At 43.2% G+C, this 181853-nt stretch carries 171 protein-coding genes and 1 rRNA gene; 31 read left to right on the plus strand and 141 right to left on the minus strand.

The genetic code is table 11. The features are described 5' to 3' along the window. Window positions 1–19 precede the first annotated feature (19 nt). Complete coding sequence (locus tag AT864_RS15565) at window positions 20–1054, plus strand: substrate-binding domain-containing protein (protein ID WP_066150554.1); 1035 nt, start codon at window positions 20–22, stop codon at window positions 1052–1054. A gap of 183 nt (window positions 1055–1237) precedes the next feature. Here the strand turns inward: AT864_RS15565 and AT864_RS15570 are convergent, their stop codons facing one another. Further along, a complete protein-coding gene (locus AT864_RS15570; RefSeq protein ID WP_066150557.1) occupies window positions 1238–2095 on the minus strand; it encodes a Cof-type HAD-IIB family hydrolase in 858 nt (285 codons plus the stop codon). Window positions 2096–2604: 509 nt separating this feature from the next. Here AT864_RS15570 and AT864_RS15580 point away from each other — a divergent pair. Further along, window positions 2605–3669 (plus strand): LLM class flavin-dependent oxidoreductase, encoded by a 1065-nt coding sequence (locus tag AT864_RS15580; protein ID WP_044741577.1) that lies wholly within the window; start codon window positions 2605–2607, stop codon window positions 3667–3669. Between the two features lie 248 nt (window positions 3670–3917). Here the strand turns inward: AT864_RS15580 and AT864_RS15585 are convergent, their stop codons facing one another. The 7 genes from AT864_RS15585 to spoIIID all read right to left on the minus strand — a co-directional run bounded on the left by AT864_RS15585 (window position 3918) and on the right by spoIIID (window position 8374). Next, the gene (locus tag AT864_RS15585) at window positions 3918–4265 is read right to left on the minus strand and encodes a hypothetical protein (RefSeq protein WP_066150565.1); all 348 of its coding nucleotides are present in this window, start codon (window positions 4263–4265) and stop codon (window positions 3918–3920) included. A gap of 97 nt (window positions 4266–4362) precedes the next feature. After that, window positions 4363–4800, minus strand: coding sequence for a 3-hydroxyacyl-ACP dehydratase FabZ (fabZ, locus tag AT864_RS15590; protein ID WP_066150568.1), 438 nt, complete (start codon window positions 4798–4800; stop codon window positions 4363–4365). A 113-nt stretch (window positions 4801–4913) separates the two neighbouring features. Next, window positions 4914–5156 (minus strand): DNA-directed RNA polymerase subunit beta, encoded by a 243-nt coding sequence (locus tag AT864_RS15595; RefSeq protein ID WP_066150571.1) that lies wholly within the window; start codon window positions 5154–5156, stop codon window positions 4914–4916. Between the two features lie 16 nt (window positions 5157–5172). Continuing rightward, a complete protein-coding gene (locus AT864_RS15600) occupies window positions 5173–6021 on the minus strand; it encodes a flagellar hook-basal body protein (RefSeq protein WP_066150574.1) in 849 nt (282 codons plus the stop codon). Window positions 6022–6045: 24 nt separating this feature from the next. Beyond that, the gene (locus AT864_RS15605) at window positions 6046–6882 is read right to left on the minus strand and encodes a flagellar hook-basal body protein (protein WP_044741572.1); all 837 of its coding nucleotides are present in this window, start codon (window positions 6880–6882) and stop codon (window positions 6046–6048) included. Between the two features lie 116 nt (window positions 6883–6998). Further along, window positions 6999–8000 carry a rod shape-determining protein gene (locus tag AT864_RS15610; protein ID WP_066150848.1) on the minus strand — a complete coding sequence of 334 codons (1002 nt, stop codon included), beginning with the start codon at window positions 7998–8000 and terminating at the stop codon, window positions 6999–7001. A gap of 116 nt (window positions 8001–8116) precedes the next feature. Continuing rightward, on the minus strand, window positions 8117–8374 hold the full coding sequence (spoIIID, locus tag AT864_RS15615) for a sporulation transcriptional regulator SpoIIID (protein WP_027407999.1): 258 nt from the start codon (window positions 8372–8374) through the stop codon (window positions 8117–8119). Window positions 8375–8631: 257 nt separating this feature from the next. Between spoIIID and AT864_RS15620 the strand changes: the two genes are divergently transcribed. Further along, a complete protein-coding gene (locus AT864_RS15620) occupies window positions 8632–9105 on the plus strand; it encodes a BsuPI-related putative proteinase inhibitor (protein ID WP_066150577.1) in 474 nt (157 codons plus the stop codon). Between the two features lie 122 nt (window positions 9106–9227). Here the strand turns inward: AT864_RS15620 and AT864_RS15625 are convergent, their stop codons facing one another. From AT864_RS15625 to prfA, 38 genes are all read right to left on the minus strand, one after another. Beyond that, window positions 9228–10154: a M23 family metallopeptidase gene (locus tag AT864_RS15625; RefSeq protein WP_044741570.1), complete on the minus strand. Its 927-nt coding sequence runs from the start codon at window positions 10152–10154 to the stop codon at window positions 9228–9230. Between the two features lie 239 nt (window positions 10155–10393). Next, on the minus strand, window positions 10394–11428 hold the full coding sequence (spoIID, locus tag AT864_RS15630; RefSeq protein ID WP_066150580.1) for a stage II sporulation protein D: 1035 nt from the start codon (window positions 11426–11428) through the stop codon (window positions 10394–10396). Between the two features lie 196 nt (window positions 11429–11624). Further along, window positions 11625–12929, minus strand: a complete 1305-nt coding sequence (murA, locus tag AT864_RS15635) for a UDP-N-acetylglucosamine 1-carboxyvinyltransferase (protein WP_044741568.1) — start codon at window positions 12927–12929, stop codon at window positions 11625–11627. Between the two features lie 31 nt (window positions 12930–12960). Continuing rightward, window positions 12961–13713 (minus strand): YwmB family TATA-box binding protein, encoded by a 753-nt coding sequence (locus tag AT864_RS15640; protein WP_066150584.1) that lies wholly within the window; start codon window positions 13711–13713, stop codon window positions 12961–12963. 123 nt (window positions 13714–13836) lie between these two features. Next, entirely contained in the window at window positions 13837–14073 is a 237-nt protein-coding gene (locus AT864_RS15645; protein WP_044741566.1) for a DUF1146 family protein, read from the minus strand. A gap of 271 nt (window positions 14074–14344) precedes the next feature. Further along, window positions 14345–15853, minus strand: a complete 1509-nt coding sequence (gene nuoN, locus AT864_RS15650; protein ID WP_066150588.1) for an NADH-quinone oxidoreductase subunit NuoN — start codon at window positions 15851–15853, stop codon at window positions 14345–14347. Between the two features lie 5 nt (window positions 15854–15858). Then, window positions 15859–17391, minus strand: a complete 1533-nt coding sequence (locus AT864_RS15655) for an NADH-quinone oxidoreductase subunit M (RefSeq protein WP_066150591.1) — start codon at window positions 17389–17391, stop codon at window positions 15859–15861. Then, the gene (nuoL, locus tag AT864_RS15660) at window positions 17391–19247 is read right to left on the minus strand and encodes an NADH-quinone oxidoreductase subunit L (protein WP_044741563.1); all 1857 of its coding nucleotides are present in this window, start codon (window positions 19245–19247) and stop codon (window positions 17391–17393) included. Before nuoL ends, AT864_RS15655 begins: the two co-directional genes overlap by 1 nt. Window positions 19248–19342: 95 nt before the next feature. Beyond that, the gene (nuoK, locus tag AT864_RS15665) at window positions 19343–19657 is read right to left on the minus strand and encodes an NADH-quinone oxidoreductase subunit NuoK (protein WP_044741562.1); all 315 of its coding nucleotides are present in this window, start codon (window positions 19655–19657) and stop codon (window positions 19343–19345) included. Beyond that, a complete protein-coding gene (locus AT864_RS15670; RefSeq protein ID WP_044741561.1) occupies window positions 19654–20166 on the minus strand; it encodes an NADH-quinone oxidoreductase subunit J in 513 nt (170 codons plus the stop codon). Before AT864_RS15670 ends, nuoK begins: the two co-directional genes overlap by 4 nt. Further along, window positions 20163–20582: an NADH-quinone oxidoreductase subunit NuoI gene (nuoI, locus tag AT864_RS15675; protein WP_044741560.1), complete on the minus strand. Its 420-nt coding sequence runs from the start codon at window positions 20580–20582 to the stop codon at window positions 20163–20165. Before nuoI ends, AT864_RS15670 begins: the two co-directional genes overlap by 4 nt. A 30-nt stretch (window positions 20583–20612) precedes the next feature. Then, window positions 20613–21617: an NADH-quinone oxidoreductase subunit NuoH gene (nuoH, locus tag AT864_RS15680; protein WP_066150594.1), complete on the minus strand. Its 1005-nt coding sequence runs from the start codon at window positions 21615–21617 to the stop codon at window positions 20613–20615. Next, a complete protein-coding gene (locus AT864_RS15685; RefSeq protein WP_066150597.1) occupies window positions 21614–22714 on the minus strand; it encodes an NADH-quinone oxidoreductase subunit D in 1101 nt (366 codons plus the stop codon). The genes nuoH and AT864_RS15685 overlap by 4 nt, the downstream gene beginning before the upstream one ends. A gap of 3 nt (window positions 22715–22717) precedes the next feature. After that, window positions 22718–23707, minus strand: a complete 990-nt coding sequence (locus AT864_RS15690; RefSeq protein ID WP_066150600.1) for an NADH-quinone oxidoreductase subunit C — start codon at window positions 23705–23707, stop codon at window positions 22718–22720. A gap of 3 nt (window positions 23708–23710) precedes the next feature. Continuing rightward, window positions 23711–24223: an NADH-quinone oxidoreductase subunit B family protein gene (locus AT864_RS15695; RefSeq protein ID WP_044741556.1), complete on the minus strand. Its 513-nt coding sequence runs from the start codon at window positions 24221–24223 to the stop codon at window positions 23711–23713. Further along, entirely contained in the window at window positions 24214–24582 is a 369-nt protein-coding gene (locus AT864_RS15700; RefSeq protein ID WP_066150603.1) for an NADH-quinone oxidoreductase subunit A, read from the minus strand. Before AT864_RS15700 ends, AT864_RS15695 begins: the two co-directional genes overlap by 10 nt. 385 nt (window positions 24583–24967) lie before the next feature. Continuing rightward, window positions 24968–25369: a F0F1 ATP synthase subunit epsilon gene (locus AT864_RS15705; RefSeq protein ID WP_044741555.1), complete on the minus strand. Its 402-nt coding sequence runs from the start codon at window positions 25367–25369 to the stop codon at window positions 24968–24970. Between the two features lie 25 nt (window positions 25370–25394). Continuing rightward, complete coding sequence (gene atpD, locus AT864_RS15710) at window positions 25395–26816, minus strand: F0F1 ATP synthase subunit beta (protein ID WP_044741554.1); 1422 nt, start codon at window positions 26814–26816, stop codon at window positions 25395–25397. Between the two features lie 61 nt (window positions 26817–26877). Then, window positions 26878–27732, minus strand: a complete 855-nt coding sequence (locus AT864_RS15715) for a F0F1 ATP synthase subunit gamma (protein ID WP_066150606.1) — start codon at window positions 27730–27732, stop codon at window positions 26878–26880. An 85-nt stretch (window positions 27733–27817) separates the two neighbouring features. Further along, entirely contained in the window at window positions 27818–29326 is a 1509-nt protein-coding gene (atpA, locus tag AT864_RS15720) for a F0F1 ATP synthase subunit alpha (protein ID WP_066150609.1), read from the minus strand. A 25-nt stretch (window positions 29327–29351) separates the two neighbouring features. Next, the gene (locus AT864_RS15725) at window positions 29352–29888 is read right to left on the minus strand and encodes a F0F1 ATP synthase subunit delta (RefSeq protein ID WP_044741551.1); all 537 of its coding nucleotides are present in this window, start codon (window positions 29886–29888) and stop codon (window positions 29352–29354) included. Beyond that, window positions 29885–30406, minus strand: a complete 522-nt coding sequence (gene atpF / locus AT864_RS15730) for a F0F1 ATP synthase subunit B (protein WP_066150851.1) — start codon at window positions 30404–30406, stop codon at window positions 29885–29887. Before atpF ends, AT864_RS15725 begins: the two co-directional genes overlap by 4 nt. A 137-nt stretch (window positions 30407–30543) precedes the next feature. Further along, window positions 30544–30756 (minus strand): F0F1 ATP synthase subunit C, encoded by a 213-nt coding sequence (gene atpE, locus AT864_RS15735; protein WP_017436872.1) that lies wholly within the window; start codon window positions 30754–30756, stop codon window positions 30544–30546. A 56-nt stretch (window positions 30757–30812) separates the two neighbouring features. After that, window positions 30813–31526 (minus strand): F0F1 ATP synthase subunit A, encoded by a 714-nt coding sequence (atpB, locus tag AT864_RS15740; protein ID WP_066150612.1) that lies wholly within the window; start codon window positions 31524–31526, stop codon window positions 30813–30815. Between the two features lie 27 nt (window positions 31527–31553). After that, window positions 31554–31910, minus strand: a complete 357-nt coding sequence (locus AT864_RS15745; RefSeq protein ID WP_066150614.1) for an ATP synthase subunit I — start codon at window positions 31908–31910, stop codon at window positions 31554–31556. Window positions 31911–31914: 4 nt separating this feature from the next. After that, complete coding sequence (locus AT864_RS15750) at window positions 31915–32136, minus strand: AtpZ/AtpI family protein (RefSeq protein ID WP_044741546.1); 222 nt, start codon at window positions 32134–32136, stop codon at window positions 31915–31917. A gap of 601 nt (window positions 32137–32737) precedes the next feature. Then, window positions 32738–33367, minus strand: coding sequence for a uracil phosphoribosyltransferase (upp, locus tag AT864_RS15760; RefSeq protein WP_066150620.1), 630 nt, complete (start codon window positions 33365–33367; stop codon window positions 32738–32740). Window positions 33368–33500: 133 nt separating this feature from the next. Further along, window positions 33501–34736: a serine hydroxymethyltransferase gene (glyA, locus tag AT864_RS15765; RefSeq protein ID WP_044741544.1), complete on the minus strand. Its 1236-nt coding sequence runs from the start codon at window positions 34734–34736 to the stop codon at window positions 33501–33503. Window positions 34737–34826: 90 nt separating this feature from the next. After that, complete coding sequence (locus tag AT864_RS15770) at window positions 34827–35399, minus strand: TIGR01440 family protein (RefSeq protein WP_066150623.1); 573 nt, start codon at window positions 35397–35399, stop codon at window positions 34827–34829. A 17-nt stretch (window positions 35400–35416) separates the two neighbouring features. Continuing rightward, window positions 35417–35863, minus strand: a complete 447-nt coding sequence (rpiB, locus tag AT864_RS15775) for a ribose 5-phosphate isomerase B (RefSeq protein ID WP_044741542.1) — start codon at window positions 35861–35863, stop codon at window positions 35417–35419. Window positions 35864–35926: 63 nt separating this feature from the next. Further along, entirely contained in the window at window positions 35927–36106 is a 180-nt protein-coding gene (locus tag AT864_RS15780) for a hypothetical protein (RefSeq protein WP_066150626.1), read from the minus strand. A 204-nt stretch (window positions 36107–36310) separates the two neighbouring features. Then, the gene (locus AT864_RS15785; RefSeq protein WP_066150628.1) at window positions 36311–37603 is read right to left on the minus strand and encodes a methyl-accepting chemotaxis protein; all 1293 of its coding nucleotides are present in this window, start codon (window positions 37601–37603) and stop codon (window positions 36311–36313) included. 26 nt (window positions 37604–37629) lie between these two features. Then, window positions 37630–38064: a low molecular weight protein arginine phosphatase gene (locus AT864_RS15790; RefSeq protein WP_066150631.1), complete on the minus strand. Its 435-nt coding sequence runs from the start codon at window positions 38062–38064 to the stop codon at window positions 37630–37632. Between the two features lie 316 nt (window positions 38065–38380). Further along, window positions 38381–38938: a manganese efflux pump MntP family protein gene (locus AT864_RS15795; protein ID WP_066150633.1), complete on the minus strand. Its 558-nt coding sequence runs from the start codon at window positions 38936–38938 to the stop codon at window positions 38381–38383. Between the two features lie 62 nt (window positions 38939–39000). Next, a complete protein-coding gene (locus AT864_RS15800; protein WP_066150635.1) occupies window positions 39001–40047 on the minus strand; it encodes an L-threonylcarbamoyladenylate synthase in 1047 nt (348 codons plus the stop codon). 191 nt (window positions 40048–40238) lie between these two features. Then, window positions 40239–41048, minus strand: coding sequence for a stage II sporulation protein R (gene spoIIR, locus AT864_RS15805; RefSeq protein WP_066150638.1), 810 nt, complete (start codon window positions 41046–41048; stop codon window positions 40239–40241). Between the two features lie 312 nt (window positions 41049–41360). After that, entirely contained in the window at window positions 41361–42233 is an 873-nt protein-coding gene (gene prmC, locus AT864_RS15810; protein WP_066150641.1) for a peptide chain release factor N(5)-glutamine methyltransferase, read from the minus strand. Beyond that, window positions 42223–43299, minus strand: a complete 1077-nt coding sequence (gene prfA / locus AT864_RS15815; protein WP_066150643.1) for a peptide chain release factor 1 — start codon at window positions 43297–43299, stop codon at window positions 42223–42225. The genes prmC and prfA overlap by 11 nt, the downstream gene beginning before the upstream one ends. 635 nt (window positions 43300–43934) lie before the next feature. Between prfA and adhP the strand changes: the two genes are divergently transcribed. Further along, complete coding sequence (adhP, locus tag AT864_RS15820) at window positions 43935–44948, plus strand: alcohol dehydrogenase AdhP (RefSeq protein WP_044741534.1); 1014 nt, start codon at window positions 43935–43937, stop codon at window positions 44946–44948. A gap of 82 nt (window positions 44949–45030) precedes the next feature. Then, window positions 45031–46548 carry an aldehyde dehydrogenase gene (gene adh / locus AT864_RS15825; RefSeq protein WP_066150644.1) on the plus strand — a complete coding sequence of 506 codons (1518 nt, stop codon included), beginning with the start codon at window positions 45031–45033 and terminating at the stop codon, window positions 46546–46548. A 132-nt stretch (window positions 46549–46680) separates the two neighbouring features. Here the strand turns inward: adh and AT864_RS15830 are convergent, their stop codons facing one another. The 12 genes from AT864_RS15830 to AT864_RS15885 form a co-directional block, all read right to left on the minus strand. Beyond that, on the minus strand, window positions 46681–48132 hold the full coding sequence (locus AT864_RS15830; protein ID WP_044741533.1) for a sigma-54 dependent transcriptional regulator: 1452 nt from the start codon (window positions 48130–48132) through the stop codon (window positions 46681–46683). Window positions 48133–48150: 18 nt separating this feature from the next. After that, complete coding sequence (locus AT864_RS15835) at window positions 48151–49797, minus strand: GAF domain-containing sensor histidine kinase (RefSeq protein ID WP_066150647.1); 1647 nt, start codon at window positions 49795–49797, stop codon at window positions 48151–48153. Window positions 49798–49799: 2 nt separating this feature from the next. Beyond that, entirely contained in the window at window positions 49800–50948 is a 1149-nt protein-coding gene (locus tag AT864_RS15840; protein ID WP_044741531.1) for an iron-containing alcohol dehydrogenase, read from the minus strand. A 628-nt stretch (window positions 50949–51576) separates the two neighbouring features. After that, on the minus strand, window positions 51577–52020 hold the full coding sequence (locus AT864_RS15845; RefSeq protein ID WP_231734678.1) for a hypothetical protein: 444 nt from the start codon (window positions 52018–52020) through the stop codon (window positions 51577–51579). 67 nt (window positions 52021–52087) lie between these two features. Further along, entirely contained in the window at window positions 52088–52714 is a 627-nt protein-coding gene (locus tag AT864_RS15850) for a thymidine kinase (RefSeq protein ID WP_066150649.1), read from the minus strand. A gap of 133 nt (window positions 52715–52847) precedes the next feature. Then, window positions 52848–53048 carry a 50S ribosomal protein L31 gene (gene rpmE, locus AT864_RS15855; RefSeq protein ID WP_044741529.1) on the minus strand — a complete coding sequence of 67 codons (201 nt, stop codon included), beginning with the start codon at window positions 53046–53048 and terminating at the stop codon, window positions 52848–52850. A 130-nt stretch (window positions 53049–53178) separates the two neighbouring features. Beyond that, window positions 53179–54450, minus strand: coding sequence for a transcription termination factor Rho (gene rho, locus AT864_RS15860; protein ID WP_044741528.1), 1272 nt, complete (start codon window positions 54448–54450; stop codon window positions 53179–53181). Window positions 54451–55093: 643 nt separating this feature from the next. Next, window positions 55094–56059 (minus strand): class II fructose-bisphosphatase, encoded by a 966-nt coding sequence (gene glpX / locus AT864_RS15865; protein ID WP_066150651.1) that lies wholly within the window; start codon window positions 56057–56059, stop codon window positions 55094–55096. Between the two features lie 28 nt (window positions 56060–56087). Further along, entirely contained in the window at window positions 56088–57374 is a 1287-nt protein-coding gene (locus AT864_RS15870) for a UDP-N-acetylglucosamine 1-carboxyvinyltransferase (RefSeq protein WP_066150653.1), read from the minus strand. An 89-nt stretch (window positions 57375–57463) separates the two neighbouring features. After that, window positions 57464–58111 carry a fructose-6-phosphate aldolase gene (gene fsa, locus AT864_RS15875; RefSeq protein ID WP_066150655.1) on the minus strand — a complete coding sequence of 216 codons (648 nt, stop codon included), beginning with the start codon at window positions 58109–58111 and terminating at the stop codon, window positions 57464–57466. A gap of 86 nt (window positions 58112–58197) precedes the next feature. Next, window positions 58198–59058, minus strand: a complete 861-nt coding sequence (locus AT864_RS15880) for a class II fructose-bisphosphate aldolase (protein ID WP_044741524.1) — start codon at window positions 59056–59058, stop codon at window positions 58198–58200. Window positions 59059–59249: 191 nt separating this feature from the next. After that, a complete protein-coding gene (locus AT864_RS15885; protein WP_044741523.1) occupies window positions 59250–59609 on the minus strand; it encodes a response regulator in 360 nt (119 codons plus the stop codon). A gap of 188 nt (window positions 59610–59797) precedes the next feature. On the opposite strand from AT864_RS15885, the gene AT864_RS15890 reads away from it, so the two are divergent. Then, a complete protein-coding gene (locus AT864_RS15890) occupies window positions 59798–60331 on the plus strand; it encodes a DUF2529 domain-containing protein (protein ID WP_066150657.1) in 534 nt (177 codons plus the stop codon). Window positions 60332–60374: 43 nt separating this feature from the next. Here the strand turns inward: AT864_RS15890 and AT864_RS15895 are convergent, their stop codons facing one another. The 9 genes from AT864_RS15895 to AT864_RS15935 all read right to left on the minus strand — a co-directional run bounded on the left by AT864_RS15895 (window position 60375) and on the right by AT864_RS15935 (window position 73665). Further along, window positions 60375–61970 (minus strand): CTP synthase, encoded by a 1596-nt coding sequence (locus AT864_RS15895; protein WP_066150659.1) that lies wholly within the window; start codon window positions 61968–61970, stop codon window positions 60375–60377. A gap of 171 nt (window positions 61971–62141) precedes the next feature. Next, the gene (gene rpoE, locus AT864_RS15900; RefSeq protein WP_066150661.1) at window positions 62142–62699 is read right to left on the minus strand and encodes a DNA-directed RNA polymerase subunit delta; all 558 of its coding nucleotides are present in this window, start codon (window positions 62697–62699) and stop codon (window positions 62142–62144) included. A gap of 188 nt (window positions 62700–62887) precedes the next feature. After that, on the minus strand, window positions 62888–66145 hold the full coding sequence (gene icmF, locus AT864_RS15905; protein ID WP_066150663.1) for a fused isobutyryl-CoA mutase/GTPase IcmF: 3258 nt from the start codon (window positions 66143–66145) through the stop codon (window positions 62888–62890). Between the two features lie 21 nt (window positions 66146–66166). Continuing rightward, entirely contained in the window at window positions 66167–66796 is a 630-nt protein-coding gene (locus AT864_RS15910) for a TetR/AcrR family transcriptional regulator (RefSeq protein ID WP_066150854.1), read from the minus strand. 21 nt (window positions 66797–66817) lie between these two features. Next, window positions 66818–67960, minus strand: coding sequence for an acyl-CoA dehydrogenase (locus tag AT864_RS15915; RefSeq protein WP_044741519.1), 1143 nt, complete (start codon window positions 67958–67960; stop codon window positions 66818–66820). Between the two features lie 16 nt (window positions 67961–67976). Next, window positions 67977–69110 carry an acyl-CoA dehydrogenase gene (locus AT864_RS15920; RefSeq protein ID WP_066150665.1) on the minus strand — a complete coding sequence of 378 codons (1134 nt, stop codon included), beginning with the start codon at window positions 69108–69110 and terminating at the stop codon, window positions 67977–67979. Window positions 69111–69153: 43 nt separating this feature from the next. Then, window positions 69154–70005 carry a 3-hydroxybutyryl-CoA dehydrogenase gene (locus AT864_RS15925; RefSeq protein ID WP_066150667.1) on the minus strand — a complete coding sequence of 284 codons (852 nt, stop codon included), beginning with the start codon at window positions 70003–70005 and terminating at the stop codon, window positions 69154–69156. Between the two features lie 158 nt (window positions 70006–70163). Continuing rightward, the gene (locus tag AT864_RS15930; RefSeq protein ID WP_066150669.1) at window positions 70164–71342 is read right to left on the minus strand and encodes an acetyl-CoA C-acetyltransferase; all 1179 of its coding nucleotides are present in this window, start codon (window positions 71340–71342) and stop codon (window positions 70164–70166) included. A 217-nt stretch (window positions 71343–71559) separates the two neighbouring features. Then, window positions 71560–73665, minus strand: coding sequence for a heterodisulfide reductase-related iron-sulfur binding cluster (locus AT864_RS15935; RefSeq protein WP_066150671.1), 2106 nt, complete (start codon window positions 73663–73665; stop codon window positions 71560–71562). Between the two features lie 203 nt (window positions 73666–73868). Here AT864_RS15935 and cls point away from each other — a divergent pair, with 203 nt between their 5' ends. After that, window positions 73869–75056, plus strand: coding sequence for a cardiolipin synthase (gene cls / locus AT864_RS15940; RefSeq protein WP_066150674.1), 1188 nt, complete (start codon window positions 73869–73871; stop codon window positions 75054–75056). A 29-nt stretch (window positions 75057–75085) separates the two neighbouring features. On the opposite strand, the gene AT864_RS15945 is transcribed toward cls, so the two are convergent. From AT864_RS15945 to speE, 5 genes are all read right to left on the minus strand, one after another. Next, on the minus strand, window positions 75086–75253 hold the full coding sequence (locus AT864_RS15945) for a XapX domain-containing protein (RefSeq protein WP_066150676.1): 168 nt from the start codon (window positions 75251–75253) through the stop codon (window positions 75086–75088). Window positions 75254–75447: 194 nt separating this feature from the next. Continuing rightward, window positions 75448–77118 (minus strand): arginine--tRNA ligase, encoded by a 1671-nt coding sequence (argS, locus tag AT864_RS15950; protein ID WP_066150678.1) that lies wholly within the window; start codon window positions 77116–77118, stop codon window positions 75448–75450. After that, window positions 77118–77552, minus strand: coding sequence for a DUF1934 domain-containing protein (locus AT864_RS15955; protein ID WP_066150680.1), 435 nt, complete (start codon window positions 77550–77552; stop codon window positions 77118–77120). Before AT864_RS15955 ends, argS begins: the two co-directional genes overlap by 1 nt. A gap of 251 nt (window positions 77553–77803) precedes the next feature. Next, the gene (gene speB / locus AT864_RS15960) at window positions 77804–78685 is read right to left on the minus strand and encodes an agmatinase (RefSeq protein ID WP_044741510.1); all 882 of its coding nucleotides are present in this window, start codon (window positions 78683–78685) and stop codon (window positions 77804–77806) included. A gap of 13 nt (window positions 78686–78698) precedes the next feature. Beyond that, on the minus strand, window positions 78699–79526 hold the full coding sequence (gene speE / locus AT864_RS15965; protein ID WP_044741509.1) for a polyamine aminopropyltransferase: 828 nt from the start codon (window positions 79524–79526) through the stop codon (window positions 78699–78701). A 181-nt stretch (window positions 79527–79707) separates the two neighbouring features. On the opposite strand from speE, the gene AT864_RS15970 reads away from it, so the two are divergent. Beyond that, on the plus strand, window positions 79708–81771 hold the full coding sequence (locus AT864_RS15970) for a transglycosylase domain-containing protein (RefSeq protein WP_044741508.1): 2064 nt from the start codon (window positions 79708–79710) through the stop codon (window positions 81769–81771). A gap of 154 nt (window positions 81772–81925) precedes the next feature. Here the strand turns inward: AT864_RS15970 and AT864_RS15975 are convergent, their stop codons facing one another. Both AT864_RS15975 and AT864_RS15980 read right to left on the minus strand, forming a co-directional pair. Further along, a complete protein-coding gene (locus AT864_RS15975) occupies window positions 81926–82435 on the minus strand; it encodes a YwhD family protein (protein ID WP_066150682.1) in 510 nt (169 codons plus the stop codon). Window positions 82436–82447: 12 nt separating this feature from the next. Further along, window positions 82448–83068 carry a site-2 protease family protein gene (locus AT864_RS15980; RefSeq protein WP_082741721.1) on the minus strand — a complete coding sequence of 207 codons (621 nt, stop codon included), beginning with the start codon at window positions 83066–83068 and terminating at the stop codon, window positions 82448–82450. Between the two features lie 110 nt (window positions 83069–83178). On the opposite strand from AT864_RS15980, the gene AT864_RS15985 reads away from it, so the two are divergent. Together AT864_RS15985 and AT864_RS15990 are read left to right on the plus strand one after the other, a co-directional pair. After that, window positions 83179–83430 (plus strand): 2-hydroxymuconate tautomerase, encoded by a 252-nt coding sequence (locus AT864_RS15985; RefSeq protein WP_255357518.1) that lies wholly within the window; start codon window positions 83179–83181, stop codon window positions 83428–83430. A gap of 121 nt (window positions 83431–83551) precedes the next feature. Further along, window positions 83552–84853 carry an NCS2 family permease gene (locus AT864_RS15990; RefSeq protein WP_066150685.1) on the plus strand — a complete coding sequence of 434 codons (1302 nt, stop codon included), beginning with the start codon at window positions 83552–83554 and terminating at the stop codon, window positions 84851–84853. A 49-nt stretch (window positions 84854–84902) separates the two neighbouring features. On the opposite strand, the gene AT864_RS18030 is transcribed toward AT864_RS15990, so the two are convergent. The 4 genes from AT864_RS18030 to AT864_RS16005 all read right to left on the minus strand — a co-directional run bounded on the left by AT864_RS18030 (window position 84903) and on the right by AT864_RS16005 (window position 87258). Continuing rightward, window positions 84903–85055, minus strand: a complete 153-nt coding sequence (locus AT864_RS18030; protein ID WP_156450557.1) for a hypothetical protein — start codon at window positions 85053–85055, stop codon at window positions 84903–84905. 10 nt (window positions 85056–85065) lie between these two features. Then, window positions 85066–85578: a YwgA family protein gene (locus tag AT864_RS15995; protein ID WP_044741503.1), complete on the minus strand. Its 513-nt coding sequence runs from the start codon at window positions 85576–85578 to the stop codon at window positions 85066–85068. Between the two features lie 13 nt (window positions 85579–85591). Continuing rightward, a complete protein-coding gene (locus tag AT864_RS16000) occupies window positions 85592–86893 on the minus strand; it encodes an HD domain-containing protein (protein ID WP_066150687.1) in 1302 nt (433 codons plus the stop codon). Window positions 86894–87030: 137 nt separating this feature from the next. After that, entirely contained in the window at window positions 87031–87258 is a 228-nt protein-coding gene (locus tag AT864_RS16005) for a DUF1450 domain-containing protein (RefSeq protein ID WP_044741501.1), read from the minus strand. 583 nt (window positions 87259–87841) lie between these two features. On the opposite strand from AT864_RS16005, the gene AT864_RS16010 reads away from it, so the two are divergent. Continuing rightward, entirely contained in the window at window positions 87842–88489 is a 648-nt protein-coding gene (locus tag AT864_RS16010; protein WP_044741500.1) for an RsfA family transcriptional regulator, read from the plus strand. A gap of 350 nt (window positions 88490–88839) precedes the next feature. On the opposite strand, the gene AT864_RS16015 is transcribed toward AT864_RS16010, so the two are convergent. Further along, window positions 88840–89673, minus strand: a complete 834-nt coding sequence (locus tag AT864_RS16015) for a biotin/lipoate A/B protein ligase family protein (protein WP_066150690.1) — start codon at window positions 89671–89673, stop codon at window positions 88840–88842. A gap of 82 nt (window positions 89674–89755) precedes the next feature. After that, window positions 89756–90730, minus strand: coding sequence for a phosphate acetyltransferase (gene pta, locus AT864_RS16020; protein ID WP_066150693.1), 975 nt, complete (start codon window positions 90728–90730; stop codon window positions 89756–89758). A 209-nt stretch (window positions 90731–90939) separates the two neighbouring features. On the opposite strand from pta, the gene hemQ reads away from it, so the two are divergent. From hemQ to gerQ, 3 genes are all read left to right on the plus strand, one after another. Continuing rightward, complete coding sequence (gene hemQ, locus AT864_RS16025) at window positions 90940–91686, plus strand: hydrogen peroxide-dependent heme synthase (protein WP_066150696.1); 747 nt, start codon at window positions 90940–90942, stop codon at window positions 91684–91686. A gap of 237 nt (window positions 91687–91923) precedes the next feature. Next, complete coding sequence (locus AT864_RS16030) at window positions 91924–92346, plus strand: cell wall hydrolase (protein ID WP_044741496.1); 423 nt, start codon at window positions 91924–91926, stop codon at window positions 92344–92346. Window positions 92347–92372: 26 nt separating this feature from the next. Continuing rightward, entirely contained in the window at window positions 92373–92876 is a 504-nt protein-coding gene (gene gerQ, locus AT864_RS16035) for a spore coat protein GerQ (RefSeq protein WP_066150698.1), read from the plus strand. A 135-nt stretch (window positions 92877–93011) separates the two neighbouring features. Here the strand turns inward: gerQ and AT864_RS16040 are convergent, their stop codons facing one another. Together AT864_RS16040 and AT864_RS16045 are read right to left on the minus strand one after the other, a co-directional pair. After that, on the minus strand, window positions 93012–93380 hold the full coding sequence (locus tag AT864_RS16040; protein WP_066150701.1) for a DUF423 domain-containing protein: 369 nt from the start codon (window positions 93378–93380) through the stop codon (window positions 93012–93014). Between the two features lie 116 nt (window positions 93381–93496). Beyond that, window positions 93497–93748 carry a YwdI family protein gene (locus tag AT864_RS16045; RefSeq protein WP_197431031.1) on the minus strand — a complete coding sequence of 84 codons (252 nt, stop codon included), beginning with the start codon at window positions 93746–93748 and terminating at the stop codon, window positions 93497–93499. A 96-nt stretch (window positions 93749–93844) separates the two neighbouring features. On the opposite strand from AT864_RS16045, the gene AT864_RS16050 reads away from it, so the two are divergent. Then, a complete protein-coding gene (locus AT864_RS16050) occupies window positions 93845–95461 on the plus strand; it encodes an alpha-glucosidase (RefSeq protein WP_066150704.1) in 1617 nt (538 codons plus the stop codon). Between the two features lie 125 nt (window positions 95462–95586). On the opposite strand, the gene AT864_RS16055 is transcribed toward AT864_RS16050, so the two are convergent. From AT864_RS16055 to AT864_RS16085, 7 genes are all read right to left on the minus strand, one after another. Next, window positions 95587–96264 carry a uracil-DNA glycosylase gene (locus AT864_RS16055; protein ID WP_066150707.1) on the minus strand — a complete coding sequence of 226 codons (678 nt, stop codon included), beginning with the start codon at window positions 96262–96264 and terminating at the stop codon, window positions 95587–95589. A gap of 311 nt (window positions 96265–96575) precedes the next feature. Next, entirely contained in the window at window positions 96576–97817 is a 1242-nt protein-coding gene (locus AT864_RS16060) for an MFS transporter (RefSeq protein WP_066150710.1), read from the minus strand. A gap of 635 nt (window positions 97818–98452) precedes the next feature. Beyond that, window positions 98453–99835 (minus strand): glycine--tRNA ligase, encoded by a 1383-nt coding sequence (locus tag AT864_RS16065; protein ID WP_066150713.1) that lies wholly within the window; start codon window positions 99833–99835, stop codon window positions 98453–98455. A 296-nt stretch (window positions 99836–100131) separates the two neighbouring features. Then, window positions 100132–100947 carry a glycosyltransferase family 2 protein gene (locus tag AT864_RS16070; protein WP_066150716.1) on the minus strand — a complete coding sequence of 272 codons (816 nt, stop codon included), beginning with the start codon at window positions 100945–100947 and terminating at the stop codon, window positions 100132–100134. A gap of 16 nt (window positions 100948–100963) precedes the next feature. After that, window positions 100964–101881, minus strand: coding sequence for a DMT family transporter (locus AT864_RS16075; protein ID WP_066150719.1), 918 nt, complete (start codon window positions 101879–101881; stop codon window positions 100964–100966). Window positions 101882–101958: 77 nt separating this feature from the next. Further along, on the minus strand, window positions 101959–103155 hold the full coding sequence (locus AT864_RS16080; protein ID WP_066150722.1) for an MFS transporter: 1197 nt from the start codon (window positions 103153–103155) through the stop codon (window positions 101959–101961). 89 nt (window positions 103156–103244) lie between these two features. Further along, complete coding sequence (locus AT864_RS16085) at window positions 103245–104876, minus strand: M20/M25/M40 family metallo-hydrolase (RefSeq protein WP_066150861.1); 1632 nt, start codon at window positions 104874–104876, stop codon at window positions 103245–103247. Window positions 104877–105469: 593 nt separating this feature from the next. Between AT864_RS16085 and AT864_RS16090 the strand changes: the two genes are divergently transcribed. Next, complete coding sequence (locus AT864_RS16090) at window positions 105470–106708, plus strand: CdaR family transcriptional regulator (RefSeq protein ID WP_044745193.1); 1239 nt, start codon at window positions 105470–105472, stop codon at window positions 106706–106708. A gap of 112 nt (window positions 106709–106820) precedes the next feature. Continuing rightward, window positions 106821–107957, plus strand: a complete 1137-nt coding sequence (ald, locus tag AT864_RS16095) for an alanine dehydrogenase (protein ID WP_066150725.1) — start codon at window positions 106821–106823, stop codon at window positions 107955–107957. Window positions 107958–108444: 487 nt separating this feature from the next. On the opposite strand, the gene putP is transcribed toward ald, so the two are convergent. Beyond that, window positions 108445–109899, minus strand: coding sequence for a sodium/proline symporter PutP (putP, locus tag AT864_RS16100; protein ID WP_044745191.1), 1455 nt, complete (start codon window positions 109897–109899; stop codon window positions 108445–108447). Between the two features lie 559 nt (window positions 109900–110458). Here putP and AT864_RS16105 point away from each other — a divergent pair. The 3 genes from AT864_RS16105 (at window position 110459) to AT864_RS16115 (ending at window position 112717) form a co-directional block, all read left to right on the plus strand. Then, entirely contained in the window at window positions 110459–111277 is an 819-nt protein-coding gene (locus tag AT864_RS16105) for a basic amino acid ABC transporter substrate-binding protein (protein ID WP_066150727.1), read from the plus strand. 64 nt (window positions 111278–111341) lie between these two features. Then, window positions 111342–111998 carry an amino acid ABC transporter permease gene (locus AT864_RS16110; protein WP_044745189.1) on the plus strand — a complete coding sequence of 219 codons (657 nt, stop codon included), beginning with the start codon at window positions 111342–111344 and terminating at the stop codon, window positions 111996–111998. Further along, on the plus strand, window positions 111995–112717 hold the full coding sequence (locus AT864_RS16115; protein WP_044745188.1) for an amino acid ABC transporter ATP-binding protein: 723 nt from the start codon (window positions 111995–111997) through the stop codon (window positions 112715–112717). Before AT864_RS16110 ends, AT864_RS16115 begins: the two co-directional genes overlap by 4 nt. Before the next feature lie 184 nt (window positions 112718–112901). Here AT864_RS16115 and qoxD read toward each other — a convergent pair whose 3' ends face one another. The 11 genes from qoxD to AT864_RS16170 all read right to left on the minus strand — a co-directional run bounded on the left by qoxD (window position 112902) and on the right by AT864_RS16170 (window position 125172). Then, entirely contained in the window at window positions 112902–113201 is a 300-nt protein-coding gene (gene qoxD, locus AT864_RS16120; RefSeq protein ID WP_066150730.1) for a cytochrome aa3 quinol oxidase subunit IV, read from the minus strand. 1 nt (window position 113202) lies between these two features. Beyond that, on the minus strand, window positions 113203–113817 hold the full coding sequence (gene qoxC, locus AT864_RS16125; RefSeq protein WP_066150733.1) for a cytochrome aa3 quinol oxidase subunit III: 615 nt from the start codon (window positions 113815–113817) through the stop codon (window positions 113203–113205). Window positions 113818–113820: 3 nt separating this feature from the next. Continuing rightward, window positions 113821–115767, minus strand: a complete 1947-nt coding sequence (qoxB, locus tag AT864_RS16130) for a cytochrome aa3 quinol oxidase subunit I (RefSeq protein ID WP_066150736.1) — start codon at window positions 115765–115767, stop codon at window positions 113821–113823. Window positions 115768–116041: 274 nt separating this feature from the next. Continuing rightward, on the minus strand, window positions 116042–116944 hold the full coding sequence (gene qoxA, locus AT864_RS16135) for a cytochrome aa3 quinol oxidase subunit II (protein ID WP_066150739.1): 903 nt from the start codon (window positions 116942–116944) through the stop codon (window positions 116042–116044). A gap of 236 nt (window positions 116945–117180) precedes the next feature. Continuing rightward, on the minus strand, window positions 117181–117888 hold the full coding sequence (locus AT864_RS16140; protein WP_066150742.1) for an RNA methyltransferase: 708 nt from the start codon (window positions 117886–117888) through the stop codon (window positions 117181–117183). Window positions 117889–117996: 108 nt separating this feature from the next. Then, window positions 117997–118704 carry an ABC transporter ATP-binding protein gene (locus AT864_RS16145; protein WP_066150745.1) on the minus strand — a complete coding sequence of 236 codons (708 nt, stop codon included), beginning with the start codon at window positions 118702–118704 and terminating at the stop codon, window positions 117997–117999. Window positions 118705–118720: 16 nt separating this feature from the next. Continuing rightward, window positions 118721–119500, minus strand: coding sequence for an ABC transporter ATP-binding protein (locus AT864_RS16150; protein WP_066150748.1), 780 nt, complete (start codon window positions 119498–119500; stop codon window positions 118721–118723). Continuing rightward, window positions 119481–120779, minus strand: coding sequence for a branched-chain amino acid ABC transporter permease (locus tag AT864_RS16155; RefSeq protein ID WP_066150750.1), 1299 nt, complete (start codon window positions 120777–120779; stop codon window positions 119481–119483). Before AT864_RS16155 ends, AT864_RS16150 begins: the two co-directional genes overlap by 20 nt. 9 nt (window positions 120780–120788) lie before the next feature. Beyond that, complete coding sequence (locus AT864_RS16160) at window positions 120789–121775, minus strand: branched-chain amino acid ABC transporter permease (RefSeq protein ID WP_044745180.1); 987 nt, start codon at window positions 121773–121775, stop codon at window positions 120789–120791. Window positions 121776–121959: 184 nt separating this feature from the next. Further along, window positions 121960–123174, minus strand: coding sequence for a branched-chain amino acid ABC transporter substrate-binding protein (locus AT864_RS16165; protein ID WP_066150753.1), 1215 nt, complete (start codon window positions 123172–123174; stop codon window positions 121960–121962). Between the two features lie 612 nt (window positions 123175–123786). Then, the gene (locus AT864_RS16170) at window positions 123787–125172 is read right to left on the minus strand and encodes an ATP-binding protein (protein WP_066150756.1); all 1386 of its coding nucleotides are present in this window, start codon (window positions 125170–125172) and stop codon (window positions 123787–123789) included. A gap of 177 nt (window positions 125173–125349) precedes the next feature. On the opposite strand from AT864_RS16170, the gene AT864_RS16175 reads away from it, so the two are divergent. Further along, window positions 125350–126879 carry an FAD-dependent oxidoreductase gene (locus AT864_RS16175; RefSeq protein ID WP_066150760.1) on the plus strand — a complete coding sequence of 510 codons (1530 nt, stop codon included), beginning with the start codon at window positions 125350–125352 and terminating at the stop codon, window positions 126877–126879. 163 nt (window positions 126880–127042) lie between these two features. Here AT864_RS16175 and AT864_RS16180 read toward each other — a convergent pair whose 3' ends face one another. From AT864_RS16180 to AT864_RS16215, 8 genes are all read right to left on the minus strand, one after another. Then, window positions 127043–128494, minus strand: a complete 1452-nt coding sequence (locus AT864_RS16180; protein WP_066150763.1) for a sodium:alanine symporter family protein — start codon at window positions 128492–128494, stop codon at window positions 127043–127045. Between the two features lie 146 nt (window positions 128495–128640). After that, window positions 128641–129783: a glycerate kinase gene (locus AT864_RS16185; protein WP_066150766.1), complete on the minus strand. Its 1143-nt coding sequence runs from the start codon at window positions 129781–129783 to the stop codon at window positions 128641–128643. Between the two features lie 462 nt (window positions 129784–130245). Then, window positions 130246–131358 carry an alanine/ornithine racemase family PLP-dependent enzyme gene (locus tag AT864_RS16190; protein WP_197431032.1) on the minus strand — a complete coding sequence of 371 codons (1113 nt, stop codon included), beginning with the start codon at window positions 131356–131358 and terminating at the stop codon, window positions 130246–130248. Continuing rightward, window positions 131355–132443 (minus strand): DUF1611 domain-containing protein, encoded by a 1089-nt coding sequence (locus tag AT864_RS16195; RefSeq protein ID WP_066150768.1) that lies wholly within the window; start codon window positions 132441–132443, stop codon window positions 131355–131357. Before AT864_RS16195 ends, AT864_RS16190 begins: the two co-directional genes overlap by 4 nt. A gap of 373 nt (window positions 132444–132816) precedes the next feature. Beyond that, a complete protein-coding gene (locus AT864_RS16200) occupies window positions 132817–133632 on the minus strand; it encodes an ABC transporter permease (protein WP_066150771.1) in 816 nt (271 codons plus the stop codon). Continuing rightward, window positions 133629–134651 (minus strand): ATP-binding cassette domain-containing protein, encoded by a 1023-nt coding sequence (locus tag AT864_RS16205; RefSeq protein ID WP_066150775.1) that lies wholly within the window; start codon window positions 134649–134651, stop codon window positions 133629–133631. The genes AT864_RS16200 and AT864_RS16205 overlap by 4 nt, the downstream gene beginning before the upstream one ends. 294 nt (window positions 134652–134945) lie before the next feature. Beyond that, on the minus strand, window positions 134946–136463 hold the full coding sequence (locus AT864_RS16210) for an MDR family MFS transporter (protein WP_369815660.1): 1518 nt from the start codon (window positions 136461–136463) through the stop codon (window positions 134946–134948). Window positions 136464–136490: 27 nt separating this feature from the next. Further along, window positions 136491–136955: a MarR family winged helix-turn-helix transcriptional regulator gene (locus AT864_RS16215; RefSeq protein WP_044745170.1), complete on the minus strand. Its 465-nt coding sequence runs from the start codon at window positions 136953–136955 to the stop codon at window positions 136491–136493. 733 nt (window positions 136956–137688) lie between these two features. Here AT864_RS16215 and AT864_RS16220 point away from each other — a divergent pair. Then, complete coding sequence (locus AT864_RS16220; RefSeq protein ID WP_066150780.1) at window positions 137689–138564, plus strand: LysR family transcriptional regulator; 876 nt, start codon at window positions 137689–137691, stop codon at window positions 138562–138564. On the opposite strand, the gene AT864_RS16225 is transcribed toward AT864_RS16220, so the two are convergent. The 21 genes from AT864_RS16225 to AT864_RS16320 all read right to left on the minus strand — a co-directional run bounded on the left by AT864_RS16225 (window position 138530) and on the right by AT864_RS16320 (window position 159280). Next, entirely contained in the window at window positions 138530–139429 is a 900-nt protein-coding gene (locus AT864_RS16225) for a PhzF family phenazine biosynthesis protein (RefSeq protein WP_066150783.1), read from the minus strand. The two genes, AT864_RS16220 and AT864_RS16225, sit on opposite strands and share 35 nt — an antisense overlap. A 144-nt stretch (window positions 139430–139573) precedes the next feature. Beyond that, window positions 139574–140053: a 23S rRNA (pseudouridine(1915)-N(3))-methyltransferase RlmH gene (gene rlmH / locus AT864_RS16230; RefSeq protein WP_066150786.1), complete on the minus strand. Its 480-nt coding sequence runs from the start codon at window positions 140051–140053 to the stop codon at window positions 139574–139576. A gap of 83 nt (window positions 140054–140136) precedes the next feature. After that, window positions 140137–140292, minus strand: a complete 156-nt coding sequence (locus tag AT864_RS17760) for a CxxH/CxxC protein (protein WP_082741719.1) — start codon at window positions 140290–140292, stop codon at window positions 140137–140139. A 96-nt stretch (window positions 140293–140388) separates the two neighbouring features. Beyond that, window positions 140389–141603: a S1C family serine protease gene (locus AT864_RS16235; protein WP_066150864.1), complete on the minus strand. Its 1215-nt coding sequence runs from the start codon at window positions 141601–141603 to the stop codon at window positions 140389–140391. A 113-nt stretch (window positions 141604–141716) separates the two neighbouring features. After that, window positions 141717–142505, minus strand: coding sequence for an MBL fold metallo-hydrolase (locus tag AT864_RS16240; RefSeq protein WP_044745204.1), 789 nt, complete (start codon window positions 142503–142505; stop codon window positions 141717–141719). A gap of 8 nt (window positions 142506–142513) precedes the next feature. Then, entirely contained in the window at window positions 142514–143299 is a 786-nt protein-coding gene (locus AT864_RS16245; protein WP_044745203.1) for a two-component system regulatory protein YycI, read from the minus strand. Beyond that, window positions 143286–144632, minus strand: coding sequence for a YycH family regulatory protein (locus AT864_RS16250; RefSeq protein WP_066150789.1), 1347 nt, complete (start codon window positions 144630–144632; stop codon window positions 143286–143288). Before AT864_RS16250 ends, AT864_RS16245 begins: the two co-directional genes overlap by 14 nt. Continuing rightward, complete coding sequence (walK, locus tag AT864_RS16255) at window positions 144613–146442, minus strand: cell wall metabolism sensor histidine kinase WalK (RefSeq protein ID WP_066150792.1); 1830 nt, start codon at window positions 146440–146442, stop codon at window positions 144613–144615. Before walK ends, AT864_RS16250 begins: the two co-directional genes overlap by 20 nt. 10 nt (window positions 146443–146452) lie before the next feature. After that, window positions 146453–147169 (minus strand): response regulator YycF, encoded by a 717-nt coding sequence (gene yycF / locus AT864_RS16260; RefSeq protein ID WP_044745202.1) that lies wholly within the window; start codon window positions 147167–147169, stop codon window positions 146453–146455. Between the two features lie 160 nt (window positions 147170–147329). Next, entirely contained in the window at window positions 147330–148616 is a 1287-nt protein-coding gene (locus AT864_RS16265) for an adenylosuccinate synthase (RefSeq protein ID WP_044745165.1), read from the minus strand. A 147-nt stretch (window positions 148617–148763) separates the two neighbouring features. Further along, a complete protein-coding gene (gene dnaB, locus AT864_RS16270) occupies window positions 148764–150128 on the minus strand; it encodes a replicative DNA helicase (protein WP_066150795.1) in 1365 nt (454 codons plus the stop codon). Window positions 150129–150226: 98 nt separating this feature from the next. After that, window positions 150227–150676, minus strand: coding sequence for a 50S ribosomal protein L9 (gene rplI, locus AT864_RS16275; protein ID WP_044745163.1), 450 nt, complete (start codon window positions 150674–150676; stop codon window positions 150227–150229). Continuing rightward, the gene (locus AT864_RS16280; protein ID WP_066150798.1) at window positions 150673–152646 is read right to left on the minus strand and encodes a DHH family phosphoesterase; all 1974 of its coding nucleotides are present in this window, start codon (window positions 152644–152646) and stop codon (window positions 150673–150675) included. Before AT864_RS16280 ends, rplI begins: the two co-directional genes overlap by 4 nt. A gap of 38 nt (window positions 152647–152684) precedes the next feature. Next, a complete protein-coding gene (locus AT864_RS16285; protein WP_066150801.1) occupies window positions 152685–153614 on the minus strand; it encodes a YybS family protein in 930 nt (309 codons plus the stop codon). A 68-nt stretch (window positions 153615–153682) separates the two neighbouring features. Then, on the minus strand, window positions 153683–153919 hold the full coding sequence (gene rpsR / locus AT864_RS16290) for a 30S ribosomal protein S18 (RefSeq protein WP_027408127.1): 237 nt from the start codon (window positions 153917–153919) through the stop codon (window positions 153683–153685). A 127-nt stretch (window positions 153920–154046) separates the two neighbouring features. After that, complete coding sequence (gene ssb, locus AT864_RS16295) at window positions 154047–154541, minus strand: single-stranded DNA-binding protein (protein ID WP_044745160.1); 495 nt, start codon at window positions 154539–154541, stop codon at window positions 154047–154049. 27 nt (window positions 154542–154568) lie between these two features. Beyond that, complete coding sequence (gene rpsF, locus AT864_RS16300) at window positions 154569–154856, minus strand: 30S ribosomal protein S6 (protein ID WP_066150806.1); 288 nt, start codon at window positions 154854–154856, stop codon at window positions 154569–154571. Between the two features lie 105 nt (window positions 154857–154961). Further along, on the minus strand, window positions 154962–156062 hold the full coding sequence (gene ychF / locus AT864_RS16305; protein ID WP_044745158.1) for a redox-regulated ATPase YchF: 1101 nt from the start codon (window positions 156060–156062) through the stop codon (window positions 154962–154964). A 70-nt stretch (window positions 156063–156132) separates the two neighbouring features. Then, window positions 156133–158142, minus strand: a complete 2010-nt coding sequence (locus AT864_RS16310) for a molybdopterin-dependent oxidoreductase (protein ID WP_066150809.1) — start codon at window positions 158140–158142, stop codon at window positions 156133–156135. A 38-nt stretch (window positions 158143–158180) separates the two neighbouring features. Further along, complete coding sequence (locus AT864_RS16315; RefSeq protein ID WP_044745156.1) at window positions 158181–158375, minus strand: DUF951 domain-containing protein; 195 nt, start codon at window positions 158373–158375, stop codon at window positions 158181–158183. Between the two features lie 14 nt (window positions 158376–158389). Next, entirely contained in the window at window positions 158390–159280 is an 891-nt protein-coding gene (locus tag AT864_RS16320) for a mechanosensitive ion channel family protein (RefSeq protein ID WP_066150812.1), read from the minus strand. A 246-nt stretch (window positions 159281–159526) separates the two neighbouring features. Between AT864_RS16320 and yyaC the strand changes: the two genes are divergently transcribed. Continuing rightward, window positions 159527–160150: a spore protease YyaC gene (yyaC, locus tag AT864_RS16325; RefSeq protein ID WP_044745154.1), complete on the plus strand. Its 624-nt coding sequence runs from the start codon at window positions 159527–159529 to the stop codon at window positions 160148–160150. 47 nt (window positions 160151–160197) lie between these two features. On the opposite strand, the gene AT864_RS16330 is transcribed toward yyaC, so the two are convergent. The 11 genes from AT864_RS16330 to rpmH all read right to left on the minus strand — a co-directional run bounded on the left by AT864_RS16330 (window position 160198) and on the right by rpmH (window position 170290). After that, entirely contained in the window at window positions 160198–160899 is a 702-nt protein-coding gene (locus AT864_RS16330) for a DUF554 domain-containing protein (protein WP_066150867.1), read from the minus strand. Window positions 160900–161130: 231 nt separating this feature from the next. After that, window positions 161131–161985 (minus strand): ParB/RepB/Spo0J family partition protein, encoded by an 855-nt coding sequence (locus tag AT864_RS16335; protein ID WP_066150815.1) that lies wholly within the window; start codon window positions 161983–161985, stop codon window positions 161131–161133. Next, window positions 161978–162739, minus strand: a complete 762-nt coding sequence (locus tag AT864_RS16340) for a ParA family protein (protein WP_044745152.1) — start codon at window positions 162737–162739, stop codon at window positions 161978–161980. The genes AT864_RS16335 and AT864_RS16340 overlap by 8 nt, the downstream gene beginning before the upstream one ends. Window positions 162740–162874: 135 nt before the next feature. Next, window positions 162875–163720, minus strand: a complete 846-nt coding sequence (noc, locus tag AT864_RS16345; RefSeq protein ID WP_066150818.1) for a nucleoid occlusion protein — start codon at window positions 163718–163720, stop codon at window positions 162875–162877. A gap of 61 nt (window positions 163721–163781) precedes the next feature. After that, window positions 163782–164498, minus strand: a complete 717-nt coding sequence (gene rsmG, locus AT864_RS16350; RefSeq protein ID WP_066150821.1) for a 16S rRNA (guanine(527)-N(7))-methyltransferase RsmG — start codon at window positions 164496–164498, stop codon at window positions 163782–163784. Between the two features lie 20 nt (window positions 164499–164518). After that, complete coding sequence (gene mnmG, locus AT864_RS16355) at window positions 164519–166408, minus strand: tRNA uridine-5-carboxymethylaminomethyl(34) synthesis enzyme MnmG (protein WP_066150824.1); 1890 nt, start codon at window positions 166406–166408, stop codon at window positions 164519–164521. 17 nt (window positions 166409–166425) lie between these two features. Further along, entirely contained in the window at window positions 166426–167811 is a 1386-nt protein-coding gene (gene mnmE / locus AT864_RS16360) for a tRNA uridine-5-carboxymethylaminomethyl(34) synthesis GTPase MnmE (protein ID WP_066150827.1), read from the minus strand. Between the two features lie 442 nt (window positions 167812–168253). Further along, complete coding sequence (gene jag / locus AT864_RS16365) at window positions 168254–168898, minus strand: RNA-binding cell elongation regulator Jag/EloR (protein ID WP_044745147.1); 645 nt, start codon at window positions 168896–168898, stop codon at window positions 168254–168256. Further along, the gene (gene spoIIIJ, locus AT864_RS16370; protein ID WP_044745146.1) at window positions 168895–169662 is read right to left on the minus strand and encodes a YidC family membrane integrase SpoIIIJ; all 768 of its coding nucleotides are present in this window, start codon (window positions 169660–169662) and stop codon (window positions 168895–168897) included. The genes jag and spoIIIJ overlap by 4 nt, the downstream gene beginning before the upstream one ends. Before the next feature lie 63 nt (window positions 169663–169725). Then, the gene (gene rnpA, locus AT864_RS16375; RefSeq protein ID WP_044745200.1) at window positions 169726–170076 is read right to left on the minus strand and encodes a ribonuclease P protein component; all 351 of its coding nucleotides are present in this window, start codon (window positions 170074–170076) and stop codon (window positions 169726–169728) included. 79 nt (window positions 170077–170155) lie between these two features. Further along, the gene (gene rpmH, locus AT864_RS16380; RefSeq protein ID WP_003397591.1) at window positions 170156–170290 is read right to left on the minus strand and encodes a 50S ribosomal protein L34; all 135 of its coding nucleotides are present in this window, start codon (window positions 170288–170290) and stop codon (window positions 170156–170158) included. Between the two features lie 511 nt (window positions 170291–170801). Between rpmH and dnaA the strand changes: the two genes are divergently transcribed. The 8 genes from dnaA to AT864_RS16420 form a co-directional block, all read left to right on the plus strand. Next, window positions 170802–172151 (plus strand): chromosomal replication initiator protein DnaA, encoded by a 1350-nt coding sequence (gene dnaA / locus AT864_RS16385; RefSeq protein ID WP_044745145.1) that lies wholly within the window; start codon window positions 170802–170804, stop codon window positions 172149–172151. 172 nt (window positions 172152–172323) lie between these two features. Then, window positions 172324–173460, plus strand: coding sequence for a DNA polymerase III subunit beta (dnaN, locus tag AT864_RS16390; RefSeq protein ID WP_044745144.1), 1137 nt, complete (start codon window positions 172324–172326; stop codon window positions 173458–173460). A 112-nt stretch (window positions 173461–173572) separates the two neighbouring features. Continuing rightward, complete coding sequence (yaaA, locus tag AT864_RS16395; protein ID WP_044745199.1) at window positions 173573–173794, plus strand: S4 domain-containing protein YaaA; 222 nt, start codon at window positions 173573–173575, stop codon at window positions 173792–173794. Between the two features lie 11 nt (window positions 173795–173805). After that, window positions 173806–174936: a DNA replication/repair protein RecF gene (gene recF / locus AT864_RS16400; RefSeq protein ID WP_066150829.1), complete on the plus strand. Its 1131-nt coding sequence runs from the start codon at window positions 173806–173808 to the stop codon at window positions 174934–174936. A gap of 32 nt (window positions 174937–174968) precedes the next feature. Then, window positions 174969–176891 (plus strand): DNA topoisomerase (ATP-hydrolyzing) subunit B, encoded by a 1923-nt coding sequence (gene gyrB, locus AT864_RS16405; RefSeq protein WP_044745142.1) that lies wholly within the window; start codon window positions 174969–174971, stop codon window positions 176889–176891. Between the two features lie 240 nt (window positions 176892–177131). Next, window positions 177132–179603, plus strand: a complete 2472-nt coding sequence (gene gyrA / locus AT864_RS16410; protein WP_066150832.1) for a DNA gyrase subunit A — start codon at window positions 177132–177134, stop codon at window positions 179601–179603. A 98-nt stretch (window positions 179604–179701) separates the two neighbouring features. Continuing rightward, on the plus strand, window positions 179702–180814 hold the full coding sequence (locus AT864_RS16415) for an HD-GYP domain-containing protein (RefSeq protein ID WP_066150835.1): 1113 nt from the start codon (window positions 179702–179704) through the stop codon (window positions 180812–180814). Window positions 180815–181632: 818 nt separating this feature from the next. Next, window positions 181633–181853 (plus strand): 16S ribosomal RNA (locus AT864_RS16420); the annotation flags it as partial.

A 181853-nucleotide genomic window follows, 5' to 3' on the forward strand; every position in this document is an offset into this window, starting at 1 on the left:
AAGATAGTAGGTGTGAAAAATGAAAAAGAAAGTTACGATGCAAGATATCGCAGATCGGTTAAACATATCGAAAAATTCTGTTTCGCAGGCGCTTCGAGGGAAAGATGGGGTCAGTGAAGAAACGCGCGAGCTTGTGATGCGCGTAGCGAAAGAAATGGGGTATCAATATCCTGACTCCCGAAAGCAAACCAGCCAAAAAAGGACGGGAAACATCGGGCTGATTGCCTCTGACCGCGCCTTTTCATTTAAAAATTTTTTTGGCGAAATTTATTTAAGCATTGAAAAAGAAGTGTTAAAACGCGGCATGCATTTGCATATCCAATCGATTCATCAAGAACAAAAAAACCGGCTCATCCTGCCGGCGTTTATTGAAAACAAAACAGTCGATGGCGTTTTAATTCTTTCCCACATCAGCACAGACTATATCAACAAAGTGATTTCGACGGGCATTCCGACCGTTCTCGTCGATCACCATCATCCCAATATTCATGCCGATGCGGTACTCACGAACAATCGTTTTGGCGCCTATGTCGCCGTTCAGCATCTGATTGAATTAAACCATCGCGATATTGCGTTTGTCGGCGATATTGATTATTCGCCGAGCTATGAAGAACGGTACGAAGGATATTTGCTCGCGCTCAGAGATTATGGGATGGAACCGAATCCCGCGTTTCTTTTTACAGATGCCGAAGAAAAGGAAGAGACGATCCTCGGCTATATCCGCCAATTGAAGCAGCAGCCGACCGCATGGTTTTGCGTCAACGACGGACTCGGGTTTTTAGTCAATTCCGGCTTGAGACAGCAAGGGATTCTCGTTCCAGAGCAAGCATCCATATGCAGCTACGATAATGGACAATTATCAAAAATTTCAACTCCGAAAACAACAACGGTCGATATTGACCTAGAGCTTTACGGGAAACGGGCAGTCGAACAGCTTTTCTGGAGAATGGAGCATCCCCACGAGCCATTCCAGGAGATGCTGCTTTCTTCCAAGCTGATTAAACGGGAATCGACCGCTCCGGCTCCAAAACAAATCGTGAATAAAAGCAGTTAATCTTTCAAAAAATCTCTGCCTTGAAACGGTATGTAGATAAAAGGTTTGCGGTCACAGACATTCACGTTCTGTGACCGCCATGCATCTCCCACTTTCGCAAATGCCGCTAAAAATAGGGCTTCCTGAGAAAAAAAAACAAACCAGGCCGCTCAGCTTCGATCGCTGCAGCCCTTCCCAACGCCCTTAGATATTTTGGAGCATTTCACGTATCGCATAAGCAACGCCGTGTTCGTTGTTTGTTTTAGTAACCCAATGGCAGATGCGCTTCACTTCTTCTTCCGCATTGCCCATCGCGACGCTTCTCCCCGCTTTTTGCAGCATCGAAAGATCGTTTAAATTGTCGCCAATCGCCACGACCTCGCTCATATCGATTCCTCGTTTTGCCGCCCATCTTTCGAGCGCGATCCCTTTTTGCGCATCGCGATGATTGATTTCAAGATTGTGATGGGCAGACGATGTAACACAAAGCGCTTCACATGCTATAAATGTGTTCTTAACATGGGCGAGCGCTTCTTGATCTAAGGAAAAAAGGAGAAGCTTATAGATGTCAATCCCGCGGTCCAACAATGGCTGAAAGTGATCCGTCCAACGCAGATACCCGGAAGCGATATAATCGGCAAACTGCCGCCTTACACGCTCCTCATCAGCCTGTTCGTTCGCGCTCTGAGCGATATCCAGCCGGATCTGCAACGATTTCTCCTTGCTTTTGGAATAAATGCCTTCATTCGTGCATACTTCCAAGTGGACGCCGTGCTCTTGGCATGCTTGATCGACTTCAAGAAACAACGAAGCGTCAAGCGGGATACGCGTGAGCTGCCGTCCATCCTGATCGCGGACATCAGCCCCATTCAAACAAATGATGGGAACGCGAAGATCCGCTTCTCTTAACGGACCGCTGGCTGTATAATACGTGCGCCCCGTCGCAATAACCACCTCGATCCCTTGAGCTTGTGCCTGCTTGATCGCTGCCGCATTTTCAGCGGTTACCCTTCCTGCGCTGTTTAACAGCGTTCCATCCATATCAATCGCTATTAATTTCATCGTTTATTTTCCACGCCTTTCCTATCTTTTCGTTCATCCAATCTCACCAACAGATGTCATTCATGATCTCATATAAGAATGCCGAGCCTTGCTTAGGCAAAAGCAGAAATCCAATCCTATCAAACCATCAGCCATGCTTCACGATACTCATGGTTGGCTACCTACAGCTTATGGTGATGCTCTCATTTTATCGCGTTTGGCTCAATCGTGCCAATCATGAGGCTCCCGCAAGCCCATGAATACCTCAAACCAAGCCATGAAAAGCGGTCCGTCCAGCGATGGAATGAACGGCGAAAAAAATGACACCAAGACAAAAGAAACGGCGGCATCAAAAACGCTCTCAAATCATCCTCTTGCCAATTTATACATCCCGCCACGTACGAACGAGTTCGGTTGTCTGAAAAACACTTGGCAGACAAGGAGGGAAGAGCAAACAAGGTGATTTATTTGAGCTGAGACGCTTGCTATGATAATGTCAGACTATATAGAACATAAGCGAGGGATAAAAAATGGAGATAGGTGTCACTACATTTGTCGAAACAACCCCGGATGTCCATACGGGCAAGACGATCAGCCATGCCGAACGGATCCGGGAAGTAATTGAGGAAATTACATTGGCTGATCAAGTCGGGCTTGATGTTTTCGGAGTGGGAGAGCATCATCGGAAAGACTACGCCAGTTCGAGTCCAGCTACTATTTTAGCCGCAGCGGCCGCATTGACCAAGCGCATTCGCCTGACAAGCGCCGTAACCGTCTTGTCTTCTGATGATCCCGTTCGAGTCTTCCAACAGTTTTCAACCGTCGATGCGATTTCAAACGGACGGGCGGAAATCATGGCAGGTCGGGGGTCTTTTATTGAATCCTTCCCTCTGTTTGGTTATGACTTGGAAGATTACAACGAGCTTTTCAACGAAAAGCTGGAGTTGCTGTTAAACATTCGCGAATCAGAAATAGTCTCTTGGAGCGGAAAATTTCGGCCAGCCATTCAACATCGAGGCGTTTATCCGCGCCCTGTCCAAAATCCGCTGCCTGTCTGGATTGCCAGCGGCGGAACGCCGGAATCGGTCGCTCGCGCCGGCATGCTCGGTTTGCCGCTCGTTTTGGCCATTATCGGCGGCAGCCCGCTGCATTTTGCGCCACTTGTGAAGCTGTATAAGCGAGCGGCGAAACAACATGGCCACGATCCAGCAAAATTAACGGTCGCTTCGCACTCTCATGGGTTTATCGCGGAGAATACGGATATCGCTGCGGAAAAATTTTTCCCGTCCACCCAATATGCCATGAATGTCATCGGAAGAGAACGCGGATGGGCTCCATACACTCGGGAAACATTTGATGCGGCCCGTAGACTGGAGGGGGCCTTATATGTGGGAGATCCGAAAACCGTAGCGGAAAAAATTATTTTTCTCCGCAAAAATGTGGGGATTACGCGTTTTATGCTCCACGTACCGGTTGGCTCCATGCCGCATGAAGATGTCATGAAAGCGATTGAATTGCTTGGAAAAGAAGTAGCGCCTATCGTTCGTGAGGAAATTGACCGCTGGGAAGCGGAACAGAAAGAAGAAACGATCTAAATCCAGCTATAGAGCCAATGACACTCGCCAATACTTGCGGTCAAAAGCAGGTGGCGATGGGCCTTCCACACGCCAACACAAAAGCTCTGAACAACGCCGTTTTCCAAACCCGCTTGCGGTTCTGTGAAGCGTGTTGTTTGTCTATCTGATCCATTGAGTTCATATTCTCACATGTTAAGTTACGTCAGCTGCTCGGCTGCTCCATCTCTTTCAACAAAAAAAACCGCCCTGAGGAGGCGGTTTTTCGATTATTCATCTCGATTGTCTCTGTCGTTGGTATCCTGAGGGTCTTCAACAGCATCTTCTGGATCCGGAACGGTATCGTTCTCGTCATCGCCAGGTCCATTGTTTGTATCATCGCCAGGAGGCAATGGGTTGGTATCATGGTTCGGCACGTTGTTATCATGATCGACATCATCGTTTTGGTTGATGTCGTCTGCCGGATTCACATCTCGATCTTGGATATCGTTTGTCTCATTGTTGGCCGGTGGCGGAGGATTTTGCGTATCGTTGTCGCGGTTGGCATTACATCCTGTTGCGAGCGCCATGGCGACCAATACGCTAAACAGCCGAATAAGCAAAGCTTGTCTCTTCATCATTCTTTTCTCCTTTCTGTCGATCATTGATAAGTGTTTCAGACCCATCTTTGCTTATCTTATCCAGAAAGGAGAATTTCATGCATGAATGGTCGATTTACGCGTCCTTCTTTTCGCCAAGGGCAAAGGTGATTTCTGTCTCGCAGACGATTTCTCCATCCACTGTTGCAATGCCGCGTCCTTTGCCGATGGCCCCTTTGCTGCGGATAATCTCGACTTCTAGGCGAAGCTGATCGCCCGGCTTGACCTGCTTTTTAAATCGGCAGCTGTCGATGCCGGCAAAAAAAGCGAGACGGCCGCGATTTTCTTCTTTCATCAGTAGCGCAACGGCTCCAACCTGCGCCAGCGCTTCGACAATAAGAACGCCCGGCATCACCGGATATTCAGGAAAATGGCCGACAAAAAAGGGCTCATTCGCACTGACATTTTTCAGACCGATGGCCCGCTTTCCTTCTTCAACCTCTAAAATTCGATCAATTAATAAAAATGGGTAACGGTGCGGGATGATTTCTTGAATTTGGTGGATATCAAACATCTATATGCCTCCTTTGGTTTTCTCTGCTCCTCGACATCTATAAAAACGCAGCACAAGCCGTGCAAGAGCCGGATATCCATAAGCAAACGCCGTTTAGCCGTTTAGCGTAACGGCTATTTGCTGTTCACATCCTTTGTCACAATCTCGACGATGTGCTGCCATGTCGCCGGCTTTAACGCATCAAGCGGCTTGCCATCGCCAAGAACGCTATAGCCAATCATGGCGCCAGCAGCCGTGCTGATCACCACCAACACGAGCACAAGCAAAAGACGGAGCCAAATCGGAAACAGGCGAGTGCGGGACCGTCTCCAGCGCCGCTTCGGTTGCTTTTCTTCCTGACGTTGTTGTTCATCCATCGCTTCATCTCCCTCATTATGAGCGGACTCCGTTAATCAATCCAAGCATTTGGTCCGAAATGGAGATGGACTTCGCATTCATTTGATAGGAGCGTTGAGTCAGCATCAAATCGGTCATTTCCGTTCCTAAGTCGACATTGGATTGCTCAAGCGCTCCTTGTTGAAGATGAATTTGTGAACGCATGTTCCCGATCATATCCTGTGCCACATCAGCTTCTCCTACCCCCAGTTGCGCCAAATCCGGGAATGCCAATAAATTATCGCCAATAGACTGCAATAGCTGCGGACGCAAAATGTTCGTTACGCCTAGCTCTACAGTTTGCGACACATTTCCGTTCGCGTCTGTGACTTGGATTGTGCCTGTATTCGTAATCGTTATCTTTTGAAAGCCGTCGCGAACAAGAATCGGTTCATTGTTTCGATCAAGAACCGGATACCCGTCGCTTGTCACAAGCATAAGCTCATTTGGATCCGCTTCTGATGGACTCAAGTAAAACGCCCCATCCCGTGTATAGCCAATCGTGCTTGTCCCATCTTGATGATTGATGAGAACGCGAAAAAACTGCCCTTCTTTAGCAAAGGCGACATCTAGCGGACGGCCCGTTTGCATCAAGGCACCTTGCTTTAGCACAAGATTCGTTTCACCCAGCTTGGCGCCGACACCGCGGCGGACACCAGCAGGAGTCAAGCGGTTCGCTTGATCATTTGGCAAATTGGTAAATTGCTGAACGAGCAGCTCAGAAAAATTCGTTTCACGGCGCTTAAATCCCGGTGTATTGCTATTGGTGATATTATGGCTGATGACATCCAGCTGCTGTTGAAGCTGATTCATCGTGTTAGCGGCTGTGATCATCGAACGCAGCATAAGCCCTACCTCTCTTCTCTCTCGTTATTTGAGGCGGCCAATTTCATTTACCGCCTTATCCATGCTTCGGTCATATGCTTGCAAGATTTTTTGATTGGCTTCAAATGAACGATAAGCTGAGAGCATATCGGTCATCGCACGAGTGACATCAACATTTGACCGTTCGAGGAAACGTTGCTTCAGTTCATATGTAACATTGGGATTGTCGACAGCGCTTGGCAGCGGTCCATTATCGTTGCGGAATAATCCGTTTCCTTCTTTCACAACCGTATTCGGGTTAGCAGCAAAGGCCACATTCAAGCGAGCGACACGAGCATTATTTTCCGTAATCGTCCCATCGGGAGCGACTGCAAAATCCGTTCCGTTTAAACGAATGCGCTGATTATTTTCATCAAGAACATAATAGCCTTCATTTGTCGTTAAATAGCCTTCGGCATCAAGCGTAAAATTGCCGTTTCTTGTATAACGGATGTCGCCATTGGCGTTTTGGACAACGAAAAAGAGCGAACCCTTCATCCCCGTTTGCGCATCGATCGGAACCGTCCCATCCACTAACGCGATATCGGTAGGCTGCCCCGTTTCTTTCACATCCCCTTGCAAAAAATTCGGAATGAGTTCCTGCATATAGACGCCTGTATGAATAGAGCCGACCGGAGAACGATGAAGCCGTGAAGCGGGATCGCTTGTTGGCGTCGTCGTTTCCTGCACCCGTGAAAGCAACAGCTCTGGAAAAGCGCGCAATGCGGCCTCGTCTTCCTTATACCCCGGCGTATTGGCATTGGCGATATTGTTTGTTAGCATCTCCACTCGGCGCTGCTCAGCTAGCATACCGGCAGCAGCTGTATAAAATCCGCGCAACAACGATTGTCACCTCATTTGTTCAATGTCCATACTTACCTCCTATTATACGCCAAACCAATGAAAAAGCGAATAGGTACCGTGAAGAAAAACACTACCTATTCGCGTATAGCATGCCGTTATACAAAGTTTCGCTTCGGCACGCGATCGATATTGTCGAGCATAATACCGGTTCCGATGGCTACACAATCCATTGGATTTTCGGCCACTAATACCGGTATCTTTAATTCTTCGGATAACAGCTGATCGATTCCGTGTAAAAGCGCGCCTCCGCCCGTTAAAATCACTCCGCGGTCGATAATGTCTGCCGACAATTCAGGCGGCGTACGCTCTAAAACACTTTTGGCCGCTTGGACAATGACAGCAACCGGCTCATGCAGCGCCTTTTCAATTTCAGCTGAACGAACCGTAATCGTACGCGGCAATCCTGTAACAAGATCACGGCCGCGAATATCGATTTCTTCTGCGCGTGCACCTGGGAATACAGTTGCCACTTTCATTTTAATTTCTTCAGCCGTGCGCTCTCCGATTAATAGCTTGTACGTCCGTTTGATATAGTTTAAAATTTCGATATCAAACTTGTCCCCCGCCATCTTAATCGAAGAGGCGGTGACGATATCTCCCATCGAAAGAACGGCGATATCGGTTGTGCCACCGCCAATATCGACGACCATATTGCCGTACGGCTGGAAAATATCCATGCCGGCGCCAATCGCCGCGACTTTTGGTTCCTCTTCCAAATACACTTTTTTGCCGCCGCTTTTTTCTGCCGCTTCTTTAATGGCCTTTCGTTCGACAGAAGTAATATTCGTCGGGCAGCAAATTAAAATGCGCGGCTTCGAAAAAAATCCTTTTAAATCAAGCTTGTTTAAGAAATGTTTTAGCATCGCCTCGGTAATGTCAAAATCGGCAATGACACCGTCTTTGAGCGGCCGAATGGCAACGATATTCCCAGGGGTACGCCCTACCATTCGTCGTGCTTCCTCCCCAACCGCCAATACCTTGTTCGTATTCGTATCAATTGCCACAACGGACGGCTCGTTCAGCACGATCCCTTTGCCCTTTACGTAAATTAATACGTTCGCTGTACCGAGATCAATACCGATATCTCTCGCAAACATCATTAGGTTCCTCCTTGCTTCAATCCATCGAATTGCTCCTAATTGATTATTTTATCATAGGAAGATAGGAAACTGATACTATTTTTACGAAATTTGAAAGCAAGGAAGACCCAGGTTTATTGAATCGTTTCTTTCTTATATTTTTTCTTCGTTGCTTCCCCCCCACGCAAATGACGAATCGATTTATGATAATCGAGAATTTCTTTGACTTCATTGGCAAGCTCCGGATTAATTTCTGGAAGCCGCTCCGTTAAGTCTTTATGAACAGTACTTTTGGAAACGCCAAATTCTTTCGCGATGACGCGAACGGTTTTTCTCGTCTCCACGATATACTTTCCAATCTTGATAGTACGCTCTTTGATGTAATCGTGCACACCACTCGCCCTCCCTAAATTGGATGTGAGAAGTGTGAAATGAGACTCGCTTCGTGGTTGATCAAAAGCACTTCTTCTTGTTCAATTCGAAAGCATCCTAGGCTTTATTCCTGCTGTTATGGACGATCCCCACCTCAAACACTCCCGTTAGTTGATAAGTTTGTAACATTTTATTAAGGAAATGGTACAGATATGCTATTTTTTTGCAATAAGATGGGGAATAACATAATTAAATCAACTAAAAAGGCGGTGAAAAGATGAATCTGCAGAAAAAAGCCGTTGGTGTGCTGCTGTCCATCCTGATCCTAAGCATCGCATGGACGCCTTGGAATGAGACAATCCCCTCTATCGCCAAACAGCGAGAGGAAGGTCCACAGCATCGCATCGTCGCCGGCACACTTGAGCCATCGTTGACTTATCAAAAACAAAACGGGCGTTATCTTTTCATATTTAGCGTCAAAAATCAAACAGAGCGTGAACAAAAGGTGACATTTACAAGCAGCCAAACATATGATTATATCTTGTATCGCAACGGAAAAAAATTTTTCCAATTCAGTGATAGGAAAATGTTTACTCCCGTATATGAGGAACGCATTCTCAAGCAAGGGGAAGAACTATCATTTCGCAACCTATTGCCTCCGCTTCCAAAAGGACAGTATACCATTACGTGGTGGTTGACTGACCCGCAATGGCCTGAGGCGAAAGCGACCATGTCTTTTTCTGTCAACTAAAAAGCGGTACGGCGATTTCATCGCTCGTACCGCTTATTTCGTGCCATCTGCTCGCTTCCTCTTCGACGCCCATGATCGTGGTTTCATCGAATCAAAAGAGAGCGGTTCAGACGGCCTTTCCCTTATGTTCGCGCCATTCCGATTGAGGAATCAGGCGTTTTGTAAGAAGAATCTTGATTCGTGCTATTCTCATCTGTTGTTGATTGGTCATTAGATTGTGATTGTTCGCTTTGGTTTTGTTCACTTGGTGCCTGATTATTTTGCTGGTCGCTTTGAGATTGGTTATTTAGTTGATTGTTTTCCGATTGATTTTCTGTTTGCTGTTTGTCATTTTGTTCCGCTGCGTTGGATTCCGTTAAGGATGTCACAGGCTTGTCTACATAGTCAAGCGGATTGACCGTTTTTCCATCTTTCCGAATTTCGAAATGAACGTGAGTGCCCGCTTCTTGGTTAAACTGGCTTTGTCCGGCCTTCCCAATCACTTCACCTTGCTTCACGGTGTCGCCTTCTTTTACTTGTAGATCGGCTAATGATTGATAAACCGTTACCACGCCATTATCATGATCGATTTCTACCACATAGCCTAAAATCGGATCCTTTTTCGCTGTTGTCACTGTACCGCTTAAAGAAGCGGTCACTTCAAACTCTTTTCCGTCTTTCATTACAAGGTCAATGCCGTGGTTTGGATAATACGTATTATTATAAAAGACGAGAGCTGCTTCTTGTTCTTCTTTCGATGCGGCATAATCATAAAAAGGCGTTTTGACTTCGACAGCGTTCGGATCAAGGACTGGCATTGAGATGTGTTCGACAGATTCGTTGACCGGAATGGAGTCGTTCTCGTTATAAGAAGTTCCTGGAGCATCTTGGCTGTATTCATATTCATCTTTTTGTGACTGCTCATCATGATTGCTTTGGAACCAAAGCACTCCGGCTAGAATCACTGCGGCACTCGTTAAATATACAGCAGGAAATACCCAACGCTTGCGCAACACGCGTTTTAAACTTGGTTTCATTGGAGAAGGTTGTTTCTTTTCTTCCTCTCTCATTGTTCATCACCTCAGCAACCATTTTGAACAGAAAGAGGAAAATCTATACATCAAAAAACATTTTTTTCGTTTATTTTTTGAAAAGAATCGCTTTTTATACATAAAAAAAAGAAGCTCTGTAAACCTGAAGCCGAAACCGTTTCGGCTATGCGATCAACCCCAAAAAGAAAAGACCCATTCACCCATGAATGAGTCGCAAATGAATGGATCTTTTTAGGCTTTGAATGCGAATCGATGGTTTATTTTTTCGCGGTTAATTTGTTTAAAAAGGCAGTCGCAGAAGAAATGCTTACCCCGCGGTAGTAATATTTGATAATTTCATCATATGTTTTCCCTGTTTTCGCCATAAAATTAGCCCCATATTGGCTCATGCCTACTCCATGTCCATATCCTTTCGTGGTAATGATAATCTCGTTTCCTTTGCGCATCCACGTAAAGTCGGTTGATTTTAATCCTAATCTCTCTCGCACTTCTCTTCCTGTCAGTTTTTTTCCATTGATTTGAACAGCCTCAACTCGCTTTCCTGGTGTACGTCCTAGCAAATTACCGACTGAACCGTCTTTCGGAAGCGTCACACCTAGCTTTTGTTCAAATTCGGAAACGGACATCGCTGTTTGATTATAAAATTTTGGAGAATCTTTATCCCAGGGACTCGCTACGCTCTTTAAGTACGGAAAAGCATTCCCCCAATAGGCTTCTGAGTTTTCTGTATACCCGTTACTTGTGGAAAAAAAAGACGCCTCGATAGGAACGTTATTGTACGTGACAATCTGTCCTTCTGTCGCTTGAACAGCTTCTGTGATTTTCTTGATTTTCCAATTATAATCGGCTCCCCATAGCCGTTTAAGTTCATCGTCGCTGTAATAAACTTGGTGCATCACCGTGTCCGTCACATTTGCTCCCTTTGGCAGGCTAATCGGCTGATCGTTCAACATCTGCTTGACAATATACGTTCTTGCTGCCAACGCCTGCGCCTTGAGTGCTTCTAATTCAAAATCAGCAGGCATTTCAGCTGCGACAACACCGATGACATACTGTTCAAGCGGAATATGCTCGATTTGTTTCTCCTTGCTTCGATATACCGCTACCTCCACATGAGGACCTGTTGTACCTTTCGGCTTTTCTTGCTCTGTAGAAATGGACTGCTTTCGAAGCTCCTCCGCCAACGTTCCGTCTACCTTGTCGGTAAATGGAATGACGAGCAGTGTCGGGATCAGCAGAACCACAATCAATAATAGAGAAGCTAGTACGATTAGTAGTTTTACACGTTTCATTTTCCCGAGCCCTCCAATATCCAATTTTCAAGCGCAAGCAGCTGCTTGCGTGCTCGTTATTACATAATGTATGGGCTCGGACAAGTATATATGACAAATTGTTTGAACGAAGTTGACAACAGTCCGATGTCGATTTCCGTCAAAAATAAAAACGACCTTTCACTACGTAAGCTGTAGCTGACGGTCGTTTTTTGCTTCAAATATTCAAGTCCGTTAGCTTCTCTTCATTCACTGTGGACTCCTGTTCACGAACACGCTCGATGTCTGCGCCAAGAGCCGCCAGCTTTTCATGGAAACGGACATAGCCGCGGTCTAAATGCTTTAATTCCGTCACACGCGTATACCCTTCAGCCGCAAGTCCTGCCAAAATCAACGCAGCGGCAGCGCGCAAATCAGTCGCCGCTACTTCTGCCCCTTGCAAGCGGCAAGGGCCATTCATAATGACCGAGCGTCCTTCAATTTTGATGTCCGCATTCATCCGGCGAAATTCTTCTACATGCATAAAACGATTTTCGAATACCGTTTCGGTAATCATGCTTGTGCCTTCGGCTTTCAATAATAAGGCCATCATTTGCGATTGCATATCGGTCGGGAAACCTGGGTGCGGCATGGTTTTAATATCAACTGCTTTCAGCTTTTCGGGACCGATCACACGAAGGCCATTTTCTTCTTCGATAATGGTCACACCCATTTCTTCCATTTTCGCTATTAATGAGCTTAAATGCTCTGGAACAGCTCCTTGCACCAAAACATTTCCACCTGTAATCGCAGCAGCAACCATAAACGTACCTGCTTCAATCCGATCCGGAATCACTGTATGCACAGCCCCTTGCAATTCAGAAACTCCTTCAATTCGAATCGTTCCGGTACCGGCTCCTCTTACCTTTGCGCCCATCGCATTCAAAAAGTTAGCTAAATCGACGATTTCCGGTTCCTTCGCACAGTTTTCAATCACTGTGGTTCCTTCAGCCAATACGGCGGCCATCATGATGTTTTCCGTCGCTCCAACGCTCGGAAAATCCAAGTAAATTTTCGCTCCGCGCAGCCGCCCGGTTACCTCTGCATCAATAAAGCCATTGCCAACCTTGACAGAAGCGCCCATCGCTTCAAATCCTTTTAGATGCTGATCAATCGGGCGCGAACCAATCGCACAGCCGCCCGGCAACGCGACGCGAGCCCGGCCGTTTCGCGCAAGCAGCGGTCCCATCACAAGAACAGAGGCTCGCATTTTACGCACATATTCAAACGGGGCTTCTAACTTGAGCTCTCGGGATGCATCTACAGTCACTTGATTTCCTTCCATGCTGACTTCTGCGTTTAAGTAACGCAGCACCTCATTGATTGTATATACATCGGAGAGAGCAGGAACATCATGAATTACACTTTTGCCTTCACTTGCTAATAAAGTTGCAGCGATAACAGGCAAAACGGCATTTTTTGCTCCTTCTACTCGCACAGTGCCGCTCAACCGGTTCCCGCCACGGACGATGATTTTTTCCAAGGTATTCCCCTCCGCGTCCAATTTCTCTATATTAATATTCAATTGTAATAATTGGGGTTCCAACGACAACAGTCGTCTGACCGCCCAATCCTGTCTGTCTGAGAGCTAGCTGAATATTCATTGGATGTGTTTTGGTTGGAAGAACGTTCTCCCACTGCCCAGTATATGCAGATACGGAAACAAACGTCCCTTCCTTAAGCGCCTCAACAGGCGTTGCGTTGAATTCATGTAAAAGATGGTAAGCTTGTTTTAACAAAACACCTTCCATCTTATCATTGAATTCCCCTTTTACACAAGAGAAAAATACCGGCTGTTTCATAAAGAGTTTAGATGACTTTTGTCTGATGCTGCTACTGATTTTTTCCCATACTTGTTCGCTCCAACCAAATCCTTTTAGCTCATAGAGGATATACGTTTGGGGCTTTTCATTTGCAACGGTAGTAACGAGTTGAATTTTTTCTGGCATAGAGGAATGTTCATACGTGCCTGTCACTTTCTGAACATGCTGATCTGATTCCATCACCCAGCGAAACGCTGGGAATTTTCGCTTTAATTCATTGGCTTTTTTTAAAAACGCTGAATCATTTTCAATAACTTGGGCATACTCCCTTGTGTAAATGGTCCACTGTTGGATCGACGCACCATTTTCTTGTAAAACATGAGCCATTGTTCTTATTTCTTGTAGCGGCTCATTCCCCTTTGCTTCACCGATAGAATATTGATACATGATCATGAGTACGGCAAATGCCATTGCCAGCATGATCATATTTTTTCTCTTTATCATCCCGTTTCACTTCCTCTCCTTAGCTTTTATTGTTGCCAGATTGGAAGTGAACATACACAAAAACGGTCGACAAAATCACAAAGAGATTTTTTCCTTTTTGACAAAAAACGCAACGCCTCTTCTTTATTGAAAAAGGAATGGCAGTTGCTTCGACCAAAGAAAATAATCAAGGAAAAAATTGCTGACAGTCGAACCGATCGCAATGGTCAATAGTATGTAAAATAAGCGAGCTTGAATGATGCGATTCGGCTTCAAGAGCTTTTCAATATGTACTCCTTGCAGTACCCACCATGTAATAGCCATAAACACAAGATGGGAAATAATGCTTAACAAAGCTTGTTGTCCTACTCCTACCATCATCTCCAGTTACTCCTTTCTCATATAGAAAAGCGCCCGCCTGTGCGTATAAAGCTTGACAGCTCCTTACTTCTACCCCCTCCAGACTTGTTGACAAACGCTTTTATCTGCGTCACAGGCCTCGATCGTCCGCTCATGAACGCCCCTTCTTCACTCAGCTGCGTTCCTTTCCTGTCAAACGTTCCATCCATGAAGAAGATTAAAATGATTGTAGACAAAGTCGATGTTGACTTTGTCTACAATCTCAGGGAGTACATCCTCCTTTATTGTAATATTAATGCAAAAAATCATCAAAATGTTGAAACTGGTCTAAAAAGTGATAGACCATCCCCGGCAGCACGCCAAAAACGAGCGTGCCAACCGCGCAAATAAGGACGACAAGAGCAGCGCCAATCGGCAGCTTGATCGGCTCGTGAGCAGCAACCGGGCGAAAGAAGATTTGTGTAAATAAACCGAAATAATACACGTAGGAAACAACCGTGGCCGCCACCATCACGGATGCTAAAACATAGTGAGCAGGATCCGTCGCAAATGCTCCTAAAAAGATATGCACTTTTCCAATGAAGCCTGCCGTTCCAGGGATTCCAGCCAGAGATAGAATAAAAATTCCCATCAATACCGCCAAAAGAGGATGACGCCGATATAAGCCCGCAAACTGGCTAATATCTTCCGACCCCGATTGATCTGTAATGATCTGCAAAACGGCAAACGCCCCTAAATTCATCAGCAAATAAGCAGCTAAATAAAACCAAATCGAGTCAATCATCACCCAAGACATGGAAGCAAACCCCACTAATATATAACCCGCATGGGCGATGCTTGAATAAGCAAATAACCGCTTGATATTACGCTGTTTTAAAGCGATCACATTGCCAATCACCATGGTCGCTCCCGCCAAAAAAGCGATATAATCCTGCATCGACAACAGCATAGAGGATGGATCTTTTCCTTGTGCAGGAGCAGCAGCAAATATGGTAATAAACAAACGCAAGACGATGACAAACCCTGCCGTCTTCGAGACAACGCTTAAAAAAGCAGTGACTGGCGTTGGCGCCCCTTGATAGACATCAGGAGCCCACATATGAAATGGCACGGATGACAATTTGAATGAAAGACCGACCAACAGCAACAAAAACGCAAGAGCCAATATATATTGATGGCCGCTATCTTGCAGTGTACTGAGCTGCATTCCGATTTTCTTCAAATTCGTGGAGCCTGTTAGACCAAATACATAGCTCATCCCAAACAGAGTAATGGCAGTAGAAATCCCGCCATTAATCACATATTTGAGCGCTGACTCGTTGGACAAAGAATGCGTCTTTCGCAATCCGGCCAAAATATAGGAGGAAATCGATAAAAGCTCCAAGCCGACAAACAATGTGATCAAATCGCCGCTTGATGTCATCACCATCGCACCGAGCAAAGCGGTTAAGAATAAATAATAGAATTCGCCATAGTATTTCATGCCCTCGCGCGGCTGATAATCAATGGATAACAGAAGCACGAACGCCGCGCCAAACAATAAAAGCAACTTAAAAGCCTTGCCGAACGAATCAAGACGAAACGAATCATTCAAAATAGTGGTTGTATGAACAGGAAGGAGAGCCACAAGCGACACGATCGCTACGATCACCCCAACAAACGCAAACCAGCCAAGGGGCCGACGGCTTTTATCATTCGGCAGAAATAGGTCGATGAGCGAGAGAGCAATTCCCACGCCAAGAATGATCCATTCCGGCGTCATGATTCCCCATTTGTATTGCATAAGTGTGTCCCAACTCATGTCTCTCACCCTCCTAACCCATTCATCATCAGTTGAATCGGCGCTTTAAGCGGCTGCGCTAAAATATGGGGGTAAATGCCTATTAAAATAATGCAACCAAGCAATATAAGGACAGGAATAAGCTCTATCGCATGAATATCCGACACGTTTGCCTCCGCCACCCTGGACTGTGCTTTTCCGTAAGTGATATTCAGAACGGCTCGCAATAAATAGACAGCGGTCATAATTATTCCGAGCGTACCGATGGCAGCCAGAATGGGCGTTGACTTAAATAAGCCCAAAAACGCCATAAATTCACTAATAAATCCAGACATGCCAGGTAAGCCGAGCGAAGCCATCGCCCCTGCCAGTAAAAAGCCAGAGGCCAGTGGCATTATTTTGGCTGTCCCCCCTAAATGGCCAAGCTTTGTCGTCTGAACACGTTCATATAAAATACTAATTAACAAGAAGAGAAGCGCTGAGATCAGGCCATGAGAAACGACTTGAAAGATAGCGCCTTGTATCCCTGCTTCATTCAAAGCGCCCAGCCCAATCAAAACAATTCCCATATGCGAAATACTAGAATAAGCCAGCACCATTTTAAAATCTTCTTGGACAAAGGCTAAAAAGGCCCCATATAGTAGATTAATAACCCCCAATAACGCAATCACGGCCGCCAGCCGATAAAATTGCTCAGGAAATAATCCCATGCCAAAACGAATCAAACCGAACGCGCCAATTTTCAGTAGCACACCTGAATGCAGCATGACAATCGCTGGAGGCGCCTGCACATGGACTCGCAACATCCAGCTATGAAGCGGCACAATCGGCAATTTAACGCCAAAAGCGACGAGCAAGGCAATCAATAAGCCGTATCGCAAATCCGTCGAGATCGGCGCAATCATCTGGGCTGCTGCCTGCGGATTGTGAAGCATTTCTTTTAGTAGCGCAATGTTGGATGTCCCTGTGCGCGCAAATAAAATTAAAATGACAAGCAACAAAATGGCCGAGCCGATTCCGTTATAGATCAAATAGCTGTATGCGGCTCTTTCTTTTTCGAAATAGCCCCATTTCCCGATTAAAAAGAACATCGGAACAAGCGTCAGTTCGAAGAAAATAAAGAACAAGATTAAATTTCCGGCAGCAAATACACCTAGCATGCCGATCTCAAGCAATAGAAACAGCATAAAATAGCCTTTCCATTCTTTTTTTATATGAATGGAGGCAATGGCCGCCAGCGTTGCTAACAGCGCGGTCAGCACCATCATGACAAGTCCTAAACCATCAACCGTCAGCTCGTAATCCACGGTAAACGTTGAGCTGGACAGAAAAGCAAACTTCCCGAACTGAATCCAGGCATGCTTTTCCGCTAAACGGTTCAAGTCATATCCACCTAAGTATTGACTAAAAGCAAACAGTGCTAAAATAAGCGATGGCAATGTCCCCAACACACCAAGCCATTTGATCGTTTGCTCCTGCTCCTTTGGTACAAAGGCTAGTAAAATCATGCCAAGCAATGGGGAAAAAATAAGCAATGACAGGAAGTACGTCTCGTTCATTATAGATACCCCCCCGTAAACGCGAGAATGACGATCAGAACCGTCAAGCCGATAAACGTAACCGCCCCATACCATTGAACCTGTCCATTTTGCCATTTCGATCCCGCTGTGCCGATCGCCCGTATGAAAGCAGCCAGCACATTGGCGAAGCCTTCAACAATAAAGCGGTCGAGATACTGCAAAAACAGGCTCAATACTTTCACCATATAACCAACGGTCATACGATAAAACTCGTCGACATAATACTTATTCAGCAGCACGTTATATGTAAGCGAATTTTTGGAGCTAAGCCAATCCCGTGCCAGCGAACGCTTTCCGTACATCAGCCATGCGAGATAAATGCCGGCGAGCGATACAGCTGTGGCAACGATCATGATCCATAAAGGAGCTTCTTCATGCGAAGGAGCGGATTCACCTGTTAAAAAGTCGCCAAGGAATGGGCCAAACCACGGTGTATTTACATATCCAGCGGCAATGGACAGGATGCCGAGAACGATCATAGGCCATGTCATCGTTGCCGGAGATTCATGAACATCGCCCGCTTCACTGCGCCCGTCACCGCTAAACACAAGGAAAAAGAGGCGGAACATATAAAAGGCGGTGAAAAAGGCGGCGACTACAGCAATCCAAAATAATACGACATGCCCATGCATCCATGCAGCCGCTAAAATCTCATCCTTACTAAAAAACCCGGACAATAGCGGAACTCCGCTAATGGCTAGCGTTCCAATCAAAAACAATGGCGCGGTCAACGGCAGCTTGCGCCAAAGGCCGCCCATCTTCTCAATATCTTGCGTGTGCACAGCATGAATGACACTACCAGCAGCAAGAAACAACAAGGCTTTAAAAAACGCATGTGTCGTTAAATGAAAAACTCCCGCCACATATCCCCCAGAGCCAAGCGCCAGCATCATATAACCGAGCTGGCTCACGGTTGAATATGCGAGCACTCGTTTGATATCTGTTTGTACAAGGCCAATAGACGCGGCAAAAATAGCGGTAAAACCGCCAACAACCGCCACGGTAAGCATCGCTGTTTCACTTGCTTCATAAAGCGGGAATAGCGATGCTACGAGATACACACCAGCTGCCACCATCGTAGCGGCATGGATGAGCGCCGATACAGGCGTCGGACCTTCCATGGCATCCGGCAGCCATGTATGAAGCGGAAACTGGCCAGATTTACCGATCGCCCCAATAAAAATCAGAATGGCACATAACGTTATCATCGTTGCTGAAACGTTGCCTGCTTGAACGGCAGCAAAGATATCATCATATTGAAAGCTTCCCGTTTGCCAAAACAATAAAATCATGCCAATCAGCAAACCTACATCGCCAATACGCGTCATAATAAACGCTTTTTTGGCAGCTGCTTTTGCTTCTTCCTTGTAAAAATAAAAGCCGATAAGCAAAAAGGAACCAAGACCAACCAGCTCCCAAAAAATATACGTTTGCAACAAATTGTCAGAAATGACTAAGCCGAGCATGGCAAACGTAAACAATCCAAGATAAGCATAAAACACCGAAAAGCGGTCGTCTCCATGCATATAGCCTTTGGAATAAACATGAACAAGAAAGCTTACAAGCGAAACAACAACAAGCATAAGCGCGTTCAATGCATTAATCTCAAAGCCCATGGCTATGCTGACCTTACCGATTGCAAGCCATTCCCGGTGCAGCTGATAGGTTGGTTCATGAAATCGTTCGATCAGCACCATTGCTGCGCTGATAAAGGAAAGAAGCGTGGCAGCTATTCCGATATAAGCGCTCCTTTCCTTCATGCTCTTTCCGGCCACGAGCAAAATCAGGAATGAAAAAAGCGGGAAAAGCGGTATGATCCAAGCGTTTTCCATCATTGTATCACAATCCCCTTTATCAAAAGGGCCCATAGCCCTTTTTTCATTTTCAACATGCCATCCACTGATGGTATCGGAACACTTCCCTTGTTTCACTAATGCTTCATCGAATCCATTTCATCTATATGGACCGTCTTCCGATTGCGGTAAAGCGCCATTAAAATCGCTAATCCAACAGCCGCCTCGGCTGCCGCAACCGTGATCGTAAATAAAGCGAAAACTTGTCCTGTGATGCTCGGATTCACGCCATATTTACTAAAAGCAACTAAATTAATATTCACCGCATTCAGCATTAACTCAATACAGATTAGCACAATGACCGTATTGCGCTTTGTTAATGCCCCATATAACCCAATACAAAACAAAATTAATGCGAGCACAAGGTAGGCAGACAAAGGAACGGTACTCATGATTTCGCCTCCTCGTCTTCTTTTTTCGCTAATACAATCGCTCCCACAAGTGCCACTAGTAAAATCACAGAGGTAATTTCAAATGGTATCACATATTTTGAATAAAGCGCGATCCCGATTTGCTCTGCATTTTTTTCATGAAGATGCGTCGCTTGCTCGCCGAAATCTAAACGATAAATACCAGCATATACCGCTGCGCCAAAAGCAAAGACAGCAAGCGCCGTTAACGCCTTTCGCCAAAATCCTCCCGTTGTCGTTTTCCCTTCATCCTGATGGCGCGTCAGCATAATGCCAAACAGCATAATAATCGTAATGGCCCCTGAATAAATCAGCACTTGAACAGCAGCCACAAATTCCGCAGATAAAAGAATGTATATTCCGGCGATGCTGACAAAAGTAAAAATCAAGGAAACAAACATATGCATCACTTTTGTCACATTTAGCATGAGCACACCACCAGAAATGGCAACAAGCGCAAGGACCAAAAATGCGAAATATTCACCGCTCACGGTTTATTCCCCTTTCGCACATTTTCATCATTTTCATCAAGCCATTCCAAGTTTTTAAACAAGGCGTCACGACTATATTCCGCCAGCTCGAAATGATTGGTCATGACAATGGCTTCGGTTGGACAAACTTCCGTACAGAGATCACACAAAATACAGATCTCAAAATTAATATCGTACGTATCAATAATTTTCCCTTTTTTAGTGGGATCCGGATGCTTCTTTCCGGTCAGCTGAATACAGTCCGTCGGACAAATAGCCGCACATTGATTACAGACGATGCATTTTTCTGGATAAAATTTTTGAATGCCGCGAAATCGATCCGGAAGCGCCAATGGCTCATTCGGATAATCATACGTTACCTTTTGTTTCGTTAAATTGGAGAGGGTATACTTTAAACCTTTCGCTAATCCTAGCACAACGGACACCCCTTTTTCCGGTTATTTTCGTTACGAGAAGAAAATCGTTTTTATCAGCGCCGTTATAAAAATGTTGGCTAATGCAACAGGAAGCAATACCTTCCATCCAAATTCCATCAGCTGATCGGCTCGCAGTCGCGGAAATGTCGAGCGGAACCAAATAAGCACAAAAACAACGATGCTAAATTTCAGTGAAAACCAAATAGCTCCAGGAATAAAACCAAGGAACATCACAGGCTGCCAACCGCCCAAAAATAAAATAGTGGTCAAGGATGCCATGGCAAAAAGGTATACATATTCTGCGAGCATAAAGAACGCCCAACGAAAACCAGAGTATTCAACATGGAAGCCGGCAACAAGCTCGGATTCGGCTTCTGGTAGGTCAAACGGCGTTCGATTCAACTCGGCGACGGAAGCAATAAGAAAAACGAGAAACCCAATTGGCTGAATAAAAATGTACCATACATGCTTCTGCGCTTCCACAATATCGTTTAGATTTAAGCTTCCCGTTAATAAAATAATCCCAATCACTGACATCACAAGTGGAATTTCGTAGGAAATCATTTGTGCGGCTGCCCGCATGCCTCCAAGGAGCGCATACTTATTATTGGACGCCCAAGCTCCCGTCAAAACGCCAATCGTTGATAATCCAGACACAGCAATGTAGTAGAGAAGTCCAACACCAATATCAGCAAATTGAAGTGAATCGGTAAAAGGTAGTGTAGCTAATACCATAAAGGCTGGAGCAAACGCAATAACGGGAGCTAAAATGAATAGTGGCCTATCAGCTGCTTTCGGAATGGTATCTTCCTTGATGAGAAGCTTTAAAACATCCGCTACCGTCTGTAAAAGCCCCCATCTTCCCCCCACTTGATTCGGACCAATTCTCCCTTGCATAAACCCCATGACTTTTCGCTCCGCTAAAATACCATATGTAACAAACCCTAATACAACGAGGAGCAAAAGAACACCAAGTCCGAAAAAGATAGCAAGATTCGTCCAGCTAGGCACAGAACGCAGCAACTGCTCCATCAGCCATCCACCTCCCCAAGTACAATATCAATCGCGCCAAGAATCGCAATTAAATTCGCAATGTTTTCTCCCTTTAAGAGCTTTGGAAGGATTTGCAGGTTATAAAACGATGGCCGACGGAACTTAAGACGATACGGTTCTTTTTTTCCATCACTAGCAATATAGCAGCCTATTTCTCCTCGTGGGGATTCAATGCGGACAAATGCTTCTCCTGGCGGTGTTTTAATAATGCGCGGCACTTTCGCCATAATCTCCCCTTTTTCCGGAAACTGTTCACATGCTTGTTCAATGATTTTCAATGATTCTTCAATTTCGGCAAGGCGGCATTCATAGCGAGCAAAGCAGTCGCCATCTTCACGGACTGGAATGTCAAAATCAAATCGGTCATAGATAGAGTAAGGCTCGTTTTTGCGCAAATCCCATTTTACCCCTGTACATCGAAGATTCGCACCGCTTAATGAATAGCTTAGCGCTTCTTCTTTTGTATATCGCCCTACGCCAATTACGCGATGACGAAAAATTTCATTTCCAGTGACCAGTTCATGATATCCTGCCAGCTGCTTCCGCATATATGGCACAAACTCTTTTACTTTCTCGATCCATCCATCTGGAGCATCCCACTTTACACCGCCGACACGCATATAATTAAACGTGAGACGCGCGCCTGATAATTCATTTAATAGATTAATAATCATCTCCCGCTCACGAAATGCATATAAAAACGGGCTAATGGCGCCAATGTCTAATAAATACGTTCCCCACCACACTAAATGGCTGGCAATTCTGCCGAGCTCCATAGCCAATACCCGCAAATATTCCGCGCGATCTGGCACTTTCATTCCCATCATCGTCTCCACAGCATGACAAATGACATAATTGTTGGTCATCGCCGATAAGTAATCCATTCGATCGGTATATGGGATAATTTGTGTATATTGTAAATTCTCAGCTAACTTTTCCGTTCCTCGATGAAGATAACCGATAACGGGTGTAGCTTCTTGAATAATTTCTCCATCGATTTTAAGTACGAGACGAAATACGCCGTGTGTGCTTGGATGCTGCGGGCCTACATTAAGAAGCATTTCCTCTGTTCGAAGCATCGGCTACACCTCCACATCATATGGCTCATAATCTTTTCGAAGCGGATGTCCGACCCAATTTTCCCCTAAAAAAATGCGAATTAAATTAGGATGTCCTTGGAAGCGAATACCTAACAAATCATACGCCTCGCATTCCGGCCAATTCGCGCCTGGCCAAAGCGGAACAAGCGACTCAATTTCAGGATGATCGCGATCCAGCTTCACTTTTAATGCGACTGGCTGATCGTTTTTATAAGAATAAAGATGTACATACACCTCCATATGTGTTCCAAAGTCCGTTCCATGGAGCTCCGACAAATAATCGAAGCCTAGTTGCTCATTATATTTTAAAAACTGGGCGACTTTGTAATAGGTCGTTCTCTTGGCAACAAGCGTCGGCACATCCTTGGAAAGTCGGTTAATATAGGCAGCTTCTAAGACATCTTCCCCAAGATGCTCATGAATTACCTTTATATACTTATCAAGAAGCGGTTGATTCGGCGATGGAGTTTCCTCCGGCTTGGCGGTTTCGGCTGCTCCTGCTGCCGCTTTTGCCTTCGCTGCTGCCGCTGCTTTTGCTTTCGCTGCAGCAATCGCTTTTGCCTTTTCTTTGGCAAGATCCTGTTCATGATCACTGCCATCGCCTTGCTGTTTCGCCAACGCCGCCGCTTTTGCCTTCGCCGCTGCCGCCGCCTTTTGCTTCGCTAGCTCTAGGGCGTCTCCCTCTGGCACTTCCGATGACGGCTCTTGTGCCTTTTGTTTCGCCAACGCCGCCGCTTTCGCCTTCGCCGCTGCCGCCGCCTTTTGCTTCGCTAGCTCTAAGGCGTCTCTTTCTTCAGATATAGGCTTGCCTTCTTCCTCATGTGATGGAAGCTTTTCTAAGGGAAGGTCTGCTGTATCTTCTTTAGATGTTTTCTCCGCTTGCTCCTTTGCTGCCATCCGTTCACGCGCCAATCGTTTGGCCCGTTCCGCTGCTTCCTTTTTAAGCTGCTGTAAATCTTTCTCATCGCTCATCTATTACAGCACCTTCTTCCCCGTCTTTGCTTCGTAGCGAATCTTTTCTTTTAATTTATTAATTCCGTAAATTAATGCGGCCGGATTTGGTGGACAGCCCGGGATATACACATCTACCGGAACAATCTGATCCACGCCTTTCACTACACAGTAGGATTTGACATAAGGACCGCCCGCCGTCGCACAGGACCCCATGGCGATCACCCATTTCGGTTCCGGCATTTGGTCATATAAGCGGCGAACGATCGGCGCCATCTTTTTCGTTACGGTTCCCGATACAATCATGACGTCAGATTGGCGGGGAGACGTACGGAAAAAGGAGCCAAATCGATCCAAATCGTAATGGGAGGATCCTACTCCCATCATCTCGATGGCACAGCAAGCGAGCCCAAAGGTTAGAGGCCATAGCGAATTGCTGCGCGCCCAAGCCTTCAATTGCTCAAGGGTTGTTAAAAAAACATTTCGTCTTAATTCTTCCATTTCCTCTTCTGGAACATTTAACAATTTTATGTCCATTTTAACACCTTCTTCTTCCAAGCATATGCAAGTCCAATCACAAGCATGGCTACAAAAATAAGCATTTCAATCAGCGCAAATAAACCAAGGCGATTGTAAGCAACAGCCCAAGGATACAAAAATACCGTTTCTACATCAAAAATGACAAACAACAGAGCAAAAATGTAGTAGCGTACATTAAATTGAATATGCGAATCGTGAAAGGGTTCAATTCCACTCTCATAAGTAGTCTGTTTTGCATTGTTAGGAGCATGGGGACGCAAAATTCGCCCTGCGGTCAAAGCAACCATTGGGAGCAAAATTCCAAGACATAAAAACACAAAGACGATTAAATAATTATTCAAATAGACATTGAGCAATGCTTCATTCGCCTCCTTTTTTCTGATAAATAACAATTGAACAAAAATATAAAAAAATGAAAATTTGTAATCGTTATCATTATAACATTTATATCCAGAAGTGTCGACAGACCGCCCAGTCTTGCCAATAATAAATATTTTTATTTTTCAAATAAATAAAAACAGGAGAAAATCTCCTGTCCAAACTTTCGCAAACGCTTTCATTTCGCGTTACTGAACTCGCTCATCCGCTCATGAATGTTTTTGTTCGACTTTGCATCTTCACTTGGTTTCATTCTTTGCCTGCCAAGCGTTTTCAACCTTGAATGAATGATGGATAAAATGTTTGTAGACAAAGCCAACGTTGGCTTTGTCTACAGCCTAAAGGCAGGGAACTCCCCTGCCTTTAACGTTTTCCAGCTATCTCTAACCGATTGATCGCTCGTCTTAAAGCAAGCTCGGCGCGTTTGAAGTCAATATGATCCTGTTTGGCCTCCAAACGTCTTTCTGCCCGTTCTTTTGCTGCTTGTGCGCGAACTACATCAATGTCTTCCGCTTTTTCTGCTGCTTGCGCGAGCACGGTTACTTTGTCGGGACGAACTTCTAGAAAGCCGCCGCTGACTGCGATAAGTTCTGTTTTTCCGTCTTTTTTTAAGCGTATTGAACCGATCTCAAGCGGAGCAACAAGCGGAATGTGCCCCGGCAGAATGCCGAGCTCTCCGCTTTTTGCCTTCGTGCTGACCATTTCAACGTCCGCTTCATACACCGGGCCATCAGGAGTAACTACATTGACTTTAATCGTCTTCATCACAAAAGCCTCCTATGTCCCTAAATTAGACTTCTACGCCCATTTGTTTCGCTTTTTCCACTACTTCCTCAATGCGGCCTACAAGACGGAACGCATCTTCTGGAAGATGGTCGTATTTTCCTTCCAAAATTTCTTTGAAACCGCGAACGGTTTCTTTTACAGGCACGTAAGAACCTGGCTGACCTGTAAATTGCTCCGCAACGTGGAAGTTTTGCGATAAGAAGAATTGAATACGGCGAGCGCGCTGAACCACAAGTTTATCCTCGTCAGAAAGCTCGTCCATACCAAGAATGGCGATAATATCTTGCAATTCTTTGTAGCGCTGCAATGTTTGTTGCACTTTACGCGCCACTTGGTAGTGCTCTTCACCAACGATTTCTGGCGAAAGCGCGCGAGATGTCGAAGCAAGCGGGTCTACCGCAGGATAAATCCCCATCTCAGACAATTTACGCTCCAAGTTCGTTGTCGCATCTAAGTGTGCGAACGTGGTTGCTGGAGCTGGGTCTGTATAGTCGTCCGCTGGTACGTAAATCGCTTGAATCGATGTTACTGAACCAACAGCAGTTGATGTAATCCGCTCTTGTAATTGGCCCATCTCTGTCGCAAGCGTTGGCTGATAGCCTACCGCAGACGGCATGCGTCCTAATAGCGCCGAAACCTCGGAACCCGCTTGCGTGAAACGGAAAATGTTATCAATGAAGAACAACACGTCTTGCCCTTGCTCGTCACGGAAATATTCCGCCATTGTCAAACCTGTCAATGCTACGCGCATACGCGCACCAGGCGGCTCGTTCATTTGTCCGAACACCATCGCCGTTTTGTTAATAACGCCGGAATCCTTCATTTCATGATAAAGGTCGTTACCTTCACGAGTGCGCTCACCGACGCCCGCGAATACCGAGATACCACCGTGCTCTTGAGCGATGTTGTTGATAAGCTCTTGGATTAATACCGTTTTACCTACACCGGCACCACCGAACAGACCGATTTTTCCACCTTTGATGTATGGTGCAAGAAGGTCGACAACTTTAATTCCTGTTTCAAGGATTTCTACTTGAGTGGAAAGCTGTTCAAATTTTGGTGCTTGTTTATGAATGGAATCGCGGCGTGCATCCGCCGGAATTTCTCCATCTAAATCAATTGGCTCTCCCAATACGTTGAATACGCGGCCAAGTGTCACATCACCGACAGGCACGGAAATTGGCGCCCCTGTGTCAATGACTTCCATGCCACGAATGAGACCGTCCGTAGAAGCCATCGCAATCGTACGAACAGTATCGTCGCCAAGGTGAAGGGCCACTTCTAATGTTAAGTCAATATCGACTTCATTTTCGTTGCGCGCTTTATGTTGGATTTTAAGGGCGTTGTAAATCGCAGGAAGATGTCCGCTTTCGAACTTTACGTCTACAACTGGACCCATAATTTGAAGAACGCGTCCTTTTGTCATCCGTTTTCCCTCCTAACTTGCTACTTGAACGTCTCTCTGACGCATGCACCGACGCAGCTGGTTATTGCAGCGCATTAGCTCCTGCCACGATTTCCGTAATTTCTTGCGTAATCGCTGCCTGACGGGCACGGTTATATGAAAGTGTAAGCGTACGAATAAGTTCTTTTGCATTATCAGTCGCATTTTTCATTGCCGTCATGCGCGCCGCATGCTCACTTGCTTTGGCATCTAACAATGCCCCATAGATCAAACTTTCGGCATATTGCGGCAAAAGCACTTCCAAAATTTCTTCTTGTGACGGCTCAAATTCATAAGATGTTCGTTTTTTCTCAGCCACTAAATCCGTAAGCGGCAAAAGCTTTCTTTCCGTTACATCTTGTTGAATCGCGCTTACGAAATGGTTGTAATACATATATAGCTCGTCAAACGTACCGTCAGCAAACATGCCTACTGTTTGGCTGGCAATTCGCTTTATATCAGCAAATGATGGCTGATCTGGCAATCCGGTAATGTTTAAAACAACCGGGATATTGCGCTTTTGGAAAAAGTTCAAGCCCATACGGCCAATGGCAATGATCGCATATTCATCTGTCGATTTATGACGCTCCTGAATGGTTTGATAAACCGTTCGAAGAATGTTGCTATTGTATGCACCAGCTAATCCGCGATCAGATGTAATAACCAAATAGCCCGTCTTTTTGACAGGACGTTTCACTAGCATCGGGTGATTGACTGAACTGCCTAATGAAATGTTTGCTACAACCTCTTGAATTTTTTCCATATAAGGAACAAACGATTTCGCATTGGTTTCAGCGCGATGCAGTTTTGAAGCGGAAACCATCTCCATCGCCTTTGTAATTTGGCTTGTTTTCTTCGTCGAGTTGATTCGCGTTTTAATATCGCGTAATGATGCCAAAGGTTTTCACCACCTTTTTTGCGCTGAATCTATTGATAGAGACAAGGAACAGAAGGCTTCACGCCCCTTCTGCTCCTGCCGCCTTTTATTCAGAAACAACAAATGTTTTCTTGAAATCTTCGATCGCTTTGTTGAGATCTTCTTCGCTTGGAAGATCTTTTGTCGTGCGAATATGATCAAGAATGTGCTGGCCGTTTTGATCAAGCCATGTAAAGAATTCTTTCTCAAAACGACGAATATCTTCAACCGGAATATCATCTAAGAATCCGCGTGTTAATGCGTAAATGATAGCCACTTGTTTTTCTACTGGAAGCGGTTCGTGCAACCCTTGCTTTAACACTTCAACTGTGCGCGCACCACGAGCAAGCTTTGCTTGTGTCGCTTTGTCGAGGTCTGAACCGAATTGCGCGAATGCTTCAAGCTCACGATACGCAGCTAAGTCAAGACGAAGCGTACCCGCTACTTTTTTCATCGCTTTAATTTGCGCAGAACCACCTACGCGAGAAACGGAAAGACCCGCGTTGATTGCCGGACGCACACCAGAGAAGAATAAGTCAGATTGCAAGAAAATTTGTCCGTCTGTGATTGAGATAACGTTCGTCGGAATATAGGCAGAAATGTCCCCTGCTTGTGTTTCAACGAACGGCAATGCAGTCAAAGATCCTGCTCCTTTTGCATCGCTTAATTTCGCCGCACGCTCTAAAAGGCGAGAATGCAAGTAGAATACGTCCCCTGGATACGCTTCACGGCCTGGAGGACGGCGCAATAATAGGGAAAGCTCACGGTAAGCGGCCGCTTGCTTCGATAAATCATCATATACGACAAGCACATGCTTTCCTTTATACATGAAGTATTCTCCCATTGATACCCCAGCGTATGGAGCTAGGAATAGCAATGGAGCCGGTTGCGAAGCAGAAGCAGTGACAACGATTGTGTACTCTAACGCGCCATGCTTGCGCAATGTTTCAACAACGTTACGAACCGTTGATTCTTTTTGTCCAATTGCTACATAGATACAAATCATGTTTTGGTCTTTTTGGTTCAGAATCGTATCGATCGCAACCGATGTTTTACCTGTTTGACGGTCTCCGATAATTAACTCGCGCTGACCGCGGCCGATTGGAACAAGTGCGTCAATCGCTTTAATACCTGTTTGTAATGGCTCATGTACTGATTTACGATCCATAACCCCAGGTGCCGGGCTTTCGATTGGACGAGTCTCCGTTGTTGCAATCGGTCCTAATCCGTCTACCGGCTGTCCTAATGGGTTGACGACACGGCCGATCAATGCTTCACCAACAGGAACCTCCATAATACGGCCTGTCCGACGAACTTCATCGCCTTCTTTAATATCTGTATACGGACCTAAGATAACGATACCAACATTGTTTTCTTCAAGGTTCAGTGCCATTCCCATGACACCATTTGCAAATTCAACGAGCTCCCCTGACATGACATTGTCAAGGCCATGTGCGCGCGCGATACCGTCACCAACTTGGATTACTGTACCTACATCGCTCACTTTGATTTCAGACTGATAGCTTTCAATTTGCTTTTTTATCAGCGCGCTAATTTCTTCAGCTCTGATGCTCATGCATTTCACCCCTATCTATAAATCTTTAGCCAATAAGCTGACGTTGAAGTCGTTCTAATTTTCCGCTGACGCTTCCGTCATAAATGCGATTGCCGATACGCAGCTTCACACCGCCAATTAAGCTTGGATCAATGATGTTTTGAATGTGAAGGGTTGCTTTGCCCACCTTCGCTGCAAATACTTGCGAAAGCGCCTGTTTCTCATCTTCCGTTAGCGGCCGGACAGAATATACCGTTGCTTCTTCCGCGCCGCGCGCTTCATTTGCAAGTGCAATAAATTCATCCGCCAGTGACTCGACAATGTCGATACGATGGCGATCAAGCAGCAACTGAAGCGTATTTTGCAAAGGCGTTGACAGTGTAGCAAACACTTCTTTGATTAACGCCTTTTTCTTGTCTATCGAGAGCTTCGGATGAGTCAATACGGACAGAAATTCCGGCTGTGCAGCAAACACTTGCTGAATCACACGGATTTCTTCTTCAAACTGATCAAGGAGCTGCTGTTCATTGGCGATTTGAAAAAGAGCTAACGCATAACGCTTTGCTACGACTTCTTTGCTCATCGCCCTTCTCCTACCTCTTGGATATATTCATTGATCAACTTCGCTTGATCTTGCTCGCTTAATTCTTTTTCAATGACTTTTGATGCAATCAATACAGATAAAGATGCCACTTGCTCACGCAACGCAGCAACCGCCTGCTCTTTTTCGCGCTCGATTTCTTTTTTTGCCGCTTCTTTTAAACGCTCGGCTTCCTCACGAGCCGCTGCGATAATTTGCTCTTTTTGCTCTTCGCCAAGCTTGCGAGCATTTTCAATTAATGCTTGCGCTTCCTGACGCGATTGCTTCATAAATGCCCGCTGCTCTTCCGCAAGCTTTTTCGCCTCTTGATGGTGTTTTTCTGCTTGTTCAATTTCATTAGCAATATGCTCTTCGCGTTGTTTCATAATGCCCATTAATGGACCAAACGCAAATTTCCGGAGCAATGCTAATAAGATGACAAAGATAAGCAATTGGAAAATGATATCACCTGTGTTGAGTCCTGTATGATGCTCAGCAGCACCCAATAAAAACATGTTCATGCTTATTAACACCGCTTTTCACTCCCTTCAGCCGCTAAACTTTTTCATAAAATGGCAGGGTTTACATGTAATGTACATAAAGGAATGGCGAAGGTGATCGTCTGCACGAACTTCGCCATCACATAAGGAAATATTGATTATCTGTTCATAACGATGAATGAGATAACTACGCCGATAATCGGTAACGCCTCGACTAACGCTACCCCGATGAACATCGTTGTTTGAAGTACAGGACGCAATTCCGGCTGACGAGCGATTCCTTCCACTGTACGACCTACGATTAAACCGTTACCAATACCAGCACCAAGTGCTGCCAAACCTACTGCAATAGCAGCTGCAATTAAATTCATGTTAAATATCCTCCTTCTATTTATGTCATATAATTTTTTTGGATAAAAGTTTATCATTAATGGTCTTGGCTCACCTTATGTGCCATATAAACCATTGTTAACATAGTAAAGATAAATGCTTGAATACAGCCTACGAAAATACTGAATGCTTGCCAAACCATCATCGGAATGGCAGCGCCAAGCGCGCCAAACACGCCGCCGTTTGTGGCAAGCCCCGCCAACAGCCCCAGCAAAATCTCTCCGGCAAAAATGTTACCGTAAAGACGCAAGCCCAATGTTAAAGTATTAGAGAATTCCTCAATAATTTTCAACGGGAATAGAAAGGCCATCGGCCGCAAGTAATCACGACCATATTCTTGAACACCTTTAAGCTTTACGCCATAATAATGCGTGAGGCCGACGATCATGACGGCAAGAGTCAACGTAATGGTTGGATCGGCAGTTGGAGACTTCCACCAAAGCGTATCTCCGAAACGGACAGAAAACGGCAGACCGAGCATATTCGCTACAAAGATGTACATAATGAGCGTAACACCTAATGTTAAGAAGCGGCCGCCCGTTTGCCAGTCCATAGTACTGTTAATGATTCCCCTCACAAAATCAAACACCCACTCCAAGAAATTTTGCATTCCCCGAGGGCGAAGCTGAAGAGATCTTGTTGCAGCAATAGCAATAATAAACACAATGAGACTTGTAATGGTCGTCATTAAGATGTTGGACAAATTAAATGTCAGTCCCAACCATTCAACAATCGGTGCTTTATGTTCCAACTTTTTTCACCTCTCTTTCCATTTATGTTATTTATTTTTGTGCAAAAGAAAATCTATTATAATGACAGTATAGGATGTCATTAATCCTATCGTAACAGGAATGATGGAGAAATATTGCGGATATTCGATGGCAATCGCCGCAGCCAAGACAGCGGCCGCTAAGCGCGAAAACGTTCCGAGCGAGCGGGCTTTTTTGCCTTGAGCGACCGCTCGTCCGAATTTTTCGACTTTCCGGACTAGACTCCACAACAAAAACAGACTGATCACCGTTCCTAAAATCAAGCTTAAGAAAACGGTTTTATAGCTTGTAAAGCCCCAGCCTAGCGTGTAAAGAGACAATAGATAAAATATGTATTTTTGCTGTCTTAAGAACATTTGCTGCATGCCTTTACTCCTCTGGGAAATATTGACGAATCAAGCGAAACATCGCATATATGCCTGCCGCAAGACCAATCAGAAGCCCTACAACAAGAAAGATGGGCTCCGTGCCAAGCTTTTCGTCAATCCATTTCCCGCCAAAAATCCCTATCAAAATCGAACCAACTAGCTGGGATACGATCCCGGACATGAGACCGATCGCTTGAAGGGGATGGCGCTGTTTTGGACGCATACACATACATCCTTATGGTAAAAGTTTTTGTAGATAAACCTCGTGAAAACCTTATCATTATATCCCCTGTAAGCATACAATAGGCATCGTCCAATGTCAACGTGTTTAGCCAATAAATTCAAATAAATTATTAATATTTTGTGACATTTCCTCATTTATTTTTCATATTGTTATTGTATAATATAATGTTTATATTTTTCACTATCAAATTTTTCCTTCATTTCTGCGAACCTGCTCCCTTTTCACGCGGAATCTGAGGGTTTGTCGTTCCTCTAAAACCATTGCGAAAAATGCATTTCTTGCAAAAGCGATGAGACCCTTCTTCCATATTAAACTTGGTGATGGAAGGAATCCCCTCATAGGAAAAAGCGACAAATCATCTGGATGGCCGCTTGCCTCCGACCTTAAAAAAATGAGGATTCTACTTTTCAATCGGCTATACGGCCGCTCTTTTCATTGTATTCCCCTAGATAAACGAGCATTGAAGCCAACTAAATCGAAAATTCGTTTATAAAAGTAGAGCAATTCCCGCGTCACTTTTGCTTCATATGAAAAAACGCCAAGCATCCATGTTAGCATGCTCAGCGTTTAACAAAATATACTATTTCGTTCCAAATAGTCGGTCTCCTGCATCTCCAAGCCCTGGAACAATATAGCCGTGATCATTTAATTTTTCATCAAGTGCGGCAATGTAAATATCAACATCCGGATGCGCCTTTTTGACCGCCTCCACTCCTTCAGGAGCAGCGATTAAACACATGAACTTAATGTGTTTCGCTCCGCGCTTTTTTAATGAATGAATGGCTTCAACGGCTGAGCCGCCTGTTGCCAGCATCGGATCCACGACAATAAAATCGCGCTCTTCTACGTCTGTCGGAAGCTTGACATAATACTCGACCGGCTTTAATGTTTCCGGATCACGATACAGCCCAATATGGCCGACCTTTGCAGCTGGGATTAGCTTTAAAATGCCATCCACCATGCCAATTCCCGCGCGCAAAATTGGGATAATCCCCAACTTTTTCCCGGAAATAACTTTGGATTTCGCTCTGCTGACCGGCGTTTCGATTTCCACTTCCTCCAGCGGAAGATCGCGTGTAATTTCAAAAGCCATCAATGTCGCTACTTCTTCGACTAATTCACGAAACTCCTTTGTACCTGTTTGCTTGTCCCGGATATATGTAAGTTTATGTTGAATAAGGGGGTGATCAAATACGTATACTTTGCCCATAGTCTCTTCTCCTCTTTTTTTCATGTTGCACTTCTTTATATTTTACCGAAAAAATGACATCTGTTCAATAACAGTCATGAATGATCAAAAAATTGCCTCGTATCTTTGAAAAAGATACGAGGCATGAATGAGACTATGCATAAAGCGGGAATTTTTCAGTTAATGCCGCTACACGCTCGCGTGCTTCTGCTTGCTTTTCTTCATTATCCACATTTTTAAGGGCAAGGGCAATAATGCTTGCAATTTCATCCATTTCAGCAAGGCCAAAGCCGCGGCTTGTAACAGCTGCTGTGCCGATGCGGATGCCGCTTGTGACAAATGGGCTCTCCGGATCGTATGGAATCGTATTTTTATTGACGGTAATGCCGATTTCATCAAGAACTTTCTCGGCGACTTTTCCTGTTAATCCAAGCGAACGCAAATCAACGAGTAAAAGATGATTGTCCGTTCCTCCTGATACAAGCGTGAATCCTTCCTTTACTAACGCTTCTGCCAAACGTGAAGCGTTGTTGATAATGTTTTGGGCATATTCCTTAAAGCTATCATTCAACGCCTCGCCTAATGCGACAGCCTTTGCAGCAATAACATGCATTAATGGTCCACCTTGAATGCCAGGGAAAATCGCTTTATCGATTTGCTTAGCAAATTCTTCTTTGCAAAGGATCATACCGCCGCGTGGCCCGCGCAACGTTTTATGCGTTGTCGTTGTTACGAAATGAGCATAAGGAACAGGATTGGGATGAAGACCTGCCGCAACAAGACCCGCGATATGAGCCATGTCGACCATCAAATACGCTCCGACTTCATCAGCAATTTCACGGAATCGCGCAAAGTCAATCTCGCGCGGATAGGCGCTGGCACCGGCTACGATGAGCTTTGGCTTATGTAAGCGCGCTTTTTCCAACACGTCGTCATAGTTGATTCGGTGAGTTTCCGGGTCTACTCCATATTCAACAAAGTTGTATTGAATTCCGCTAAAATTCACTGGGCTTCCGTGCGTCAAATGTCCCCCATGGGATAAATTCATACCTAAAACCGTATCTCCGTGATTTAATACGGTGAAATATACCGCCATGTTCGCTTGCGCACCGGAATGAGGCTGAACGTTCGCATGCTCGGCACCAAATAATTGTTTTGCCCGTTCACGCGCTAAATCCTCGACAACATCAACATATTCGCAGCCTCCATAATAACGGCGGCCCGGATATCCCTCTGCATATTTATTGGTTAATACCGATCCTTGCGCTTCCATTACAGCGGGACTGACAAAATTTTCAGACGCAATCAGCTCAATTTTTGTTTGTTGTCTTTTTAATTCATCTTGAATCGCTTGAAATACTTGTGGATCTTGTTGTGGCAAGTGGTTCATCACAAGCTCCTCCTTTTTTCGAGATATCGGAATATTCTCCTCTATTTTAACAGCATTTTAGGAAAGGATTCAAAGAAAAAATGAACAAAATCAACAAGATTGGTATGAAGCATTCGTGTTTTCCTTGAAATAGACCGCCCGATCTCCACCGATTAATTTCGGTCTTGTCTTCGCCAATGTCACATGAGCACGACCAATTTCACGAATGGAAGTACGGACGGGAACAGCGACATGCTTTAAATGCATGCCGATGAATGTATCGCCAATGTCGATGCCGGCATCCGCTTTAATAAATTCGACAACGACTGGATCCTTCATATAATTGTACGCATATTCCGCCATCGCTCCCCCGGCCGAAGCGACCGGAACAACGGAGACAATTTCCAAATTTTTAGCCAATGCGGTTTCTCGTTCAACAACGAGCGCGCGATTTAAATGCTCACAGCATTGAAAAGCAAGCTGGATTCCCGATTGAGCGCGCCATTGTTGCAATTCAGCAAAAATCATTTCCGCTACTTCTTTTGTGCCTGCTGTTCCAATTTTTTGCCCAATTACTTCACTCGTGCTGCAGCCAATGACAAGGAGGTGCTCAGAAGAGAGAGGAACCTGCTGGCGAAATTCGCTCAAAATCGCTTGCCATTGCTGCTTCCATTGTGAAAGCATGATCCGTCTCCTCCTCGTTACAGATGTGTCTGCTCATATTGATGGATTTTATTCACGCGATTCGCATGGCGGCCTCCTGCGAATTCTGTTGTCAGCCATACTTTCGCAATCTCCCTCGCCAAACCTGGCCCGATGACCCGTTCTCCCATTGCTAATATGTTGCTGTCGTTATGTTCTCGCGTCATTTTCGCGCTATATACGTCGTGAACAAGGGCGCACCGCACTCCTTTTACTTTATTGGCGGCAATCGACATCCCGATTCCTGTTCCACAAATTAAAATACCGCGATCGACTTCGCCGCTCGCCACCTTTTCAGCCACCGGAATGGCATAATCAGGATAATCGACAGAACTGCCGCATTCGCATCCCAAATCGATATATTCGATTTCCATTTCCTCCATAAGCTTTTTAATTTCTTGGCGAATGGCTACTCCGCCGTGGTCAGACGCAATGGCTACTTTCATGTTGTTTTCCTCCTTTTTCTCTTTCCTTCCATTGTAACGATAAAAAGCGACTTTTTCATTAACTTATTCAGGCTGTTGACAAACGCTGTCATCGTATGTCGCCAGCCTTGCTCGTCCACCCATGAATGTTTTTTGTTCGATGGGCGGTTTCGCTCCTTGTCTGTGAGGCGTTTTCAAGACCGGCTGATGCTCAAAATGACGGTAGACAAAGTCAAAGTGGACTTTGTCTACCGCTTTTAACACTTATTATGCTCTTTTACGAAACAAATTTCCATCCTAAAACACAGGGCATCATAAGAAGTCTATATGGATGCCGCTTAAAAGGCATGGGCCCTCCATCAGCTTTGCTGCCTTTCTCTTTCTGTTCCCGAACGATAAGCGCCGTCTGTCAAGCAGACGGATCCGTTCATACGGACGACCCATTTGATATTCTTCTCATCCATTCACTTATCTTGCACAAAAACGATCAATCGTATTTTTTAATTTTTGCGCTTGCTCCGCTAACTGGCTGACAAGCTCATTCACATGGTTAATCATTGCGGCTTGTTCCTGTGTGGCAGCCGTCACTTCAAGCGCTCCGGCTGATGTTTCTTCAGCAATCGCTGCTACCTCCTGAGATTGGATGGACGTTTTTTGAATATGCCGCATTTGTTCCTTCACCAATTCCGCAATTTGATGAACGGAATTAGCCACTTCATGAATCGAATGAGTCATCTTCATAATCGCTTCATTTGTATCGTTTCCTTTTGCAGCTTCTTCATTGGCAGCGGTCACCTGCTCATCAATTTGCGCGACCACGTGAACGACTTCTTTTTGAATATTTTTGATTAGCTCAGAAATGCCCTGCACGGCCCGCGCGCTTTCATCAGCCAGCTTCCGCACCTCTTCCGCAACCACAGCGAAGCCCTTTCCATGTTCGCCAGCACGCGCCGCCTCAATGGAAGCATTTAAAGCTAATAAATTCGTTTGACCCGCAATATCACCAACAAGCAAAATGATATTCTCGACTTTTTTGGCATGCTGCTCAAGGCGCCGTACCGCATTTAACGAAGCCTGATTATTTTGGGCTAAATGTTGAATGCCTGTTACAAGTGAATCAATGACTTCTTTGCTCTTATGAAGCGTGTCGACCATATCAACGGCCAATTGCTCTGATTGCTTTGCTTTTTGCTGAACTTCATTGGCGATCTTCAACACATCTTCCACGGATTCGGCGGTTGTCTGCATCGAAACAGCCGAGTCGGTCGCCCCTTTGGAAATTTCCTCAATCGTTCGGGCTATGCTTTCTGAGCGCTCGACTGCCACGCTTGAGGCATCGGTAATTTCGACTACCTTTTCGTTTGTATGGGCAAAGTTTTCTTCAATATTGCGGACCATCATTCGCAAATTTCTTAACATTTCATTAAAAGCGACTCCCAATGCCCGTATCTCGTCATCCGATTTAGCTAGCGGCACATCTTCATCAATTTTTCCATTTGCCGCTTTAATCGCCGCCTGCTCTAATTGATGCAGCGGACGCGTAATAAAACCTGAAGCGATATACGCCAAAAGTCCTGACCAGAAAATACCGAGCAATAGGATCACAATCGTAAACAAACTCTTATCAAACGTACTAAACATCAGATCATAAAGCACATAAATAAAGAACGCGCTTGTAGAATACGTAATAACGGCCAAAACGGTCGTAAACACAACAAGCTTTAATCGCAGGCTAAACCCGTATTTCTTTTTCTCACTCATGGCCTATATCCCCCTCAAATATCCCATTATAGCTTTTGAATGAGCTGCTCGATCAATTGATCCAACTCCTCTCTCGTCCGGCGATAAACTTCAACAGAGCCCCCGAACGGATCGACTACATCCCCTTCTTGTCCTAAAACAAATTCCTTCATTGTAAAGATTTTGTCCTTTGCCTCCGGAAATCGTTCCATCAGCTGCTGTTTGTGCCCGGTTGTCATGGTAAAAATATACGTAGCCCAGTCCACATCTTCTTTTTTTAGAAATGAAGAACAATGAGCCATATCAATTCCTTTTTCTGTTAATACCAATTTCGCATAATCAGAGGCGTCGCTCCCTTCCACAGCAAATAAGCCTACGGATTTCACTTGGACATCCGGCAGTTGCTTATTCCTTAATAGAGCTTCAGCCATTGGACTTCGGCACGTATTCCCCGTACAGACAAAAAGTACATGAATCGACATAATACCCTCCTCGTTGGTAAGGCCTGTATAGCATTATTATAATAGAATTCTTTTTCTAAAGTATAGTGCAAAAAAGATTGCTAGTATATAAATGTAGGAGAATGGAACGAATCGTCTCCAGACCATCAGCAGACGAAGGTGAGTCTGCTGGCAGATCCCGGCCCCGCAAACAAATGACAAAAGTCCAAAAAACGCCGCTTTCAGATCCATCCATGGTTCTGTAAAGCGGCGTTTTTCGCTCATTTGACCGTGAAAAGCGGCCCAAACTCCATTATGTACATGCTAAGGCATGAAGTTACATCCCCATATAGCGGCCTTATCCAAAGGGAATCATCAGCTTTAAACCGAATGCTAGCAGAATGCTGCCGCCCAACAATTCCCCATAAATGCCAAGCCAGCGCTGAAAGCGGCTTCCCAGCAATAAGCCAAGCCATGTAAGAACCATGCTAAAAAAACCAAACAGCAGAATCGTTAATAGCGTGCGGGCTCCGTAAATACCGAGACTCAGACCGACCGAAAAGCTGTCGAGGCTGACGCTCAAGGCAAAAAAAACTAAACCTATCCCGACCGGCGAAATCAGCGGATCACTTTCTCGCTTTAAGGAAGTGACAATCATTTGCAAGCCTAGTATAAGCAGGAGTCCGCCGCCGACATAAGTGGCAATCGCTCCAAATTGCTCAGACAGAAGACGCCCTACAAACATTCCTAGCATCGGCATTAGCACGTGAAAGAGACCGATGGTAAATCCTATATGAAACATTTGCTTAACACGCAAACGAAAAAAACCCATTCCCAATCCAATCGAAAATGCGTCCATGCCCAATGCAAATGCCATCATGCACAATGTCACCAGTTCACCGACTAATTCCTTCATCTCCCACCCTCCCCGGACTTGCCTATTGGTAACATATGCAAGTCCGAGGAGGTTTAGACTGGTTATTTTTCATAAAGAATTCGATATCCCGCCGCCTTTTTTAACCGATTCATAATAGCTGTACCAATGCCATGATCAGGAAAACATTCGCTATAAATCATGTCCACCTCAGCTTCATCGAACGCCCGAAGCGCATCATATAAATAGCGAGCGACTGTATATAAATCTGACCGCTTTCCACAGGAGATCACAGCATCTGCTCTGTAAGTCGATTGCCGCTCTTCGGTCGTTAACACTCCCACTTTTTTACCGAGCGCGCGCTGCTCATCAACAAGATGCTGTAAAAATGCTGAAGTGCCTTCCACAATCGTCAACGGCGCTCGCGGTGCATAATGTGTATATTTCATTCCTGGCGCTTTTGGCTTCTCCTTTTCATTCAATAACGCCGCATCCACATGAACACGTCCGATGAGGTGCTCTAGCTCTTCTTTGGTAACGCCTCCCGGACGCAAAATGATTGGAATGTCCGTCGTGCAATCCAACACCGTCGATTCGACTCCGATTCCCGTTGGTCCGCCATCCACTATACCCGCGATTTTTCCATTTAAATCAGCTAAAACATGCATGGCGCTTGTCGGGCTTGGTTTTCCTGACAGGTTCGCGCTTGGAGCAGCAAGCGGCAAGCCGCTCTCCCGAATTAAGGCCAGAGCGACTGGATGGGCCGGCATACGCACCGCAACCGACGCAAGGCCGGCTGTTACTTCTTCACAAACAGCATTTTTTCTCTTTTTCAAAATCATGGTCAGCGGCCCCGGCCATAGCCGCTTGATTAACGTTTGCGCCACATCAGGAATATCCACAGCGATCTGCCCCAATTGATCATAATCAGCAATGTGAACAATCAATGGATTATCACTCGGACGTCCTTTCGCTTGAAAAATTTTTTTTACAGCTGCCGACGAGGCGGCATTCGCCCCTAATCCATATACGGTTTCAGTAGGAAAAGCAACCACTTCACCGGCACGCAACAGCTCGGCCGCTTGTGAAATTTGTGGACAAACATCATATTTATCCACAAATTTATCCACAATCCAAACTTTTGTCTCCATGCTCTTCACCACCATTCATCGTTGATTATCTATATCAATTTTATTGCTAGTTTCGAAGAATCAAGCAAAATCATATGCCAGTCATCTATTTCTATCCACAAACTGTGGATAAAACCATTTTTGTTGTGGGTAAATCTGTGGGTAACTATTTGTTTATGAATCCAAACTTCTGCATTTATCCACAAAAATGATTACGGCCAAATTTTTCCGATCATTTCCTTGATGAAAAATTTTACCTCTACTTTATCATCGTCATCATTGATGACAACGTCTGATGAGGACATCACAGCCGTGCCGGCACCAGCTGCTTGCAGCGCTGGCGAATTTTCCGTTTCTTCTTGCTCATGATCCTTCGTTGTTTTTTCTTTTTTAACAAATGTGGCATTGTCTTTTTCTGGCTGATGCTTGTTCACAACTTTCTTATTCATATGTTCTTCACTCATATGAGCTTCTTCTGATGCCGGAGTCACTTCTGTTTTGGCTCCCTCTTCTGCTTTCACGGCTTCGCCATTGGAAAAGTCGAGGAAACATAGCGGCGGAAACAACACACACCACCAATTTGCTCCTTTTCCTTCCCCTAGAGTAATAAGAATCGCTTGATATTCCCCTGCCGGATAAATATAGTTCCCATAAATCTTAGTCGGAAAATGCACCTTGCCAAATTGAACATGGTAGGTTTGATCGCTCTTTTCTTTTTTCAGCACATCAGCCACCGTTTTTTCAATATCAGGCAAATGTAAGCGGATGACTTGCTCAGCCTGAGAGAATGAGGTTAAATGAGCGACCCAGCCGTTAATTTGTTCATTCACCGCATCGCGCACTTTACGCTTCAACGCTTGATCCTCATCCGAATCGCTGTTGGCCAGGATACGCAGACGGATCGCCTGATCTGGAATCATCACTTGCGCATTTTCACCAGCCTCTGTTTGCTGACCATACACATTCACAAACACACCGATTGCCAATAAAAAAATATATAATACAATTGCTAGTTTTTTCATTATATTGCACCGTCCTTTCATTAACCTATTTTGGACAGTGCTATCCATTTTTAAACTATGAATCTAAAAAATAAAACAATAAATTAATGGATTGAAAGCTTTCATGCAAAATCATCAAAGAAGACCTTTGATTTTTCCTTCGTTATAGGGAATTCCCCTAACAAAGCCCCCGTTTGTGCACGCCTCCATCTTCCTGCTGCATTGATTAGCCATGATGTACCACAGATTCCAACGACCAATCATATCATAAAATCGCACCCGTTCTCCGTGATGGGCCATAAGCGAGAATGCGGGTGCGAGATGTCCTTTGTCTTATAACGGCGGTTCGATTTCCGCATAAACATTGCGGTCTTTTCCATTGATATCAAAAACAACGTCAACAGCAGCCTGCGGAAATGTTCGCTGCAGCAGTTGAGCTACCGCTTCTCCTTGCCCTGCCCCAACTTCAAATGCGACAATGGAACGGCTTTTCAGCACCAAAGGCAGTTCAGCCATAAAACGCCGATAAAAATCAAGGCCATCCTTGCCGCCCACAAGCGCTTTTCGCGGTTCATGGTCTTTTACAATTGGAGAAAGCAAAGCGATATCAAGCTCTGGAATATACGGAGGGTTCGACACAACCACATCCACTTTACGTTTTGCCTGAATGAGCGGCTGCAGTAAATCCCCTAACCAAAATTCTATTTCCGCTCCAAGGCGGCGGGCATTTTCTTGTGCTACCAGCAGCGATTTTTGCGAAATATCAATCGCACTCATGCGCAGCGTATGGTTTTCGAGCGCCAGTGTTACAGCGATCGCTCCGCTGCCTGTTCCCACATCGACAACATCAACCGCTGTTTGATTAGGAAAAAATCGTTGGATGCGCTTTAACACCCCTTCCACTAACTCTTCCGTTTCTGGCCTTGGAATGAGAACCTCGCGATTGACGAGGAACGAACGACCATAAAATTCCTCTGCGCCAATCAGGTATTGTACAGGGGTATGTTCCTTTGCATGCTGATGGAGATCTTCAATCAGCCCTTGATACGCTTTTTCGCTAATTTTCTCTCGCAGACAAGCAAACAGCTGCGCCCTAGTCATTTGCAAATGATGAAGCAGCAGTAATTCTGCTACACGCGCTTCTTTTCCATGCTCTTCTAAAAAAGAAGAAGCCCAATGAAGGACTTCGTAAATTTTATAACTCATGATTCGCCTGCTCCAATTTTTTCGATTGATCGTCTAGAATCAGCGCATCGATGATCTCATCCAGCTTCCCTTCTAGAATTTGATCAAGCTTTTGAATCGTGAGCCCGATTCGATGATCCGTTACGCGATTTTGCGGAAAATTGTAAGTGCGAATCCGCTCAGAACGGTCTCCTGTGCCGACCGCCTGTTTGCGTGTTTGATCATATTCTGCACGCGCTTCTTGCTGATATTTATCATAAATACGGGCACGCAATACTTTCATCGCTTTTTCCTTATTTTTAATTTGCGATTTTTCATCTTGGCATGAAACGACGATTCCGGTCGGGATATGCGTTAAGCGCACCGCGGACATCGTCGTATTGACGCTTTGTCCACCTGGTCCGCTTGAAGCGAACGTATCAACACGAATGTCTTTTTCATTGATTTCAATTTCAACCTCTTCCATTTCAGGTAAACAGGCAACAGTTGCTGTCGATGTATGGATGCGTCCGCCCGATTCTGTCTCAGGAACACGCTGAACACGATGAGCGCCATTTTCAAACTTTAATTTTGAGTACGCCCCTTTTCCGTTAATCATAAAAATAATCTCTTTATAACCGCCTAATCCTGTTGGACTCGCTTCGATGACTTCCGTTTTCCATCCCTGGGACTCCGCATAGCGAGTATACATACGGTATAAGTCGCCCGCAAACAGCGCCGCCTCTTCTCCGCCAGCCGCGCCGCGAATTTCCATAATGACGTTTTTGTCATCGTTCGGGTCTTTCGGCAACAATAATACTCTTAATTTTTCTACTAGCGCTTCCTCGCGCTCTTCCAATTCGTTAATTTCTTCTTTTACCATTTCGCGCATATCAAGATCCAATTTTTCTTCTAGCATCGCTTTCGCATCTGCCAGCTGCTCGCGAACAGACTTATATTCGCGATATACATGCACGGTTTCTTCTAAATCGGACTGTTCTTTTGAATAGTCGCGAAGCTTTTTCGGATCATTAATAACTTCTGGATCCATCAACAGCTGGTTTAATTTTTCATAACGTTCTTCTACTGCTTGAAGACGATCAAACACATGCTTCACCTCTGTCTTTGTCCATACACAGTCTAATTTGTAATTATACTACAATCTAATGAAATACGAAAGTACTTCCATGGTCCAGCTAAATAAAGTCCTATGAGGGTTAATGAAACGTCTCTCCTTTCTAACAGAGTGGAAGTGTGATAACGATTGTTCAATCCCCTTATCGATAAACACAAACTTGGGACGGGAACGATATGTATCCAAATTCATTGTCAGAAAAGCCTGCCCGACTGTCGTTCCTGCTCATTGCGGGGAAATAAATATCGACACATTCAATGAAATGGAGATCGTCATGAAACACGATCGACGGATGAGCTCGACTTCATGTACACGAATGTTTACGTCTCAGCTTCCTCTTATCGAACAGGCGATTTTTTGACCAAAGTGCCAAGAATTAGGACAAAATCGACAAATTTTCGGCATCATTTGCTAGCGAATGCACGCCTGCCCCTCCGTCCATATAGAAGGAATCCGCCTATCTGCATGCCAGACGATCTGCTCGTGATGCTTCGCTGAGCCATAAGATTCCGTTTCCCTTTGCGGACAGGAAGCGGATTTTTTTACTTGGCATACTTTTTGCATTAATGGTAGATGACGAAAAATTTTTCGGAAAGGGGATTGGGAGAATGAAAGCAGCTGTTGTTCATCAGTTCAAACAAAAGCTTCAAATTGAAGAGGTAGAAAAACCAAAGCTTGAGTACGGCGAAGTGCTCGTGAAAATCGAAGCGTGCGGCGTTTGCCATACCGATTTGCATGCCGCTCATGGGGACTGGCCGGTCAAACCAAAGCTTCCGCTCATTCCAGGGCATGAAGGAGTGGGAGTCGTCGTCGAAGTGGCACCGGGGGTGAAATCGATTAAAGTGGGAGATCGCGTAGGAATTCCTTGGCTTTACTCCGCATGCGGGGAATGTGAATATTGCTTAAGTGGCCAAGAAACCCTTTGCCCTCATCAATTGAATGGCGGTTATTCTGTTGACGGCGGATACGCAGAATATTGTAAAGCGCCAGCGGATTATGTCGCGCGCATTCCAGATAACCTAGATCCGGTGGAGGTCGCACCGATTCTTTGCGCCGGGGTCACAACCTATAAAGCTCTGAAAGTATCCAATGCTAAACCGGGGGATTGGGTAGCCATTTATGGAATCGGCGGCTTAGGACATATCGCTCTGCAATACGCGAAAGCAATGGGATTCAATGTAGTGGCCGTCGATATCAGCGATGATAAAGCAGAATTGGCTACAAAATTAGGAGCGGATATCGCCATCAATGGCTTAAAGGAAGATCCGGTACAAGCCATTCATGAAAAAGTCGGCGGCGTACAAGCGGCTATTAGCGTGGCTGTCACGAAAAAAGCATTTGAACAAGCCTATCAATCTATCAAACGCGGCGGTTGTCTCGTTGTCGTCGGATTGCCTCATGACGAGCTGCCGATCCCTATTTTCGATACCGTCTTAAACGGCATCACCGTTAAGGGATCCATCGTAGGAACAAGAAAGGACATGCAGGAAGCGCTTAACTTCGCAGCCCAAGGAAAGGTTCGTCCTATTGTGGAAGCGGTTTCTTTGGAGCATATTAACGAAGTGTTTGAACGGATGGAAAAAGGACAAATCAACGGCCGCATCGTTTTAACCATGCAATAACACTTTCTAAATAGATATTCAAGCTGGCAGGAGTAGTGGAACAAGCGGCTCCTGCACCAGCCAAACAAGGAGGAGTCATCTTATGATTTATAACCGGCCCGGAGAGAATGGCGCCAAAGTTCAATTTAAAAAAAGATATTACAATTACATTAACGGGGAATGGACACCGCCTATTTCAGGACAATATTTTGAAAACATCACTCCTGTTACAGGGGAGGTTTTTTGCGAAGTAGCCCGTTCCCAAGCGGAGGATATTGAACTGGCGCTCGACGCAGCCCACGCGGCGAAGGAAGCGTGGGGCAAAACGTCTCCTGCATTCCGCGCCACGATTTTAAACAAAATTGCAGACCGCATGGAAGAAAATTTAGAAATGCTGGCGGTCGCTGAAACATGGGAAAACGGAAAACCTATTCGAGAAACGCTAAATGCAGATCTTCCTTTAGCTATCGATCATTTCCGTTATTTCGCGGGAGTGATCCGCGCTCAAGAAGGAGCCATCAGCCAAATTGACGATGATACCGTTGCTTATCATTTTCATGAGCCACTCGGGGTCGTTGGCCAAATCATTCCGTGGAATTTCCCGCTTCTCATGGCAGCTTGGAAAATCGCCCCGGCGCTGGCGGCCGGAAACTGCATTGTCTTAAAGCCTGCAGAGCAAACACCGGCATCCATTATGGTTTTAATGGAGCTAATCGGGGATCTCTTGCCTCCAGGAGTGCTCAATATCGTCAATGGTTTTGGCCTTGAAGCCGGAAAACCTTTAGCATCCAGTCCGCGCATTGCGAAAATTGCTTTTACAGGCGAAACGACAACAGGACGTTTAATTATGCAGTATGCCTCACAAAACATTATCCCGGTCACCCTTGAGTTAGGCGGAAAATCGCCGAATATCTTTCTTCCGGACGTAATGAGCGAAGAGGATGATTTCTTAGATAAAGCGCTTGAGGGCTTTACGATGTTTGCCCTGAATCAAGGAGAGGTCTGCACATGCCCGTCGCGGGCCTTGATCCACGAGTCCATTTATGCTGCATTTATGGAAAGGGCGCTCGAACGTGTCAAAAATATTAAAGCCGGAAATCCATTGGATACAAGCACCATGATCGGAGCGCAAGCATCGTCCGAACAGATGGAAAAAATCCTTTCCTATATTGATATCGGCAAGCAAGAGGGAGCGGAATGCCTGATTGGCGGAGACCGAAACCACATCGCGGGCCTTGAAAACGGCTATTATATTCAGCCGACCGTATTCAAAGGACATAATAAAATGCGAATCTTCCAAGAGGAAATTTTCGGTCCTGTCGTATCTGTCACAACGTTTAAAAGTGAAGAGGAAGCGCTAGCCATTGCCAATGATACATTATACGGATTGGGCGCCGGTGTGTGGACAAGAAATATTCATACCGCTTACCGGCTAGGCCGGGGAATTCAAGCAGGAAGAGTGTGGACCAATTGTTATCACGCCTATCCGGCTCATGCGGCATTCGGCGGCTATAAAATGTCAGGAATCGGCCGCGAAACTCATAAAATGATGTTAGCTCACTACCAGCAAACCAAAAACCTTCTCGTCAGCTATCATCCAAAAGCGCAAGGGTTTTTCTAAACGATTCACAGCTAAGGGGCACGTGGCTCGTCCATGAGGGCGAGCCGCCGCCTCTCCATTTTCTGGCCAATGATACACCATTAGAGGCTGAAGCTTTTTTACAAAAGGAAAAAGGAGCGGATGCAAAAGCAGCTATACTTTTGAATCTGCTCCCTTTTCTTTTAATAAATACCGCAATTTACGAACGGTGATATTTAATCGCTCTGCTGTCTCCTTTCGGTTTCCGATCGTTTCTTTTAATGTTTTTATGACAAAGGAACGGCCAATTTGCGTCTCTAATTCTTTCACCAATGACAATACATATTCAAGATCTACTTGTGGATGATTATTCTTCCACAATGACAATACATGGTTCGTCCATTGCTGCAAATAGGTTTCTAAATCGATTTCTTCTTGCTCCTTTTCATGCACCCGTACAGATGGAGGATGGGTTTCTCCTTTGATTTTTTCCGGAAGATACTGTGGCGTAATCACCTGTGTTTCTCCTTCCGCTAATGTGATCGCCCGCTTGACCACATTCATCAGCTCTCTTATATTTCCCGGCCAATGATAACGCTTCAAATAGAAAAGGCTTTCTTCGGAAAAAGATAATGATGAGTTCATCTTTTTTAAAAAATAAGTAAGCAAAAGCGGCAAATCTTCTATTCTCTCTCGAAGCGGCGGAATCGCGATTTTGACTACGTCAAGCCGATACAAAAGATCTTCTCTAAACTTTTTTTCTTCTACTGCTTTAGACAAATCGACATGTGAAGCCGCAATGATTCTCGTATTGGTTTTGCGGATGACCTCACCGCCTACCCTCATATACTCGCCAGTCTCTAACACTCGCAGCAATTTGACTTGAATGGCCAGCGAGGCTTCGCCAATTTCATCGAGAAATAATGTTCCGCGATGAGCAATCTCAAAGATGCCTTTCTTTTCTTTGATCGCTCCTGTAAAAGCCCCTTTCTCATGACCAAACAGTTCGCTTTCCAACAATGTTTCGGAAACGGCTCCGCAGTTTATTCCAATAAAAGGCTGGTCGTAGCGAAGGCTCGCGTGGTGAATAAACTGGGCAAGCACTTCTTTTCCTGTTCCTGTTTCCCCTTCAATGAGCACATTGACATTTTTTTTCGCAATTTTATAAGCCAATTTTAACAGATCATTCATTTCCTTGTTCGTCCCGACAACAAACCCAAGCGTTTCCGCGAGCTTGTACATGTCGTCTTGTGATGAAGCGATACCGTTATTTAACAGTCCTTCAATTAATTCTTCCAGCTGCTCAATATCATCAAACGGTTTTTCTACATAGTCGCTCGCTCCATATTTTATCGCATCCACCGCGGTTTTGACCGTGCTGTATCCCGTCATTACCACAGCTTTACACGTCGGCTGTGTGCGCTTCAGCTGTTTTAACAAGTCTAAACCGTTTGTGTCCGGAAGTTTGACATCAATAAATGCGAGATCAAACGAGTATTGCTGAATGAGTTTAGAGAAATCTTTGCCGCTGAATCCGAGCTTTACGCGATACCCTCTTCCTTCTAGCAAATGCAGAAAAAAGGTGCCTACCTCTCGTTCATCATCAATCACTAAAATATAGCTCATCGGTTCTCTGCCTCCATTCTATCGCTTTGCCGGAAGCTTTAAAATAAACTCACTTCCTTTTCCTCGTTCGCTTATGGCTTCAATTGTCCCTCCGTGAGCTTGTGCAATTCCTAAGCTAACAGATAGACCAAGCCCTGTTCCTTTTCCTGGCCGTTTAGTCGTAAAAAACGGGTTAAAAATCTCCTGCAGATGCTGTTTGTCGATCCCAATACCATTATCTTTGACAGAAAGGGTTACCCATTTACTCCCATGTTCAACGATCGTTTTTGTTTCAATTGCGATTACTTTTTCAGCGCCCTCCCTCTCTTCCAGTGCATCTTTGGCGTTGATTAAAAGATTTAATACAATTTGGCCAATTTGCTGAAGATTCCCTTCCACCCATTCAACGGAATGATCCAGATTGACCTGAATGACGATATTTTGCTTTTGAATTTGATCCCTGATCAGCCCCAGCACCTGTTCAACCGCATCATTAATGGAACAGTCCGCAAACCGATATTCATCCTGCCTGGCAAATGTCAGCAGGTTTTGAATAATGGCTTTGCAGCGCTTTCCACATGAATAAATATCGGATAAAAGTGTGGAAGAACGCTCTTCTTTCGGGAAAGATCTCAACAATAGCTGAGCATTGCCAAGAATCGCTGTCAGCGGATTGTTCAGCTCATGAGCAATACCCGCCGCCATTTCGCCAATGGCGGCCAATTTCCCTGATTGCACCAATTGCGCCTCAATCTGAAGTTTTTCTGTAATATCATTGATATAAATAATCACAGCGTAAATGCTTTGGTTTTCGTTAAATACTGGATACGAATGAAAGTCACATATGCGTTGCTGAATATGAAAGCGACGATAAACGGGTTTTTGTGTTGCTACATTTTCCATGATAGGGTTTTCATTTTGCTCAATCGCTAACAGCTCACATATATTTCTAGTATGCGGAGACCCGCCAATTTGAAAAAATTCTTTCGCTGCATCATTATATCGCAAAATACGGCCTTCTAAATCAACGACTAAAATCATTTCCGAAACAGCCCGAAATGTTTCCTCCCATTCTTTTTTACTGACAAGCACCTCGCGATAAAGCCTTGCATTTTCGATGCAAACCGCCAACTGATCGCCAAATTGCTGGAAAAACGAGAGATCGGCTTCATCATATCGGACGATTTCAGAGCTTCCGATGCTTAATACGCCGATTACCTGTCCTTTGCTAATCAACGGAACAAGCAATACGCTTTTCATGCCAAGCTCTCGGTAGACAGCGTTTTCTACATAACTCTCCTCTTTCTCCTGCACTTGATAAAAAAATTTCTGCAGCGATTGAATCACTTTCCAATAAATCGAGCGTTCCTTCGGCAACGTAAAACCAATGGGGAAGTATAGCGAATGCAAAGGATAGACATTCGTCAATGTGAGCTTATCATTTTCATATAAAGATAGGCTAATTCGTTTGATAGGAAAAATTTCTCTCAGCTTATCAAAGGTATTTTTCAGCATATCATCCATTGACATATCAATATTAAAGCTTTTCGTAATGTCATTGATAATTTCCAGCTGCATATTTTTCTTTTTTAATTCCGCTACCATTTTCTTCAATTCGGTATAATAGCTTTTCTTGGAGGATTGCACCCCTGTTAACAAATTAATCATTTGCTGCCGCTCATTCATCGCTACCATGCCCTTCTAAATATTTCTTCAATATCTTCTGCCGTTACATCTCTCGGGTTGGTAATCATGCAAGCATCATGTAAAGCCATGAGGCTCATTTTTTTCATTTCTTCTTCTTCTACCCCAATAGATGACAAACGTTGGGGAGCCCCAATATCGGCCGTTAATTGTTTGACATACTCAATGGCTCTTCTCCCTGCTTCCATATGAGACATTCCGCGTATATCCATGCCAAGAAAAAGAGCAATATCAGCAAATTTCTTAGGATTGGCTAAAAGATTGTACTCCATTACATGAGGAAGCAAAATAGAATTGACATCGCCATGCAAAAGGTTGTATTTTCCTCCTACTGCATGCGACATCGCATGGACAGCTCCTAAAATGGCGTTGGAAAAGGCAAGCCCGGATTGTAAGCTTGCCATTGCCATATTCGTCTTAGCCTCCCGATTCATTTTGGAAGCTACAGAAGGCCGCAAATATTCCGCCACTAGAGAAATCGCATTCTTCGCTTGAACGTCGGTCAGAGGTGTAGCCGCCAAGCTGACATAGGCTTCAATGCCGTGTGTTAACACATCCATCCCCGTCGCTCCGGTTAACTCCGCACTTTTTGTGACGAGCGTTTCTGGGTCAATAATCGCGATATCTGGAATAAGAGATCTAGAAATAATGGTCATCTTTTTCTGCTTTTTTGTATCGACAATAACGGAAAATTGCGATACTTCTGAACCTGATCCAGCGGTAGTCGCAACCATGACCTGCGGGGGGAGCGGATGGTGGATTTTATCCACTCCCTCATAGCTTTGAATCTGGCCGCCATTGGTGGCGAGAATGGCAATCGCTTTCGCTACATCAATCGAACTGCCGCCGCCAACGCCAATAATGGAGTCACACTCATGCTCCATATAAACGCGGCATCCCTTTTCTACTTCTTCATCTTTCGGATTAATCGTGATATCAGAAAAAGTAGTGTACTTTAAGCCCGCTTGCTTACAGCTTTGAATGACCACATCTAGCCACCCTGCTGCGATCACACCTGGATCACTGACAATCAAGACATTTGTCGCACCAAGCCGTAAGCAGCTTTCTCCCACCTGCTGAATGGATCCGTTTCCAAAAATGATTTCTGGCATCATGAATTTGTGAATGTTCATACTTTCTCCATCCTAATTATAACCTTTTACTAATTTTATAATTATTCTCAATTTTTTGTCCACAAAAAAACCGGGATACAGTATAACGGCTTTTTATTTCCGGTGGCCAATAAGCTGTTCCCCGGCAGGACTCTTCTGTTTTTTTATATAGAACGGAGTTCATCTTTCAACCTTTCCATTTTAGCGGCGTCATCCAGCGCAGCTGATGTTAACCCTATCAACCCCATTCATTGGATGCGCCGATAGATTCCTCTCAGATGAGCAAATAAAAATCTTATGAGATGATTCCATTCGTGGTTACGCTTTAGCATGAGCGAGATCATGGACGGACTTGTCGCCAACCGTCTAAGAAATGACATTCTGCTTTTGAATGGGCGATAGGTTCTATCCTCTCATTGGATTGATATCATTTGACAGTCGATTCCATGCTGAAATCGTTCATTACTTATGTATCATAAATAAACTTTTAGAGATTGAAGGGATATGTCTGTAAACACATACGGTCAGAAGACAAGTATATGTGCTTACCTTCCGACCGTTAAACTTCATCACTGCACATGTTCATCTGTCCAATTGCATCTCTCAATATTATGCAGCACCAAAAACCCTATTGCAGAGCAGGCACATATCAGTCATGGATTCGTACATGAACACGATAGGTCGGGATTGCCTTTGTCAATAATTGCTGCAAACGCGCTTGATCTTTTTGTCTCTGCTCATTCGACAGACGGTTTCGTGCATGAACGGTGATCCACATGTCAGCACCATTCATCCACACCGATCCAGCCTCATAATTTGTATATTTTTCCACTACTTGAACCGCTTTTCGCACATCCGCACGATTATTTTCGCTGCCATCGGTCAAGCTTATAAAATTCGGGTTTTGATTGGTGTTTTCTGGATCATCAAAATGATTATACATTCGATCATAATTGGGCTTGGCCCGATCCCCTGTCATTAGTTTTCTTCCGTTTTGATCTTCCTTTTGCGCATGATATTGTGAATCGGTTGGATTCAGTGCACATGCGGAAAGGAGCACACCGAAAAGTAACGGCAGTACCTTTTTCATCATTCGTCGCCTCCCTGCCGTTATCTTTTCCTGTTATGACAGAAATATTGATAGCAGAATGTACCATGCACTACCGAATGATACGTTCGGTTTCGCTTCCATTACGGTCTCGCTTCTCTGGCTTATCAGGAACTTCATGATGATGGCGGCAACGCGGCTCATATGATTCACTGGCTCCCACTAAAATCACCGGATCATAATAAGAAGCAGGTTTGCCATTAATGAGTCGCTGTGTACGGCTTGCTGGGGAACCGCATACCGTACATACTGCTTGAAGCTTTGTGACCGATTCGGCAATCGCCATTAATGTCGGCACAGGACCAAATGGTTCACCGCGAAAATCCTGATCCAATCCAGCTGCAATGACGCGATAACCGCGATCTGCTAACGTTTGCACAATTTCGACAATTTGCTCATCAAAAAATTGCACTTCATCAATGGCAACGACATCCGTTTTTTCTGATATGTATTCTAATATTTCCTCAGCAGTCGCGACGGAAATAGCAATCACTGAAGCGCCATTATGAGATACAACCGCTTCTTCGCTATAGCGGTTATCAATCGCAGGTTTAAATACCTTCACTTCCTGCTTTGCAAATGTAGCACGACGAACGCGGCGGATCAGCTCCTCTGATTTTCCAGAGAACATGCTGCCGCAAATCACCTCGAGCCAGCCTGATTGTTTCATTACATCCATCGGGGCTTCCCCTTTCTTTCCAAACTTCATGAAAAAACAGGCAAGTGAATCAACTTCGCTTGCCTGTTCTGTACGTTTACTCATCGAAGTAATGATAAAGCGGCACGCTAATCGCTCAGCGAGCCGTTTTCTATTATTTAAGGCCGTATTTTTTGTTGAATTTATCAACACGTCCTGCAGCAGAAGCGAATTTTTGACGTCCTGTGTAGAATGGATGGCACTCAGAGCAAATCTCTACGCGCACTTCCTCTTTCACAGAGCCGCTCTCAAACTCGTTTCCACAAGCACATTTTACGATCACTTTTTTGTACTCAGGATGAATGCCTGCTTTCATTTCTTTTCATCTCCTTCCGCCCTGAATCATTTCGAAACAGAGTTTCTCTATCCGTTGTGAGTCATTTCTCATTGTTTGACAAAACACACATGATAAAATTATAGCAAGGGTGTTATGGTTTTGCAACTGGTTATTTTTTAATCCCTATATTTTTCCATTCATCGTCTAATATCGAGAAAAATTCTTCATTTGTTTTCGTTTGGCGAAGCTTATTTAAAAAGCGCTCGATAAAATCTGGTGTATCCGACATCGTTTTGCGAATCGACCAAAGCTTGTCTAAATGCTCTTTTGGAATCAGCAATTCTTCTTTACGAGTACCAGAACGGCGAATATCAATAGCTGGGAAAATCCGACGTTCCGCCAGCGAGCGATCTAAGTGCAGCTCCATATTGCCCGTTCCTTTAAATTCCTCATAAATCACATCATCCATGCGCGAGCCGGTATCGACAAGCGCTGTCGCTAAAATCGTCAAGCTGCCGCCTTCTTCAATGTTGCGCGCAGCTCCAAAAAATCGTTTCGGACGGTGGAAAGCGGCTGGATCAATCCCTCCGGAAAGTGTCCGTCCACTTGGCGGAATGACTAAATTATAGGCTCTTGCCAAACGAGTAATACTGTCCATTAAAATGACAACATCGCGCTTATGCTCAACGAGACGCATCGCGCGTTCAAGCACTAACTCAGCAACCTTGATATGGTTTTCCGGCACTTCATCAAACGTCGAGCTGACAACATCGCCCGCTACCGAGCGTTCAATATCGGTCACTTCCTCAGGACGTTCATCAATTAGAAGGACAATCAGCTCGACATCCGGATGGTTTGTCGTAATACTGTTAGCGATTTCTTTTAAAAGCATTGTTTTCCCTGCTTTTGGGGGAGCGACAATTAACCCGCGCTGGCCAAAGCCGACCGGGGCGATTAAATCCATAATTCGCGTCGACAGCTTATCCGGCGTTGTTTCTAATTTCATTTGGCGACTTGGATAAAGCGGCGTCAAGGCAGGAAAGTGAACGCGTTCTTTCGCTACTTCAGGGTCTTCGCCATTTACAGCCTCCACGTGAAGAAGCCCATAATATCGTTCATTTTCTTTAGGAGGACGAACTTTTCCTGAAACTTTATCGCCATTTCTTAAATCAAAGCGGCGAATTTGCGAAGCGGAAATGTAAATATCCTCTGAGCTTGGAGAGTAATTGATCGGCCTTAAAAACCCGAACCCTTCTGATTGAATGATTTCGAGAACGCCTTCCATAAACAATAATCCGTCTTGTTCAGCCTGTGCTTTTAAAATAGCGAAAATAAGCTCTTTTTTTGTTAGTTTACTGTAATAAGAAATTTTATATTGCCGAGCTAGTTCATATAGCTCTTTAAGTTTCATATTTTCTAATACCGAGATTGTTAAGTCCATTTCGCCACCACACTTTTACTATTTTTCATTCTCTCCCATATACACCAAATGAATTTATGAAATAAGCTATGGATGGGATGAAAGAAGATTACGAAGGTTTATATGTTAAAGAAGCAAAAAATCGCAGAGCTTATTTTTATGCACACACGGCATGACTATTTTACCCTTTTTACAGTTTTTTAATCAACCATTTTTTATTTTTATCATGATCAATACAGGTTAGAGTGTTTCCTCCGAAGTAAAGCTAAGCGACGTGCGGAGCCGGATGTTGATCATTTGCGGATGAGATCGATTACATATCATCCATTCGCCGATTGGTTGGAACACTACATAGGCAAGCGCCCATAAAATGATGATGATAGATCATCCATTTGGACCTTACAACAAAAATGAGCGGGTTGAGGTGCTATATGAGTAGATGTAACTGAACATTTGCGGCGATATGAAGCTTGTTATTGTCCTTTTCTCATCTGATGCACTCCAGTTTCTAGATAAATTAAAACACCATAGGCTGTCAATGAAACGTTCCCATTCTACAAAAATGGGATGAATTCCTTGGCTTTTCATCTTTCCAGCCATTTGACTAGTGACAGCGTGATAGAAAGGAGCGAGGGAAGCTGCATCTGCCCCTCGCTCACATGGCTTATGGTTTAATGACTAAATTAGGTTTTTTCTTTAAGCTGTGCCGCCCGTCAATGAAACGAACCGTGCCTGATTTCGCCCTCATGACAAGGGAATGCGTTTCTCCATAAGAGCCTTTAAATTGAACTCCTCGCAAAAGCTCACCGTCAGTGACACCCGTTGCAGCAAAAATAGCGTCATCCCCTTTTACTAAATCTTCCATACGCAGCACTTTGTCGACATTTAATCCCATTTTTTGGCACCGTTCCAATTCTGCGTCATTTTGCGGCAGAAGCTTCCCTTGAATTTCACCGCCTAAGCATTTTAACGCCACAGCGGCTAATACACCTTCTGGCGCTCCTCCTGATCCAAACAAAATATCAACACCGGTATGATCGAACGCCGTATTAATCGCTGCGGCCACATCGCCATCATTAATGAGTTTAATGCGGGCGCCGGCCTCTCGCAGTTCCGCTATAATATGCTCATGCCGCGGGCGATTTAACACGATGGCCACCACGTCTTCAATATCTTTATTTTTCGCTTTCGCAACCGCTTTCAAATTGTCTATAATTGGCGCATTGATATCAATCATCCCTACTGCTTCTGGGCCAACGGCAATCTTATCCATATACATATCAGGAGCGTGAAGTAAATTTCCATGGTCGGCTACTGCTACTACCGCCAATGCATTCCAGCCCCCAGATGCCAAGATATTGGTTCCTTCTAGAGGGTCAACTGCCACATCAACACGCGGCCCATAACCGTTTCCTAGCTTTTCACCAATATATAGCATCGGCGCCTCATCCATTTCTCCTTCACCGATAACGACTGTTCCTTTCATTGGAATCGTGTCAAAGACGTCACGCATCGCCGATGTCGCCGCACCGTCCGCTTCATCCTTTTTTCCGCGACCCATCCAGCGCGCTGCGGCTAATGCCGCTGCTTCCGTTACACGAACAAGCTCCATTGATAAACTTCTTTCCATTGTGACTTCTCCCTCTCCCCTTCGTTGCCTATAGATTTTGAATTTGCTCAATTTCCTGATCGGTCATTTTCTCCCGCCAAATGGTTGCGCCTAATCCTGTCAATTTTTCGACAAGATGGCTATACCCACGGTCGATATGATCGACCCCAGTAATTTCCGTCATTCCATCCGCCATTAAACCAGCGATTACAAGAGCTGCACCCGCCCGTAAATCGCTCGCTTTCACTTTCGCTCCCTGCAGCAGCGTTGGACCGGTTACGATGGCCGAGCGTCCTTCTACCTTAATGTTGGCGTTCATTCTCCGCAACTCATCAATATGTTTAAAACGCGCACTGTAAATGGTATCGGTAACAACGCTTGTCCCATGTGCCTTGGTTAATAAAGCGGTGAATGGCTGCTGCAAATCTGTTGGAAAGCCTGGATATACGAGCGTTTTCACATCGACCGCTTTCATTTGCGGAGATCTAACAACCAACATTTGATCATCGCTTGCTTCGACACGCACACCCATTTCACGCAGTTTTGCTGTTAATGACTCCAAATGCTGCGGAATCACATTGTCAATCATCACTTCTTGTCCCATGGCAGCTGCGGCAATCATAAATGTTCCTGCCTCAATTCGATCAGGAATAATGGAGTGACGGCACCCTGTCAATCGCTCCACCCCATCAATGCGGATAATATCCGTTCCCGCTCCTTTAATTTTAGCCCCCATGTTGGACAGTAGTGTGGCTACGTCGATGATTTCTGGCTCTTTTGCAGCATTTTCAATGATGGTGCGTCCTTTCGCGCGTACAGCAGCCAGCATAATGTTAATGGTTGCCCCAACACTTACTACATCTAAATAGATACGGGCACCGCGCAATTCATCCGCACGCAAGTAAATGGCTCCTTGCTCGTTTGTGACTTTAACTCCTAACGCTTCAAACCCTTTAATGTGCTGGTCGATCGGGCGCGGTCCTAAATGACAACCGCCCGGTAGACCGATGACAGCTTTTTTAAAGCGGCCGATCATCGCTCCCATTAAATAATAAGAAGCGCGCAGCATTTTCACTTTTCCGTTTGGAAGAGGCATTGACACGATGTTCGTCGGATCAATTGTCGCTTCTTTGCCATCAAAATGGAACGTGCCGCCAATTTCCTCGATTAACTCTCCTAATACGCGAACATCCGAAATATCAGGCAGCCCTTCGATTGTTACCGGCGATTCAGCGAGAATCGTTGCTGGAATCAACGCCACAGCGCTGTTTTTCGCCCCGCTGACTCGCACCGTTCCGCGCAAAGGGTCACCGCCTATGATCTTTAATTTTTCCATTGTAGTCTCCCTTCCAGCGAAGATGCCTTGCTTTTGCGCGAATTGCAACGGAAACGCTTATTTACAGTTTAGACCAAAACTCATGATTTTTATCGCTGTTTTTGTTGATTCCAATCCGCTAAAAATTTTTCAATTCCTTGATCAGTAAGTGGATGCTGGAATAGCTGCATTAATACCTTATAAGGAATCGTCGCAATATGAGCTCCTCTTAATGCTGCCTCCGTTACATGAAGTGGGTGACGAATGGATGCTGCGATGATTTCTGTCTCAATGCCGTGAATATCAAAAATGTTGGCAATCGTTGAAATAAGCTCTAATCCGTTATGACCGATATCGTCTAAACGCCCAAGGAATGGTGAAACATATGTTGCACCAGCACGTGCAGCTAACAGAGCCTGATTGGCAGTAAAGATGAGGGTAACGTTGGTTTGAATTCCTTTTTCACTAAATGCCTTAACGGCTTTAAGACCTTCTGGCGTCATCGGTACTTTAATCGTAATATTTGGAGCGATTTTCGCTAGCTCTTCTCCTTCGCGAATCATTCCTTCTGCATCCGTTGAAATAACTTCGGCGCTTACAGAACCTGATACAATCGATGTAATCTCGCGAAGGCGATCGTGGAAGGACACGTTTTCTTTGGCTACAAGGCTCGGGTTGGTCGTCACTCCCGCTAAAACCCCCAGCTCATTAGCCTGTTTAATTTCTTCCAAATTTGCCGTATCAATAAAGAATTTCATCGCTCTCTCCTCCTAAACATATTCCTTAATGAAATGAAACAAAACCGCTCGTTTCGGGTTCAAACCGAAACGATGCGGCTATCTGATTACAAAGCTTTGCCAGAGGAACCAAACTCGCGCATTTTCCCAATGACGGTTTCTTTAATAGCGTCACGGCCAGGACCGATAATTTTGCGTGGATCGTATACTTTTGTATCTTGCGCCAAGATTTCACGCACAACTTTTGTAAAGGCCATTTGGTTTTCAGTATTTACATTGATTTTTGAGGTTCCAAGTGAAATCGCGCGTTGGATTTGTTCCGTCGGAATGCCTGTACCGCCGTGCAATACAAGCGGAACACGCGTTAAATCACGGATAATTTCCATTTCTTTGAATCCTAATTTTGGCTCTCCTTTGTAAGGACCATGCACAGAACCAAGCGCTGGAGCCAAGCAATCGATATTTGTACGCTTAACAAGCTCCTCACATTCCTTTGGATCTGCATAAATAATGCCGTCTGCCACCACATCGTCCTCTTGTCCGCCGACTGTGCCGAGCTCTGCTTCGACAGACACGCCGCGCGTATGGGCATACTCGACCACTTGTGAAGTGATTTGGACATTTTCTTCAAACGGATGATGAGAAGCATCGATCATAACTGATGTAAAACCAGCATCAATCGCTGCTTTACATTTTTCGAAGCTGGAACCATGGTCAAGATGAATGGCCACAGGAACGGTAATATTCATATCCTCCATTAATCCTTTCACCATGTTGACAACCGTTTTAAAGCCGCCCATATAACGAGCTGCTCCTTCCGATACACCGAGGATTACTGGAGATTTTTCTTCTTCGGCAGCGGCTAAAATGGCTTGGGTCCATTCTAAGTTGTTAATATTAAATTGCCCTACCGCATATTTTTCTGCTAACGCTTTGTTTAGCATTTCCTTCATCGATACTAAAGGCATGATAAAAAACCCTCCTTGTCATTAAACTCCGCCTTTCGTCAAAAGGGAGGCTATGCCGCAGCATCGCCGCAACAACTTGCATTATGTATGAAAGGCGCGCTTCGGCCTTACTTTATAAGCATACCAACTTAGAGACGAAACAGCAACATTATGCGCACCTAGGAATTCCACAAAAATTTATTGAAAGCGCATTACGAAATATATTTTTTCACAGCTTCCCGCAATTCATCAATATCGAATGGTTTAGCAAAATGCATGATGGCGCCTAAATCTTTTGTTTCCTGAATCATATCAAGCTCGCCATATGCTGTCATAATAATGACTTTAATGTTCTCATTCATTGCCTTAATCCGTTTTAATATTTCAATTCCATCCATTCCTGGAATTTTCATATCTAATAATACTAAGTCAGGTTGGTGCTTTTGGACGATCTCTAATGCTTGTATACCGTTAGCTGCTTGAAAGGTTGTATATCCTTCTCTTTGAAAAACTTCATTTAGTAAAATACGAATGCCATATTGATCGTCAACGATTAAAAGTTTGTTTCCCATCTGTTATGCACCTCTATTCTTTGTTTTGCTAATTTGTATAATTCCGCATTTCTTTGTTGATTTCCTGCCTCTTTTCCATCATTGTCCGCAAACGAATACAGCCGCGATCATCGGCAGCCAAATGAAACGGTTGTGTTCTTTCCCCAATTCAGTATACTGTAATGATGTAAAGGACGGTGAAAAAAAGCATGATTAAAGTTTTTTCCACCCAATTAACGGGTTACTTCAAAAAGCTCGCAGAGCAAGAAGAAATGGCGATCGAAGATGGTGCGCGCCTGCTTGCTCAAGCATTGATCGGGGACGGGCGCATTTTGATTCATGGCTTTGATGAGATGGAATCCGTTGCTCTTACGGCCATAAAGGGAGCAGAGATGCTGCCCAAAGCTGAGCCGCTCATGAAGCACGGAACGATTCGTGCAGATATGAATGAAACCGATCGTGTTTTACTCATTACGCGCTTCTCCAACGATGAGCGCGCCATTGCATTAACTGAGCAGTTGATTCAGCAAAACATTCCAGTCGTCGCCATTTCAGCTGCCGTCCCTCAAGAGCCTTCCCTTGCCGATGTAGCCGATGTGCATATTGACAGCAAGCTGGTAAAGCCTCTTATTCCAAAGGATGACGGTACGCGCTTTGGATTTCCAGTTGTCATGATGGCGCTATTTGCCTACTATTGCTTGTTCTTTACGATTCATGAAATTTTTGAGGAATACAACGAATAAGACGATCTCGCCATTGATGCGAGATCGTCTTTTTCTACTGTTTTTATTTCTGCAATGATGCTTTTATAAATTCACGGAACAGCGGCTGCGGTCTTGTTGGACGAGAAGTAAATTCCGGATGGAATTGAGCCGCCACAAACCATGGATGATCCTTTAATTCAATAATTTCCACTAAACGTCCATCTGGGCTTGTGCCGGAAAAAACAAATCCTTTTTGTTCCATGATTTGTCTATATTGGTTATTAAATTCGTAACGATGGCGATGACGCTCATAAATGACCTCATCCTGATAGGCTTCATAGGCAAGAGTTCCTTCAACAAGCTTGCATGGATATAATCCCAAGCGCAGCGTTCCTCCTAAATCCTCAATATCTTTTTGCTCTGGAAGCAAATCAATGACAGGATGAGGAGTATTTGGATCAATCTCTGATGAGTGCGCATTTTCTAATCCAACTACGTGGCGGGCAAATTCAACTGACGCCAACTGCATGCCGAGACAAATTCCGAGAAACGGAATCTGCTGCTCCCGGGCGTAGCGAATCGCTTCGATTTTTCCTTCAATGCCGCGATCACCAAATCCACCCGGAACGAGGATCCCTCTAGCATCTTTTAACAGTTCATGAACATTATCCCGATCCACATGTTCTGAATTGATCCATTGGATTTCTACTTCTGCATCGAAAGCATAACCCGCGTGGCGAAGTGCTTCAACAACTGAAATGTAAGCATCCTGCAATTCTACATATTTCCCGACAAGCGCTATTTTCGTTTTATTGGAAAGATGGCGCACTTTCTCGACAAGCGCTCTCCATTCGGTCATATCTGCTTCTTGGCAGTTCAGTTTGAGATGTTCACAAACAATTTGATCTAATTTTTGCTCCTGCAGCATTAACGGCACAGCATATAATGTATCGGCATCGCGCGCTTCAATTACAGCTTTCGGGTCGATATCGCAAAATAGCGCAATTTTATCTTTCATTTCTTGCGACATCGGCATTTCGGTACGAACCACAATGACATTTGGCTGAATCCCTAAGCTGCGTAATTCTTTTACACTATGCTGAGTTGGCTTTGTTTTCATTTCTCCAGCTGCTTTAATATACGGGACAAGCGTACAATGAATATACATGACATGGTCGCGGCCAACATCGCTTTTGATTTGACGAATGGCTTCTAAAAACGGCAGCGATTCAATGTCTCCGACCGTTCCGCCAATTTCCGTAATCACTACATCGGCATTTGTTTCACGGCCAGCACGAAACACTCGCTCTTTAATCTCATTCGTAATATGAGGGATGACTTGTACAGTTCCCCCTAAATAGTCACCGCGGCGTTCCTTTTTCAATACCGCAGAATAAATTTTCCCAGTTGTGACGTTGCTGTATTTATTTAAATTAATGTCAATGAAGCGTTCATAATGTCCTAAATCTAAATCCGTCTCTGCACCGTCATCCGTTACAAATACCTCTCCGTGCTGATACGGACTCATCGTCCCTGGATCGACATTAATGTATGGATCAAACTTTTGAATCGTTACATTCAATCCGCGATTTTTCAATAAACGGCCTAGCGAGGCAGCCGTGATTCCTTTTCCTAATGACGAGACAACGCCACCCGTTACAAAAATATACTTTGTCATCTTGTTTTTCCCCCTTGCCAAAAATATATGTAACACTTTAAAGTGTGCTCAAAGCGCCAAAATAAAAAACGCCCCCTCTTACCTTTGTAAGGGAGCGTTATCATATTTAATAATTTTTAAAGAGCCCAAATAAAATTCTACATAGTCCGCCATGTAAAGTCAAGAGGAAGGTCATTCTTCCTCCTCTTCTGCTTCATCCATCTCTAGCAGTTCATCGTCCATTTCTTCATCTTCGAGTTCAAACTCATCTTCATCAAGCAGTTCTTCATCGAACTCATCCGCTTCGTCGAGATCGAATTCGTCCTCATCGAGGAGGTCATCGTCTAAATCGACATCTTCTTCGTCTTCATAATCATCGAGATCATCATAATCTAGTTCTTCATCGTCAAGAACTTCATCATAATCATCATATTCATCCAATACTTTTTTCTTCTTCTTCGGCTTGATCGTTGTAACATTTTCGTCTTCTGTTTGATCGTATGGATACCAAGAGCGCAATCCCCAGCGATTTTCCCCAATGCAAATAAAACGGCCGTCGATATTCAAATCTGTATAAAATTGCGCAAGGCGCCCCTTCATATCTTCTTCTTGCAAATTTGCTAAAGCAGCAATTTCACGAACAAGCTCTTGAAATAATAGCGCTTCTTTTCTCTCTGCCATCACAAGATAAGCGAGTTCAACGAGTGACATTTCTTGTAATTCCTCTGGAGAGTATTGCTGCAAACTCAAATCCGGCACTCCCTTTCTATGTAATAAACTTCCCTACCGATAAAAATGAATGAATGCACTTGGAATACATACCATTCATTATAAACAAATTCTCTTTGTTTATGCTAGCTCTGAATCAATAGTTTCTAAAATTTTTTCAGCGAAAAATGGGCTGATCCAATACAATGGATCAGCCTGCGATGGTTTGATTACATATTGCGGCGGTATTGTCCGCCCACTTCATATAATGCTTTTGTAATTTGACCAAGACTTGCGACTTTAACCGTCTCCATCAACTCTTCAAAAATATTGCCTCCGCTTACTGCTGCGTGCTTCAAGCGATTTAACGCTTCTTCGGCCTTATCTCGATTGCGTTCTTGGAATGCTTGCAAGTTCTTAATTTGCAATTCTTTTTCTTCGTATGATGCTCGAGCTAATTCGATGCTGTTGAGCTCTTCTTCTGATGGCGGATTCGGATTTAAATAGGTGTTCACGCCAATAATCGGAAGTTCGCCGCTATGCTTTTTCATTTCATAGTACATGGATTCATCTTGAATTTTGCCACGTTGGTATTGCATTTCCATCGCGCCTAATACACCGCCGCGGTCATTGAGGCGCTCAAATTCTTTTAATACCGATTCTTCAACCAAATCGGTTAATTCTTCAATAATAAATGATCCTTGCAATGGATTTTCGTTTTTCGTTAAACCGTGCTCTTTTGTAATAATGAGCTGAATCGCCATCGCACGACGGACCGACTCTTCGGTTGGTGTTGTGATCGCTTCATCATACGCGTTTGTATGAAGCGAGTTACAGTTATCATGAAGCGCCATTAGCGCTTGAAGCGTTGTTCGAATGTCATTAAAATCAATTTCCTGTGCATGCAGAGAGCGCCCGGATGTTTGCACGTGATATTTTAACTTCTGGCTGCGCTCATTTGCGCCGTATTTTTCACGCATAACAACGGACCAAATACGGCGAGCCACACGCCCGATTACCGTATATTCAGGATCTAATCCGTTGCTAAAGAAGAAGGAAAGGTTTGGTGCAAAATCGTCAATATGCATGCCCCGGCTTAAATAATATTCAACATACGTGAAGCCGTTCGCCAACGTAAACGCGAGCTGTGTAATCGGATTCGCTCCTGCTTCGGCGATATGATAGCCGGAGATCGAAACGGAATAGTAGTTGCGCACTTTGTTTTTAATAAAGTATTCTTGAATATCTCCCATCATTTTTAACGCAAATTCTGTCGAGAAGATGCATGTGTTTTGTCCTTGATCCTCTTTTAAAATATCCGCTTGCACCGTGCCGCGCACGGTTTGCAGCGTCCAAGCCTTCACTTCTTCATATTCTGCCTCTGTTAATGGACGGCCTAATTCTTCTTCTCGTTTTTCCACTTGCTGTTCAATTGCCGTATTCATAAACATCGCCAAAATAATGGGCGCTGGACCATTGATGGTCATGGAAACAGAGGTTGATGGATGGCATAAATCAAAGCCTTTATACAACTTCTTCATATCATCAAGCGTACAAACGCTTACACCACTTTCGCCTACTTTCCCAAAAATATCAGGACGATATTGCGGATCTTCTCCATACAAGGTGACCGAATCAAAAGCCGTACTTAAGCGCTTCGCCGGATCATCTTTACAGAGATAGTGAAAACGGCGGTTCGTCCGTTCTGGCGTGCCTTCGCCAGCAAATTGCCGCTTCGGATCTTCCCCTTGGCGCTTGAACGGGAATACGCCAGCTGTATATGGAAAGAAACCCGGTACATTCTCCTTATATACCCATCGTAAAATTTCCCCATAATCTTTAAATTTCGGCAGTGCTACTTTTGGAATATCTAAGCCGGCCAAGCTTTTCGTCGTTAAGTCTGTCACAATTTCCTTATCGCGAATTTTTGTCACAAATTGCTTGGCTGCATATTTCGCTTTAAGCTCTTCCCATGAGGCAAGAATTTGCTTAGATTCCGCTGTTAATTGATTTTCATAATGTTGCTTTAACGCTTCGAGCGAGGCGAGCACTTCCTCGTTTCGTTCACGCTCTTTGACGGCTTCAATGGCCCCTTCTAATTGGAACAACCGCCGAGCCACATCGGCTTGCTGCTCAGATTTTTTGTGATAAGAGCGAACGGTATCAGCGATTTCACGCAAATAATAGCGGCGATCATTCGGAATAATCACATTTTGTTTTTGAACATCTGCCACCGATTCAAGCGTTGTTGTCCAGTTCGTTCCCGCTTTTTTATTGATCAGATCAATTAAAGCGACAAACAATGTATTCGTGCCCGGATCATTAAATTGGCTTGCAATCGTTCCATATACCGGCATTTCTGATAAATCTTTATCAAACAATTGATGGCTGCGCTGATATTGCTTTTGCACCTGGCGCTTTGCATCTTCAGAACCTTTGCGCTCAAATTTGTTGATCACGATTAAATCTGCATAATCGATCATGTCAATTTTTTCAAGCTGTGTCGGCGCACCGAATTCGCTCGTCATGACATACATGGAAATATCACATACTTCGGTAATCGCAGCATCCCCTTGACCGATTCCGCTCGTTTCAACAATGATTAAATCAAAACCGGCCGCTTTTGCGACTTCAATGGCATCTTGAATCGCCAATGAAAGCTCAGAACGAGAGCTACGAGTGGCTAGGCTGCGCATATAGACTCGCGGAGAATGAATGGAATTCATACGAATGCGGTCTCCTAATAGCGCACCACCTGTTTTTTGCTTCGTTGGGTCAACTGATAAAATAGCCACCTTTTTATCCGGAATTTCATTTAAAAAGCGGCGTATTAATTCATCGGTTAACGAGCTTTTTCCTGCTCCCCCCGTTCCTGTAATCCCTACAACCGGAACAGGTTTTGTCAGCTCTTTTATTTTATCAAGAACCGTCTCCGCAGCAGCGGCGACTTCTGTTGCCGTATCCATCCGATTTTCACATAAGGTAATCAGGCGGGCAACCGCTTGAACGTCGCCATTTGGCAAGCGTTCAAGTTCATCCGTGATCGTTCGAACCGTTGGAAAATCACACTCTTCCAACATGACATCGATCATTCCCTGTAAGCCGAGAACACGACCGTCTTCTGGCGAAAAAATGCGGGCAATTCCATAGTCATGTAACTCTTTTATTTCCCTAGGAATAATGACGCCGCCCCCTCCGCCATAAATGCGGATGTGGGAAGCGCCTCTTTCCTGCAACAGATCATACATATATTTAAAAAATTCGACGTGTCCTCCTTGATAAGAAGAAACAGCAATGCCTTGAACATCTTCTTGAATGGCCGCATTGACAATCTCTTCTGCCGAGCGGTTATGCCCTAGATGAATGACTTCGGCGCCGCTTGTTTGTAAAATGCGGCGCATAATATTAATTGAAGCGTCATGGCCATCAAATAAGCTAGAGGCTGTCACAAAACGAACATGATGTTTCGGACGGTAAATGTGAGCCATCCTCTCTCCCCCTTATTGTCATTATGACCGTTTTTCCAAAATACCCCTTAATAGCAAATCCGTCTGCAATTCAATATATTCTTCCAATGTATACATTTTGTGCAGCGCCCAACGGCGAAACGCCCACATTTGTCCTAGCACAAAAATGTTATGTGCAAACAGCTGAATTTCTTGTTCTGTTAATTCAAACACGCCATTTTGCACACAAGCCCGCAAAATATTTTCAAACATTCCGACCATTTGTAATTCTTTATTAAGAACATATGGGAGCGAATCTTTCGTTAATGATTTTGCTTCTTGGTACATGACAAGGACTTCGTCCTGCAATTCATTGACCACCCTAAAGTAATGAGCGATCGCCAATTTAAAGCTTTCAATTGTTCCATGATGAGTATCAATGTCCTTTTCCATCCGTTCGCGTACTTCATCGTAAATGCGGTCACACACTAAATACAGCACATCTTCTTTTTGGCGGATATATTCATATAAAGTTCCGATGCTAAACCCTGATGCTTTCGCAATTTCTCTTGTTGTGGTACGATGAAATCCTTTTTGCTTGAAAAGGGAAATGGCCCCTTTAATCATTTCATTGCGCCTTTTTTTCACAAGGCGTTCATCTTTTACAGATGCTGGGACTTCTCGTTTTTTCATATTCATCGTGGATCGCTCCGCTTATTCTTTTGTGAGCATTCTTGAAATGACAATTCGTTGAATTTCTTGTGTTCCTTCATAAATTTGCGTAATTTTCGCGTCACGCATAAAACGTTCGACTGGATAATCTTTTGTATATCCATATCCACCAAAAACTTGAACCGCATCTACCGTTACTTTCATCGCTGTGTCTCCAGCAAACAGTTTGGCCATCGCTGACGCTTTGCCATATGGAAGACCATTGGATTCTAGCCATGCTGCTTGGTAGGTTAACAAGCGAGACGCCTCAACGGCTGTCGCCATATCCGCCAACTTAAATCCGACTCCCTGCTGCTCGATGATCGGCTTGCCAAATTGAACGCGTTCTTTTGCATATTCCACCGCCGCATCCAATGCTCCTTGCGCGATGCCTACTGCTTGTGCAGCGATGCCGTTGCGCCCGCCATCTAATGTCATCATGGCAATTTTAAAGCCTTCCCCTTCTTGACCGAGAAGATTTTCCTTCGGAATGCGGCAATCTTCAAAAATAAGCTCAGTTGTTGGCGAAGAACGGATACCAAGTTTTTTCTCTTTTTTTCCAATCGAAAATCCTGGCGTTCCTTTTTCTACAATAAACGCGCTAATGCCTTTATGCTTTTTCTCTGGGTCTGTCACCGCGAATACAACATAAATTTCCGCTTCTCCGCCGTTCGTAATCCATACTTTCGAGCCGTTTAGCACGTAGTGATCCCCGTCAAGCACCGCCCGCGTTTTCATGGAAGAAACATCCGATCCTGCCCCTGGCTCCGAAAGGCCGTAAGCTCCAAGTTTTTCGCCAGTTGCAAGAGCGCGTAAATACTTTTGTTTTTGCTCCTCAGTACCAAATTTATAAATAGGCCAGCTTGCCAAAGAAATGTGGGCCGACAATGTTACGCCTGTCGAAGCGCAAACTCTTGATAGCTCTTCCACAGCAATCACATAAGCTAAATAATCACTGCCAATGCCGCCGTATTCTTCCGGCCATGGAATGCCGGTTAAGCCAAGCTCGGCCATTTTATCGAAAATACTGCGGTCAAAGCGCTCCTCTTCATCGCGCTCTGCCGCTGTTGGCGCGACTTCATTTTTGGCAAAATCCCGCACCATTTTTCGTATCATTTCATGCTCTTCTGTTAATTGGAAATTCATGTCCTCTCCCCCGTTTTTATAATTGTTTACTAATCACTAACCGTTGAATTTCACTTGTTCCTTCGTAAATTTCACAAATTTTTGCATCACGGAATAAGCGCTCTACCGGATAATCTTCGGTGTATCCGTTCCCCCCGAAAATTTGTACCGCTTCAATGGCATTTTCCATAGCCGCTCGCGATGCAAACAGCTTAGCCATTGATGCTTCTTTGCCGCACGGAATTCCATTTGCGCGCAAAAAGGCAGCACGATAAACGAGCAGCTTGGCAGCCTCCGTCACTGTCGCCATATCAGCAAGTTTAAACCCCACTCCTTGCTGTTCAGCGATCGGTTTGCCGAATTGGATTCTTTCCTTTGCATAAGCCGTTGCATGTTCAAGCGCTGCTTCCGCAATACCGAGCGATTGGGCAGCAATGCCGATGCGCCCAACATCAAGGTTGGCCATGGCGATTTTAAAGCCTTGTCCTTCTTCGCCCAATAAATTTTCCGCTGGCACTTTCGCATCTTCAAAAGAGATTTGTACGGTTCGTGAACCGTGAAGCCCCATTTTCTTTTCATCTTTTCCGATGATAAATCCTGGCGTATCCTTTTCCACAATAAAAGCAGAAATGCCTCGGCTTCCTGTTTCGTCTGGATTTGTGCGGGCAAATACAATATACGTATCTGCTTCCCCGCCGTTTGTGATAAACACTTTTGAACCGTTTAAGATATAATAATCTCCTTGGCGAACGGCCTTTGTCTTTAAGCTTTTCGCATCTGAACCTGCGCTAGGCTCTGTTAAGCAAAAGGCTCCTAAATATTCACCGCTTGCAAGCTTCGGCACATATTTTCTTTTTTGCTCCTCCGTTCCAAAGTAAAGAATAGGATTCGTGCCGACAGATGTATGCACAGATAAAATCACGCCGACCGTTGCGCTGACTTTTGAAATTTCATGAATCGCAATAATATACGAAACAAAATCCATTCCTGCCCCGCCGTACTCTTCTGGAATCGTAATTCCCATTAAACCGAGCTCCGCCATCTTGCTAAGGATGGGGCGAGGGAATTCTCCTTTCTCCATTTGCTCTACAAACGGGGCAATTTCACTTTCTGCGAACTCTCTGACCATCTTGCGCATCATTTCTTGTTCTTCTGTAAAATGTAAATTCATGTTTGTCACCCTCTTTGTTGGATACTGTCAAACCATCTGTTGGTTATTCATATGTGTAGAAGCCTTTTCCTGTTTTGCGTCCAAGCCATCCAGCCTTTACGTACTTGCGCAACAGCGGGCACGGACGATATTTATCATCGCCAAATCCTTCGTGAAGCGTTTCCATAATATAAAGGCATGTATCTAAGCCGATAAAATCTGCTAGGGTTAATGGTCCCATCGGATGATTCATACCGAGCTTCATGACCTCATCAATCGCCTCTTTTGTCGCTACGCCTTCATATAGCGCATAAATCGCTTCATTAATCATCGGCATTAAAATACGGTTTGAAATAAATCCTGGGAAATCGTTTACTTCGACAGGTACTTTATTGAGCTTGTGGGTCATATCTTCAATCGTTTGATAGACTTCTTCAGCGGTTGCCAGCCCCCGAATAATTTCGACAAGCTTCATAACAGGAACTGGATTCATAAAATGCATGCCAATCACTTTCTCTGGTCGGTTTGTTGCTGCGGCGATTTCTGTAATCGGAAGCGAGGATGTGTTCGTTGCTAAAATGGCATGCGCAGGGGCCATTTCATCAAGCTGCGCAAACAGCTTTGTTTTCACTTCCATATTTTCCACAACCGCTTCAATGACTAAATCTACTTCGCTTGCATGTTGTAGATCTAGAGAAGGGGTAAGGCGATGCAAGATACTTGCTTTTTCGTCTTCAGTCAGCTTTCCTTTTTCGACTTGTCGCGTTAAATTTTTTGAAATCGTAGCAAGGCCGCGATCTACATATTCTTGTTTTAAATCATGCAAAAACACATCATATCCAGCCATGGCACATACTTGCGCAATACCTGATCCCATTTGACCGGCACCAATTACCATTACTTTTTTTACATCCATCTTTCTATCCTCCATCAATCAAACTTTTTGTAAAATCTTCAGCATTGAAATAGGTCGATCAATCGCGATTGGCCTCTTGTCAAGAATGGCCCGCTCTGTCTACAAGGCTTATTTTCCACACTATTCATTCCATGTACAGCTGCGGGCCTTGGTAATGTTTATACTTGTACCATAATGGCATCCCCTTGACCGCCGCCGCTACAAATAGCCGCAATTCCGATGCCGCCGCCGCGACGTTGCAATTCATGAATTAGCGTGATAATAATCCGCGCGCCGCTTGCACCAATCGGATGTCCTAGTGCGACCGCCCCGCCATTCACATTCACTTTTTCAGGGTCTAATCCAGCAATCTTGATGCTGGCTAAAGCGACTGCTGAAAACGCTTCATTAATCTCAAACAAATCGACTTCCTCCGCTTTTTTTCCTGTTTTTCTGAGCAATTCATTAATGACAAGCCCTGGTGTTTTTGGGAAGTCCTTTGCCTCAACAGCTATCGCAGCATGACCGATAATGGTCGCTAACGGCTTTCTTCCTTCTCTTAGCGCTCGTTCTTCGTTCATTAAAACAAGCGCAGCTGCTCCGTCATTGACTCCTGGAGCATTGCCGGCTGTAATCGTGCCAGACGGATCAAATACAGGAGACAGCTTTGCTAATTTATCAAGCGATGTATCTTTACGCGGTGATTCATCATGCTCCACCAACAGCGTTCCACCCTTGCGTTGCGGTATTTCAACCGGTACAATTTCTTCTGCTAACAACCCTGCCTCGATCGCCGCGATCGCGCGCTGATGGCTGCGATACGCCCACTCGTCTTGATGCTGCCGGGAAATTTCTAATTCTTTGGCCGTCTCGCCTCCATATATGCCCATATGGACACCTGTAAAGCTGCATGTGAGACCGTCATACACCATTAAATCTTTTACTGTCGAATCGCCCATGCGGAGCCCCCAGCGCGCCTTTGGTAAAACATACGGTGCATTGCTCATGGATTCCATTCCTCCGGCGACAATCACTTCGCCATCTCCAGCGCGGATGATTTGGTCAGCCAATGTTACGCTCCGCATACCAGAGGCACATACTTTATTAATCGTCTCCGTGCGCACTTCCCACGGAATTCCGGCATAGCGAGCCGCTTGGCGTGAAGGGAGCTGTCCTTGCCCTCCTTGTAGAACAGTTCCTAAAATGACCTCATCAATTTGCTCAGCGCTAAGATTAGCCCGATGAAGCGCTTCCTTAATAGCGATCCCGCCTAATTGTGAAGCCGTTAATGAGCTAAGTCCTCCGCCAAATTTTCCAAACGGCGTACGCACTCCGCTTAAAATAACCGTTTTTCCCATCTTCCTCTCCCCTTTGAACTATATTTATCCACTTAAGCCATGTTTAAGTGTCAGCAGTCTGTACGATGGACTGTTCGAATTTAGAAAGCGATTACAAAATACAGACTGAACGCTCGCTCGATACAATAGACTAGGAGAAAGGTGTACATTTCGCACACCTCCCTCTTCTATTATACTAATTATTTTTAAAAATACGAATTATTTATTCAATTTTTTTTTAAGATACCATATCCTTTTGGTTTTCGTCACCAAATACCGCTTTTTCTAAAAGCTCGGCAATATCATACGTCGCCACTTTTTCCTCTACTTCCTTCGCTTTTGTTCCATCCGTCAGCATCGTTAAGCAATATGGGCAGCCGGAACTGATCACCGTTGGATTGACAGCCAATGCCTGTTCCGTACGTGCAACGTTAATGCGCGTTCCTGTCGTTTCCTCCATCCACATGAGACCGCCACCGGCGCCACAGCACATTCCTTTTTCGCGGTTGCGTTCCATTTCTACAAGCTTGACGCCTGGAATCGCTCGCAAAACGCTGCGCGGCTGCTCATATACTTCGTTGTAGCGCCCAAGATAGCAAGAGTCATGGAACGTAACGGTTTCATTCACTTCATATTTCGGTACTAATCGCCCTTCCTCCACAAGCTTGGCAAGAAGTTCCGTATGATGATAAACCTCTGCTTCGAATCCAAAATCCGGATATTCATTTTTAAATGTGTTATAAGCATGTGGATCAATTGTTACAATCTTTTTGACACCTGCTTTTTCAAATTCAGCGATATTGCTATTCACTAATTCTTGGAATAAAAATTCATTTCCGAGCCGGCGTGGGGTATCACCGGAGTTTTTCTCTTTATTTCCTAAAATGGCGAACTTGACGCCTGCTTCGTTTAATAAGCGCGCAAATGCTAAAGCGATTTTTTGGCTTCGATTATCAAATGCGCCCATTGAACCAACCCACAATAAATATTCAAATTCTTCGCCGGCTTTTTGCATTTCCTTCACCGTCGGAATATGAGCATCCTCGCGCAGCTCCCGCCAATTTTCTTTCTCTTTTCGATTGAGCCCCCATGGATTTCCTTGGCGCTCAATATTGGTCATGGCACGTTGGGCATCGGGATTCATTTTTCCTTCTGTTAATACAAGATAACGGCGAAGATCGATAATTTTATCGACATGTTCATTCATGACTGGGCACTGATCTTCACAGTTACGGCATGTCGTACAGGCCCAAATTTCTTCTTCAGTAATGACATCGCCAATTAAGCTTGGCATTTCGAGCGTAGCTGCTTGCTCCTGCAAGCCTTGTGCGGCAAACGCCAGCTGATTGCCTCGCGTATTTTTAAACGCAAATGCCGGCACCCATGGAGCTTTGGAGGTCACAGCCGCTCCTGTTTCCGTTAAATGATCGCGCAGCTTTAAAATTAAGTCCATCGGCGAAAGCATTTTGCCCGTTCCTGTGGCTGGGCACATGTTCGTACATCGGCCGCATTCCACACAAGCATATAAATCGATCAGCTGCGTTTGCTTAAAGTCTTCAATTTTTCCAACGCCAAATGATTCCTGTGTCTCATCTTCAAAATTAATTTTCTCAAGCTTTGGTCGGGATAAACGACTAAAGAAGACATTCACTGGACCTGCAATTAAGTGTGCATGCTTCGACTGAGGGACATATACTAAGAAGGTAAGCAGGATCAGCAAGTGAATCCACCATGCGACATAGAAAAGTACAGTCGCTCCTGTTTTTCCTACCCAGAAAAACGCACCAGCGACAAGAGAGGCGATCGGTTCGCTCCATGTTGCTTCCTCGGCGTGCCAAATCATGGACATGCCATTTCCAAACAACACAGAAAGCATAAGCCCCCCGATAAAAATTAACACTAATCCAGCCTTGAAATCGCGTTTTAAGCGCACAAGCTTTTCAATATATCGGCGATAAAACGCCCAAAATACGGCAATTAAAATGAGGAGAGTCACGATTTCTTGGAAAAACGTAAATCCTGGATAAAGCGGCCCTAATGGAAGATGGGCTCCTGGTACAATTCCTTTCATAATAAAATCAATAGCCCCAAATTGAACAAGAATAAATCCATAGAAAAAAACGACATGGATTAAACCGCTTTTTTTATCCTTCAAAAGCTTTTTCTGCCCGAATACATTCACCCAAATTTTATCTAGCCTTTCTTTTACCTTTTGGTCAAATTCCACTTTCTTTCCTAGCTTAATGTAAGCAATGCGCGTTTTTACAAGATACGCAAATAAATACACAGCGTAAGCGGTTACAAGCAAAAACGCAAGGAAGTTAATCACTAATAACGCATTCATATTTCTAATGCTCCTTTCCCCCTTGTTTTTCCATTAATAATAAAAATAATATTAATAACAAAAGAAATTTTCAGAATTATACCCCTTGGCTTTATTTTAATAATGAATGAGCATTCAGTCAACAACGTTTTGCTGGGGCAGGTGCTAATTTTTTTCATTTAGGGAACATTAATAACGATCGATGCAGACAGGAGGAACGTACAATGATGATTTTGTGGGTCATTGTCATTTTCGTTGTACTGATTATAATAGATGTACAAATAGGGCGCAGACGGACAAGCGGAAATGCCAAAAAAGAATACCCGATGCGCCAAGGCAACATAGAGCTGTTTACCAATGGAAAACATTTATTCTTCGATTATTTCCAAACAATCGAACAAGCAAAAAATCATATTCATATTTTGTTTTATATTGTCAAAACGGACGACATTAGTCAATATTTTTTTTCTCTTTTACAGCAAAAGGCAAGAGAAGGAGTGGAAGTCCGTTTGCTTGTAGACTGGATCGGCAGCTTTGGACTTCCTAAATCAATTATTCGTTCTCTACGAAAAAGTGGTGTCCAGTTTGTCTATAGCCGAAAACCTACATTCCCTTATTTCTTTTACAAGCTAAATCGCAGAAATCATCGAAAAATAACCGTAATTGACGGAATGATTGGCTATGTTGGCGGTTTCAACATTGGCAAAGAGTACATTGGCCAGGATACGGATTTTGGAGATTGGCGTGATTATCATTTAAAAATAACCGGAGAAGGGGTAGCGGATTTGCAAACACAGTTTTTTGATGATTGGGAAGCCGCGACAAAAGAAAAGCTCACGACACGCCAGCTGTACTTTCCACGAGCAGATAAAGGCCCCATTACCCATCAGTTCATTGCGACAAATGGGCAAGGACTTGAAAATGAATTCATTGCGCTGATCCGCCAAGCACAGCAGCAAATCATCATCGGTTCCCCTTATTTTATTCCTAGTGCTAAAGTAATGAACGCGTTGCTTGACGCATTAGAACGCCAAGTCGCGGTGACCATTCTCGTTCCGCTCAAAGCGGATCATCTATTTGTCAAGGAAGCCGCCTTTCCCTATTTCTACCGCTTATTAAATGCGGGAGCGGAAATTTATCGTTTTTATCAAGGATTTTACCATGCGAAAACGATCATGATCGATGATCGCGTATGCGATATTGGCACCGCTAATTTCGATAAGCGCAGCTTGTTTTTAAATGGCGAAATGAATTGCTTGATTTATGACCGTTCCTTTATGCAGCACATGCATCAGGTGATTAAACGCGACCTTTCCCGCTCTGAACGATTGACGATCGATTTTTGGAAAAAACGAACCATATGGGACCGCGGCAAAGAATCGCTATCTCTCCTTCTTTCTGAATGGCTATAAAAAATGTTGGGGCTTTTTCCCCAACATTTTTATTTCCAAAATACACTCAGCCACTGAAATACTTTCATGCCGAGATAAACGCCAATAATTCCTGAAATTCCCGCCAGCGCCGGCGGAGCTGGAATCGGCAGACGAAATAGGGTAAATAAAAAACCGACGACCATGCCGGTCAGTAATGATATAATTACTTCTTTCATGACATTCTCCTCCGTTCATGTCCGCTGTCCATTTTTCGACATATATCTACTTTTATCGACAGCCCTTACACATCTTAACATACTCTCTGCAAAATGAGGAGTCAAAAAAAATGGATATATTTGTGTTGCCTTCAATACAAATATATCCATTTCCTGTTTCACTTAATATGATATTCAAAAAATAAAATAGGCGATTACATTTTTTCTGGCGCCGACACGCCAATTAAAGCTAAAGCGTTTTGCAGCGTGATTTGTACAGCTTTAACAAGAGCTAAGCGCGCTTGGCTTTTTTCCTTATTTTCCGGATCAATTACTTTTTCCGCATTGTAAAAGCTGTGCAAAGCAGAAGCCAGATCAAAAACATAGTTGGTAATTCGATGCAGCGTGCGCTTCAAAGCCGCTTCAGAAACAGCAGACGGAAACTCGCCCAGCTTTTTCAAGAGTTCGATTTCTTTTTCAGATTGAATATACTCGAGCTTCTGTGTCCCTTCATATGTCAAATTCTGCTCGGCTCCTTGACGAAGAATGCTGCAGACACGCGCATGAGCATATTGTGCATAATATACCGGGTTTTCATTCGATTGCGAAACCGCTAAGTCCATATCAAAATCTAAATGGGTATCGCTTGAACGCATCGCAAAGAAATAACGAGTCGCATCCAAGCCAACTTCTTCCATTAAATCGCGCATCGTCACCGCCTTGCCAGTACGCTTGCTCATTTTTACTTTCTCGCCATTTTGATATAAGCTTACTAGCTGAATAATTTCGACTTCCAATACCGCCGGATCATAGCCGAGCGCTTCAATGGCCGCTTTCATGCGCGGAATATAGCCATGATGATCGGCTCCCCAAATGTTAATCAGCTTCGTAAAACCGCGTTGCAGTTTATCCTGATGATAGGCGATATCTGGAAGCAAATACGTATAAGAACCATCTTGTTTGATGAGCACACGATCTTTATCATCGCCGAAGGCTGTCGAACGGAACCATGTAGCGCCATCCTGCTCATAAATATGCCCTTTCTCTCGCAACGCTTGCAGCGCTTTTTCGATTTTACCGTTGTGATATAACGATGTTTCCGAATACCATACATCAAAGTGGACGCGGAAATCCTCCAAATCTTTTTTTATTTTATTCATTTCGTAGTTTAGGCCGTATTCGCGAAACAGCTTTAAACGTTCCTCTTCGTCCAAAGCTACAAGCTTGTCTCCATGCTCTTTAGCCAGCTGTTTTCCTAGCTCAACGATATCTTCGCCATAGTAGCCGTCCTCCGGCATGTCTTTATCAAGGCCAAGCGCTTGGAAATAACGAGCTTCCACCGACTTCGCCAAATTGAAAATTTGATTGCCTGCATCATTAATATAGTATTCGCGTGTCACTTCAAATCCCGCTTTTTCTAAAACATTGCACAAGGAATCACCAACAGCGGCTCCACGCGCGTGTCCTAAATGCAAGCTCCCAGTCGGATTGGCTGATACAAACTCGACCTGCACGCGCTGTCCTTGTCCGACATTCGTTTGCCCGTAGGATGCGCCTGCTTCAATAATGAGCGGAATTAAGTTGGTTAAATAGCTATTATCCATGTAGAAGTTGATGAACCCAGGACCGGCAATTTCAATTTTTTCAATCGATGCCTTCGTTTTGTCAAAATGGCGGACCAGTTCTTCTGCAATCATACGCGGTGCTTTTTTAGCCACTCTGGCAAGCTGCATCGCCATGTTGGTCGAGTAATCGCCGTGAGCCTTTTCTCTTGGCACCTCTAAAATAATATTGGGCACTTCCTGTTCTGTCGCAAGGCCCGCTTTGATTACCGCTTGCTTGATTTCTTTCTTTAACTGCTCCTTCACCTGTTCCACAATATTCATCATAATTCCTCCCTAAATGTGATCGTTACGGCGTGGCGACCCACTCGCTCATGCTGCATCTCTAATGTATAAGATAGAAATAGCTTCCCTTTTTTCGTTTTTTCTTCATACCAATATTCGATATGATCCGTTTTCGTTTTCATGGTCCATACTCCAAACGGCGTTCGGTAGTTTCCTGATGTTTCTTGCTTTTTTCGAAACACATGGCGCATTTGAACCGCTCCAGAACGAATCACGACGACCTCATCTTTCGTTATTTTTACAACGGTTTTCACGTTGCCGATGTCTTGGCTTTCTTCAAATGTTAAATACGAAGCATTTTCTTTTATGTAATATAGACCATGCGCTTCCAATACAATTGTCTCTTTTCGGCTTCCGTCCCGAATATCCGTTACATGCTTCAGACGGATCGGTGTTCCGTTGGCCTTTTCCATCGTTGGACACACCCTTATAAACATGTTATAACTTTAATAAGTATAAGAAATGGTGTGATGATATTCAAGAGTGCGAAGACAAGAAAACAAAGCGGCTCGCTTGAAACCGGATGCTTTCAAGCCTCCAAGGCCACTTCAAGCAAAATTTTATCAAAAATGGACCAGTTGAACTGTCCACTATTGATATATTCTAATGGACGCAGGCGTGAGTATGAAGTAAAACCCCGTCTTTTGACAAAGACGGGGTTTGTTTATTTTCGTTTTTGCACCCATCCGAGAATCATTTCGCGGATTAGTTTGCTTGCTGTGTTAGCTGTTTGTTCAGAATGATCATAAACCGGTGCTACTTCCACTAAATCAGCACCGACTACATGCACATCTGACCGTGCGATTTCGTGAATGGCAGCCAGCAGCTCTTTTGACGTGATGCCTCCGCAATCTACGGTGCCTGTTCCTGGTGCGTGCGCTGGATCTAGCACATCAATATCAATCGTCACATATACAGGACGTCCCGCAAGCGTCGGAAGCACTTGCTTAAGCGGCTCTAACACCTCGAATTTAGCAATATACATGCCGTTTTCTTTCGCCCATTGAAATTCCTCTTTCATCCCTGAGCGAATACCGAACGAGTATACATTTTGCGGTCCAATGAGCTCAGCAATTTTACGGATTGGCGTTGAATGAGAAAGCGGTTCGCCTTCATACTGCTCGCGCAGGTCTGTATGGGCATCCATATGAATAATTGCCAAATCAGGATATTTTTTATATACAGCTTTCATCACCGGCCAAGAAACTAAATGTTCACCGCCCATGCCAAGCGGGAATTTATCGGCTGCCAAAATGCGGTCTACAAACTCTTCAATCATATCCAAGCTCCGTTGGGCATTGCCGAACGGAAGCGGAATGTCCCCAGCATCGAAAAATTTGACCTCTTCCAGCTCACGATCTAGGTATGGGCTGTATTCTTCAAGCCCGATTGATACCTCGCGAATGCGTGCCGGGCCAAAACGGGAGCCGGGACGGTAACTGACCGTCCAATCCATCGGCATGCCATAAATCACGGCTTCACTTTCTTCAAAGTTCGGATGGCTTTTAATAAAGACATTGCCAGAATACGCTTCATCGAATCGCATAAGCACCTCTCCTTTACTTCGTTAAATCCGCCACAAATTTTGGCAACACGAAGCATGCTTTATGAAGCTCTTTCGTGTAATATTTCGTTTCGATTTCATGGAAACGTTCATCACTTACTGCAAGCGGATCATATTTTTTCGAACCTAGTGTGAATGTCCACATGCCGCTAGGGTACGTAGGAATATTGGCAATGTAGAGGCGCGTAATCGGAAAAATTTCGCGTACATCGCGTTGAACATTGCGAATTAAATCTGCTTTAAACCAAGGGTTGTCTGTTTGCGCTACAAAAATGCCATCTTCCTTTAACGCTTTCGCAATGCCTGCATAAAAGCCTTTTGTAAATAAATTGACTGCAGGACCAACCGGTTCTGTTGAGTCTACCATAATGACATCGTATTCGTTTTCACTTTGCGCAATATGCATAAACCCATCGTCTACCTTCACTTCGACGCGCGAATCCTCTAATTTCCCAGCGATTTCAGGAAGATATTGCTTCGAATACTCAATGACTTTGCCATCGATTTCAACAAGTGTTGCCTTTTTGACACTTGGATGCTTAAGAACTTCGCGAATGACTCCACCATCGCCGCCGCCAACCACAAGCACATTCTCCGGATTTGGATGTGTGAACAGAGGAACGTGTGCGACCATTTCATGGTACACAAACTCATCCTTTTGCGTCGTCATGACCATTCCATCAAGAATCAGCATGTTTCCAAACTCTTCTGTTTCCACCATATCAAGCTTTTGGAATTGCGTTTGTTCTGTATGTAAAGTGCGTTTAATTTTCGCAGTAATTCCAAAATTTTCTGTCTGTTTTTCCGTAAACCATAGTTCCATACTGAACACCCTTTCTTGATTAGCATTCATATACAATGATTATTTCCTCACACAAAAAAACCAAACATGAAAAAGTATAGAGCAATCTAGCAAAATTTCAAGTGAAAATTGCTAGAAAAATGTTTAAAATGGGAAAAATTTTTTCATACTAATATCAATAACATCGATGAGGTGATGAACATTGGAAATCATCCCAAGCAGCCGGTTCCGCGGAACAGTCAAATACATTCGTGCATTTATATTTATAACCCTTATCCTAGCAATCTTATTCACCCTCTGCCTAGCAGGGGTCATTGCGCTGGCGAAAATTGAAGGAGCGCCTCCCTTGGCTGTACCGCAAACGACGATTTTTTATGCTGATGACGGCACAAAAATCGGGGAAAGCGATAACGGACAAACGCGTTACTGGGTGAACCTGCGCGATATCTCTCCGTCTGTTATTCAAGCCACCGTCGCCGTGGAGGATCGAAGTTTTTTTGAGCATCACGGCTTTGATACCAAGCGGATCGCCGCTGCCGTCATTGCTGATATAAAAGCCATGAGTAAAGTGCAAGGAGCCAGCACGATCACACAGCAATATGCCCGGAACTTATTTTTAACCTTAGATAAAACATGGATGAGAAAATTGCAAGAGGCATTATATACCATTCGCTTAGAAGTAAACTATAGTAAACAGGAAATTTTAGAAGGATATTTAAATACAATCTATTACGGACACGGCGTTTATGGAATTGAAGCGGCCGCTAATTATTATTTTGGAAAATCAGCTAAACAACTCACACTAAGCGAGGCCAGCATGTTAGCCGGCATTCCGAAAGGCCCCTCCTACTACTCGCCGTTCAATAACGAGCAACGAGCCAAGTCGAGACAGAAAATTGTGCTGCAATCCATGGTTGAAAGCGGATATATTACGAAAAAAGAGGCGGCAGCAGCATATAAAGCGCCGCTTGTCTATTCGCGAAATCACGAAGTCACAAAAAAGCAAATCGCTCCTTATTTTCAAGATGTAGTAAAGGATGTATTGCGTAACAAATTAGGAATTGATGAACAAACCATTGAAATGGGTGGTTTGCGCGTCTATACTTCTTTAGATCCGAAGATGCAGACCATTGCTGAACAGCAAATTCGCGACACGATCGATCCAGCATCAGCGATTCAAGTGGCATTTGTAGCGATGGATCCTCATACTGGCGAGGTCAAAGCACTTGTCGGCGGAAGAGATTACAATAAAAGTCCTTATAACCGAGCGGTTCAAGCCGAACGGCAGCCAGGTTCAACATTTAAGCCGTTCCTTTATTATGCAGCGATCCGCCAAGGCTTTACGCCATCAACAGAAATGCGCAGCGAATTAACCACCTTTACATTTGACGATGGCAAGGCCACTTATACGCCGCATAATTATAATAATTATTACGCTAATGATACCATCACACTAGCGCAAGCCATCGCTCTTTCTGATAATGTCTTTGCCGTAAAAACCCATCTATTTATTGGCGAAGACAAGCTTGTGCAAACCGCCAAAAAGCTGGGTATTACCAGTTCATTAAAGCAAGTGCCGTCACTGGCGCTGGGAACATCGCCAGTAAGAGTGATTGAAATGGTCAATGCCTACAGTATATTAGATAATAATGGAAAGAAGGTCGAGCCTGTATTTATAACGAAAGTTGTCAACCATAAAGGAGAAACGATCTACGAATACAACGCAGAATCAAAGCAAATTCTTAACCGCGATGCGGCTTATGTAACGACTCAGCTGATGACAGGCATGTTCGATCCAAAGCTTAACGATTACACGACCGTCACTGGGCAAGCCGTTCTTCATGATATTACTCGTCCATACGCAGGAAAATCCGGAACAACCGAAACGGACAGCTGGATGATCGGCTATGCGCCGCAGCTGGTAGCTGGTGTATGGACAGGATACGATCGCGGAGAAAAAATTACGAAGCTGGCAGAAAAACAATACGCTAAAAAGATTTGGGTCAAATTTATGGAAAACAGCTTAAAAAATGAACCGGTTCAATCATTTAAACCAACAAAAGGAGTCGTCGGAGTATATATCAATCCCGATAACGGAAAATTAGCCACAAAAGCATGCCCTATAAAACGGCTCACGTATTATGTGGCTGGAACAGAACCGACTGAATATTGCACGGAACACCTTGATAAGAAAAAGAAAAAGGCACCTCATCATAAAGAAGAAAATGAACCGAACTGGTTTGATAAGCTATTCAAATGGTTTTAAGCAAAAAGAAAACCCTCAAGCGACATTTGCTTGAGGGTTTTCCTGTCCTAGTTTTATTGTGTTATGCATGTAGATTTAGTTTACTCTTTTTCCAAAAAAAGCTCAAGTACTCGCCTACATACGTTCACAAAAAAGCCATATATATGGATAAATATTACTTAAATTCCAATCCATTCTTCAATTCATCGCTAGAGCGATCCCACATCCCGCGATCATGCTGCTTTAAAAAGTGAGCCAGCACTCGCTTCGATCGTTCGTCCATATGGTCGACAAGAATGCGCCGCTTCAGCGATTTATCAAGCTTATTGACATGATCCGGAAGCACCTTGTATCCGCGACGCGCTTGGCGATCCACTGTCATTTCACAAGCAGTGACCCCTGCATAATAAGGCCCCTCGGCTGCTCGATCAATCGTCACCCACACAAGCCAATAAGGTTTTCCATTCGGTACTTCATCGCGGTTAGGCGTAAATTTAATTCCTTTTTCCACTACGCTTCGAGCATGCATCGCCCCAATATCAACAAACGCTTCGCCAGCTTCCACATCGATAATGACAGGCGATACGTTGTCTAGGCTTAGCGCTCCTGCTCCAAATCCGCCATGCCCAGCTGTCGGATCACTTTTAATAATATTAAAACCGATGTTTTTCTTTTTTTGCTCCATGTAAACACCCCTTTAAAAAATAATGGATGAAAACCATGATTGCATCTGCTGCAACACAAAAGGAACCGCTATATTAAAAATCGGATGGATCGTATATCGATCAAGCGGCGTCAACACGAGGATCAGAAAGATAAGCGCGCCGTAGTTTTCCCATTGCGTCATTTTCGCCCGCACATGGCGAGGCGCAAGATCCTCAATAATCCGGTATCCATCCAATGGAGGAAACGGCAACAAATTAAACACGAATAACAACGCATTTAAACTGATGAAGATTTGGAAAAATAAATCGAATCCCGCGGCAAACCAGTCAGGAATCATCGTCATGACTCCAAAGCGAATCATGCTGTACCAAACAAGAAATCCTATTGCCGTCAGCAATAAGTTGCTGATCGGTCCCGCAATGGAGACAAGGATGCCGGCTAAACGCGGATTTTTAAAATGATGCCGATTAACAGGCACAGGGCGCGCCCAACCGAAACCGGCAAGAAAAATAAGTAGCGTCCCCAGCAAATCTAAATGAGCTAACGGCGACAGCGTCATCCTTCCTTGATTTTTTGCCGTCGGGTCGCCAAATTTATAGGCGACATAAGCATGGGCAAATTCATGAACTGAAAAAGCAATGGCCAGCGCCATCAGCACATAAGGGATTTCACCGAGCGAGTATGGCAAAATGTCCACGTTGACTTTTCTCCTTTTTTCTATAATATTTACTAAAATTAAGTATACATGATTCCTCACAAAAAGTGCACATGCACTCCCTAGCTGATGCTATAATAAAAGTGATTTTCTTAAAAAGGAGGCGGGCAATCATGCCTTATGTAACGGTAAAAATGCTTGAAGGCCGCACCGAAGCACAGAAAAAAGCGCTTGTCGAAAAGGTGACAGAAGCGGTCGCCGAAACGACAGGAGCGCCAAAAGAAAAAATCGTTGTGTTTATTGAAGAAATGTCAAAAAACCATTACGCTATCGGCGGCAAGCGTCTTAGCGACGAATAAACGTACATAGCGATTGGAGGAGGCCCTATGACCGGCTTCCTTATTTTTTTATTGCACATCCCATAAAAAACGAATAATATAATATATGTTTGATAAAATGTTCGTATTTTTGGAGGTGCCTATGTTTAAGCTATCGGAATATCGCACAAATATAAAAACAGAAATCATCGCTGGGCTCACGACATTTTTAACGATGGTCTATATCGTTGTTGTCAATCCGATCATTTTATCAGATGCCGGCGTACCATTTCAACAAGTATTTATGGCAACGATCATTGCCACTGTGGTCGGAACGCTATGGATGTCGCTTTTCGCTAATTATCCTATCGCGATCGCGCCAGGCATGGGCCTGAACGCCTATTTTACATATTCCGTTGTCGGATCGCATGGGAACATCTCCTACGAAGTCGCGTTTTCCTCTGTCTTTGTAGCAGGAATCTTGTTTGTTATCTTATCGCTAACGCCGTTACGCCACAAGCTCATTGAAGCGATTCCTGAAAGCTTAAAGCATGGCATTACGGCTGGAATCGGCCTATTTATTGCTTTTATTGGCTTGCGCTTAACAGGAATCATTAAGGCGCACCCACAAAATTTAGTGGCGCTGGGTGATTTACACGCCCCTTCTGCTTGGCTGACGCTTATTGGTTTAGCTGTTACCCTTATTTTAATGTCGCTTCGCGTCAACGGGGCGCTTTTCATTGGCATGATCATCACGGGTGCTGTCGCTTATTTTACGGGACAGCTCAAATTTGATCAGGGGATTGCTGCGATGCCTTCGCTTCCTAAAGGACTCATCATCGCCAACCCTTTCACTGCCATTGGCGATGTTGTGCAATATGGTTTATATGCGGTTGTTTTTTCCTTTTTGCTTGTGACGATTTTTGATACAACTGGCACAATGATCGGCGTAGCGCAGCAAGCTGGTTTAATGAAAGGAAAAACCATGCCGCGCGCTCGTCAAGCCCTGTTGGCTGATTCTGTCGCGACAACTGTCGGCGCCATCTTTGGTACCAGCCCAACATCCGCTTATATTGAATCATCTGCCGGAGTAGCAGCAGGCGGACGCACGGGATTGACAGCTTTGACGGTTGCCATTTTATTTGTCCTATCCGCCTTTTTTGCACCCCTAGTCAGCGCTGTCTCTGGAATTTCAGCCATTACGGCTCCTTCCCTTATTATCGTGGGCAGTTTAATGATGGGAAGCATTGCTCGCATTCAGTGGGATGAATTAGATGAGGCGTTCCCGGCGTTTCTCATTATCCTGAGTATGCCGCTCACATCGAGTATTGCCACAGGGATCGCGCTAGGCTTTATCTCGTATCCGCTGCTAAAGGTAACACGCGGGAAGTGGCGGGAGGTCCATCCGCTCGTCTATATTTTCGCCGTGCTGTTTTTCTACCAGCTCGCATTTTTGCCCCATTAAAAAGAAGCCCCTCAGCTCAGAGGGCTTCTCAAACCATTAACAAACGCTTTTATCCTGCGTCACGGACCCCGGTCGTCCGCTCATGACCATCTCTTGTTCCATTCGCGTCCTCACTCGGCTGCGTTCCTTGTCTGCCAAGCGTTTTCAAGCCAATCTGATGTAAAAAGGTGTAGGCAAAGTCCATGTTGACTTTGTCCACCATCTGTAAACCCTCAAACAGGAGCTTCTGTTTTATGACGCAATTGCTCAATATATCGATAAGCCTGCTCAATCTCTTCTTCTGTATAACGCTGCTTGCTCTTTACCAAAAACACTTTTTCTTTTACTGCATCCTTGCTGAAATTGTCAAAATAAAGGATGGTAGACACAAGCTCAAGAAATCGTGAATTTTGTTCATTCATATCTTGGAGGCATTCTGTTAAATGCGGCATATGAATATCATAATGCTTTAAAAAATCCGCTCCCGCTTCCGTCAGCGTATAGCGATATTGGAAATAGCCTCCTTTTTTCTCTTTTACTTCGTTTAAAAAACCGAGATTGCAAAGTTCTTCAATGCGCCATGTCAATTCCTCTGAATATGGCCCATAAAAATGAAAGTCAAACTTCTCATAAAAAGGGAAATTTAATTTCTTGGCAATATAAATCATCTTTTGGAGCTTTTTTCGCCCTACAATTTCCCCAGCCGCCGCAAATGCCTTTACAATCTTTGCGTGTTCTGTTAACACCCCTTGTCATCTCCTAACCCTCAAGTATTTCAAGAATCTTTTTCTTTGTCGTACGTTTTGTCGAAAAATCCTGCAGAAAATCGTCCGGAAAATACAATTTATGATCGGTTCTGCGCTTGCCAGAAATCGCATCCACAAGCACCGATTCCCTTGACAGCTCACGAAATTCCCCGTTTGGCATTAACAAATAGATCGGCAACCGTTCCCCTTCTTCCCCGGGACGGTAAAAGTCGTATGGAAGATCAGACGAGGAATCAACCACCAAATAATAGTCTGGATCAATCCCCGCCTTTTTAAATAAAGCGGTCAGCTCCATCAGCTTCTTCATTTGCTCATTGGTCGGACTAAATTCCACATATTTAAATAAACGGCGATGAACAAAGCGGCGGCATAAATCCCGCAAAATCTCATCTTTCTCATCCTGCCATTGTTGAAAGTAGTACAGAATCACCGCTTCATCCAGTTTAAGGTAATCATGCAGCATCACCTGCCCCGTAAAAAGAGAATAGAAGTGATGCGGATGCGTTCGGAACATATAGCCCTCTTCATGCAAAGTTTTCGCCCGATGCAAAATTTTCGTCAGTATCACTTCAGCACTGCGTGTTACGGGATGAAAATAGACCTGCCAATACATTTGATAGCGGCTCATAATGTAGTCTTCAACTGCATGCATACCGCTTCGCTTAATGACGACCTGATCTTCACGCGGGCGCATGACGCGCAAAATGCGTTCCATATCGAAGTTTCCATAGCTGACGCCTGTATAATAGGCATCGCGAAGCAAATAGTCCATGCGATCAGCGTCAATTTGGCTCGAAATTAAGCTGACGACAAGCTTATTTTGATACGTTTTGGCAATGACCTCTGCCACTTTCTGTGGAAAGTCATCCCCCATTCTTTTTAAAACCGCATGAACTTCCGTGTCTCCTAAAATAATCGCCTGTGTGAAATCTTCGTGATCGAGGTGGAATACTTTTTCAAATGAGTGTGAAAACGGACCGTGACCTAAATCATGCAATAACGCCGCACATAAACAAAGCAGCCGTTCACTATGATCCCAATGCTCCCTGCCGACAAACACATCATCAATAATGCGGCGGATAATTTCATAGACGCCAAGCGAGTGGTTAAAACGGCTGTGCTCCGCACCATGAAACGTTAAGTAAGTGGTGCCTAGCTGCTTAATGCGGCGCAATCGTTGAAATTCTTTTGTTCCTATTAAATCCCATATAATCTTATCGCGAACATGTATGTAACGATGAACAGGGTCTTTGAAGACTTTCTCTTCACTTAATTGACCGCCGGGATATGACATATAATCCCCTCTTCCATTCATAGCATGAATCTATTATAAGGTGTTTTCTCATGCAAAAAAATACTTGATTTTTTATGATTAATATTTCCTAAAAATAGAAACAAAAAATCACCTTTCATAAAAATGAAGGCGATTTTTTAAGCTTTTTTGAGCTTTTGCATAATTTTTTCGATTAATTCATCTTCATTTGCGGCAGAGATCGGACGATTATTGACAAAAGCGAACGATTTTTTGCGGCCAGGCCCACAATACGACTGGCAGCCGATTTGAATCGTTGCATTTGGATCCAATTTTTTCAGCCGAGGCAGCAACGTTTTTAAATTAGTGGCTTGACAATCATCGCACACCCGAAACTCGTTGGCCATTTTGAACGTCATCCTTTCCAACGTTTTTGCGCTAACGAGTATTCTACCTCTTCTTCGTCCACAATGCAAGCTATATAACTGTAAATTGATTTTCCAATCAACTCCATCGACCAAAAATGAACAACAACAATCCTGTTGTTCAGCTATTTCCACCGGCGATATCGACTTGGCTCGAAAAACCGCCATAAAAGAGTAACCAGCTTTCCTCCAAAAAAATAGAATGCTGCTTTTGAATCGGTGATATGTCCTACCTTCCTTATCACCTCTATTCTATAAGGAGAGCGATGGGCTTCTGTCGATATAGAGATCACCTTCAGGCGGCATTGAGCTTGTATCTTTCTTGTAAAACTTGCAATTTTTTATTCACAAAAACTCAAAAAATTGTATAGACTTTCTTATTTTTGTCTATGCTACTACTAACCAACAGCCCAGCCTGACATGACGCCAATCCATCTAGCTGCCCGCAGCTGGCAGCCCGTCCAGATACGGATCATGGATGCTTCATATAGCTTGCTTTCCTACTAAAAGCAAAGCTGTCTTTTTTCATAAAGCGATCATAATTAAGAAAGGAAGTTGAGAAATTATGAAACAACGACAAGATGCATGGACAGAAGAAGATGATTTGCTGCTTGCGGAAACCGTATTGCGCCATGTGCGCGAAGGAAGCACGCAGCTCAATGCTTTTGAGGAAGTAGGAGACAAACTTAACCGCACATCTGCCGCTTGCGGATTCCGCTGGAACGCAGTCGTTCGCAGCCGCTACGAAACAGCGTTGCAGCTGGCGAAAAAACAAAGAAAAGAGCGACAGCGGCTACTTGGCAAAAATCAAGCTGTTCGCAAAAAATTGTTGTATACACCACCCGTTCCTGCTCTTGAAGAATTGGGAGAAATAACAGAAATCACCCATTCTCCTGAGCAAACAACGATGACACTTGATCATGTCATTGCCTTTTTGCAATCATTCCAATCGACTAGCGTCAATGCCGAGGCGCTTAAAAGTGAAAATGAACGGCTGCGGCAAGAAAAAGAAGAGCTGGCAGCTAAAAATGACGAATTAGAAACGAAAATTGCGAAACTAGAAGAAGAATCTTCTACCATTCGTGAAGAATACGAAACGATGCTACGCATTATGAACCGCGCTCGAAAAATTACTTTGCAAGAAGAAGAGGAGCGGCAAATGCTAAAATTCAAAATGGACAAAAACGGCAATTTAGAAAAAATCGCCGAATAATGACAAAGGTGACCCCAATAAGGAGAAAGCATTCCTTCGAGGGTCACCTTTTATTTACTATACTCAGATTGAAAATCGCCATCAATGAAAAGTGAAAAGGCTTCAATGGACAAAAAATAGTGAAAAATGGTTAAATTATATAGATACCGCTCGATTCATTCATATTTTTCATTTGCAAATAAGCCAATTTCGATGGTGGTACGGCCAAAAAAATAGAACAATACATATTTGAATCGGATATAAGTGGAATCTTTTCGTTATCTCTATATGACCATGGCTTTATGCCTCTGATGTTTCTACTATTTTGATGATCGTGACGCTGTCCAATCCGTTCTCAGAGCACCGCTCTTTTATTGCGACAGCGTTTTTTCATTCCGTTCGATCATCCGCTGCAAATGATGTTCATATAGCGGCCATTCCTCTTGCGTTAAGACAGAAGAATATAGCTCTGCTCCAAACGAGCGCAACGTTTGCAGCAAACGAAGCATCACATCTGAAATCGTCAGCGGCACATGCAGCAGTTCAGACAATGATGCCATCGTTTCCGGAACAATGCGCGGATACATAAATTTTGTTGGCGCTCCCTGCAAACTGCGCTCATAAAATTGGCGAATGAGCTCCGCGCGAGCTGAACCGCTTCCATGAACGCATATATATATTTGCACAGCCACTCCCCCGCGCACGCGCCGCTGCGAAATACCGGCAAATTTTTTGCCGTTAATGCTTAAATCGTAGCTGCCTGGGCAATAAGAGCCTTCGATTTCTTTCGCTTCGATGATCGCTCCATAGGAAGTAAACATTTGCTGAATCAGCGCCCACATCGCTTCATAGCCTTGATTAATATCAATCGCTTTTTTCGTTTCTGAGAAAATCAGCGAAATATTCAGCACACCTTCGTCTAGCACAACGGCAAGCCCTCCTGAATTGCGAACCATTACGCGGTAGCCTTGCTTCTGCAAAAAAGAAATCCCTTCACGCAAATACGGGAGTTTCGTATCTTGAATGCCCAATACAATCGTATCATGATGCACCCATGTACGGACAACCGCTTCTGATACCCCTTGTCCCACCATTGTACAGAGCGTATCATCAATCGCAAATGATTGCTTTGCATCAAAGATTGGACCTAAATGTGATTGGTCAATAATTCGCCATCTCGGCTGCTGTAACAGCTCATTTGCCATGAATCAATCTCCTTGCTGCCATAGTTTACATTCATTATATCATAAAAAAGAGGTTTGACGACGCCGTCAAACCTCTCTGCTCTTATTGAAGCGCTTGAGCAGCGGTAATCAGAGCAAGCTTATACACATCTTCCGCGTTGCAGCCGCGCGATAAATCATTCACAGGCTTATTCAAGCCCTGTAAAATGGGACCAACTGCTTCAAAATGGCCCAGGCGCTGAGCAATTTTATAACCGATATTTCCTGCTTCTAAGCTTGGGAAAATAAAGACATTAGCATCGCCTTGAATCACGGAATCAGGCGCTTTCTTTTTCGCGACAGACGGCACAAACGCCGCATCAAATTGAAACTCGCCATCAATAGTCAGCTGCGGCGCCATTTCCTTAGCAAGACGAACAGCCTCCACCACTTTTTCTGTTTCTGGTGATTGAGCCGATCCTTTTGTTGAAAAGCTTAGCATCGCAATACGCGGTTCAATATCAAACATGCGCGCCGTATGAGCGCTCTCAACCGCAATTTCCGCTAGATCCTGGCTGTCTGGAGCAATATTAATCGCACAATCCGCAAATACATACTTTGCCTCATCGCGCACCATAATAAACACGCCTGATGTTTTACGAATGCCTGGTTTTGTTTTAATAATTTGCAAGGCTGGTCTCACTGTATCAGCCGTCGAGTGCGCCGCACCACTAACTAAGCCGTGCGCCTGATTAGTATATACAAGCATCGTTCCAAAGTAATTTTCATCTAACAAAATACGGCGAGCATCTTCTTCAGACACTTTGCCTTTTCGGCGCTCAACAAATGCTTGAACAAGCTCATCCATTTTTTCATATGTTTCCGGGTCTATTATCTCTATATGTGCAAGCTCAACTCCGATTTCAGCTGCTTGATTTTGAATGGCCGCCTTGTTACCGATTAATATGGGACGCAGCACCTGTTCACGTGCTAAGCGGCTGACAGCGGTCAAAATCCGCTCATCTGTTCCTTCTGGAAATACAATCGATATATTTTTTCCTGTTACTTTTTGTTTTAAAATAGAAAATAAATCACTCACACATAATCCTCCTCAATTCAATAAACTTCCTTATCTACTAGCATACTCTTATTGTATGGAAAAGCAACCAAGGTAACCCCTTACAAACAATAGTCTTTTTATTAAAATAATTCAGGCATGGACAAGACCATTTGTTTTTCGAGCGTTTCCGGGACAAACTATGGTATAGTAGTAACAAAAGATCATTTATACATAAGGAGTGGAAAATGATGAGTGAAGCAGCACAAACGCTTGAGGGCTGGTATTGTCTCCATGATTTCCGTTCAGTGGATTGGTCCGCTTGGAAAACGCTCACAGATGATGAGCGGCAGGAAGCCATCTATGAATTTTTATCATTAGCAGAAAAATGGCAGCAAACAGAAAACAATAACGAAGGCAGCCATGCCATTTATACAGTAGTCGGCCAAAAAGCCGATATCATGTTCATGATTTTGCGTCCGACAATGGAAGAGCTAAATGAAATTGAAACAGCATTCAACAAAACAAAGCTAGCAGAATATCTTGTACCGGCTTATTCGTATGTATCCGTCGTTGAACTAAGCAATTATTTGCCTTCTAATGGAGGGGATCCTTACGAAAATCCAGAGGTTCGCCGCCGTTTGTTCCCAATTTTGCCAAAGACCAAACATATTTGCTTCTATCCAATGGACAAGCGCCGCCAAGGAAACGACAACTGGTATATGCTTCCGATGGAAGAGCGCCGCAACCTGATGCGAGCACACGGAATGACAGGGCGCAAGTATGCCGGCAAGGTCGTGCAAATCATTACAGGCTCTGTCGGATTTGATGATTACGAGTGGGGCGTTACCTTGTTCTCAGATGATGCATTGCAATTTAAAAAGCTAGTCTATGAAATGCGCTTTGATGAGGTCAGCGCTCGCTATGGAGATTTCGGCTCCTTCTTTGTTGGAAATCAACTTCCGCAAGATAAAATCTCCTCCTTTTTTCATGTATAGTACAAACTAAGGCCCATCATGGACTTGCCTTTGTCGCGCCACAGGGCGTGGCATGCCAAGTTCCGGCTTGATGCATTCGGGATGTCAAAATAAACAGACATCCCGAATTTTTTTGTCATATCATCTCCTCCTTGCCCATAACTATAAAAATAAAAATGTCTCCTTTCATTGTCACCATTTTCTCCTTTTACAATAGCCTATTATTGTCGAGAACAAAGACAGAATGAGGTGACAATATTGGCTGTTGTAGCTACCAATACAGAGGATGTTAAACTGCTGGCAAGACTGATGCGGGCAGAAGCAGAAGGAGAAGGACGGCTCGGAATGTTGATGGTTGGCAACGTCGGTGTCAATCGGGTAATCGCCGATTGTCTTGATTTTCGAGGGTTGCGCACAATCCGGCAAATGGTCTTTCAAAGACCTGGCGGCTTTGAAGCCACACAAAAAGGATACTTTTACCAAGCAGCGAGAGATCTCGATATTCAGCTAGCCCGCCAAGTGATTCGCGGCTGGCGTTATCATCCAGCTACGAATTCACTTTGGTTTTTCAAACCGGAAGGCGACTGCCCACCGCAATGGTTTAATCAGCAAAACGTCGGCCGTTATAAATCACATTGCTTCTTTGCACCAACGCGAAGCAATTGTCCGCGAGTATATTAATCTACTTTTCATAGGAGGGTCTTGAGATGACGTATGAAGAAGATCGGCAACAAAGCCAAGGTTATGCATCATATCCTTATGGATATGCTTATCCGCAAGGCTATTATCCAACCACTTATCCATACTCTCAACAAGCTGTACCATATCAACCGGCTGCCGCGCCAATGGCTGGATTTGGAATGCAGACCCCTTCGTTCGCAGCCCAAACTCCCACAACTGCCAGCCAGCCGGTAGCCGGGATGCTGCCGCTCGAAGAGTCTTATATTGAAAATATTTTACGTTTAAACAAAGGGAAAATGGCTACCGTTTATATGACCTTTGAAAACAATCGGGAATGGAACGCCAAAGTTTTTCGGGGCACGATCGAAGCAGCTGGACGAGATCATTTAATTTTAAGTGATCCGCAAAATGGAAAGCGCTATTTGCTTCCGATGATTTACCTTAATTATGTGACTTTTGATGAAGAGATTGCCTATGAATATCCATACGCAGGCAGTGCCGCTGGATTAAGCTCCTACTCTCCTCGATGATAAGGCAAAAGGGCTGCCAAACGCAGCCCTTTTCAGATTGTTGACAAACGCCTTCATTAAAACCATCATAAGTGGAGAGCCCCTAAAATGGTTGTAGACAAAATCCAAAAGGACTTTGTCTACAACCTGTTTTTTTCAATATTTTACGGCCGCGTAAGCGATCAGCGCCCACGCAATTAAAAAGGCCACTCCCCCAAATGGCGTAATCGCCCCAAGCGGTTTGATTTGTGTTAAACTTAACACATACAAACTTCCCGAAAACAAGACAATACCTGTGAACATAAGCCAGCCCGCTGCTTGAAGCGATCCTGCGTTGGGCCATTTGGCCAATAAAAGCGCGACAACAAAAAGACCAGCAGCATGGAACATCTGATAATGCACAGCCGTTTTCCAGATTTCTAAATAACGTTCAGGAATTTTTCCTTCTAGTCCATGTGCACCAAATGCTCCCAAAGCGACAGCTAAAAATCCATTGATAGCTCCCAGCAAGACAAATAGCTTCATCCTTTTTCTTCCCCTCGTTGATATAAGTTCCACTCTTATCATATCGCATTCACCATCAAAAGAAAAACCCTCCCCCTACATTCCGTTAAGAGGCGGGGATTCCTGGATGAATGATGTTAAAAATCGAGCAAAGATGGCCCATTCGCATCATCCCCGATGTCCATCCGCTCTGTTTTTGTTTCTAATACTAGCGGTTCAAATGAAGAAGCCGCAACATGCGCCGCTTGAAGCTCTCCTTCTAAAATCAGATCACAAAGAACTCGAAGGGCGGCAATATGTTCGCGAAGCTGCTGTTCATTTTGTATCGACCGAGCTTTTTGAAGCTGTTCCGACATTTTCGTTAAAATCGTTGTTACTGAAACATCCAAAACGTTTTCACTCCCATCTTTCTTCTCATGTTGATTCAATGGTATTCTATATATAAAAACATTTCAAGCTAAGATAGTTTGAGAGGAGTGAAATCTGTGAAAAAAACATGGTGGAAAGAAGCGGTCGTATATCAAGTTTACTGGCGAAGCTTTTACGATTCCGACGGCGATGGTTACGGCGATCTGCAAGGTTTAATGGAAAAGCTGGACTATATTCAGCATCTCGGCGTTAATGTGATTTGGCTTAACCCATGCTACCAATCACCAGATAAAGATAACGGCTACGATATTTCCGACTATTATCAAATCATGGATAAAGCCGGAAACATGAAGACATGGGAAACCTTGCTCCATGAAGTACATAAGCGCGACATGAAGCTCATTATGGATCTTGTCGTTAACCATACATCCGACCAACACCCTTGGTTTTTAGAATCCCGTTCATCCAAAGACAATCCAAAGCGCGACTGGTACATTTGGCGCGACAAGCCAAATAACTGGCGGTCTTATTTCACTCCATCCGCTTGGGAATTTGATGAAACAACAGGACAGTACTATTTTCATTCCTTTGCGATTGAACAGCCAGATTTAAATTGGAAAAACCCTGAAGTGCGTGAAGCCATCTATGAAATGATGCGATTTTGGCTTGATAAAGGCATTGATGGATTTCGCTTAGATGCCATTGCTCTTCTCGCTAAACCGGATGGATTTCCTGATGCCGCCAACCCAAATGATATTCGTTATTTGACCAATCATCTGGGGCTGCACGATTACCTAAAGGAAATGAACGAAAAAGTGTTTCGTCATTACGACATTTTTACCGTTGGCGAAGTCGCCTTTGTCACTCCGGAAGAGGGGTTAAAATATGTAGCAGAAGATCGGCAAGAATTGCATACGCTGTTCCATTTTGAAGTATGCGATGAAATGCCAAGCTGGGATCCGCTCCGCTTTAAACAAATTCAAAAACGCTGGTACGAAGCATTATGGGGAAAAGGCTGGAACTCGCAATTTTTAAACAACCATGATCATACGCGACAGGTGACGCGCTATGGAAATGATCAGGAGTATCGCATGGAATCGGCAAAATTGCTTGCCACCATGCTCCATACACTGCCGGGAATTCCATACATATATCAAGGAGAAGAAATCGGCATGACGGGCGTCCGCTTCCCATCGATTGAAGACTATAACGACATTGCGATGAAAAATAAATATGCGGAAGAAGTCGCGAAAGGACGCGACCCGCAGGAGGTGCTTGAAAGCTTGCAGCCGTTAAGCCGCGACAATTCGCGGACACCTATGCAATGGGAGGACAGCGAACAGGCAGGCTTTACGACAGGGACGCCATGGATCAAAATCAATCCTAACTATAAAACTATTAACGTCAAACAAGACCTTGCCGATCCAAATTCAGTCTATCATTATTATCGAAAGCTCATTCAACTGCGAAAAGAGCGCCTTGAAATGGTATACGGCACCTTCTGCGACTACACCGAAAACGAGCCGTATATTTATGCTTACACGCGCGAATGGGAAGGACAGCGTCTTCTCGTCGTGCTTAACCATTGTGACCACGCCAACCATTACGAGCTGCCGAAAGCTTTAACCGCTACAAACCGCCAGCTCTTGCTCACCAATTATCAGGACGTGCAAGAGACGGGGAATACCTTGCACATGCGTCCTCATGAGGCGCGGATTTACGAATTAGAATAAAGCGAAAGCACGTCATCCCAAGTTGTAGACAAAGTCCATTTGGATTTTGTCTACAGCTTGGGATTTTCCCCTATCAGACTGGCTTGAAAACGGATGATCCTGAGTCTGGCAAATAACGGACAGCTCTATCCCATATTTTCAATTTGCCAATCAATTGGTTCTCTCCCTGTTTTTTTCAAAAAGGCATTGGTTTTGGAAAACGGACGGCTGCCAAAAAAGCCGCGTGCGGCAGAAAATGGACTCGGGTGCGGCGCTTCAATCATATAATGGGCAGGGTTCGTAATCAGCTCTTTTTTCGCTTGGGCATGACGTCCCCACAAAATAAAAACCACCGGTTCTTGTTTGCTGTTCACGAGCTCAATGACACGGTCTGTAAAGATCTCCCATCCCTTACCTTTATGAGAATTCGCTTCTCCACGGCGAACGGTTAATACCGTATTCAATAAAAGAACCCCTTGCTGAGCCCATTTGACTAAATAACCGTTGTTTGGAATATAGCAGCCAAGATCATCCTGCAATTCCTTAAAGATGTTTAATAAAGAAGGCGGCAGCGGAACGCCCGGCTTCACTGAAAAACTGAGTCCATGCGCCTGATTGGGGCCATGATACGGGTCTTGTCCCAAAATGACGACTTTGACTTGCTTATAAGGCGTATAATGAAGGGCATTGAAAATATCGTACATATCCGGATAAATCGTTCTCGTCTGATATTCCGCTTTCAAAAATTCCCGCAGTTTGATATAATACGGCTTTTGAAATTCTTCTTCTAACAAAGGAGCCCAATCATTCTTTAAAATGGCCATCGTCACAACCCTTTCTTCATTCTTTTACCATTAATGTATCACAATCAGACCTCTTGTATAAACTGTTCTATCGTTGTGCGGTATTAAAGTAACCTCACAATGAATCGACCCCTGTCAAGTAGACAGGGGTCTCCGTCCTATGAAAAATGCTTGCGTCAATGGAAGGATGGAACACTTCGCATCGACAAGCAAGCAGTTCGTGAGGCGAAAAAGTACGTTTGCCTAGTGACTGTCGAGCTCGGGCATCAGCATGTCCGAGTTTGACAGATTGCTTACAGTCAGCCTAAGTTTCGTTACACCGGAACAAGACATTACATATTATGTGTTTGGTTAAGTGCTTGGTTCATTTTACGATTAAGAAGAACAAAGACAGAGAAAAGGGAAATAATGGACAATAGAATAAAAGCAAACTCAACAGAAAATTTGTCTACCAAATACGATATTGGAAGAGAGAATAGTCCAGAAAAAGCAATTAATGAACTATATACTCCCATCACTCGACCTAGGTATTCGTCACTAGTGTAATATTGGAGTTGGGAAATGATAATCAGAGAACAAAATTGTGTGAATAGTGAACGAACAAATATGATGACGACAGAAACTAAATAGAACTTTATAAATGGAATGAAAGTAGTACATATAGAAATTACAAGAAACCCAAATAGTAGAAGTTGTTTCGACTTTTGCTGGAAGCTCCTATCGTACTTTCCAAATATAATGGCGCTAACCAAAAGACCTAAACCTATGGAGGAATTCAATAATCCCAATATTTCTGTATTGCTAGAATTTAATGTATCTACATATGCGGGAAGCAAAAAATCAATTTTCGAAATTAATGCACTCAAAAATCCAAGAATGATCATCATAAAGATTGCTTTATTGCTTATGAATATACTGCGTGAATTTTTTAAATCATCCAAAAATTTACTTTCAATATGGATAGTAGTACTTTCCTTGGGAACGTTCATTTTCCACACACAGAGTATAATAACAATAAAAGTAAAGGCATTAAAGAAGAAGGTAAACTTAAATCCCAACATACTAGTAATAAAACTCCCAACTATAGGCCCTAAAAATAATGCAATCTGAAAAGTAGCTCCATATAGAGCATTTGCATTACCTATAAATTCCTTTGGCACCATCTTAGGAACTAAAGATCTCCTAGCTGGTATATCAAGTGCAACGAATATTCCATAAAGGAAATTCAGGACTAATAGCAATCCTATACTCATTTTATCTAAAAATATGAACGTAGCTATAATAAGTGTCAATACAGCCATACTTGTTTGGGTAAACAATAACAATCTCTTTCTGTTTATTCGATCTGCTAAAGTTCCACCAATAATCATAAAAAGCGTATTAGGAATTAATTGCATAGTAGTTAAAAGTCCTACATCTAACGGAGACTTATTTAAACTATAAATATACCATTGTTCTACAAACATTTGTGACCAAGTTCCAATATTGGAAATAAACAATCCTAACCATAATAAAAAGAAATTTTTATACCGCAATGACTTGAAAATAGAAATTTGATAGATTTTTCTTCTCATCATTTCCCCCTAAATTATGAATTATTTATTCCCGTGGTGCTGGATAAAATCAGACAAGCGTAAAAAATAGCCCTTGCATGAGGATCTCCTTCAAATGAAAGTGCAACCAAACAGCAAAAGGAGCAGTTCCCATAGAAGAGCCCTTTCATTTTACAACGGATATATTCCCATTAAAGAAAGGAAAAGTTTTTTATACGAATTTTTTCAATACTCAGGATGGCCTTCTCCCTGCTTTATACCATTAATATTACCTTTTATGTAAAATTTACCGTAAAATAAATTTGACATTCAAGAATTTTTATTAATATTTCTATTTTTTAAAACATTAGAAATGCCCCGACAGCATCGCCGAGATCGCTTTATTCCATTTTTTAACAATGTATGTGTAAGCGAAAGATTGGTGGATAGAGTGTAGGAGTGATCCCCGACGAGGATTGCGAGCTTTTATTCGCACCGCTTGTCGGAGCCACCAAACGAAGCGCAGGAAGGTGAAAAAGCAAATGACCGGCAAAAAGGACTCTCAGGAGAGAGTCCATGAATGTTCAACCGCATCTTACCGCAAATGTCCCGACGATGAACCTCCCCCACCTCCACTCCGTTTAGAGGTGGGAGACTTCTCGGTGCGGTGGATTATGTTAAAATTGAATTTTTTCTTCAAGAAAGCTTTTTAACTCGGTAATCGGCACTCTCGTTTGCTCCATCGTATCGCGATCGCGCACGGTTACCATGCCGTCCTGCTCTGAATCAAAATCATACGTAATGCAGAATGGCGTGCCAATCTCATCTTGGCGGCGATAACGTTTACCGATTGATCCAGACTCATCGTAATCGACCATAAAATATTTGGATAAATCAGCGAAAACTTGGCGCGCCCCCTCAGAAAGCTTTTTCGATAGCGGAAACACCGCCGCCTTATACGGCGCCAATGCTGGATGTAGGCGCATGACGGTGCGCGTCGTTCCGTCTTCAAGTGCTTCTTCGTCATACGCGTCAATCAGAAAAGCAAGTGTGACGCGGTCCGCCCCAAGCGACGGTTCAATGCAGTATGGAATATAGCGTTCATTCGCATCCTGATCAATGTAATGAAAATCCTCGCCAGAATGCTCCATATGCTGCTTCAAGTCATAATCCGTACGAGAAGCAACCCCCCAGAGCTCTCCCCAGCCAAACGGGAATTTATATTCGATATCCGTAGTCGCATTGCTGTAGTGCGACAATTCTTCTTCCGAATGGTCGCGAAGACGGATATTCTCGGCTTTCATTCCCAATGATAACAGCCATTGCTCGCAAAACTGCTTCCAGTAATCAAACCACTTCAACTCCTCGCCCGGTTTGCAGAAGAACTCCAGCTCCATTTGTTCAAATTCGCGCGTGCGGAATGTAAAGTTCCCTGGTGTAATTTCATTGCGGAAGCTTTTCCCGATTTGCGCAATACCAAATGGGAGCTTTTTGCGCATCGTGCGTTGCACATTTTTAAAGTTGACAAAGATTCCTTGCGCGGTTTCTGGGCGAAGATAAATTTCATTGGCGCTTGATTCGGTCACGCCTTGGAACGTTTTAAACATTAAGTTAAATTGACGAATGCCGGTAAAATCTTGACTGCCGCAATCCGGACAAACGATATGATGCTCGTTGATCAGTTCTTCCATTTTGGAAAATGGCAGCCCGTCAACAATCATTTCGATTCCTTTTGCTTCTAAAGCTGTTTCAATGAGCTTATCAGCCCGATGACGCGCTTTACATTGTTTACAGTCGATCATTGGATCATTGAAGTTGCCTAAATGGCCTGATGCTTCCCATGTTTTTGGATTCATTAAAATAGCGGCATCTAAGCCGACATTATAAGGGGATTCTTGAACAAACTTTTTCCACCATGCCCGCTTAATATTATTTTTGAGCTCTGTACCAAGCGGACCGTAGTCCCATGTGTTGGCTAGTCCGCCATAAATTTCTGATCCTGGAAAGACAAATCCGCGATGCTTCGCATGAGCAACGATTTGATCCATTGTCACTGACATCTTTTTTCCTCCTTTATTTTTTCAAACAAAAACGCCCTCGCCACTAGGCCTTGCGCCTAGGGACGAGAGCGTGACTCCCGCGGTTCCACCCTAGTTGATGCGTATGCCGCATCCACTTTGTACCAAAGCAACTCCGGATTGCCGCTTCATTGACCATCTTCACCGGGCTTCCACCGCCCCCGGCTCGCTATGGAAGAGAGGGACAACTACTATTGATCCATCATCGTTACAATATCATATTTTGCTATTTATCATAACAAAAATAAAAAATGTTCGTCAATGCCAGGAGTTATTTTTTATATTTTTCTTCTTAAGCGCGACACGATCGGCGCTCCATCCCAAATAACCTCACTGTTTGCTTTTCGCTTTGCCACCTCCGGCTCTTGAAGCAAAAGCCAAAAATTCTTCGTTGGCAGCTTCCCAAGGCGATGCTTTGCGCTAAGCCGGTCTAAATACATTTGCCGTTTGTTGTCCATCTGTCGCGATAAATGATCCCCTTCGTCTGAAAAAGCGTACAAGACGCTGGCCGCCGCAACGCGCTTCACGCGAAATACCTCAGACACACGCAAAAAGAAATCCCAATCCCAGTAATTATGTACAAAAGGATCAAAGTAGCCGATCGACTCATGGATCTCCTTTCGATATAAGCTGCCGGATGGCACATAGGTGGAGAATTTCCGCATGGCTTCTTGATCATATTCATAAGCGAACAAAAAACGACGGAGCGGTATGCGCTGTCCCCGATCCATTCGATATTGAAAGATTTCCACATCGGAATATACAAAATCCGCATCAACCATCGCTTCCACCATCCGCTCAAGATGGCAAGGCAGCAATAAATCATCATCGTCGCAGAGCATGATCCACTCGCCTCGCGCCTTTTTTACTCCGATATTTCGCGCTTCCACATGACCGACATTCGCCTGACAATGAATCAAACGAATGCGCATCTCTGGGTACAATGCGATAATATGATCAACACGTTCACCGCCATCATTGACAATGATCACTTCAAAATGGCGGTATATTTGCCTGCTTAACGACTCCAACAGCTCGGCGAGCGGATACGGTCGATTATAAGTAGGAACAACAATCGAAACAAATGGTTTCATCGTCGCGTCACTGCCTTCACCCCATTATTTTTCTACGCAGGGACTGCCGCATCCCTTGCTCTAATGCTCCAGATGCAAACAAAACACCAATAACGACCAACAAAAAGCCGAGCCATTGCACCATCTGGATCGTCTCACCTAAAAAAAGCGACGAAGCGACTAACGAAAAAAATGGCGACAGGTTAATAAAAATAGCGGCTTCCGCGGCTCCAAGCTGCTGAATCGCCCGATTATAAATCATTTGTCCCAACCCGCTAGCCACCATCGCAGAAGCCAAAAATACAAGCCATGCAGAGCCTCGGCCCTCCAACAATTTGGACAGACCGTCTTTTTCAGTAACGAGGCCGATGATAAACAAAATAACAGAGCCTATCAACAGCATCCAAGCCGTTAATGCTCTTACATCCATGGTCTCCGCCAGCTTTTTAATAAAAATAAAGCTGAGTGCTTGGGCGAGTACGGCACAAAAAATAGAAACATCGCCAAGGGAAACGGAACCGAGCTTTGCAGAGCTATGTATCACAATAAAGATTACTCCTGTAAAACCAAGAACGATCCCGACAAATTTGCTTACTCCCAGCCGCTCTCGCAAAATCACGATGGCGAGCAATCCGGTGACTAGCGGCGACATTCCTAAAATAATGCCTGCATTAGAAGCGGTTGTTTTCACCAGACCCGCTGATAAAAAATAATGATGGCCGACCACATTGAACAGCCCCACAAGACCAATCCACACCAGCTGCCGCGCCGTAACCGACTGGCTTTGTCGCGTTATCGCCAAAATAGCGAGCACGGTCAACGCGGCAACCAACAGGCGCAAAGCTGTAATGGTAATAGGGGAAAAAGCATTGACTAATATTTTAATTGCAACCACATTGGCTCCCCAGCATATCATCACGAATACAAGCCCAATATATAGCGACCACTTTGTCATCTGATTTTACCTCTTTTGTCAAAATAAAAAGAAGCGATAATACTAAAAGTATCGCTCCTTTTCTTATTTGTCAATTCTTATGCTAGCTCCTGCTGTTTGGTTTCCTTTCCTAATATCCATACGGCCAAAACACCGATAAAAATAGAAATGCAAAAAATCGTAAAAATTGTGGTCACTCCCACTTTTTGCGCGACAAGATAGCCGACTAACAGCGGCCCTAAAATGCCGCCAACCCGACCGAATGAAGCAGCCATCCCTGCTCCCGTTCCGCGAATCGAGGTCGGATACTGCTCTGGAGTATAAGCATACAAAGCACCCCATGCCCCCAAGTTAAAAAATGAAAGTAAAATGCCAAAAAGCATTAAAAAGGCGTGCGATTCCGCGTTGCCAAAAAAGTAGGCGCTGACTGCTGTCCCCATTAAATAAACAATAAGCACAAATTTTCGCCCGAGCCGCTCAATCAGCCAAGCAGCGCTAAAATATCCCGGCAATTGCGCCAGCGTCATAATCAGGACATATTGAAAGCTTTGAATCAAGCTGAATCCTTTGATGACCATCACGCTCGGGAGCCATAAAAACATGCCGTAATAGGAAAATACAACAGCAAACCAAAGCACCCATAACATAATCGTCTCACGGCGGTAAGCAGAAGACCATACCTTGATCACATTCGCAAGAATATTGCTTTCTGCTTTCGGCTTCGTAAATCGCGGAGAATCAGGCAAATTCAACCGTAAATAAAGCGCATAAAGGGCAGGAATCGCTGACAAAAGCAAGGCGAGCTTCCACCCATAGGACGGAATAATGAAATAGGAAATCAATGCTGATAAAAGCCAACCCAACGCCCAAAAGCTCTCCAGCAAGACAACCACTTTCCCGCGCTCACTTGCCGCAACACTTTCAGACACTAATGTTGAGGCGACTGGCAGCTCTCCGCCAAGGCCCATCCCCACAATAAAGCGCAGCACTAGAAAAGCTGCTAAAGTCGTCGTTAAAGCAGACAATCCACTTCCTAACGAAAATAATAAAAGCGTCAAAATAAAGACCTGCTTTCTGCCAATCTTGTCTGCTAAAAGTCCAAACACAAGCGCTCCTACTGCCATGCCAATCGAGTTCATGCTGCCAATCCAGCCCATTTGCTGAGCCGTTAACCCCCATTCTTTTTGCAGCGCCGCAATAATAAATGACAGCATGCCCACATCCATGGCATCGAACATCCAGCCTAAGCCAGCAATTCCTAAAAGTTTTCGCTGTGAAATTGTATATTGACTCATGACAAGCCTCCTTTATTGACAGGTGTCAATCTATACCATTCATTATATTGATATATTCCCCGTTATTCAAACAAAAAAACAAAGGAGGCTTACTCCTTTGTTCTGAATGAAAAAGCTTGTTCGATCACATATGTTAACCAATTCCTAAGTGTTTCAAAAGCAAATGGCACATTCAAACGCTCTGTCCACTGATGGGCATCACGGCCAATCGGGCCAACGTTTAGCACAGGCGCAGAAAATTCCGCCAGCGCCTGAATAGGAAGATCATATCCTTGGCCCCATAGCGGCATATTGGCGGTGAGCGTTCTTAAAGCGGAGAGCGGTTGATGCAATCCAACATAGCTTAAATCGGAAATGCCGCCAAAATAATGTTGCTGTACAAGGGAGATATCATCTTTTTCCTTGGCGTACGCCCGCAACTGATCAACGAGATAAAGAACAAGCGGATCATCGCTGGAATTCACAGCTGGATAGTAAGGCGGCGCATAAAATAATACGATCATCGGTCCTAAATCTTTGCAAAGAATGGCTAACTGATCAACGAGCTCAATCGTCCGTTGCCGCTCATCTTTTCCGTCTCCATTCGCCAACACGCTTTGTTCAAGCTTCTCCACTTTTTCCGTTCCAAACATCTCGACCGCTTTTTGCCGCAGTTCAGCAAACGTCCACACATGAATGGATAGCGATCTTGGCGAAGATTGCTCCATTTGCGCAAAACGGAAAGCTTGCTCACGATATTGCTGTTCAATCTTTTCCGCTGCCCGCTTTGTTAATTGCCGTAACGATTCTGTAATGTCATCCATTGATTTTTGCTGCAAAAATAGATTAAATAGCGCTACAGCACGATGCGGAATTTGTACAGAATAATCCTTTTTTAAATCGGTCTGGAACAAACTTGTCGGCGGCGGGCTCACTTCTTGGCCAAACAACTCACAAAAATCAACATTCAACTCTAGTTCATTCACAATTTGCGAAACCATCCCGTTCGCATTTAATCCCGCTAATGGCTCACCAACATGCGTTTCCTTCCCATAGCAATAAAACCCTGGCAGCACTTTGCCGATGGAGCCTGTATAAATATAATTCGTTTGATCGCCTGGATAACGCGTAAACATCGGTTCTGAATTAAGAACAAGCCGATAATTCAGGCGATGGTTTTTCGCCATTTCAACCAGCGCCGGCACAGCCGCCCGCATGCCCACTGAATTCACTTCTTCATCCGGCACGGTTAGAAGCAATACATTTCCGCGGAAATAGCCGTGGCATGCCTGTTCGATAAGCGACATATGTAAAGCCAGTCCGCATTTCATATCCATGACCCCGCGTCCAAACAGCCACTCCCCTTGTGCTAAGTCTGCTTGAACAGCTGCCGGCAGCTTCTCCTTATGATGATAAAAATACTGGGTCAGAGTCTCCGGGGAAAATGCCCAATCCTTCCAAATTCCATAATCTTGTACATCGACCACATCAAAGTGGCTGACAAGAACAATCGTATCTTCTACCTGCTCTTCTTGTTTAACAAGCGCTGTGACAAAATAGCGGCCGTCTCCTGTCGGATGCAGTTGCACAAGAGATGGGTTCGCTTGAAAATACTCAAGCGTACAAAGCTGTTGCGCAATATAATGCGCCAGCTCGACCTCCGCTTTTGAATGACTTACACTTGCATGCTGCACTAACTGACAGAGCAGCTGCTTTAACTGTTGCTTTGTCTGCCATTTCATCCTCTTCCCCCGCTTTTCTTTGTCATCCTTTCGTGCTGATGGATAGTGGTTTTGAAAAAGTACGCTTGTGCTTATGGTATAAAGAAAGCATAGAATGCTTCGATCTTTATTCATCCATCCACACGTTTCCTTATCGCTACTATTTTAACAAATATCGAGGATAAACAAACGATATAAATACAACTTAAACCATGAACCTCTCCCACCCCACTCCGTTAAGAGCGGGAAACTTTTTGGGGGATTGTTAAACAAATGTTATCTATAGACCACAGCCAAACAACGCCGTTTTCAGACTTATTCATCGTTCTGTGAAACAGCGCTGTTCGATCGCCCAATCTTAGGAAAATATCCCCTTTATCGCTTGTTTACAAAACAGCGACAAATCATTGCTTATTTTCCTTTCTGTTTTGCTACAATAAAAATACATCCTAATTTGCCAGCCATGACTTGTACGATCAACATGGCTTTTCTGTTTGATTCTAGATCAACCATACCGATGTTTAACGATAGACAAAAAATAATCCGTACCATGCTTTACTGGCAGATCAGTCTTATGAGCTGAAACTATTATTTCGTTTGGAAGCGGGGATGACATGATACATAAAGAAGATCCATTTAAAGCGAATTTCGACAGTCTTGAAGAGTTTGCCGATCGCATCAGTGATTTGTTGCAATGCCCGATTACGATTGAAGATGCGAACCATCGGCTCATCGCCTACAGCGCCCATGATGACTATACAGATCCGGCGCGGACCGCCACCATTATTAGCCGCCGTGTTCCAGAGAAAGTCATTAATAGCCTCTGGAAAACAGGAGTCATTCCTGCGTTGTTAAGTAGCGAAGAGCCTTTGCGCGTCGAAACGATCTCTGATGTGGGTCTCGGGAATCGAGTGGCCGTATCCATTTGGAAAAATAACGAGGTGATTGGATTTATTTGGGCGCTAGAAACAGGGAGAACCCTTTCCAAGGATGATATGGAATTGCTGAAAAAAGCAGCGAAGGCGGCTAAAAATAAAGTATTGCAGCTGTACATGCGCAAAAATAAACGAGAAGAACGGGTGCAAGAATTTTTTTGGAAATTGCTTACTGGCCATATTAAAACAAATGAAGAAATTCATGAAAATTTTAGCGCGATGCAAATTCCGGCCGCCCCACGTTTTTCCGTTCTTGTCTTCCGCTTTGCCAACGGCATTACAAGCGATTTAGAAAAACAAATTTCTTACATTTTACAAACCACTCAACAAGTTCAAGTTCTACTGTATACCGTTGAACGAAACGATTTCATTTTATTGGCGGCTCCAAAATCAGCCGATCAGCCATTGTATGAATTGAATCAATTTATCTCCTCATTTGCGACAAAAATGAAGGAACGCTTCCATATTAACAGCATTCAAAGCAGCTTTGGCGGCATTTATGAAACGTTTGAATGCATTGAAAAAAGCTACAAGGAAGCACTGACCGTTTTATCAATGAAAGAAAAGTTTCCTGAGCAAACTTCTTCCATTTATGGATATCAACAATTAGGTATTTATCAATTTTTTGATTTATTGTTAGAAAAAAAACAGCAAGGAGAATTTGCAAATTCAGCGCTGACAAAACTGCAGGCCTACGATGAGAAGCATCATACCAACCTCATCGAAACGTATGAAGCCTTTTTCGATCACGACAGCAATGTCAATGAAACCGCAAAGGCGTTAAATATCCATCCCAACACTCTTTCATATCGGCTCAAGCGCATCGCCGAAATTGGTGAAATCGATTTGCACAATATGAACCAAAAAGTCAAATTATATATCGATATTAAATTGGCCAAATATGAAGCATTGCATTAATTTTGTGGAAATCCACAAAATAATGCTGCTTCTTTTTCTTTTCTAAACAAAGAAAAAATCATGGAAACTGTGTATACTGCAAGTAAGGACAATATGAGGGAGGAACTCATCCATGATTATTGGTGTACCAAAAGAAATTAAAAATAACGAAAATCGTGTGGCAATCACTCCGGCTGGAGTTATGTCATTCGTTCAAGCTGGTCATACAGTGATTATTGAAAAAGACGCAGGGATTGGAAGCGGTTTCACAAACGAAGACTATGCAAGCGCTGGTGCGCAAATCATTGATAGCGCGAAAGACGTTTGGGCGCAAGCTGATATGGTTATGAAAGTGAAAGAGCCGCTTGCAAGTGAATACGACTATTTCCGCCCAGGATTAATTTTATTCACATACTTGCACCTTGCGGCAGAGCCTGAATTAGCGCGGGCGTTAAAAGAAAAAGGCGTGATCGCCATCGCTTATGAAACTGTACAAGTTGGCCGCACGCTTCCGCTTTTAACACCAATGAGTGAAGTCGCTGGACGCATGTCCGCACAAATCGGCGCACAATTTTTAGAAAAGCCAAAAGGCGGAAAAGGCATTCTTCTTGGCGGTGTCCCAGGCGTTAGCCGCGGCAAAGTCACGATTATCGGCGGCGGTGTCGTCGGAACAAACGCAGCGAAAGTGGCGATCGGCCTAGGTGCAGATGTTACGATCATCGACTTGAGCGCTGACCGTCTTCGCGAACTTGACGACATTTTTGGCAACCAAATTACAACGCTTATGTCAAATCCGATGAACATTGCCCAAGCTGTCGCACAATCGGATCTTGTGATTGGCGCCGTCCTCATTCCAGGTGCCAAAGCGCCTAAGCTTGTAACAGAAGAAATGGTGAAAAACATGAAGCCTGGTTCTGTCATTGTCGATGTTGCGATCGACCAAGGCGGCATTGTGGAAACAAGCGACCATGTCACAACACACGACAACCCAACATATGAAAAACACGGGGTTGTTCACTATGCGGTTGCCAACATGCCTGGCGCTGTACCAAGAACATCCACCATTGCTTTGACAAACGTAACCATTCCATATGCGCTACAAATCGCAAATAAAGGGGTACGTCAAGCCATTGCCGACAATGCCGCATTAAAACTTGGCGTCAATGTCGCAAATGGCGAAATCACATATGAAGCCGTTGCCCGTGACCTTGGCTACGAATACGTATCGGTTGAAGAAGCGCTCGAAAAACAATTTGCCGTTCAAGCATAATGCAAAACTGGGTACCGTCGATCATGGCGGTACCCGGTTTTTTATTTTTGATGAAAGAAAAGCCTCTGTTTGGAGGCTAACGAACCCTTCTTTACATTATCGCTTTAAAAACATCCAACCGTCTTCATATAGCCGGATGGCCAAAAATCTGGAAACATGGAACCCGTTCGATCTCCTCTAAGGAATCATGGATTCTTCTGCTCTTGCCATCTAAAATATCTAGTTCCAATAAGAATGCTGCCTACATAGAGAACCGCTAGAAAAATAAAATCGAACAACAAGTCTGATACAAACAGCTTTCCTGTCCATCCTCCTTGCATGAGATCAACGACCGATGTCAACGGAACGGAATTAGAAATCTTTTGCATCACCTGCAGCAGTTGTTCAACGATAAGGACATCGTGCGACTTGAGTCTCGAAACTCTATCCGAGTCGGTCCTTAGCCAAAAAGCAAAACAGCCTTTCCCATTCAGGAAAGGCTGTTTCCTTATAACGCTTTTTTAAATTGGTCAAATTGATCAAGAACTTTATCGGATGGCTGTTTCGTCAACAAGCTGACGACAATAATCGCGAGCAAGCTTGCCGCAAAGCCAGGAACCATTTCATATAGCAGGTTTTTCAAATAATCCGACTGCGTCCAAAGGATGACCGTTGCAGCTCCTGCAACCATTCCGGCTAATGCTCCCCACTTGGTCATCCGCTTCCAACATAAGCTTAGCAAAATAACAGGTCCAAAAGAAGAACCGAATCCAGCCCACGCATAACCGACAAGGCGTAAAATGGTATCGTTTTGCTTGAAAGCGAGCGCAGCAGCGACCAATGACACGAATAAAACAGCCAATCGGCCAATAAGAACAAGCTCTTTATCAGAAGCTGAGCGACGGAACCATACTTTATATAAATCCTCCGTTAATGAACTTGAGGTAACGAGCAATTGCGATGAAATCGTGCTCATAATCGCCGCTAAAATCGCAGCGAGCAAAAATCCCGTAATTAACGGATGGAATAAAACTTCGCCAAGCTTAATAAATACCGTTTCTGGATCCGCTAGCTTTGCTCCTGACTCAAAATAGTAAGCGATTCCAAATAACCCTGTCAACATAGCCCCAACGACAGAAAAAATCATCCAGCCCATTCCAATGCGGCGAGCGTTTTTCATTTCCTTAATAGAAGAAATCGCCATAAATCGAACGATAATATGTGGTTGTCCGAAATATCCAAGTCCCCAAGCAAACAAAGAAATCACGCCAAGCAAAGTGGTCCCTTTGAATAAATTTAACAAATCCGGATTAATGTGACGGATCGTGTTCATCGTATCGCCTACGCCCCCTGTATGAAAAAGGGTGACAACAGGCACAAGAATTAAAGCAATAAACATAATCAAGCCTTGAACAAAGTCTGTCCAGCTAACGGCTAAAAATCCGCCAAACAGCGTATAAGCCACAACGACTCCCGCGACAATCCATAGTCCTGTATGATAGCTTGTGCCAAAAGAGTTTTGGAACAAGACCGCTCCGGATACTAATCCAGAAGATACGTAAAATGTGAAAAAAATCATAATGACAAGACCGGAAATTAAACGCAATAGCTTCGATGTGTCCCCAAAGCGGTTTTCCAAAAATTCTGGAATGGTAATTGAATCATTAGCGACTTCTGTATAAACGCGCAAGCGCGGTGCCACGTACAACCAGTTGGCATAAGCTCCAAGCGTTAAACCAATGACAATCCAAGAAGCGCTTAAGCCTTGTACATACATCGCTCCAGGCAATCCCATTAAAAGCCATCCGCTCATATCGGAAGCCCCGGCACTGAGCGCTGTAACCGCAGGACCTAATGTACGTCCGCCAAGCATATAATCAGAGAGATTTGATGTTCTCTTATATGCCCAATATCCAATCAGTAACATCCCGATCATATAAATCGTGACCGAAATTAATACCATGGTGTTCTCCCCTTCCTTTGTTGTCTCTAGTCAATAACATCATAAACGAAAGAATATTATTTATGCAATAGTAATCATATTTTTCCATCTGTAGTATAACAACAATAAAGCCGCTAAAAATCAATGTTTTTAGGCATTTTCAACATATATTTAAAAAATATTCAGATAAATAAAAAATAATAAATAATTCAATTGTATTTAGATTGCATTATTTCTTCCTCTATTATAAAAATATATTTTGTTTTCTCAATCGTCTTAATTTATAATATATTTATTGAAATAAAACATTTTTTGAAAATGTATAATTTTACATTTACATTTTTAATATGCTTTAAGAACCAATTAATTCAATTACATATTATTCTAAAAGAACTCATCTTCTTCTCTTTGTTTCTAAATATTACAAAAATTGTTTTTATAAAAAGTATTGCATAAACAAACGAATGCTGGTAGTATGATAATCGTCCTAGGAAACACTTGAAGAAATCGATCAGCTGAAACTAAATGAGAAATTAATGTTATTTTTTATATTTTTACAATATAAAGGGGGAAGGAAATAATGAAAAAAATGGCGGTATTTGCTGTGATACTTGCTCTCTTTGTGGCTTTAGCAGGGTGTGGCGGCAAATCATCCGATCAATCTTCAGAAAGTGGAGATAACAACAAAAAAATCATTGTCGGAACAGATGCTTCATTCGCACCATTTGAGTATATGGATAAAGGGGAAATTGTAGGGTTTGATGTTGATTTGTTAGATGCTGTCATGAAAGAAGCTGGCATCAAATATGAGTTGAAAAACATTGGCTGGGATCCTTTATTCGCAGCGGTACAAAGCGGTAAAGAAGCAGATATGGCAGTTTCCGGAATTACGATTAACGATAAACGCAAACAAACCTACGATTTCTCAGCGCCATATTTTGAATCAACGCATATGATTCTCGTAAAAGAAAATAGTTCAATCAAAAACGCCCTTGATTTAAAAGGCAAAATGGTTGGCGTCCAAAATGGAACGACGGGACAAGCAGCCGTGGAAAAGTTATTCGGGGCTGAAAATAAAAATATTAAAAAATTTGAAAATACCGTCGTCGCAATTATGGACCTTTTAAACGGTGGCGTGGAGGCCGTTGTGACTGATAACGCTGTCGCCAACGAATACGTGAAAAACAATCCTGATAAAAAGCTAAAAACGATTGAAGATCCAAAAAACTTCCAATCAGAATTTTACGGCTTTATGTTTCCTAAAGGAAGTGATTTGAAGCCAAAAATCGATGAAGCGCTGAAAAAAGTCATCGACAGCGGCAAATATACTGAAATCTATCAAAAATGGTTCGGGAAAGAACCAAATCTCGATAATTTGTTAAAGCAACAATCATCATAATCGGTAAAAAATTGCGTAACTATTCGTCGCTAGTTACGCAATTTTTATAAGAAAGGTGAGGAGAATGGATTTTCGTTTTGATATTATTCAGGAATATGCCCCCTTTTTTCTAAAAGGCCTAGGGATCACGATTTTTGTATCTATTATTTCCATTGTTGTCGGTTCAATCCTCGGACTTGCCATCGGTCTAGGCAAAATGTCCACGAATCGGCTTATTCGCTTCCCATTTGAATGGTATGTGAACTTTTTCCGCGGTACACCGCTATTAGTCCAAATGCTGTTAGTCCATTTTGGGTTAATGCCTATTTTCTTTGCACAGCCAAGCGCTACCGTATCACTGGCTGTATCCTTATCCTTAAACTCTGCAGCCTATGTGGCGGAAATTTTCCGCGCCGGCATTCAATCCATCGACAAGGGACAAATGGAAGCCGCCCGTTCATTAGGAATGACCCATACCCAAGCCATGCGTTATATTATTTTACCGCAGGCGTTAAAACGAATGATTCCACCATTTGCGAATGAATTTATCGTCTTAATAAAAGACTCCTCTCTTGGTGCTGTCATTGCGGCCCCGGAGCTCATGTATTGGGGGAGAGCCGCACAGGGACAATATTATCGCGTATGGGAGCCATATTTAACGGTCGCGCTTATTTATTTGATTTTAACCCTTTCCCTTAGTAAATTACTAAATTATTTGGAAAGGAAGTATTCGAACCAATGATTAAAGTGACAAATTTAAAAAAATCATTTGGCGATCTTGAAGTATTAAAAGGAATTAATGCACACATTAAAGAACGCGAGGTTGTGGTCGTCATCGGCCCATCCGGTTCAGGAAAATCCACCTTTTTACGTTGTTTAAATTTGCTTGAAGACTTTGACGAGGGCGATATTATAATCGATGGATTCCATTTAAAAGACAAAAACACGAACATCAACAAAGTGCGTGAAGAAGTCGGCATGGTGTTTCAACGCTTTAACTTATTCCCGCATATGACCGTACTGGATAACATTACGCTAGCTCCTGTCAAAGTCCGCAAATGGACGCTAGAAAAAGCGAAAGAAACGGCATTGGAGCTCTTGAAAAAAGTCGGCCTTCAAGATAAAGCGAACGTCTATCCTGACTCTCTCTCTGGCGGTCAAGCTCAGCGCGTCGCGATCGCCCGCGCCTTAGCCATGGGGCCGAAGGTGATGCTGTTTGATGAACCAACATCGGCATTAGATCCGGAAATGGTCGGAGAAGTATTATCCGTTATGAAGCAGTTAGCCAACGAAGGAATGACGATGGTTGTCGTCACACATGAAATGGGCTTTGCTCGCGAGGTTGGCGACCGCGTCCTGTTTATGGACGGCGGCTATATCGTCGAAGAAGGAGCGCCAAGCGACATCTTCGACAACCCGCAACACGAACGGACAAAATCATTTTTATCGAAAGTGCTATAAAAAACCTTTGTCCTCCACTTTAACGAAAACACGTCTCACCTCAAAAAGAGACGAGTTTCGGACAAAGTGGATCATTTTTTATGACGCGACATGCGAGGCATCCGCTCAGCCCATCGAATCCAGCTTAGTCATACACGAATACACAAAAAAGACCGGTCTCTGTTACAGAGATCGGTCTTTTGTATTATAAAACGAACCACATAACCCAAATCGAACCAGCGACAACAACAACAGCGATGAAAAAGCTATAGAGCATATTAATGGTTTGAACTCTGCCGCTGTCGCTTTCCGTCATGTGCATGAACATAAACAGCTGCAATGCCGCTTGCAACACAGCTAGCGTCACAATCACGCCAAGAATCGCTTTTATGGTCCAGCCTGACGACAGAGCCACCCATAACGCGATAAATGTGAGCACAAGAGATAAAATAAACCCAACAATATGTTTCCAAGGAAATGTCTCATGGTGATGGTTTGCTCCCATCTTACATCACCATCCCTGTCAAATAAACTAAAGTAAAGATGAAAATCCAGACGACATCAAGAAAGTGCCAGTACAAGCTGACGATAAACACTTTACGCGCCGTTCTTGGAGTAAAACCACGCTGCAACAGCTGAATAATAATTAAAATCATCCAGCAAATCCCGAGGCTCACGTGCGCTCCGTGCGTCCCAACGAGCACAAAAAAGCTCGAAAGGAATGCGCTTGTCTGGATCGTCGCGCCCTCATGCACATAATGAATAAACTCACGAATTTCAAACGTAATAAATCCTGCCCCTAAAAGAAGCGTCACTAAAAGCCATGTTAACAAACCGGACAAGCGGCGACGGCGCATCTCAAACACCGCAAGCCCACACGTAAAGCTACTTGTTAAAAGAAGCAATGTCTCAATCATCACATCTTTAATTTCAAACAAGTCGCTGGTCGTTGGACCACTGCCCGTCCGTTGGAATAAAACAAGATAGGTGGCGAATAAGGTCGCAAACAACACGACCTCAGCACCAAGAAAAATCCAAAACCCTAGAATATTTAGGCGGCTTTCCTCTGTTCGATACTCCAATGGCATCGTTTCATCGTACTGATGAGCTGCTTCTGCCATCTCTTATGCCCCCTTTCCCGACAAACGTTCCGTACGTTTAATTTCATCTACGCTGATATAATAACCGTCATCATCGTCAAATGAACGGAGAATCAATCCAAGAGCAATAAAGATCGTTGCGATAATCGCCAACCAAAACCATTTAAATACAAGGCCGAAGCCCGCAAAGAAAAAGGCGATTGAAATAAGGAACGGACGACCGGAATTGCTTGGCATATGAATCGGTTTTAATTTTTCCTCATCAATTTCGAAGCCCTTTCCGGATTTCTTCATCTCCCAATATGCATCTAAATCCTTCACCTCAGGGGTGATCGCAAAATTGTAATGTGCCACCGGGGAAGACGTCGCCCATTCAAGTGTACGGCCATCCCATGGATCTCCCGTCATATCGCGTTCCCCGTAGCGCGCGCTATAATAAATGTTATAGCAAAGCACGATAAACCCGATTCCCATTAGAACCGCACCAACGGATGCGACAACGTTAAGCGGCGTCCAGCCAAGCCCCTCAGAATACGTATACATGCGTCGCGTCATACCCATTAATCCTAAGAAATACATTGGGAAGAAGCAAATATTAAATCCGATCATAAACAGCCAGAATGTCCATTTTCCTAAACGCTCGTTTAGAATATGCCCGAACATTTTTGGATACCAATAATGCAATCCGGCAAAGCAAGCAAAAACGGTACCGGCAATTAGCACGTAATGGAAGTGGGCAATTAAGAAATAGCTGTTATGATATTGATAATCCGCCGCAGCCATGGCTAACATGACACCGGTGACCCCACCAATGACAAAGTTCGGTATGAATGCCAATGACCAAAGCATCGCTGTTGTAAAACGAATTTTCCCTTTACGAAGCGTAAAGAGCCAGTTGAAAATTTTCACACCCGTCGGAACGGCAATCGCCATCGTTGTAATCGAGAAAACCGAGTTAACAGCTGCTCCAGCTCCCATTGTAAAGAAGTGATGCACCCAAACGATAAAGCTTAAAAAGGCAATTCCTACAATCGAATAGACCATCGCTTTATAACCAAAAAGACGTTTGCGAGCAAACGTGCTCACTACCTCAGAGAAAATTCCAAACGACGGCAAAATGACAATGTATACTTCCGGATGTCCCCAAATCCAGAATAGGTTCGCCCAAAGCATTGACATCCCGCCATTCGCCATCGTAAAGAATTGTGTATCAAATAGACGGTCAAACGTCATAAGCGCCAATGCGACTGTCAACACTGGGAACGCGAAAATAATTAATACGCACGTGATTAAAATCGTCCATGTAAACATTGGCATGCGCATCAATGTCATGCCTGGCGCACGCATTTTTAAAATGGTCACGAGAAAGTTAATCCCCGTCATCAGCGTACCGATACCGGAAATTTGCAAAGCAACCGCATAATAGTTATTCCCAACACCTGGACTAAATTCGTTGCCAGCAAGCGGGAAATACGAAGTCCAACCGGCATTCGGCGATCCCCCAATGACAAAGGAGATATTAAACAACATCGCACCAACGAAAAATAACCAAAAGCTTAACGCATTCAAATAAGGATACGCGACATCACGCGCTCCGATTTGCAAAGGTACGACAATGTTCATCAACCCGATAATAAACGGCATCGCCATGAATAAAATCATGATCGTACCGTGAGTAGTGAAAATTTCATTATAATGTTCTGAATTGAGAAATTTCATGTTTGGTGCTGTTAATTGCGCCCTCATAAGCAGCGCATCCACACCGCCGCGGAACAACATCAGCACCGCTGAAATAATGTACATGACTCCGATTTTTTTATGGTCAACAGTTGTCAACCATTCATCCCAAAGCCATTTCCATTTTTTAAAATACGTAAGAACGAAAACAATACCAATCACCGTTAATACGATCGCTACATCGGCTGCATAGATCAGCGGTTCCCCTGTGACAAAAAACTCGCTCCACTTCATGCACCTGTTCCTCCTTCCTTACATTGAATGCACGTCTTCGTCCCTTTGTCCTTGACGATACGGTCTCTCATCGATCTGACACGCTCTCTCTCTTCACGAATCGTTTCGCATGCTCGATCCATGCAAGGTACGTGTTCAAAACGTCATTTACCTAACAAAGAGCCTCTTCGCCACATATTGTTTAGGAGCTGTTGATCGCTCACATCCTCATTCTATTGACCAACCATCTCTCGCACGCCAAACAACAGCTCCCTATCTTCATGTTCTTCGAAACCTACTCTACTACTATCCCGTTGCCCTCAAGCGGATTGCACAATCTTGCTTGTTCGTCGGCCTCTCCCGCATGATGGCTGTTCTGTTTGGAATGGTCGATCCATTCAAGATGTGTGTTGGAGAATGTCATTCTGCCAACGAGCCCTGGTTTTAAAATGGTTTCATATTTCGTTTCACTCAATTTAGGAGCTGTGCTTTGTGCCTCTTTGACCCATTTATTAAACTCTTTTTGCGTTTGGGCCACTACTTCAAACTCCATATGAGTAAAGCCTTCTCCTGAGAAGTTCGCACTCCGTCCCATGTATGAGCCTGGTTCATCTGCTTCTAGGAACAATTCTGTTTCCATACCGTCCATTGCATATTTTTGTCCACCTAATTGCGGAACCCAAAAAGAGTTCATCGGGCCAACGGACGTTAATTTAAACTTGACGGGAACGTCTACAGGAATATTGACATAGTTTACCGTTTCAATATTTTGATCCGGATAGCTAAAAATCCATTTCCAGTTCGCTGCTGTTACATGGATCGTTATAGGCTCTACTTTTTCCTTCGTTGGCTTTTCCAAAGCAAAGGTAGCCTTTACAGTCGGAATGGCCAATGCTGTAACAATAAGAATCGGAATGGCTGTCCAGACGATTTCCAGCAATATGTTTCCTTCTTCTTCTGGCTCATAATTTTCCATCCCCGGTTTTTCCCGATAGCGAATCAGTACAACGGTAAATAATACGAATACGACGACAATAATGAGCAGCATAAATCCAATCGACCAAAGGATTAAATCGTATTGCGTTTTGGCTACTGGCCCTTTTGGCCGCATGACTAGCATATTTTCGCTGCAACCGCTTAATAACAGCACTAAAGATAACGGAAGCAACGAAGCCCATTTCCATATCTTCTGCTTCATCGCTTTGCTTCCCCCTTCACAAACAAGATAACACTGTTACGTAGAAATTGTTTTAATCCGTTTCTAACATATCAAAAGTAAAAATGTTTGAAACTAATTATGAAAAAAGTTCATAAATCAGAAAAATATTTGTCACAATGTGTTCAAAAACTGTTCATGAAATATTCATTTGTGTGGATAAAATATGAAAAACCCCCAAATTCAAAATAAAGCTGATCCTTTTGGAAGGATCAGCTTTATTTTCCCAGGCGCATTTTCATCATTTTTCTTGTACGCGGATGAAGGGTTTGCCACATCCATTTTTCATATAGTTCTTTTCTCTCAGAAAGCGTTAAATAATACGCTTCCCCCGCCTGCTTCCGCGCCCGTTGTGTCACGTCATAGAGCGTCAAAGCAGCTGCTACTGATATGTTAAAGCTTTGTACAAAGCCATGCATCGGAATCATAAACGTTCCATCAGCTAAATGAAGCGCTTCCTCTGATACACCGCGATGCTCGTTGCCAAACAGAAGCGCCGTGGGACGCGACACATCCATCTCATGAAGCGCAATGGTTCCTTCCCTTAAATAGCTCGCGAGTACCTGATATCCGGCAGATTGTAACTCTCGAATAGCAGTGGAGATATCCGATTTCTGGTGAACCGTCAGCCATTTATCCGCATTTCTTGTCACAAAAGGATTCGGCTGAAACGGCGCTTGTCCTGTGACCACATATATATCCTGTAGTCCAAAAGCCTCCGCCGAACGTAGCACAGCCGCTTGATTATGCGGATCATCTACCGCTTCCGTTAATATCGTAATATGGCGAGTTCTCTTATTTAACACATCATACATTCGCTTTAATCGCTCAGGTACAATCATTTCCCAAATAGGTTGGTTTTCTTCTGTTAATAAACCCTCTTGCTTTAATTGTTCAATGAACGCCTTTGCTTCTTGATCGTTCATCGGCTTCACCTTCGTTCCTATCAAAATTTCTAAGAACGAATTTCATTGTACAAAATTTCAAGGTATCCAGCAAATGAAAAAGGGCTCTTTATATAGAGCCCTTTCCGTCTACGCTAAATAAGCCTCGCGCACCTGCTCATTGACAAGCAGTTCTTGTCCAGGTCCGGTCATGACGATTTCCCCTGTCTGAATCACATAACCACGGTGAGCAATTTGCAACGCTTGGAACGCGTTTTGCTCGACAAGCAAAATTGTCATCCCTTCTTCGTTGAGCTCATGGATAATTTCAAAAATTTGTTCAACGATAATCGGCGCAAGTCCCATCGATGGCTCATCTAGCATTAAGAGCTTTGGCTGCATCATCAGCGCTCTGCCGATGGCTAGCATTTGCTGCTCTCCACCACTCATCGTGCCGCCTTTTTGATGAAGCCGCTCTTTAATTTTAGGAAAGTAGTGAAACACGCGTTCCATACGCTCCTCAATGACTTTTCGATCCTTTACAGAAAATGCCCCCATTTCTAAATTTTCCTTTACCGTTAAACGCGGGAAAATGCGTCGTCCTTCCGGCACATGGGCAATTCCATCAAAAGCTGTGACATGCGGAGGCGTATTCGTAATATCCTTTCCATTGTACAAAATCGTGCCGCTTTTCGGTTTGACTTGCCCGCTGATCGTCTTCAGCGTCGTCGATTTTCCGGCACCATTGCTGCCGATCAGCGTAACGATTTCCCCTTCATTCACCTCAAGCGTAACTCCTTTTAAAGCGTGAATACCGCCATAAAACGTATTAATATTCTCTAAACGTAATAAACTCATCTGCGAGGTCCTCCCTTTATGAAGCTGTTGCAGCCGCGCCTTTTCCTAAATAAGCTTCGATGACTTTTTGATTGTTACGTATTTCATCAGGTGTACCTTCGGCAATTTTTTCCCCATGATCCAACACCACAATATGCTCGGAAATTTCCATGACAAGCTTCATGTCGTGTTCAATCAAAATAATCGTTAAATCAAGCTCTTCTCTCATATTATAAATAAGCTTTGTTAGCTCACTCGTCTCCTTCGGGTTCATCCCGGCCGCCGGCTCATCCAGCAGCAGCACTTTCGGTTGCGTCGCCAATGCGCGGGCGATTTCTAGCTTACGCTGCGCTCCGTATGGCAGATTTTGCGCTTCTTCATTAAATAGTGATTCGAGCCCGACATATTCTAGTAAGCGATAAGCCTCTTTTCTTGCTTCCTTCTCTTCTTTTCTTACATGAGGTAAATTAAAAATTGTACTGAACAGTCCGCCATGAAGATGCGTATGCATACCAACCATCACATTCTCTAAAACAGTGATCGCCCCAAACAACCGAATATTTTGAAAGGTACGAGCAATGCCTTTTCTCGTGACTTGGTGCGGCTTTAACCCTACAATCGATTCGCCATTTAATAAGATATCACCGCTTGTCGGCTGGTAAACGCCTGTCACCATGTTAAAAAACGTCGTTTTTCCGGCACCGTTCGGACCAATCACAGCTGTAATCGAACCCTTTTCCACGTCCATGTCGATGTTGCTGTTAGCGACAAGTCCGCCGAATTGCTTCGTTAAATTTTTAACTGTCAAGATGGACATGCTGTGCCCCCTCCTTTTGTACGCCGGCATTCATTGGCGGATGTCCTGATGTGTCTGTTAAATCCTCTTTTTTAAATACCGGATTTTTCGCCGGCAATAATCCCTGCGGGCGGTAAAGTGCAAATAAAATCAAAATAGCTCCGAAAATAAACCGTTGCATTTTCGCTGGCGAAAGAGCGTCAGGAATACTGATCACACCGTTTAAGCTAAGCTGATTGAGCCAGTTTGTCAGCTCTGTTAACACTTGGAGATTTAGAATCGTCACAAGAGCGGCACCAAGGATGACGCCTGGCACACTGCCCATTCCTCCTAAAATCACCATGACTAAAATCGTAATGGATTCAAGCAGCGTAAAGCTTGTCGGGTCAACAAACGTTTGCTTGGCAGCAAATACGACCCCCATCATTCCAGAAAACGATGCCCCGACGGCAAACGCCATCAGCTTCGTCCGCACAAGATGAATCCCCATCGATTGGGCGGCAATCTCATTTTCCCGCACCGCTTTCCATGCACGGCCGATTTTTGAGTATTCCAAACGGCGAACGGCGAAAATAACTACCAGTAAAATAACTAATACGATGTAATAAAATTGGCTTGGATACATAAAGTCCAGTCCGAATAATTTAGGCGGTTGAACCGATGCGAGCCCCATGGCTCCATTCGTAATATTCACAGGCTTATCCAAGTTATTGAAAATAATGCGGATAATCTCTCCAAAACCTAACGTAACAATCGCTAAATAGTCTCCTTTAACCCGTAAAACAGGAATCCCTAGCAATATTCCGAATAACGCCGCAGCGAGACATCCGATAAAAATAAATACCCAAAAGCTCCCTCCAGAAAGAGGATAATGTCCAAACGGCATAAAATTATTTGCCTGCGATGTGGCAAAAATGCCATATGTGTAGGCCCCGATGGCAAAAAAGGCGACAAATCCTAAGTCTAAAAGCCCTGCCATCCCTACAACAATATTCAATCCGAGTGCCATCGCAATATAAATGCCGACTAACGTTGCCACTTCCATATAAGATTGATACGCTTCCCCTTGGCTAGCGGCAAAGGGGAGCAGTACCACCATCACTAAGCCGGCCACCAGCCATTTGATGCGATTGGAAAATGTGGTAAAATACAATAATAATAAGGAAGCAAGGAGCAATAAAAAAGCGATAACAGATTTTTGAGCCAAATATAAGCTCAGAAATGTCACAACAATATACAATCCGATCATGATTGCCTGAAGGCGCTTGTTCGCTTGAATCGTACTCAGCCAATTTTTCATGTCGATCACCTACACTTTCTCTACTGTCACTTTTCCGAATAAACCTTCCGGCTTGAAAATTAATACGATAATTAAAATAGCAAAAGCAAATACATCCTTATATTCTGCGCCGAGAACTCCGTGGGAAACGATCGGCAAATTCGCCGCGGCAAACATCTCAAGCAAACCGATGAGAATCCCGCCAAACATCGCACCGCGGATATTGCCAATACCGCCTAAAACCGCTGCCGTAAAAGCCTTTAGCCCTAGAATAAAGCCAATGTACGGATCGATCGTTCCGTATTGAACGGCAAACAATACTCCCGTGGCTCCTCCTAATGCTGAGCCAATAAAAAATGTAAGAGCGATGACTTTATTCACGTTTACCGTCATCAACGCCGCTGTTTCCCGGTCTTGTGCAACAGCGCGCATCGCCATTCCCCATTTGGTTCTATTCACGAAAAAGTCCAATGTGATCATCATCACGATAGCGACACCTAATACAATGAAAAACGAGGATTTTACCGATGCATCATTAAATACGGACAAGATTGAAGAGGCTTCAATTCCAATTTGCTTATTGAATAAATTTGGTCCTGTTAAAATATAATTGCCATTTTTCAATTCTGTAATAAAACGGACAAGATCTTGAAGCAAAAACGAAATGCCGATCGCCGTGATTAATGTAATAAGCTTCGGCGCATTACGCAACGGGCGATAAGCAACCCTCTCAATACCCATTCCAAGCAAACCGGTAAGTACCGACGTAACGATTAACACCAACACTAAAGTAATAATGGCTGGCATAGAGGTAATCCAACCCAATCCAGAAAACGTCAATAAAATCGCCGTTCCTACAAACGCCCCTGTCATAAAAATCTCGCCGTGAGCAAAGTTAATTAATTCTAAAATTCCATAAACCATCGTATATCCTAGTGCAACAATCGCATATACAGCTCCCAGTGCTAAACCGTCAATCAGCACTTGAGGCAATGTGTGCAATACTTGTTCAATCATTCTGTTCACCTGCCTGTTTTTGCTACTTTTACTTTTCCATCAGAAAGGCGCCTAGCTTTATGGCTACAGACAACAAATGTTCTTTATTTGTCATCAATGAACTAAGCTAGGCGCCCAGTAACACTCTAAACTTTAAATTGAAGGAAAAGGGAGCAATGATCTTCCTCACCTTTTCCAACTATGATTACTGCTTACTTACTTCATCCTCCAATTTAGCTGGATATTTTGCTTCGTCAAATTTATAAATGTAGATTTTCGCATATTTATTGTCGCCTTTTTCATCAAAGCTTACCTTTGTAACCACTCCTTCATATTCTTGAACTTTGCGAACGCCCTCAGCCACTTGCTGGCGAGAAGGAAGCTTGTTTCCGTTTTCTTTAATGGCATTTTCAATTCCTTTTAGCAATACTCCCATGGAGTCATAACCATAAGCAGAATAAGATTCGATATCTTTTCCAAATTTTTGCTTATACTTTTCGGCAAATTGCTTTCCAGCATCTGTCGCTGTCGTAAGACCAGCCGCAGATGTCATATATACATTTTTTACTGCGTCTCCAGCGATTTGCACAAGCGTCGATGAGTCTAAACCGTCACCGCCCATGATCGGTACCGTAATCCCTTTATCGCGCGCTTGCTTAATCAACTGGCCACCTTCCGTATACAAGCCACCAAAGTATACAAGGTCCGGCTTTTTCGCTAGCACTTGGTTTAGCACGCCGTTAAAGTCTTTTTCGCCGACTGTAATTCCTTCAAAGCCGACCACTTGAGCGCCTAGATCTTCAGCGCCCTTTTTAAATGCTTCTGCCAAGCCGCTACCATATGCGGTTTTGTCTTGGATAATGAAGATTTTTTTCGCTCCAAGCTTTTCGATTGCGAATTTCGCTCCTGCAGGTCCTTGGAAATCATCGCGGGCACAAATGCGGTTAACTGTTTTTAAGCCGCGGTCTGTCACGTCAGTTGCTGTGTTTGCTGGGGAAACCATCGGAATGCTGTATTTTTCATAAATTTCTGACGAAGGAATGGCTACGCCTGAGTTAAGATGTCCTACTACACCAAAAATTTGCTTATCGGCTCCAATAAGCTGAGCGTTTGCTACCCCTTTTTTCGGGTCACCTTGGTCATCATAAGGAACAAGCTCCAATTTAAATCCAAGCTTTTCAAAATTTGCTTGCTGTTCTTCTAATGCCAGCTGGGCACCCAATTTAATCGACTCGCCCAATGTCGCACTTCCACCGGAAAGCGGCGTTTGCGTCGCAATCTTAATGACATTGCTTCCACTGCTGCCTCCACTTCCTCCATTGCTAGCGTTTTGATCCTTGTTCCCTCCAGAACATCCCGCTAACAAGCCGACTGCTAGTGTCGCTGTTGCTAAAATTGAGAAGGTTTTCTTGAAGACCATTCGTATCCCCCTTTTTGGACTTTTAAAAATTTTTTATATTTTAAGAAAAATATAATATGAATTTTCAAAATTAACAAGCTTTATTTTTTTCCTAGAAAAAACTTTTTTTCACAAAATACTTTGGATAATGCTATCTAATACTCATTTCTAGGGCTTTTTTACTCAATATTTCGAATCACGAAATATTATTCTTACAAAATTTACTAAATATTTTCAACAATATAAACATAGAATGAAATATTATGGAGAGGTTCCACTCATGGAGCAACTAGATTTCTTTTTTATTTATAAGCACAGCGAAAGATTGAGCAAACGATGTCTGTGAAAATCATCTTGTATTTATAATGTGCCAGCACGTTAACCTCTAAATAAAAAACGAACCTTTCTGAAAGGAAGCGAAAGGCTCGTTTTTTTACTATTTCGATGATCTTCTTCGATTATAATACAGCTGAATAGCAAACGAAGCGAGTTTGTAAAGAAAAGTAACAAAGTTTCTTCTTGGTCACATGAATGAAACGAAAAGTAACCTCCAATAAAGATCCAAAGATGAGAACAATGAACCTCTCCCACCTCCACTTCGGTTAGAGGTGGGAGATTTCTCGGCGGATGATGTTACATCTCATCTATACGGGAGTGCTGTTTCGTCATATAGGCTTGTCTCGGATGGTTGGGCTGATTTGGGTACTTTAATTGAATCTTTCCTTCCTCTAGCAGCTTAGCCAAGTAATTATTACGCAATCCATCAGATGTTCTTTCTAATAAATAGGCTAATTCTTTTAACATCAGTGGCCGTTGCGCACAAAGCTGTAAAATCATTTGCTCCATGACGCTTGGATGAAGCCTTTTTTTCTTACGTGCCAGTTCAGCTATTTTCCATAGCTGTTCATCTATTTCCTCATGATGGATATCCGAATCCATATACTCCATTTTATTTACGGAGTTTAACCGTTTATTTACGGAGTTCGAAGATTTATTTATGGAGTTCAACACATTATTTAAAGAGTTATCCGGTTTATTTACGGAGTAGTCGCGTTTATCTATAGAGTAACCAGATTTATTTATGGAGTTATGGTCGTTATTTAGTAAGTTCAAGTCCTTATTTACTAAGTTATCAACTTTATTTATGGAGTTATCTATATCTGCATGGATCCAATCGCCTAGTCCTTCATCTTGTTCCTGTTCTATCGTTTTTTGGTGATCTGTTTCATATGTTGCTGCAATATCAACTGGAAAAAACATCATGGTAAAAAACGTGCGTTCTGGATGATTCTGTTGAATAAATTCAGGCTGCTTCCATTGATGGGCATCCCATATCGATTGAATATGCTTTAATCCAGATCCTGCCCGTTTACAAAGGCCGATTAGAATAAACATTTTAAATAAATTAGGGTTGCGTAAATTGCTCATGCCGCTTGAAAACGCCGAGTCAGCTGGAATACGGAGCAAACCGGGATTGGAGAGGCGAACGATATTTCGTTCTTTTTCAATGACAATCCCTCCCTCTCCAGAGTAATCAGCATGAACTAAAGCATTGATAACCGCTTCATGGAGCGCCGATTGTACAAATGAATGACTACTGTCCATATGATTCATGACTTTAAAATAAAAATCGTATACATTGCCAGACCATGTTCCGTCTTGAGAAGTAAATCGTTTTTCCCAGTTAGCCGCTTCCATTTCCCCCGTGCTTTCGCGATATTCCAGAAAATATTGCGGCAATACTTCTGTAATAATTCTTTCTTCACTGAACATGATGAGTCCGGCAACCGTGACGCCTTCTTTACTGCTGTTTCTCAGCTTTCCCCATGCACCAATTTTGTATAAAAATTCTTTTGTCTCAAGTCCATTCCATGGGTGCTGCGGCTTTACAGCTGCAAATTTTTCGCGATAATGATTCACTGATTCAAAGTTCAACTCATTCAATCCGTAGTGTTCTAAAATTAAATTGTCTGACATAACCAGTGAATGTCCATCCGGATTATTTGTATATTTATTCACTTCCAATCTCCCTCTTATGCTATTTTATAAAAATAAAACCGGCATCCTATGCTTTTTATTTTATCACCTTTCTTGTGTATTGCGGATAATGGTAAAAAAAGAAAATGGCAGGGATAATTTTTAAAATTCAAGGAAATTTATGTATATGGACAAAAATACTGAAGGAGGTAACAAATCGTGCAGTCTCTTCCATTATCTGTTGAGCCTTATTGGCGTTCATCTGTCAAACTTCCCGAATTCCCTTCGTTAAATGAAGATATCCATGTCGATGTCGCTATTATCGGAGGCGGTATTTCCGGCATTACGACTGCTTATTTGCTTACAAAAGCAGGGAGCAAAGTGGCTCTAATTGAGGCCGACCAATTGCTAAATGGAACAACGGGACATACAACCGCAAAAGTTACAGCCCAGCACGATCTTATTTACGATGAATTGATTCATCACCTTGGTACCGAAAAAGCTCAGCTTTATTATGAAGCTTGTACAGAAGCTATGCGATGGATCCAAACCATCATACATGAGCAAAACATTGACTGTGACTGGAAAGAAGAGGATGCGTACATATACACTCACTCCTCATCCTCTATTCAAAAGCTCATTAACGAATGTAAAGCATATGAAAAGCTTGGAATCAAAGGGGGATTGGTGGAAGATCTTCCGCTGCCGCTTCCCAGCAAAGCTGCTCTTGTCATGAAACAGCAAGCACAATTTCACCCTTTAAAATATTTAACGCATCTCATTGAAGAGATCACACAGTCGGGCGGGCTCATTTATGAGCAGACTCCTGCAAAAGATGTCGAAAAAGGAAATACATTAACGGTCATTACACGCAATAACAAACGAATTACATGCCAGCATCTCGCTGTTTGTTCCCATTTTCCTTTTTATGACGGTGGCTTTTATTTTTCGCGAATGTATGCAGAGCGCTCCTATGTTCTCGGTGTACAAATAGAGGGAGATTACCCTGGCGGCATGTATTTAAGCGCAGATGAGCCGAAACGTTCGATTCGCTATGTCACCACAATCAACGGAGAAAAATTGCTTTTAGTGAGTGGAGAAAACCATAAAACCGGGCAGGGAGTCCCTACCATTCAGCATTATGAGGCTCTTCAATCCTTCGCCTCAGATATGTTTCCAGTGACGTCGATTCCCTATCGCTGGTCTGCCCAAGACTTAACGACATTAGATAAAGTTCCATACATCGGCGCGATGACAGCCCATACCCCTAATATTTATGTCGCGACAGGATACCGAAAATGGGGGATGACCAATGGAACGGTCGCTGGTTTGCTTCTGACCGATCTCATTACAGGGCGAGAAAACCGCTATCATCACCTTTACACACCGTCACGCTTTTATGCTGATCCAAGCGTCAAGCATTTTATTACACAAAATTTAGATGTCGCAAAACACCTTATCGAGGGAAAAATAGAACCTGTCATTCGGACGCCGCAAGATCTGGCTAACGGAGAAGGATCTGTCGTGCTCGTAAACGGGAAGAGGGCAGGGGCGTATAAAGATGAGAACGGTTCATTATTTCTCGTTGATACAACATGTACACATATGGGTTGCGAACTGGAATGGAACAGCGGAGATCGCACATGGGACTGTCCTTGCCACGGCTCTCGATTTTCGGTTTGCGGCGATGTCGTAGAAGGCCCTGCCCAACAGCCGCTTACGAAAATAAGCGAAGAGGCTCTGGATTAAAAGATTCTAGTATATAAACATGATGATTTTCTCATATCATTCCATCATTGTTTTACCCGGCTTTTCTAAGAGCTCACTTCTCTCTTATAGGTAAAGGATCGCTCATGCTAGAAGCCTTATTATTGGATTGCATAAGAAAAGCTGTCCGATCGGACAGCTTTTCTTATGCTGATTTTTCAGAGGACTGATACTCTTTTTCCCAAAACTCCGCGTCTTTAATTCCTAATTTGACTGGATCAAATACAGGGTCCCTCCCAGCTTTTTTCTGATTCTCATAGTCTTTAAACACTCGTAAAGCTGTCTTCGATAAAAGAAGAATCGCAACAATATTGAGCCATGCCATACTTCCAACGCCGATATCGCCGAGCGCCCACGCCATTTCCGCTGTTTTAACACTTCCATAAAAAACCATCAACAAAATAAGCACCTTTAATGCAATTGGCAGCCACTTTATGTTGATTTTCCTCATAATATACGTAACATTCGTCTCAGCCATATAATAGTAAGCCATAATTGTGGTGAAGGCAAAGAAAAAAAGCGCAATCGCCACAAATGGGGCACCCAAGCTAGGGAAGACGGTTTCCACCGCTTTTTGCGTATAAATCGGACCTGGCTCCACATTGCCAAGCGTTTGAACAATCGGCGCCGCATCTTCTGGCGTCACATTATACATCCCAGTAATTAAAATCATAAATGCCGTGGCAGAACATACAAACCATGTATCAATATATACAGAAAAAGCTTGCACCAATCCTTGTTTGGCCGGATGCGACACTTCAGCCGCTGCTGCTGCATGCGGCGCTGTACCTTGTCCTGCCTCATTGGAATAAATGCCTCGCTTCACTCCCCAAGCAACGGCAGAACCGAAAATCCCGCCAAATACGGCATCCGCGCCAAAAGCGCTTCGAAAAATTAAAGCAAGCACACTTGGAATCTGAGCCATATTCGAGAAAACAATAAACAAAGCAACGACAATATAGCCTAGTGCCATAAATGGAACGACAAACTCTGCAACACGTGCAATGCGTTTGACTCCGCCAAAAATAATCGTTGCTAAAATCAGCACCAATCCAATACCAGTTATGATTGGACTCACTCCAAACGCATTTTTCATTCCCGCGGCAATACTATTCGCTTGTACTCCCGGCAACAGCACACCTGTAGCCAAAACAGTAACAACTGCAAACAAGACCGCATACCATTTCATTTTTAAGCCTTTTTCAATGTAATAGGCGGGCCCGCCGCGAAATTGCCCATCCTGCTTGACTTTATATACTTGTGCCAAAGCAGCTTCCACAAAGGCTGAACCTGCACCTAAAAAAGCAATTAGCCACATCCAAAAAACAGCACCTGGTCCGCCGTAAGCAATGGCTGTCGCGACACCTGCAATGTTTCCGGTACCGACGCGCCCAGATAACGCAAGCGACAGCGCCTGAAATGAAGAAATGCCGGCTTCTGAACTGCGGCCTTCAAACATTTGCTTTATCATATCCTTTAAGTATCTCAACTGCAAAAAACGAGTGGCCACCGAGTAGAATAAACCTGCCGCGATGCAAAGATAAATAAGAGCAGGGCTCCAAATCAGCTGATTTAACCGTTCAATAAACTGCTCCAAGAAAATTCCTCCCTTTTTGTTTAATAACAGAAAAAAAACAATTATATTGTTAAATAACAGAATCATTAAATATTATAAAATAAATTTACTATTTTTTTAACTGTATTTTTACTCCAAAATAAAAAACATCCTTAAAACAGGATGTTTTACTTCATATTCATGCCTATTTTGCATGCTACTGCGATATTTTTCGCTGTTTGTGTTATATAATATTCTGCCTGTTCGATTGCTTTCGTCAGCGAAATAATGCCAGGAACAATACTATAAATGGCATCAATGCCTTGACATAGTACAGCGCTGCAATCGTCTCCCAGCGAACCCGCTATAGCTAAAACCGGAATGTGATATGACTTGGCGGCTTTTGCTACACCGATTGGCACCTTTCCGTAGATCGTCTGTCCATCGATGCGTCCTTCTCCCGTAATAATAAGCGAGGCTCCACGGATGCGTCGCTCGAATTGCACAGCGTTCAGCACGATGTCGATCCCTCGTTTTAGTTCCGCATTCAAAAAAGCAAGTAAGCCCGCTCCTAATCCTCCCGCCGCACCAGCTCCGGGAACATCATGTACTCGTTTTCCGACGGTTCGTTCAATCATATCCGCATAATGACGCACATTTTGCTCAAGTTGCAGCACCATTTCCGGTGTCGCTCCTTTTTGCGGACCAAAGACGGCTGCCGCCCCTTGCCGGCCGATTAACGGATTTACTACGTCGCAAGCCGCTTCTATTTTAACCCGGCTCAGTCTCGGGTCTAATGAGGAAAGGTCAATCGATGCAAGCTTAGCAAGATTTCCTCCGCCAGGGTCAATGTCTTTTCCATGTTTATCTAACAAACGGCCTCCCAATGCTTGCACCATTCCTGCTCCTCCGTCATTTGTCGCGCTTCCGCCGATCCCGATGATCAAGTGGTTCGCTCCTTCATCAAGAGCGGCCCGGATCAACTCTCCTGTCCCTTTTGTTGTCGTTATCAATGGATTTCGTTTGTTATTAGGGACTAAATGCAAGCCTGAGGCGGCTGCCATTTCGATGACCGCTGTTTTTCCATCACCAAGCAGCCCAAAACACGCCTGAACAGGTTCTCCTAAAGGTCCTGTGACTTCTCGTTCCACAATCCGGCCTTTCGTAGCCGCAACCAACGCTTGAACCGTTCCTTCTCCTCCATCAGCCATTGGCATGCATACATACTCCGCCTCGGGAAATACCTCACGAAACCCTTTCTCAATCGCACGAGCGACCTCGATAGCGGCTAAACTTTCCTTAAATGAATCAGGCGCAATGACAATTTTCATCCATTTTCTCCCCCATCTTTTTTCATTGAGTAAAATGTAAGTGTCTTATGACAGCCCCATCCACTTTGGATACGTCTATTATGTATATACAGCTTAGTTTCCCAGCATCCATCACCGCTGTTGCAGTTTGCCGTTGTTTCATATACCTCTCTCTATAAGCTTATAACGGATCTTTAGAAAAGAGAAACAATATCTAGTTGGACGCTATATATCCCCATTCAAAAGCACAAAGACTTGTCTCGATCACTCCTCAGCGTGACCGAGAACCGAATAACCAATCACGCGACCTCCATCCCTACTTATTTTGAGGAGAAAATGTTGAGACATCCAATTAGATGGATAGACTTTCGCCATAAAATTTCCCCTGCACGCAAAAATGGAAGCACGCCTTCTTTTTCATGGTACGCTGTTCCATCTCCTGCGTGCAGGGGGGAGAGAAAGGATTCTCTTATTTGCTTACGCTTAAGCTGATGTCCTGTTAACAGAGCTATCATCTTTTTCGCTAGCGTGCAAATACTTTTTATAAACATAAGGAGACGTCATAACAGAAAGCATCGCTCCATAATTCAAGGAAAATCTGACCTCATCTCCTGGACGTAAAGAGCTGCTTTTGGCATCGAGAATGATATGATCGCTGCTGGAACCGAGTATCTCAACAGGCGTTACAGGAGTCAGTCCGCTTACTAGTACATCTTGCCGCCCGATTCCTACAATCGCGCGGCGGATCATGCCCCTGTCCTTAAATGATACGGTTTCTCCAAACGCGTTTCTTCCTCTGTCTCCAAACGGTACCGACGGTTTCCATTTCGACTCAATGACCTCTGCCACTAAGCAAAAGGCATCTTGATATAACCCTGGAATAGGCGACCCATGAACCGTTTCTCGTCCTAAAAAAATAGATTCTCCAAGCCGAATGTGATTCATCATGCCGACATCTTTCGTATTCTTAAACCACTGGTAGTTAGCAGAATTTCCTCCCGAAACATATGGAAGCAATAATGAAAATTGTTTTTGGATGGTTTTCACCAAATCCGAAAATTCCTTCATTTTCTGTTCCGTTGGAATGATTCCGCCAAAACAAGCAAAATTAGTGCCAAGACCAGCCATTCGGATTCCCGGAAGCGGTAAAACTTGACGAATAAAGTCTGGGACATCCTCAGGCATAATTCCTTCACGTAAATCTCCCATTTCTACCATTAGAATCACAGAATGCACCTTATGCTGCTTTACCGCTTCTGCTGAAAGGGCCCGAATGACCTCAATCTCGGTATTCATGCTCATATCGGCAAATTGAACCACTTGTTCGATCTCACTCAACGCAGGAGTTCGGATCAGCATGAATGTCGCGTTCAATTGAGCCATTCTCATTCTTTTGAGATTGACGATTTTCGTATCCGCCAAGCTGGTTATTCCGCTTTCAATAAGCGTCTTGGCAATCTCCAGACTGGCTCCGACTCCTTTGACCACTCCGGTAATTTGAATTCCTTTTTCTCCATATAGCTTTTTTAAAACTTGAGCATTGTGTTTGATTTTTCTAAGATCGATTTCCACTCTTGGGGCGATTTCCTTCATCATATCGCCACCCCAGATTGAGCCTTATTTTGCAATGATGGGAAATATTCAATGATTCGATCGACTACTTTATCAGGACCTATTTTTAAAACATCTGTCACGGGCAGATGGAACTTCTGCTCATACTCTCTTATCGTCCTTGTCAATTCTTGATCCGACATTCCTTCGTGGTTCAAAGTGATGGCAATGACCTTTGTTTGGCCGAAATGTTCGATTAAATCTATTTCACTTTGGACAGTCGGCATTTTCATAAACGGAAAATCCCCTAGCGTTTTTCGTTTGGGAGGATGCTGCAAAATCACAGCTTTAGGTCTTGCTCCCTTTAAAACTCCCGCTGAACTGACATAGGCAGGATGGCTTAATGCTCCCTGTCCTTCGACAATCATTATATCGGGTTTTTCATTTTCATAGGCTCTCACAATCTCGCGCTCCAGTTCGCCAATCATATATTGCAATGGAAACGCATCCATAGCAAACCCATAGGAAGCTCCTTGAATCAGCCCTGTTTGTCCGGTTGCGATAAAAGCGGTTCGGTAGCCGCGTTTCTGCAATGCCCTGTCAAGGATCATGGCCGTGGTTCGTTTTCCACATGCCCCATCCGTTCCCAACACGGCAATAATCGGTGTCGGTATTTGCAATATTTGTCCTGTAAATAGTGTCCACTCTTTTTTTGGTTTCGGCTTGCGAATGTCACGGATTTCCACGCCGCATCGGCTGGCGATACGCATCATTTCTTCATCTTCTGTAAGAAACTCCTGAAGCGGGTTGATGATATTCATTCCGGCTTCCATCGCTTGAATAATGACTCTTCGTTCTCCTTCTTTTAGGAAAGCATCAGCAGGGGCAATACCGAGGATGAAGTAGCTTGGCTTTTGCTTAGACACCGCGATGGCCTCTTGAAGGTTTTTGCAAATCGGAATCCCATTCCTTTTGCCATCCAAAAACTCTCCTGAATCCCTTCCTGTTTTTGTGCTGTCAATCACCGCTGTAATGTCATACAAGCCTGAGCTGCGGATTAATCCATTGGCCGTTTTTCCATCCATGGAGCCAAATTGATTTTCACAATAAACAATGGCGTACTTCTTCATACAGAATCCCTCCATCTTCTCATGTGAAATCAATTTTTTCCATAAAAAAGAACACCTTACCAGCTTCCTGAAGTCATGTAATCATCCATTCCTTTAGGAAGAAAGATGTCCTTCATCAAAACGGTCTTATGGCTGGTGAGGTATTTTCGCGTGGAAGAAGTTTCTTAATTAAGATTATAAATCATTTCAATGAAAAATGTGAACTATTTTGCTCTTTTCTAGCTGTTTCGTCGCTGACTCGCATGTACCCGTTTCGCTTGGTATTTCATTGCTTGATATAACCAAGCGAATTCTATGATCACGGAAAACAAGATCATGATGTTGAGTGTGATTTATTAGGATACCGTGCACGAATGGGCGCACGATATCCTGTTTATGCCTGACGCATATATACACGGACCGTGATAGGTGCAAAGATGGCTACGATGACTGCGGCGCCGATGAGGGAAACGGCGAAATCCCAGCCAATGGTTCCAGCGTTAATTAAATTGCGAACAGCGGTAATAATATGTGAGATCGGATTGATCTTCGCAAACCATTGGAGCCAATCAGGCATTGTCTTGACTGGCACAAAAGCATTAGAAAGAAAAGTAAGAGGAAACAGCACAAGCATCGAGATTCCTTGTACGCTTGAAGCCGTACGGGCAATAACGCCAAAAAAAGCGAAGATCCAGCTGATTGCCCAAGAACACACAATGACAAAAACCGCGGCGATGACGACAGAACCTAGTCCCCCTTCTGGACGATAGCCCATGATATACCCCATCACAAAGGTAAGAACGGTCGCAATGGTATAGCGGATGGTGTCGGCTAAAAGAGCGCCCGCAAGTGGAGCAATACGGGCAATAGGCAGTGATTTAAAACGGTCAAACACGCCCTTGTCCATATCTTCGCGCAATTGAACCCCCGTCACAATCGATGTCCCGATCACGGTCTGCACAAGAATACCTGGAATGATAATCGGCAAATAGCTTTGCACATTTCCCGCAATCGCTCCGCCAAAAATGTAGGTAAACATTAACGTAAAGATGATGGGCTGGAGCGTGACATCAAATAATTGCTCCGGTGTGCGCCGGATCTTCAAGACACCCCGATAGGCCATCGTCAACGAGTTGCGTACCGTCTGGCCAAAGCTTAATCTGCTTTTTAGTTGACGCTTAGCCATGAGCTCGCTAGCAGAATGTCTCATATCCCCACCTCCGTTGTTTCGTTAGATGTCGCAAAAATGTCCCCGTCTTCCTTCACCCCATGTCCAGTAATGGTGAGAAAGACCTCATCAAGCGTTGGTTTCTGAACACTTAACTCAGCTAAATGGATTCCGGCCTCGCGAAGAGCGATCAGCAAATCCGTCACTCGGTCGGCGTCTGCCATCGGCGCCGTAATTTTTCCCGTTTCCAATGACACATTGGCTCGGACCTTCAGCACCCCTTCAACGGTCTGACAAGCCTTCTCGATATCCGTTTCCTGCTGAATTTTCAACTGTAGCGACGAACTGCCGACGGACGCTTTCAGCTCATCTGCTGTTCCCTCAGCAACCACTCGACCGCGGTCAATGACGGCAATTCGGTCAGCTAGCTCATCAGCCTCTTGCAAATACTGGGTTGTTAAAAGGACGGTTGAGCCTTGCTTTACTAAGCGACGAATCGTCTCCCACATTTGATTGCGTGTGCGCGGATCCAGTCCTGTAGTCGGTTCATCTAAGAAAATAAGTGGCGGCTGGGCAATCAAGCTTGCGGCTAAATCGAGACGGCGCCGCATCCCTCCGGAGAAATGCTTCAACGGGCGTTTCGCCGCTTCGGTCAAGCCGAACTCCTCCAGCAGCTCTGCCGCTTTACGACGCGCCTCTGTGCGGCTTAATCCCAGCAGACGAGAAAAAATCACTAAATTTTCGATCGCGCTGAGCGATTCATCCACCGATGCATACTGGCCTGTCACTCCAATCAACTGTCGCACAATTTGCGGTTCCTTCACCACATCATAGCCAAAAATGCGCGCTGATCCTTCATCCGGCCGCAACAAGGTCGCCAGCATTCGGACGGTCGTGGTCTTCCCCGCTCCATTCGGCCCAAGTACGCCGTAAATCGTACCCGCACGCACATTGAGATGAACTCCATCAACCGCTCGTTTATCGCCAAAAACTTTAACAAGTCCGTGCGCTTCAATAGCCCAATGACCATTGTCTGACACTGTTCGCTGGATATGTCCCATTTCATTTCCTCCTCTACAACTGAGTACATGACTGATGGTAACACACGTTTATGAACAGAATATGAACAATGAATGACTAATAATGAGCTTGTACATACCCATACGGGAAAAATGCTCTCCGCCAAAGCGTCCGTCCGTTTGTATTGCTTATGGGAGCAGCTAATTTATGTCGCGTTAGCAAACGGCAAGAAACATTCTCCATGTATAAAGATGGAATGAGTCATCTTTTAGAAAGTCTGTTCCTAAAATGATCAAAAGGATCAGGGGGCTTTTCCCTGATCCTTTTGATGCTGATTATGAAACTTGTTCGCCGCTTTTTTCTTTGACCGGAATTACCATTCTTTCTTTGCCCATCAAAACAATGGATATAAATGCTAATAGGATGGGCACTAATGTCCATTTAAAAGTGGTAGCAACAGAATTGGCCATCGCATCCGCAATTTTATGAAGGATGTCTGGCGGTATTTTTGCTTGAACATCCGCTGATAATAAAGTGTTTGAATCCAATTTTCCAGCAAATCCGCTCATATGGCCGAACACATCTTTTAAATCACCTTTTAATATATGGTTTTGGATCGTGCCAAAAATGGTCACTCCAATGGTCATTCCTAATGTTCTAAAAAACGTATTTGTCGATGTCGCAATTCCCCGTTTTTGCGGTTCGATCTTATGCTGTGTTGCCATACTTAACAAAGAGAAGGAGCAGCCCATGCCAAGGCCGGCTATAATCATAAAAATCGTCACAGTGGAGCGGGCCGTATTGACATCTAATGTGCTTAATAGAAACATGCCCATAAAAAATAAAACAACAGAAACAAGCATAATGCTACGATAGCTGAACCATCTCACAGATCGGCCCGCCACTTGGCTTCCCACCACTGAGCCAAGCATCATCGGAATTAAAATAATCCCCGAGTTAGTGGCCGTTCCTCCGTATACAGACTGAACAAAAAGAGGAATTAAGACCGTTGTAATAATAAAGGCGGCCCCATAAAAAAATGCCACGGCTTGTGTTGCTGCAAAGAGCTGTCTTTTGAATAAGCTGAATGAAATGATCGGCTCTGATACTTTCCGTTCAATCAAGATAAAGGATACGAAAAGGACAGCAAAAATCAAAAATAGAGAAATAATTTGGACAGAATTCCAATCATACTCTTTCCCGCCAAGCTCTAACGCAAACATCAAGCTGACAACGGAACCAACTAAAGTAAGGGCCCCAAACCAATCAACTTTAAGTTTTTTCAGCTGAAGCGTTTCTTTATAAAACTGAGCAATCAAAAATAAAGATAAAATCCCTAAAGGCAAGTTAATATAAAAAATCCAGCGCCAATTAATTTGATCGGTAATATATGCGCCTAATAACGGACCAATGACGCTAGATAAACCAAACACAGCGCCAAATAATCCTGTCATTTTTCCCCGTTTTTCCGGAGGGAAAATATCGAAAATAATGGTGAAGGCAATCGGCATTAATGAGCCTCCGCCAACTCCCTGAATGGCCCGATAAATGCTTAATTGCACAATGCTCTGTGCGGCTCCGCAAAGAGCCGAACCGATAACAAAAATAGTCAGGCCTAATAAATAGAACCGTTTCCGGCCATACATGTCTGATAATTTCCCAAAAATCGGCATACTAGCCATCGTCGCTACGAGATATGCCGAAGTCACCCAAATAAATTGATCTAGCCCATTAAGCTCCCCTACAATGGTTGGCATTGAAGCGGATACAATCGTATTATCCATTGAAGCCATTAATATTCCTAATAATAGACCGACTACAACGAATCCAACTTTGCTTTCTTGCAAGTTCATAGACATTCCCCTTTTATTTATGATCTGTTAATTTTTTCTCCTCTTTTGGAAACAAGGCATTTCATTAAGATGGAGTAACATATCTAAAATCAAACGCAACTCTTCTTCACTATACTGTTGAAATAGACGCGAAAGAGAATCGTGTAAAGGCTTAAACAATTCCCTTATTTCCCCATCTCGGTCAGACAAAGGCTGGATAATTACGCGTCTGCGATCTTGAGGGTCTGGCACTCGTTTCACAAGCTCCGCTTTTTCAAGCCGGTCGATAACCCCAGTAATAGCCCCCGTTGTAAGGTTCGTTAGCTGGGCCAGTTGTCCCGCAGTAATGGGGCCCGTCTGATTGAGCAGCTCCCTGCACTTTAAATCTGTCGCATTTAAATGAAGCTTAGCGGCAACTCCTTCATTATATATAACAAGAGCAGCGCTAAATTTCCTCCATTCCTGAATAAGTAAAGGAATGAAATCGTTATTGGCTGATGGCTGCTCTGACATGTCACTCCCTCCTTTACGATGTTACTAGTGAATTATTTCACTATTTAAATACTTATCACCTAATTATCTTAATGAATAAGAGAATTATATAGATGAGACAGTAAGAATGTCAAACGTAATGGGAAACTAGCGGCACATTCTACAAAATGCTCAGACCAAGTTTAGAGCGCCATCTGATAAGGCTTATTATCATGGAAAACCCATGATAATATCGATTCAGCTGTTGCCTTTATGATGTATCAATTGTAAACGAAACAGTATTTATAAAAACCCACGGCCGGAAAGCAAGACGTATAATTTGATCTATGGGAGCCATCTGTTTCAGCATAAATTTCATGCAACAAAAATCCAGGGAGTGGATAGAGTCCCTGGACAGCTTTATCCATATTAAAGAATTATTGGGCTGATCTATTATTCATGGGCAGTTTGCGAATGTTCCCCAGGAAATCTTCTCTTGTTATTACCGCTGGGGAGCCTGTGAAAACCGATGAACTTTATCAAAGCTCTACTATCACATTAAGCGGCGAAATGCCCTCATTGATCATTTCACTCCCCCGTCCATGTTCATTTGATATGGATCATATCGGTTAAATACTTGAGCTTTGTGTTGGCGCCATAGCTTCCCTCTATTTTTGAAGTTCCGTTCCTCCACAGCTTTTATTTAAAATTTTTGAATACGCAAATAGGAAGTGTATAATGAAAGGAACAACCGCGAGTGATTGAGGTGGGATAAATGAACCTACAACAGTTGCGTTATTTTCTGGCTGCGGCCAAGTTTAAGAGCTTCTCGAAAGCCGCAGAGGCCATGTATGTCTCGCAACCGGCATTAAGCAAGCAAATCGCCTTGCTGGAAAACCAACTGCAAATCACCTTGTTCGAGCGAACGTCAAATGGGGTACAGTTGACACACAAAGGGGAGCAATTGTATCAACAATTGGCTCCCTTGGTTAACCAATTAGATGCCATTTTAAGAGCGTTTACAGAACCGGAGGAAATCCGTCTGGGCGTACTCCCAAGCATTGGGACATACTATCTTCCGGAATTGGTTTCTCGTTTGCCATTTTTGCGCCTGATCCCAATTGTGAAAAACACGAGTGCGGAGCTGGTAGAATTGATAGAAGCGGGAGAAGCGGATGCCGCCATTATTCAAGATCGTCCTCAGTCAGGCACGATGCGCCAAACACGATTATTTGAAGAAACGTATCTGGCCGCCGTTCCAATCGGGCATCCGCTTTCTCAACAAACGGAGATTCGTTTAAGCGATTTCAACCAAACAAACGTCATCTTGCAACAAACAGCTTGTGACAGCAGAGATTACTTTGAACTGGAGTTTCGTAAGTTAGGGCTAAAACCGGAAATCACATTAGTCCATGGCCTATTTGAATCGTTATTGGCATATGCCGTGAGCATGGAGGGAATCGCGTTTATTCCCAAAATGATGGCTGCCAGTGTCACCCATCATCAAATCGTCTATAAACCGATTGAAAACCAGTATTTCAAGCGCACGATTCACTTGCTTGCTCGATCCAATGATATCTTTAATCGACTAATGGAGGCGTTATCCACGCTACCCTTTATCTCAAGTGAAGCACCCCCGCAATGGTCTTAACGGATCTTCCACCGATACGAATGACTGGTGCAGGGGTGGATGGTTCAATCTCAGCGAATAATGTTCCCGGACGACTGACTGCATCCCCTTGACCGATCGTCAGTTGATGGCTGCGGTTTGGTTCTAGGATGCCTTCCAAGTAGAGGTATCCTGCCAACGCCCCATTCGCAGCGCCCGTAACAGGATCTTCCTCAATTCCTACCGCAGGAGCAAAATCACGGGTATAGAGGTCGTATCCCTCTTTCGCATCAAAAGTGAAGAGGTGCGTGGTACTTATCCCACTGGCCCGATTGGCTGCATCGAGATCGTCGAGTTGTGGTTGTGCTGCATTAATCGCTGCCCGCGATTTGACGGGAATGAGCAGATGCCAGTTTCCCGCAAACGCTTCCCGAATAGGATAGCGATCATCTACTTCTTCAACAGGGATCCCCACCATTCTCGCTGCTTCGTTCATACTTAGTTTTGTGTCACGCACCTTTGGCGTAACCAACGTCATCGTGACAGCTTCCAATTTTCCGTCCTGCTTTGCCCATTCAACCGGTACGGGTCCATTGTTCGTTTCGAAGACGACTTTATCCGCTTTATCTGCCCAACCGTATTCAGTAGCCAGAATCCAAGCGGATGCTACAGTTGCGTGACCACAAAAATCAATTTCTGTAGTTGGGGTGAAATACCACACGCGAAAATCTGCTGCTCCCTCCTCGGTTCGAAATAGAAAGGCTGTCTCCGATAAATTCAGTTCCCGAGCGATGTTTTGCATCGTTTGATCATCCAATCCGACTTCATCAATAACTACACCGGCAGGATTCCCTCCGAATTGTTCGCTCGTAAACGAATCCACGTGGTATACAGGAATTTGCTTCATGGAAATCATGCTCCCTTCTAATCGTGTTCACTTGTCATCATACCGCATTTAGTATACCCACATGAAATACATCTTTGTTATCGAGTGATAACCAGAGGTTATACCCTGCTTTCCTATCTAAGCCGTTCTTTTTTTGCTTTATCGCTATTTATGATACGGTCCTCCACGATTAATCCGGAACGCGCGGTAAATTTGTTCAAGAAGAATAAGCCGCATCAGCTGGTGCGGGAAGGTCATTTTTGAAAAAGAAAGTGATTCATTGGCCCGCTTCATTACCTTTTCACTTAATCCGAGCGAGCCTCCAATTACGAAAGCGATTTTGCTCGTACCATAGGTGGCTAGCTTATCTAAATGGATGGCAAATTCTTCAGATGACTTCATCTTCCCATCAATCGCCAAAGCAATGACGTGCATATCATCTGAGATTTTGGCTAAAATCCGCTCACCTTCCTTCTCTTTGATTTGCTTCATTTCTTGGTCGCTTAAATTCTCCGGCGCTTTTTCATCAGCGACTTCAATGATTTCCATTTTCGCATACCCAGACAGCCTTTTCACATATTCTTCAATACCTTGCTTTAAATATTTTTCTTTTAATTTCCCTACCGATAAAACCGTTATATTCACAAGTCATCCCCACTTTATAAACATACTATCAACAAAATTTATCCACATATACACAGCATCTATCCACATATTGTGCAGAAACATTAGTTCCCCACTATATATACGGCTTGACGAGAACAATATTCGCATATTCCATCATACTTATCCACAGGTAAAGGATAAATTTCTGGCGCTTTTTCATGATTATCCACATACACATCGATGGCCAGCTCCATATGTTCTTCACAACACATAATCATCGTTCTCTCCCCTTTATCCACTTGTGGACAAAGAAAACAGGAGCGTCCTATTCCGCTCCTTGTTTTCTTTGGGCCTGCTTGATAGATTCTTTCCCCTTAAAGCGATTCTTTCGTAAGCTTCATGGTCACAGTTTCCTTTTTCCCATTGCGATAAAAGGTCACTTTCATGTTATCGCCAATGGCTTTTTTCGTATACAGGTACTTTCTAAGGTCAAGTACGTCGCTCACCTTTTGATCATCTAATGCAATGATGACATCAAATTGTCTAAGTCCTGCACGATCTGCCGGAGACCCTGGTCTTACTTGAATAATCGCTACTCCTTCAGTAATATCAGGCGGCAAATGCAGCGTTTCTTGTAAATGGTAGGACGAAATATCACTTAGCGAACGAAGCTCGACTCCCATATAAGGGCGGCGCACTTGTCCATATTGTTCTAAATCCGCGATAATAGGGCGGGCAAAATTAATCGGGATCGCAAAGCCGATTCCTTCAACTTCTTCTTGGGCAATTTTCATTGAATTAATGCCGATCACTTGCCCTTCAATATTAACAAGGGCTCCGCCGCTGTTTCCAGGATTAATGGCAGCGTCTGTTTGTAATACTTCCGCATTCCAATCCGGCAATCCATCTTGATCCAAGTCCACTTCGATGGTCCGGTTTTTTCCTGAGATGATCCCTTCGGTAACAGATCCTGCAAATTGCAGGCCGAGCGGATTCCCAATCGCTATTACTGGTTCTCCTAGCGTCACGGCATCAGAATTTCCAAACTCAGCTACATTCCCAACCTTTTGGGCATTGATTTCAAGAACGGCTAAATCTGTTAATGCATCGGTGCCTAACAGTTTCGCTGGCACCCGCGTCCCGTCTTTTAAGCTCACTTCCAATTGGCTGGCGCCTTCGACAACATGATTATTTGTAACAACGAAGGCTTTTCCATCCGCTTTTTTGTAAATGACGCCTGAGCCTGTACCAGCTTCACCACCTTCAGACCAAAAGCTGGCTTCTTGAATGTTTACGACGCCGACCACCGCATCAGATGCCTTATCAATCGCTTTTGTCACTTGAGAAGTAACATTGACGGAGACGTTTTTTTGAACCGTTGGATAATGGCCCGGTTCCCCCGTTTGTTCTTCTCCTTGCTTTGGTGTTACATTATACGGGAGTACATCCCACCTTGATAGCGCAGGAATCGAAAAGGTCACCAACAATGCTCCTAAAATCGCACCAACCAGTCCGGAAAAAAATGCACCTCTGCGGTTGCCTTTCCGCTTTTGACGATACTCCCCATAATGATCATCATAATATCCCACGTGCGACTCACCAATCCTTTCCATTCAAAGGTCGTGCCTCTTTCTATTATACTGCCCGCTTTTAACAAAAATCCATTTTCAATGGCAATAGTCCATCCTTTGCAAAATCAATGTTAAACATACACCAGCTTGGTTGGCACTTTCGGGTCCGTATCGCAAATTTCAAACTGTTGTCCGACCCCAAATCCCCGATTTTCTAATGTTTGTTCAACTGTCATTCGAGCGAGTTCTTTCATGTTATTATCTTGGCTTAAATGGGCCAAATAAATTCTCTTTGTTTGATCGCCAATGACATCGGTCAAGGCCAGTGCCGCATCTTCATTAGACACGTGTCCGACATCGCTCAAAATGCGTCGTTTAATGCTCCAAGGATAGCGCCCCATCCGAAGCATTTCGACATCATGGTTACTTTCAAACACAAAGACATCGGCATGTTGAATCGTTCCTTTCATTCGATCGCTCACATATCCTGTATCAGTAATTAACGCGAGCTTCTTGCCATCATGATGGAACACATAAAACATCGGCTCTGCTGCATCGTGGGATACTCCAAATGACTCGACATCTAAATCACCAAACGAACGGACATCCCCTAATGGAAAGATAAATTTTTGTTCTGTCGGAATGTCACCTATTAACCCTTCCATGGCCCTCCATGTTTTTTCATTGGCATAAATCGGTAGCTGATATTTTCTCGCCATGATTCCTAGTCCTTTAATATGATCACTATGTTCATGCGTGACCAAAATCGCGGTCAAATTTTGCGGAGAACGTTCGATTTGCTTAAAGAGCTCCTCCATTTGTTTACCGCTAAGTCCCGCATCTACAAGTAAGCGCTGCTTTTCTGTTTCAATATAAAAAGCATTTCCTGTACTGCCGCTTGCCAGGACGCTAAACTGCATCATCTTATTCACTCCAACACATTTCCTTTATCGTTAATGATCTGTCCTTCAAAGCCATGAATAAAATAATCTTTCTTTTCATTCACTACAATGTGCCATGTTGGTGTTAACACTTGTGAAGCCGTAAATTGCACAAGCCCATAATATCCGATCTCAATTTTCGTCACTCGGTCCTTCGGCTTTAAATAATCTTTTTTATACAATGTTTCGATCGCTTTAATCGCCGGAATAATTTCTTGCTTTTTATCATATTCCTCTAGATCGTCCAATAGCGTTTGTTCATATGAGACGACTTCATTTTTCTCATTTAAGTGCAGCAGCAGCTTGCCGCTTGAATTTTTATAAATCATTCTGCGGTTATATTTTTGATAACAAGTAATCGTTTTCGATTTATTATCATATTCCCAAAACGCGTAATCCTTCCCATGAATAATGTTTTGCTGCAAAAATTGATTTAAACTGTAAGCATCTTCAAAATCGCCAATAGCTACCGGATGGATAAAGGTTGCTTGTAGCACGGATTGGTTGCTTGCTGTGATTTTTTGATTCTTTAATTTGGCAATTTCATCTCGAGTAAAGATCTTGCTTTTACCGCTAACATAGGAGGCCTTTTTAATTTCTTTTGGTATATCTACATACGTGATGCCGTTCGCTGCTAACTGTTCTTCAATGGTCTCTTCTAAAAGAACATCTAATTGGCTGCTGTTGCGTTTTTGGATAAACTGATACCCTAAAAAAAGATCCAGGATGAGGAAAGTAATAATAAAAATCGTCTTTGTTTTATTCCAATCCAACAGCATTGCCTCCCCTCATCTCGTCTGAGTCATCATCAGAGAACTTTTTCCATGTTCCATTATATAAATAAAACCAATCCGGCTCTAATACAACCACCTTTTCTCTTTCTTGATCTTTCACAAGCTCATATCCTAACGTGACCTCCGTCAGCAATTCCTTTTTAAAGCCTTTTATTTTTTCCAGCTGTTGAATCACTTGCCGTCCGGACTGTAGTTGAACTGGTACGCTTGTGCGATCTGGAATTTCGAGGCGAAATAGCGGACGTTGGTATTTGTTGATTTCAGCTGCTCCCCAAATTTGAACAATCTCTGACATTCCATAGTTATTGAAAACGGGATGATTGTTCACAAAAAGACGAAAGACAACTTTTCGTTCTTCACGATCCCATTGGACAAAGTGGTACATGTCGGTCCAACCGCCATGCTCATTGACAAAATCAATACTTTTTTGAATCAAGGATGCGCTTTCTTCACTGGATGGCCCAATTGTATATTTAGCCGCTGGATTTACATATAAAAGCAGCTTTTGCAAAAAGTCAACATCCATCAGCCGCGATCCATCTGTATATTCCTCTCCAAATGTCAAGATGTCCTTTTTTACGAAGCTCGGATCACTAAATAAGGCCTCTTTAAATTTATCTGTATCAAGCTCATCTGTATAATATTGCAAACGATCCATTGTCATTTCTTTTTCTGGTAGAAACAACGTTTTTGTTTCACTTACGTTGTAAGCAAAATAACGCGGTAGCTTCTCCGTATGTTCATATAACTGATTGATTTCTTCAAATGGAACATCCTTGGCCGTAGCCTTGTATATTTTACGGCGTTCTGTAGAGACAAAATAAACCGTAAGACTTGAATGTTTTTCTACAGGAATGATGATCGTATCAAAGCCAATACTATCTAGCCCTCGATCGTCAATTTGAAAAATGGTTTGATAAATATTCATTGGAATTTCGTCAGGGTAAATAATTTCTATTTTCCCTCTTCCATGAATAAAAGACAAAAAGCTTTCTTTGGATACCGTTGAGGAAACATTCTCAAAATCATCAAACGTCCACTTTTTCATGTTTTTAAACAATTTATTTATTTCCGTTTCTTCTATCAATCCGTAATGAGCTGCATTTTTATGAATCAATATTTGCGAAGGACGTACAATCATCGATGGATCTACTTGCGCATTACTGACAGATACGTTTTGGACGTATTCACCATTTTGGATCACATCATATTTTGGGTGATAGGTCCATAGCCCCCATGTAAACAAAATGCTTGTTAACACCAAAACCGTCAACACAATCGTTTTCGCTGTTTCATACCTCATCCCATTCATCCTCTTGAATCCGTTCCAACGGTAATGTAAAGAAAATGGTCGTTCCTTTATGCTCTTGGCTTTTTGCCCAAATGTTCCCGCCATGGGCAACAACGACCTCTTTGGCAATCGCTAATCCAAGCCCTGTTCCACCTAGCTTGCGAGAGCGCGCCTTATCCACGCGATAAAAACGGTCAAATACTTTAGCGAGATCAGATTTAGGAATACCAACTCCCTCATCTGTTACGCTGACTAAAATTTCATTATTCAGCTCTTTTACACGAAATGTAATATTACCGCCTTGAGGAGAATACTTTAATGCATTTGAAATAATATTATCAAGTACTTGCGTAATTTTATCTTCATCAATTTCAACAAAGATCGCTTCGTCAGGGATTTTGCGAATAAACGTTATATTTTCGTTTTTCGTCAATTCAAAACGATCAATCACCTTATGAAAATATCTCGAGAAATTAACCCAAGATTTATTTAGCTTATAGTCTTTACTATCTAATTTCGAAAGCCGCAACAGATCATTGACTAATCGAATCATTCGTTCCGTTTCTGTCTGTGTTACTTCAATAAAACGTGGAGCAATCTGTTCATCTCTCCATAATCCTTCTCCCAACGCCTCCAAATAGCTTTTCATCGTTGTTAGTGGCGTTCTTAGCTCGTGTGAAACGTTAGCTACAAATTCTCTTCGCTCTTGATCGATTTTTTCTTGTTCTGTAATATCGTGCAGTACAACGATCAAACCGTTGACAAATCCTGTTTCCTTTTGAATCACAGACAAGGAGGCGCGCAAAATATAAAGCTCCTCCTCCGTACTAAAGTCCAAAATGAGCGAATCTCCTTCTTCAATTAATGTTTCAAATGTATACTGATCCTCCAATCCAAGCACATCAACAATCGAGCTGGAAAGCACTGTTTCACGTGAAACATTTAAAATATTGAGCGCCGCATCGTTAATCAAAATAATCTTGCCACGGCGATCCGTCGCAATAACGCCATCTGTCATATGCGTAAGCACAAGAGCTAATTTGCGCCGTTCTCCTTCTGTTGTGGCCTGCGCCTCCTCTAGCTTCTTCGTTAAATTATTAAATGTCATGGCGAGCTGGCCAATTTCATCATATCCATATACTTTTACTTTTCTTGAAAAATTGCCTTTTGCCATGGCTAATGCCTGTCTGCGCATATCAGAAATGGGCCGGGTGATCGTACGAGCTAGCAAAATCCCTAGTACCGCTGTAATAGCTAGGGCAATTCCTGTCCCGGTAGCAAAGATCTTGTTGATTTGCCGCATCTGTGAAAATACATTTTCCATAGATGCAATCACATAGATGGCTCCTTTAATTTCATTATTCATCTTAATCGGAGTGGCAGAAATATACATCCGATGGCCCGTTTTCTGGTCAATGAATGCTCGGTCAACCATTTCGCCCGTCACAAGCGCCCGCTTGACAAAAATTTCCGTTGTCCGTTTTCCGACAATGTTTTGCATATAAGGATTGGAAGTAGCCAGCACCTTGCTTTTATCATCAATAACACTGACTTCTGAAATATCCTGCGAGACAAAATCATGAAGAAGGGAGCGAATTTCTTCTTCCAATGTTGGACTTTTAGCATCTCGGTCTTTGTTCATTGCTTGATCTACGTTATAAGCAAGCAATGTGATTCGCTCATTCAGCGAAGTTTTAAAGCTTTGAACAAGCTGTGTTTCCAATTCTCTCACAAAGTACACACCGATAATTTGCATCGCAACGAGAATTAATAAGACATAAATCAGCACAAACTTAAAATGAATCGAACGAAATGGGCCTACTTTTTTCATGATGCTTCCTTTACTCCTGTTCTGGGTTGCGCAAGTAATATCCTACACCGCGTCTCGTCACGATCCATGTCGGATGCGAAGGATTATCTTCAATTTTTTCTCGCAAACGGCGAACCGTCACATCCACAGTGCGGACATCTCCATAATAATCATATCCCCACACCGTTTGCAGTAAATGCTCCCTCGTCATGACTTGTCCAATATGCTTCGCTAGATAATGAAGCAATTCAAATTCACGGTGTGTTAGTTCAATCGTTTCTCCTCTCTTTAATACAATATAAGCATCTGGCCGAATGACAAGCGATCCGATTGTAATTTCGCTTATATCATCGTTCTCTTCATCATCTTGAACATTAGCATTTGGCTGATGACGGCGCAAATTCGCCTTAACGCGTGCCAACAGTTCTCTTGTACTAAACGGCTTCGTGACATAGTCATCAGCTCCTAGCTCCAATCCAAGTACCTTATCAATCTCAGAATCCTTTGCTGTTAACATAATAATCGGCATATCATATTTTTTCCGCACCTCTCGGCATACCTCCATGCCATCTTTTTGCGGAAGCATAATATCAAGCAAAATGAGATCAGGTTCAATTTCTTCCACTTTTTGTAATGCTTCTATACCATCATATGCACAAATGACTTCATAGCCTTCTCTTTGCAAATTAAACTGTAAAATATCAGCAATTGGTTTTTCATCATCTACCACAAGAATTCGTTTTTCCATCATCATTCACATCCTTTCCTTATCCGATGGATTCATTCGCAAAAAAAGCTCCATATTAATAATGTATCATGTTATTTACGGGAATTCACTTACTACCCATTGCCAATTCGGCAAAAGAAAAGCATAGATACCGCTCGTATCTATGCTTTATTTCTAATCGTTAGGCATACACGCTGCGAACGACGTTCGTTTGCGAACGATCTGGACCAACAGAGAAAATAGAAAGCGGGATGCCTGTCAGCTGTGAAATGCGCTCTACATAATGACGAGCATTCGCTGGCAGTTCGTCTAAGCTTTTAACGCCTGTAATATCTTCCGTCCAGCCTGGAAGCTCTTCATAGACGGGTTCGCACTCCGCTAGCACCTTCAAGCTTGCCGGAAATTCCTCTATGATATTTCCTTTATAGCGATAAGCCACACAAATTTTTAACGTTTCAATTCCTGTTAATACGTCAATGGAATTTAATGATAAATCCGTAATTCCGCTGACTCGGCGAGCATGGCGGACTACTACGCTATCAAACCAGCCCACGCGGCGTGGACGCCCTGTTGTTGTACCATATTCTCTTCCAACCTCGCGAATGCGATCGCCAATTTCATTATGTAATTCCGTTGGGAACGGGCCATCGCCGACACGGCTTGTATATGCTTTCGCTACTCCTACCACATGTTTAATTTTTGTCGGTCCTACTCCTGACCCAATTGTAACGCCGCCAGCCACTGGATTAGAAGAAGTCACAAACGGATACGTTCCTTGATCAATATCCAGCATGACGCCTTGCGCGCCTTCAAATAGCACACGTCGTCCTTCATCCAAAGCGTTATTTAGCACGACAGATGTATCGCATACATATTGCGCAATTTGTTGTCCGTATCCATAATACTCTTCAAAAATATCCTCAAGTTTCAATCCTTCAATTCCGTACACTTTTTCAAATAAAACGTTCTTCTCTTGTAAATTGCGGGCAAGTTTTTCCGCAAATACATCACGATCTAATAAATCAGCAATACGAATGCCGATTCGGGCTGCTTTATCCATATACGCCGGACCGATTCCTTTTTTAGTTGTGCCGATTTTATTGGCTCCTTTGCGCTCCTCTTCCGCTTCATCAAGTTTTAGATGATATGGCAAAATCACATGAGCACGGTTGCTGATACGCAAGTTGTCCGTCGAAATGCCCCGATCATGTAGATATTGCAGCTCAGCAATAAGAGCTTTCGGATCAACCACCATTCCATTTCCGATGACACATATTTTATCTTTATAAAAAATTCCTGATGGAATGAGATGCAGCTTATACTTTTCTCCATGAAAAACAATCGTATGTCCCGCATTATTTCCGCCTTGATACCTTGCGATCACTTCTGCATTTTCTGATAAAAAGTCGGTAATTTTTCCTTTTCCCTCATCTCCCCACTGTGTCCCAACAACAACTACCGAAGACATGGTGAGCACCTCCACTTTACTCAATGTAAACATAGTAAGTGTAGCACTTTTATTGACTAAAGTCAACGAAACACGAACATTGGATATATATTTCACTTTTTTATTCGTGTAAAAATGGAAATGCTTATCCAAAGAACCGTTCAGCTTTTAGGCTCCTGGAGGAATTTGTGTATCATCAAAACGTCTCTCTAAATTTACAAACTTATTATATTCTTTAATAAAGGCGAGCTGCACCGTGCCAACAGGACCATTCCGTTGTTTAGCAATAATAATTTCAATAATGTTTTTATTCTCCGATTCTTTATCATAATAATCGTCGCGATATAAAAAGGCGACGATATCTGCGTCCTGTTCAATACTTCCCGATTCACGAATATCGGACATCATCGGCCGTTTATCTTGACGCTGTTCAACGCTGCGGGAAAGCTGCGATAAAGCAATAACGGGTATTTCTAGCTCACGGGCCAGCGCTTTTAGCGCGCGGGAGATTTCAGATACTTCTTGCTGGCGATTCTCTCTATTCCTTCCGCTTCCTTGAATGAGCTGTAAATAATCAATCAATACCATCCCAAGACCACTCTCTTGCTTCAAGCGGCGGCATTTCGCCCGAATTTCACTGACGCGAATGCTAGGGGTATCATCAATATAAATTCCTGCATTCGATAAGCTTCCCATCGCCATCGTTAATTTTCCCCAATCTTCAGAGGTCAGCTTTCCTGTCCGCAAATTTTGGGCATTGATATTTCCTTCGGCACACAGCATCCGCATAACCAACTGTTGAGCGCTCATCTCTAAGCTAAAAATGGCAACGTTTTCGTTCGTTTGTGTCGCCACATTTTGCGCAATGTTTAACGCAAAAGCGGTTTTTCCAACAGAGGGACGAGCAGCAACAATGATTAAGTCGCTGCGCTGAAATCCAGCCGTCATGCGGTCAAGCTCGGTGAAGCCGGTCGGGATTCCAGTAATCTCCCCTTTGCGGTTATGAAGCATTTCAATATTGTCGTACGCCTGAACAAGCACATCCTTTATATTTTGAAACGTACCAGAATGCTTCCGCTGCGCCACCTCCATAATCTTTTTTTCCGCTTCGTTCAGCAGTACATCAACCTCATCTTCACGTGTGTAGCCATCTTGCGCAATCGAGGTGGCTGTACGAATTAAACGGCGCAAAATCGATTTTTCTTCCACAATGCGCGCATAATATTCAACGTTGGCAGCAGTGGGAACCGCATCAGCTAATTCGCTTAAATATGATACTCCCCCCACTTCTTCCAACGCTTTGGAATCTACGAGCTCTGCAGTTACTGTTACTAAGTCGACAGGCTCTCCTTTATCAGCCACTTTGAGCATCGCGTGGAAAATTTTTTGATGAGCAGCACGGTAGAAATCTTCTGGTATTAAAAGCTCAGAAGCGGGAGTCAGCGCCGAAGAATCAAGAAAAATCGCACCAAGTACGGCTTGCTCTGCTTCAATATTTTGTGGCGGAATGCGCTCTGCAAATAGATCATTCATCTCTTTCACCACCTTTTCGATGCTGTTGGGTAACGATTCTCATAAGAAAAATGTGATTTGTATGGGGGATTCCCCATAAAATCACATTTTTTATCAGGTTATTTTTGTTCGCTGACATGTACTTTTAATGTTGCCGTTACTTCCGGATGAAGTTTAACAGGTACATTTGTATAGCCTAATGCACGAATCGCATCCTCTAATTCAATTTTGCGTTTATCCACTTTCAATTGAAATTGGCTTTGCAGCGCTTCTGCAATTTGTTTACTTGTAATGGAGCCGAAGAGGCGACCGCCTTCACCAGCTTTTGCTGATAGCTGTACGGTCAGTTGCTCCAATTGCTCTTTTAACTGCTTCGCTTTTGCCAATTCCTCTTCTGCTTGACGTTTTTCTTTATTTTTTTGTGCTTCTAGCGCCTTTAAATTAGTAGGAGTCGCTTCAACGGCGAGCCCTTGCTTAAAAAGAAAGTTTTGAGCATAACCGTCTGCCACATTTTTAATTTCGCCTTTTTTGCCTTTTCCTTTTACATCTTTTAGAAAAATAACTTTCATGATTTTTTTCCTCCTTCTAAATACTCGTCAATGGCTGCACGCAAACGATGCTCTGCTTCTTCAACTGTTGTATCAGCCAGCTGAACGGCAGCATTCGTTAAATGGCCGCCGCCTCCCAGGCTCTCCATAATGACCTGAACATTGATGTCTCCGAGCGAACGGGCGCTAATTCCGATCAGATTATCTGTGCGCTTCGAAATCACAAAGGAAGCCACTACCCCATTCAATGTCAGAAGCGTATCAGCCGCTTGAGCGATTAGAACTTGGTCATATGCTTCATTTGGGCTTCCTTTCGCAATAGCGATTCCTTTTGCGTTAATAGAGGCATTTTCAATGATTTTAGCTCTTTTTACATAATTGGAGATATTTTCCTTAAGCAACTTTTGCACTAATACCGTATCGGCTCCTTGAGCACGCAAGTATGAAGCAGCATCAAACGTACGAGAGCCGGTTCGCAGCGTAAAGCTTTTCGTGTCAACCACAATTCCTGCTAGCAGCGATGTTGCCTCTAGCATCGTCAGCCGCATGCGCTGCGGTTGATATTCAAGCAGCTCGGTTACGAGTTCTGAGGTTGATGAAGCATAAGGCTCCATATATACAAGCAGCGGATTATTAATAAATTCTTCACCGCGGCGATGATGGTCAATCACCACAATATTATCGGTCCGAAACACTAGTTTCTCTTCAATCACTAGTGAAGGACGATGCGTATCCACAATAATTAACAAGGTATCATCGCTGACAAGCTCAAGCGCTTGTTCCGGTTTAATGAATCTTGACCAAAGTTCCGGGTAATTTTTAATTTCCTCAATCAGCCGTTGAACACCTGCATCAATACGATTCGTATCCAAAACGATAAACCCTTCTCTTTGATTAAGCTGAACAAGCTTTAACACACCGATGGCAGCGCCTACTGCATCCATGTCTGGATATTTATGTCCCATAATCATGACTTTATCACTGTCAACAACTAGCTCTTTTAATGCGTGGGAAATAACACGGGCCCGCACTCTCGTGCGTTTCTCCATCGGATTTGTTTTCCCGCCGTAAAATTTTACTTTCCCATTGGCTTGTTTGATTGCCACCTGATCGCCTCCGCGGCCAAGCGCTAAATCCAAACCAGATTGGGCAAGCGCCCCTAACTCCGGTAGCGAAGAAACGCCTGTACCAATGCCAATGCTCAATGTTAATTGAACATTATCCTTCATGGTATGTTCGCGAACTTCATCCAAAATCGCAAACTTACCTTTTTCAAGCTGCTGTAAAATTTGTTCATTTAATACAGCGACAAAGCGATCAGAGGATGTTCGTTTAAGGAATAATCCATAATCATGCGCCCATTTATTCAGCATCGAAGTGACTTGGCTGTTCAGCTGGCTTTTTGATTGATCGTCCATTCCTTGAGTAATCTCATCATAATTGTCGAGAAAAATAACGCCTAATACCACTCGTTCTGCTTCATATTGTTTTTCGATTTCAATTTGATCAGTTACATCAAAGAAATATAACAGCTTTTCTTCCCGCCTAATAATGACTTGAAATTTCCGATCATGAATATCAATCATTTCTGTGTCAACTTCTTGTTTAATCAGCGGAATTAATTGGTCAGCAACATCATATAACGAGCGGCCTACCAACGTCTGCTCCCCAAAGCAGGATGTCAAAAATACGTTTGTCCATTCAATTACATAATCGTCATTAATCAGCATGATCCCAATCGGCATTTCCATCAAGGCCTCTTCGCCCACTTTTTTTAGCCTATGGGATAAATTAGAAATATGCTGTTCAAGCTCCGTATAGAGCGTACGCTGCGATTTTACGACATAATAAAGCACAAAAGCGAGGAGCAAAAAACTGGCTAACCCCAAAATCCATTGGAAATAAGCGATCACTCCTATTAGTCCGAGCGCAATCATCATTAATGCATAAAGGGGATAGCGGTATGCCTTCTTTTTATAAAAATGAGACATTCATGTCAGCTCCTAAACCATAAAAATAATCCCATCGCCTAGCGAATGCGTTTCCGTAATTCGAATCCTAAATCAATTATACCTAATATTACAATAACATAAAGCAAAAAAGGGAGAAAGAAGCAAAACAACGTTCCGACTACAACGATGCTTCTTGCCATTTTTTTCTGCTCAGCGACATAATAGAGGAAAGAAAAACCTTGAATCAAAAACAAAAGCTGTAATACATAATAGAGATTAATAACGGCAATAAAGACAAAGGATCCTTTTTCTAATGGAAAAAATGTCGCTAATAGTATAATCAGGTAATACCATAAAAGCGGCTTTGGTAGCATAATATGACGAAAAGGAGGCCACGTTCCTATCGGCATATTTAAGCGTTTTAAAATCGGAATCGAAGCCATGATCGTTAAATAAGCAGCAGCAAGCGCTGATAAAACAAACACGGACGGTATAATGTATTGCACAAACTCCAACATTTGTTGGAAGCGATCTTGCATTTCTTTCGGGGGCTCTTGTCCCATTCCTTTCATGATTTGCATAGAGGCATGAAAGGATTCTTTTAGCATTGAAAGCGTTTGAGCAATAATGTCTAAGTTAAAAAATTTGACTGAAATGATATAATCAAGCACGATATTGACCAAAAACACAAGAGTCGCTACTGTTAAAATTAAATAGCGGTTTTTCTTTTTTGCAAACATAATGCCGATCACAATTCCGCTTGTTCCAAACATCAGCACAACGGGTAGCGATAATAATGAACCGATTAGGGAAGAGACAATAAGGGCCACAGCCAGCAACATGAATCCTGGAGCATAGCCATGTCTCATTGTAAACACGATAAAAGGGAGAGATAAAAAGAAAAGCGCAACCACCGATAAAAATGGAACGTACAAAAAGATTAAAAATAGTACAATAAAAATCGCCAGCTGAATCGCCGCTTCTGTCAGTACATATGTATTTTTCATCCGAACCGAATCCCTCCTATCATCAAAAAAAGCAGTAAGGATGCCGTCCCCCCTTACTGCTTTTTCTTTTATTCACCCGCTACGTATGGCAATAATGCCATTTGACGAGCACGTTTAATTGCTACCGTTAATTTGCGTTGATATTTCGCGCTTGTACCTGTTACACGGCGTGGTAAAATTTTGCCGCGCTCAGAAATAAATTTCTTTAACGTATCCACATCTTTGTAATCGATGTGTGTAATTCCATTTGCTGTGAAATAACAAACTTTGCGACGTTTTGCGCGTCCGCCTTTACGTCCTGCCATTTTATTTTCCTCCTTTCTTTTTTCAATTATGATATCCAAAATGAAGTTTACGTTCAAATGTCTCGTTTCGGCTTTTCACGCGCAAGCAGGTGCTTGTACGATCCAAAGCCGTCTTTGCGATCTATGATTAAAACGGTAAGTCGTCATCGGATATATCAATAGGCTGTCCATCATGAGCAAACGGATCCTCATCGATGCGACTATAGCCTGGGTCGGTTGTGTGACGCGGGTTCTGATTTTGTCCAAATGGATAAGGCTCTCCATAATAGCCGCCTGTTGCTGCACCACGCTGTTCCGTACTACCTTTAGGCTCAAGAAATTGAACACTATCAGCAACCACCTCGGTTACGTACACACGCTTTCCATCTTGCCCTTCGTAACTTCTCGTTTGCAAACGGCCATCCACGCCAGCCAAGCTTCCCTTTTTTAAGAAGTTCGCCACATTCTCTGCTGGACGACGCCAGACGACGCAATTGATAAAATCTGCTTCACGTTCGCCTTGCTGGTTTGTAAACGGGCGATTAACAGCTAATGTAAACGTGGCAACAGCTACTCCACTTGGAGTATAGCGCAATTCTGGGTCTCTTGTAAGTCTCCCTACAAGAATTACGCGGTTAATCATCAGAACCACTCCTTAAAAATCACGGAATTATTCTTCCTCTTTAACAACGATATGACGAATAATGTCTTCGCTGATTTTCGCTAAACGGTCGAATTCTTGTACCGCTTTTGGCTCAGACATCACGTTTACGATCATGTAGTAACCGTCGCGGAAGTCATTGATTTCATAAGCTAAACGACGTTTACCCCATTCTTTTACGTTCGTGATTTCCGCACCGTTTTCTGCTAGGATGCCGTTGAAGCGTTCAACTACTGCTTTTTTTCCTTCATCATCCATGTTCGGGCGGATAATATACATAATTTCATATTTTCTCATTCCAGTCACCTCCTTTTGGTCTAAACGGCTCTATGAAAAGAGCAAGGAGCAATATGCATTACTCACATTTTTTGATTATATCATGGCTAAAAGATCAATGCAATACTATACATTGAAACGGAAATGCATAATATCGCCATCTTGAACCTCGTAATCTTTTCCTTCTAAACGAACTTTCCCTGCTTCACGCGCTGCTGCCATGGAACCGCAAGCAAGCAAATCGTCGTAAGAAACCGTTTCAGCACGAATAAATCCTCTTTCAAAGTCCGAATGAATAATTCCGGCGCACTGCGGAGCCTTCATTCCTTTACGGAACGTCCATGCACGAACCTCTTGTTCCCCGGCTGTAAAATAAGTGGCTAGTCCTAACAAGTTATATGCAGCTCGAATTAACTGATCGAGTCCTGATTGTTCGATTCCTAGTTCTTGCAAAAACATTTGTTTTTCTTCCTCGTCTAGTTGGGCAATTTCCTCCTCTACTTTTGCACAAACAACAATCACTTCAGCATGATCGCTTTGCGCAAATTCACGAACTTGCTGAACATACGGATTGGCAGATGGATCGGCAATGTCCTCTTCCCCTACGTTCGCTACATACAGCATTGGTTTGATGGTTAATAGGTGGAGCTGTTTTACCACCTTCATTTCTTCTTCCGTAAAAGACAACGTCCGCGCGGCCTTTCCCGCTTCAAATGTTTCTTTTAAACGCATAAGAATCTCATACTCGAATACCGCTTCTTTATCTTTTTGCTTCGCCAATTTTCCTACGCGATCTATCCGCTTATCAACGGTTTCAAGATCAGCCAAAATGAGTTCTAGGTTAATGGTTTCAATATCGGAAAGCGGATTGACTTCCCCTGCTACATGGGTAATATTTTCATCAGCAAAACAGCGAACGACTTGGCAAATTGCGTCGACTTGACGGATATGCGACAAAAATTTATTTCCAAGCCCCTCTCCTTTGCTTGCGCCTTTGACAATGCCGGCAATATCAGTAAATTCAAACACGGTTGGCACCGTTTTTTTCGGGTTGACAAGCTCCGTTAATTTTTTTAAACGTTCATCAGGTACTTCAACCACTCCAACATTCGGCTCAATTGTACAAAATGGATAGTTCGCAGACTCTGCTCCAGCTTTTGTAATCGCATTGAATAGTGTTGATTTTCCCACATTCGGCAAACCAACGATTCCTGCTGTTAATCCCATTGCTTCCACTCCTCTAACCGTCAACATCTTTCCTCATTATAGAGAGTAAAAAATAAAATGACAAGCGCGTTCATGGATTAATTTTTTCAATGTTTACTAAGCAATCATATAACGTGCTTCCCAAACCGTTATCAGATTCGCCATCAGGCGTGAGTACATTCACACTTCCACCAAATTTTCCCCATTGTCCTTCATCGACATTGATCGTTTTTGGATGAGCTTTCGCGAGAACTTTCACCTTGCCGATAAGCTCGCCCCGCTCATTAAACAGCCTTGCCATATCTCCATCCGACAGCTCTTTTTCCACTGCAATATCTTGGGAAATCTCAATTTTGATTGATTGCATGGCTTTAATCAAATGATAATGCTGCGAATGATTGGAACGCAGCGGATGGATCGTCAGCAAACGATACGGATATTTTTCCGCTAATCGCTTATTTCCCGCTTTCGATTCAGCTGGGTACATGATTTTTAATTTTCCATCCATCCCTTTTTGTTCTGCGAAGGAAGATGTGAATTCATATTTACCGCTCGGTGTCTGAAAGCGATAATCATTCCATGGGACCGGGTGAACAGGTAACAGCAAATGCTTTTCCTGCTTTAGCTTTTCTAACGTGATCCCGTATTTTTCAAGCCCATCAAGCCCCATCTTTAAAAATTCTTCTCTTGAAAAGGCAAAATCGTCTGCAAATCCTAACCGTTCGGCTAAGCTTGTCCAAATCCAAAGATCTGGTTTCGCTTCTCCTGGAGCTTGAACAAGAGCAGGACCATAATTGACATAAGCATGATACATCGAGGAATAGTAAAAATCCTCCTCCTCAAATACCGTTGTGGTCGGCAGTACATAATCGGCGATCTCCGCTGTATCCGTCATAAACTGTTCAAAAACAACCACCGTTTCCACTGATTGAAAGGCTTGTTTCACTAGATTGGTATTGGGTACTTGAGTCAATGGATTTCCACATGTCACAATGACCATTTTTATATTCGGATCAGTGGCTTGCAAAATTCCTTCGGCTTGCTTCATCATTGTAAATGTACGAGATGCCGTTTTCCGCTCCGGCAAAGTCAAGGCTTCTATATTGAAGCTTTGACCAACCTGCAAATTGCCAAAATTGACGCCACCGCCACTGATGCCAATATTTCCGCTTAAAGCTCCTACAGCATCAATCAATCGAATCGTATTTCCGCCATTAGCATAACGCTGCATTCCAAGTCCCAAATACGTCATCGTTGGACGGTTTCCGTATATAAGGGCTAACTCTTTCATGATCTCTTGCGCAACCCCGGTTAATTGTTCAATCTCCTGCATTGTGATCTGGTTCAATAAATTCTGGAGATCTTCGAATCCGACTGTATAGGTTTCAATAAAATGCCGATCTTCAAGGCCAAGGCGCAGCAGCTCCTTCATAATTCCCATCGCTAAAAAGCCATCCATTCCTGGCGCTACAGACACATACAGATCCGCGATTTGCGCTGTTTGATTGAAAATCGGATCAATGACAACGAGCTTCGTTCCTTGCTTTTTGGCAGACTGAAGATGTCCGAATAAGTGCATATTCGTGCGGGCAACATTTCTGCCCCATATCACTACATTGTTGCTATTGTAAATATCCTCAGGAGCATGGCTGTAAGCATTGCCGAAATCCCACTTTTGCGCCTCAATCCCAGCTCCCCAACAAATGCTTCCTATTAATTCCGTAACTCCTCCGTAGCAATTAAAAAACCGACGATCCAAATTTTTTAGTAGTCCGTTATTCGCGTAATCATGGCTATGAAGAACAGCTGTAGTCTTATACTTTTCCTTAATCTCCCGCATTTTTTCTGCAATTTCATCCAATGCTTGTTCCCAAGAGATCCGCATAAATGTTCCATTCACTTTTTTCAAAGGGTAAAGCAATCGCTCTTGGGAATTGGTCCGTGCCTCCAGCATACGTCCTCGTCCGCAAATTTTCCCTCGAGTAATTGGGTGGCGTTCATCTCCATCCACTTTGATTACTTTGCCATCATGGACCGTCACCTTCAATCCACATGTGTCCCAGCAATTTAAAGGACACGATGAGATATGAACGTCTGGCATTTCCTCCATTCCCCCTCTTTAATAAAGAGCATGAGGAATTACTCCTCATGCTTTTCCAGCACCTTTTTCAGTTTACGAACAAATTCCTTCCTCGGAAGCAACACACTATGGGCACAGCCTTCACATTTGATGCGGATATCTGCTCCCATACGAATCACCTTCCAGCGGTTCGTTCCACACGGATGCGCTTTTTTCATTTCTACAATGTCATGAAGACTAAACTCTTTATCCATTGATTCCTCCTCCTTTACGCATCAGCTTTTGCTCGTGGTTGAGGCAAACCTTCTTCGCCTTCGCGATTATACAGAACAAGCTTTGGAAATGGAATTTCAATTCCATTTTCATCCAAGCGCAGTTTAATCTCCTTGCGCAATGCCCGAGCCACAAAAAAATGGCGCATCGGTTTTGTTTCACAGGTCACTCGAAGGACAACCTCTGAGCTTGTCAAATTTTGAATACCTAAAAGCTCAGGTGCAGCCACCATATCCTCATATTTCTCTGGAAGTTCGCTCAACAGGTGACGAATGACTTCCTCTGCTCGTTCAAGATCTCCATCGTGAGAAACACTCACATCAACAACTGCGACACTATTATGCAATGAAAAGTTCGTTACTTGTGTAATGGTTCCATTAGGCAAAATATGAACTTCGCCTGTCCAGCTTTTTATTTTGGTTACCCTTAATCCAATGGCTTCTACATATCCTTCAAAATTGCCGATTCGAACATAATCGCCCACCGAGAACTGATCCTCAAAAATGATGAAAAACCCTGTAATGACATCTTTCACCAAGCTTTGGGCACCAAAACCAACCGCCAACCCAACAATCCCTGCACCGGCAAGCAGCGTTCTTACTTTCACGTCAAATGTATCTAAAATCATCACAAATGCTATAAAGTAAATAACATACGTAATCGTGTTATCCAGCAGTTTTAATAATGTCGCTTCCCGTCTTTCTGAAAAACGAATCGGCGCTTTTTGGCGCATTTTAAAAATATTATGAACGGCAATTTTTAAAACCTTGGAGATCACCATTGCAACCAAAATAATCGCAATGATTTTTACACTTCCAATGCCAATCTTGGCCCAAAAATCTTCATTAGAAAAAAATTCCCAAACATTTTCATAAGCTTTTTTCATCCTCTTTCACCTTTCATCTTCTCTCTACATACGTTAAATTACCTCTTAATCACTATTATACATACCAATCATTGTACCAATATTTCAAATGATTTTGTAGCGTTGCAGCTTCCGATTAAGCTCTCTTATAACTTCCTCGTTTCACAGCATCCATTGCCATATAAGAAAACTAGAATCCCAATGTATATAATTCTTGTTTTTTCCGTATACTGTTTAGTACTTAATTGATATCAGGAGTGAATATTCATGAGTATCTCTTCGCTTTTTTTTCATTCCAAAAATGAAAAAGAACGAGTTTTCCATGATGAACAAGGAGCCTCTACTTGGATTGCGATGCGCCTTATTTCCCTGCTTTCTTCGCCGATCACGCAACCATTAGCCATTGTTTGTATTGGAACAGACCGATCAACCGGAGACTCGCTCGGTCCTCTTGTCGGGACCATGCTCAAAGAAAAGAATTTGTCTTATTTTCAAGTATATGGAACATTGGAAGAACCGATTCATGCAGTAAATTTAGAGGAGAAAATTAATGGGATTCGCGTTCTTCATGACAATGTTTTTATGATCGCCATTGATGCTTGCCTTGGAAGATTAAAAAGTGTTGGCGCCATTACAGTTGCTGAAGGGCCCGTCCGGCCAGGTGCCGGTGTAAACAAGCAACTTCCTCCGGTTGGAGATCTTCATATTACAGGAGTCGTCAATGTCAGTGGATTTATGGAATTTTTTGTTTTGCAAAATACCCGTCTTCATTTAGTAATGAATATGGCTAAAACGATTGCAAACGGCATTTATGAAGCAGACCGCTATCTGAAGCGTCAAGAGTATTTAGCCGCTACCGCCCTAAATCAAGAACAAATGAAGCCTTTCTAAAGCAAAAATCCCCTCTTGATTCTATAATACAAGAAGGGATTTTTACTTTACCAGAAATGAAGAGCGGTTACAATCACAGCGGCCATAAGGATGCTTGGCAACAAATTAGCGACACGGATCGCTGTGATTCCTAACAAATTCAAGCCGATAGCCAAAATTAAAATACCGCCTACTGCAGTTGATTCGGCAATAAATGAATTCATTAATTCTTTCGGAACCCATGTTTGGATTTGTGTTGCTAATAAAGCGATGATTCCTTCATATAGCATAACAGGAACAGCAGAAAAAATGACTCCGATTCCCATTGTTGTTGTAAGAATGATGCTTGTAAATCCGTCAATCATCGATTTAGTATATAAAACTCGATGATCTCCTCGTAAACCGCTGTCCATAGCTCCAATAATCGCCATGGCTCCAACCACAAACAGCAATGTAGCTGCTACAAATCCTTTGGCTATATTTCCTTGGCTGTGTCCTCCTACTTTTCTTTCCAGCCATTGTCCAAGCTTGTTTAATTGATGATCCAGATTCCACAGTTCCCCTATCATACCGCCAAAAACAAGACTGCAAATGACAATTAAAAAATGCTCACCTTTTAGCCCCATTTGTATTCCAAGCAAGGTCACAGCAAGACCAATTCCGCTCATAACGGTCCCTTTCATTTGCTCAGGAATTTTGTGGAATATTTTACCTAATAAAGATCCGATGATAATGCAAATCCCATTCACAATTGTTCCTAATAACACCAAAACAATTTGCCTCCCTAGATAAAGCGGATGATGCTCAATATGCATCCATGCTTTCCAATGTCTTTGTTCGTAAATAAAAATAAAGTAAAATAGCCAAAAAAGAAAAACTGATCTTTCTGTTCATAGTATGTGTAGCTCTTCTTCAAAGACAGTCTCATAAAAGATACACTATGTTATTGGCACCAACTGCGAAGAAAGAAAAAAATAAACCATCAAAGGCTGATGGCTCGGCTATTCATCCAGTTGTACATTTAATAAATGCAAAATTCGTTCTAAATCTTCATTGGAGAAAAATTCGATTTCAATTTTGCCCTTTTTACGATTTTGCTTAATCGTCACATTTGTGCCAAACTTTTCTCTTAATAATGACTCACTTTGTTTAACAAAAACGCTCTTTTCTTTTTTTGGTTTGACTGTTTCACGTGAAACACGCTCGTTAGTCTCCTGAATAAGCTTTTCAAGCTGGCGAACATTTAATTGCTCCGCTATCACCTTCTCAATAATCGCTTTCATTTTTTCTTTTCTTTTTAATCCCAACAAAGCGCGGCCATGCCCCATCGATAACGTTCCATCGGTAATCAACTGCTGAATTTCTTTTGGCAGCGATAAGAGTCGCAAATGGTTCGCAACATGCGGACGGCTTTTTCCGATGCGTTGAGCCAGCTCCTCTTGTGTTAATTGAAGATGTTCCATAAGAGTTTGATAGGCCTTGGCTTCTTCAATAGGAGTCAAATCTTCTCTCTGAAGATTCTCAAGGAGCGCAAATTCCATCATCTGTTGCTCTGTCAAATTGCGCACCACAACAGGAACCGTTTTTAAATGCGCTTCTTTAGCAGCGCGATATCGCCGCTCTCCCACTACAATTTCATAGCCTTTAATGCTTTTTCGCACAATGAGCGGCTGCAAAATTCCATGCTGGATAATCGATTGCTTCAGCTCTTCAATCGATTCCGGATGAAATGTTTGCCGAGGTTGATAAGGATTGGGACGCAGCTCTTTAATCTGAATCTCCTGAATCGTTTCTTCCTCGCTTACTTCCAAATTCGAAAATAGCGCATTAATCCCTTTTCCAAGTCCTTTAGCCACGCGCGACCACCTCCTTTGCCAATTCTAAATACACTTCTGCCCCTTTTGAACGCACGTCATAAAGGATAATCGGCTTTCCATGGCTCGGTGCCTCGCTCAAGCGAACATTGCGCGGAATGATCGTGTCATATACTTTTTCCCGAAAATATTTTTTCACTTCTTGAATGACTTGAAGCCCTAAATTCGTTCGGGCATCAAGCATCGTTAACACGACGCCTTCCAATTTTAATTGCGTATTCAAATGCTTCTGCACGAGGCGAATCGTATTCAACAATTGGCTTAATCCTTCAAGCGCATAATACTCACATTGCACAGGAATCAATACGGCATCTGCGGCTGTCAATGCATTCAATGTAAGCAGCCCAAGGGATGGAGGACAATCAATCAATACAAAATCATATACATTTTTTAAAGGCTCAAGAGCTTTTTTTAAAAGAATTTCGCGTGAAACCACAGAAACTAATTCAATTTCTGCCCCAGCTAATTGAATCGTAGCTGGAATCATATATAAGTTTTCAATATTTGTCGGCCTTACTACATCTTTGGCTTTCATATTTTCTACTAGGACATTATAAACGCACTCATCTACATCGCCTTTTTCAATTCCGATGCCGCTTGTAGCATTCCCTTGTGGATCAATATCGACAAGCAAGACCCTTTTTCCTATATGTGCCAAGCAAGCTGCTAAATTCACAGCCGTTGTCGTTTTCCCTACTCCGCCTTTTTGATTTGCAATTGCAATGATCTTGCCCACGGTGACACCTACCTCTAACAATCGTACTCATATGTCCTATTTTATCATGAAACAAAAAAAATGGATGTATTTTCTATGCATCGCATGAAATAAAAACCTCATCACACGCGATATGATGAGGTCGCATTGAATCATTTATTTTTTCGGGATACGAATTGTAATTTGATAATAATCCTCAAAATCTTCTTCTTCAGAATCGATCGAAAGACCGTTATCAGCCACCATCGCTAATGACTGGCGAATGGTATTGACAGCGATTCGCATATCCTTGCTGAAAGCTTTTCGTTTCGGCTTGGGCTTTGGACGATTGGCTTCTAATATCTTTAATACGCGATCTTCTGTCTGTTTGACATTCAATTGTTTTTCAATAATCTCTTTTAAAAGCTGTAATTGCTTGTCCCGATCCTTTAAAACAATGAGCGCTCGCGCATGCCGCTCTGTAATCGTTCGTTGCAATAGCGCCTCTTGAACCTCTTGAGGCAATTTTAGTAAACGAAGCTTATTGGCAATAGTGGACTGACCTTTCCCTAACCGCTGCGCCAGCGCTTCCTGCGTCAAATGGTGCAATTCCAATAGCTTGGCATACGCCAGCGCCTCCTCAATCGGCGTTAATTCTTCGCGCTGCAAATTTTCAATTAAAGCAACTGAAGCGGTTTCTTTATCATTTAAATTTTTGATAATGGCCGGAATTTCTGTCCATCCCAGCGTTTGAACGGCACGCCAGCGCCTTTCTCCTGCAATGATTTCATATTTGCCATTTTCACATTCACGAACAACAATCGGCTGAATGATTCCATGTGTTCGAATCGTTAAAGCGAGCTCGGCAATTTTCTCATCATCAAAAATGGTTCGTGGTTGAAAACGGTTCGGAACAATTTGCGATACTGGAATTTTTCTTACTTCTTCATTCTCATGTTTTTCAATCATTTCTTCTTGTTCCTTTTCTCCAAAACTAAAGAAGCGCGAAAAAGGATGCTTCATTCCCCTCTACACCACCTTTAAAAACTCTCCCCTGTTTTAACAATGTTCCCAGTCGGCGTTCTCATTCAATTGGAAGTTTATTTGGAATCCCTGGTTTCCGAGGATACTGCTTGGTTGTTTTCCGTTTCTTATGAATAAAAATAATGGTACGCTCGCTCTCTTCGATCGGCAACGTAAATGAATGAGTGGCTGCAACTTCTCCACCAAGAACTTTAATCGCTGTTTTTCCTTGTTCCAATTCTTCTTGAGCGGCCGCTGCTTTCATGGCAATAAATGTCCCATTTACTTTCACCAATGGAAGGCATAGCTCACTGAGCACAGACATTCGAGCAACCGCCCGAGCCATGACAACGTCAAATGCCTCTCGGATCCCTTCTCGTCTAGCGAATGTTTCAGCACGGTCATGATAAAAAGCGACATCTTCCAATTCGAGCGCTGAGGCAAGAGCGTGAAGAAAAGTAATGCGCTTTTGCAGCGAATCGACGATCGACAATTTCAGATGCGGAAAGCAAATTTTCAACGGAATGCTCGGAAATCCGGCTCCAGCCCCGACATCACAAAGCGACATTGGCTTTGAAAAATCGTAATAAAACGCAGGAGAAATGGAGTCAAAAAAATGCTTTAAATAAACCCCCGATTGATCCGTAATCGCTGTTAAATTCATTTTTTCGTTCCATTCAATCAACAGCTCATAATAGATTTGAAATTGTTCCAATTGTCGGGGAGAAAGAGAAATCCCTTTCTCCTCCAATAGGCTCTGAAACTGTTTGGTATCCATATGCCAATCCCTTCACTATGTTATTCATTCGACACGCGAGCAATTCTTCCTTGTTCTAAATACACTAATAATATCGAAATATCTGCAGGATTTACTCCTGAAATGCGCGAAGCTTGCGCAATAGAAAGAGGCCGGACTTGTTTTAATTTTTGGCGAGCTTCGGTCGCAAGGCCTGTAATTGCATCATAATCAATATCTTCAGGAATTTTTTTGTTTTCCATTTTCTTTAAACGTTCTACTTGCTGAAGTGACTTTTCGATATATCCTTCATACTTGATTTGGATTTCTACTTGCTCCACCACATCGGACGGAAGCTGTTCTTCAGCTGGAGCAAGCAGCTGAATATGCTCATAGGTCATTTCTGGACGCTTCAATAAATCAGAAGCTCGAATGCCATCTTTTAATTCGCTGCCTCCCGCCTGACGAATGACCTCTTGAACTTGGTCTGTTGGTTTAATGATCCATGCTTGAAGACGTTTTTTCTCTTTTTCAATCGCTGCTTTCTTCGCTAAAAACTTCTGGTAACGCTCTTCGGAAATCAATCCCATTTTATACCCGATTTCCGTAAGACGCAAATCGGCATTATCATGGCGGAGCAACAAGCGATATTCTGCCCGGGATGTCAACAAGCGGTATGGCTCATTGGTTCCCTTTGTTACGAGATCGTCAATCAGTACGCCAATGTAAGCATCAGAGCGGCTTAAAATGAGCTCTTCTTTTCCAAGCGCTTTGCGGGCCGCATTAATTCCAGCAATAATGCCCTGCCCCGCCGCTTCTTCATAGCCGGAGGTACCGTTGATTTGTCCAGCTGTATATAAGTTTTTCACTACTTTTGTTTCTAGCGTTGGCCATAGTTGGGTTGGAACAATGGCATCGTACTCAATCGCATAGCCCGCTCTCATCAGCTGCGCTTGTTCAAGTCCCGGAATCGTTGACAATATTTTTCGTTGAATATGCTCTGGCAAGCTGGTGGAAAGCCCCTGTACATATACTTCTTCCGTATTCCGGCCCTCTGGTTCCAAGAAAATTTGATGACGCGGTTTATCGTGGAAACGGACAATTTTATCTTCAATTGATGGACAATAACGCGGGCCCGTTCCTTTAATCATTCCCGAGTACATCGGCGATAAATGCAAGTTTTCATCAATTATGCGATGCGTCTCTTCCGTCGTATAAGTCAGCCAGCACGGCAACTGATCTGTAATGTATTCCGTTGTTTCATATGAAAATGCCTGTGGAGTATCATCTCCCGGCTGGATTTCTGTTTTGCTATAATCGATCGAACGGCTATTGACTCGCGGAGGAGTTCCCGTTTTGAATCGTACGAGCTGAAAACCGAGCTCCTCTAAATGCTCTGACAGCTTAATGGACGGCTGTTGGTTATTTGGACCGCTTGAATACTTAATATCGCCAATAATAATCTCTCCACGCAAAAATGTTCCCGTCGTAATGACAACCGTCTTGGCGCAATATTGAGCGCCCGTATGAGTCATGACCCCTTTGCACACGCCTTCTTCAACAATTAGCCGCTCTACTTTTCCTTGAAGAAGCGTCAAATTCGGTTCACGCTCAAGCGTTTTCTTCATTTCATGCTGATACAAAAATTTATCTGCCTGCGCTCGTAACGCGCGAACAGCCGGACCTTTTCCCGTATTTAACATTCTCATTTGAATGTATGTTTTATCGATGTTTTTCCCCATTTCCCCGCCTAGTGCATCAATTTCTCGAACAACAATTCCTTTGGCAGGGCCGCCGATAGACGGATTACATGGCATAAAAGCGACCATATCCAGGTTTAACGTAATCATTAACGTCTTGGCACCCATTCGCGCTGCAGCCAGTCCTGCTTCACATCCGGCATGGCCAGCACCGACAATAATGACATCATATGATCCGCCATGATACTCCATTTGAAACAACCTCCTTTTCATTTTCCTAAACAAAATTGAGAGAACAGCTGGTCAATCAAACTTTCGTGTACCGTATCCCCCACAATTTCTCCTAACAATTCCCATGCTCTTGTCAAATCAATTTGTACAATATCAATTGGGACTCCTGCCTCTATTCCCACAATGGCTTCCTCAATCGCTTTTTTCGCTTGATGGAGCAAAGCGATATGCCTTGAGTTTGACACATATGTCAAATCCGCAGCTTCCACCGCTCCGGCAAAAAATAACGTAGAAATAGCCTCTTCCAATTGGTCAATGCCTTTTTCCTCTAATAAAGAAGTGGCGATCATCGGATGTTCATTTGCAAGCTGTTTTACACGTTCCATATCGATTCTTTGCGGCAAATCCGTTTTATTCACAATGATGATAACATCCTTCTCTTTTACACTTTCAAAAAGCTGCTCATCTTCCTCAGTCAGCGGCTCATTGTAATTTAAAACAAATAAAACCAAATCCGCCTCTTTCACCATTTGCTTTGAACGTTCAACACCGATTCGCTCGACGACATCCTCTGTTTCGCGAATTCCCGCTGTATCAATCAGTTTTAACGGAACACCACGGACATTGACATATTCTTCAATAACATCTCTTGTCGTTCCCGGAATATCTGTGACAATTGCCTTATTTTCATGAACAAGACTATTTAACAAAGATGATTTTCCAACATTCGGGCGACCGATAATGACGGTTGCCAGCCCTTCTCGCAATATTTTTCCTTGGTGCGCCGTTTGCAAAAGCCGTTCGATTTCTGAACGAACATACTGCGATTTCTCGAGAAGCAGTCGATGCGTCATTTCCTCTACGTCATCATATTCAGGATAATCAATGTTCACTTCCACATGAGCAAGCGTTTCTAAAATCGTTTGCCGCAGCTGGCGAATCATTTTTGATAATCTCCCTTCCATTTGATTAAGAGCCACATTCATCGCTCGATCGGTTTTTGCACGAATTAAGTCAATCACCGCTTCAGCCTGAGATAAATCAATACGACCATTTAAAAATGCCCGCTTTGTAAATTCGCCCGGCTCAGCCAAACGAGCCCCATTTGTCAAAACAAGCTGCAAGATACGGTGAACGGAAACGAGCCCCCCGTGACAGTTAATTTCGACGACGTCTTCTCTTGTAAACGTCTTAGGCGCCCGCATAACAGCAACCATTACTTCCTCCACCGTACGACCATCAGCCGGGTCAATAATATGCCCATAATGGAGGGTATGTGAAGGCACATCATTCAGGCGTTTTTTCCCTTTTCCTTTGAAAAGGCGATCCGCAATAGCAATGGCTTCGCTTCCGCTCAAACGAACAATGGCGATGGCGCCTTCCCCCATCGGAGTAGAAATCGCAGCAATTGTATCAAACTCCATATATTTTCACCTCTCTTCTATCCTTGTCTATGATCTATATTGTAAACAAGAGAATCGCTTGCAATCATTAAATAATCCACAATTCAGGAAGTAATCAAAGTAATCATTATCAATTTTAACTTATCCACATGTGAATAACAATAATAACAAAATGAACGTTTTATCTCTTGCCCATGGATGATTTATTCCTTTATTCCAAAAACAAAACTCATGATTTAATCAGGGAGAGCGGACAAGCAGATTGCCAAGAAATCGCTCATTGTTCAAAAAGCGGGCGCATATCACATGCTTCAACCGTCGATAATCTCTTTTTCATGGAACTAAGCGCAAGGACAGTCTCTATGCGCATGGATCTTATTTTTTGCGAAAGCAACAGAAAAAAGAGGCTTTCTCAAATGATGAGATAGCCCCTTCCCCCGCGTTTTATGAATGTTTAAACATCTTATTCCTTGCTTATTTGCTCATGCACGGGAGCTATAACAATATACCGATGAGGTTCTGTTCCAACGGAAAAAGTTTTAACTTTCCGATTATTAGCTAAAGCAGAATGAATGACTTTTCGCTCATATGCCGGCAGCGGTTCTAATTTCACTTCTTTTTTTGTTTTCACCGCTTTTTCCGCCAATTTTTCAGCCAACTGCATCAACACATCGCGACGCCGCGCCCGATAGTTTTCAGCATCAACTGTGATATGAACATAGCCATTGGCATAGCGGTTCGCCACCAGCTGTGTCAATAGCTGGAGAGAATTCAATGTTTGTCCATGTTTGCCAATTAACAAACCGATCTTTTCACCGCTAATGGTAAACTGAATTTCTTTGTCATGTCCTGCTTCACTTTTCGTCACACTCGCTGGAATCCCCATCTTTTCAATCACATTTTTCAAAAAAATTTCTGCCTCTTCAATTGGATCAGGATGTACTTTTACCTTTACAACCGCTGGTTTATTGCCTAAAATACCAAGAAACCCTTTTTTCCCTTGCTCTAATACGTCAATTTCCACGCGATCTCTTGAAACGCCTAATTGATTTAATGCAAGCTGAATAGCCTCATCAACAGTCGAAGCGGTCGCGGTTACTTCCTTCACTTTTTCTGTCCCCCTGAATGATTAGATTTTAAATCAGGACCTTTAATAGCATAGGTTTGTACAATAGAAAAGATATTTCCTACTACCCAATAAAGAGATAAAGCAGCTGGAAAGTTAATACCAAAAACAATAATCATAATCGGCATAATCCAAAGCATCATCGCCATCTGTGGATTTTGCTGCTCAGTCCCTGCCATCATTATTTTCTGTTGAATAAATGTCGCTACCCCAGCTACAACAGGCAAAATAAAATACGGATCTTTAGCTCCAAGATCGAACCATAGGAAATTATGATCGGCAATTTCTCTTGTTCGCATAATGGCATGGTAAAAACCAATTAAGATCGGGGTTTGGATAATGAGCGGAAAACAACCGGCTAATGGATTCACGCCATGTTTCTGAAATAGCATCATCGTCTCTTGCTGTAATTTTTGTTGCGTTTCCATATCTTTAGAGCTATACTTTTCTCTAAGCTTTTGTAACTCAGGCTGCAATGCCTGCATCGCTTTCGCATTTCTCGTCTGTTGAATCATCAGGGGCAAAATAACAAGCCGGATCAAAATAGTAACAATGATGATCGACAAACCGTAGTTTCCACCAAATAGGTGCGCCACATATTTAATCAACCACGAAAGCGGATAAACAATATACTCGTTCCAAAATCCCTTACTCTCCGATGTGATCGGCTGATTTACTTGTGAACACCCCGCTAATAGAGCTATAAATGCAACAAGTGCGATCGTTAACCAAATTCGCCTTTTCACTACATTTCCCTCCTAACATGTCCAAAATCCGGTTTCTGTATATGTATTTTACCATCATTCTGATCAAAAAGAATGATTCTCTAATACTCCAGCTTTTTTCAGCACATGCATTAAGCTTTTTTTCACTTCCGCATAATTCATTTCAGAAACAGGCCGTCTTGCAATAATCACATAGTCCTTTGCAGTAGCAACCTGATCTCGCAATTCTAGAAAAGTCTGGCGAATATAACGCTTTACTCGATTCCTGACGACCGCTTTTCCAATTTTTTTACTTACGGACAAGCCAATCCGAAAATACGGCTGCTCTGGCCGATCCAATACATAAATTACAAATTGACGATTGGCCATGGAATGGCCTTTTTGGAATACTTGTTGAAATTCCTCATTCTTTTTTATGCGGTATTTTTTTTTCATCCCCAATCGCAACACTCCATATTCTTCCGTAGAGTTTGGGCAGACAGCTTAGAAAAAAGACCACTGAGGTTTCAGTGGCCTACGCGGATAATACTTTTCTTCCTTTACGGCGGCGACGTGCAAGCACTTTACGTCCGTTCTTTGTGCTCATGCGTGCGCGAAAGCCGTGAACTTTACTGCGTTTGCGCTTATTTGGTTGATATGTGCGTTTCATTATATGACACCTCCCTGAGGAATAACTGTTACAGGCAGTCTTTCTAATTATATTGAACAATTTAGTGAAATGTCAACCGTTCCAGGTGGATCTTTCAGTCACTTTTTATCCTGTGGATATATTTTCTCTTGCTTTTCATTTATTCACAACATTTATCGACATTTTTTTCACAACTTCTTACCATGTGGATAATAATTTTCCACAGTGTATGGGCGTTGTGGATATTTATCAAAAATCATTGCAACACGCTAGTTTATTTGATATCATATTCTTGTTTTCACTCTGGATTATTCTTGTGTATAATTTTTTATCCACAAAATGTGGATAATGTGTGGACAATTTATTCACGGTTGTAGAAAAAGCTATCCACACTAAGTGGATTCTGTCGAAATGTCGTTTTCCTTCCTAATTATATTATTTTTCCACAGCGTATTTTTATAAATTTATATGCATCGCTAAAAAAGTTGTACAAAGATTGAACAACCCTTTGTGTAAAAAGGAGGGCCAACGGGTGGAAAATATTGATGATTTATGGAATAAGGCGCTTGCGGAGATCGAAAAAAAAATCAGTAAACCCAGCTTTGAAACCTGGCTGAAATCAACGAAAGCTCACTCCCTAAAAGGTGATACACTCGTCATTGTAGCCCCAAATGAATTTGCAAGAGATTGGCTGGATTCCCGCTATGCTCATTTAATCGGCGAAACCATTTATGATATCACTGGAGAAGAGCTAACTATTAAATTTATCATTCCTCACAACTCGAACGAGGAAGATATCGATCTTAAACAGGTGACGAAAAAGCAACGTAAATTGGATGATGAGCAGGTAGATTTTCCGCAAAACATGCTAAATCCAAAATATACATTTGATACGTTCGTCATCGGATCCGGAAATCGTTTTGCCCATGCCGCTTCCTTAGCAGTAGCAGAAGCGCCAGCAAAAGCATATAACCCTCTTTTCATATATGGAGGAGTCGGCTTGGGAAAAACCCATCTCATGCATGCGATCGGCCATTATGTGATTGAACATAATCCATCAGCCAAAGTCGTTTATTTATCTTCTGAAAAATTTACTAATGAATTTATTAATGCAATTCGTGACAATAAAGCCGATGACTTTCGCAACAAATATCGAAATGTTGATGTCCTATTAATTGATGATATTCAGTTTTTAGCTGGAAAAGAACAAACACAAGAAGAATTTTTCCATACATTCAACACGCTTCATGAAGAAAGTAAACAAATCGTCATTTCTAGCGATCGGCCGCCAAAGGAAATCCCAACTCTTGAAGACCGCCTGCGTTCACGATTTGAATGGGGACTTATAACCGATATAACTCCTCCAGATTTAGAAACGAGAATTGCTATTCTTCGCAAAAAAGCAAAGGCAGAAGGCTTCGATATTCCGAATGAGGTTATGCTTTACATCGCTAATCAAATTGATTCCAACATTCGTGAACTTGAGGGAGCTCTCATCCGAGTTGTGGCATATTCATCGCTTATTAATAAAGAAATTAACGCGGATCTTGCTGCAGAAGCACTAAAGGATATCATCCCAAGCTCCAAACCGAAGGTCATCACCATTCAAGATATTCAACGCGTAGTCGGGCAGCATTTCAATCTCAAGCTGGAAGATTTCAAGGCGAAAAAACGAACAAAATCGGTTGCTTTTCCGAGGCAAATCGCTATGTACCTATCTCGGGAGCTGACGGACTGTTCTTTGCCAAAAATCGGTGAAGAATTTGGAGGACGCGACCATACAACTGTGATCCATGCTCATGAGAAGATTTCAACTTTGCTGCAAACGGATGTGCAGCTGCAGAAACAAATAAAAGAAATTCAAGAAAAATTGAAACATTGATAGATAGTGTGAATAATATAAAAAGTTGTGCACAGTCTATCCACATGTGGATGACTGTGTTTCCTTTGCGATTTTTCGGCTTATCCACATGTTAACAGCTACTATTACTACTATTACTTATTTTTTATATAAAATAAATTTACTTTTATTCTAGTTTAGGAGGGTGCGATTCGTGCGACTTACCATTCAAAAAGATCACTTAGTTCGTAGCGTTCAAGATGTCATGAAAGCTGTTTCTTCACGCACAACGATCCCGATTCTTTCTGGTATTAAAATGGTAGCAACTGTTCAAGAAGTCACACTGACTGGAAGCGATTCAGATATATCCATTGAATCATCTATTCCAGCTGAAGAAGAAGGAACAATTATTGCAGAAGTCCTGCAACCAGGCAGTATTGTATTACCGGCTCGTTTTTTTGCCGAAATCGTTAAAAAACTTCCAGAAGACAACGTCGAAATAGAAGTTCAAAATCAATTTGTTACAATCATCCGTTCAGGAAAAGCGGAGTTTAGCTTAAACGGCTTAGATGCAGAAGAGTATCCAAGACTTCCACAAATTAAAGAAGAGAATGTGTTCAAACTTCCAACGGATTTACTAAAAACCATGATTCGTCAAACGGTTTTTGCGGTTTCTACTTCAGAAACACGACCGATCTTAACAGGTGTAAACTGGAAGGTAGAGAATGGAGAACTGATCTGTATTGCAACAGATAGTCATCGCCTTGCTTTACGGAAAGCAAAAATCGAAATGGATGCAAGTCTAGGCTATAACGTGGTTATCCCTGGGAAGAGCTTAAACGAATTAAGTAAAATTCTTGATGACAGTAATGAAAATGTAGAAATTGTCATTACAGAAAATCAGGTTTTATTTAAAACGAAACACCTTTTATTTTTCTCGCGATTGCTTGATGGAAACTATCCTGATACGTCCCGCTTAATTCCGGCAGATAGCCAAACAGACGTAATTGTGAATGCGAAGGAGTTTTTCCAAGCGATTGACCGCGCTTCTTTGCTTGCTAGAGAAGGAAGAAACAATGTGGTTAAATTGACAACATTACAGGATGGCATTGTAGAAATTTCATCGATATCCCCAGAAATCGGGAAAGTTACTGAGGAGATCCAGAGCGAATCTGTCGAAGGGGAAGAGCTAAAAATTTCTTTCAGTGCTAAATACATGATGGATGCTCTTAAAGCACTGGAGGGAGCTGAAATCAAGATCAGCTTTACCGGAGCCATGCGTCCATTTGTTCTTCGTCCACTACACAGCGATTCCATGCTCCAGCTGATCTTACCAGTCAGAACGTACTAATGTATAATAAAGCTGCTAGAACTACTCCGACTCTCTAGCAGCTTTATTTGCTATTGATCAATTTTTTAGTAAAATGAAGTGATGGACATTTTTTTGAAGAGCGGTGAAAATGATGAAACAAACGATAGAGATCACAACGGAAACGATTACTCTTGGCCAATTTTTAAAGCTTGTGCAAGCGATTGATACAGGCGGTATGGCAAAATGGTTTTTACAAACAAAAGAAGTATATGTCAACGGCGATAGAGAAAATCGTCGCGGACGAAAACTGAAGCATGGGGATGTTGTCGATATTCGCGATTTCGGAACTTTTATGGTAAAAGGTTTGGAGTAGGTGAAGAATCTTTGTTTTTAACACATCTATCGTTAAAAAATTACCGGAATTATATCAGCCAGGAGCTGTCGTTTACGAATAAAGTCAACGTGATTTTGGGAGAAAACGCGCAAGGAAAGACGAATTTGATGGAAGCTATTTATGTTTTAGCGATGGCTAAATCTCATCGGACATCAAATGATAAAGAATTGATTCGTTGGGATGAGGAATATGCTAAAATAGAAGGGAAGGCCGTTAAAAAAAATGGGCCGTCAACTTTGCAGCTTGTGATTTCAAAAAAAGGGAAAAAAGCAAAAATAAGTCATATTGAACAAAAAAAATTAAGTCAATATATCGGACACATTAATGTGGTTTTATTTGCTCCTGAAGATTTGCATTTAGTCAAGGGCGGGCCGCAAGTAAGACGACGTTTTATTGATATGGAAATGGGGCAGATTTCCCCTGTTTATATGCATGATTTAAGCCGCTACCAAAAGATATTGCAGCAGCGGAATCATTATTTGAAGCTGTTGCAAACGAAGCAGCATCATGATGAAGCTGTTTTAGATGTATTAACAGAACAGCTGATAGAGATTGCCGCGAAAATTACATTAAAGAGATATGAATTTTCCCAGCTGCTGCAAAAATGGGCTGAGCCCATTCATCACGAAATCAGCCGAGGATTGGAAAAGCTGCAAATCCAATATCATCCTTCTGTTCAGGTATCAGAAGAGCTGGAATTGTCGAGAATAATAGAAGCATATACTGAAAAATTTGTTAAAATAAAGGAGAAGGAAATTCAGCGAGGTACGACACTTGCTGGTCCTCACCGTGACGATTTGTCATTTGATGTCAATGGAAGAGATGTACAGACATTTGGTTCACAGGGACAGCAAAGAACAACAGCTTTATCGATCAAATTGGCCGAAATTGAACTGATCTTTTCTGAAACAGGCGATTATCCCATTCTTTTATTAGACGATGTACTTTCGGAACTGGACGATTTTCGGCAAACACATCTGCTTAACACCATCCGCCAGAAAGTTCAAACCTTTGTTACTACAACAAGTATTGACGGAATTAAACATGATGTCATAAAGGAAGCAGCGATCTATCAAGTGAGTTCCGGTCATATTTGTTCCCCGGACACCGGGGATGTTTGATCGTTTTTCAAAGGAAAGCGTAGGTGATTAACATGACAATGGAACAAAAAATCGAACATATGTATGATGAACGGCAAATTCAGGTATTGGAAGGCCTTGAAGCTGTACGGAAACGGCCAGGCATGTATATAGGATCAACGGGTCCCAAAGGCTTACATCATTTAGTTTGGGAAATTGTTGACAATAGTATTGATGAAGCATTGGCTGGGTATTGTACAGAAATCTCTGTAACAATCGAAAAAGATAACAGTATTACCGTGGTTGACAATGGTCGTGGTATTCCAGTCGGCATTCAAGAACAAATGGGTCGACCGGCTGTTGAAGTCATTATGACGGTGCTCCATGCCGGCGGAAAATTTGGTAGCGGCGGATATAAAGTATCTGGAGGGCTTCATGGAGTTGGTGCTTCTGTTGTAAATGCCCTGTCACAAGAATTAGAAGTATTTGTTTATCGTGAAGGAAAAATTCATTATCAAAAATATGAACGCGGGATTCCTTGTGCGGATTTACAAGTTATTGGCGAAACGGATCGGACAGGCACTACTACTCGGTTTAAACCAGATCCTGAGATTTTTACCGAAACGACAGAGTATGATTACGAGACGCTGGCCACTCGATTACGGGAATTAGCCTTTTTAAATCGAGGGATTAAAATTAGTCTTGAAGATAAACGAGACGAAAACCGAAAGAACGAATACTATTATGAAGGCGGAATTAAATCATACGTTCAACACTTAAACCGAACAAGAGAAGTGCTTCATGATGAGCCTATTTATATCGATGGGGAACGAGATGGAATTTCCGTTGAGATCGCCTTGCAATACAATGACAGCTACAGCAGCAATATTTATTCGTTCGCTAATAACATTCATACACATGAAGGCGGAACACACGAATCGGGTTTTAAAACAGCATTAACCCGTATTATTAATGATTATGCACGCAAACACCACATTTTTAAGGACAATGATGCTAACTTAACCGGGGAAGATGTGCGGGAAGGGCTCACGGCGATTGTTTCTGTGAAGCATCCTGCGCCGCAATTTGAAGGGCAAACAAAGACGAAACTTGGAAATAGCGATGCAAGAACAGTAACAGATGCCATCTTCTCAGAGCAGTTTGAAACCTTTTTGCTAGAGAATCCAACTGTTGCCAAGAAGATCATCGAAAAAGGAATGATGGCGGCGCGTGCCCGTTTAGCGGCAAAAAAAGCGCGCGAGCTAACGCGGAGAAAAAGTGCGCTTGAAATATCCAATTTGCCTGGGAAACTGGCAGATTGTTCTTCAAAGGATCCTTCTATTAGCGAATTGTATGTAGTAGAGGGAGACTCAGCGGGCGGATCTGCGAAACAGGGACGAGATCGCCATTTTCAAGCGATTTTACCGTTGCGCGGAAAAATTATCAATGTTGAAAAAGCCCGTCTAGATAAAATTTTATCGAACAATGAAGTGCGAACAATTATAACAGCGTTAGGAACAGGAATTGGTGAAGATTTCGATATTACAAAAGCAAGATATCATAAGATCATCATCATGACGGATGCCGATGTCGATGGAGCGCATATTCGGACGCTGCTGCTAACGTTTTTTTACCGTTATATGCGGGAAATTATTGAAAAGGGATACGTTTATATTGCTCAACCGCCTCTTTACAAAATTCAGCAAGGCAAGCGGGTGGAATATGCCTACAATGATCGTCAACTAGAGCAAGTCTTGTCCGAACTGCCAGAAACTCCAAAACCGACCATTCAACGGTATAAAGGTCTTGGTGAAATGAATCCTGAGCAGCTATGGGAAACAACCATGAATCCTGAAACGCGGACGCTGCTTCAAGTAAGCCTTCAAGATGCGATTGAAGCTGACGAGATATTTGAGGTTTTAATGGGAGACAAGGTTGAGCCAAGAAGACAATTTATTGAGGAAAACGCAAAGTATGTCAAAAATCTAGATATTTAAGATGGATGTTTGAGAATCGATTTCTATATCTACGGAACATCGGTTTTGATGGTTTTTGTCATTGATATGCATAAAGAAGCAATGCCCAGATCTATCCAATGTCGGCAAGAACACCTTGCCGACGTGGATGAAAAGAAAAGTGTTGGCTTCGTATAGGTTAATCCTTCATTATGTATTGGAGAGTGTTCAAATGCCACCCTCCCCATCTGGAAAATGAGTTTATAAGGGAGGTACGTAAACATGTCAGAAAATCGTAATCCTCGAATTCGCGAAGTGAATATCAGCCAAGAAATGAGATCGTCATTTCTTGATTATGCTATGAGTGTTATTGTTTCAAGGGCTTTGCCAGATGTTCGGGATGGATTAAAGCCAGTCCATCGTCGTATTTTATATGCGATGCATGATTTAGGGATGACAGCGGACAAACCTTATAAAAAATCAGCACGGATTGTTGGTGAAGTGATCGGGAAATATCATCCGCACGGTGACGCAGCTGTTTACGACACGATGGTGCGGATGGCTCAGGATTTTAACTATCGCTATATGCTGGTGGATGGACATGGTAACTTCGGTTCTATTGACGGCGATGCAGCCGCAGCCATGCGTTATACAGAAGCAAGAATGTCTAAGATATCGATGGAGCTGTTGCGGGATATCAATAAGGACACCATTGATTACCAAGATAACTATGATGGATCGGAAAAGGAACCGGCGGTGTTACCATCGAGATTTCCTAATTTGCTAGTCAATGGATCTTCAGGAATTGCAGTCGGAATGGCGACAAATATTCCTCCCCACCAGCTGGGAGAAGTAATTGATGCGCTTTTAGCCTTAAGTCAAGATCCGGAAATGACCGTTGCTGAATTAATGGAATTTATACCGGGACCTGATTTTCCTACTGCAGGACAAATTATTGGGCGCAGCGGAATCAGGAAAGCATATGAAACAGGAAGAGGCTCAATTACCTTAAGAGCGAAAGTGGAAATTGAGCAAAAAGCAAATGGGAAAGAAACGATCATTGTTCAGGAGCTTCCTTATCAGGTGAATAAAGCCAAGCTGATCGAGCGGATTGCTGAACTTGTACGCGAGAAAAAAATCGATGGAATCACCGATTTGCGTGATGAATCGGATCGCAGCGGCATGCGAATCGTAATAGAGGTTCGAAAAGACGCTAATGCCAAGGTGATTTTAAACAACTTGTATAAACAAACAGCACTGCAAACAAGCTTTGGAATCAATATGCTTGCGCTCGTGAATGGAGAGCCAAAAGTTTTAAACCTAAAAGAGTGTCTGATGCATTATTTAGATCATCAAAAGATCGTCATTCGCCGCCGGACAGCTTATGAGCTGAAAAAGGCGGAAGCGAGAGCTCATATTCTTGAAGGGCTGCGCATCGCTTTGGATCATTTGGATGAAGTGATCCATTTAATTCGGCACTCACAAACGACAGAAATCGCTAAACAAGGTTTGATGCAAAAATTTTCACTTACCGAAAGACAAGCGCAAGCCATTTTAGATATGCGCCTGCAACGATTAACAGGGTTAGAGAGAGAAAAGATTGAACAAGAATACCAAGAGTTGGTTCAGTTGATTGCCCAACTTAAAGAGATTTTAGCGGATGAAGAAAAAGTGTTGCAAATTATTCGTGATGAGCTCACAGAAATAAAAGAGCGATTTAATGATAAACGGAGAACCGAGATTGTAAGCGGAGGCATTGAAGAATTTGATGATGAGGATCTGATTCCTTGTGAAAATATTGTCGTGACGCTCACGCATAAAGGCTATATTAAACGCCTTCCTTTATCTACCTACAAAAGTCAAAAGCGTGGCGGCCGAGGAATTCAGGGAATGAACACAAGCGAAGACGATTTTGTGGAGCACCTTTTGATCACGTCAACCCACCATACCATTCTGTTTTTTACAAATAAAGGGAAAGTGTATCGTTCGAAAGGATACGAAATTCCTGAATTTGGACGAATAGCTAAAGGAATACCAATTATTAATTTATTAGAAATCGATAAAGATGAATGGGTCAATACAATTATTACGATCGACCAATTTGACGATAATTCCTTTTTGTTCTTTACAACAAAAGAAGGAATTGCTAAACGCTCTCCGCTATCTTCGTTCGCCAATATCCGCAATAATGGCTTGATTGCCGTTAGCTTGCGTGAAGGAGATGAGCTTATTTCTGTAAAATTGACAGATGGTTCTAAACACGTGATCGTTGGAACGAAACATGGTATGCTCATCCGCTTCCCTGAAACAGAGGTGCGAACAATGGGAAGAAATGCAACGGGGGTTAAGGCAATCACGTTAGAAGGTGGCGATGAAGTAGTCGGAATGGAGATTCTAGAGGAAGATCATGATGTGCTTGTAGTAACGAAAAACGGGTACGGAAAACGCACAGGGGCTTCAGAATATCGAGTGCAAAGTCGTGGCGGAAAAGGGTTAAAAACATGCAATATTTCTGAAAAAAATGGCACAGTTGTAGCTGTAAAGACTGTAACAGGCGAAGAAGATCTTATGTTGATCACCACCAATGGCGTTTTGATCCGGATTGCTGTCAGCGATATTTCGAGAATGGGACGGAATACGCAAGGAGTTAAATTGATCCGGCTATCAGGTGATAATGAACACGAATATGTTGCCACAGTTGCAAAAGTACCAAAAGAGGAAGAAAAGGAAGCTGAGGATAGACAGGAAGACTAATGGATTAACATTGCTGATTCGAGGAACAGAGCCCGCATCCTCGAGTCAGCTTTTTATAATACACGGGGAATTGTGTCTTGTTAGACTGGGGGAATAAAATGATTCGTGTCAAAATTAATCAGTTACAAGAAGGATGTATTCTAGCAGCCGATGTAATTGGAAAAACAAAGAAAACAATTATTCCTAAGAACACTGTATTAACTCCGTTGCTTTTAAATGTGTTGGAAAAATTTTTGATTGAAGATGTTTATGTAGAGCCGGTATTAGCAAATGGCCAACCCTTTAGGCCTCTAGAAATTATCGAGGTAAAAAAGGAAAGCGATGAGCAAAATAATGAAAGTACGGAAGATATTATGGCTCTTTATTTAAAAGCAGTACAACGATACAAAAAAGCATTTCAATCTTGGCAGTCAGGTTCTCCTATTGATGTTGGAGAAATTCGTTCAATTATTATTCCTTTGCTTGACCGTTTTATCGATAATCGAACAGAACTGCTTACCCTATATCGTTATACAACGAAAGAAGATTATTTATACCATCATGCGGTCTGTATCGGGTTATTGTCAGGGTTTTTAGGGAAGCATCTGAATTATGGAAAAGGAGCATGTTATCAAATTGCTCTAGCAGGGATTCTTTGTGATTGTGGTATGGCTAAAATTAATGAAAAAATTATTATGAAAAAATCCGCTCTTACGGCTGAAGAGTATAAAGAGGTAAAGGAACATACCATTTTAGGATATAAGATGGTTCAGAAAATCCCTGTTTTACAGGAAGGAGTAAAATTAGCTGTTTTACAGCATCATGAAAGAAATGATGGAAGCGGATATCCGTTTGGGATCAATGACAAGCAAATTCATCCATATAGTAAGATTGTTTCCGTAGCGGATGTATATCATGCCATGGTTTCTGAGCGTCTTTATCGGAAAAAAGAATCACCGTTTAAAGCGCTTGAACAAATTCAAGTAGATAACTTTGGGAAACTAAGCATGGAAGTCATACAAATCTTATTGAATCATTTAACAATGTTTTCGGTCGGCACAAAGGTGAAGTTATCCAATGGCGAAATGGCGGAAATTGTGTTTGTTCAAAGAGAAGAACCGACGCGGCCTATTGTTAAAACAGTTGATGGAAATGAGTTTATTTCATTAAGCGAACAACGTCATCTTTTTATCGAAGAGGTCATTTATTCGTCTGAGATGGATGGAGAATAAATATTTTAGTAAGCAAACCATCTCTATTTTTCCCATTCCTTTTTTGATGATGCGATCATGAGTAGCAAGCGTTAAATGATATCTATGCTTAGTCAGCAGATTAGAGACTTACGAATCGAAAAATTAGCATTAATTTAGATAAATCATAATTTGCGCCTTGTATTTCTTTCAAGTGTTAAGCATTTAAAGAATAGAGGATGATTTTAAAAGGAGTAGAAATACTTTTAGTTTTATCAAAGAGGATCTAGCTATAATCAATACAAATCTTTAAAAAGGGTAGATAATGTATTCGGCGGTCGGAGATCAAGTCCGGGGGTGTTTGTATCATATAAATATGTGACAGCGGGCCGACCGTTGAAAAACAACACAAACCTCTGAATTAAAGATATAATCGTTAAAAAGCCAGGTTTCGCTTTTACAGATTTTTTATGTTCAGTTGATGGTAGCGGAGGTGTATACGTCGTTTGTTCATGTTTTCTCAAATAGGGGTACACTTTTTTAGTTAAACTTTTATCCAGTATGGATTTAATTCTAAAGAAGTAGACAGAAAAGTGACCATTTCGCTTTTTCTGTCTCATAGACAAAGAAGTAAAAAAGAAAAAAATACTTGATTAATGTAAAGTATATAAGTATAATAAAAAATGTCCGTGAAAAACGGATGAATAAAATAAAAAAAGATTGACATTAGCTGATTGATTTGTTATTATTTAATAGCTGCTTTATTAGAACAATGTTCTTTGAAAACTGAACAAAACGAAGCGTGAATCGAAAAATTTCGGTATGGTCAACCGAAATTTAAATAATAGCCAATCAACTTTCTTTTGGAGAGTTTGATCCTGGCTCAGGACGAACGCTGGCGGCGTGCCTAATACATGCAAGTCGAGCGGACCGAATAGAAGCTTGCTTCTGTTTGGTTAGCGGCGGACGGGTGAGTAACACGTGGGCAACCTGCCCGTAAGACGGGGATAACTTCGGGAAACCGGAGCTAATACCCGATAACCCTGAAGACCGCATGGTCTTTAGTTGAAAGGCGGCTTCG

The sequence above is a fragment of the Anoxybacillus sp. P3H1B genome (assembly GCF_001560855.1).
In the GTDB taxonomy this organism is placed as follows: domain Bacteria; phylum Bacillota; class Bacilli; order Bacillales; family Anoxybacillaceae; genus Anoxybacteroides; species Anoxybacteroides rupiense.

Bases quoted from the DNA above. Each gene is read 5' to 3' on its own strand.
- AT864_RS16225 (WP_066150783.1), bottom strand. From the start codon at position 139,429: ATGAAGCAAATTCCTGTATACCACGTGGATTCGTTTACGAGCGAACAA.
- AT864_RS15945 (WP_066150676.1), bottom strand. From the start codon at position 75,253: ATGAAAGAAGTAATTATATCATTACTGACCGGCATGGTCGTCGGTTTT.
- AT864_RS15840 (WP_044741531.1), bottom strand. From the start codon at position 50,948: ATGAACATTCACAAATTCATGATGCCAGAAATCATTTTTGGAAACGGA.
- upp (WP_066150620.1), bottom strand. From the start codon at position 33,367: ATGGGCAAAGTATACGTATTTGATCACCCCCTTATTCAACATAAACTT.
- nuoN (WP_066150588.1), bottom strand. From the start codon at position 15,853: ATGAGTTGGGACACACTTATGCAATACAAATGGGGAATCATGACGCCG.
- spoIIR (WP_066150638.1), bottom strand. From the start codon at position 41,048: ATGAAAAAACTAGCAATTGTATTATATATTTTTTTATTGGCAATCGGT.
- AT864_RS16075 (WP_066150719.1), bottom strand. From the start codon at position 101,881: ATGACAAAGTGGTCGCTATATATTGGGCTTGTATTCGTGATGATATGC.
- AT864_RS15990 (WP_066150685.1), top strand. From the start codon at position 83,552: ATGTTTAAGCTATCGGAATATCGCACAAATATAAAAACAGAAATCATC.
- AT864_RS15845 (WP_231734678.1), bottom strand. From the start codon at position 52,020: ATGATGAAAAAGGTACTGCCGTTACTTTTCGGTGTGCTCCTTTCCGCA.
- AT864_RS16190 (WP_197431032.1), bottom strand. From the start codon at position 131,358: ATGATGAAGGAAATCGCCCCAAGAGTGGAAATCGATCTTAGAAAAATC.
- AT864_RS16200 (WP_066150771.1), bottom strand. From the start codon at position 133,632: ATGAGACATTCTGCTAGCGAGCTCATGGCTAAGCGTCAACTAAAAAGC.
- AT864_RS16210 (WP_369815660.1), bottom strand. From the start codon at position 136,463: ATGAACTTGCAAGAAAGCAAAGTTGGATTCGTTGTAGTCGGTCTATTA.
- AT864_RS16285 (WP_066150801.1), bottom strand. From the start codon at position 153,614: ATGAAAAATACATATGTACTGACAGAAGCGGCGATTCAGCTGGCGATT.
- AT864_RS15610 (WP_066150848.1), bottom strand. From the start codon at position 8,000: ATGTTTGCGAGAGATATCGGTATTGATCTCGGTACAGCGAACGTATTA.
- AT864_RS15795 (WP_066150633.1), bottom strand. From the start codon at position 38,938: ATGAAGGAATTAGTCGGTGAACTGGTGACATTGTGCATGATGGCATTT.
- cls (WP_066150674.1), top strand. From the start codon at position 73,869: ATGATGATTTTGTGGGTCATTGTCATTTTCGTTGTACTGATTATAATA.
- AT864_RS16150 (WP_066150748.1), bottom strand. From the start codon at position 119,500: ATGTCCATCTTGACAGTTAAAAATTTAACGAAGCAATTCGGCGGACTT.
- AT864_RS16280 (WP_066150798.1), bottom strand. From the start codon at position 152,646: ATGTCTCATTTTTATAAAAAGAAGGCATACCGCTATCCCCTTTATGCA.
- AT864_RS18030 (WP_156450557.1), bottom strand. From the start codon at position 85,055: ATGGTGGACAAAGTCAACATGGACTTTGCCTACACCTTTTTACATCAG.
- AT864_RS15980 (WP_082741721.1), bottom strand. From the start codon at position 83,068: ATGGCGCTGGCCATTGCTTTTTCAGTTCATGAATTTGCCCATGCTTAT.
- mnmE (WP_066150827.1), bottom strand. From the start codon at position 167,811: ATGGAGTTTGATACAATTGCTGCGATTTCTACTCCGATGGGGGAAGGC.
- AT864_RS16005 (WP_044741501.1), bottom strand. From the start codon at position 87,258: ATGGCCAACGAGTTTCGGGTGTGCGATGATTGTCAAGCCACTAATTTA.
- mnmG (WP_066150824.1), bottom strand. From the start codon at position 166,408: ATGGAGTATCATGGCGGATCATATGATGTCATTATTGTCGGTGCTGGC.
- AT864_RS15880 (WP_044741524.1), bottom strand. From the start codon at position 59,058: ATGCCTTTAGTATCGATGAAGGAAATGCTAAACAAAGCGTTAGCAGAA.
- rplI (WP_044745163.1), bottom strand. From the start codon at position 150,676: ATGAAAGTTATTTTTCTAAAAGATGTAAAAGGAAAAGGCAAAAAAGGC.
- AT864_RS16205 (WP_066150775.1), bottom strand. From the start codon at position 134,651: ATGGGACATATCCAGCGAACAGTGTCAGACAATGGTCATTGGGCTATT.
- AT864_RS16105 (WP_066150727.1), top strand. From the start codon at position 110,459: ATGAAAAAAATGGCGGTATTTGCTGTGATACTTGCTCTCTTTGTGGCT.
- AT864_RS16320 (WP_066150812.1), bottom strand. From the start codon at position 159,280: ATGAAAAAAGCTTATGAAAATGTTTGGGAATTTTTTTCTAATGAAGAT.
- AT864_RS16145 (WP_066150745.1), bottom strand. From the start codon at position 118,704: ATGAGTTTATTACGTTTAGAGAATATTAATACGTTTTATGGCGGTATT.
- AT864_RS16010 (WP_044741500.1), top strand. From the start codon at position 87,842: ATGAAACAACGACAAGATGCATGGACAGAAGAAGATGATTTGCTGCTT.
- gyrA (WP_066150832.1), top strand. From the start codon at position 177,132: ATGTCAGAAAATCGTAATCCTCGAATTCGCGAAGTGAATATCAGCCAA.
- rho (WP_044741528.1), bottom strand. From the start codon at position 54,450: ATGGACTTAACAATCTCGGTATTAGAAAATATGAAACTTAAAGAGCTA.
- yaaA (WP_044745199.1), top strand. From the start codon at position 173,573: ATGAAACAAACGATAGAGATCACAACGGAAACGATTACTCTTGGCCAA.
- AT864_RS16215 (WP_044745170.1), bottom strand. From the start codon at position 136,955: ATGTCAGAGCAGCCATCAGCCAATAACGATTTCATTCCTTTACTTATT.
- AT864_RS16220 (WP_066150780.1), top strand. From the start codon at position 137,689: ATGAACCTACAACAGTTGCGTTATTTTCTGGCTGCGGCCAAGTTTAAG.
- AT864_RS15585 (WP_066150565.1), bottom strand. From the start codon at position 4,265: ATGAAGAGACAAGCTTTGCTTATTCGGCTGTTTAGCGTATTGGTCGCC.
- rpiB (WP_044741542.1), bottom strand. From the start codon at position 35,863: ATGAAAGTAGCCATTGCGTCTGACCACGGCGGAGTAGCCATTCGCCAA.
- AT864_RS15890 (WP_066150657.1), top strand. From the start codon at position 59,798: ATGATTAAAGTTTTTTCCACCCAATTAACGGGTTACTTCAAAAAGCTC.
- atpE (WP_017436872.1), bottom strand. From the start codon at position 30,756: ATGAATTTAATTGCAGCTGCTATTGCAGTAGGTTTGGCAGCACTTGGT.
- gerQ (WP_066150698.1), top strand. From the start codon at position 92,373: ATGACGTATGAAGAAGATCGGCAACAAAGCCAAGGTTATGCATCATAT.
- AT864_RS15705 (WP_044741555.1), bottom strand. From the start codon at position 25,369: ATGAAGACGATTAAAGTCAATGTAGTTACTCCTGATGGCCCGGTGTAT.
- rpmE (WP_044741529.1), bottom strand. From the start codon at position 53,048: ATGAAAGCAGGCATTCATCCTGAGTACAAAAAAGTGATCGTAAAATGT.
- AT864_RS15645 (WP_044741566.1), bottom strand. From the start codon at position 14,073: ATGATGGTAGGAGTAGGACAACAAGCTTTGTTAAGCATTATTTCCCAT.
- AT864_RS15600 (WP_066150574.1), bottom strand. From the start codon at position 6,021: ATGCTGCGTTCGATGATCACAGCCGCTAACACGATGAATCAGCTTCAA.
- AT864_RS15725 (WP_044741551.1), bottom strand. From the start codon at position 29,888: ATGAGCAAAGAAGTCGTAGCAAAGCGTTATGCGTTAGCTCTTTTTCAA.
- AT864_RS16090 (WP_044745193.1), top strand. From the start codon at position 105,470: ATGATACATAAAGAAGATCCATTTAAAGCGAATTTCGACAGTCTTGAA.
- AT864_RS16085 (WP_066150861.1), bottom strand. From the start codon at position 104,876: ATGAAATGGCAGACAAAGCAACAGTTAAAGCAGCTGCTCTGTCAGTTA.
- speB (WP_044741510.1), bottom strand. From the start codon at position 78,685: ATGCGATTCGATGAAGCGTATTCTGGCAATGTCTTTATTAAAAGCCAT.
- AT864_RS15935 (WP_066150671.1), bottom strand. From the start codon at position 73,665: ATGAATGCGTTATTAGTGATTAACTTCCTTGCGTTTTTGCTTGTAACC.
- AT864_RS15655 (WP_066150591.1), bottom strand. From the start codon at position 17,391: ATGAACGAGACGTACTTCCTGTCATTGCTTATTTTTTCCCCATTGCTT.
- AT864_RS15895 (WP_066150659.1), bottom strand. From the start codon at position 61,970: ATGACAAAGTATATTTTTGTAACGGGTGGCGTTGTCTCGTCATTAGGA.
- AT864_RS16160 (WP_044745180.1), bottom strand. From the start codon at position 121,775: ATGATTGAACAAGTATTGCACACATTGCCTCAAGTGCTGATTGACGGT.
- atpD (WP_044741554.1), bottom strand. From the start codon at position 26,816: ATGACAAAAGGACGCGTTCTTCAAATTATGGGTCCAGTTGTAGACGTA.
- AT864_RS16040 (WP_066150701.1), bottom strand. From the start codon at position 93,380: ATGAAGCTATTTGTCTTGCTGGGAGCTATCAATGGATTTTTAGCTGTC.
- AT864_RS15625 (WP_044741570.1), bottom strand. From the start codon at position 10,154: ATGAGAGAGGAAGAAAAGAAACAACCTTCTCCAATGAAACCAAGTTTA.
- rpsR (WP_027408127.1), bottom strand. From the start codon at position 153,919: ATGGCAGGACGTAAAGGCGGACGCGCAAAACGTCGCAAAGTTTGTTAT.
- yyaC (WP_044745154.1), top strand. From the start codon at position 159,527: ATGAGTATCTCTTCGCTTTTTTTTCATTCCAAAAATGAAAAAGAACGA.
- ssb (WP_044745160.1), bottom strand. From the start codon at position 154,541: ATGATTAACCGCGTAATTCTTGTAGGGAGACTTACAAGAGACCCAGAA.
- putP (WP_044745191.1), bottom strand. From the start codon at position 109,899: ATGGTATTAATTTCGGTCACGATTTATATGATCGGGATGTTACTGATT.
- AT864_RS16015 (WP_066150690.1), bottom strand. From the start codon at position 89,673: ATGGCAAATGAGCTGTTACAGCAGCCGAGATGGCGAATTATTGACCAA.
- AT864_RS15770 (WP_066150623.1), bottom strand. From the start codon at position 35,399: ATGCTTTCACAATGGAAGCAGCAATGGCAAGCGATTTTGAGCGAATTT.
- AT864_RS15830 (WP_044741533.1), bottom strand. From the start codon at position 48,132: ATGAGCTATATTTTAGTGATTGATGATGAACGAGAGGTAGGCACCTTT.
- AT864_RS16080 (WP_066150722.1), bottom strand. From the start codon at position 103,155: ATGAGTCAATATACAATTTCACAGCGAAAACTTTTAGGAATTGCTGGC.
- noc (WP_066150818.1), bottom strand. From the start codon at position 163,720: ATGAAGCATCCTTTTTCGCGCTTCTTTAGTTTTGGAGAAAAGGAACAA.
- AT864_RS15565 (WP_066150554.1), top strand. From the start codon at position 20: ATGAAAAAGAAAGTTACGATGCAAGATATCGCAGATCGGTTAAACATA.
- AT864_RS16265 (WP_044745165.1), bottom strand. From the start codon at position 148,616: ATGTCTTCGGTAGTTGTTGTTGGGACACAGTGGGGAGATGAGGGAAAA.
- glpX (WP_066150651.1), bottom strand. From the start codon at position 56,059: ATGGAAAGAAGTTTATCAATGGAGCTTGTTCGTGTAACGGAAGCAGCG.
- hemQ (WP_066150696.1), top strand. From the start codon at position 90,940: ATGAGTGAAGCAGCACAAACGCTTGAGGGCTGGTATTGTCTCCATGAT.
- AT864_RS15800 (WP_066150635.1), bottom strand. From the start codon at position 40,047: ATGGAGACAAAAGTTTGGATTGTGGATAAATTTGTGGATAAATATGAT.
- AT864_RS16310 (WP_066150809.1), bottom strand. From the start codon at position 158,142: ATGCCAGACGTTCATATCTCATCGTGTCCTTTAAATTGCTGGGACACA.
- AT864_RS15930 (WP_066150669.1), bottom strand. From the start codon at position 71,342: ATGGGAAAAACGGTTATTTTAAGCGGAGTGCGTACGCCGTTTGGAAAA.
- AT864_RS15870 (WP_066150653.1), bottom strand. From the start codon at position 57,374: ATGGAAAAATTAAAGATCATAGGCGGTGACCCTTTGCGCGGAACGGTG.
- ychF (WP_044745158.1), bottom strand. From the start codon at position 156,062: ATGGGATTAACAGCAGGAATCGTTGGTTTGCCGAATGTGGGAAAATCA.
- fabZ (WP_066150568.1), bottom strand. From the start codon at position 4,800: ATGTTTGATATCCACCAAATTCAAGAAATCATCCCGCACCGTTACCCA.
- AT864_RS15580 (WP_044741577.1), top strand. From the start codon at position 2,605: ATGGAGATAGGTGTCACTACATTTGTCGAAACAACCCCGGATGTCCAT.
- AT864_RS17760 (WP_082741719.1), bottom strand. From the start codon at position 140,292: ATGATTATGTGTTGTGAAGAACATATGGAGCTGGCCATCGATGTGTAT.
- speE (WP_044741509.1), bottom strand. From the start codon at position 79,526: ATGGAACTATGGTTTACGGAAAAACAGACAGAAAATTTTGGAATTACT.
- AT864_RS16195 (WP_066150768.1), bottom strand. From the start codon at position 132,443: ATGAAGAAGTACGCCATTGTTTATTGTGAAAATCAATTTGGCTCCATG.
- AT864_RS15640 (WP_066150584.1), bottom strand. From the start codon at position 13,713: ATGATAAAGAGAAAAAATATGATCATGCTGGCAATGGCATTTGCCGTA.
- spoIID (WP_066150580.1), bottom strand. From the start codon at position 11,428: ATGAAACGTGTAAAACTACTAATCGTACTAGCTTCTCTATTATTGATT.
- AT864_RS15885 (WP_044741523.1), bottom strand. From the start codon at position 59,609: ATGGGAAACAAACTTTTAATCGTTGACGATCAATATGGCATTCGTATT.
- argS (WP_066150678.1), bottom strand. From the start codon at position 77,118: ATGAATATTGTGGAACAGGTGAAGGAGCAGTTAAAGAAAGAAATCAAG.
- qoxD (WP_066150730.1), bottom strand. From the start codon at position 113,201: ATGGGAGCAAACCATCACCATGAGACATTTCCTTGGAAACATATTGTT.
- fsa (WP_066150655.1), bottom strand. From the start codon at position 58,111: ATGAAATTCTTTATTGATACGGCAAATTTGGAAGAAATTAAACAGGCT.
- glyA (WP_044741544.1), bottom strand. From the start codon at position 34,736: ATGAACCACTTGCCACAACAAGATCCACAAGTATTTCAAGCGATTCAA.
- AT864_RS16140 (WP_066150742.1), bottom strand. From the start codon at position 117,888: ATGAACGATCAAGAAGCAAAGGCGTTCATTGAACAATTAAAGCAAGAG.
- prmC (WP_066150641.1), bottom strand. From the start codon at position 42,233: ATGAGTTATAAAATTTACGAAGTCCTTCATTGGGCTTCTTCTTTTTTA.
- AT864_RS15595 (WP_066150571.1), bottom strand. From the start codon at position 5,156: ATGGATGAACAACAACGTCAGGAAGAAAAGCAACCGAAGCGGCGCTGG.
- rpsF (WP_066150806.1), bottom strand. From the start codon at position 154,856: ATGAGAAAATATGAAATTATGTATATTATCCGCCCGAACATGGATGAT.
- AT864_RS15835 (WP_066150647.1), bottom strand. From the start codon at position 49,797: ATGAATGAGCGGCAGCAAATGATTAATTTGTTAACAGGGGTGCAATCC.
- AT864_RS16315 (WP_044745156.1), bottom strand. From the start codon at position 158,375: ATGGATAAAGAGTTTAGTCTTCATGACATTGTAGAAATGAAAAAAGCG.
- AT864_RS16110 (WP_044745189.1), top strand. From the start codon at position 111,342: ATGGATTTTCGTTTTGATATTATTCAGGAATATGCCCCCTTTTTTCTA.
- AT864_RS15920 (WP_066150665.1), bottom strand. From the start codon at position 69,110: ATGAATTTACATTTTACAGAAGAACAAGAAATGATGCGCAAGATGGTC.
- AT864_RS15925 (WP_066150667.1), bottom strand. From the start codon at position 70,005: ATGGATGTAAAAAAAGTAATGGTAATTGGTGCCGGTCAAATGGGATCA.
- qoxA (WP_066150739.1), bottom strand. From the start codon at position 116,944: ATGAAGCAGAAGATATGGAAATGGGCTTCGTTGCTTCCGTTATCTTTA.
- AT864_RS16165 (WP_066150753.1), bottom strand. From the start codon at position 123,174: ATGGTCTTCAAGAAAACCTTCTCAATTTTAGCAACAGCGACACTAGCA.
- AT864_RS16115 (WP_044745188.1), top strand. From the start codon at position 111,995: ATGATTAAAGTGACAAATTTAAAAAAATCATTTGGCGATCTTGAAGTA.
- AT864_RS15690 (WP_066150600.1), bottom strand. From the start codon at position 23,707: ATGAGCGATGAGAAAGATTTACAGCAGCTTAAAAAGGAAGCAGCGGAA.
- AT864_RS15570 (WP_066150557.1), bottom strand. From the start codon at position 2,095: ATGAAATTAATAGCGATTGATATGGATGGAACGCTGTTAAACAGCGCA.
- AT864_RS15785 (WP_066150628.1), bottom strand. From the start codon at position 37,603: ATGAGTGAGAAAAAGAAATACGGGTTTAGCCTGCGATTAAAGCTTGTT.
- AT864_RS15850 (WP_066150649.1), bottom strand. From the start codon at position 52,714: ATGGATGTAATGAAACAATCAGGCTGGCTCGAGGTGATTTGCGGCAGC.
- AT864_RS15750 (WP_044741546.1), bottom strand. From the start codon at position 32,136: ATGCGTCCAAAACAGCGCCATCCCCTTCAAGCGATCGGTCTCATGTCC.
- AT864_RS15790 (WP_066150631.1), bottom strand. From the start codon at position 38,064: ATGTCGATTCATGTACTTTTTGTCTGTACGGGGAATACGTGCCGAAGT.
- rnpA (WP_044745200.1), bottom strand. From the start codon at position 170,076: ATGAAAAAAAAATACCGCATAAAAAAGAATGAGGAATTTCAACAAGTA.
- ald (WP_066150725.1), top strand. From the start codon at position 106,821: ATGATTATTGGTGTACCAAAAGAAATTAAAAATAACGAAAATCGTGTG.
- rpmH (WP_003397591.1), bottom strand. From the start codon at position 170,290: ATGAAACGCACATATCAACCAAATAAGCGCAAACGCAGTAAAGTTCAC.
- AT864_RS16070 (WP_066150716.1), bottom strand. From the start codon at position 100,947: ATGAAACCATTTGTTTCGATTGTTGTTCCTACTTATAATCGACCGTAT.
- AT864_RS16415 (WP_066150835.1), top strand. From the start codon at position 179,702: ATGATTCGTGTCAAAATTAATCAGTTACAAGAAGGATGTATTCTAGCA.
- atpA (WP_066150609.1), bottom strand. From the start codon at position 29,326: ATGAGCATCAGAGCTGAAGAAATTAGCGCGCTGATAAAAAAGCAAATT.
- AT864_RS15910 (WP_066150854.1), bottom strand. From the start codon at position 66,796: ATGAAAAAACGAGAAGTCCCAGCATCTGTAAAAGATGAACGCCTTGTG.
- AT864_RS15620 (WP_066150577.1), top strand. From the start codon at position 8,632: ATGAATCTGCAGAAAAAAGCCGTTGGTGTGCTGCTGTCCATCCTGATC.
- icmF (WP_066150663.1), bottom strand. From the start codon at position 66,145: ATGGCTCACATTTACCGTCCGAAACATCATGTTCGTTTTGTGACAGCC.
- AT864_RS16240 (WP_044745204.1), bottom strand. From the start codon at position 142,505: ATGCAGTTTAGCGTCCTGGCAAGCGGCAGTACAGGAAATGCTTTTTAT.
- atpF (WP_066150851.1), bottom strand. From the start codon at position 30,406: ATGAACATGTTTTTATTGGGTGCTGCTGAGCATCATACAGGACTCAAC.
- AT864_RS15745 (WP_066150614.1), bottom strand. From the start codon at position 31,910: ATGCAGCAAATGTTCTTAAGACAGCAAAAATACATATTTTATCTATTG.
- AT864_RS16250 (WP_066150789.1), bottom strand. From the start codon at position 144,632: ATGAATGGGATGAGGTATGAAACAGCGAAAACGATTGTGTTGACGGTT.
- AT864_RS15955 (WP_066150680.1), bottom strand. From the start codon at position 77,552: ATGGAAAAGGCCAACGGAACACCGATCCGTCTGAAGCATGTAACGGAT.
- AT864_RS15915 (WP_044741519.1), bottom strand. From the start codon at position 67,960: ATGAATTTCCAATTAACAGAAGAGCATGAAATGATACGAAAAATGGTG.
- adhP (WP_044741534.1), top strand. From the start codon at position 43,935: ATGAAAGCAGCTGTTGTTCATCAGTTCAAACAAAAGCTTCAAATTGAA.
- AT864_RS15695 (WP_044741556.1), bottom strand. From the start codon at position 24,223: ATGGACATAAAATTGTTAAATGTTCCAGAAGAGGAAATGGAAGAATTA.
- dnaB (WP_066150795.1), bottom strand. From the start codon at position 150,128: ATGAATGATCTATTTGCAGAGCGCATTCCGCCACAAAATATTGAAGCA.
- AT864_RS16155 (WP_066150750.1), bottom strand. From the start codon at position 120,779: ATGAAAAATTGGCTGAGTACGATTCAAGCGAACAAGCGCCTTCAGGCA.
- nuoK (WP_044741562.1), bottom strand. From the start codon at position 19,657: ATGAGTACCGTTCCTTTGTCTGCCTACCTTGTGCTCGCATTAATTTTG.
- yycF (WP_044745202.1), bottom strand. From the start codon at position 147,169: ATGGAAAAACGAATTCTTGTGGTAGATGATGAAAAACCAATTGCTGAT.
- adh (WP_066150644.1), top strand. From the start codon at position 45,031: ATGATTTATAACCGGCCCGGAGAGAATGGCGCCAAAGTTCAATTTAAA.
- gyrB (WP_044745142.1), top strand. From the start codon at position 174,969: ATGACAATGGAACAAAAAATCGAACATATGTATGATGAACGGCAAATT.
- AT864_RS15685 (WP_066150597.1), bottom strand. From the start codon at position 22,714: ATGCTTCGAACAGAGGAAATGCTTCTTAATGTAGGCCCGCAGCATCCA.
- nuoL (WP_044741563.1), bottom strand. From the start codon at position 19,247: ATGATGGAAAACGCTTGGATCATACCGCTTTTCCCGCTTTTTTCATTC.
- AT864_RS16000 (WP_066150687.1), bottom strand. From the start codon at position 86,893: ATGTCATATCCCGGCGGTCAATTAAGTGAAGAGAAAGTCTTCAAAGAC.
- qoxC (WP_066150733.1), bottom strand. From the start codon at position 113,817: ATGGCAGAAGCAGCTCATCAGTACGATGAAACGATGCCATTGGAGTAT.
- walK (WP_066150792.1), bottom strand. From the start codon at position 146,442: ATGAAAAAAGTAGGCCCATTTCGTTCGATTCATTTTAAGTTTGTGCTG.
- AT864_RS16065 (WP_066150713.1), bottom strand. From the start codon at position 99,835: ATGTCAGTGACAATGGATCAAATCGTTGCTCATGCGAAGCATCGCGGA.
- AT864_RS16055 (WP_066150707.1), bottom strand. From the start codon at position 96,264: ATGGCCATTTTAAAGAATGATTGGGCTCCTTTGTTAGAAGAAGAATTT.
- qoxB (WP_066150736.1), bottom strand. From the start codon at position 115,767: ATGAAGTGGAGCGAGTTTTTTGTCACAGGGGAACCGCTGATCTATGCA.
- AT864_RS15975 (WP_066150682.1), bottom strand. From the start codon at position 82,435: ATGGAGCAAAAAAAGAAAAACATCGGTTTTAATATTATTAAAAGTGAT.
- rsmG (WP_066150821.1), bottom strand. From the start codon at position 164,498: ATGGATACCAAACAGTTTCAGAGCCTATTGGAGGAGAAAGGGATTTCT.
- AT864_RS16185 (WP_066150766.1), bottom strand. From the start codon at position 129,783: ATGAAAATTGTCATTGCGCCTGATTCATTTAAGGAAAGTTTAGCCGCT.
- AT864_RS16060 (WP_066150710.1), bottom strand. From the start codon at position 97,817: ATGAGAAGAAAAATCTATCAAATTTCTATTTTCAAGTCATTGCGGTAT.